We start from the raw sequence: 225065 nt of genomic DNA on the forward strand, positions 1-225065 counted from the left end.
GGCGGTGAGCGCCGCCACCTCCTCAAGCTTCTGGTGCGCGAAGGCGAGCCAGGAATGAACCTCGGCATCCAGCTCCTTTTCGAGCCCCGTGTCGAAGGGCACGTGCAGCAGCGAGCACGACGGCGCGACCTCGACCCGATCGGTGCCGAGAACGGCGACCGCACGGGCGACCGGCGCAAGCGCCGCCTCCAGGCTCGCACGCCAGACGTTGCGGCCGTCTACCACCCCGAGCGAGAGCCGGGCACCGGGGGCAAGCGCGGCAAGGACCGGCTCCAGTTGCTCGGGCGCGCGCACGAGGTCGACATGCAGACCGTCCACCGGCAGCTTCGTCGCCACATCGAGGTTCGGGCCAAGCGCGCCGAAGTACGTCGCGACCATGAGCTTCGGCGCGGCGTTCGCCAGTTCGTCGTAGGCGGTCCAGAAGGCGGCGCGGTGGAATTCCCCGAGGTCGGTGGCGAGGATCGGCTCGTCGACCTGCACACGGTCGGCGCCGGCGGCCGCGAGGCGGTCCAGCAGCTCGCGGTAGACCGGCAGGACCGCCGGCAGCAGCTCCAGCGGCGCAAGGCCCGGCGTACGGCTCTTGGCGAGGGCGAGCCAGGTGACCGGGCCGATGATCACCGGACGGGTGTGGATGCCGAGGGCCTTCGCCTCCTCGAACTCGCGCACCGCCTTCAGGCTCGCGAGGCGGAAGCTCTGCCCGGCGCTCACCTCCGGCACGATGAAGTGGTAGTTCGTATCGAACCACTTCGTCATCTCCATCGCCGGCACGCCCTTGGCGCCCCGGGCCATGGCAAAGTACGTGGTGAGGCTCACCTCGCCCCCGATCGGGCCGAAGCGGGCCGGCACCGCACCGAGGGTCGCGGTCATGTCGAGCATCTGATCGTAGAGCGAGAAGTCGTTCGACGGAATCACCGTGATCCCGGCCGCCCGCTGCGTCGTCCAGTGCCGGGCGCGCAGGTCCGCCGCCGTCGCGGCGAGCGCCGCCGCATCGGTCTCGCCCTTCCAATACGCCTCGATGGCGGCCTTCAGCTCGCGGTGCGCGCCGATGCGCGGGAAGCCCAGATTCGCCGCAATGGCCATTGTCTCTCTCCATCCTTGATGGCGCGAACCATAGGGATGGCATTTCATGATTAGAAATGGCATTTCCTCCGGTGTCTATGACTTGGAGTCATGCGAATGATCGAGCGCCAGCACCTCGCGATCCTGCGCGAGACCGATCGGCTCGGCAGCGTCACCGCCGCCGCCGATGTCCTGAACCTCACGCAGTCGGCGCTCAGCCATGCCATCCGCCGGCTGGAGGCACAGGCCGGTGTGGCGCTCTGGGAGAAGGAGGGCCGCGGCCTCCGGGCGACACAGGCGGGGCGCCACCTGATCGCGCTCGCCGCCCGGGTGCTGCCGCAGCTCGAACAGGCCGAGGCGACGCTGAAGGACTTCGCGCGCGGCCAGAGGGGGATGCTCCGGATCGGGATGGAGTGCCACCCCTGCTACCGCTGGCTGCTCAGGGTCGTCGAGCCCTACCTGCGCGACTGGCCACAGGTCGATGTGGACGTACGCCAGGCGTTCCAGTTCGGCGGCGTCGGCGCGCTCCTCGGCCACGAGATCGACCTTCTGATCACCCCCGACCCGGTAGAGCGGCCGGGCCTCGCCTACCAGCCGGTCTTCGACTACGAGATGCGCCTCGCGGTGGCCGAGGGGCATCCGCTGGCGGGCGACGTGGCCGAGCCTTCCGACCTGACGGGCGAAGTTCTCATCACCTACCCGGTCTCGCCCGAGCGGCTCGATGTCTACACGCAGTTTCTCGTCCCCGGCCGGTGCCTGCCCAGCGCGGTGAAGGTGATCGAGACAACCGACATCATGTTGCAGATGGTCGCGGCCGGGCGCGGAGTGACCGCCCTGCCCGACTGGCTGATCGAGGAGTATCGCGCGAGCCTCGCCATCCGCTCGCTGCGGCTCGGGCCGGAGGGGATCGCCAAGAGCATCCACATCGGCCGCCGCACCGGCGATACGCCGATTGACTACGTGGAGGCCTTCATCGACCTCGCCGGATCGGCCTGACCGTCGAGCGCGGCGATGATGGCATCGAGCCCGTCAGTCAGCGCCGCCGGGCCGGGCTGGAGGATGATCGGTGACTTGATCTCGACGATGCGCCCGTCGCGAACGGCGGGGATCGTCGGGAAGCCGGGACGGGCGGCGATCCGCTCGGCCCGCACCTTCTTGCCGCACCACGACGCGAGGATCACCTCGGGCGCCGCAGCAATCACCGCCTCGGGCGTCACGATGCGGCCGGTCGCCTCCGGCGCGCGGGCGAGTTCGGCGAAGACATCCTCGCCGCCGGCGATGGCCACGAGTTCCGACACCCAGCCGATGCCGGAGATCATCGGCTCGTCCCACTCCTCGAAGTAGACCCGCAGGCGCGGCCCCGCAGCGCGGGCGGCGCGGATTTCCTCCAGCCGCCGCTCGTAGCCGGTGGCGAGCGCCTCGGCCCGGTCGCTGGCCCCGACGAGCGCCCCTAGGGTGCGGATCATCGCGAGGATGCCGGCGAGATCACGCTGGTTGAAGGCGTGAACCGCGATGCCGGCCCGGACGATCTCGGCGACGATCGGCGCCTGAAGATCGGAGAACGTCAGCACGAGATCGGGTTCGAGTGCGCGGATCGCCGGCACATCGGCGGAGGTGAAGGCCGAGACCCGCGGCTTCTCGCGCCGGACGCGGGGCGGGCGCACCGCGTAGCCCGAAATGCCGACGATGCGCGCATCCTCGCCAAGGAGATAAAGGGTCTCCACGGTCTCCTCGGTCAGGCAGACGATGCGTTCGGGCGGAAAGCGGCGCATGGCCTGCCTCTCAGTTCGCGGACCGGCGGCGCCTCCGGCCGCGCGGCATCGCGGCGCCGGTCCGCGCCGCGGTCGCAAGATACCCGCGCAGGCGGAGAAGGTCAGCCCCGCCGGCTGATGGCAGTGCCGCGAGCGCGAGGCGGGCGGCCGCCCGGGCGTCGGCCCCCGCCGGCAGTGCCAGCGACCATGCGAGGAACGCCGCCTCGGCGTTCGCCGGGACTGGCCCGTTCAGTCCCACGACAACGCGCCACCGGTCTGGTACTCGGTCACACGGGTCTCGAAGAAGTTCTTCTCCTTCCGGAGGTCGATCGTCTCGGACATCCACGGGAACGGGTTCTCGGTGGGCGCGAACAGCGCGCCGAGGCCAAGCTGCGCGCAGCGGCGGTTGGCGATGAAGCGCATGTAGTCGCCGCAAAGCTCCGCCGTCAGCCCGAGCAGCCCGGTCGGCATCGTGTCGCGCGCGTAGGCCGCTTCGAGCTCCGCCGCCTCGCCGATCATCGCGCGCACCTCCGCCTGAAAGGCGTCGCTCCAGAGGCGGGGGTTCTCCGCCTTGATCTGGTTGATGACGTCGATCCCGAAGTTCAGATGCAGGCTCTCGTCGCGCAGGATGTACTGGTACTGCTCGGCGATCCCGACCATGCGGTTGCGCCGGCCGAGCGAGAGGATCTGCGCGAAGCCGGTGTAGAACCACATCCCCTCGAAGACGACGTAGAACGCGACGAGATCCCGCAGGAACGCCCGGTCGGCAGCCTCCGTGCCGGTCCGAAAGCCCGGATCCTCCAGCGCCTTCGTGTGCTCGAGCGCCCACGCCGCCTTGTCGGTGATCGAGGGCACCTCGCGGTACATGTTGAAGAGCTCGCCCTCGTCGAGCCCGAGGCTCTCGACGATGTACTGGAAGGTGTGGGTGTGCACCGCCTCCTCGAACGCCTGCCGGAGCAGATACTGCCGGCATTCGGGGTTCGTGAGATTGCGGTAGACCGCGAGGACGATGTTGTTCGCGACGAGGCTTTCGGACGCGGCAAAGAAGCCGAGGTTGCGCTTCACCATCCGCCGCTCGTCGTCGGAGAGCGCGTTGCCCTTCCAGAGCGCGATATCGGCCTGCATGGAGACCTCGGTCGGCATCCAGTGGTTGTTGCACGCCGAAAGGTATTTCTCCCACGCCCAGCGGTACTTGAGCGGCAGGAGCTGGTTCACGTCGGCCCGGGCGTTGATCATCGCCTTGTCCGAGACGGTGACGCGGCCGCCCGTGCGGTCGATCGCGCCCAGACCGGTGGCGCTTGGCCCGGTTGCGTTGAGGTCGAGCATTGTCGGATCCGTCACTGGCAGGCCTCGCAGGTCGGATCGTCGAGCGAGCAGACGCCCGAGACCATCACGGCGTTGAGGGTGTTGTCGGCACCGGAGAGCGTCGACTTCTCGACCCGCGTCGCCGCCTTGGCGCGCAGGTAGTAGGTGGTCTTGAGGCCCGACTTCCACGCGAGGCGATAGAGCGCGTCGAGCTTCCGGCCCGAGGGCTCGGCCATGTAGAGGTTGAGGCTCTGCGCCTGATCGATCCACTTCTGCCGGCGGGCCGCCGCGCGGACCAGCCAGTCCGGCGCGATCTCGAACGCGGTTGCGTAGAGCGCCTTCAGATCCTCCGGCACCCGCGCAATCGGGCCGAGCGCGCCGTCGTGGTACTTCAGATCCGAGATCATCACCTCGTCCCAGAGGCCGCGGACCTTGAGATCGGCGACGAGGGCGGCGTTCACCTGGGTGAACTCGCCCGACATGTTCGACTTCACGTAGAGGTTCTGGAACGCCGGCTCGATCGACTGGCTGACACCGCAGATGTTCGAGATCGTCGCCGTCGGCGCGATCGCGAGGCAGTTCGAGTTGCGCATGCCCCGCTTCACCCGCTCCCGGAGCCCGGTCCAGTCGAGCCGGGCGCTCGTGTCGAAGACCGCGCCGCCCCGCGCCTCGGCGAGCAGTTCGAGCGAGTCGCACGGCAGGACGCCCCGGCTCCAGAGCGAGCCCGCGAAGCTCGCGTAGGCACCGCGCTCGTCGGCGAGATCGCAGGACGCGGTGATCGCGTGGAAGGAGATCGCCTCCATGCTCTCGTCCGCGAACGCGACCGCCGCCTCGGAGGAATACGGGATGCACAGGGTCTGGAGCGCGTCCTGGAAGCCCATGAGCCCGAGCCCGACCGGCCGGTGGCGCAGGTTCGAGCGTTCGGCCTGCGGGATCGTGTAGAGGTTCACGTCGATGACGTTGTCGAGCATCCGCATCGCCGTCGCCACGGTCCGCGCGAGTTTCGCCCGGTCGAGCCCGTCCGGCGTCACATGCGCGGCGAGGTTGACCGAGCCGAGGTTGCAGACTGCGACCTCGTCCGTCGAGGTGTTGAGGGTGATCTCGGTGCAGAGGTTCGAGGAATGCACCGTGCCCACGTGTCCCTGCGGCGAGCGGATGTTGCAGGGATCCTTGAAGGTGATCCACGGATGACCGGTCTCGAACAGCATCGAGAGCATCCGCCGCCAGAGATCGACCGCCCGGGTGCGGCGGTGGACGCGGAGTCCCCCCGCGGCGGCGCGCGCCTCGGCGGCCTCGTAGGCGGCGCGGAACGCGGAGCCGGTCAGCTCGTGCAGTTCCGGCACCTCGTCGGGCGAGGACAGCGTCCACGGCCCGTCGGCCTCCACCCGCTCCATGAAGAGATCGGGCACCCAGTTCGCGGTGTTCATGTCATGGGTGCGGCGCCGGTCATCGCCGGTGTTCTTGCGCAGGTCGAGGAACTCCTCGACGTCGATATGCCACGTCTCGAGGTAGGCACAGACCGCGCCCTTGCGCTTGCCGCCCTGATTGACCGCGATCGCCGTATCGTTCGCGACCTTCAGAAACGGAACGATCCCCTGGCTCTCGCCGTTCGTCCCCCTGATGTGGGCACCGAGGCCCCGCACCGGGGTCCAGTCGTTGCCGATGCCGCCGGAATACTTCGCGAGCAGCGCGTTGTCGCGGATGCCGCTGAAGATCGCGTCGAGATCGTCGGGGATCGTCGTCAGGAAGCAGGATGAAAGCTGCGGGCGCGGCGTGCCGGAGTTGAACAGCGTCGGCGTCGAGGCCATGAAATCGAACGACGAGAGCAGTTCGTAGAACTCGATCGCCCGCCCGTCGCGGAACTTCTCACGCAGCGCCAGCCCCATGGCGACGCGCATGAAGAACGCCTGGGGCAGCTCGAAGCGCACGCCGTCCTCATGCAGGAAGTAGCGATCGTGCAGCGTCTGGAGCCCGAGATACTGGAAGCGCCGGTCGCGCTCCGGCCTGAGGGCCGCCGCAAGCCGGGGCAGGTCGAACGCCGCGAGCGCCGGGTCGAGCAGGCCCGCCCGGATGCCATGCGCGACGAACGCCGGGAAGTAGACCGCGAGGTCGGTCTCTTCGGCCCGACCGAGCACCGCCGCCATCGCCTCGCCCCGGATGCGGTCGGCAAGCAGCCGCGCGGCGACGAAGCTGTAACCGGGATCGGTCTCGATCAGGCTCCGCGCCCCGAGGATCAGCGCCTCGTCGAGTTCCGCCGCCGTCACCCCGTCATAAAGCGTGTTCAGCACCCGGTCCGTCACCGCCTCGGCCGAGACGTCCGCGAGCCCGTCGCAGGCCGCCTCGACCCGCGCCCGCAGCGCCGCGACGTCAAGCGGCACCCGCGCGCCCGCGGCATCGTGCATCCAGCGCTGCGGCGCGGGCGCGGCCTCGGCCGCACGTCCGGCGGCGCGGGCCTCGCGCCAGAGCACATAGGCGCGGGCGATCTTGTGGTGACCGCCGCGCATCAGCGCCAGCTCCGCGAGGTCCTGGATGTCCTCGATCGCGATCCGTGCCACCTGCCGGCGCGCGATGGCGGCCGAGATCGCTACGGTCATCGCCTCGACCAGATCATGCACCCGCTCCGAGCCACGGGCGCCCTCGCCTTCCACGGCGAGGAACGCCTTGCCGAGCGCCACCGCGATCTTGGTCGCGTCGAACGGCACGAGGCGGCCGTCGCGCTTGATGACCTGAAGACCCGCCTGCTGGTGGGTGGGGTGAGAGAGTTCCGTCGCCTGCATCAGCTTCCCCGCTGCGTTGGGTCGGGGCGTCGCGGGGCGCACGGGCGCGGGGCGCGGGCCCCATGCACGACTCCCGCGGGGCACCCCGCCCGGGTTCATGTCCTGTCACGGCAGGTCTCCTGGCTCGCGGCTCTTGCCGCCTCTCCCCGCCTTCCCGGCCTCGGCCAGTGGCATCATGGAGAGGGCGCGCCGCTTACAGTTGCGGGGGCAGCACCGGATTTTCACCGGCTTCCCTATTCTCCGACGCGGGATCATGCCCGAGCCGGCACCGTGACAACAACATATTGGGCCATTTGCCGTGCCGGCGTCAACACCTTGACAAGCGGGCGTCCCCTGAACTCCGGGCTGCGAAGGCGTCGCCCTCCAATGCCGGGTGAGGTACCTGAGCTTTCGAGGTCAAATCCTGGAAACTCGTGAAGCTCGCAGCATGGGTGCGGTCTAGGAGACGATGAACCAGAGCGGGCGAACCGGCGCGTCGGATCGACCGCTCCAGGCCATCAGGTTCCGGCGATCACCATCGGACGGATTCCGTCCGACCGGACAACGCTTCAGGCGCGCGGCTTGCCGATGTGGCCACCGGCGTCGCCGATCTGGCCGCGGTGGAGCAGGAGGTGGTCGAGGAGGCAGCAGGCGAGCATAGCCTCGCCGACCGGCACCGCGCGGATGCCGACGCAGGGGTCGTGGCGGCCCCTGGTGATGATGTCGGTCTCCTCGCCGCTGACGGTGATCGTCTTGCGCGGCGAGAGGATCGAGGATGTGGGCTTCACGGCGAAGCGCACGACGATGTCCTGGCCTGACGAGATGCCGCCGAGGATGCCGCCGGCGTGATTCGAGCTGAAGCGCGGCTGGCCGTCGTTGCCCATGAAGATTTCGTCGGCGTTGGCCGATCCGGTGAGGGCGGCCGCCTCGAAGCCCGCGCCGATCTCGACGCCCTTCACGGCGTTGATCGTCATCATGAGGCCGGCGATGTCGCTGTCGAGCTTGCCGTAGATCGGCGCACCAAGGCCGGCAGGGACGCCTTCGGCGACAAGTTCGATGACGGCCCCGATCGAGTTGCCGGACTTGCGCAGGCCGTCAAGGTAGCTGGCCCAGTCGGCGGCGGCTGCGCGGTCGGGGCACCAGAACGGGTTGTTGCCGATCTCGTCCCAGTTCCAGGCCGCGCGGTCGATCCGGCGCTCGCCCATCTGCACCAGGGCGCCGCGGATGCGAACCGCCGGGGCGAGAGCGGCAAGCGCTGCGCGGGCGACGCCGCCGGCGGCGACGCGGGCCGCCGTTTCGCGCGCTGAAGAGCGCCCACCGCCGCGATAGTCCCGGAGACCGTACTTCAGGTGATAGGTGATGTCGGCGTGGCCGGGGCGGAACTTCGGTGCGATCTCGGAATAGTCCCTGGACCGCTGGTCGGTGTTGCGGATCAGGAGCGAGATCGGCGCGCCCGTGGTGCGGCCATCGAAAGTACCGGACAGGATCTCGACCTGATCGGCCTCCTGCCGCTGGGTCGTGTAGCGGCTCTGGCCGGGGCGGCGGGCGTCGAGCCACGGCTGGATCGACGCTTCGGTGAGCGCGATGCCGGGCGGGCAGCCGTCGACGACGCAGCCGAGGGCCGGCCCGTGGCTCTCGCCCCAGGTGGTGACGCGGAAGAGGTGGCCGAAGCTGTTCATGGACATGGCGAGGCTCTTAGCGCAGGGCGTGGCTCCCGGGAAGGGGTGGCGACGTCGGCTGGTGCCGACATCCGGGCGCAACTGGCTGGAACACGCGATTCGCCGAGGAGAGGACGCGGCTGTTGCCGCGACAAGGTGCGCGCGATGCGCGCAGAGTCTCTTGACTTGTTTGCCGGCTGTTGCCGGCAAACCGACTGCTCTCCAGGTTTCAAGGCCGTATGAAGACCCGGGCCGCGCGTGTGCGTGGCCTCAGGGGGCGAGCCACGCGGCGAGGGCCGCGGCTAGGCCGTCCCGGGTGGTGCTGGCGCAGTCGAGCCAGTCGTCGGGCGCGAGAGCGGCGAGGGCCGTCGCGTCGATCGCCGGCAGGGGTGTGGGCGGCAGAGGGCGGCCGGCGAGCAGGTGTCCGGCGGGGAGCGTCATGCTGCGCGGGCGTCCGGCGAGTGCGCGGGAGAGGTAGAGGCAGGCATCGTAGTCGATGGCGTGAAGCTGGCCGTCCGCGATCAGGAGATTGGGGTTCTGCGCGGTGCGATCCATGTTCTGGAGCAGGGCGTCGGCGCGGGCGATGGCGTCGAGGGTGGCCGGGTCGGCCGCGGCGATGTCTTCCGGCGTGGCCGGGCGAGCGCCGGGGATGAGGGCGATGCCGAGGTTCCAGCCGGTGCTGCGCAGGAGCATGCCATCGAATTCGTCGGTGCCGACGGTCCACGGCATTCCGGCAGGAAGCCAAAGCGGCCGGGCGGCTGGCGCAGGGGCGCCGAGGGCGGCAGCCAGCTTGAGGGCAAGGAGTTCCACGAGGAGGCCGAAGGGGCCTGGCCCGGCGCCGGAGAACTTCAGGACCGTCTCGGTGCCGGTCGTGGTCTCGATCAGGGCCGGGGTGGTGCTCGCCGCCGTGAAGACGGCGAGCACGCGGGCGACGGTGGTGTCCGCCGCGGGTGTCAGACGTGCTTGCCCTTGTGGGGCGCCCAGATCTTCTTGTTGGTGAACCACAGGAGCACCGTCAGGCCGGCGAGGAAGAGCACGGCGGTGAGGCCGGCTTCCTTGCGGGCCATCATCTTCGGCTCCGCGGACCACATGAGGAATGCGGCCACGTCCTGCGACATCTGCTCAAGGGTCGCGGGGGTGCCGTCCTCGTAGGTCACCTGGTCGTCGGAGAGCGGCGGCGGCATGGAGATCCAGCCACCCGGGAAGGTGTGGTTCTCGTAGAGCGTGGCGCCGGCCTCTTCGCGGGTCTCGCCGGTGTAGCCGTGCAGCAGCGAGGCGATGTACTCCGGCCCGCCGATGCCGTGCAGCAGCTGGTTGATGCCGAGGCCGATCGGGCCGTGGAAGCCCGCCCGTGCCTTGGCCATCAGCGTCAGGTCCGGCGCGTTCGGGTCGTTGGACGCGGCGAAGTGGTCCGACGGGATCGCCGGGCGGTCTTCGCCGGTTTCCGCGTCGGTCACCGAGTGCTGCGCGGCGAAGGCGCGCATCTGGTCCTCGGGGAGCGCCGGCCCGCCTTCTTCCGCGAGCTCGCGGTAGGGCAGGAACTTCAGCCCGTGGCAGGCTGCGCAGACTTCGGAGTAGACCTGCAGGCCCCGCTGCAGCTGCCCCTGGTCGAACCGGCCAAACGGCCCTTCGAAGGAGAAGCTGTAGTCGGTGACGTGGGCCTCCTCGGCCGCCATCGCCGCGCCGCCGGTGAGGGTGGTGGCCGCAAGGGCGGCAATGAGCGTGGTCTTGAGCTTCATGATCATCCCTCGCTCATTCGGCCGGCTTGCCGAGCGCGGCGTTGGCCGTGCCTTCTCCGCCCGTGCCGTAGTGGGCGACGAAATCTTCCTCGATGGTCGCTGGCGGCGTGCCCGGCTTCTCGACGATGCCGAGGACCGGCAGGATCACCAGGAAGAACACGAACCAGTAGAGCGTGCCGAGCTGGCTCATGATCACGAAGGGCTGCTCCGGTGGCATGGAGCCGCACCACATCAGGATCATGAAGTCGGCCACGAGGAGCCAGAACCAGACCTTGAACATCGGCCGGTAGCGCCCCGAGCGGGTGCGGCTCGTGTCGAGCCACGGCAGCAAGGCGAGGACGGCGATCGAGCCGAACATCACCAGCACGCCGGCGAGCTTCGAGTTGATGAAGAGGATGTCGAAGGTGATGGCGCGCAGCATCGCGTAGAACGGCAGGAAGTACCATTCGGGCACGATGTGGGCCGGAGTCTTCAGCGCGTTCGCTTCGATGTAGTTGTCCGGGTGGCCGAAGAAGTTCGGCATGAACCCGACGATCGCCGCGAAGATCGTGAGGACGAACAGGAGCGCGAAAAGGTCCTTGATCACGAAGTAGGGCCAGAAGGGCAGCGTGTCCTTCTTCACCTCTTCCTTCGAGCCGCGCCGCACTTCAACGCCGGTCGGGTTGTTGTTGCCCGTGGTGTGGAAGGCCCAGATGTGGACGATCACGAGGCCGGCAATCACGAACGGCAGGAGATAGTGCAGCGAGAAGAAGCGGTTGAGCGTGGCGTTATCGACCGCCGGCCCGCCGAGGAGCCAGGTCTGGATATCGGGGCCGACGAGCGGCAGCGCCGAGAAGAGCCCGGTGATGACCGTGGCGCCCCAGAACGACATCTGGCCCCAGGGCAGAACGTAGCCCATGAACGCCGTTGCCATCATCAGCAGGTAGATGAGCATGCCGATGATCCAGGTGATCTCGCGCGGTGCCTTGTAGGAGCCGTAGAAGATGCCCCGGAAGATGTGCAGGTAGACCGCGAGGAAGAACAGCGACGCGCCGTTGGAATGCACGTAGCGCAGCGCCCAGCCGGCGTTCACGTCCCGCATGATGTGCTCGACGGAGGCAAAGGCGAGGGTCACGTGCGGGGTGTAGTGCATGACCAGCGCAACGCCGGTGGCGATCTGCAGCACGAGGCAGAACGCGAGCACGATACCCCAGATCCACATCCAGTTGAGGTTCTTCGGGGTGGGGATGAAAAGGGTGGAGTGGATCAGCGAGAGAACCGGAAGCCGGGTCTCGACCCATTTCGCGAAGCCGGACTTCGGCTCGTAGTGATCGTGCGGGATGCCGCTCATCTTGCTTCCTCAGCCGAGCTGGATGACGGTGTCGGAGACGAACGACGCCACCGGGATGTGCAGGTTCTCGGGGGCCGGGCCTTTGCGGATGCGGCCGGCCGTGTCGTAGTGCGAGCCGTGGCAAGGGCAGAACCAGCCGTCGTAGTCGCCGGCCTCACCGATCGGCACGCAGCCGAGGTGGGTGCAGACGCCGGTCATCAGCAGCCAGATGCCCGCCTCGTCCATCGAGCGGTTCTCGTCGGTCGCGGGTGCATCGGCGGGTTTGTTGGCGTTGCGCGCCAGCGTGTCGGGAAGCTGGCCCATCGGCGTTTCGCGCGCGGCGGAGATGTCTTCCGGCGTGCGGCGACGGATGAACACCGGCTTGCCGAGGAACTTGACGGTGAGCTGGCTGCCTTCCTCGACGGCCGAGACATCGACCTGGATCGAGGCGAGAGCCTGTACGTCGGCGCTCGGGTTCATCTGATTGATGAGCGGCCAGACCGCCGCGGCTGTTGCAATACCACCCGCCGCGCCGGTGGCGACATAGAGGAAATCTCTGCGGGTGACCGCCGGCTCGTGGGCGTGCTCGTCTACCTGGGCCACGCGTTTGCGCTCCTTAGCTTATTCTCGTGCCCGCCCGGGGGCACCCCTCGTTGGCGCGCTCACGAACGAGAGAGCGGCTTATCCGGGATTAAAGCCTAAGGCGGCGCGGGTCCAGCCGGTTTGATACCGAGCCGGCGAGGGCCGGCGGGCTGAGGACGCGGTTCTGAGGGCGCTGACGGCGGCGAGGCCTCATTGGCGGGCTCGCCATGGCCGATCCATTTGCCGGCATTGGACGGCGGCCGGGTGATTCGGCTCCACAGTCACCGGAAGACGTCGAGCGCGATGAGAGCGAACATCGCGGCGGCGAAGAGCAGCGGGGGGCAGAGGCGGCCTCCCGATGGGGTCGGTTCCGGGCGAACTCCGGGCCGGGTGCCGGAGTCCCCTCCGGTTCAGCCGCCGCGGTGGTAGGGGGAGCCGGCGAGGATGGAGGCCGCGCGGTAGAGCTGCTCGGCCAGCATGACCCGGGCCAGCATGTGTGGCCAGACCATGCGACCAAAGGAGAATGAGAGGCTTGCCTGGGTCCGGAAGCTCGGGTCGAGGCCGTCGGCGCCGCCGATCGCGATCGCGAGGTCGCGGGTGCCGTTGTCGGCGAGACGGCGGAGGTGGCGCGCGAAGCCGGGCGAGTCGGGGGTTTCGCCGCGCTCGTCGAGGATTGCGAGCGTCGCCCCGCGAGGGAGTGCCGCTGTGAGAAGGGCCGCCTCCGCGGGTGGGCCGCCGTTCTTCCTGTCCTCGACCTCGACCACATGGGCGGGACCGAGACCGAGGGGGCGGCCGGTGCGGTCGAAGCGGGTGAGATAGTCGGCGACGAGATCCGCCTCGGGGCCGGCGCGCACGCGGCCCACGGCGAGAATCGTCACCCGCATCGGTTCAGCGCGGGCTCAGATGGGCTCGAGCTGCGGTCACGCCGTCGCGGCGGTCTGCGGCTGCCACATCTTCTCGAGCTGGTAGAACTCGCGGACTTCGGGGCGGAACACGTGGACGATGACATCGCCCGCGTCGATCAGCACCCAGTCGCCCACGTCCTTGCCCTCGATGCGCGGCACGACCCGGGCATCGGTCTTGAGCCGGTCGGCGAGCTTCTCCGAGATCGCCGACACCTGACGCGTCGAGCGACCGCTGGCGATCACCATGTGATCGGCCATCTCGGATTTGCCTGCGAGAGGGATCGAAACGATGTCCTCGGCCTTGTCGTCATCGAGCGAGGCGAGGATCAGCGACAGCAGTGCGCTGCTGTCCGTTCGTTCCCCGAGAGGCAGGAAGGCCCCTTCGGGGGTGGTGGCCGAGGCCACCGGAGCATGATGAGTCAGCTCGACTCCTCCTAGCGGTTGCGCCGCGAAGCCCGGCGCGAGCATGAGTAATGTAGGGGAGATCCGGCCATTTCTCAAGGATGCGAATAGTCAAGGAAATATGTCATGCCGCGGTTGCCATGTCGGCGCCAGCGACACGTGCTTCGGGTCCGGTCCTCTCGTGCCAGGATGAGCGGCCCCGCCGCAGCAGCCGCCTGTGTTTCGCTCTGGCGGAGGCTGCCGGCCAAGAGCTCTCGAAGGCAGGTCAGCCGGTGCCTGCAGGCGCGTCAATCCCGGACGCAAGCGGTTCCCGCCGGGTCCCGGGGCAGCCGCGACCGGCTGCCCCGAAGGTCTCCTATGCCGCGACGAGCTGGCCGCGGACGAGCTTTTCGTAGTCGCCGGCGATCGACCGGGTGAGCTCGCCGACCTCGAAGGAGTAGTCGCCGATCGAGCCGACCGGGGTCACCTCGGCGGCGGTGCCGGTGAGCCAGCACTGCTGGAAGTCGGCCATCTCGGCGGGCTCGATGTGGCGCTCGTGCACCGTGACGCCGCGCTCCTTCAGCATCTGGACCACGGTCTGGCGGGTGATGCCATTCAGGAAGCAGTCGGGCTTCGGGGTGTGGACCTCGCCGTCCTTCACGAAGAACACGTTGGCACCGGTCGCCTCGGCGACGTAGCCGCGGTAGTCCATCATCAGCGCATCGGAGCAGCCCTTCGCCTCGGCGGCGTGCTTCGACATGGTGCAGATCATGTAGAGGCCGCCGGCCTTGGCCCGGCAGGGGATGGTCTCCGGGCTCGGGCGCTTCCACTTGGAGATGTCGAGCTTCGCGCCCTTCATCTTGGCGTCGCCGTAATAGGCGCCCCACTCCCAGACGGCGATCGCCATGCGGACCGGGTTGCGCGCGGCGGCAACGCCCATGTCCTCGCCCGAGCCGCGCCAGATGACCGGGCGGACGTAGGCGTCGGTGAAGCCGTTCTTCTCGAGGGTCGCGACCTTCGCCGCCTCGATCTCGTCGGCGGAGAAGGGATGCGGCATGTCGAGCAGGTCGCAGGAGGCGAGCAGGCGGTCGGTATGCTCGCGGCTCTTGAAGATCGTGCCGTTGTAGCAGCGCTCGCCCTCGAAGACCGAGCTGGCGTAGTGCATTGCATGGGTCAGCACGTGCACCTTTGCATCACGCCACGGCACGAAGCCCCCATCCATCCAGATGAAGCCATCCCGGTCGTCGTATGCACCTGCCATGGCGGGCGTCCTCTCCTCGAAATAGATTGCGCGTTCCCGGTCGATTGCGACCGTTTGTTGCGTGCGGCGCCGGCCGGCGTATCATTTGGTTCTTGGAATGTCAACATCCCTGACATAAAGTGTGACCAAGACCCGGGAGTGGGACCGAAGCGGGGGGCGGAAAATCCAGATGGCGGCCGGCTTTACCACCAATCCGACGCGAAGCGAGCAGCTCCTGTTCCTGACGGACGACCAGCTCCGGCAGGGGATCGAACTCATGTACTTCGCCTATCGCGGCTTCACCGCCGACCCGGACCGAATCCTCGAAGAGCGGGAGTACGGCCGGGCGCACCACCGGGCGATCCACTTCATCAACCGCCGGCCGGGGCTGACGGTGAACGAACTCATCGACCTGCTCGGGGTGACGAAGCAGAGCCTGAACCGGGTGCTGCGCCAACTGGTCGAGGATGGTCTCGTGGACAGCCGCGTGGGCGTCGAGGACCGCCGACACCGGAATCTCTATCTCACGGAGCCGGGACAGGCGCTGGAGCAGGAGCTGTCGGCGGCGCAGCGGCGGCGGATGCGGGCCGCGTTCTCGAACGCCGGGCCGGAGGCGGTCGCGGGCTTTCGCAAGGTGCTGGAGCAGATGATCGACCCGGAGCTGCGCGCCCGGGTGGTCGGCTGGCTCGACCGGCCGTGACGCGCGGGTGAGGGGAAGATGAACGAGACCCAGACCCAGACGCACATCCTTGTTGTCGATGACGACCCGCGCCTGCGCGCGCTGCTCCAGAAGTTCCTGACGCGCAACGGGTTCATGGTGAGCGGCGCGCGCGACGCCCGGCACGCGCGCAACCTGCTCCTGAGCCTTGAGGTCGACCTCATCGTCCTCGACGTGATGATGCCGGGCGAGGACGGGATGGCGCTTACCGGCTCGCTTCGCGAGACGATGACGACGCCGATCCTGCTGCTGACCGCGCGGGGCGACGCGGAGGACCGGATTCGCGGGCTCGAGGCCGGGGCCGACGACTATCTCGGCAAGCCGTTCGAGCCGCGCGAGCTGCTCTTGCGGATCAACGCGATCCTCCGGCGGGCGCCGAAGCCCGTGCCGCGCAACGAGCCGCCGCGCACGCTGCATCTGGGCGCCATGCGCTACGACATGGGCCGGGGCGAGCTCTGGCGCGGGCCGGAGATGATCCGGCTGACCGCCACCGAATCGATGCTCATGCGGATGCTGGCGGCGCGGCCGCACGAGCCGGTGAGCCGGCAGGAGCTGGTAGAGGATCTGGGCGGCGGCATTGCCGAGGCGCAGGAGCGGGCGGTCGACGTGCAGATCACCCGGCTTCGGCGCAAGCTTGAGGATGACCCGAAGGCGCCGCGCTATCTCCAGACGGTGCGGGGTTCGGGCTACATGCTGGCGCCGGACTGAGGCGCGAGGATCCGGCGCCGGAGCGCGATCCAGACGCCCCAGGCGGCGAGGGTCAACGCGAGGTCGAGGGCGATGAGGGGGCCGGTGCCGCCTGCTCCGCCGCTGCCGGGGACGAGGATGAAGAGCGCGAGGCCGTCGAGCGTCGAGGGCGGCGAGACGACGAGGATCGCCACGACGTTCGTCGCGATGTGGATGCCGATCGCGGCGGAGAGGTTGCCGGTGCGCACGGTGATGTCGGCAAAGAGCAGTCCCGAGAGCGTGATGGAGGCGACCGCGAGTGGCGCCGCGGCACCGTAGTCGGCCGGGTTCCAGTGCAGCGCGCCGAAGATGACGGCCGGAAGCACGAACCAGACGAGCCGCGAGCGGAAACGGGCGGCGAGGCCCTGCAACAGGTAGCCGCGAAAGAGCAACTCCTCCGCCGTGCTTTGCAGCGCGATGAGCGGCAGCGCCACGAGGGCGGTCCGGAGCCATGCGGCCACGGGCTGGCCCTGCACCGGCGGCGCGATCGCGACCGCGACGGTGCCCGAGACGGCGGCAACGCCGAGCGCGGCGCCCGCGCCGATCGCGAGCGGCCGGAGGCGGAGGCCGCCCGGCCCGACGAGGCTCGCGAAGCTGCGGCGGTGCAGGAGCCTCACGGCGACGGAAAGACCGAGGACGAGACCGCCGAAGCTCGCGAGGAAGAGGAGAACGCCACTTGCGCCGTCGCCGGCGCGGGGCATGACGACGAGGGCCGCGCCAAACCAGCCCGCGAGGGCGAAGCCGGTGCCGGTGACGAGGCGCCAGAGTGCCGGGCGGGGGCGGGCCGGTGCCACGAAGGCCGCGAAGCGGCTGGTCAGGTGGGTGGTCGGCCGGGTGGTCCGGATGGATGGGTCAGCAGGCATTTACGGGCCGCGGCGTTGTGACTTGAGTCCGCCCGGGGGCTCGCCTAATCCGGACGGGTCTGACGGAACGCGTCTAGACGGGATGGGGCCGGACGAGAAGCCCCCGGGTGGCGAACGGGAGGACTGCGATGCGGATCGGTCGATTCGGGCGAGTGGCCTTCTGGCTTGCCGGTCTTTCGGCGCTGGCGGCCTGCGACCCGTCGATGCTGCCGGGCGGCTCGCCGAGCCGGGCGCAGTTCGACGTGGGCGGTGCGGCGGTGACGATTGCGGCGCCCCGGGGCTGGTGCCTCGATCCGTCGACGGCGCGCAAGTCCGCGGGCGGGGCGTTCGTGTTGCTGACCGACTGCGGCTTGCTCGGCAAGCCCGGGGTCGTCGACGGCCGCAAGGGCGTGGCGCTGACCGCGAGCATTTCGGACGGCAGCCTGCTCGCCGCCGAGGGCGACGCCGACGCATCGAGCGACTTCGAGGATTTCGTCACGAGCCGCGAGGGCCGCGAGGTGCTCGGGCGGAGCGGCCAGCCGGATCGGGTGCGCATCCTCGCCACACGCTCGAGTGGCGGGGTCTATTATGTGCTGGTGGAGGATCGCGGGAGGCTGCCGATCGCTGGTCTCGACCGGCAGTTCTGGCGGGCGTTTCTCGACGTGAACGGCCGCACGGTGGCGTTGTCGAGCCTCGGCTTCACCGGCGAGTCCGACGCGCAGGCCAGCCTCAACGAGCTGGCATCGCTCGCGAAGGCGATTCAGGCGGCGAACCGGGGGCGAGCCCCGGCGTGACGCGGCCCGGTCAGTAGCCGAATTCCCGCATGGTGGCGCGGTTCGCCTTCACCGCGGCGGCAGGGTCGTCCCCGGCGGTGGCGGATTCCTCCTCGACCACGAGCCAGCCGTTGAAGCGCGGCGCGTCTGCGACGATGTCGATCACCGCGGGAATGTCGCAGGCGCCCTCGCCCAGCATCGTCCAGGTGCCGCTGGTGTCTACATCCTTCAGGTGCAGGTATCGGATGCGCGCCTGGTGGGCGCGAAGCGTGTCGAGGATGTCCGGGTGGCCGCGCAGGATGTGCCCGGTGTCGGGGACCCAGCCCACGAGGTCGGGGTCGAGCAGGGCGAAGATCGCGTCATAGTCGGCCCGTCCGAAGAGCAGCGTGCCGTGGTGCGAACTCGGGTGCAGCGCGATCTCCACCCCGGCTGCGCGGCCGAGTTCGCCCGCGCGGTTATAGATGTCGGCGGCGACGGTGAGCTTCTCGTCGCGCGGCCCGTCGTCGACCGCGGTGGCGGAGCCGAGCGAGACCACCGCGCCGGGGAAGCGGGCGGCGAAGTCGACCCAGCGGCGGATCGCCGCGAGGTCGGCCGCGGCCGCCGCGCCCGGGACGGTGAAGCCGGTGGGCGAGGCCACGGCGAAGGCGACGAGCGTGAGGCCGCGGGCGTCGAGCGCGCGGGCGAACGCCTCCGGCTCGTCGGCATAGGTGCCGATCATCGTGTCGGTGATCTCGATGCCGGTGTAGCCGCCGGCCGAGATCACGGCGAGAAGCTCGTCGGGCCCGCCGGTGAAGGCGGGTCCGAGCATCTCCCAGGTGAAGGTCTGGCAGGCGATGTTGAAGCTCATCCGGTTCCCCCCGGTTACCGGCAGGTGTAGCCACCATCGATCGGCAGCGTGACTCCTGTGATCATGGACGCGGCGTCGGAGAGAAGGAAGGCGATTGGCGCCGCGATCTCCTCCTCGGTGGCCCAGCGGCCGAGCGGCATCTGTTCGATGAACGGGCCGGCGATCTCCGGGCGGCCCCAGTACCATGCGGAAATCGGCGTCATCACCACGGTCGGGTTCACGCTGTTCACCCGGATGCTGTACTTGCCGAGTTCGAGTGCCGAGACGCGGGTGATGCTGTCGAGGGCCGCCTTCGACGCGGCGTAGGAGATGTGGCCCCAGAGGGCCACGAGGCCGGCCTGGCTCGAGACGTTGACGATGGAGCCGCCCTTGCCGAGGCGCACCATCGACTGCGAGGCGTACTTGGTGGCGAGGAGCGCGCCCCGGGTGTTGATGGCGATGACCTTGTCGAAGACGGCGATGTCGGTCTCCATCGGTGTCGCGATCTCGCCGCCGAAGCCGCCGCAGTTGACGAGCCCCCAGAGGTCGAGGCCCTCCATCGCGCCTTTCACCTCGTCCTCGTTCGCGAGGTCGAATTGAAGGGTGCGGCAGCCGGTCTCGGCGGCGATCTTGTCGAGTGCCTCCGCCGAGCGGCCGGTGGCGATGACGTCGGCGTTCGCAGCGACGAGCTGGCGCACCGTCGCGCCGCCAATGCCGCCGCTGCCGCCGGTGACGAGGATGGTGCGTCCGTTGAAGTCGGTCATGTGGGGATTCCGAAGGGCTTGGGGTGGAGAGGGGTCGTCGGTTGGTCGGTCGCGGGAGAAGTGGCGGGGTATCGGGCGGGACGGTGCCTGAGCGACGGATCTGGCGGGTGACAAATCCGTCCGCGACTGCCCCTGCGAGGGGTCGACGTCGACTTCTGTTGGTCGGGGGGCCTCACGCAGGCACCAGTGCCGGACGGGGGGCGGGGTCGGCGGAGACGCGGCCGCCGTCGGCGTGGAAGAGGTGGCAGGCGGCCGAGGGGAAGGCGACCGGCACGCGATCGCCCGCCCGGAGCCTGCGGCCGGCGCTGTCGCGGACCACGAGAGTGCCGGCATCGGTCGCGAGGTGGATGAAGGTGTCGCTGCCGAGCATCTCGACGAGTGCCGCCGGCGCGGTAAAGACGGGCGCCTCCGGCGTGGTGGACCCGCCCTCCGCACCGACACGCACATGCTCCGGCCGGATACCGAGCGTGACGGCGTCGCCGACCTCGACCCGGCGGGCGAGCGGCACCGCAACGGGCGTGCCAAGCCCGAGGTCGATGAGCGCGATCCGGCCGGAAAGCTCCGCCACCCTGCCGGGGAGGAAGTTCATCGCCGGTGATCCGATGAAACCCGCCACGAACAGGTTCTCCGGCCGCTCGTAGAGATCGAGCGGGCTGCCGACCTGCTCGATCCGGCCGGCGTTCATCACCACGATGCGATCGGCGAGCGTCATTGCCTCCACCTGATCGTGGGTGACGTAGATCATCGTCGAGGCAAGCTCGGCCTTCAGGCGGGCGATCTCGACCCGCATCCCCACGCGCAGCGCGGCGTCGAGGTTCGACAGCGGCTCGTCGAGCAGGAAAAGCCTCGGCTTGCGGGTGATTGCCCGGCCGATCGCCACGCGCTGGCGCTGGCCGCCGGAAAGTTCGCCCGGCCGCCGGCCGAGGAGCCGCAGGAGGCGCAGCTTTTCCGCCGCCCCGGTCACGCGCTCGCGGATGTCGGGCCTCGGCGTCCGGGCGATCTCGAGCCCGAAGCCCATGTTCCGCTCCACGGTCATGTGCGGATAGAGCGCGTAGGACTGGAAGACCATGGCAACTCCGCGCTCGATCGGCTCGGCCTCGCTCACGTCCTCGCCGTCGAGCCGGATGCGGCCCGAGCTGATGGATTCGAGGCCGGCGATGATGCGGAGCAGCGTCGACTTGCCGCAGCCCGACGGGCCGACGAGGACGCAGAACTCGCCGTCGCGGACCAGGAGCGACAGCTCCGGGATGACGGTGAGGGCGCCGTATCGCTTGGTGATCCGCTCGATCGAAAGCGTCGACATGGGGTCAGCCTTTCACCGCGCCGGCGAGCAACCCGCCCACGAACGCGCGCTGCACGATGATATAGAGCAGGACCAGCGGCAGCGCGATCAGCGTCAGCACGGCGAAGAGCGCGCCGGGGTTCGACATGTAAAGACCCGAGTACTGCATCGGCACGATCGTCAACGTCTTCATCTCCGCCTCGGTCATCACGATGAGGGCAAGGAAGAACTCGTTCCACGTGACGATGAACTGCCAGATCGCCACGAAGACGAGGGCGGGACGCACCAGCGGCAGTGCCACGTGCCAGTAGGTCTGCCACGCGGTGCAGCCATCGACGCGCGCCGCCTCGAAGAGCTCGGAGGGCGCGTCCTCCATGAACGCCTTGAGGATGACGATGCCGAAGGGCACGCCGAGGGCGGCATAGGGAAAGATCAGGCCCCAGTAGGTGTTCACCCAGCCGAAGGTCCTGAGCAGGATCGCGAGCGGCAGGACCAGCGAGGCGAGCGGCACCATGAGCGTGGTCAGGAGCGTCGCATAGAGCACCGTCACGCCGCGCAGCCGCAGCACCGCCGCGGCGAAGGCAAAGAGCGACGAGGCGGCGACGACGATGGCGACGGTTGCGAGAGTGACAACGAGGGTGTTGAGAAAGATCCGCCCGAGCGGGTTGTCGCGGATCACCATGACGAAGTTGTCGAAGGTGACGGGCCAGGTGAAGAGCGCGGGGTCGAACGCCTGCGCCGGTGTGCGCAGGCCGACCGACAGCATGTAGATCTGCGGCACCATCCAGAGCGCGAGGACGAGAAAGAGCACCGCATGGACGGTGAGGCTGCGGAGCCTGGCGCGGGTGGCAGGGGTCATGCGCCCCCCTTCGCGGGTGCGAGGCGCGCGCCGAGGACGGCAATCTGCACCAGCGACAGCGCGAGGGCGAGCAGGAGCACGATCACCGAGAGCGTCGCGCCCTGTCCGGTGTCGCCGAGCACGAAGCTCTGCCTGAAGATATGGGTGCCGAAGACTTCGCTGGCGTGGTTCGGGCCGCCGCCGGTCATCAGGTGGACGATGGGAAAGGTCTGGAGCGTGCCGATGATGCCGAGGAGCAGCAGCGACCGGGTGGCGGGCGCCAGCATCGGCACCACCACGCCGGTGGCGAGACGCCAGCCCGAGGCGCCGTCGACGCGAGCGGCGTCGAGCACCTCGCCGGGCAGATTGGCGAGCCCGGCGATGTACATGAGCATGGAGAACCCCGTCCACTGCCAGACGTTGACGAGGATGAGGGCATAGATCGCCTGCGACGGCTCGGCGATCGGCGAGGAGACCATGGTGATGCCAATCCGCGCCAGATACGCCTGCGCGATGCCGTAGTAGGGCGCGTAGATCTGCACCCAGACGAGGCTGATGACCGAGACGGACGTGACCACCGGCAGGAAGAACGCGGTGCGGAAGAAGCCGCGCAGGCCGTGGGTGTGCCGCTCGATGAACCACGCGAGCAGGCCGCCGATCAGCATCTGCACCGGAATGGTGATCGCGCCCCAGAGCACCATGTTGCGCACCACGATCCAGAACGTCGGATCGACGAGCACCGCGCGATAGTTCGCGAGACCGGCCCACGTCTCGCTTGCGCGATTGCCGGTGTAGAGGCTCTGCCCGGCGACCCAGAGGATCGGATAGGCGATGAAGACCACGAAGAGCAGCACGGCCGGCAGGGCAAAGAGATAGAGGCGTTCGGCCCGCAGCCGTGACCGGGGCGGAGCCGGTTCAGATGCCGCGCGGCTGACGGACATGTTGGACCTTTCGCGGGGAAAAGAGGCGGCCGGGCCGGGAGGGTGAGCCCTCGGCCGCCAGTGCTCAGTTGGCTGCGAGGGCCTTGTCGGTCGCCGCCTGTACCTGCGCCAGCGCCGCCTCCGGGTCGAGGCTGCCGGCCGCGACCCCGGCGAGGCCGTTGTCGAGGGCTTCGGCCACCGCGGGCGAGGCGAAACGCTGGTTCTCCGCCTTCGGCAGGTCGGCCATGAAGCGGTCGTAAAGCGCGCGGGTGTGATCGGTGATGTCGCCCTCGGGCTGATAGCCCGGCACGGCCGGCAGATCGTTCAGCGCGTTCAGCGCCTGTTGCAACCCGACGCCGTTGGTGAGCTCCGCGAGAAAGGTCCATGCGGCGGGGTTGTCCGCGCCGTTCTTCGTCAGTCCATAGCCGATGTCGATGCCGCCGACCGGCGGGCTCGGCGGGTTCCCCTCCCTGACCGGCGGCAGGTAGAAGAAGTCGAACCCGGCCATGCCGTCGACGAACTCCGACAGGGGCGGCGGGAACTTGCTCTCCTGCATCCACCACGAGCCGAGGGCCATCATGCCCACCCTGCCCTGCGCGAGAAGCTGGGCGCCCGTCGGATAGGCGTGGGCGCCAAGCGCGCCCTTCTGGAAGATGCCGTCGTCGAAGAGCGCCTTCCACGCGGTCATCGCCTCGACGAGTTCAGGCGACGTCCACGGCACCTCGCCGGTCTGAGCGCGGTCGGTGATGCCGGGGGAGAACTGGTTCGCGAGCATCAGGAAGACGTTCTCGTTCTGCCAGCCGTCGGCAGCGCCCTGGAACATCGGGATGTAGCCGCCTTCGGTCAGCGCATTGGCGGCGGCCTTCAGCTCGCCGTAGGTGGTGGGCACGGAAAGCCCGAGATCGGCGAAGATCTTCGTGTTGTACCAGATCGCCAGCACCTGGCTTTCCTGCGGCACCATGTAGGCGTTGGCGTCCCCCGCCGGGTTGCCCATCAGCATCTGCTTGCGGTTGACGGGGAAGATCTTCTCCGCCCAGTCGTCGCCCCACTCCTTCGCGGCGAGCGCGTTCACCGGGGCAAGGTCTTCGCGGTACTGCTGGGTGAGCGAGCCCGGCTGCAGGCCGATCACGTCGGGCAGGCTGCCCGAGGCGGAGGCGGCCTTGAGGGCGGTGATGTATTCCGGCGAATAGTTGTAATACGTGAACTTCACGTCGATGCCGGGATGCGCGGCCTCGAAGGCCTCGATCGACTTTTCCATCGTCGGCTGATGGAACCAGGACCAGACGGTGACTTCCTGCTGGTCCGCGGCCTCGGCCACGGAGATTGCCAGCATCGAGGCGGCTACAAGGCTCGCCGCCGAGGCAAGGGGCCGTTTCATGACCTTCGGGTCTCCCCTGGATTGCTTTTCTGCCGGCGCCTCTGGCGGGGAGCCGGTCGACCTTGGGAGGCAGGCCCCGGGGTCGGGAGGCGGGCCGGCCGCCTCCCCCACGCCGGGCCTCAGGCCGCCTTGGCGGCGGCGGTCTTCAGCACGTCCTCGGTCACGATCCGGTCGTCGCCGAGCGCGCGCAGCGGCTTGATGCCGAGCTTCTGGAGCTCACCGTGGTAGGCGCGAACGGCTTCTTCCGGGGCGATGGCGCCGTCCACCACCTGCCGCATGAGCGCGACGAGGTGGAGCGGCGATTCCGCGAGGTTGATCTTGCGGCCGAAGAGCGCGACGCGGGCGCCGTAGCGCTCGCCCTGCGAGAGCAGCTCGAAGGTGTCGCGGGTGGTGCCTGCCCCGCCGCCGAGGATGCCGACGATGAGCGAGGGGTCGAAGCTCGCCAGCTCTTCCAGCGCCTTCGGGCCGTTGAACGGAATCTTCAGGAATTCCGGCCGCTCCGCCTTGGTGAGGCCGGCGAGCGAGGACAGGATCATGTCGTTCAGGTACTGGCCGAGCTGCTCCTGATCCATGCCGATGTCGATGTTCGGATTGAACACCTCGTAGAAGTACCGGAAGTTGTTGGCCTGTGCTTCCTCGCGGAACACCAGGAACTCTTCGAGCGCGTGGGTGTCGCGCTCGAGATCGTTCAGGAACGTCACCGAATAGAGCCCGAGGTCGGTTCCGGTGATCGGCGCGCCGGGTTCGGGGTACGGGGTTCCGGTCATCGCGCGCGAAATCGTCACCGAGCGGAACGGCTGCGACGGGAAGTCGCGGTAGGTGCCGTGGCGCACCCCGGCCCAGCAGTCGGTGGAGAGGTTGGCGCGGATCGCCGGCTTCACCGCCGAGCCCTCGAACGTGCCGCGCTCGTGCAGCAGTTCGAGATTCGACACCGAGACGAGCATGATGTCGAGGATGTCCTGCTTCACCAGCGCGTCGATCTGGTCGAGGAACTCGGCGCGGGTGCGCTGGCGCGGGCCGCTGGCGTCGGTGTGGTCGAACCCGGTACAGGCGGCGCCCGCGCCGGCGTCTGCATCCTTGGCGTCGGCGATCAGAAAGTCCGTGGGCTTGTAACGGCCCTCGCGGATGTTCGTGAGCTTCGTGTCCATTCGCGTCGTCATGGATCCCCCTTCGGGGCCGCGTGCATTCCCGCGACCCGCATCGCGAGGCCTGCCGCGGCCTCTCACGCGGAACTGATGGTTCCCTCGAGTCTTGAGATATAAGTCCCTGTCAAACTCTGTCAAAGCCTTTCACGCGGTCAGATGTTCCACCTCATCCACGACCGGCACCACCGTCACCTTCACGTCGATGGCGGCGAGTGCGTCGAGGTGCTCCGGCGCGATCCCGTCATCGGTGATGACTTCGTCGATGTCGGAGAGATCGCCGAAGGCGCTGAAGCACGGCGCGCGGAACTTGGTGCTGTCGACGAGCAGGATCCGCCGCTCCGCCGAGCGCATCATCGCCCGCTTCAGGGCCGCGACCTCGATCGTCGCGTCGGTCAGGACCGACCCGCTGACCGCAAGCGCGCCAATGAGGCAGACGTCGGCGTGGATGCCGGCGAAGAACGCCTCGCCGGGCGGGCCGGCGAGCATGGTCGAGCCCGGCCGCACGGTGCCGCCGGGCACGATGACCCGCCAGCTCGGGACGCCGGCGCTGACGAGCGCGATCTCGAGGCTGTTCGTGACGACGGTGAGAGGCATGGCGCGGCGGGCGACGACGGAGATCGTCTCGAGCACGGTCGAACTGCTGTCGCAGATGATGCTCTGCCGTGGCGAGAGCCGGTCGGCGGCCTCAACGCCGATGCAGCGCTTCTGCATCCGGCACATGGCCTGATGCAGCGAGAACTCCCCCTCGAACGCCGCGCGGGCGGGCGGGATCAGCAGCGCCCCGCCGTGGGTCCGCTCGAGATACCCCGCCTCGGTCAGGTGTTCGAGGTCGCGGCGCACCGTCGACTGCGAGCCGCCGATCACCTCGGCAAGCTGCTGGATCGAGGCCGGCCCATGCGCGCGCAGGTGTTCGAGGATCAGCGCCCGCCGCTTGGCGGGGACGAGCTCGACACGTTTGGGCGGGAGCTGCATGGGCGTCACCAGATCGTGTAGCCGCAATCGACCAGCAGCACCGTGCCGGTGCACGCGCTGGCCGCGTCGCTGGCAAGGAACAGGATCGCCGAGGCGATCTCGTCGGCGCGCGCCACCCGCTTCATCGGCGTGCCCTCCATCCAGTGGGGCATCAGAGTCGGGTCGTCGAAGCCGCCGCGCGACATGAGCGTGTCGACGTAGGTCGGCGCGACCGAGTTCACCCGGACGCCGCGCGCGGCCCATTCGCCGGCGAGCGAGCGGGTCATGTGGTGCACCCCGGCCTTGGCGGCGTTGTAGTGCGCCTGTCGCTGCGGCTTGTTGGAGATGACGCCCGACATCGAGCCGACCGTGACGATCGAGCCGCGCCCGCGTTCGAGCATGGGGCGCCCGAACTCGCGGCACGACCAGAACGTGCCGTTGAGGTCGATATCCACCACCTTGCGCCACGCGTCGTCGGACATGTCCTCGCCGCCGGTGTCGGGCCAGGCGATGCCGGCGTTGGCGATCAGGATATCGACGCCGCCATGCCGCGCGTTCGCCTCCGCCGCCACGCGTCCCACCGCGTCCGGGTCGGTGATGTCGAGGAGCACCGCGCCTACCTCGTGCCCGGCGGCCAGCAGTTCGGCGCGACCGGCTTCGAGGACCGCAGGATCGATGTCGGAGATGACGACCCCGGCCCCCGCCTCGGCCAGCGCCGTCGCGGTGGCGAGGCCGATACCACGGCCGCCGCCGGTGATGAACGCGGTCTGGCCGGTCAGGTCGTATTTCCCGAGATACATCGCTTTCCCCTAGGCGGCCGCCTGTTCCTTCCGGAGCGCGCCGAGCACCATCAGGCACCCGCCGGTGAAGGTGTCTCCGAGCCCGAGCGTCGATGCCGGGCGGTCGATGTAGGGCGTCGAGACGGCGACGAAGTGCCAGCCGTCCCGAAGTTCGCTTGCATCGAACGGCGGGGGTTCGAAACGGGCGGCGGCGGGGACCGACACCGTGCTGACCGGCCCGCCGGCCTCGGCGCGGGCGGCGGCGAGAAGCGAGCCGCACATCAGCGCCTCGCGCTCCTCTCCGGGATCGCCGCGCGTCACCGACGCCGCCCATTCGTCGGCGTGCACGCAGAGCCGCGAGACGCGCAGGCGCTCGGCAAGCGCCAGCATCGCGTCCGGCGGCGGCACGCCGGGGGCAAGCTGCCGCAGCTCGGAATGACTCATGCCGATCGAGGTGACGACGCCGGCAAAGGCGTCGAGCACGCTCTCCAGCCATTCGACGGTCTCGTAGCCGGCCATCTCCATGTGGATGAGCCCGAGGCCCTGCTCGCGCCAGCTGTGACAGAGCGCACGCACCCGCTCGATCCCCGCGGCGACGTCGTCGGGCGGAATGGCGTGGAAACCGGAGATGAGGCCGGCGCCGGCTGTCGCCGCCAGCTTCGGGGTGTGTCGGTCGAAATCGGGATCGTCGTCGAGACCGGGGTCGGCGAGGCGGACGATGATCCGCGACGAGCGCGGCGGCACGACGCCCGCGACCGCGACGCCGGCCGAGTAGTCGAAGATGTAGATGTCACCCTGTCGCTCGCCGCGTGGCGTCAGGCCCTCGGAGGGAAGGAGGCGATCGCCTTCGAACACCAGCACGCCGGGCGGCAGCTGGGCCAGCATGTGCGCGCTGCGGTCACCGAGCGAGGTGGCCGCCGGCGCGCCGATGGCCGAGAGCACCCACGCCGCCTGCGCCCCGGTGCCGCCGAGCGAGCACGTGAGGTCGAGATTTTCCGCCAGCCATTCCGCGCCCTCGGGCCAGGGGAACAGCATCTCGCCGCCGACCCCGCGCGCGACCCGGTCGAGGAGCCGCGCGCCGAGGGCAGCCGCCTGCAGGGGAGCGTCGGGGGAGAAGAGCGCGCCCGTGCGCGCGAGATCGGTCCGGGCATCGACGCAGGAGACGAAGCCGCCCATGGTCAGCCTGGCGGCGGCCGCCTTGGCGGGGAACGTCGCGGCGAGGCGCTGATAGGCCCCGGACCAGGTGGCCGACGATCGCATTTCAGCGTCTCTCCTGAAACGATGCTCTCACACTCTTTCAAATTTTATCTTTGGTTCTCCAATCTCGGTCAAGCCCCCTCAGGGGCTCACCTCGCCGGATCGGGGCCCGGCCGCGTGAAGGCCTCGGGCGGCGCGTCGGTGGCGCGTATCGGATCGTCGAACGGCGTGGCCTGACCGGGGTCGGTGGCGTGGCCGCCGCAGGATGGTTAACGGCGCAGCGCCCCATGTATGAATGTAGCGATGGGGCGGTTCGTCGGGAACACAGCTTCCCCGGAATGGTTAACTGGCGAAGCGGCTGACCGGCGCGCTCGGCGTCCTGTCGGCGGGCACGGGGTCAGCTCCGCTCCACAGGTGAGCCCCCCGGTATCTGCCGACGCTACCCGCCCGCGCCCCGGGGCCGGATGCGGGTCACGTGCCCCATCTTGCGCCCCGGCCGGGCCTCAGCCTTGCCGTAGAGGTGCACCCGCGCGCCGGTGAGCCCGGGCGCTGCCTCGGCGTCGGAGCCGAGCAGGTTCACCATCTCCGCGTCCGAGTGCCGCGCGCCGTCGCCGAGCGGCCAGCCGCAGATCGCCCGGATGTGCTGCTCGAACTGGTCGATGAGGCAGGCGGCCTCGGTCCAGTGGCCGGAGTTGTGCACCCGCGGCGCGATCTCGTTCACCACGAGCCCGGAGCGGGTGACGAAAAGCTCCACCCCGATCACTCCGACGTAGTCGAGTTCCGTCAGGATCTTCCCCGCGAGCAGCACCGCGTCCTGCGCCCGGCCGGCCGGAACACGCGCCGGCACCGTCGTCTTGTGCAGGATGCCGTCGCGATGCTCGTTCTCGCCGGGATCGAACGCCGCCACGGAACCGTCGCCGCCGCGCGCCGCGATGACCGAGATCTCGCGCTCGAAATCGACGAAGCCTTCCAGCACCGAAGGCGCCTTGCCGACGGAAAGCCACGCCGCGTCGGCCGAGCTGCCCGCGTCGAGCCGGACCTGCCCCTTGCCGTCGTAGCCGAGGCGCCGGGTCTTCAGGATCGATGGTGTGCCGATCGCCTCGAGCGCGGTTTCGAGCGTGTCGGTTCCGTCGATCGCCGCATAGGGCGCGGTCGCGAGCCCGATCGCGTTCAGGAAGTCCTTCTCGGCGATCCGGTCCTGTGCCACTTCGAGCGCCCGGCGCCCCGGCCGGACCGGCACCAGCGGCGCCAGTACGTCAATGGCGGCGAGATCGACGTTCTCGAACTCGTAGGTCACCACGTCGACTCCGGCGGCGAAATCGGCGAGGGCGTCCGCGTCGTCCCAGGCAGCCCGCGTCACCTTGTTCGCCACCTGCCCGGCCGGCGGCTCGGGGGCGGGCTCGTAGACGTGGACCTTCATCCCCAGCCGGGCGGCGGCGAGGGCGAGCATCCGGCCGAGTTGGCCGCCGCCGAGGATGCCGACCGTGCTGCCGGGGGCGAGAGGGTCAAAGCTCATCGGGGGCCTCCGCGACCGCTGCCGTCTGCGCCGCCCGCCAGGCGTCGAGGCGGGCGGCCAGCCCTTCGTCGGTCGTGGCCAGCATCGCCGTGGCGAGGAGCGCGGCGTTCGCCGCGCCCGCCGGGCCGATCGCCAGCGTGCCGACGGGCACGCCCTTCGGCATCTGGACGATGGAGAGCAGCGAATCCATGCCGGAAAGCGCCTTCGACTGCACCGGCACGCCGAGGACCGGGATGCGGGTCTTCGCCGCCAGCATCCCCGGCAGGTGCGCGGCTCCGCCGGCACCGGCGACGATGGCGCGAAGCCCGCGTCCCGCCGCCGCCTCGGCATAGGCGAAGAGCCGGTCCGGCGTGCGATGGGCCGAAACGATGCGGACCTCGTGCGGGACGCCGAGCGTGTCGAGGATCTCGGCGGCGCCGCGCATGGTCTCCCAGTCGGACTGGCTGCCCATCACGATGCCGACCAACGGGTCCGCCATGTCGCTCCTCCCCTCGAAAGGGCGCGACCATACTCGGTTCCCGCCCGGCTCGCCAAGGGGGGTGAGGCGCGACTTGCCCTGACGCCCGGCGCCGGCCGTGCCGCGCGTCAGGGCCGCACCGTGTCTGGAACGCCGCTTCTTTCTCGCGCCGGGGCAGTTTGCCGTGTTGACGCCTGACGTTCTTGGGCCTAATCAGCCCTTCGCCGACCTCCGGAGGGGTGGCAGAGCGGTCAAATGCAACGGACTGTAAATCCGTCGGGGTAACCCTACGCTGGTTCGAATCCAGCCCCCTCCACCAAGGACCTAGCGGAACCGGCCCCCACATCATCTTGGCTTGCGGAAGGGTTCGCGTTTCGGGCCGTTCTGGCGTCGTCGAGGCGCACCAGAACCGGCTCCGGGAGGGCAGGATCGGCGGGCACTCGAGTGGCCTCCCGCCCACGGGAAATGGGGTCCCCGCTGAACTCTTTGGCGAGGAGGACCACTCTGGCGCGCTGACACCAACACGAGAGCGGCGAAAAGAGAACGTGTCGGGGATCAACTCACCCGCGCTTCGCAGCAAGAGCTGCGTAGAAGCACGAGATGACTCGCGGTGTCTCAGATAACTGCCCGCCATTTGCATCCCTGCGGTGCAAAGAGCGCTCGGTCATCGCCATTTCATCGTCCCGTACCGCGTCCTTCCATTCCGTGGACACGGAGCCCACCACCAAACCGTGCGTTCAAGAACCTAAAGCCACCCGTCCAGGATGAGGTAGCCGGGGATCCAGCCGGTCGCGATGCCGCAGAACATCGTGAACCATGCGGTGCTGCGCAGGATGTCCTTCCGTAGCGCCAGCAGCAGGAAGTACATCGTCCAGAGCACCGCCCAGAGCGCCCAGTTGATCGCCATCCAGGCGTCGAGCCCGGTCCGCATCGTCGCGAACGCGCTTCCCGCCACCGGCACCGCCGTGATCGCCACGAACAGGCTGAACCAGCCGAGCCCGCGACCGTCCACCGCCACGACGCGGTTGTACGCCACCCAGAAATACGTCGTGCTGAACAGCATCGTCAGCGCCGCCGCACGCACCGACGCCAGATCCGCCCCGGCCCCGAACGCGCCCTGCACCACCACCGCAAGCGATACGAGCGCCGAGACCACGTTGATCACCACGATCTCGCGATCCTCGATGCGGCCCTGAAGCCAGAGTCCATTCAGAAAAAGAACGGCCCCTACATAGAGGAGGCTGAGCCCGAGAAGCATGAAATGTCTCCGAAAGAGGTCAGTGAAAGATGGTCGGTTCAAGATCGTCAGCGCAAGATCATCAGCAACAGAAGCTTCAGACAACCCATCGCCGCCCGCGCGTTGCCATGAAATCGCCCAATTCAGACACCCGATAAAGCACAGACAATCGCGCAGGTCATTCGCGGATTCCAAGCGAATCCCCTCGACCACACCTACCGCGTGAACGCCGCCACCAGTTCCACGTGACCCGTCCAGAGGAACTGGTCCACCGGCTGCACCCATTCGAGGCGATAGCCGCCGGCGATCAGGATCCGCGCGTCGCGCGCAAAGCTCGCCGGGTTGCACGAGACCGCCGCGATGCGTGCCACCCGCGAGGCCGCCAGCTCCCGCGCCTGCGCCTCCGCACCGGCCCGTGGCGGATCAATCACCACCGCGTCCGCCGCCGCCAGCTCCACCGGAAGCAGCGGCCGCCGGAAGAGGTCGCGCGTCGCCGTCCGGACCGGCCGCAACCCCGGCGCGCCCCGCGCCGCCTGTGCGAGCGCTGCCAGCATCGCCGCCTCGCCCTCGACCGCCACCACCTGCGCGCCCTCGGCGAGCGGCAGCGCGAACGTCCCGCAGCCGGCGAAGAGATCGAGCACCCGGGCCGCGTCGCCGACGATCTGCCCGACCGCGCTCACCAGCGCCGCCTCGCCCTCGGCGGTTGCCTGCAGAAACGCCCCCGGCGGCGGCACCACCCGCGCCTTGCCCATGGGAAGCCACGGCGCGCGGCGCATCGCCACCGGCTCGCCGTCCCAGCAAACCCGCGCGAGATCGTAGCTTTCCGCCACCGCGGCAATCTCGCCGCCGAGACCCGCCTTGCCCAGACCCGCGCCTCTCGAGCCCGGCGCAGTGTCCAGCGGCCGCCCGCCCTCGATCGCCACGTCGAGCCCGACCGGCCCCGTCGTCACGCCAAGCCGCACCTCCGATGACCGGCTTGCCGCCACCCGGGTCAGCGCCTGCAACGCCGGCAGGCCGGCGAGGATCTCCCGCCGCACCACCAGACAGTCAGGCACCGCCACGAACTGATCCGACCGCCGGCCGTGAAACCCGACGACCACGGTCTTCTTCGTCCGCCGCCCGGCGAACACCGCCCGCCGCCGCGACGCCACCGGCGAGGAGATCGTCGGGCGCACCTCCACCTCGATCCCCTGCGCCGCCAGCGCCCGCACCACGACGTCGGCCTTCCACCGCGAGAGCCAACCCGCCTCCGCGTGCTGCAACGCGCAGCCGCCGCAGGCCCCGAAGTGGGGGCACGGCGGCACGACCCGCTCCGGCGCCGCCTCGATCAGCCGCGGCGGCTCCCCAAGCTCCCAAAGCTCACCCGGCAGCGCGAACGGCACCCGCACGGACCCGGCGAGCCCGTCGCCCTCGCGCCCCAGCCGCTCGATCCTCACCGCCATCCGACCGGCTCCGAAACCGGCTGTTTCCCAAACGCCAACTTATCCACAATCATCGTTCGCATTATCTTCGTGTCATCAACGAACATCGGAGCATCCAGAATGCCCACTCCCGTCGCGCCCGGCACCCGGATCGGGCATGTCCACCTGAAGGTCGCCGACCTCGACCGCGCCATCGCGTTCTATTCCGGCGTGCTCGGCTTCGAAATCCAGCAGAAATTCGGCAAGGACGCCGCATTCCTCTCCGCCGGCGGCTACCACCACCACATCGGCCTCAACACATGGGAAAGCCGTGGCGCCACCCCGCCGCCTCCGGGCCACACCGGCCTCTACCACACGGCGATCCTCTATCCCACCCGGGCCGATCTCGCCGACGCCCTGCGCCGCCTGATCGCCGCGAGTATCCCGCTGACCGGCGCCTCCGACCACGGCGTCAGCGAAGCCCTCTACCTCAATGACCCCGACGGCAACGGGGTCGAACTCTACCGCGACCGTCCCGAGGCCGAGTGGCCGCGCGACGCCGAGGGCAATCTCGCCATGGTGACGCGGCGCCTCGACCTGAAGAACCTTCTTGCGGAGGCGCCGGCAGGTTCCTGAGCGACCGCGATGTCTCGGACGCGTTCGCCCGAGACATCGCTCTAACCCTTGCGCGCGGCGACGAGGAACTCGCGGTTGCCGTCGCCGCCCTCGATCGGGCTCGGGGCCTCCCCGAGCACCGTCCAGCCCTCCGCCGCCAGCAGCGCCGTCGCGCCCGACACCGCATCGGCCCACGCCGCCGGATCGCGCACGATCCCACCCTTGCCGACGCGGCCCGGGCCGACCTCGAACTGCGGCTTCACCAGCACCACCAGCGAAGCCCCCGGCTGCGCCAGCCGGAGCGCCGGCGGCAAGGCCACGGCGAGCGGGATGAACGACAGATCCGCCACCACGAAATCCGGCGGCGGCACGTGCCCCACCGTCAGCTCCCGCACGTTCAGCCCCTCGATGAGATGCAGCCTCGGCTCGTCCGCGAGTTCCGCCGCAAGCTGCCCATGGCCCACGTCCACCGCCCAGACCTCCGCCGCGCCGCGCGACAGCAGCACCTGACTGAAGCCGCCGGTCGAGGCGCCGAGATCAAGCGCCACCGCGCCCGAAGGATCGAGCCCGAAGGTGTCGAGGCCGGCGATGAGCTTCAGCGCGGCCCGCGACACCCACGGCAGCGCCGTCGCATCGACCTCCAGCGCCGCGCCCGCGCCCACCGCCATCGAGGATTTGCCCGCCACCCGTCCGTCCACCGTGACGGCCCCGGCGGCAATCAGCGCCTGCGCCCGCGCCCGGCTCGGCGCGAGGCCCGCCGTCACCAGCGCCTGATCGAGTCTCACCCGAGCCGCGTCCCCGCCGGCACCGGCGTTCCGCGCAGAAAGTCGTCCGCCTGCATCGCGCCGCGCCCGGCCCGCTGCACCGTCAGGATCCGCACCGCGCCCGCGCCGCAGGCAATCGTCAGCCCGTCCGTCAGCCCGTCGAGCACCGTCCCCGGCGCCCCCGTGCCGTCCGCCCGCTCGCTCAGGAGCAGCTTCACCCGCTCGCCGCCGATCTCGGTCCAGGCGCCCGGGAACGGCGCAAGGCCCCGGATCAGCCGATCGACCTCCGTCGCCGGACGGCCCCAGTCGACCCGCGCCTCAGCCTTGTCGATCTTCGCCGCATAGGTGACGCCCGCCTCCGGCTGCGGCTCGGGCGTGAGCGTGTCGAGCCGCGACAGCGCGTCGACCACCGCCTCCGCGCCGATCCCCGCCAGCCGGTCGTGCAGACTGCCGGCGGTATCCCTCGGCCCGATCTCCGTCGCACGGCGCAGGAGCACCGGCCCGGTATCGAGCCCGGCCGCCATCTGCATGATGCAGACCCCGGTCTCCGCGTCACCGGCCATGATCGCCCGCTGGATTGGCGCAGCCCCCCGCCAGCGCGGCAGGAGCGAGGCGTGGATGTTGAGACAGCCGCGCGCCGGCACGTCGAGCACCGCCTGCGGCAGGATGAGCCCATAGGCCGCCACCACCGCCACCTCCGGCGCAAAACCGGCGAACTCGGCGATCGCCCCGGCGTCGCGCAGCTTCACCGGCGTCCTGACCGGGATCCCCAGCGCCTCGGCCCGTGCCGCCACCGGCCCCGGCCGCGGCTTCTGCCCGCGCCCGCTCGGCCGCGGCGGCTGGGAGTAGACCGCCACCACCTCGTGGCGCGCCGCCAGCGCGTCGAGCGCCGGCACCGAGAAATCCGGGGTTCCCATGAAGACGATGCGCATCGGCGTCGCTCCGGGGCGCGAAGGCGTCAGACCCGCGCCCGCTCCTTCTTCAGCTTCTTCATCTTGGCGGTGATCATCGTCCGCTTCACCGCGCCGAGATAGTCGATGAAGAGCTTGCCGTTCAGGTGGTCGAGCTCATGCTGCGCGCAGATCGCCCAGCGCTCGCCCAGCTCCGCCTCATGGAACTCGCCGTCGAGCCCCAGCCAGCGCATCTGCACGCCCGCGTGCCGCGTCACGTCGTCATAGATGTCGGGGATCGACAGACACCCCTCCTCGCTCGTCACGAACTCGTCCGACGCCGCGACGATCTCCGGGTTGAGCAGGACCATCGGCATCGGCTCATTGTCCTTGACCGAGCAGTCCATCACGAAGACCCGGCGCAGCACCCCGACCTGCGGCGCCGCCAGCCCGATGCCGGGCGCCGCATACATCGTTGCCAGCATGTCCTCGGCAAGCTTCCGCACCCCGTCGTCGACTGCCTCGACAGGGGCTGCCACCTTGCGCAGACGCGGCTCGGGATGGATCAGGATCGGACGGATAGCCATGATCCGCGAGATAGGCGAAGGCCCGCGTGAACACAACCCACTCGCCTGCGTTGCCCTTTCAGCCCCCCGTCAATAGCGTCATGGGAGAGGAGGATCACGCCATGAGCCGCGCATTCGTGAAGGAAGACGACGGATCGAGACCGGAACAGCTGCCGGAGCTGCCGGTCAGCCCGCATCCGAACCTCGTCACCGCCCGCGGCCTGCGCCTGATCTCCGAGACCATCGCCCGGATCGAGACCGCCCTCGCCGCCGGCCCCGACGAGGCCGAGACCGCGCGGCTCCGCCGTGACCAGCGCTACTGGACCCTGCGTCACGCCACCGCGCGACCGACCGCCCCGGACCCGTCAGACCCCGCGGCGCAGTTCGGCAGCCGCGTCACCTACCTGACCGAGGACGGCGAGCGCCGCACCCTGACGATCACCGGCGAGGACGAGGCCGACCCCGCCGCCGGCCGCATCGCCTACACCGCCCCCGTCGCCCGCGCGCTGATCGGCGCCACCCCCGGCAGCACCGTCACCGCGACGATCCGCGGCGCGCCGGTTGATCTCGAAGTGACAGACATCGAGGTCTCCCCCGACGACTGACGCCGCCGCGTCTCAGGGGTGATCAATCGGCGGCTTCGGCAGCGGCTCGTGGTGGGTGAAGCGCACCTGGCGCACGATGCGCCGATGCACCGTCGGCAGGCCCGGCGCGCGGTGCAGCGCCCGCAGCCGCGCGTTCCACCCGGCGTCCGCGTTGGTCCGCCGCGAGTTGTGCCGCACGTACTCGACCCACGTCGGCGTCTCGTAGCTCTCGACCCAGAGCCGCTGGTCGCCGAGGTCGCGCAGCAGCTGCCAGTTCCGCGCCCCGTCGCGCACCCGGACCCGGTGCCGCTCCTCCATGGCCTCGAGGAACTCCGGCACGTCATCCTCGTCGATGACGTACTCGATCGAGATCGAGATCGGCCCCGAGCGCGGGCGCACCCCGCCGGCGACCTCCGGCTCTGTCCAGGTGTTGAGCGGCGAGAGATCGAGCTCGGCCCGCGCCGGCAGCGGCAGGAGGAACCCGACCGCGGCGAAGAGCAGCGCCGCCGCCGCGGCGAAGAGCAGCGCCTCCGCCGGCCCCTGCCGCTGGGCGAGCTCGCCCCACAGCCAGCTGCCGAGCGCCATGCCGCCAAACGCCGCGGTCTGGTAGAGCGCGAGCGCCCGCCCGACCACCCAGCGCGGCGTCGAGAGCTGCACCGTCACGTTGAAGAGCGCCAGCGCCAGCACCCAGGAGGCACCGCCGACAATCATCGCCGCGGCGATGACCGGCGCCGACGGCACGAGCGCAAGCACCCCCGAGCAGATCGCGAAGCCGACAAAGGCCAACCGGGCGATCCACTCACTCGGCAGCAGGGTCTGCAACCGTCCGCCGAGGAACGCGCCCCCGATCGCCCCGACCCCGAAGGCCCCGAGCAGGCCGCCGTAGAGCGTCGGCCCGCCATGCACCAGCTCGCGGGCGACCAGCGGCAGCAGCGCCAGCACCGCGACCGACGACAGGCCGAAGAGGAAGCTCCTGAGCAGCACCTTCAGGATGTTCGGCGACATCGCCACATAGCGCAGGCCCGCGCCCATCGCCGCGCCGAGCCGCTCGCGTGGCAACCGGTTCGGCGCGATTTGCGGCCGCCAGAAGAACAGCACGGTGATGAGCGCGAGATAGCTCACGCAGTTGACGGCAAACGCCGCCGCCGCACCGCCGGCCGCGACGATGACGCCGCCGAGCGCCGGCCCGACACTCCGGGTGATGTTGAAGCCGACGCTGTTCAGCGCCACCGCCGCCGGCAGGTGCGTGCGCGGCACGATGTCGCCCACCGACGCCTGCCACGACGGGTTGTTGAGCGCCGTGCCGCAGCCGATCAGGAAGGTGAAGCCGAGCAGGGTCCAGGGCGTCAGGTGCCCGTACCAGGCCGCGACCGTCAGGGCGACCGAGACCGTCAGCATGAAGAACTGCGCGGCGAGCATCACCGTGCGTCGATTGAAATTGTCCGCGATGGCACCGGAAGCGAGCGAGAACACCATGACCGGCAACGTCGTCGACGCCTGCACCAGCGCGACCATGTCGGCCTCGTTCGAGATCTGCGTCATCATCCAGGCCGCGCCGACCGACTGGATCAGCGCTCCGAAATTCGACGCAAGGCTCGCAACCCAGATTGCCCGGAAAGTAGGGATGCCCAACGGCGCCAGCGCCGACGCCCGGGGGGCGGATTCACTCATTTGCCTGCGACTCGTTCCATCCCTCGGTGCCGATCATGCCGATCGGACGCGGTGGGGCAAGCTCAGGCGGACGTACGATACCGACAATCCGCGCGATTGCACGGCTTCGGATTGCGCGCCAGCACATAGGCCCCGCAATCGGGGCAGGGCCGGGTGGCCTCGACCGCCGGCGCCGGCGGCCGTGCGGCGATGCGCTTCCTCCAGGCGATCACCTTCCAGGCGGCGATCGCGAGCAGGATCAGGATGGCGACACGCAGGCTCATGGCGCGGCCAGCCCGAAGCGGGCCCAGTGGCTCGCGGCCTCGGCGGTGCCGATCGCCTCCCCCACGGCATCCGCGACGCCCGGAACGCCGAGCCGGCGAAACAGCGGCCGGCGCGGCGCGATCATGCTGAAGCGCAGGTCGTCGCCGTAGAGCCGGCGCATGGTCGGCGCGAGATGGCCGATCTCATCGGCAAGCCCGACCTCGATCCCCCCCTCACCGACCCAGATTTCGCCGGTGAAGAGATCGCGGTCCGCAAGCCGGGCGCCCCGGCGCTCCTTGACCTGATCAATGAAATTCCCGTGGATTTGCCGCTGCAACGCCATCAGCCGGTCCACATCCTCCTGCCGCTCCGGCCGGAACGGATCGAGCATCGACTTGTCGACGCCAGCGGTGTGGACCCGGCGCTCGATGCCATGGCGCGCCAGCAGCTCGGGAAAGCCGAAGCCCGCATAGATGACGCCGATCGAGCCGACGAGGGAGTTCGGATCGAGATGAATGCGATCGGCGGCGGTGGCGAGCCAGTAGCCGCCGGACGCCGCCACGTCCTCGACAAAGGCGTGGACCGGAATCTTCAGCTCATCCGCCAGTCGGCGGATGCGCGCGGCGATCAGGCTCGACTGCGCGGCACTTCCCCCCGGCGAGTTGATCGAGAGGGCAACCGCCTTCGGCTTGCCCTTGCGGAACGCCGCCTCGATGAGCGGCGCGAGGCGGGCATCGGTGAGCGACGGGCCGCCGAGCCTGCCGGCGGCACCAATGACTCCTTCGAGCCGGATCACACTGACCCGGGGACGGCGGCGAAAGAGCGCGAGGGGGCTTTTCATCGCCCCGATGTATGCGGCCCCGCGCTCTCCCGCAAGCAGCCTGAGGCGTCAATCCACAGCGATGCCACTCAGTTCGATCGCCCCGAAGACCGGGCGCCCGGCGGGATCCTCGGCCTCGATGCGCAAGGTGGCGCCGGGGCGCGCCTCGACGATCGCGACCGGCCCGCTGTCCTGAAGCGCGGCAGGTGCCTCCCCGACACGGGCACCGTCAACGAGAATCATGAGCGTCCCCGCCTGCGTCAGCGCGTCGGCGTCCACCGCCGCCGGTGCCGCGACCGTCAGGTCGACCTCCGGCGCCTCGGCGACGAGCACGAGCAGACGGGGCGTGCCCGCCACGTCGAGCACCGCCTTGAGCCCGATGGTGATGCTGGTGCCGGCCGGGACGCTCGCCCCCCGCGCCGGACGGCATTTCGCCGGGAGGGGCGCCAGCGCGCTGCGCTCATGGAAGCGCTCCTCGGGCTGGGCGTCGGCCTCGAGGCCTCGGGCCACCAGATCGAGTTCGCGCGCCGCCTCCGGCCAGTCGGCGAGCGCCGCGGCCAGCGTCGGCGCGATGTGGCGCACGTCGGAGGCGCGGGTCAGGTCGCGGGAGACGACGACAAGGCGGCCGTCCTCGGTGGCGGTGTCCGGCAAGCTGGCAAGTTGCAACGTTTCCTCCGTGCTTTTTTATGACTGTAGGACTATCCGGCGCGGGCCGGACGAAAAGGCGAGAGAGGCCATGACCAGACGACAGCCGCTGCCCTACGTCCTGACGGCGCTCGTCGTGCTTGCCGCGGCCATCACGCTCCTCGCCATGGGCCGTGTGCCGATCTGCACCTGCGGCCATGTCGAGCTCTGGCACGGCACGGTGAACGACTCGGGCAACTCGCAGCACCTCACCGACTGGTACTCGCCATCGCACCTGATCCACGGCTTCCTGTTCTTCTGGCTGCTCTGGCTGGTGATGCCGCGCGTGCCGCTCGGCTGGCGGCTTCTCGCCGCGACCGTGGTCGAGGTCGCGTGGGAGATCCTTGAAAACAGCCCTGTCATCATCGAGCGGTATCGCGCCGTGACGATCTCGCTCGACTACTACGGCGACAGCGTCCTCAACTCGGTTTCCGACATCGGGATGATGATCATCGGCTTCCTGCTCGCGTCGCGGCTGCCGGTCTGGCTGACCGTGCTGATCGCGCTCGGGTTCGAGATTCTCACGACCTGGATGATCCGCGACGGGCTGGCGCTGAACGTCCTGATGCTGATCTGGCCCGTTGACGCGATACGGATCTGGCAGGGCAACCTCTGAGCGTCGGACCGGCGCGTGAGTCATGAAGGGTGCGATCCGGTAAATGCACGGACCATTCTTCCTTCTGCTTCAGACAGATACACATCATGCGCAACTTGCGCAGCCACGTGCCTCGACGCCGCCCCGGATCGCATGAGCGCATTCTCCCCTACCAAAGGATAGGCCTCGACCGCCTCCGCGGGCAAGCACGCCGGATTCATTTGAAACGCTCGCGCCCCGCTTCTAGTCTTGCGTGATGACGACAGCCCTTCTCAGCCATCACGACTGCCTCGACCACGTGAACCCGCCCGGCCACCCGGAGCAGGTCGCGCGCCTCCGCGCCATCAACGCGGCGCTCGAGGCGGAGGAGTTCGCCTACCTGATCCGGGAAGAGGCGCCCCTCGCCACCGACGCCATGATCGACCGGGTCCATCCCCCGACCCACCGCGAGCGCCTCGAGGCGATGGTGCCGAACGAGGGCTGGCGGCCGATCGACGGCGACACCTTCGTGGGCCCCGGAACGATCCGCGCCGCCCGCCGGGGTGCCGGCGCGATCTGCCGGGCGGTCGATCTCGTCATGTCCGGCGAGGTCAGGAACGCCTTCTGCGCCGTCCGACCGCCCGGCCACCACGCCGAAACCGAGCGGGCCATGGGCTTCTGCTACTTCGGAACCGTCGCGATCGGCGCCCTCCACGCCATCCACGAACACGGCCTCAGCCGCGTCGCCATCATGGATTTCGACGTCCACCACGGCAACGGCACGCAGGACCTGCTCTGGAACGAGAAGCGCGTCCGCTTCGCCTCCACCCACCAGATGCCGCTCTATCCCGGCAGCGGCGCGGCGGACGAGGTCGGCCTGCACGGCCAGATCGTCAACGTCCCCCTGCCGCCCGGCGCCAGCGGCGGCGTCTTCCGCGCCGGCATGCTCGGCCGCGTCCTGCCCGAGCTCGACGACTTCGCCCCCGACCTCGTGCTGATCTCCGCCGGCTTCGACGCCCACGCCCGCGATCCGCTGGCGAACCTCAACCTCACCGAGGACGACTTCGCCTGGGCAACCGCCCGCCTCTGTGATCTCGCCGACAAGCACTGCAACGGGCGCGTCGTCTCGACTCTCGAAGGCGGATATGATCTTGCCTCCCTCGCGTCGTCGGTGGCGACGCACGTTCGGGTGCTGATGGATCGCGGATATGGCTGAAACGGACGCGAGCGGACAGGTTCCGGTCGCCGAACTGACCTTCGAGGCGGCGCTCGCCGAACTCGAGCGCGTGGTGGCACGGCTCGAGGGACAGGTGGCGCTTGACGAGTCGATCGAGCTCTACGCCCGCGGCGCCGAGTTGCGCGCGCATTGCGAGGACAAGCTCAAGGCCGCCGAAGCACGCGTCGACGAAATCGCCAAAGGCGCGGACGGGCTGAAGTCCCGGACGGTCGACATCTCCTGACCCCCTGATGGACGCCGAGACCCTGCAATTCCATGCCGCGCTGAGCGACGCCGCGACCCGCACCGAGGCCGCCCTCGCCGACTGGCTCCCGCCCGAGGACACCACGCTCGGCGCCGCCATGCGCCACGCGGTCCTGTCGGGCGGCAAGCGCCTGCGCGCCTTCCTCGCCATCGAGAGCGCCGCGATCTTCCGCGTGCCCGCCGCCCAGTCGCTCCGCACCGCCGCCGCCGTCGAGTGCGTCCACGCCTACAGCCTCGTCCACGACGACCTGCCCTGCATGGACGACGACGACCTGCGCCGCGGCCAGCCGACGGTGCACGTGAAATGGGACGAGGCGACCGCGGTCCTGAGCGGTGACGCGCTCCAGACGCTCGCCTTCGAGCTTCTCGCGCAGCCGCAGGGCAGCATCGACCCGCGGCTGGCGGTGCGGCTGGTCCTGCGCCTCGCCCAGGCCGCCGGCGCGGCGGGGATGGTCGGTGGCCAGGCCTTCGACATCGCCGCCGAGACCACCGCCGTGCCGCTCGATCTCGACTCGATCCGCACGCTTCAGTCGCTCAAGACCGGCGCGCTCTTCGTCTGGTCCGCGGAGTCGGGCGCGATTCTCGGCCGCTCCGACCCGGAGCCACTGCGCGCCTACGCAACCGCCCTCGGACAGGCATTCCAGATCCGCGACGACCTTCTCGACGTCGACGGGGATCCGGAAGCCGCCGGCAAGCGTTTGCAGAAAGACGCCGAGCAGGGAAAGGCGACATTCGTTTCGCTCCTCGGGGTGGACGGGGCGCGGCAGAAAGCGCATGAGCTTGTGTCCGCCGCCTGCGACGCGCTCGCACCCTACGGGTCGGCGGCGGGAAACCTGCGCGGAGCGGCCCGGTTCGTGCTGACGCGGGGCAATTGACGTCTCGGGAGGAAAGACAGCCTTTGAGCGATCAACCGAAGACCCCGCTTCTCGACCGGATCGGCTCACCCGCCGACCTGCGTGGCCTCTCCGTGCCGGAACTCGGCCGGGTCGCTGACGAGTTGCGAGCCGAGACGATCTCGGCGGTCTCCGTCACCGGCGGCCACCTCGGAGCCGGCCTCGGCGTTGTCGAGCTGACCGTGGCGATCCACGCCGTCTTCAACACGCCCAGGGACAAGCTGATCTGGGACGTGGGACATCAGTGCTATCCCCACAAGATCCTCACCGGCCGCCGCGACCGCATTCGCACGCTCCGCGCCGCCGGCGGCCTCTCGGGTTTCACCAAGCGTGACGAGAGCGAGTATGATCCGTTCGGCGCGGCGCACTCCTCCACATCGATCTCCGCCGGCCTCGGCTTCGCCGTGGCACGCGATCTCGGCGCCCCGGGCGTCGGCGACGTGGTCTGCGTGATCGGCGACGGCTCCATGTCCGCCGGCATGGCCTATGAGGCGATGAACAACGCCGGCCATATGAAGGAACGGCTCTTCGTCATCCTGAACGACAACGAGATGTCGATCGCTCCGCCGGTCGGCGCCATGTCGAAGTACCTCTCCCGCCTCTACACCGGCGAGCCGTTCCAGGATCTGCGCGCCGCCGCCAAGGAAGCCGTGAAGTTCCTGCCCTCCCCGCTCCAGCACGGCGCGCGCCGCGCCCGGGAACTGGTGAAGGGCATGACGGTCGGAGGCACGCTCTTCGAGGAACTCGGCTTCTCCTATATCGGCCCGGTCGACGGGCACGACATGGAAAGCCTCGTCTCGGTCCTCCGCGTCGCCAAGGCGCGTGGCACCGGGCCGATCCTGATCCATGCGCTGACGAAGAAGGGCAAGGGCTACGCGCCCGCCGAGGCCTCCGACGACAAGTACCACGGCGTCGCCAAGTTCGACGTGGTGACCGGCACCCAGAAGAAGGCGCCCTCGAACGCCCCGACCTACACCAAGGTCTTCGCCCAGAGCCTGATCCGCGAGGCCGAGCGCGACGAGCGCATCGTCGCGGTCACCGCCGCTATGCCCGAAGGCACCGGCCTCAACCTCTTCGCCGAGCGCTTCCCGAGCCGCTGCTTCGATGTCGGCATTGCCGAGCAGCACGCGGTGACGTTCTGCGCCGGCATGGCTGCGGCGGGGATGAAGCCGTTCTGCGCGCTCTACTCGACCTTCCTGCAACGCGGCTATGACCAGGTGGTCCACGACGTGGCGATCCAGAAGTTGCCGGTCCGCTTCGCCATCGACCGGGCCGGGCTCGTTGGCGCCGACGGACCGACGCACGCGGGCGCCTTCGACATCGCCTTCCTCGCCTGCCTGCCCGAGATCGTGGTGATGGCCGCCGCCGACGAGGCCGAACTCGTCCACATGGTCGCAACCGCCGCCGCGCTCGACGACCGCCCGTCCGCCTTCCGCTTCCCGCGAGGCGAGGGTGTTGGCGTCGACATGCCCGAGCGCGGCGTCCCGCTGGAGATCGGGCGCGGCCGCGTGCTGATCGAGGGTCAGGGCGTCGCGATCCTGTCGTTCGGTGCCCGGCTCGCCGAGGTGCTGAAGGCGGTGGAGTCCCTCGGCGCCAAGGGCGTCCACCCGACGGTGGCAGATGCCCGCTTCGCCAAGCCGCTCGACCGGGAGCTGATCCTGCGTCTCGCGAAGGAGCACGCGGGGATCATCACCATCGAGGAAGGCTCGATCGGCGGCTTCGGCAGCCAGGTGGCGCATCTTCTGGCCGAGGAAGGCGTCTTCGACCGAGGGCTGAAGTTCCGCTCGATGGTCCTGCCGGACGACTTCATCCAGCAGGACAGCCCGGAGAAGATGTATGCGGTCGCCGGCATGAACGCGGCCGACATCGAGGCGAAGGTCCTCGGCCTGATGGACGTGGCCCGCGTGGGAGCCCGCCGGGCCTGACGCCCGGACCGCCGGCCGCTGCCTTTCGCCGACAGAGGGCGCGCACCGGGTGACCGGCGGAGAGGCAGGGGAGTGACGACCGGTGCCGGATCGTGAGACGTCAGAGCCGCGGCAGGAGCAGACGCCCCGGCTCCTCTCCGGGGGCAACCCGCAGATCCCGAAGGGTGACGGGGACGCACCGGTTCAGGCGTACATCACCGCCATGCCCGGTTGGAAACGGCCGATCGGGGAGCGACTGGACGCTCTCGTCACCGCCGCAGTTCCTGACGTGGAAAAGGCCGTGCGGTGGAACTCACCCTTCTACCGCGCGCCGGGAAAGGGCTGGTTCCTGTCGTTCCACTGCTTCACCCGCTACGTGAAGGTCGCGTTCTTCGACGGCACGGCACTCGATCCACTGCCGCCCGAGGGATCGAAAGACCCGAGGGCGCGCTATCTGCACATCGGCGAGGACGGCGTTTTCGACGAGGCCCGGTTCACCCGCTGGGTGACGCAAGCCTCCGCCTTGCCGGGCTGGAAGCCCTAGCGGGCCCCGGTAAGCGGGCCGGGCGCGGTCCTGTCGGCCCCGGGCCGCCCGCCTCCGGCCCTCAGCCGCCGTCGCGCATGTGCTGCAGGCGGCAGAGGCATTCCACCGGCTCGGAGTGGTTGCGCTGCACCTCGGCGGCATCGCCGGCGATCTTGTCCATTCGCCGCGCGAGGTCGAGGTCGAGGCGCGAGAGGCCGTCGCAGGCGTGGGTGGTGAGCGTCACGTCGACGACGTTGTAGATGTTCGTCCACTCCGGGTGATGGTTCAGCTTTTCCGCGGCCAGCGCGACGCGGGACATGAAACCCCACGCCTCGGAGAAGGTCCGAAACTTCCATATCTTGCGCAGTGCGTCGCGTTCCGGCACGGCACCCCAGCCGGTGGCACCGAGGTCGGGCAGCAATTCGGCCCGCTCGTTCTCGGTCAGGACATAGGTCACTCGACGTTCTCCTTGAAAGACTTGCGCATCAGGTCGTCGTCGATCTCGCGCGCACGCACCGCCGCCGGGCGGTTGACCAGACGCCCGCAGTAGTCGGCGAACACGTGCCGCGGGTCGATGGTCTGGAAGCGCAAGCCCCAGCCGATGTGCGAGCCCACGTAGACATCGGCGGCGCTGAACCGGTCACCGGCGATGTACTCCCGCCCGGCGAGCGCCGCCTCGAGCGTGTTGAGGGTGTCCTCGAGCGAGCCATAGCCCACCATGCCGCGCCGGTCCTCAGGCACCTCCACCCCGAGCGCGCGATTCGTCGTCGCCGCCTCCAGCGGGCCGGCGGCGAAGAACAGCCAGCGATAGTAGTCACCCCGCCGCGCCGGCTCGGGCGCCAGCCCCGCCTCGGGGAAGGCATCGGCCAGATAGGCGCAGATTGCCGGCACCTCGGTCACCACCTGGTTGCCATGGCGGATTGCAGGAACCTTCCCCATGAGATTCACCGCGCGATAGGCGTCGGACTTCATCTCCGGTCCGAACTCCAGCACCTCCGTCCGGTACGGCTGCCCGATCTCCTCAAGCATCCAGCGGGCGATCCGTCCCCGCGACATCGGATTGGTGTAAAAGACGAGCTCGTCGGCCATGGCGATCCCTCTCCCGGTATGAGGCCAACGGTAGAACATTTCCCCGCTACCGCAAACAGGGCGTCACTCCGTTTCGGCCGGCTCCCCGCCGCGTCGGAACGGGCCGTAGGCGGTCAGCACCTCGATTTCCTGGTCGATCGCCTGCGCCTCAGCCTTGAGGAATTGCGCCACCGCCCGCGCGAAGCGGGGATCGCCGATCCAGTGCAGCGAATGCGTCACCGTCGGAAGGTAGCCGCGGGCGAGTTTGTGCTCGCCCTGGGCGCCCGCCTCGACGCGCGCCAGCCCGTGGTCGATCGCCCAGTCGATCGCCTGATAGTAGCAGAGCTCGAAGTGCAGGAACGGATGCTCTTCCACGCATCCCCAGTATCGCCCGAACAGGGTCTCGCGCCCGATGAAGTTCAGCGCGCCCGCGACCCACCGTCCGTCGCGCCGGGCGAGCACCAGCAGGATGTCGGCCCGCATGGTCTCCTGCATCCGGTCGAAGAACGCCCGCGTCAGGTAGGGTCGCCCCCACTTCCGGCTGCCGGTGTCCTGGTAGAACCGCCAGAACGCGTCCCAGTGCTCCGGCTCGATGGCGTCGCCGGCCAGCACCACGATCTCGCCGCCGAACGCCTGCGCCCGCTCGCGCTCCTTGCGGATCGTCTTGCGCTTGCGTGAAGAGAGATCCGCGAGGAACGCGTCGAAGTCCCGGTATCCGCGGTTCAGCCAGTGAAACTGCTGCGTCGTTCGCGCCAGAAGGCCGATCGCCTCGCCCCACTGCCGTTCCGCCTCGGTGCAGAACGTCACGTGCAGGCTCGACACATCCATCCGCTCGGCTATCTGGAGCGCGCCCTGGATCAGCGCCGAACGCCCTTCCGCCTCGAACCCGGCCCGGGTCAGGAAGCGCCGCCCGGTCGCCGGGGTGAAGGGCACCGCCCCCTGCAGCTTGGGGTAGTACTCCCCGCCTGCGCTCTCGAAGGCGTGGGCCCAGTTGTGGTCGAAGATGTATTCGCCCTGGCTGTGGGTCTTGGCGTAGAGCGGCATCACCCCGATCACCACGCCGCCGAGGCGCGCCACCAGATGGCGTGGGATCCAGCCGCTGCGGTTTCCGACCGAGCCGGAGTCCTCGAGCGCCTTCAGGAAGCGGTGCGTCGTGAAGGGATCGACCGGCACGATGCCGCCATCGCCTGCGCAGGCGTCCCACTCCTCCGCGGCGATCTCGCCGAGGGAGCCAAGCACCGTGATTTCGATCGTCTCGCCGCCGTCCATCTCGTCGCCGTCCATCGCCCGCATCAGATGGCGGGTTCGTGCGCTGCGTCAACCGCCGCCGCGCCTCCGTCACAGGGGCGCGAGGTATCCCTCGAAGGTGATGTTGTCGGCGATCGCGCGAGCCTCGGCCTCCTGCGCGGCGCTGCGCACCGTCCAGGTCAGGATCGGCAGGCCCCCGGCCTTCAGCTTCGCCACGAGCGGGTTCGACAGGTCGTGCCGGTCGTGGGAGATGAACGCTCCGCCGCTCGCGCCGAAGTCCGCGAGGGTCGCGACGAGCTCCGCCCGGCGATAGTCGGGCACGGAGAGGTCCGGGTCGTCGTAGTCGCAGCTCGTCAGCCCGCGCGGACACCCGGGCAGGTCGCGCCCCATGGCCGCGACGGAATGCGGGTTGAAGGACATCACCGCAACCGGGCCGTCATAGCCGGCGAGAAGGGCGGCCACCCGCGCCTCAAGGCCGCCGACGTCCGGGCCGAGGGCGCCGTCCTGATCCTTGATCTCCACGAGCAGCGGCACACGGCCCGCGACGAGCGCCAGCACCTCGGCAAACGTCGGGATCGTCTCGCCGTCCGCCGCATCGAGCAGCGGGATCGTCGCGAGCGTCGCCGCGTCGTAGTCGTGCACCAGCCCCGGCCGATCAGTCAGCCGTGGCATCTCGTGGTCATGGAACACCATCGCCTCGCCGTCGCGCGAGCGCTGGACGTCAAGCTCGATGCCGTAGCCCTTCGCGATCGCCGCCCGGAACGCCGCGCGGCTGTTCTCGATCACCCCTGCCGCCCGGTCGTGCAGCCCCCGGTGGGCGAGGGGCTGGGTGAGGAAGGCCTCCGGCAGGGCTGGCGACCGGCTCATGGCATGTTCTCCGAAATGGCGCGCGCGAAGGTCTCCGTGGCGACGTTGCCGCCCGAGGCGACACAGATCACCGCGTCGCCCGCGATCGCATCCCGGCGGAAGAGCGCCGCGGCGAGGGCAACAGCCCCGCCCGGCTCCAGCACGATGTGCAGATGCCGGAACGCCACGGCGACGGCGGCCATGGCCTCGGCATCGCTGACCGCGAGGCCCGGACCAGCCAGCCGCTGCAGCACCGGGAAGGTCAGCGCCCCGGGACGTGGCGTCAGGATTGCGTCGCAGATCGAGCCGGTGGTGGCGGCGTTCGACAGCCGCTCGCCCTCGGCGAGCGAGCGGGCCATGTCATCGAACCCCGCCGGCTCGGCGGTGCGCACCCGGAGGCCCGGCGCATCGGCCTCGAGCGCCAGCGCGACCCCGGCCGAGAGCCCGCCACCGCCGCAGCAGACCAGCACGTCGGCACGAGCGACCCCGGCCTCTGCCGCCTGTCTGGCGATCTCGAGCCCCACGGTTCCCTGTCCGGCGATGACCTGCGCGTGGTCGAAGGGTGGCACCAGCGTCAGGCCGCGCTCGGCCGCGAGCCCGGCGCCCAGCGCGTCGCGATCGTCGCGCCCGCGGTCGTAGAGCACCACGTCGGCGCCATAGGCCTTGGTGCCGTCGATCTTCACGGCCGGCGCGTCGGAGGGCATGACGATGACGGCCGGCGCGCCGTGCGCCGCGGCGGCCCACGCAATCCCCTGCGCATGATTGCCGGAGGAGTAGGCGAGCACGCCCCGCCGCCGGTCGGTTTCCGACAGCGCCGAGATGGCCGCCCAGGCACCGCGCGCCTTGAACGAGCCCGTCACCTGCAGGCACTCGGCCTTCACCAGCACCCGCCGCCCGGCGAGCCGGTCGAGCCCGGGAGCTTCGAGCAGCGGTGTCCGACGGATGCCGCGGGCGCGACGCGCCGCTGCGCGAATCGCCGCGACGTCGGTCATTCGCGCGCCACCTGCGCCATCAGTGTCTCGAATGCCTGAAGCGCCTCCGGTTCGTCGAGGAACGGCACATGACCGCGCTCGGGCACCTCCGCGACGATGAGACCGGGGTGACGGCGCGCCATCCCGGCGACGGTCTCGGCCGAGAGCAGGTCGGAATTCTCCCCCCGCACCACGGCGATCGGCAGCCCGGCGAGCATCTCGAAGAGCGGCCACATGTCCGGCATCGGCCCGTCCACGGCTTCGAGCGAATCGCGGAGCTTCGGGTCGTAGTTGAGGACGAGCCCGTCCGGGCCCATGTCGAACCACCGCTCGGCGAGGCTCATCCACTTGCCGGGCGAGAGATGCGGGAAGCGTCCGCCCATCCGCGCCTCGAGGGCAAACACGACCTCGGGGTAGGTCTTCGCCTTCGGGGCGACGCCGAGATAGTCCATGATGTTGGAGAGACCCTCGGCCTCGAGCACAGGCCCGATGTCGTTGAGGAGCACGCCCGAGATCCGGTCCCGCACCGTCGCGGCCAGCACCATGGCGATCATGCCGCCACGCGAGGTGCCGACGATCGTCACCTTGGGAAGGTCAAGGAAATCCAGGAACTCGACCACGTCCCGCGCCTCGACAGGGACATTGTAGTTCTTCCAGTCCGGATCGCGATCCGACTTGCCGCGGCCACGCAGCGTCAGGCGGATCAGCCGGTAGCGTCCGCCGAGCGCCGCGGCAAACTCGTCGAAGTCCGATCCGTTGCGCGTCAGGCCGGGCAGACAGAGCACGGGACGGCCTGCGCCCTCCTCCTGCCAGTCGAGCCTCAGGCCATCGGAGGTGGTGAAGGTCATGCGCGTGTGCTCCGCGGCTGCCCGGGCGGCGCGCGCCTCCCGGTGGGTCAGAGATACTCCGGCTGCGCCATCCCGAGGATGTGGAAGCCGCCATCGACGAACACCACCTCGCCCGTCACCGCCTGCGAGAGGTCGGAGGCGAGGAACACCGCCGTGCCGCCCACCGCCTCGAGCGAAGCGTTCTGGCGCATGGGGGCGTTCCGCTCGGTGACGTTGTAGACCTTGCGCGCCCCGGAGATCGCCGCGCCGGCGAGCGTGCGCATCGGCCCCGGGCTGATGGCGTTCACCCGGATGCCGTCCGGCCCGAGGTCGTTCGCGAGATAGCGCACCGAGCTTTCGAGCGCCGCCTTCGCGACACCCATGACGTTGTAGTGCGGGGTCACCCGCTGCGCGCCGATGTAGGTAAGGCTCATGATCGAGCCTCCCACCGGCATCAGCGGCGACGCCCGGCGGGCGAGGTCCACGAGGCTGTAGCAGGAGATGTCGAGGGAGTGCAGGAAGTTCGCCCGGCTCGTCGCCATGAACTTGCCGTCGAGCTCGGCCTTGTCGGAATGCGCGATCGCGTGGACGAGAATGTCCAGGCCGCCCCAGACTTCGACGACCTTCTCGAAGAGCGCGTCAAGCGACGCCCCGTCCAGAACATCCGCCGGCACGATCATCTTCGCGCCGACGCTTTCGGCGAGCGGCTTCACCCGGCGGCCGAAGCTGTCGCCCTGATAGGTGAACCCGAGTTCAGCCCCCTGCGCGGCGAAGGCGCGTGCGATCCCCCACGCGATCGAGTGGTCGTTCGCGACCCCGAGGATCAGCGCCCGCTTGCCCTTGAGCAGTTCCCCCGTCACCGGCTCAACCGGCATGACGGCTCAGGATCAGGGAGGCGTTGGTGCCTCCGAAGCCGAAACTGTTCGTCATCACGCTATCGAGCCCCGCATTGTCCACCCGTGTCGTGGCTATTTCACCCGGGCGGATCCCCGGGTCCAGAGTCTCGACGTTGATTGAGGGCGCGATGAAGTCATCGCGCAACATGAGGAGCGAGTAGATGGTCTCCTGCGCCCCGGCCGCGCCCTGACTGTGGCCGGTCATCGACTTCGTCGAGCTGATCGGCGGCACCTGGCCTTCGCCGAACACCCGCCGCACCGCCTCGACCTCCGAGACGTCACCGACCGGCGTCGAGGTGCCGTGCGCGTTGATGTAGCCGACGCGGCGCCCCTCGGGCAGGGTCGTCAGCGCCAGCCGCATGGCGCGCTCGCCGCCGATGCCCGACGGCGCCACCATGTCATTGCCGTCCGAGGTCGCGCCGTAGCCCGTCACCTCGGCGTAAATCTTCGCCCCGCGCGCCAGCGCGTGCTCCCGCTCCTCCAGCACCACGATGGCGCCGCCGCCCGAGATCACGAACCCGTCGCGCTCGGCATCGAACGCGCGGCTCGCGCGCTGCGGATCGTTGTTGTAGCGCGAACTCATGGCGCCCATGGCGTCGAAGAGGCACGAGAGCGTCCAGTCGAGTTCCTCGCCGCCGCCGGCGAAGACGATGTCCTGCTTGCCGAACTGGATCTGCTCGACGCCCGACCCGATGCAATGCGCGCTCGTCGAGCAGGCCGAGGTGATCGAGTAGTTCAGCCCCTTGATCTTGAAGGGAGTCGCGAGACAGGCGGAGACGGTGGAGGACATGCAGCGGGTGACCATGAATGGCCCCATCCGCTTCGGACTGCCCTTCTCGATCACCGTCTGGTGCGCCTCGAACATGTTCCGCGTCGACGGCCCGCCGGAGCCGGCGATGAGCCCGGTCCGCTCGTTCGAGACGTCCGATTCCTCAAGCCCGGAATCCGCGATCGCCTGACCCATGGCGATATAGGCGTAGGCCGCCCCATCGCCCATGAACCGAAGCTGACGCTTGTCGATATGCTCGGTCACGTCGATGTCCAGCTTGCCCTGCACATGGCTGCGGAAGCCGTGCGCGGCGTATTCCGGCGCGAAGCTGATGCCGGAGCGTCCGGCCTTCAGCGAGGCGAGCACCTCGTCGGCACTGTTGCCGATGGACGAGACGATGCCGATTCCCGTGATGACGACGCGGCGCATGGCGCGTCCCTCCTCTCAATCGGTGAACAAGCCCACCTTCATGTCGGTGGCTGTGTAAATGGTCTCACCGTCGGCCTTCATGATGCCGTTGGCGATGCCGAGCTTCAACTTGCGGTCGATGACGCGCGTAAATTCTACCGTGTACTCGACGAGCTTCACCTGCGGCGTAACCATGCCGGTGAACTTCACCTCGCCCACGCCAAGCGCCCGGCCGCGGCCGGTCATCCCGCGCCAGCCGAGGTTGAACCCGGTGAGCTGCCAGAGGGCGTCAAGCCCGAGGCAGCCGGGCATCACCGGGTCGCCGATGAAATGACAGCCGAAGAACCAGAGTTCGGGCTTGATGTCGAACTCGGCGACCACGTGGCCCTTGCCATGGGGTCCACCGTCGGCCGAGATCGACGTGATCCGGTCCATCATCAGCATGGGCGGAGCGGGAAGCTGCGGATTGCCGGGGCCGAACATCTCGCCACGGGCGCACTGCATCAGGCCGTCATAGTCAAAGCGGGTTGGGCGATCGGTCATCTGGGCTTTTTGTTCAAGGCCGGCTCCCTGCCGAACATCGCCGGACGTCTATCACCCACGCCGCGATCCGCGCAAGACCTGCACGGCCGCGGCGGAAAATGTCAAAGGTATCGTCCCGGACTGGCGGAGGACTGGAAATCCACCGGGTGTTCTGCTTATTTGCCAGATGATCGGAGGAAGCCCGCCATGATGCCAGCCAGGACCACAGACCGCGGACCCGCCCGGGCCAGGGCGACCTCGTGGCTGTCCAGCGGCGGCCTCAGGCCCACGCGGCAGCGTCTCTCCCTCGCCGAGCTCCTGATCGGCGACGGTCGCAACCGCCACGTCACGGCCGAGGGGCTGCATGCCGCCGCCGCCCGCCAGGATTCGCCCGTTTCGCTCGCCACCGTCTACAACACGCTCCGCGCCTTCTGCGAGGCCGGGCTGATGCACGAAGTGACCGTCGACGGCAGCCGCACCTATTTCGATACGCGTGTCGACGAGCATCCCCACTACTACTGGGAAGAGGACGGCCGCCTGACCGACGCGCCGAACGACGCGGTGAAGCTCATCGGGGAGGCGATCATTCCCGACGGTGCCGAGCTTGATCGCATCGACGTGGTGATCCGGCTGCGCCGAAAGGCCGACTGACCCGCAACTGTGCAAAACGGCACATGGCGACCCGTGCTGCGGTAACGCGCTGCTGATCCAGCGTTTTTCACCGCTCTTCCGCATTGCTGGCGGATCCCGGGAGGAGCGCCCGAGATTGACCCGCCTCCCGCCCACGCGGTAACGCGGTGAAGAGCGCGGCGCCCCGCCGCAGGAGCCAGGTCCCGTGCCGCAGATCCAGTTCCCCGATTTCATGGCCCTCACCGTCGGCCTCGTCGCCTATCTGATCGGCGAGGCAATCAACTACCGGGTGCCAATCCTGCGGCGGTTCAACGTCCCCGACGCGGTGACCGGCGGCCTGCTCGTCGCGCTGTTCTTCTTCGGGCTCCGCGAGGCGGGGCTGGTCGAGGTGTCCTTCGACACCCACACCCGGGACCTCCTGCTTCTCGTGTTCTTCACCGGGATCGGCCTCAATGCCCGCGTCGGAGACCTCCTCTCCGGCGGAAAGCCCCTCGGCATCCTCATCGTCGTGACCGCCGTGCTCCTGCTGGTGCAGAACATCGTCGGTCTCGGCGCCGCGTGGATTTCCGGGCTGCCGGTCGCCATGGGCGTCGTCTTCGGCTCCGCCTCGCTGCTTGGCGGCCATGGCACCGTCATCGCCTGGTCGCCCGAACTCGTCCAGCGCGGCCTCGAGGGCGGTCCCGAGATCGGCATCGCCATGGCCACGCTCGGCCTTGTCGCCGCCAGTGTCATCGGCGGACCGCTCGGTCGCATCCTGATCGGCCGCAACCACCTCGTCTCCACCGAGACCGACGTGAACCCGGTCGGCCTCGTGCCGGGCGACACGGTCGAGCCGATCACCCGCAATTCGCTGATGCGCACGCTCCTGTGGATCTTCGTCTGCATCATCCTCGGCTATCTGCTGCAACGCGGGGTGCTCGCCCTTGGCGTGATGCTGCCGCTCTTCGTGCCGTGCCTCATCGTCGGGATCGTCGTCGGCAATCTGGCGACGCTTGCCCCGTTCCTCCGACCGATCAGCCACACGCCCGCGCTGAGCCTCGTGTCCGAGTTCTCCCTCGGGGTCTTCCTCGCGATCTCGCTCATGGCCTTGCAGCTCTGGGCGCTCGCCGGCATGGCCGGCACGCTTGCCGCCGTTCTGCTGGTGCAGACGGTGATCGCCGTCGCCGTCGCCTGGTTCGTCGTCTTCCACCTGCTCGGTCGCGACTACCGGGCCGGGGTGATGAGCGCGGGCTATGCGAGCTTCGTCATCGGCGCGACGCCGACTGCCATCGCCACCATGACGGCGGTGACCAAGCAGTACGGTCCGTGCCAGACCGCCTTCATCGTCCTGCCGCTGGTGTCCGCAGTCTTCGTCGACCTTGCGAACGCCCTCGTCGTGCAGGGCTTCCTCCACCTATTCGCCGGCTGACCCAATGCCCGATCTCCTTCTCGAACTCTTCTCCGAAGAGATCCCCGCCCGCATGCAGGCCAAGGCCAGCGCCGATCTGCGCCGCCTCGTCACCGATGGCCTCGTGGAGCGCGGTCTCACCTACGCTCACGCCGCCGCCTTCGCGACGCCGCGCCGGCTGACGCTGGCGATCGAGGGCCTCGCCGAGGCCTCGCCGCGCCTCCGCGAGGAGCGCAAGGGGCCGCGCGCCGACGCGCCGGAAAAGGCGATCGAGGGCTTCCTGCGCTCGACCGGCCTCGCCCGCGACGCGCTGGAGACCCGGGCCGACAAGAAGGGCGACATCCTCGTCGCGGTGATCGACCGCCCCGGCCGTCCGGCGGCCGAGATCGTCGCCGAGACCGTCGAGGCGGTGATCCGCGACTTCCCCTGGGCGAAGTCCATGCGCTGGGGGTCGGGCTCGCTGCGCTGGGTGCGGCCGCTCCAGTCGATCCTCTGCATCCTCGTGCGCGAGAGCGGCGCCGAGGTGGTGCCGTTCGAGATCGAGGGCATCGTCGCGGGCGACGTGACCCGCGGCCACCGCTTCCATGCGCCGGAGCCCTTCGCCGTCACCTCGTTCGAGGACTACGCCGCGAAGCTCGAGCGCGCTCACGTGATGCTCGACCCGGCGCACCGCGCCGACCGGATCGAGCACGACGCCCGCCAGCTCGCCTTCGCGACCGGCCTCGAACTCGTCGAGGATCCGGGGCTGCTCGCCGAAAACGCCGGTCTCACCGAATGGCCGGTGACGCTCATGGGCCGCATCGAGGAGCGGTTCCGCGACCTGCCGCCGGAAGTGCTTCAGACCTCCATGCGCGAGAACCAGAAGTTCTTTTCCCTGCGCGAGCCCGGCGGCGCGATCACCGCCTATCTGCTGGTCGCGAACCGCGAGACCGCCGACAATGGCGCCACGATCCTCGCCGGCAACGCCCGGGTGCTGACCGCGCGCCTCGCCGATGCGGAATTCTTCTGGCAGAACGATCTGCGCACACCGCTCGGCGAGATGGCGGCGAAGCTCGACGCCGTGACCTTCCACAACCGGCTCGGCACGCAGGGGCAGCGCGTCGCCCGGATCGCCGCGCTTGCCCGCGAGCTTGCGCCGGCGGTCGGGGCCGATCCCGACCTCGCGGAGCGCGCGGCGACGCTCGCCAAGGCCGATCTCGCGAGCCAGGCGGTCTACGAGTTCCCCGAGTTGCAGGGCGCCATGGGGCGCTACTACGCCGAGCGCGCGGGGGAAGACCTTGCGGTCGCCGCCGCCGCCCCGGAGCATTACCAGCCGCTCGGCCCGTCGGACGCGGTGCCCACCGCGCCCATTTCCGTCGCCGTGGCGCTGGCCGACAAGCTCGACACACTGACCGGGTTCTGGGCGATCGACGAGAAGCCGACCGGGTCGAAGGATCCGTTCGCGCTGCGGCGCGCGGCGCTCGGGGTGATCCGCATCCTGCTCGAAGGCCATCGCCTGCGGCTGACGGACGCGCTGCTGGCGCCGATCCGGCGCAACCGGGCGGCCATGGCGGCGCTGGCGCCGGCCGGCGACGAAGTGCCCGATCTCTCCAGCGACCGGGTGGAGCGGGAGTGCGCGCTTGTCCTCGCGGGGGACTTGCTCGCCTTCCTCGCCGATCGTCTGAAGGTCTACCTGCGTGAGCAGGGCATCCGGCACGACGTGATCGACGCCTGCTTCCAGCTCGGCGGGCAGGACGATCTGGTGGTGCTCGTCGCGCGGGTTCAGGCGCTGCAGGGCTTCCTCGGGACCGAGGACGGCGCGAACCTGCTGGCGGGTTACAAGCGTGCGGTGAACATCCTCGGGCAGGAGGAGAAGAAGGACGGCGTCGAGTATTCGCTCGACCCGGACGTCCGCTTCGCCGAGACGGAGGAGGAACGCAGCCTCTTCGCTGCGCTCGACACTGCCGAGGCGGCGCTGGCGCCGGCGCTCGGGCGGGAGGACTTCGCAGGGGCGATGGCGGCGCTTGCGCGGCTCCGGGCGCCGATTGATGCGTTCTTCGAGACGACGGTGGTGAACGCCCCCTCGGCCACGGTGCGCCGGAACCGGCTCTGCCTGCTCAACCGCATCCGGGCGGTGATGAACCGGGTGGCGATCTTCGCGGCGGTCGAGGGCTGAGGCGGTTCGGCAGAGTAGCGCCACAGGGCTCATGCTTGCAGCACCCTGGCGCAGCGGCGACGGATCCGCTCCGGCGTGGAACTGGTTGAAACGGTGAAGAGCGACGGATTTGGCGAGTGACAAATCCGTCCGCGATCGCCCCTGCGGGGGCGTTTCCGCGCCCGCCGGGACGGCTCGACGCGCTTCGTCAGGCTCGCTGAAGGTCCGCCACCTGCGCTTCCCAATCGGCGCGGGGATCGGCGCCGGCGCGGGCCTTCCCGGCGCGGCGATACCAGTAGTCCGAGTTCGACCGGTCGCCCTCGATCCAGTGCAGCAGCGCGTGGACGCGGTCGTATGCGGCCACGCCCTCGCTCGCCTGGGCGATCTCGTGCGCCCGCTCCCATGCCGGCCCGACGGCGAAGCCGCCCTTCGCCACCCACCAGAGCGCCTGTTCCGGCGGCGTGAGCCCGGCCTCGGGCTCGTCGCGTTCGAGATCCATCAGAGCTCCACCTCCTCCATCACCTCCGGCGCCACCACGTTCACGCCGGGCAGGCCCGCGCGCAGCGGCTCGGCCGACTGCTCGAGCAGCGGGAAGGTCTTGTAGTGGCAGGGGATCACCGTCCTGAAGTTGAAGAACTTGCGCGCCGCGTAGGCCGCCCGCGCCATGTCCATGGTGAAATGCCCGCCAGCGCAGAGGATGCCGATCTCCGGGTGATGCAGATCCTCGAAGACGGCCATGTCGGCCATCACGTCGGTGTCGCCGGAGACGTAGATGGTGCGCCCCTCGCCGGCGATCATGAAGCCCGACTCGGTCCCGGCATAGACCGGGCCGTCCGGTCCGCCGAACGACGAGGAGTGCGTCGCCGAGACCATGGTCACCGCCACGTCGCCGAGCCTGACCGTGCCGCCCTTGTTGAAGCCCACGACGTCGATGCCGTGCTTCTCCTGCCAGTGGGTCATCAGGTCGTAGATGCCGACGACCGGCACGCCCTTCTCCTGAGCGATGGCGATCGTGTCGGCGATGTGGTCGAAATGCCCGTGGGTGATCAGGATGTGGGTGACGCCCTCGATCGCCTCGGCCCGGCGGCTCGCGTCGAAGAGCGGATTGCCGATCCAAGGGTCGATCAGCAGCACCTGATCGCCGATCTCCAGACGGAAGCCGGAATGGCCAAGCCAGCGAAGCTTCATCGCGCGGTCCCTTTCTCGAATGCCGTCCCGGACTTACCATCCCCGTCGGCCCGGCGAAACGCCTCATCGCCCGCGAATCGACGCAGGCCCGGCGCGCTGCCGCGAGCCTCGCGGACCGGCTGGAGCTTGCACGGGATCCGCCCGCGCGATAAAGCGCCACAAACCCTGAACCCGCCCGGCCGGAGACGACTGCCCCCATGTCGATCGACAAGGATACCGCGCGCCGCGTCGCGCATCTGGCGCGCATCGAGGTCGCCGAGACCGATCTCGAGCATCTTGCCGGTGAGCTCTCCGGCATTCTCGGCTTCATGGAGCAGCTGCGTGAAGTCGACGTCGAGGGCATCGAGCCGATGACCTCGGTCACGCCCATGGAGCTGCCGTGGCGCGAGGACGTGGTGACCGACGGCGGCAATGCCGAGCGGGTGCTCGCGAACGCCCCCGACGCCCGCGACGGGTTCTTTACCGTGCCGAAGGTGGTGGAATGACCGATCTTGCCTCTCTCACCATCGCCGACGCCCGCGACCGCCTGCGCTCCGGCGACATCGGCGCGGCCGAGCTGACCGACGCCTGTCTCGCAGCCTCCGAGGCAGCGGCGGCGCTCAATGCGGTCACCGCGCCCACGCCGGACCTCGCGCGCGCGCAGGCAGCGCGCGCGGCGGAGCGCCTGAAGGCGGGTGACGCGCCCGACCTCTGCGGCATCCCGCTCGGCATCAAGGATCTGTTCTGCGTCGACGGCGTGCAGAGTCAGGCCGCCTCGCGCATCCTCGAGGGCTTCCGCCCGCCCTACGAGAGCACGGTGACGACGAAGCTCTGGGAGGCGGGTGCCACCTGCATCGGCAAGCTCAACATGGACGAGTTCGCCATGGGGAGCTCGAACGAGTCCTCGGTCTATGGCCCGGCGATCAGCCCGTGGCGTGGCGAGGGCGACGCCGCGCTGACGCCCGGCGGCTCCTCCGGCGGCTCGGCGGCGGCGGTCGCGGCCGACCTCTGCCTTGCGGCGACGGGCACCGATACCGGCGGCTCGATACGCCAGCCAGCCGCCTTCACCGGCATCGTCGGGGTGAAGCCGACCTATGGCCGGGTGTCGCGCTGGGGGATCGTGGCCTTCGCCTCGTCGCTCGATCAGGCCGGCCCGATGACGAAGACCGTCCGCGACGCCGCGATCATGCTGAAGGCCATGTCCGGGCACGACGCGAAGGATTCCACCTCCGCGCCGCTCGCCGTCCCGGACTTCGAGGCCGCGCTGACCGGCGACCTGCGCGGCAAGAAGATCGGCCTGCCGCGCGAATATCGCGTCGATGGGATGCCGGCGGAGATCGAGGCGCTGTGGCAGACCGGCGCCGACATGCTGCGCGCCGCTGGTGCCGAGATCGTCGACATCTCGCTGCCGCACACGAAGTACGCGCTGCCGGCCTACTACGTCATTGCACCGGCCGAGGCGTCGTCGAACCTCGCGCGCTACGATGGCGTGCGCTACGGCCGCCGGGCGAAGATCGGCGCGAACGAGGGCATCACCGCGCTCTATGAGCGCACCCGTGCCGAGGGCTTCGGGCCGGAGGTGAAGCGGCGGATCATGATCGGCACCTACGTGCTCTCCGCCGGCTACTACGACGCGTACTATCTGCGGGCGCAGAAGGTCCGCACGCTGATCAAGCGCGACTTCGAGCAGGCGTTCGAGGCCGGGGTCGACGCGATCCTGACCCCCGCGACGCCGTCGGCCGCCTTCGGCATCGGCACGATGGCGGATGCCGATCCGGTGGAGATGTACCTCAACGACGTCTTCACGGTGACGGTGAACCTGGCCGGCCTGCCGGGCGCCGCGGTGCCCGCGGGCCTCTCGGCCACCGGGCTGCCGCTCGGGCTTCAGGTCATCGGCCGGCCGTGGGGTGAGGCAGAAATGCTTGATGTCGCGTTTGCGATCGAACAAGCGAGTGGATTTGCTGCAAAACCCGCGAAATGGTGGTAAGACCGCCGCAAAGCGAGCGGGCTTATTGCGAAAGGCGGGCTGTTCGATGCGGATTGTGGCGGTCTTCATGTGCGCGGCGCTCGCCGGCTGCGCGAGTTCGGTTTCTGTACCTGACGCGAACGTCACCGAGGTACCCCTGACCGGAACACCGTCGAGCTATGGCGCCCCCGATCTCGGCGGCGACCCGCTTCCCGTGGACCCGATGCTGCCGCCGGTCGGCGCGGGCGCACCCTCCGCCGACGGGACCGGGACCGCGCTCGATCAGGACCGCATCAACCTGATGCAGTGGACGCTCGAGCAGCAGAAGATCGACGCGGCCAAGGCCCAGACCGATCTCGACAACGCCCGGCGTCAGCTCGTGGTCTTCCAGCCGACCAACGTGCCCTCGGAGAACGGCGTCAATGTGGCGCTCTTTGCCCGGCAGACGACGAATCAGGTGGGCGAAAAGATCTACAGCCGCTCGTTCGCCGGCCGGGTATCGGGAATGGGCGCCTGTGGCCGGTACCGCTCCGACGACGAGGCGCAGCGCGCGTTCCTCGCCGCCGGGGGGCCGGATCGGGACTCCCTCGGCCTCGACGCGGACGGCGACGGCTTCGCGTGCAACTGGAACCCCGTCCCCTACCGCGCGCTCAACTGAGCGTCGGCGCTCGGGTGGAGCCTCGGGGCGTAGCCGGCGGCCAGAACGGCGCGCATGGAGCCCGGTGTGACCGCGATGACCGGCTGGCTGGCCGGTACGTCCGGTGCCGGGCGGTAGCCTTCGAAGCTCCAGGCGCGCACGCCGTCGGCGAGGCAGAGGCGAAAGCCGTCGCCCGCGCGAAAGATCGCCCCCGGCGGCAGCGCGCCGCGCCGCACGAGGTCCGGGGGTCCGAGGCGCTCGGCGTGCAGCACCCGGTCCATCTCGCCGGCGCGTGGTGGCGTGGTGAGGCCATTCGCGCGCGCCCAGGCGCCCGCGAAGGCGAGCGCATCGGCGCGGCGGCACTCGAAGCACGGGCGGTGGCCCGCCGCGAGCGCGGTCGCCTCGTCGAGGAAGAAGACTTCCGTGTAGCTCTCGCCCATCACCGTCCGATGTCGGTCGCGGAAGGCAAGGCGGCAGGCGATCCAGGCGCGGCTGCGCCAGCGCGACGCGGTGAGCGTGCCGTCCGGGCGGTGCAGGCGTCCGCCGCGGTTGCCCATGAGGGTGCCGCGCGCCGAAACGGCATGCAGGCCGCCGTCCGGCGCGACGCGGTTCCGGAGTGGCGAGGGGCGTGGCATTGGCGCTTGTCCTCCGCAGGCATCTCGTCCCTGGCGGGCATCAGGCCATGCGGCTGATCCGCCGGTCCAGCCCGAATTTCGGGCCACGCCGCGACGGGCTGACGCCGGAGCTGGTGGTGATCCATCATACGGCGATGCTGACCGGTGAGGCAGCCGTCGGACGGCTGGTCGATCCTGCCGCCGAGGTCTCGGCGCATTGGGTGATCGGCGAGGACGGCACGCTCTGGAGCCTCGTCGACGAGGCCGAGCGGGCGTGGCACGCGGGCGCGGGCAGCTGGCTCGGCCGGGGCGACGTGAACTCGCGCTCGATCGGGATCGAGCTGGCGAATGCCGGGCCGCTCACCGACTTTCCGCCGTTCCCCGAGCCGCAGATGGCGGCGCTGGAGGCCCTGCTCGACGGGATTCTCGGGCGCTGGGGCATCGGTGCGCGCGGCGTGATCGCCCATTCCGACATGGCGCCGGAGCGCAAGGCCGATCCCGGACCGGCGTTCGATTGGCGCAGACTCGCGCTCGGCGGCCGTGCGCTGTGGGTGGAGGAATGCGCGGCGCAGGGGGGCGAGACGGCCTTCGCCGCCGCGGCGGAGCGCTTCGGCTACCCCGTCACCGAGGCCGGCATGCCCGCCGTGCTCGCGGCCTTCCGGCTGCGCTTTCGTCCGTGGGTGACGGGGCCGCTCGCGCCGGTGGACGTTGGCACGATGCAGGCGCTGGCGGACCTGATCGTCTAGAGTTCGGCCAGCGCCTCCAACATCCCCGCGCGCCCCGGGGTCCTGGTGACGATGCGGTGCCCCGACACCAGCGGCGCGACGGCGGCGTCGCTGATGCCGACGAAGGTGACGCCCGTCAGATCGATCCCTGCCGCCTCGCGGGCGAGGATGCGGGCGGTGCGCGGCGAGAAGAGTGGCACGACCACGCCCTCACCCCGCGCCATGAGATCCTTCGCGGCGGACGAAAGCGGCCGCGCCACCTGCTCGTAGAGCTCCACCGCGCGCGCCGGGACGCCTTCGGCGGCGAGCGCGCCGATGAGGTCGCCGGCCGCATGACGGCCGCGCACGTGCAGGAGCGCCCCGTCGCCGGGCTTCCAGCTCGCGGCCCCGAGGGCGGCGAGCGCTACCACGTCCCCGTCGGCCGAGTGCGCGGTGAAGCCTGCTTCACGCGCCGCCGCCGCCGTCATCTCGCCGACGCAGAGTGCCGGCAGGCCGCGCTCGGGCGAGGCAGTGACGAAGGCCTCGACACCGTTCGCCGAACTGAAGACGAGCGCGCTCACCCCGTCGAGGTCGACCGGCGCGGGATGGAGCACGATCTCGAGCAGCGGCGCGACCACGACCGGCCCGAAGCGACCGGGCAGCAGCCGGGCAAGCTCGGCCGCGAACTCTGCGGACTGCGGCGCCGGTCGGGTGAGAAGCAGTGGCCGGCTCATGGCGCCACCCCTCGCGCGACAACGGCGGCGCCGATCTCCAGCGCGACGTCGGGCTGCATCGGGAACGGCGCCGAGAACGGCTCGGACGGGGTGAGGGCAATGCCGGTGTTCCAGCGTTGGCCCAGCGTCTCGATGATCCGCTGGCTGCGGTCGCCGTTCCACCAGAGCGCCACCACTTCCTCGCCAGCCGCCGGGGGCGCACCGGGCACGGTCGCGGAGACGATCGGCAAATCGGGGCGAACGAGCACGAGATTGCCGGCGAGCCACGCCGGTTCGGCGACGATGCGAGCGGCGCCCGGGTGGCGCGACGCGAGGTCGGCGGCGATGGCCGCGACCGGGGCGCCGGTGAGGCTCGGCTTGCCCGGCTTGCCATAGCGGAAATGCACCGTGAGGACGACGATGACCACCGCTGCGAGAACGGCAATCGTGCGAACGAGCGCCCGCGCGCCCCACGCACCGGTGACGCCGATCAGGGACACCGCCGCCAGCGGCGCCGCGAGATAGACCACCGGGGTGAGCCAGCGGTCCCGGAAGTCGGTCATGCCGCCGAGGGCGATGCCGATCGCCACGAGCGCGATGCCCGCGATGATCGTCCTGAGCAGCAGCCGGGCGAGCGGCGCGGCAGGCTCCGGGCGCAGGCCGGACAACGGCCGGTCGACCCGACGCCGCCCGAGGGCGAAGATGACGCCGAAGATCACCGCCGGAAGGCCGAGGAGGCTGGCGATGCCTTCCGCGAGGGAGGCCATACCCGACAGGATGGCGCCGCCGCCGGAGTCCGAGAGATTGAGCTTCGCGACCGAGCTGAAGGCGATCTCCGGATGTGCGAACGCCCACCATGTGGGCATGGCGATGACTGCCGCCGCGGCAAGGAGAGCGATGGCGAGTCCGCCGGGATGGAGCCGGGATCGCAGATCGGGCAAACTGGCGGTGGCGAGGAGGAGCGAGAACGGGACCAGCGCGAAGTTCACCTTCGAGAGCAGGCCGAGCCCCGCGAGCAGGCCGAACAGCAGCCAGCCGCCGCGGCGACCGGCAAGCGTGCAGGTCCAGAAGGCGAGCGTCGTGCCCGCCGCGAGGGTGACGACGAGGACCGAGTGGGTGAGGTCACGCTGGCTCTCCCACGAGATCTGCGGCAGCAGGAACAGGGTGAGCGCCGCCGGGCCGGCTATCCGCGCCGGGTACTCGCTCCGGAGCAGCCGGAAGACGGCGAGATAGATCGTCGCGAGCAGCAGGTTCTTCAGGAGCGCCAGCGAGAGCAGCGTGTCCGGGACAATCTGGAACGAGAGCCATTGCAACCAGGAATAGAGCGGCGGCTGCGAGCCATAGCCCCACGCCAGATGCCGGCTCCAGAGCAGCATCTCGGCCTCGTCGAGGGTGAGCGAGCCGGCGGCGAATCGGCGGAGCAGGACCTGCAGCGCGAAATAGGCGCAGATGACGAGCGGCCAGTTCAGTTCGGGCCAGCGGACACCGGTCACGGCAGCCGGCACCGGGCGCGCGGTGCCTGAAGCCGCGGCGCGCGATCCGGTGGCGACCGCCGCGAAACTGGTCCAGCGGGTGCCGTGCTCGCCTGGGCTGGTCAATCGGCACGCCTCCGCTCACCTCTCGGCATTCGGGATTAGCGCCCGGTCTTGCGGGCGGCAACCCCTGCTTCAGGCCAGTGGAAAGCCGCCCCGAGAGCTGCAGGCGCCCGCTCACCGTTGACGCCGCCGTGGCCCGGGGCCATTAACCGCGCTCCCGTGCCAGTTCCGGAGCATCTTTCCATGGCCGAAGCGAGCTTCGCCCCGCGCGTCTTTTCCGGCATCCAGCCGTCGGGCAACCTGACCCTCGGCAACTATCTCGGCGCGCTGCGGCGATGGGTCGAGATGCAGGACGAGGGCATCCCGACGGTCTATTGCGTCGTCGACCTGCACGCGATCACCGTCTGGCAGGATCCCGAGAAGCTCCGGAACGCGATCCGCGAGGTGGCCTCGGCGTTCCTCGCGATCGGCCTCGATCCGGCGCGCTCGATCCTCTTCAACCAGAGCCAGGTCTCGGGTCATGCCGAGCTCGCGTGGATGTTCAACTGCGTCGCCCGGATCGGCTGGATGTACCGGATGACCCAGTTCAAGGACAAGACGGCCGGCAAGAACGCCGAGAACTCGTCCCTCGGGCTGCTCGCCTATCCCTCGCTGATGGCGGCGGACATCCTGCTCTACCACGCGACCCACGTGCCGGTCGGCGAGGACCAGAAGCAGCACATCGAGCTGACCCGCGACATCGCGGCGAAGTTCAACCACGACTACGGCGTCGACTTCTTCCCGATGACCGAGCCGGTGATCGAGGGCGTCGCCACCAAGGTCATGTCGCTTCGGGATGGCAACAAGAAGATGTCGAAGTCCGATCCCTCGGACATGAGCCGGATCAACCTGACCGACGACGCGGACGCGATCGCGGCGAAGATCCGCAAGGCGCGCACCGACCCCGAGCCGCTGCCGGAGACGGTGGAAGGGCTTGCCGGTCGGGCGGAGGCGACGAACCTCGTCAACATCTACGCCGCCCTCGCGGGCACCAGCGCCGAGGCGGTGGTGACGGAATATGCCGGTCAGCCGTTCTCGGTCTTCAAGCCGGCGCTCGCCGATCTCGCGGTGGCGCATCTCGGGCCGATCACCGGGCAGATGCAGCGCTACATGGCCGATCCCGCCGAGATCGACCGCATCCTTGGCGCGGGCGCGGAGAAGGCGGCGGCGATCGCCGACCCGATCCTCGCGCGGACCAAGGAGATCATCGGGCTCATATCGAGCCGCGGATGAGGGAACGGGTCAGGACGGCCGCTCGCGTCGTCCTGACCTGCCTGCTCGTCCTGTCGCTCGGCCTGACGGGCTGGCGCCTCTACCGCCTGGCGAGCGATCCGCTCGCCAGCGTCGTCGCCGAGCGGACCGGCGAGGCGATCGAGGCGCGCCTCGAGACGCTGATGGCCCGGGAGGCCACGCCCGAGCGGATCGCGGCCCGGCTCGGGGAGCTTCTGGCGGAGACCCCGCGCGACTGGGCGCGGATCGACGCCCTGACCGAGCTTGCGGAGGCGCGCGAGGTTGTCCTGCCCGAGGCGGTCGTGGCGGCGCTCGCCGTGGCCGATGCGGCGGATCGCAGCTTTCTGGACCGGGCGGCGGACTGCGCCGTCTGCATGTGGGATGCCACGCGCTGCGATCTCGTGCTCGTCTTCGCCTGCCGCGCGCCGATCGAGGTGACGCCGATCGGCGACGCCGCCTCGGTGATCCGCGAGGGGCTGCACTACCAGCGCGGCGAGGACGTGGACGAGATCGACCTGACGCTCTCGGTCGTCGGGCTCGGCGCGGTCGCGATCGCGCCGCTGGTCGGAGGGAGTTCGCTGACGCTGAAGCTCGGCGCCGGGCTGACGCGCACCGCCTGGCGGGCGGGCGCGCTCGCGCCGCGGATCGTCGCCGACGGACGGCGGCTCGCGGGCCGGGCGATCGACTGGTCAAAGCTCGCCGACACCACCCCGCTGCGCTTCGCGGACGATCTGACGGCGGCGATGCGGCCCCGGGCGATCAGGCCGATCGCGGCGTTCGCGGGCTCGGTCGGGCGCATGACGAAGGCGGTCGGGCCGCAGCGGGCGCTCGTGCTGCTGCGCGAGGCGAAGAACCCCGCGGAGGTGCGACGCATCGCCGCGGTCGCGGAGGCCGGCGGGCGCGGGACACCGGGCGTCGTCGTCCTCGCCGGGGCGGGAAAGGTGTCGAAGCTCGCGGTCCGCTGGTCTGACGAATTCTACTGGCTCGCGTCGTCGCTGGTCTCGCTGGTCCTCTGCATCGTCGGGCTGGTGCTCGGGACGGTCAAGGCATTGCTCCTGCGACTGTTGCGCCGGGCGGCGACGCCTTCGCGCCGCCGGTTGCCCTGAGCTTATCCCCTGGCAAGTTCCACGGCGATCCGCGCGGCGAGGCGGGCGTTGTTGCGCACGAGGGCGATGTTGGCGGCGAGGGCGCGGCCCTCGGTGCCGCGGCCGATTTCCGAGAGGAGGAACGGCGTCACGGCCTTTGCGGCGATCCCCTCGCGCTCGGCCATGGCCAGCGCGGCGGTGATGTGCGGCGCGATCTCGGCGGCGGGGATCTCGGCGTCCCTCGGGATCGGGTTCGCCACCAGCTGGCCGCCCGGCAGGCCGAGGCGGGCGCGCATCCGGTGCGCCCGCGCGATCGCGCCGGCGTCGTCGAGGCGCAGGGGGGCGTCGAGCCCGCTCTCGCGCGACCAGAACGCCGGAAGCGCGTCCTGACCGAAGGCGATGACCGGCACGCCCATGGTCTCGAGGACTTCGAGAGTCTTCGCCAGGTCGAGGATCGCCTTCGCGCCGCTCGCGACCACGGTCACCGGGGTCTGGGCGAGTTCCGAGAGGTCGGCGGAGACGTCGAAACTCGTCTCGGCGCCGCGATGGACGCCGCCGATGCCGCCGGTCGCGAAGACCTCGATCCCCGCGAGCCGGGCGCAAATCATCGTGGCGGCGACCGTCGTCGCCCCGGTCCAGCCCTCGGAGAGCGCCACCGCGAGATCGGCGCGCGAGAGCTTGCGGACGTCCGTTGCCGAGGCGAGGGCGTCGAGTTCGCCCGCGTCGAGCCCGACGCGGATGCGCCCAGCCGTGACGGCGATCGTCGCGGGCACCGCGCCCGCGGCGCGGACCTCGGCCTCCACGGCGCGGGCGGTCTCGACGTTCGCCGGGAACGGCATCCCGTGGGTGATGATGGTCGATTCGAGCGCGACGATCGGTGCGCCCGCGGCACGGGCGGCGGCGACGTCAGCGGAGAAGGCGAGTGGCGGCGCGATCATCGTGGGGTGGCTCCGGCTGGGCTCTGGTCGGGACATGCGGGGATGTGTCGGCTGGGGGCCGGTCGGGCGATGTGGCGCGCGGCAGCGGCGAGCGCAAGGCCGAGGGCCTGCTCTGGCCCGAGACCTTCGGCCCGGGCGGCGAGATGGCGCGCGACGAAGCGGTCTCCCGCCCCGGTCACGCTGCCGCCCGCGAGGGGTGCGGGCGCGAGCGTCACGGTCTCGTCCGCGCCGGCGAAGGTGGCGGGTGCGGCACCGTCGGTCACGACGGCGCTCACGGCCCCGAGGCCGAGAAGCGCCAGCGCCGCGGCACGGCTGCCGGGGAGCGGCCGTCCGGCCAGCGCCTCGGCCTCGGCCCGGTTGGCGTAGAGCGTGACTTCGCGGCGGCTGAGGATCGGGCCGAGCCGCGCGGCCTTGGCGGGGCTCGCCGGCACCAGCGCCAGCGCCGCACCGGCGAGTCCGGGATGATGCGCGGCGCGCGCGAGCACGTCCGCCGGAAGGTTGCCGTCAAGCACCACGGTGCCGCGCCACGGCATCGCCAGCGGACCGCCGTCGAGCCCGGCAAGCAGCGAGAGACCGGCGCGCTCCAGCCCGGCGCAATCCGCGACGGCGGCATGGAGCGCGCCCGAGCCGGTCTCGATCGCCACGTAGGCGTCGGTGTCGCCCGCCTGCCGCAGCATCCCGCTCAGGCCGATCCCGGCGGCGGCGATCACCGCGGCGAGCGCGTCACCCGCCGGATCGCGGCCCAGCGCCGCGACGAGTTCCACCGGCTGCCCGGCATCGGCCAACCCGAGGGCGAGGTTGAGCGCCACCCCGCCCGGTCGGGGCTCCACCCGCCCGGGCACGTCGGCCCCGGGCGTGAGGTGCCCGGCTGCCCGGGCGATGATATCCCAATGCGCGGCGCCGATGACGAGGAACGCAGGCTGCATGACGCCTCTCTGGCCGTGGCGGCGGGCACCACGCCGGCACTCTGGGACGCAGGACCGCCGCAGGCAATGCGGAACGCTGCGACGACGCGGCAGGCGCCTACGCCCGCGCCCCCGCCGCGCGCTCGTCCGGAACCGCCTCGCTCAGGCGCACGCGGGCTTCGAGCTTTGCGGCGGACTCCTTCCGCTCGCTGTAACGGTCGGTCAGGTGCGGCACGAGATCGCGCGTGAGCAGGGTGAACTTCACCAGCTCCTCCATCACGTCGACGACCCGATCGTAGAACGAGGAGGCCCGCATCCGACCGGCCTCGTCGAACTCCTGATAGGCCTTGGCAACCGAGGACTGGTTCGGGATCGTCAGCATCCGCATCCAGCGCCCGAGGACGCGCATCTGGTTGACGGCGTTGAAGCTTTGTGAGCCGCCGGAGACCTGCATGACCGCAAGCGTGCGCCCCTGCGTCGGGCGCACGCCACCGAGGGAGAGCGGGATCCAGTCGATCTGGGTCTTCATCACGCCGCTCATCGCCCCGTGCCGCTCCGGGCTGGTCCAGACCTGCCCCTCTGACCAGAGCGAGAGCTCGCGCAACTCGCGCACCTTCTCATGCTCCGGGCCGACGCCGTCGGGCAGCGGCAGCCCGAGCGGATCGAAGATCCGCGTCTCGCAGCCGAAGTGGCGCAGCAGGCGCTCCGCCTCGAGGGTCAGGAAGCGGCTGTAGGACCGCTCCCGCAGCGAGCCGTAGAGCAGCAGCATCCTCGGGGGATGCGTGGAGCGCGGGCCGGCGAGCAGCTCCGCCGAGGGGATCCGCGCGGCGCCGGTCAGGTTCGGAAGGTCCGTCATGTGCGCGCCTCCCGAGGCGCGGCGGTGGCGGGAAGCCAGCGCCGGCCGAGCCGCAGCGCGACCGAGACGAGCAGGACCAGCACCGGCACCTCGACCAGTGGCCCGATGACGGCGGCGAAGGCCGGCGCCGAGGCGAGACCGAAGGCCGAGATCGCCACGGCGATCGCAAGCTCGAAGTTGTTGCCGGCCGCGGTGAAGGCAACGGCGGTCGTCCGGGGATAGTCGGCCCCGGCGACTCGGCCCATCCAGAAGCTCACGGTGAACTGGATCAGGAAGTAGAGCCCGAGCGGAATGGCGATCCGCACCGCGTCCCATGGCAGGCTCACCACCTCGCCGCCCTTGAGGCTGAACATCGCGACGATGGTGAAGAGAAGCGCCGCCAGTGTCAGCGGCGCGATGCGCGGCAGGAAGTGCTCCTCATACCAGGCGTTGCCATTCCGGGTGACGAGGGTCCGCCGGGTCAGGTAGCCGGCGGCGAACGGCACGCCGAGGTAGAGCAGGACCGACTGGGCGATCGTCCGGAAGCCGACGTCGATGACGCTGCCCTCGATGCCGAGGAGCGGCGGCAGGAAGGCGAGGAAGAACCACGCGTAGACCGGGAAGAACAGGATCTGGAAGATCGAGTTGAAGGCGACGAGGCCCGCCACGTACTGCCCGTCCCCCCGGGCGAGGTCGTTCCAGACCAGCACCATGGCAATGCACCGTGCGAGGCCGATCAGGATCAGCCCGGTCATGTACCCGGGCTCGTCGCGGAGAAAGATCACCGCGAGGACGAACATCAGCACCGGCCCGATGAGCCAGTTCTGGATCAGCGACAGCGCGAGAAGGCGGCGGTCGGCGAAGACCCGGGGCAGCTCCTCGTAGCGCACCCGGGCGAGCGGGGGGTACATCATCAGGATGAGGCCGATCGCGATCGGAACGTTGGTCGTGCCGATCGAGAGCGCCTCGAGCCCGGCGGATAGCCCCGGCACCGAGGCGCCGAGCGCGATCCCGAGCGCCATTGCGGCGAAGATCCAGAGCGTCAGATAGCGATCGGTGAAGGACAGGCGGCGGGGGGCGGCTGACATCGCGGGCTCACTCCGAACCAGCGGATGCGTCGCCCTGCGGCAGCAGGTCGAGCACGGTCTCCGACGGCCGGCAGAGCCGCGCGCCGAGCGGGCTGACCACGATCGGCCGGTTCAGCAGGATCGGATGCGCCTCGATGGCGTCGAGGAGCTGCGCGTCGGTCAGCGACTCGTCCGACAGCCCGAGCTCGGCATAGGGCGTCCCCTTCTCCCGCAGGAGCGCCCGCAGCGGGACGCCGCACTGCTCCGCCAGCGCGGCGATCGTCTCCCGGGTCGGCGGGGTCTTCAGGTACTCGACCACCTGCGGCTCGATACCGGCGGCGCGGATCAGGCCGAGCGCGTTGCGCGATGTCCCGCAGGCGGGGTTGTGATAGATTGTGATGTCCATCTTCTCCGGTCTCACGTGCAGGTCCGCGGCGCTGCCAGCGGGCCACAGATTTCGGGGTGTCCCTGACAGCAGTCGCGCGTCAGGAAGTCGATGAGGCCGCCGAGGGCGGCATAGGCGGCCGTGTAGACGATGAAGCGGCCCTCCCGCCGCGAGGTCACGAGCCCGGCGTTCTCGAGGTGGCCGAGGTGAAACGACAGGCGCGAGCTTCCCGCCGCGCCGACGGCTTCGCCGATCGCCCCGGCCGCCAGGCCGTCCGGCCCCGCTTCCACCAGCACCCGCACGATGCGAAGCCGGGTTTCCTGTGACAGGGCCGCGAAGGCGGCGAGGGCGGCGGGTTCGTCCATGGGCGGCATTATCTCAACATTTCAAGAAGTGTAGAAATAATATGACCGGCCGCACGACCCGCGTCAACCGCGAATGAGGACGGTCGCGCGCGCCGATCATCCACGCGGCGCGACGCTCGCATTCCCGCTTATCCGGCGGCCGGGTTTCAGGCACACTGATCCGCGACGGTGAGCCCCAGGCAACATTTGCGCCTGTGCGGCGGAAAGGAGTCCAGACATGCAGAACGGCAATTCAGCCGTCGTGCGACCGGCGCGGCGTGAGGAGGCAGCGGATCTGGCGAGGCTCGGCGACATGGCGGGGCACGGTCTGCCCTCGTACTTCTGGCGACACACGGCGGAACCGGGGCAGAACCCCATGGAGATCGGCATCGCCCGCGCCATTCGCGACGACGCCGACTTCTCCTGGCGCAACGCCGCGGTCGCCGAGGTCGACGGCCGGGTGGCCGCCGCGGTCGTCAGCTATGCGATCGGCGACGAGCCCGAGCCGCTCGACGAGCTCGGCCCGATCATGCGCACCCTGCAGTCGCTCGAGAACCGTGCCCTCGGCAGCCACTACGTGAACGTCCTCGCGGTCTACCCGGAGTTCCGCCGCCGCGGCCTTGGCCGCGCGCTTCTGGAGGAAGCCGAGCGGCGCGCCGGCCCCCGGCGACTCAGCCTGATTGTCGAGGACACCAACACGGCCGCGCGCCGGCTCTACGACGCCTTCGGCTTCCGGGTGGCGGCCGAGGTGCCGATGGTGAAGGAAGACTGGAAAAGTGACGCCAACGCGTGGATTCTCATGGAGCGCCCGGTGTCTCGGGACTTCCAAACCGCGCCCGGCGGTACTACATTGTGACGTAGCGGGTTCTAGCCTTCTCGTGAGGGGCCCAAATCCTAGTGGCCTTAATTATTCTTGAGGGAGCCGGCTCTGTGACTGGCCCTGGCCTATCGCACCTGGCGCCCACCTGGTTATCCAGGCTCTCAAGGATTGCACGCGCCCACGGTCGCGCCGGGCCCGCTGCTTCCGGCAACGGATCGTTTGCATGACACCGCTCTCGGCTGAGAAACGCCTCGCGCGCGAGGGGGCCCTCGATGCCCGCGCCCGGGCACATGCCGGCGGGGCCGGTGCCGCGCGGCAGGCGGCGGGTCATGTGCTCGAGGCGATGAACGCGGCCCGCGCCTGTGGGACCGTCTCCGCCTATCTGGCAATTCGCAGCGAAATCGACGCCATGCCGCTGATGCTGGCGCTCTCCGGCCTCCGCATCCCGGTGGCACTGCCGGTGATCGTCGGTCGCGGACAGCCGCTCGGCTTCCGGCTCTGGACGCCCGGCGCTCCGCTGGACCCGGGCCCGTTCGGAACCTCGGTGCCGCGCGACGGCGCGGAGGTGGAGCCCGACATCCTCATCGTGCCGATGCTGGCCTTCGATGCCCGCTGCCACCGGCTGGGCTACGGCGGCGGATTCTACGACCGGACCATCGCCCGGCTGCGGTCGCGGGGGCCGGTTCATGCCTTCGGCCTCGCCTATGCGGGACAGCAGATGCCGCGGCTGCCGGTGGAGGCGACCGACATGCAACTTGACGCTGTCGTGACAGAGAACGGCGTCATCCGCCCGGAGCAGCTTGCCGACGAGGCTTTGCCCGGCTAAGCCTTGGATTATGAGGCTTTTGTTTCTCGGCGACGTGATGGGAAGGAGCGGCAGGGCCGCCGTGGCAACCGAGTTGCCGCGGTTGCGACAGGACTGGGCGCTAGATTTCGTGGTGGTGAACGGCGAGAACGCCACTGGAGGTGCGGGTCTCAGCACCGCGCACGCAGCGATCATCTTCGGCGCCGGCGCCGACTGCATCACTCTCGGCGACCACGCCTTTGATCAGCGTGAGATGATGGCCGCGATCGAGCAGGACACGCGCATCCTGCGGCCGCTCAACTACGCGCGGCTCGCGCCGGGGCGCGGCGCGCGGGTCTTCGAGGCGCCGGGCGGGCGCAAGGTTCTCGTGGCGCAGGTGCTCGGACGGGTCTTCATGAAGCAGCCGTTCGACGATCCGTTCTCCGCGATCGAGGCGGCCCTGAAGCCTGCGCCCCTTGGCGCCGCCGTCCAGGCGATCATCGTCGACGTCCACGCCGAGGCGACTTCGGAAAAGAACGCGCTTGGCCACTGGTGCGACGGTCGGGCAAGCCTCGTCGTCGGCACGCACACCCACATTCCCACCTCGGACACGCGCATCCTCGCCCGTGGGACCGCCTATCAGTCGGACGCCGGCATGTGCGGCGACTACGACAGCGTCATCGGCATGGACAAGCTCGAGCCGATCAGCCGCTTCGTCACCGGCATGACCAAGGCCCGCTTCACGCCCGCGGACGGCCCGGCAACCCTCTGCGGCGTCTTCGTCGAAACCGATGACGCAACCGGCCTCGCCCGGCGCGTGGTGCCTGTCCGGGCAGGCGGTACGCTCAGCCCGTCGTCCCCCTGAGCCCGCATCCGGCGGCGGTTTTTCGCCGAGAGCCCCGGGCGCTGGGGCCTTGAAGCTCCCGCCGAGCTTGCGCAAAGGTGTCGCGCTGCGGTGCAGTGCGGTATCTGGGGGTTCCAACGGTTGTTGAGTTTCATGCAAGGGCTGGCGGCACAGCCTCACTTCGAGGCGTACTTTACCCTCACAGTTCTCGCCGCGATGTTCGTGGTCTTCGTCCTCGAAATCTATCCGGTCGAGGTCACCGCAATGCTCGGGGCCGCGGTGCTGGTCGTTGCCGGGATCGTACCATCGGACAGCGTTCTCAAGGTGTTCTCGAACCCCGCGCCCTGGACGATCGCCGCGATGTTCATCGTCTCCGGCGGCCTCGTGCGCACCGGGCTCATGAACGCGCTCGGCCGGACGCTCTCGCACTACGCGGCGCACAACAAGCTATTGGTGCTCGCCGGGGCCGCGGGCTTCCTGTCGGTCGCGTCGGCCTTCACCAACAACACGCCGCTCGTCGCGGTGATGATCCCGGTGACGATCCAGCTCGCCCACTCGCTCGGGCTGGCGCCGTCGAAGCTCCTGATCCCGCTCAGCTACATGACCGTGCTCGCCGGCATGATCTCGATGATCGGCACCTCGACGAACATCCTCGTCGACGGCGTCGCCCGGGCGCAGGGGCTCGAGCCGTTCCACCTCTTCGAGATCGCACCCCTCGGGATCATCGTCACCATCGTCGGCGCGCTCACCATGGTCGTGCTGGTGCCGCGCTTCCTGCCGAACCGGGACTCCATGTCGGATCTGCTCGGCACCCGGAAGAAGATGAAGTTCTTCACCGAGGTCGTGGTGCCCGAGGGCTCGCCGCTCATCGGCCAGAAGGTGATGGACGTGGGCCTCTTCAAGCGGGACGGCATCCGGGTGATCGACCTGCTGCGCGCTGACGAATCACTGCGCCGGCAGTTCCCCGACGTGACGCTCGCCGAAGGTGACCGCGTGGTGCTGCGCACCGAGATGCGCGAACTGCTCGGCCTCAAGGACTCGAACAAGGTGGCGCTGGTCGACCGGGTGGGCTCGAAATCCACCACCACGGTCGAGGCGCTGATCATGCCGGATTGCCGACTGGTCGGCCGCTCGCTCGGCAGCCTTCGCCTGCGCCGGCGCTATGGCGTCTACCCGCTGGCGGTGCACCGGCGGAACCAGAACATCGGCCGCAAGCTCGACGAAGTGGTGGTGCGCGTCGGTGACACGCTGCTCCTCGAGGGCGCGCCGGAGGACATCCGCCGCCTTGCCGCCGACGTGGACATTCTCGACCTGAACGAGACCACCGACCGGCCGTTCAAGCGCGAACGCGCGCCGTTCGTGCTCGCCGTGCTCGCCGGCATCGTCGCGCTCTCGGCCATGGAGATCGCGCCGATCCAGATCCTCGCGCTACTCGGCGTCGTCGCGCTCCTCATCAGCCGCACCATCGAGCCTGAAGAGGCCTACAGCACCGTCAGCGCCTCGCTGATCGTGCTTATCCTCGCCATGCTGGTGGTCGGCGAAGCCCTCGACCATTCAGGCGCGGCCGAGATGCTGGTGAACGCGATCTCCCCGACGCTGGCCACGCTCTCGCCACTCGTCGTGCTGTTCGTGCTCTACTTCCTGACGCAGATCCTGACCGAGCTTCTCTCGAACAACGCGGTGGCCGTGATCGTGACACCGGTGGCGATCGCGCTTGCCCACAAGCTCGGGCTCGATCCGCGACCGCTGGTCGTCGCGGTGATGTTCGCCGCCACGCTCGCGTTCGCAACGCCGATCGGCTACCAGACCAACACGATGGTCTACGGCGTCGGCGGCTACAAGTTCACCGACTTCACCCGCATCGGCCTGCCGCTCAACATCGTCACCGGCATCGCCGCCTGCCTTGCGATCCCGTTCTTCTGGCCGCTCGTGCCCGGCTGACCCCGCTGGCCGCGCGCGGTCAGGCCCACGGTTAGGTGCGTGGCTCAGGCCCGCGCGCCCGGCCAAGCCACGCGAACGAGCGGGCGAGCCCGGAGGCGGCGCATGCCTCGTCCGGCAGTTCGCCGTGCGCGACGACGATCCGCCGGCAGTCCCATCGGAGCATCCGGTCGCGCGCGGCGCGGGCGGGCACCCGGTTCACGAACGAAAGCCGCAGGTCGAGCGGGGCCATCGCCTGACGTGAGGTGATGCCCCCGAGCCTCGCAATGAAGCGCCAGCGCCCCCAGTGCCGCCGCAGGAAGTCCGCGCCGAAGGTCTGCACGAGATCGGCGATGATCACCGTGCCGCTCGGAACGTGGCAGAACACGATCTCGTCGAGCGCGAAGGAGCCACGAAACCAGATCTGATCGAGATCCGGCCGCCACTCCGCCGGCACGGCATCCCGCAGCGCCCCGGCGAAGTGCAGGTCCGGCCGCTTCTCCACCGTCGACTCCGGCCCCCAGAGCCGCGCCTCCGGATAGGCGCTGGCCCAGTCCTGCAGGAACAGGTGGTGCAGCTTGTTGGGACTGACGAGATGACGCACGGGTCCGAGGCCGTCCACGTCCCGCCGGAGCGCGGGCGTCAGGGCTATCGGCGACCAGACCCACAGATCGCCGGTGTGCAGGCGCACGATCACCGAGCGCACCGGGTAGGGAAAGCCGTGAAAGCTCACGACCCCTCCCTCCGCTGTCCAGAGGTCCTCGGCTCTCTGCCTGATCATCTCGTCGCCCCGATGGTTCGCAAGGCACCGATGGATGCGTCGAGAGGGGCGCACCGCGGCCCGTTCTCCACTCGCCGCTGAAGATGCCCCTCGCGGCGCATGAGCCGAGCCTTGCCTCGCCACGGGCAGGATCCGGCCGGACGTTCAGTCTACCACAGAGGCTGGAGACCACCCCATAACAACTTCGGGGTGTCAGCTGCGAGGGCTTTGCCGCGAGTTCACTGTCACCGGGACAGCCCCGCAGCGTCCGCTCTCGCGGAACGTCACGCAAAGTTCGCAACAGCATCAACCTTCCGTCTTGGCCGCCTCCTACGTGTCTCGGGCCAGCCATGGAGGATTACCTATGTCCAGAGCCCGTCTCGCAATCAGCCGCCGCCGCCTGCTCGCGACTGGAAGCGCCGGTCTTCTCGCGTCGGGGCTCGGCCTGCCGGCGTTCTCGCAGGCAGCCGCGCGGCCGGTCTTCACCCATGGCGTGCAATCGGGCGATGTCGACGCCTCGTCGGGGATGGTCTGGACCCGCGTCGACCGCCCGTCTCGGGTGATGATGGAATACGCGACGACCGAGAGCTTCGCGAATCCGGTGCGCCTCGCGCCGGTCACCGCGCTGCCGGAGTCGGACTTCGCGGTGAAGCGGCTCCTCGAAAGCCTGCCGGCCGATCAGGAAATCTTCTACCGCATGGTCGCGGCCGATCTTGCGGACATCAATGTCGTCTCCGAGCCGATCATCGGGCACTTCCGCACCGCTCCCTCGGCGCTGCGCTCCGTGCGCTTCGCCTGGTCGGGCGACACCGCCGGTCAGGGCTGGGGCATCGACGAGATCGGCATGAAGACCTACGGCACCATCGCCAGCCACCGCCCGGACTTCTTCCTGCACTCCGGCGACACGATCTATGCCGACGGTCCGATGAAGGACTCGGTCGATCTCGAAGGCGGCGGCACCTGGAAGAACCTCGTTCTCGTCGATGCCAAGCGCAAGGTTGCGGAAACCCTCGACGAGTACCGCGGGCAGTGGAAGTACAACTTGCTCGACGAGCATGTGCGCGCCCTCGCGGCGGACGTTCCGACCTTCTTCCAGTGGGACGACCACGAGGTGACGAACAACTGGTCGGCCTCGAAGGATCTGACCGCCGACGACCGCTACACCGAGAAGTCGGTCGCGCTGCTGGCCGCGCGCGCGGGTCGCGCCTTCCACGAGATGACGCCGATCCGCTACACGCCCGCCGAGCCGGGGCGCGTCTATCGCAAGATCGCCTATGGGCCGCTGCTCGACGTCTTCTTCCTCGACATGCGCAGCTATCGCGGGCCGAACCGCCCCGCCGACGAGACGACGCTCACCGACGAGACGCGCATCCTCGGCAGGGCGCAGACCGACTGGCTGAAGCGCGCGCTCGCCGGCTCGACCGCGACCTGGAAGGTCATCGCCGCCGACATGCCGCTCGGCGTCATCGTCTGGGACGACTTCAAGAGCCGGACCGGCGCCGAGGCGGTCGCGAACGGCGACAACGGCCCGGCGGCGGGGCGCGAGCTCGAGATCGCCGACCTCCTGCGCTTCATCAAGGCGGCCGGCATCACCAACACCGTCTGGCTGACGTCGGACGTGCACTACACCGCCGCCCACTACTACAATCCCGACAAGGCGCAGTTTCAGGACTTCGCGCCGTTCTGGGAATTCGTCTCCGGCCCCCTGCACGCCGGCACCTTCGGCCCGAACGACCTCGACATGACCTTCGGCCCGGAACTCCGCTTCGTGAAGGCGCCGCCTGCCGGCCAGGTGAACCTGCCGCCCTCGGCAGGCTTCCAGTTCTTCGGCCTCGTCGACATCGACGCCGCCACCGAACAGATGACCGTCCGGCTCATGGATCGCGACGACACCGAGCTCTGGTCAGTGGTGCTCGACCCGACCCGCGTCGGCTGAGCCTCCGCTCGCGGCTTGAAACCGGGCTGGCTGCTGGGCTAAGACGCCCGCCAGCCAACCCGCATTCATCCCAAGCCCCGGAGCCAACCATGGCCGGCCATTCCAAATGGGCCAACATCCAGCATCGCAAGGGCCGGCAGGACGCCGCCCGGTCGAAGCTGTTCTCCAAGTTCTCCAAGGAAATCACCGTTGCCGCCAAGATGGGCGACCCTGATCCTGACAAGAATCCCCGCCTTCGCCTCGCGGTGAAAGAGGCCAAGTCCAACTCGATGCCCAAGGACAACATCGACCGGGCGATCAAGAAGGCCATGGGCGGCGACTCGGAGAACTACGAGGAAATCCGCTACGAGGGCTACGGCCCGAGCGGTGTCGCGATCATCGTCGAGGCGCTGACCGACAACCGCAACCGCACCGCCTCGAACATCCGCTCGACGTTCTCCAAGCGCGGCGGCAACCTCGGCGAGACCGGCTCGGTCGCCTTCATGTTCGACCGCAAGGGCCAGATCGTCTATCCGGCGTCGACCGGCTCCGAGGACGACATCATGGAAGCCGCGATCGATGCCGGCGCCGAGGACGTGGAATCCGACGAGGAAAGCCACGTGATCTGGTGCGCCGACAGCGACCTCGCCGAGGTCTCGTCCGCCCTCGAGGCCAAGCTTGGCGAAGCCGAGCACGTGAAGCTCGTCTGGCGGCCGCAGACCACGACCGAGCTGCCGCTCGAAGCGGCGCAGAGCCTGATCAAGCTCATCGAGGCGCTGGAGGACGACGATGACGTCCAGTCGGTGACGGCGAACGTCGAGTTCTCCGACGAGGTGATGGCGCAGCTCTGAGGCGCTTTCCGGCTGATCGCCTCAGGATCAGCCGGTCGTCCGCGCGGTCGTCCGCACGGGCGGCAAGACTGGCGGCGGCCCGTCGGCGCCAGGCTCCGGCGACGAACGGCACCCGACTGCCCTTCCCGCCCGTGCGGTCCTTGCCGGAAGGGGCCGGCAGCGCGGGCCGGACCGGAGCCGCCCGCATCTCCCGGAATCCGCGCCGTTAACCGCGCGAACAACAATCGTTTCACCCGCCTCCTGACCGGGCCTATGGTTCCCTTCAGGGGCGCCTGGCCGTTAACCACGTTTTCATGCCTGGAGTGGCGCCGCCGGCTCGCCAGTCACGCCGGGGAGGGACCTCGCCGGTGAGCCTCTACCGGGGCCGCGCAGCCCCGGAGGCGCGATCCCGCTTCGGGGCGCTCACATGTTGATGCCCTTCATGCCTTCGGGTGTATAGCGCTCGCCCGCGACCGGCAGGCGGGAGAGGGCCTGATCGAGGACGGTTTGCTCCGCCTCGCTCAGGCTGACGGAAACCGCCGCTACATTGTCGTCGAGGTACTTCAGCCGCTTGGTGCCGGGGATCGGCACGATGTCGTATCCCTTGGCGAGCAGCCACGCCAGCGCGACCTGAGCCGCCGAGCAGCCCTTCCCGGCTGCGATCCCACGCGCGATCTCGACCAGCGCGCCGTTCGCGGCCGCATTCTCCGGCGCGAAGCGTGGCAAGCCGGCACGGAAATCACCTTCCTCGAACGCGCTTCCAGCCTGAAAGCGGCCGGTGAGAAATCCGCGCCCCAGCGGCGAATAGGCCACGAACCCGATGCCGAGCTCACGGCAGGCCGGCAGGACCCCGGCCTCCACGTCACGGCTCCAGAGCGAGTATTCGGTCTGCACCGCCGTGACCGGATGAACGGCATGGGCCCGGCGCAGGGTCGCGGCACTGACCTCGCAGAGCCCGATGTGGCCGATCTTGCCTTCCTGCCGGAGATCGGCCAGCGCCTCCATCGTCTCCTCGATGGGCCGCTCCCGGTCGAGGCGGTGGACGTAGTAGAGGTCGATCCGCTCGACACCGAGCCGCCGGAGCGAGCTTTCGCAGGCCTGGCGCATGTAGCCGGCGCTGTTGTCGATGGTGCGCGCGTATTCGTCGGGCTTGCGGACGATGCCGAACTTTGTGGCGATCTTCACCGCTGCGCCGGTTTCGGCGAGGAAGCGGCCGATCAGGTCTTCGTTGTGGTGGGGGCCATAGATGTCGGCGGTGTCGAGAAAGTCGATGCCCTGCTCGACCGCCCGCCGCAGCACCGCGAGGGATTCCGCGTCGTCCCGAGGGCCGTAGAACTCGCTCATTCCCATGCAGCCGAGACCGATGGCCGAAACCGACAGATCACGCCCGAGCGTTCGATGTTGCACTGCACTGCTCCTTGCTTGCTGCTTCCAAGGATGGTTTTCCTTATTGATGCGACAACCCTCTGAAAATCGATATCCGATGTCCGATATCGGAAAACGCGGCGCGAACCGCCTGCGATGGGACGACGCGCGGGTGTTCCTCGCCATTGCGCGGAGCGGCTCGCTCAGCGGCGCGGCGGAGACCCTCGGGCTTGGTCTCGCCACCGTCTCGCGACAGATCGAGCGACTGGAGGCCGCCCTCGGACTGGCGCTGTTCAGCCGGCACCAGAACGGCTGCCGCCTCACCGATGACGGAACCGCGCTGCTGGAGCGTGCGGAAGCGCTGGAGCAGGCGGCGGAAGCCTTCGCCGACGGGTCGGCCGCGCACACGGAAGTCGCCGGCCGGGTTCGACTCGCGACGGCCGAGACGCTCGCGAACCATGTCATCATCCCGGCGACGCCGCGGTTGTTCGGCCGCTTCCCCGACCTGACGCTCGAAGTCGTCACCGACATCCAGACGGTCAACCTGCATCGGCGCGACGCCGATCTGGCCGTCAGGCTGGTCAAGCCCGAGCGTGGCAATGTCACGATCCGCCGGCTCGGCACGCTCGGCTTCGGTCTCTACGCGTCACGGGTCCATGCAGCGCGGCGGCAGGGGACTGCCGGGCCGGGGGCCGACCGCTTCATCGGCTGGTGCGAGACCCACGCCCACCTGCCAGCCGCCCGCTGGATCGAGCGGGCGCTGCGCGGTCAGCCGCCCGTGCTCGCGACCACGACCCTGTCGGCGCAGCTCTCGGCAGCGGTGGCCGGGATCGGGCTGGCCATCCTGCCGCATTTCCTCGGGCGGCTGAATGACCTGGTGTGCGTGCAGGATGATCTCGGCATCGATCAGGACATCTGGCTCGCGGTCCACTCCGACCTCGCCCAGTCGCGCCGCGTCAGGGCGGTGAGCGAGTTTCTGGCCGACCTGATCCACGCCTCGAAAACCGAGCTGGAGTTGCCTCCGGAGACCTGACCAGCGCCATCCGTACCGGCCGATCGGCCGATCGGCCCTGGCCTCTGCAGCTTGCACGCACCCGCTGAACCAGCCGCCCGCCGCTTGCGCCAGCCGTCCCCCACGGCATACGGTTCCCCCTTGAGAAGCCGAATGCCGGAGCCAGCCCCATGCCGCCCCTGAACCCCCTCGTCGCGCGAACCGCTGCCCCGCCGGTGATGGAGGCCCGCCGCTGGCTCGCGGGCGTCGACATGCCGTCGGGCCGCCCGCTCATCAACCTCTCGCAGGCCGCCCCCGTCGAGCCGCCGCCCGAGGCGCTGCGCGAGGCGATGGCCGAGATGGTGCGCGCCGAGGACGACACCCACCTCTATGGCCCGGTCCTCGGCCTGCCCGCGCTGCGCTCGGAGATCGCATGGCGCTGGTCGGCGGCCTACGGCGGCGCGATCGAGCCCGAGGACGTGGCGATCACCGCCGGCTGCAACCAGGCCTTCGCCACCGCGATCATGACCCTCGCCGAGCCCGGCGACGCGGTCCTCCTGCCCGTGCCTTGGTACTTCAACCACAAGATGTGGCTCGACCTCTGCGGCATCGAGGCGATCCCGCTGCCCTGCGACGACGCGATGCTGCCCGACCTCGCGGCCGCGGCCGCTCTCTGGACGCCGCGCACCCGCGCCGTCGCCCTCGTCACCCCGAACAACCCGACCGGCGCGGAATATCCGCCCGCCCTCATCGCGGGCTTCGCCGAGCTCGCGGGCTCCCGCGGCGGCGCCCTCGTCCTCGACGAGACGTATCGCGATTTCGCGAGCTCCACCGAGCGCCCGCACGACCTCTTCACCGACGCGGGCTGGCGCGACACGCTCATCCACCTCTACTCGTTCTCGAAGTCCTTCCGCCTCACCGGCCACCGCACCGGCGCGATGATCGCCTCGCCGGACCGCCTGGCCGAGGCCGAGAAGATCCTCGACACCGTGACGATCTGCCCGCCGCAACTGGGCCAGAAATCCGCCCTCTGGGGCCTGCGCAACCTCGGCGACTGGCTCGCCGCCGAGCGCCTCGAAATCCTCCGCCGCCGCGACGCCGCCTTCGCCGCCCTTTCGGCCCTCCCCGGCTGGCGGGTCTTAGGCTGCGGCGCCTACTTCGCCTACGTCGAGCACCCGTTCGACATCCCCTCGAGCGAGCTCTGCCCCAAGCTGGTCCGCGACCAGTCCCTCCTCATGCTCCCCGGCACCATGTTCGCCCCCGATGGCGACGAGCGCGCCAAACGCCAGCTCCGGCTCGCCTTCGCCAACGTCGGGGTGGAGGGGCTGGGGGTGCTGGGGGAGAGGCTGGCGGGGGTGGGGGAAAAGGTGGGATAGGGCTGAGATTGCTCCGTCTGTTTTAGGAGTGGCAGGGAGGCACTAAGACCGCGCACTATCGCAGGCTTTGCAGCGCAGGCGAAGAATCGGCGCAGCCACGCCGCGGCGCCCTTGTCCACCGGGACCGGGTCGAAGGGGGCCGCTTCACACCAAACCGGAACGCCCCACCGACACGGATGCTTGGACGACGTGGCGATTTCCGCTACATCTCGACCCATGAACGCCCGTCTCGACACCGCCCTCACTGAAGCCCGCGCCGCGCTCCCGCCCGACGCGCAAGACGGGCTCGCCGCGCTGATTGAGGCCTACGTCGCGACCCACGCCGCGCCGCCCGCATTCAACGATGCGGAGCGTGCAGAGATCGTGCGGCGTCATGCGGCACCGTTCGATCCGGCCTCCGAGGCCGAAGTCCGGGAGTTCTTCGCCCGCCATCGCGGCTGAGTGATTGGCCCACGTCCGGTTCAGCCGACAGGCGCTCGCCGATCTCGCCGGCATTCACGCGTGGCTCACCGAGCGCAGCCCTGCCGCCGCTGGCCGGGTTATCGCGGCGATCGAAGCGAGCGTCACGCTTCTCGCAGACCATCCCGCCATGGGCCGGCGCGAGGAGCGTGGTCTCGGCCGGATCCTGATCGTCCCTCGCTATGGCTACGTCGTTTCCTACCGGGTCACGGGAGATGCGGTCGAGATCCTGTACGTCTTCCATCCGAGCCGAGACCGGTAGGGGTCATCGCACGATCTCTCAGTCGGCCTTTCCAGTCGGCTTCGCCCTGCCCATGGCGCGGAACCACTTCACCAGGGGCCGTGCACGCGCGGTGCATGTGCCGTGCGAACTTGGGCTCGCATCCTCACACCGCGGTCAACGCGCCGCGCCCGACACTTGCCACCCGGGCGATCACCGCGTAGACCCGGGCCACCTTTTCCCCGGCCGGTGGACTGCGATGCTCGGAAGCTTCCGTAACAACAAGCGCTCGGGCATTTTCGTCTGGGCGTTGATGGTGGCGATCATGATCGGCCTCGCCGGCTTCGGCATCGGCGTGGGCGGCGGCCTCGGGGGCGGTGCCGACATCGCCACGGTCGGTGATCAGAAGGTCACCGCCGACGACTATGTCCGGGCGATGCAGCAGGAACTGCGTGTCGTCCAGGAGCAGGTGGGCCGCTCGCTGCCCATGGCCGAGGCGCGCAAGTACGGCATTGACGGCATGGTGCTCGGCCGGCTGGTGAACGATGCCACCCTCGACGGCGAGGCGGAGCGGCTCGGCATCTCCACCGGTGACGATGCGGTCCGGGCGCAGGTGCTCGCGACCCCGGCCTTCCAGGGCGCGTCGGGACAGTTCGACAAGGCGACCTACGAGGCCGCGCTGCAACGCGCGGGTCTGCGGGCCGACCAGTTCGAGGCGCTGCTCCGGGCCGAGGCGTCGCGCAACCTTCTGGCGAGCGCTATCCCCGCCGCCGCGCAGGTTCCCGCGACGGAAGCCGAGACCATCCTGTCATTCCTCGGTGAGAAGCGCACGTTCGAGTGGATCCGGCTCGACGCAACGCAGCTGCCCGCGCCGATCCCGGCGCCGACGGACGCCGATCTCACCGCGTTCCACGACGCCCATGCGGCCGATCGCTACACCCGCCCGGAGACGCGGCAGGTGAGCTATGCCTCGGTCAGCCCCGAGACCCTCGCCGCGACGATCGAGATCCCGGACGCCGACCTGCGCGCCGCCTACGACGCCCAGCCCGAGCGCTTCCAGACGCCGGAGCGCCGCGCCCTGGACCGCATCGCCTTCGGCACGCTGGAGGAGGCGACCGCCGCCAAGGCCCGGCTCGACAAGGGTGAGATCGACTTCGACGCGCTCGCCACCGAGCGCGGCCTGAAGCCCGGCGATACCGATCAGGGCACCGTCACCGCCGCCGACGTCGCGGACTCAGCCCGGGACGCGGTCTTCGGCGCCGCCGGCCCCGGCATCGTCGGCCCGGTCGAGACGCCGCTCGGCCCGTCGCTCTACCGGGTGAACGCCGTGATGGCCGCAAAGACCGTGCCATTCGAGGAGGCGAAGGCCGAGCTTGCGAAGACAATCGCCCTCGAACACGCGAGGAAGCAGATTTCCGACGACGGCCCGCACATCGAGGATCTGGTGGCCGGCGGCGCGACGCTCGAGGAGATCGCCTCCGAGACGGTGATGGAGCTCGGCCACATCAGCCTGAACGCCGAGACGACGGGCGGCATCGCCGCCGACCCCGCCTTCCGCACCGCCGCCGATCAGGCGAGCGTCGGCGAGGAGTCCGACCCGATCCAGCTCGCCGACGGCGGCATCGCCACGCTGCGCGTCGACAGCATCGACCCGCCAGCCGCGATCCCGCTCGCCGAGATCCGCGAGCGCGTGGCGGCCGACTGGACTTCGGACCAGACTGCGACGGCGCTCCAGAAGCTCGCCGATGCCGATGTCGCGACCCTGACGGACGGCACCGGCCTCGCCGAGCTCGCCAAGCGGCTCGATGTCGCGATCCAGACCGCCGGACCGCTCACCCGGGGCGACACGCTGCCCGGCGCTCCGGCCGAGCTCATCGCCGACATCTTCGCCGCCGCGCCGGGCGGCGCCGTCAGCCGCCGGGACGGCGATACGGTGATCGTCGCGGTCCTGACGGGCACCACGCCGCTTGACCTCGCAGACCCGGCCAACACCCCGATCCTCGCCCGCCTGCAGCAGCAGTTCGACGAGCAGATCCATGGCGACATCCTCGCGCTCTACACCGGGGCGCTGCGCAACGCGGCCGGCGTAAAGGTCAACCAGTCGCTGGTCGAGTCGACCCTCTCGCGGTTCCCGTAAGCTCATGCAACTCCTGCCCGCCTTCGACGACTTCGCCAGCGCCTTCGACGCTGGCCGGAACCAGGTGGTCTACACCCGCCTCGTCGCCGACCTCGACACGCCGGTCTCGCTGATGCTGAAGCTGACCGAGGCGCGCAAGGACAGCTTCCTGCTGGAAAGCGTCACCGGCGGCGAGGTGCGCGGCCGCTACTCGATCATGGGCATGAAGCCTGATCTCGTGTGGGAGTGCCGCGACGGGGCGGCCCGGGTGAACCGCTCGGCGCGCTTTGATCCCGACGCCTGGCAGGACGTGGGCATCGACCCGCTCGCCTCGCTCCGCGAGGTGATCGCCGAAACCCGGATCGAGCTTCCCGACGACCTGCCGCCGATGGCCGCGGGGCTCTTCGGCTATCTCGGATACGACATGGTGCGCCTCGTCGAGCACCTGCCGGATGTGAACCCCGACCCGCTCGGGCTGCCTGACGCGATCATGCTTCGGCCCTCGGTCGTGCTGATCGTCGACGGGGTGAAGGGCGAGGTCACGGTGGTCTGCCCGGCATGGGCCGGCAGCGGGCTCTCGGCCCGTGCCGCCTATGCACAGGCGGCGGAGCGGGTGATGGACGCGGTGCGCGACCTCGACCGCACCCCGGCGCAACTGAGCCGCGACCTCGGCGCCGCCACGCCGGCCGAGCCGGTCTCGAACACCACCCATGCGCAGTATCTCGCCATGGTGGAAAAGGCGAAGGAGTACGTCCGCGCCGGCGACATCTTTCAGGTGGTGCCGTCGCAACGCTGGGCGGTGCCGTTCGAGCTGCCGCCCTTCGCACTCTACCGCGCGCTGCGGCGGACGAATCCCTCGCCCTACATGTTCTACTTCAACTTCGGCGGCTTTCAGGTCGTCGGCGCGAGCCCGGAAATCCTCGTGCGGGTGAAGGGCGATACCGTGACGATCCGCCCGATCGCCGGCACCCGGCGCCGTGGCGCCACGGCGGTCGAGGATCTGGCGCTCGAGGCCGAGCTGCTCGCCGACCCGAAGGAACGCGCCGAACACCTGATGCTGCTCGATCTCGGCCGCAACGATGTGGGCCGGGTGGCGCAGATCGGCACCATCGACCCGAACGAGCAGTTCATCATCGAGCGTTACAGCCACGTGATGCACATCGTCTCGAACGTCGACGGAAAGCTCTCGCCCGACCACGACGCGCTCTCGGCCCTCCTCGCGGGACTCCCTGCCGGGACCGTTTCGGGGGCGCCGAAGGTCCGGGCGATGCAGATCATCGACGAGCTCGAGATGGAAAAGCGCGGCGTCTACGGCGGTGGTGTCGGATACTTCTCCTCGGGCGGCGACATGGACATCTGCATCGCGCTCCGCACCGCCGTGGTGAAGGACGGGACGCTCTACATCCAGGCCGGCGGCGGCGTCGTCTACGACAGCGACCCGCAGTCGGAGTTCGAGGAAAGCGAGAACAAGGCGCGCGCCCTCCGGCAAGCCGCGCGTGACGCCGGACTCTTCACCGGCATTGGCCGCGGCAACTGATTTCCGGGGAAGACCCAGAGTGGCCCAGCCGTCCGACATCGACATCGCCCGCGCGGCTAGCCCGCGCCCCATCGCCGAGATCGCGGCCGGGCTCGGCATCCCCGAGACCGCGCTCCAGCCCTACGGGCGCACCAAGGCGAAGCTTGATCAGGCGTTTCTCGCCTCGCTCGCCGACCGGCCGCAGGGCAAGCTGGTGCTCGTGACCGCGATCAGCCCGACGCCCGCGGGTGAGGGCAAGACCACGACGACCGTCGGCCTCGGCGATGCGCTCTCCGCCCTCGGCCACCGCGCGGCGATCTGCCTGCGGGAGCCCTCGCTCGGCCCCTGCTTCGGCATGAAGGGCGGGGCGGCCGGTGGCGGCTACGCTCAGGTCATTCCCATGGAGGACATCAACCTCCACTTCACCGGCGACTTCCACGCGATCACCTCTGCCCACAACCTGCTCGCCGCGCTCATCGACAACCACATTCACTGGGGCAACGTTCTCGGCATCGACCCGCGCCGCGTCACATGGCGGCGGGTGATGGACATGAACGACCGGGCGCTGCGTGACATCGTGACCTCGCTCGGCGGGCCGCAGAACGGCCTGCCCCGGCAGAGCGGCTTCGACATCACCGTAGCCTCGGAGGTCATGGCGATTCTCTGCCTCGCCACCGATCTCGCCGATCTCGAGCGCCGGCTCGGCGCCATCGTCATCGGCCAGACCTACGACCGCCGTCCGGTGCATGCGCGCGAGCTTGGCGCCGACGGCGCGATGGCCGTTCTCCTCGCGCAGGCGGTGCTGCCGAACCTCGTCCAGACTCTCGAAGGCACGCCGGCCTTCGTGCACGGCGGCCCGTTCGCCAACATCGCCCACGGCTGCAATTCGGTCATCGCCACGCGCGCCGGCCTCGGTCTCGCCGACATCGTGGTGACGGAAGCGGGCTTCGGAGCGGATCTCGGCGCCGAAAAGTTCATGGACATCAAGTGCCGCGCCGCCGGCCTGCGCCCGGACGCGGCGGTCATCGTCGCCACGGTGCGCGCGCTCAAGATGAACGGCGGCGTGGCGCGCGGCGATCTCGGCCATGAGGACGTCGACGCGGTCATCCGTGGCTGCGCCAACCTCGGGCGGCACATCGAGAACGTGCACAGCTACGGCGTGCCGGTCGTCGTGGCGATCAACGGCTTCACCAGCGACACGCAGTCCGAGATCCGCGCCGTCGAGAACTTCGTCGCCCGGCACGGAACGCGCGCGATCCTCTGCAACCACTGGGCCGAGGGCTCGAAGGGCGCGCTCGACCTCGGCCGCGAGGTCCATCGCCTGGCGACATCGGGCGTCGCGCAGTTCGACCCGCTCTATCCCGACGACATGCCGCTTCTCGAAAAGATCGAGACGGTCGCCACCCGCATCTACCGGGCCGACGAGGTCATCGTGCCGCCGCGGATCCGCGGGCAGCTCGCGGCGTGGGAGGCCGAGGGCTACGGCCATCTGCCGGTCTGCATGGCCAAGACGCAATATTCCTTCTCGACCGACCCGACCCGGCTCGGCGCCCCGACCGGATTCGAGGTGCCGGTGCGCGAGGTGCGCCTCGCCGCGGGCGCGGGCTTCATCGTGGTGATCTGCGGCGACATCATGACGATGCCCGGCCTGCCCCGGGTGCCGGCGGCCGCCTCGATCCACCTCGATTCCGAGGGTCGGGTCGAAGGTCTGTTCTGAGGCGGCGCCGCGCCGGCTTGCCCCCGGGGAGCCATGGGTCTAAGCCCCGGCCATGACCACAAGCCATCCTGCCATGGCGCCGGTGCGCGCCGAAATCGACCGCCTCGATCGCGAGCTCGTGGCGCTCCTCGTCCAACGTGCCGCCTGCATCGACCGGGCGATCGCCATCAAGACGGTCGAGGGCTTGCCGGCCCGGATCACTCCACGTGTGGAGGAGGTCGTGGCCAATGCCCGCGCCGTCGCCGCAGACAGCGGCCTCGATGTCGCTTTCGTGGAAGCACTCTGGCGCCAGATCATCGAGTGGTCGATCGCCCGGGAGGAACGGGTGCTCGGCGAGAGGAACCCGCAATGACCGCAGACATCATCGACGGCAAGGCCTTCGCCGCCACCGTGCGCGCCCGCGTCGCGGCGCGGGTCGCCGAGCTTGGTGACAACGAGATGGTGCCCGGACTGGCGGTCATCCTCGTCGGTGACGATCCGGCAAGCCAGGTCTACGTGCGCAACAAGCGCAAGCAGACGATCGAGGCGGGCATGCGCTCCGAAGAGGTCCGCCTCGGCGCCGACACGTCCGAGAGCGAGCTTCTGCAGCACATCGCCCGGCTGAACGCCGATCCGACGATCCACGGCATTCTGGTGCAGCTTCCCCTGCCGCCGCAGATCGACACGCTGCGGGTGCTGGACGCGGTCGACCCGGCGAAGGACGTGGACGGCTTCCATGTGACGAACGTCGGCCGCCTCGCCACCGGGCAGGCGGCAATGGTGCCCTGTACGCCGCTCGGTTGCCTCATGCTCCTGAAGGACCGGCTCGGAAGTCTTGCCGGGCGCGAGGCGGTGGTGGTCGGCCGCTCGAACATCGTCGGCAAGCCGATGGCGCAGCTTCTCCTCCGGGAGAACTGCACGGTGACGGTCGCGCATTCGCGGACCCGCGATCTCGCGGAAGTCTGCCGCCGGGCCGAGATTCTCGTGGCGGCGGTCGGCCAGCCACGGCTGGTGAAGGGCGACTGGATCCGTCCGGGCGCGACGGTGATCGACGTCGGCATCAACCGGATCGAGGAAGACGGCAAGTCACGTCTGGTGGGCGACGTGGATTTTGCGTCGGCCATCGAGGTTGCCGGAGCGATCACCCCGGTTCCGGGTGGGGTCGGGCCGATGACCATCGCCTGCCTGCTGGCGAACACGCTGACGGCCTACTGCCGCCTGCACGATGTGCCGGAACTCGCCGGAGCGGCCTGAACCCGCCGGTCGCGCGCGACCGAGCGTCGCAGGCGCTCTGTCATGCACCAATTGCAGGAACTGTTTCGAGCGTGCGCAGTTCGATTACCATGCTGCACGACCGCTTCACCAGGCACACCCGGGCGGAGATCGAGAGCGCCCGCATCGGAATCGCCCGCGCCCGGCTCGATCGGGCGGAGCGAGCCGTCACGCTCCGCAGGTCCGAATATGCGACGACCTCCTGCGATGCGTGCACGCGGGAGGCCATGCTTCAGGTTCTGAAGCTTGCCGAGCGGGCGGTCTACAACCGCCGGCTCGAACTGGAACTGCTGCTTCGCACGCGGCGAGGCCGAACCCCGCCTCAGAACCGGCTGTAGGCCGCTTCACGCGCCACGTCACGGACGCTGGCACGCGACAGGCCGAGATCGGCAAGTTCGCGGCTGCTGAGCGACTGAAGCTCGATCAGGGTGTTCCGGTAGGCGCGATACCGTGCGAACGCGGCGCGGACACGGTCGATGAGGCCGAGTCCGCTGGCGGCAGCGGCGGAATTGGTAAGAGCGTGAGCCATGTGAGCCTCCTTGGCTGTCGTGCGGGACGGCGGTCCGTCCGCTGGCCATCTCGAGGCCGTCCGTGGCCTCGCTTCGTGACACCAAGATAGCCAGTGTGCTGCACTGCACAACGATCGTTTCGAGAAGCCTGCCATGCGCCCGGCGCAACACCTTCAGCGCTTCGCCAGCCTGAAAGCCTCCGCCGCGAGCCATCCGGCGGCGAACGCCACCAGCACCGCGAGAACACCGTAGAGGAGCGGCTGCTGTCGCGAGAGATTGTAGATCCACCGCTCGATCCCGGTCTTCTCCACGAGGATCGTCGTCTCCGCCGTGCTCAGGACCTTGCCCTGCCGGACCAGGAAGAACTGGGCGGCATAGTCGCCCTCGACGAGGTTCGACGGCATGTCGATGCGGGTCTGGAACAGCGTGTCCTCCGACAGGACCACGCTGCGGTCGAGTTCGGCATAGCTGCCGCTCTCGGTGCGCAGGCGGATGACGGCCGCGGTGAACGGCGCCGAGTCCTCGATCGTGTCGCTCCCCGCGACCCGGCGCACCGCCTCGTCCATGCCGATGCCGTATCGCAGCCGGTCGGTCTCATCGAGCAGCTCGGCCACCGGCCGCGTCGATGCGATGGCGTAGAAGCTTGGCGCCTGCCGCACCTTGAGGCTCGCGGTGTTGACCCAGATGCCAAGCACCCGCGACTTCCGCCGCACCGTCACCTGCCGCGGCGGGCCCTTGATCGTGATGACCACATCAAGCGGCCCGGCATCGGTCGGGATCGGCCCGTCCCGGCGGATCGCCCCGAAGACGAAGAGCTCCGAGCCGTTGAAGTTGGCGTTGAGCGCGATCTTGTCGGTGGAGATCCCGGTCACGACCGTCTCCTCGGCGAGCGCGGGCACCGCGAGGCAGAGGAACAGGAGCGCGAGAAGACGCAGCATCACGGGCTGGTGAGCGAGTAGAGATCATCCGGCGTCAGCACCAGATCCAGCGCGAGCTTCAGGCAGACGCCGATGACGAGGAGCGCGAGCAGGATGCGGAGCTGCTCCGCCCGGAGCCGCGCCGCGAGCGCGACGCCGACCTGTGCCCCGATCACGCCGCCGACCAGCAGGATGACCGCGAGGAGCACGTCGACCGAGCCGCTCTGCAGCGAGTGCAGGATCGCGGTGAAGGCGGTGACGAACAGGAACTGGAACACCGACGTCCCGACGACCACCTTGGTCGGCATGCCGATCAGATAAATCATCGCCGGCACCATGATGAAGCCGCCGCCGACCCCCATGATCGCCGCAAGGACACCGACGACCAGCCCGATCACGAAGGGCGGGATTGCGCTCACGTAGAGCTTCGAGGTGTGGAACCGCATCTTCAGCGGCAGGCCGTGCGCCCAGGTGTGGCGCTTGCGCCGGACGAGCGCGGCGTTCGGATCCTTGGCCCGCCGCAGCGTGCGCACGCTTTCGACCAGCATCAGCCCGCCGACGGTGCCAAGCATCAGCACGTAGAGCAGGCTCACCACCAGCTCGAACTGACCCTTGGAGCGCAGGATCTCGAAGGCCCGCACCCCGAGGAAGGATCCCAGAAGACCGCCGACGAGCAGCACGCTCCCCATGCGGAAATCCACCGTCTTGCGGCGCATGTGGGCGAGGAAGGCGGAGAACGACGACCCGGCGATCTGGTTCGCCGCCGAAGCAACGGCGACGGTCGGCGGGATGCCGATGAAGAACAGGAGCGGCGTCAGGATGAAGCCCCCACCGACGCCGAAAAGCCCGGAGAGCAGCCCCACCATCGCACCGATGACCAGAAGCCCCAGCCCATTGACCGAGACTTCCGCGATCGGGAGATAGATCTGCATGATACCGTAGGCGCCGGGGTCGGGGGAGTGGCCCCGAGCCTAGCCGCTGGATCCCCGTGGGGCCAGCACGAAGCCGTCATGTTACGCGAAAGCCCGCTCCTGTGGCCCCAGAGACTCAGGCAGGACCCGATCGGCGGCCTCAGCCGAGCGTTCGGAGGTAGCGCCGCAGCACCCGCTCGAGCTTCGCTGCCCCGAGCGGCGCCATCGCCTTGGTGTGCTCGTGGCTGATCGCCTCGTTGCTCATGCCCGCGGCCATGTTGGTGATGGTCGAGATCGCGGCGACCCGGAGCCCGAGGAAGCGCGCGAGAATCACCTCCGGCACCGTCGACATGCCGACCGCGTCGGCGCCGAGGATCCCGAGCGCCCGGATCTCCGCCGGCGTCTCGAAACTCGGACCGGAGTACCAGGCATAAACCCCCTCGGGCAGCGCCACGCCCTCCTCGGCCGCCGCGGCCGAGAGCGCGGCACGGATGCCGGGATCATAGGCGTCCACCATGTTCACGAACCGCGCGTCGGTCGGCTCACCGAAAAGCGGATTCGTCCCGGCGAAGTTGATGTGATCGGCAATGAGCATCAGCTCGCCCGGCGGCACCTCGGGCCGGAACGAGCCGGCCGCGTTGGTCAGGAGCAGCGTCTCGACCCCGAGGTCACGCAGCGTCTCGAGCGGCGCGCGCATCACGCCCGGATCGCCCTTCTCGTAGTAGTGCGTCCGCCCGCCGAGCACCGCGACCCGCACGCCCTCCAGATCGCCCACCACCAGCCGGGGTCGGTGGCCGGAGACCCCCGCGTGCGGAAAGCCGGGAAGATCGGCGTAGTCGATCGCCACGCCCTGCACCGCGTCGGCGAGATGGCCGAGCCCGGAGCCGAGGATCAGCCCGAGGCGCACGGGCGCGGCGCCAGCGCGCTCTCGAATGGTCTTGATGGCGGTCATGGGGATCAGCGTTCCTTGACGTAGGGCCGGCCGCCGGCCCTGGGCGGGATCGCCTTGCCGACGAAGCCCGCGAGAATGACGACCGTGAGGATGTAGGGCAGCGCCTGCATGAGCTGCACCGGCACGACCCCGACCCCGGGGATGGTGATTGCCTGATAGCGGATGCCGATCGCCTCCAGCGCCCCGAAGAGCAGGCAGGCCCCGAGCGCCGGCCATGGCCGCCACTTGGCGAAGATGAGCGCCGCGAGCGCGATGAAGCCCTTGCCCGCAGTCATCTCGCGGTTAAATCCCGCCGCCATCGCGGTGGAAAGGTAGGCACCGGCAAGGCCGCAGAGCACGCCCGCGATCACCACCGCGCCATAGCGCAGCCGCACGACCGAGACGCCCGCGGTATCGACCGCGGCCGGGTTCTCGCCCACCGCGCGCAGCCTGAGGCCGAAGCGCGTGCGATAGAGCACCCACCAGGTGAGCGGCACCGCCGCCAGCGCGCCATAGACGAGGAGGTTGTGGCCGGAGATGACGTGCCGGTAGAGCGGTCCGAGCAGCGGTACCGACGCGAGCCGATCCACGAAGGGCCAGCTTATCCCGAGGAACCGCTGGCTCGCCTGCAACTGCGGCGTCTGGCCGCCCATGCCGAACCAGTTCTGGCCGATGAGCGCGGTCAGTCCCGAGGCCAGGAAGTTGATCGCCACCCCGGATATCAGCTGGTTGCCCTTCAGCGTGATGGACGCAAGCCCGTGGATCAGCGCGAGGCAGACCGACGCGGCGATGCCGGCAAGCAGCCCGATCCACGCCGAGCCGGTGACGGCGGCGACCGCCCCCGCCGCGAAGGCCGCCGCGAGCATCTTGCCCTCGAGGCCGATGTCGAAGATGCCTGCCCGCTCGGAATAGAGCCCGGCGAGACAGGCAAGCAGCAGGGGCGTCGCGAGGCGAAGGCTGGCGCCGGCAAGCTGAAGGATGGTCTCGAGATCCATCACGCGGCCCTCCGGCGCAGGAACAGCCGCTGCACCGGCAGGCGCACGAGGTTTTCGAGCGCGCCGGTGAAGAGGATGACCAGCGCCTGAATGACGACGATCATGTCGCGGCTGATCGAGGGCATGTCGAAGGCAAGTTCCGCGCCGCCCTGATAGAGCATCCCGAAGAGGATCGCCGCGAGCACGACCCCGACCGGGTGCGAGCGGCCCATCAGCGACACGGCAATGCCGACGAAGCCCGCACCGGCCACGTAGTCGAGCACCAGCCGGTGCTGAAAGCCCATCACCACGTTCAGCCCCATCATCCCGGCCATGGCGCCGGAAAGCAGCATGGCGACCATGGTGATTTTGACCGGGCTGATGCCGGCATAGACCGCCGCGGGCTCGGAATGGCCGAAGGCCCGGATCTCGTAGCCGAGCCGCGTCCGCCAGATCAGCACCCAGGTCAGGAACGCGGCGACGAGCGCGAGGATCCCCGAGAGGTTCAGCGGCGTCTTCGAGACGCTGACGCCGACGCGGCCAAGCATCTCCTGCATGGTGGGCAGGAACGTCCCCGGCGGAAAGCCCGCGGTCTCCGGCGCCATCGAGCCCGGCACCTTCAGCACGTTGACGAGCAGGTAGACGATGAGCGCCGAGGCGATGAAGTTGAACATGATCGTGGTGATGACCACGTGGCTGCCGCGCTTTGCCTGCAGATAGGCCGGGATCGCCGCCCATGCGGCGCCGAAGAGACCCGCCCCGAGAATGGCGACCGGCAGCGCCAGCCACCATGCGGGCCACGGCAGCGCGAGGCAGACGAGCGCCACCCCGAGGCCACCGAGCTGCGCCTGTCCCTCCGCGCCGATGTTGAAGAGCCCGGCGTGATAGGCGATCGCGACCGAGAGCCCGGTGAAGACGAAGGTGGTGGCGTAGTAGAGCGTATAGCCGATGCCGTAGGACGACCCGAGGCTGCCCACGAGCAGCAGCCGCATCGCCTCGATCGGATTCTCGCCGATCACGAGAACCACGAGCCCCGCGACGAAGAACGCGAGCGCAAGGTTCAGGAGCGGAATGAGCGCGAAATCGACCCAGCGGGGAAGCGCGGACTTCATGCCTCTGGTTCCCGCTTCCTCGGTCTCGGCAGGCCGCTATATAGTCCGTCGATGTGCTCAAAAAGGCCAGGCTCAACACTGCGCCACAAAGGGTCGAGATGAAACTTCACCCCTTCCCGCCGTGCAAGTTTGGCAGCGGGTACGAAATCACTGTCACCTGCTATCAGAACGATGGTCCCAACTTGCCGCTTAAGCGTGAGTGAAGCGATATCGAGCCCGATCCGCATATCCACCGCCTTTTGTCGGAACGTCGGCCGAAAATCGGCATCCTCAAGCGAGGGAAACTCTCTCTCGCCCTTCACAAGAGCAGTGAGCACTGAGGGCTTCAGCTCCCAGAGGCTTGCTGGATCGCGCCGGACCTCGCCGAGACGAACCGCCATGTTGGCCGTCTTCCGAAGCATGTCGTGGAGCGCGAGCTGAAAGCGTGCAACGTCGGACTTGGCATAGTCGATCGCCTTTCGGCTGATCGGAAGATGGCCCCGGTCAAGATAGGGCCGCGCATCGTAGTAGAAGGAACGGTAGAGCAGCGAGCGTGCATGCGACCTCCGCTCGATCTTATTGATCCGGTCCAGATGCGCCGTGATCATCCGCTTGATCGTCGTACAGACAGCCACTGGATCGCTCATGTCGATCCCGGGTCGGAGCGCAGGGAGGCGCTTAATGAAATAACCGCCGTCGATAAGGATGGCGACCTGGCTCATTGGGCGACTGGAAGGCAAAAAGCCCCAAGGGGTCGGCGCGTCCCTGGATAACGAGGAGCCACGCGTACTGCCAAGGGGCGGATAGCTCCAAATGTAGCGGCATACGCTACCTCTTTCAATGCGATCATCTCAATTCGATGCGGTTTGCGCATGTTCCACCAGATCAATCCCCGCCATGAGCAGCCCGAGTTCCCGCTCGTCGGTTTCCGCCGCCAGCCGCTCGCCCGAGATCCGGCCGTCGAACATCACGATGATCCGGTCGGCGAGGGCGCGGATTTCGTCGAGCTCCACCGAGACCAGCAGGATCGCCTTGCCCCGGTCGCGCAGCGCCACGATCTGCCGGTGGATGAACTCGATCGCCCCGATGTCGACCCCCCGCGTCGGCTGGCCCACGAGGAGCACGTCGGGATCGCGCTCCATCTCGCGGGCGATGACGATCTTCTGCTGGTTGCCGCCGGAGAAGTTCGCGGTCTTGAGATCACAGGACGCGGGCCGGATATCGAAGCGTTCGATCGCCTCGCGGGCATGGTCGCGGATCGCCGTCCGGTCGAGGGTGAGCGCCGGCCCACGGAACCGCGCCTCGCCCTGATAGCCGAGGCAGGAATTCTCCCACTCGTCAAACGCCATGACGAGCCCCCGCCGATGCCGGTCCTCCGGGATATGCGCGATCCCCGCCTCCCGCCGGTCGCCCGCGTTCGTCGAGCGCGACAGATCGAGCGGCGCGCCCTTCAGCCGGACGCTGCCGCTCGTGGCGGGCCGGACCCCGGCGAGGACCTCCAGAAGCTCCGACTGGCCGTTGCCCGCGACCCCCGCGACACCGAGGATCTCGCCCGCGCGCAGTGTCAGGCCGATGCCGCGCAGCCGCTCCACGCCCTGCTCGTCCACGAGGCGCAGCCCCTCCACGTCGAGCATCGCCGGCCCCGGCACGGCCGGCGCCTTCTCGACCCTGAGCAGCACGCGGCGCCCGACCATCAGCTCCGCGATCTCGGCGGGCGAGGTCTCCGACGTGGTCAGCGTCTTCACCATCTCGCCCCGCCGCATCACGCTCACCGCGTCGGTGACAGCCATGATCTCGCGCAGCTTGTGGGTGATGAGGATGATCGTCTTCCCCTCGGACTTCAGGTGTTCGAGGATGCGGAACAGGTGATCGGCCTCCGCCGGCGTCAGGACCCCGGTCGGCTCGTCGAGGATCAGGATATCGCACTCGCGGTAGAGCGCCTTCAGGATCTCCACCCGCTGCTGCAACCCGACGGAAAGCTCGCCCACAACCGCGTCGGGAGAAACGTCGAGTTCGTACTCGCGCTCGAGCCGCTTCAGTTCCGCCCGCGCCTTGGCGAGCGATGGCCGCAGCAACGCCCCGTCCTCGGCGCCGAGGACGACGTTCTCCAGCACGGTGAACGGCTCCACCAGCATGAAGTGCTGGTGCACCATCCCGATCCCCGCCCGGATCGCCGCGAGGCTGTCGGGGATCCGTGTCGGCTTGCCGTTCACCCGGATCTCGCCGGAATCGGCCTGATAGAAGCCATATAGGATCGACATGAGCGTCGACTTGCCCGCGCCGTTCTCGCCGACGATGCCATGGATCGTGCCGCGATGAACCGCGAGATCGATATCGCGGTTCGCCTGCACCGGACCGAAGCTCTTCGAGATGCCGACGAGCTCGATGGCCAGATCGCCCGCGCCGGAGCCCAAGCCGGGAGACTCGCCGGGCATCACCGGATCAGGAAACAGGACACTTTCCGTCCGTGCTGTAGTCGTGCACCGCGATTTCGCCCGAAATGATCTTCGCCTTCGCCGCCTCGGCGGCATCCTTCATCTCCGGGGTGATGAGCTTCTCGTTGAACTCGTCGATCGAGTAGCCGACGCCATCCTGAGCGAGCCCGAGCACCTGGAGGCCCGGGGTGAACTTGCCATCCTTCACGTCCATCATCGCGTTGTAGGTGGCGAGATCGACCCGCTTCAGCATCGAGGTCAGCACGTTGCCCGGATGCAGGTAGTCCTGGTTCGAGTCGACGCCGATCCCGAGCTTGCCCGCGTCGGCCGCCGCCTGCAGCACGCCGATGCCAGTGCCGCCCGCCGCGTGGTAGACCACGTCCGCGCCGCGATCCATCTGGCTCTTCGCCAGCTCGCCGCCCCGGACCGGGTCGTTCCACGCGGCGCCGGTGGTGCCGGTCATGTTCTGGAACACCTCGGCGTCCGGGTTCGTCGCCTTGACGCCCTGCACGTAGCCGCAGGCGAACTTCTGGATCAGCGGGATGTCCATGCCGCCGACAAAGCCGACCTTGCCGGTCTTTGACGCCATCGCCGCGAGAAGGCCGACGAGGTAGCTGCCTTCCTGTTCGCCGAACTTCACCGAGCGGACGTTCGGCTGGTCCACCTGCTCGTCGATGATGACGAAGCTCGTCTCGGGAAACTCCGGCGCCACGGTGCTCATGGCGGTGGCGTAGGAGAAGCCGGTGACGATGATCGGGTTGTAGCCCTTCTCGGCAAAGCGGCGCAGCGCCTGCTCGCGCTGGGCGTCGTTCTGGAGCTCGAACTCCTCGTAGGCGATGCCGGTCTCGCTCTTGAAACGCTCGGCGCCCTCGTACGAGGCCTGATTGAATGACCGGTCGAACTTGCCGCCAAGGTCGTAGATCACCGCCGGGTTGGCGTCGGCGGCATGGGCCGCGGCCCCGGCCATGCATGCGAACGCCAGCGCGGCCAGAGTCTTTCCGAGCATCATGAAATCCACCTCCAAACAAGCCGCGGGGCTGACGTCGCGCCGTGCCCCGCCCCTCGCGCGGTCGCATCGGGGACAAGTAAGGCCATGGGCCCCCGGCCGGTCAATTGAATTTTCGGCCGGTTCAGGTCAGCGGGCGGCGGAGGACGAGTGCATCCACGGGCGGCCCTGACGCGCGGGTATAGTACCGCGGCCTGCGTCCGGTCTCGACAAACCCGAGCCGCTCATAGAGCGCGCGGGCGGCGAGGTTCGGCACCGCGACTTCCAGGAACATCTCCTCGGCACCGGCCTCGGCCGTCCGGCGGAACAGGCGGTGGAGGAGGCGGGTGGCGAGCCCGCGACGCCTTGCCAGCGGGCTGACCGCAAGGGTCAGCAGCTCCGTCTCCGGGCCGGCGATCCGGGCGAGCGCAAAGCCGTCCGCGTCCGAGACAAGCACGATCCCCGGCGCGGCGAGGAGGCTCGCGAACTCTGCGGAGGACCACGGCCGGGGCGTGTCGGTGAAGGCGGTCGCGTGCAGCGCCGCGAGCGCCTCAGGCCTCATCGAGCAGTGGCACCGTCTCGGAGGACGGCGTCGCGTCAGCCGGGCGCAGGTAGAGCGGGCTCGGCGGTTGCGCGGCGTCGAGGCGGCGGAGCGCGATGCGGGCGACGACGGCGAGATCCGCCCGCTCGCCGCTGGCGGGAGCGTCTTCGGCCGGCCCGGCCTCCGGCTCCGCCACGGGCGCGCCGTCGCGAAACCGCTGGCGGAGGGTGCCGCGCTTGTCGTGGAGGGTAACGGTCAGATCGCCGTCGCTGCCGTCGGCGAGCGCCTCGAAGACGGTTACGCCGACGGCTGGGACACCGAGTCCGAGGGAAAGGCCACGCGCGGCCGCGACCGCAAGGCGCAGGCCGGTGAAGTTGCCCGGGCCGGTGACGACCGCGAGCCCGTCGAGATCACCCCAGGCGTGGCCGGTTTCCGCCAGCAGTTCCTCAAGGAGCGGGATCAGCCGTTCCGCCTGACCGCGGGCCATGGCCTCGTCGCGCTGGCCGAGGATGCGACCGCCCGAGACGACCGCGGCCGCGCAGTGCGCGGCCGAGGTATCGAAGGCAAGGATGAGGGGCCGCGTTGCGGCCGGGCGGTCAGACACCAACCGGCCGGACCTCCTGCACCTCGGGGATGTAGTGCCGGAGCAGGTTCTCGATGCCCATCTTCAGGGTCATGGTCGAGGACGGGCAGCCGGCGCAGGCGCCCTGCATGTGCAGATAGACGATGCCGCGATCGAAGCCGTGGAAGGTGATGTCGCCACCGTCCTGCGCCACCGCCGGGCGGACGCGGGTGTCGAGCAGTTCCTTGATCTGGGAGACGATCGCCTCGTCTTCGCCGGCATCGCCCGAAGCATGCTCGACGGCGCCCGCGGCACCTTCGATCGCCGGCTGGCCGGACTGGAAATGCTCCATGATCGCCCCGAGGATACCGGGCTTGATATGGTTCCAGTCCTCGCCCTCGATCTTGGTCACCGTGACGAAGTCAGGACCGAGGAACACGCCCGCGACACCACCGGCACCGAAGATCCGGTGCGCGAGGGGTGAGGCCTGTGCCGCGGCATCGTTGGGAAAGTCAGCGGTGCCTGTCTCAAGGACCTTCTGACCGGGCAGAAACTTCAGCGTCGCCGGGTTCGGCGTGGATTCAGTCTGGATAAACATGGGAGGAGCCTCCGTCGTTACCGAGGAAATGCGCCTCGGCGGTCCCCGAGTCAAGTGATCTGGAATTCTTCTAAGAAGAAGGCTGGCGGAGACGCGCGGCCGACGAGCACTCGCCGTGCGCCATGCGATATGAGTTGCATGGGTGCCGCCCAGCCCACCCCGGTGCAACCGGACGTGCGGGGCCGGCGGCAGCAGCGCTCCCGCGCCCCGTAAAAGTAGTGGACATAATCCACCAACGTTGGAAAGCTCGGCCTGCCTGAACGGAGGGACAGCCTTTGGAAACGGAGAACCTCAACGCGCCCGCACCCGGAGAGGCGGTTGTCGCGACGCCGGAGTCGATCGATCTCGACGTGCTCGACAATACCCTCAGTTTCTACCTTCGCGCGCTCAACATGGCGGTCAGCCGCGACTGGGACGTCAGGATCAAGGATCTCCACCCCATCCGCGGCATCGGCAAGGTGACAGCGCTGCTGCTCGTCGGCCGGCACCCCGGCATTCGCCCGTCGGTCGTGGCACAGGTGCTGATGAAGGACCGCTCGGAAGTCGGCCGCGTCCTCGACGGCCTCGAGACGAGCGGCCTGCTGGCCCGGCGCATCAGCGCGACCGACTCGCGCGCCCGGGCGCTGTTCCTGACCCCGCAGGGCGAGGAGATGGCGGACGAGGTCCGGCGGCGCGTCCGGGAGTCGCGCCGCTTCTTCGGCGACCTGACCGAGGCGGAGTATGTTGCGGCAATCACACCCCTGCGGTCACTCTATTGGCGGCTCGTGACGAAACCGCGCGCGGCCGGGTCGGAGGTGCACTGATGGAGGAACGGGTCGCCCTCATCTCCGGCGCCAGCCGCGGCATCGGCCGCGCCATCACCGACCACCTCCTGTCCCGCGGCTGGCGCCTGTCGGTCGGGCTCCGCGGTCCGGTCGAAGGGCTCGCCGATGGTGAACGGGTGCAGACCTGGACTTACGACGCGCGCGAGGGTGGCGAAGGGTCGTGGGTGGAGGCAGCGCTGGAGCGCTTCGGCCGGATCGACGCGATCGTCGCCAACGCCGGCATCATGGTGCCGAAAACCGTGATCGAGGGCAGCGACGAAGAGCTCGACGCCATGTGGGAGGTGAACGTCAAGGCGCCGCGCCGGCTGGCGCAGGCGGCCTTCCCGGCGCTCGCCGCTTCCGGGCGCGGCCGGATCATCATCCTCGCCTCGCTGTCGGGCAAGCGGGTGAAGACCCCCGGCTCCGGCCTCTATGCCGTCACCAAGCACGCGGCGGTGGCGCTCGCCCATGCGCTGCGACAGACCGGCTTCGATCAGGGGATCCGGGCGACCGCGATCTGTCCGGGGTTCGTCGCGACCGACATGGCGCGCGGGCTGACCAATCGGGATCCGGCCGAGATCACCGACCCGGCCGATGTGGCCCGCCTCGTCGAGGTGGCGATCGACCTTCCCAACACCGCGAGCGTCGCCGAGCTCGCGATCAACTGGCAGGCGGAGGAGCTATACTGACATGCCCGGTCCACGCGTCGACCCGTTCCATGGCGACCCCGATCTTCCCGCGAAGGTGGACGTCGTCGTCATCGGCGGCGGCATCATCGGCACCTCGACCGCGCTCGAGCTGGCCGAGCGGGGCGTGAAGGTCGCGCTCTGCGAAAAGGGCGGCATCGGCCACGAGCAGTCGAGCCGCAACTGGGGCTGGGTGCGCATCTCCCGCCGGGACCCGCGCGAGGTGCCGCTGATGGCGGAATCCCTGCGCATCTGGAAGGGGCTCGACGAACGGCTCGGCCGGGCGACCGGCTACACCCGGGCGGGGATCATCTTCACCTGCAAGGATGACACCGAATACGATCAGCACGAGCGTTGGGGTCACAACCTCGACGGCTACCAGATCGAGCACAGGATGCTGTCCGCGAAAGAGTTTCAGGACCTCGTCCCCGGCTCGAACCTGAAGATCAAGGGCGCGCTCTACACGCCCGTCGATGGCCGCGCCGAGCCGCAGAAGGCGGCACCCGCGATCGCCGAACGCGCCCGCGAGCTCGGAGCGCACATCTTCACCGAATGTGCCGTGCGCGGCATCGAGACCAGCGCGGGCGCGATCAGCGGCGTCGTCACCGAGCGGGGAACGATCGCCTGCTCGTCGGTGGTGCTTGCCGGCGGCGCCTGGTCGAGCCTCTTTTCCGGCCGCTTCGGCATCGACTTCCCGCAGCTCAAGGTGCTGAACACCGTGATGCGCACCGAGCCGCTGGAGGGTGGCCCGGAGCAGGCGATCTGGGCCGACGAGGTCGCGATCCGCAAGCGGCGCGACGGCGGCTACACCATCGCCTCCGGCCACGAGAACGTGGTCGACATCGTGCCGGCATCGTTCCGCTATGGCAGAGCGTTCCTGCCGGCGCTGAAGTCGGAGTGGCGCTCGCTGTCGTTCCGAATGGGCGCCCGCTTCCTCGACGAGATGAGGATCCCGCGACAGTGGGCGTTGGATGAGGCCTCGCCCTTCGAATACGCCCGCGTCCTAGACCCGAAGCCGTCGCAGGCGGTGCGCGCCAAGGTGCTGAAGGCGGTGCGCGAGACCTACCCGGTGTTCGCGAACGCGCGGATCGCGCAGTCCTGGGCGGGGTACATCGACGTGACGCCGGATGCGGTACCGGTGATCTCGCCCGTCGAACGCATCCCGGGCTTCTTCATCGCCACCGGCTTCTCGGGGCACGGCTTCGGCATCGGTCCGGCGGCGGGCAAGCTCACCGCCGATCTGGTGACGGGTGCGACGCCCCTCGTCGACCCGGCCGCCTTCCGGCTGGGGCGGTTCAGCGACGGATCGAAGATCGAGATCATCAGCGGCTTCTGACCAGAACGACAAACCGAAAAACAACAGGGAGAAGAATTGATGTCGGACGTTCCAGCCTCCTTCCGCCCAACCCGGCGTCAGACCCTCGGCCTCTTTGGCCTGGGCGCGGCCGGGCTCGTCATCCCGCAGGCCTTCGGCGGCGTCGCCTTTGCGCAGGACGCCGCGCCCAAGGGCCAGATCGTCCTCGGCTTCTCGCAGGAGCCCACGGTCTTCAACCCGCACCTGCTGCACATCGAGGTGGACGAAGGCGTCTACTTCGCGATCTTCGATCCGCTGTTCGGGGTGGATGCCGAGGGCAAGTTCTATCCGCTGCTCGCGGCCGAGGTGCCGACGGTGGAGAACGGCGGCATCTCGGCCGACGGTCTCACGTGGAAGGTGAAGCTCCGCGACGACGTGAAGTGGCACGACGGCACGCCCTTCACCGCCGAGGACGTGAAATTTACCCTCGAACTGCTGGTGAACCCCGACTTCCGCAGCTGGCGCCGCGCCGGGCACGAACTGGTGCAGGAGCTGACCGTGGTCTCGCCGACCGAAATCAGCTGGAAGATGTCCGCGCCCTACGCGCCCTACGCCTCGATCCTCGCCTCGACCTTCATCGTGCCGAAGCACGCCTTCGACGGGCAGGCCGACCTCAACGCCACGCCGTTCAACAACGCACCGATCGGCACCGGGCCGTTCAAGTGGGTGAAGCGGGTCGCCGGCGACTACATCGAGATGGAGGCGAACACCGACTATGTGGGCGACGGGCCGTATGTCGAGAAGCTGATCATCAAGTACATCCCCGACATGACGGTGCTCTACACCCAGTTCAAGACCGGCGATATCGACGTGATCGGCCTGCAGTGGATCACCGCCGACCACTACGACGAGGCCAAGGCGCTGCCCGACCGGGTGGTGATCAAGGCGCCGAACCCGACGGTGGAGTCGATCGGGCTCAACCTCGGCAAGCCGGTGTTCCAGGACAAGGCGGTGCGTCAGGCACTCTACGCCGCGCTCGACAAGACGACGCTGATCGACGCGCTCTACTACGGGCTGCCGCTGCCCACCGAGAGCTACATGCCGCAGCAGTCGTTCTACTATAACCCCGACCTGCCGAAGCACGAGTTCTCCACCGAGAAGGCGAACGCCATTCTCGACGAAGCCGGCTGGGTCAAGGGCGGGGACGGCATCCGCGAGAAGGACGGCGTGCGCCTCGCCTTCACCAACTCGACGACCGCCGGCAACCACCTGCGCGAGCAGGCGCAGCAGTTCATCCAGCAGACCTTCGCCGAGATCGGCGCGGAGATGACCATCCACAACCTGCCGCCGGCGGTGATGTGGGGCGACTACTGGATGCTGTCGCAATACGACAGCACGATCGTCGGCATCGCGTTCCTGACCGGACCGGACCCGGACACCGCCGATTACTTCAGCTCGAAGTCGATCTCGGCCAAGGGCGGCGCCGGGCAGAACACCTTCCAGTGGGAGAACGAGGACGTCGACCGCCTGCTCGCGGAAGGCGCGAAGATTTTCGTGCCCGAGGAGCGCAAGGTGCCATACCTGGAGTTGCAGGAGCTCGCCCGCGAGGAACTGCCGTTCCTGCCGATGTTCCAGTACACTGTGCTTCCCGGCACCAAGACCGGCATCGAAGGCCTCGTGCCGAACGTCAACGTCCGCGTCGACAGCTGGAATGTCGGCAGCTGGCGCTGGGTCTGAGCCAACGCGGGCCGGGCGGTGAGCGCCCGGCCTTCCCCGTCCCTTCTGCCCGGGAGTCGCGAAGATGCTCCGCTTCCTCCTCGGCCGTCTCGGCCAGAGCCTCATCCTGCTCTTCATCGTCTCGCTCATCGGCTTCTCGGTGCTGCTGCTCGCTCCCGGCGGGCCGATGTCGCAGTTCGCGCTGACGCCCGGCATCAGCAAGGCAGAGCTCGACAAGATCGCCGCCCAGATGGGCCTCGACCGGCCGATCCTCGTGCAATACGCCGACTGGCTCTGGGGACTGGTGCGCGGCGACTGGGGGAACTCGTTCCGTGACGGCCGTCCGGTGCTGGAGATCATCGGCGGCCATCTCTTCGCGACGCTGCTGCTCATGGGCAGCTCCACGGTCATCGCGGTGGGGCTCGGCACGTGGATCGGCATCAAGGGTGCGGTGAAACGTTACTCGATGTTCGACTATGCCGCGACGGTCGGGGCGATGATCGCGCTCTCGATCCCGACGTTCTGGTTCGGGCTCGTCTCGATCTACATCTTTTCGCTGCGCCTCGGCTGGCTGCCCGCAGGCAACATGTTCACCATCGGCGACCAGACGGTGCTCGACTACCTGCACCACCTGATCATGCCGTCGATGGTGCTCGCGCTCGTCAACGTGGCGATCTGGAGCCGCTACATGCGGACCGCGACGCTCGAGGTCATCAACCAGGACTTCGTCAAGACCGCCCGCGCCAAGGGGCTCTCGCCGCGCCGGGTTCTGATGAAGCATGTGGTCGGCAACGCGCTCATCCCGATGATCACCCTCGCGGGCCTGCAACTCCCGACGCTGCTCGGCGGCGCGCTCGTCACCGAGACGGTGTTCACCTGGCCCGGGATGGGGCGTCTGTTCCTCGACAGCCTCGGGTACTCCGACTACCCGGTCATCATGGGCTTGCTCATGTTCTCGGCGATCCTCGTGATCATCGGCAACCTCGCGGCGGATCTCATCACCGCCTTTGTCGATCCCCGGATCCGGCTGGCCTGAGGGAGACGACCATGACCGAGCTGCCCCTTCCCACCTATGGCACCGCGCCGCCCCGCAACCGGACGCTGCGCCGCTTCCTGCGCCACCGCCTCGCCGTCGTCGGGCTCGCGATCATCGTGATCCTGACCGTTGCCTGCATCGTCGGCCCGTGGCTCCTGCCCTACGATCAGCTCTACATCGACCTGCGAGCCCGCTTCGCGCCGCCGATGACCGGGGCGCACATCTTCGGCACCGACCCGCTCGGCCGTGACATTGCCGCGCGGCTCTTCATGGCCGGCCGGGTCTCGCTTCTCGTCGGCTTCATGGCGATGGTGATCTCGACGATCGTCGGCACCTTCGTCGGCGTGGTCGCGGGCTACCACGGCGGCCGGCTCGGGGCGGTGCTCATGCGCATCGTCGATGGCTTTCTCTCGTTCCCGGCGATCTTCCTGCTCCTGACGCTCGCGGCCTTCGTGAAGCCGAGCCCGTTCATGATCACCGTCATAATCGCGGTGACGAGCTGGATGCAGGTGGCGCGCGTGGTCGAGGCCGAGGTCAGGTCCTTGCGCGAGCGCGACTTCATCCTCGCCGCCCGGATGCTCGGCCTCTCGTCGAGCCACATCATGTTCCGCGAGCTGCTGCCCAACGTCGCCGGCCCGATCATCGTGTCGGCGACGCTGACGATCGCCAACGCGATCCTGCTCGAAGCCTACATCTCGTTCCTCGGCTACGGCATCCAGCCGCCGCTGCCGTCGTGGGGCAACATGCTGAACGGCGCGCAGCAGTACCTCGCGACCGCGCCGTGGCTCGCCATCGTGCCCGGCGTCGCGATCACCCTCGCCGTCACCGGCTTCAACTTCGTCGGCGACGGCCTGCGCGACGCCCTCGATGCCCGCAGCGACCTGAGTTGAACCGCCCCATGCAGAGCTTTCCCACCACCCGCTTCTCCCCGTTCGAGACCACGCTCTGGTATGCCACCGCCGACGCGGCACCCGAGTACGCCGAACTCGACCAGACGATAGCCGCCGATGTCTGCGTGGTCGGCGCGGGTTACAGCGGCATGACGACGTCGCTGGAACTCGCGAAGCAGGGCGTCGCCGTGGCGCTCGTCGAGGCCGAGGAGCCGGGCTTCGGCGGCTCGGGCCGAAACGCCGGGCACTGCACGCCGACGTTCACCCACTACACCCTGCCTGACCTGCGGAAGGTGCTGGGCGAGCCCTGGGCCGAGCGGCTGATCGCGCGCCAGACGCGGGCGAACGACCGGGTCTCGGGGATGATCCGCGACTACCAGATCAATTGCGAGTGGCAGCAGAACGGCTACTTCATGGGCGCGCTCACCCCCGCGCACATCCGCGACATCGAGGCCAAGGTCGAGACCTACAACGCCGTCGGCGCCCGCACCCGCTTCGTGCCGCGGGAAGAGACCGAGGCGCTGACCGGCTCGCCGAGGTTTCTCGGCGGCTGGCTGCACGAGGAAGCCGGGCACCTGAACCCGCTTGGCTACTCGCGCGGCCTCGCCCGCGCGGTGATGCAGGAAGGCGTGCGGCTTTACGCCCGCTCGCCCGTCACCGGCTGCCGGCGCGACGGCACGCGCTGGCGTGTCGAGACGAAGACCGGCGCCGTGCTCGCGGACAAGGTCATCTTCACCACCGGCGCCTACACCGTCGGCGGCTGGCCGAAGCTCGACGAGACGTTCAGGATCATGCGGGTCTTCGTCTGCGCCACCCAGCCGCTCGACCCGGAGACGCGGCGCAGCGTCGTGCCGCGCAACACGACGATGCACGACGGCCGCGGCGACATCTACGTCTACAAGTACAACCGCGAGGGCCGCATCGTCGCGTCGATGTTCCCCATGGGCCGGCGCGGCGTCGATGTCGGATGGACGCACAAGGTGATGACCGACCGCCTGAAGTGGCTGCACCCGCAGATTCGCGAGGACATCCGCTGGGAATACCTCTGGTGGGGCGAACTCGACATGCAGCAGAAGACCGTCCCCCGGCTCTACGGCCTCGCGCCCGGCGTCGCGGCAATGACCGGCCTTTCGGGCCGGGGCGTGCCGACCGGCTCGATGCTCGGCGGGATCCTGAGCGAATGGGCGATGGGTCTCCCCGAGAAGGACCTGTCGCTTCGGGTCGAGCCGCTGAAGGCCGCGCCGTTCTACATGAGCTACGGACCACAGCTCTCGCTGCGCTACTTCCGAGCCCGGGACTGGCTCTCCGCCAAGACCAGCGGCACGCCGCTGCCACCCCACGCCTGAGAGGGAGACGCCCATGGAGGATCCCGTTCTCGTCGTCGAGAACCTGACGATCGCCCTCCCGAAGGAGATGGACCGCGCCCACGCGGTCGAGAACGTCTCCTTCGAGCTTCGCGGCGGCCGGGTGCTCTGCATCGTCGGTGAGTCAGGCTCGGGCAAGTCGGTGACCGCGAACGCGATCATGGGCCTTCTGCCCTCGACCCTGACCATCGCGTCGGGCTCGATCCGCCTGCGCGGCCGCGAACTCCTCAGCCTCTCGGGACAGGACCGGCGCGGGATCTACGGGCGCATCGTCTCGATCATCTTTCAGGACCCGCTCTCGGCGCTCAACCCGCTGATGACCGTCGGCGACCAGATCATCGAGGTGATGGACGCCCATCCCGAAGCCGCGCCACAGGATCGGCGCGGGCGCGTCATCGAGCTTCTGACCGAGGTCGGGCTGCCCGATCCGAAGCTGATGGCCGAGCAGTATCCGTTCCGGCTCTCGGGCGGGCAGCGGCAGCGGGTGATGATCGCCATGGCGCTGGCCCTCGATCCCGACGTGCTGATTGCCGATGAACCGACCACCGCGCTCGACGTGACCACTCAGGCGCAGATCCTCGAGCTCATCCACCGCCTGCAACGGCGCAAGCGCATGGCGGTGATGTTCATCACCCACGACTTCGGCGTCGTCGCCGACATCGCCGACCATGTCATCGTGATGGAAAAGGGCCACCTCGTCGAGCAGGGCCCGGCATCCGAGGTGCTGGTACGGCCGCGCGCGCCCTACACCGTCCGGTTGCTCGCGGCCGTCCCGAAGATGCACGACGGCACTGGCCGGGTCGGCGATCCCGACGCGCCGGTCGTTCTCTCGATCGAGAACCTGACCAAGACCTATCACGCATCAGGGAGCCTGTTCGGCAAGATTCGCGAGGTCCGGGCCGTCGACGACGTCAGTTTCACCGTGCGCAAGGGCGAGACGGTCGGGGTGGTCGGAGAGTCGGGCTCGGGCAAGTCGACGCTCGGGCGGCTGGTGATGAAGCTCATCGACAGCGACTCGGGCAGGATCGTCTTCGACGGCGAGGACGTGGCGCCAATGCCCGAGGCGCAGTTCCGCTCGCGCAGACCCCACATCCAGATGGTGTTTCAGGATCCGTTCGCCTCGCTCAACCCACGCCATACGATCGGCCGGATCCTCACCGTCGGCCCCGTCGGGCGCGGCACGCCGATCGGCGAGGCGCGACAGCGGGCCATGCACCTGCTCGATCGCGTGGGCCTCCAGCCGAGCGCGTATGAGCGCTATCCGCACGAATTCTCCGGTGGCCAGCGGCAGCGGGTCGGCATCGCCCGCGCGCTGATGTTCGATCCCCACCTGCTCATCGCCGACGAGGCGGTCTCCGCGCTCGACGTCTCGATCCAGGCGCAGATCCTCGAGCTTCTCGACGAGATCCAGCGCGAGACGCGCATCGCGATGGTCTTCATCACCCACGATCTGCGCGTGGCAAGCCAGATCTGCGACCAGGTGGCGGTGATGCAATCCGGGCGCCTGGTGGAATTCGGCAGCACCGCCGATGTGCTCGGCAACCCGGGGACACCCTACACGCGCAGCCTCGTCGCTGCCGTTCCTGGGGCGGGGCGGGCGAGCAACTGAGGCCGCCGCGGGCCGCCTTTGCGGCCATTCGGAGCGCGCGTAACGCGCGCATTGTCTCTTTTCTGGTTTTCCGGCTGTTGCCGGAAAACGACTGCTCTCCAGGTTTCAAGGCCGTATGAAGCCCGGGGCGCGCGGCGCCCGGCAGGCAGCGCCGGCACTCGCGGCTGACCGTCAGGGGCCGAGGATCGCGCCGATTGCGAAAAGAGCGCCGCCGATCAGGGCGCCGAGCACCGCGCCGTTGATGCGGATGAACTGCAGGTCCGGGCCGAGTTCCGTCTCGAAGCGGGCGATGAGTTCGTCGGGTTTCCAGCCTGCGATCACCTCGGCGACATAGCCGCCGAGTTGCGGGCGGAAGACGCCGACAACGTGGCCGGCGAGACCGGCGAGGCGCTCGTCGAGGCGTTCGGACGCGGCGCGATCCTCGGAGATGCTCCGCGCGAGGCCGCCGAGGAAGACCGCCACCGGCTGGGACACCGCCGCGGGGTCCTCGGCGATGCGCTCGGACAGGCGTGTCCGGGCGGTGGTGGCGATGCGGCCCAGAAGCTCGTCGAGCGCGCCGCTCGCCGCCACGTGCGCTCTCGCGTCACCAACGGCCCGGGCGAGCGTACCCTCGGTGAGCAGCCGGTCGACCACGTCGTCGAACGCCACCTCGAAGCGCTTGCGCAAATCCGACTGGCCGGACGCCAGTTCGTCGAGAAGCGAGAGCACCCCCTCGACCGCCATCGCTGCCACCCGCCGGTCGACGCTCGAGTGGATCCACCAGCGGCTGCGGTCGCGGACCAGCGACACCGCGGTGTCGCGCCCGTCCTCGACGCTGCGCCGGAGCAGCGTGATCACTTCGTCGACGAGCGGGCTGCGCACGCCGTCCTTGACCAGCGTGGCAATGCCCGCCGCGAGTGCGGCGTCGGCCTCGGGGCTTGCGCCTGCCACCTGTCCGCGGACCCAGGCCCGGATCTGCGCCAGCGCCCGGGGAGAGGGCTCAGTCGCGAGCACGCTGCCGGCGAGCGCCACAAGCTGGCCGGCGACGAGGCTGGCGTTGGCAGGCTCGGCCATCCAGGCCGAGAGCCGCCGCGCCGGCTCGGCGCTGCGCACCCGCGCCGCGAGCGCTTCGGGCTCGAGAAAATGCGTCTCGAAGAAGCGGCCGACGTTTCGGGCCGCCCGTGCCTGATTGCGTTGCAGGAGCGCGGTGTGGGGGATCGGCAGCCCGAGCGGCCGGCGGAACAGCGCCTCGACGGCAAACCAGTCGGCGAGGCCGCCGACCATGCCGGCCTCGGCCATCGACCGGACGAGCCGGACCCATGCCGCGTCACCACCCCAGAGGTGGGTGGCGACGAAGATCGCGGCGAGAAGGATGAGGATGCCGGTCGCCCAGGCCCGCACGCGGGCGAGCGACCGGGCGGGGCTCGTGTCGGTCAAATCACCCGCACGTCGAGTGGCGGCAGGCCGGCGATCCGCGCCTCCATCCGGTCGCCACGCACGACCGGGCCGACGCCGGACGGCGTGCCGGAAAGGATGACGTCACCGGGCGCCAGCGTGAACCATGTGGAGAGGCAGGCGATCATCTCGGGCACCTTCCAGATCATCTGGTCGAGGTCGCCGGACTGGCGGATTTCGCCGTTCACCGCGACGCTGATCGCGCCCTTCGACGGATCGCCGAACTCGGACGCCGGCACCAGCGGACCGATGGGCGCCGAGCGCTCGAAGGCTTTCGAGGTGTCCCACGGCCGCTTCAGCCGCTTGGCCTCGTCCTGCACGTCGCGCCGGGTCATGTCGAGCGCGACCGCGTAGCCCCAGACGAGCCCCATGGCGTCGCCGAGCGGCACGTCGCTGCCACCGCGGCCCAGCGCCACTGCAAGCTCGACCTCGTGGTGGACGTCCGCGGTCTGGCCCGGATAGGGGAACTCGCCCGAAGGATCGAGGTTGTCCGGGTTCTTCTGGAAGAAGAACGGCGGCTCCCGGCTCGGGTCATGACCCATCTCCACCGCATGGGCGGCGTAATTGCGGCCAATGCAGTAGACGCGGCGGACCGGAAAGCGAGCGGTGCTACCGAGGACCGGCAGCGTCGCGATCGCGGGCGGGGTGATCACGTGGTCGGTCATAGGCGCGTGGTCACTGCTTTGCAGGGCCGCCGGCCGAGACGCCGACCTGGGCCGGGCGCAGCAGGCGATCGGCGATGGTGAAGCCCGGGCTCATCACCTGAATGACATCACCGGCCTTCGTTCCGGGAACCGGTGCCTCGAACATCGCCTGATGAAACTTGGGGTCGAAGCGATCGCCGGGCTTCGGGTCGATCTTCTCGATCTTGTTGCGCTCGAAGGCGTTCAGGAGCTCGCGCCGCGTGAGCTCGATCCCCTCCACGAGGCCGGGCGCCGTGTCACGCACCGCGTCGGTCACGTTGTCGAGCGCCCGGTCGAGGTTGTCGTGCAGCGAAAGCATGTCGCGGGCGAAGCGGGTCGCACCGTAGAGCTCGGCATCGCGGCGGTCGCGCTCGGCGCGTTTGCGCAGGTTCTCGGTATCGGCGAGCGCGCGCAGCAGGCGATCCTTCAGGTCGGCCACCTCGGAGCGGAGCGCAGTCGATTCTTCGGCCGCGACTGCCTCGTCGGTGATCTCCTCGTCGGCCACCTCGGCCTCGGGGTCATCGAGGAACGGGTCGCCCTCGATCTCCTCCATCAGGTCGTGCCTGTTCTTGCTCTTCGCCATCGCGTCCTCTCCTAGCCTCGGCCCGACACCAGCCGGCCCACCAGCTGGGCGGTGTAATCCACGATCGGAACGATTCGGCCGTAGTTCAGCCGGGTTGGCCCGATCACCCCCACCGCTCCGATAATCTTGCGGTCGGCATTCATATAGGGAGACACGACGAGAGAGGAACCCGAAAGTGAGAAAAGCTTGTTCTCCGATCCGATGAAGACGCGCACCCCGGCCCCCTCCTGCGTGAGGTCGAGCAACTGGGCGAGATCGCGTTTTCGCTCCAGGTCGTCGAAGAGTTCGCGGATGCGCTCGAGCTGGCTGGCATCGGCATTCCCCTCCAGCAGGTTCGAGCGGCCGTGGACGATCAGGCGGTCGCGCCCGCCATCGGAATCGCTCTCCCAGAGCGCCGCGCCGGTCTCGACCAGCGTCCGTGACAGCTCGTCGAGCTCGGCCCGCCGCCGGGTGATCTCGGCATCGACCACGCCCCGCATCTCGCCGAGAGTCCGGCCCTGCAGGATGGCGTTCAGGAAGTTCGCCGCCTGACGCATCGCCGAGGGCGTCAGGCCGAGCGGCGGCGTGAAGAGGCGGTTTTCCACCTGTCCGTCCGCCGTCACCAGCACCACGAGCGCACGATCCGGCCCGAGCGAGACGAACTCGATGTGGCGGATCGGCGCTTCGGTCTTGGGCGTCAGCACCAGGCTCGCGCCGTGAGTGAGCCCCGAGAGCATGTCCGCCGCCCGGTCGAGGATCGCCGGCACGTCGCCGTCATTCTTCGACAGCGACCGTTCGATCTCCGCCCGCTCCGTGCCCGAGACGTCTCCCACCTCGAGAATCCCGTCGACGAAAAGCCGCAATCCGAGCTGCGTTGGCAATCGCCCCGCCGAGATGTGCGGGCTGTCGAGCAGTCCCAGATGCTCAAGGTCCTGCATGACATTGCGAATCGTCGCCGCCGAGACCGGCTCCGCGAGCCGGCGGGCCAGCGTGCGCGAACCGACCGGTTCGCCGGTATCCAGATAGGTCTCGACCAGACGGCGGAAGACCTCGCGGCTGCGCTCGTTCAGGTCTGCGAGGGATGACTGAGGAGCTGCCAAGGTGCGCCTGCGTTCGGAATGCTGGCCGAAATCCTGAAGCGGCATGTCGGCGCGGTCAATCCGCCGCCCGGCCGAGAGGCGGCGGATATTTGCGACGGCCGATCACTCCCGCGGGAGGCCGCCGCAGACCGGATGAGGCAGACCGGATGAGAGAGAGCCTCAGGGAGGGAGGCCTCAGAGCAGGAAGTCGGCGGCCACCAGTTTTGTCAGGCTCGCCACCTCGATCGAGAAGTCCGCGATGCCGTCGCCATTGACGTCGCCGTGCACCAGACCCTTGTCATAGCGCAGCTCTCCCGCGGCCCCGGAGAAGGCGCGGCTGCCGATCAGGTGGAAGGCCTGGTCGCCTGTCTTGCCCATATCGGCGTCGATCTCGCGCAGGTCGATCAGATCGCCCTCCGCATGGGAGAAGTCGCGGATGGTATCGACCGCGGTTGACCCGACGGTCGCCGTGCCAAAGACGAAGGTATCTGCGCCGTCGCCGCCGACCAGGACGTCCTTGCCCGGACCGCCCCGCAGCACGTCATTGCCGCCCTCGCCCATGAGATGATCGTTGCCACCCGCGCCGATCAGGCTGTCGTCGCCGGCGCCGCCCTGCAGGATGTCCCCCGAGCTCGTGCCCCGGATGAGCCCGGCGCTGTCGGACGGTGCGGACGTATCGGCGCCTGCGCTGCTCGAAGAAGAGGAGGTCGCCGCCGGCTTGAACACAACATCGACCCAGTAGTTCGTCGCCTGGTACGACTGGTTCGGGAACGAGCCGGCGCCGCCGTACTTGTAGACGCCGCTCACCGCCGTCAGCGGGCCATTGGTAAACGCACTGTTAAAGAAGTTGACGCTCGCGGAATACTCGCCCGTCGGGGCGTGGTAGGCCGCCACGTAGGTCTTCCCGCCGGTGACGGTGATGGGTGCGGAGAGTTGCACCTCCTGCCAGCCCGATGCGGTCTCGTTGGTGAAGGTCGCCTTGGCGAGCTGCTTGCCGCCGCTCGCGAACAGGTGCGCGGTGTGTGTGCCGTCGTTCTCCGGCCCCTTGTAGAAGCGGATCGCGGTGATCTGGCCGGTGACCGCGGGCTTGAACCTGATCCCGAGCTCCACCGACGCCGTATCGACGTCGGTCACGATGTCCGGCCTTGCTCCGGCACCCCAGAAGCTGTGGGTGGAACCGGAAGGCGCGGTCGGGGAGACGCTGATTGACGCCTTGCCGGTGTCGCTGAGCCCGGCGGGATCCGTCACCTTGTACGTGAAGCTGGCGGTCCCGCTGAAGCCCGCCGCCGGCGTGAACACCACGTTGCCGTCACCGTTAAGCCTCACGGTCCCGTTCGTCGCACCACCGACGCTGGCAAGCTCCAGCGCATCGCCGTCCTGATCGGTGTCGTTGGCGAGAAGGCTCGCGGCGGTGATGGTGATCGCGGTCCCCGACGCCGTCGAGAAGCCGCTGTCGTCATTGGCGACCGGCGCATGGTTCGTGCCCGCCGGCGGGTTCGTACCGAGCTCATAGGCTCCGAGATCCACCGTCCCGACCACCCGGCTGCCGCCGTCGAGATCAACACCCGCGAGACCGTGGGCGGCGCTGCCGGTGTTGACGGCCGGAGAGCTGCCCGACAGATGGAAGTCGCCGCCCCAGGCGTTCACGAACTTCGGATCGACCCCAAGCAGGTTGCCGTTCGCCGCAGTGGGTCCGGTGTTGCCGCCCTCGTTGTTGATCGACGCCTTGCCCGGGGTGCCGTTGAAGGTGAGGTTGTTGACCCACTTCGTGAACGAGTTGTCGCCATAGTCACCGATCGCGACATTGTTGGAATTCTTCGACGGATCGGCGACCGCGATGTTGTTTACAAAGGTATTGTTGTTCGAATCCTGATTGCTGATTTCACCCCGCCACGTTCCCGAGTTCAGTGGATCCGTGTTATTGTGCCATGAAGTGTTATTCCGCACCGTGACATAGTCACTCCAGGCGATCTGGATCCCTTTTCCGCCATTCGAATAGACAAGATTGCCCTCGACGAGTGCTCCCTTGTTGTAGGAGCTGAAATTGTTGTTCTGCGTGCTCTGGAAATCATCAATGATGATCCCATTGCCATCACTGTGGCCGCCCGACTTCGTCACGTTGTCGTATGAGACATTGTTGACGATGAACGTCCGGATTCCGGAGGACGAATCGTTGGTGATGTTCCGATTCTGGTAGACCGAAATGCCAGAAAACCAACCGTCGCTGGCATTGTTGTAGGTCGTATTTCCTTCCACCCTGATGAAATCAGAGTAATTATACTGGATGCCAGATGCGCCTGCGTCGTGAACCGTGTTGTTCAGCACCTGAGTGTGATGGACGTTGTTTGCCATGATGCCATGGCTCCCCGCACCCCTCACGTCAAAGCCTTCGACCTTCACGTAGTTCGCGGCAATGTTGATCCCGTTGTTGGAGCCAGACGCGACGATCTTGGCGCCGCCCTCTACTTCCGAGCGAATGGTGATGTAGCCACTCGCTGTGCCGCTTTTCTGGATGGTCATTGTCTCGTTGTACGTACCGGACCGTACCACAACCTCATCGCCAGGCTTCAGCGCTGCCGACATCGCCTTGCTGAGTGTCTTCCAGGGCGCACTGGAGCTGCCAGCCGCGCCGTCGTTACCGCTGGTTGCAACATAGTATGTGGTCATCGCTATTGTCCTATCCCTCAGTTATGCCAAAGTACATCTAGCACCGCGTACACAACCAAGGCGCCGCACTGGCAACACCTTCTTCGCCCCGATGACTTTACGTCATCGGATCATTCCTATGATCACTCGCGCAACGAAACGTCGTGCGCTAACAGCAGTGATTAGATCACTGGCTCGGCAGCCTTAGCTACCCCTGCATCCATCCCAGCCAACGAATTCACCGAAAGCCCCTCTGGATAGAGAAGACTTTCTTAAGAAACCGTAGTCAGCCCAAGATCGACGGGTGGAGACTGGTTTAAATGGGCAGATGCACTGCCTCAAGCACAGCGATGACAACTTCGACACTCCGGCGGATTCATGCCGGCGTCAAGCCATTATTGATCGTATAGGTACAGCCAGGCTCGCAGAGCGAGCGAGGCGTGGTGAGCGATCGGGCCCTTCTTCAGACCGCAACGCCCTGCCGGGAGCGACGCGCGGCTTCGAAGGTCCTCGCTGCCGCCGCGCTGTGGAGCCTGCCTTGCCGCCTGCCGATTGCGGGCGTATCACGCCGCCGCCGCGACAGGAGGGCGAGACCGGTGACGACCGAGCCAGACAACGAGAGCACCGCCCAGCCCGCGATCGTCCTCGTCGGCCCGCAGATGGGCGAGAACATCGGTGCGGCAGCGCGCGCCATGTGGAACTTCGGCCTCGACCGGATGCGCCTCGTCGCGCCCCGCGACGGGTGGCCGAACCCGAGGGCCGTGGCGATGGCGAGCGGCGCCGGGCGGGTTCTCGACAAAGTGAAGGTCGCGGCCACCACGGCCGAGGCCTGCGCCGACCTGACGCGCGTCTATGCCACGACCGCCCGCGACCGGGCGATGACCAAGACCGTGATGAGCCCCGAGGCGGCGATGGCCGAGGCGCGGGCGCTGGCGGCGGCGGGCGAGCGGGTCGGCATCCTGTTCGGGCCGGAGCGGGCCGGGCTCGAGAACGCGGACGTCATCCGGGCGAACGCGGTCATCTCGGTGCCGACCAATCCGGCGTATTCCTCGCTCAACCTCGCCCAGTGCGTGCTCCTCGTCGCCTATGAGTGGCAGCGCGCGGCTGGTGTGACCGCGGTCGAGCACCGGCTGGCGGGTACGCGGCCGGCGGAGGGCGCCGAGGTCGACCGACTGGTCGGGCATCTGGTCGAGCGGCTCGACGAGGTCGGCTTCTTCTATCCCGAGGCGAAGCGGCCGAGCATGATCGCGAACCTCGAAAACCTGCTCCGGCGCTCGCCGCTGACCGATGCCGACGTCCGGACGCTGCATGGCGTCGTCCGGGCGCTGGCCGAGAAGGTCCGGGGCCGGAAGTAATCCCGCTTGCCGCCGCCCACCCGCGGCGCCTAAATCGCGACCGAAACCGGAGGCGCGCATGGCCAAATCCCGCAGCATCTTCGAGGACGTAGGCGCCGGCGGCGCGACGCCGCCGCCCGTGGCGTCAAGGCCGGTCGAGCGGCGGTATCCTCGCCGGGCGATCGCCGTCTGGCTCGCGATCCTCTTTGCGCTCCTCGTCGCGATGATCGCGGTGGGCGGGCTGACGCGGCTGACGGACTCAGGCCTCTCGATCACAGAGTGGAACCCGGTCTCCGGCGCACTGCCGCCCTCGGACGCGGCGGCGTGGCAATCAGAGTTCGACAAGTACCGGGCGAGCCCGCAGTACGCGGAGCTGAACCAGGGCATGACGGTCGACGAGTTCAAGGCGATCTACTGGTGGGAATGGGGGCACCGCCAGCTTGGGCGCGCGATCGGCGCGGTCTGGGCGATCGGGTTCCTCTGGTTCCTCGTCCGCCGGCAGATCCCGCCGGGCTGGACGCCGCGCCTCCTCGGGCTCGGCGTGCTCGGCGGCATTCAGGGAGCAATCGGCTGGTGGATGGTCACGTCCGGGCTCCGGACCGGCATGTGGAGCGTCGCGTCCTACCGGCTCGCGGTGCATCTCGGGCTCGCGTTCCTGATCCTCGGACTCATCGCCTGGTACGTGCTGCGGCTCGGGCGCTCCGAGGCGGAGCTGTTGCAGGCGCGGCGGCTGCGGAACGAGACGCTGATCCGCTGGGGGACGGTGCTGATGGTGCTGGCCTTCGCCCAGATCCTGCTCGGGGCGCTGGTAGCGGGCATCGACGCGGGCCGAAGCTATACCGACTGGCCGCTGATGGGGGGCGAGGTCTTTCCCTCGACGGCGTTCAACCTGATGCCGGTCTGGTCGAACTTCCTCGATAACCCGGGGCTCGTTCAGTTCAACCACCGGGCCGTCGCCTACCTGCTGGCGCTGCTCGGAATCATTGCGTTCATCCGCAGCCGGTCGAGCTCGATGGTGGCGATCCGGGGCGCGTTTGCGGCGATGCTGACGATGCTCATGGTTCAGGTCGGACTCGGAATCGGCACGGTGATGCACGCCTCGCCGCTGTCGCTCTCGATCCTGCACCAGCTCGGTGCGGTGGCACTTTTCACGCTGATCATCCGGGCGCGCTTCGCCGCGCTCTATCCGCAGGCCCAGAAGATCGCCCGGGGGCGGTAGCGGAAACCGGCCCCGCGCAAGGTGCGCGGGGTCATCAAGACATTGATCCTGCCGGGTTCTCCGATCCACGTTAACCGGATCTCAATTCCGGTCGACGGCACCGGTGCGGCGATGCTGCGCCTTGCTCAGAGATCGCCCTCGAGCCCGTCGTCGCCGACCGGCGGCGTTGCGTCGCCGTAGGGTGGCGGCGGTGGAGGGGTGCAGGCCGCGAGCAGGATCACGGCGAGAAAGAGCGCGGCGGCGGTGCGAACCATGACGGCCTCCCGGAATTGGTCGCAAAGGAGGAGCGCGCGTTTGCGCGCTGTCAAGCCGCCTCCCTTGCATCGGCCCGGCAATTGCGACAAAACCCGGGCGATTGGGGCGCGAGGGCGTGCCCCGGAGGGGACTCTCATGGCTGACGGCGGACTGGACAGAGACGCGCAACCCACGGTCGACATCGACGTGCGCGAGACGTTCGGGATCGATGCCGACCTTACGGTCAAGGGCTTCGCCGAGCCGACCGACCGGGTGCCCGACCGCGATTCCACCTACCAGTTCGACAAGGACACGACGCTGGCGATCCTCGCGGGCTTTGCCCACAATCGCCGCGTGATGATCCAAGGGTATCACGGCACGGGCAAGTCCACCCACATCGAACAGGTGGCGAGCCGGCTCAACTGGCCGTGCGTGCGCGTCAATCTCGACAGCCACATCAGCCGCATCGACCTGATCGGCAAGGATGCGATCAAGCTGCGCGACGGCATGCAGGTGACGGAGTTTCAGGAGGGCATCCTGCCCTGGGCGCTCCGGAACCCGGTGGCGATCTGCTTCGACGAGTACGACGCCGGCCGGCCGGACGTCATGTTCGTGATCCAGCGCGTGCTGGAGGTCGACGGCAAGCTGACGCTGCTCGACCAGAACAAGGTGATCCGCCCGCACCCGTATTTCCGGCTGTTCTCGACCGCGAACACCGTGGGCCTCGGCGACACCACCGGCCTCTATCACGGCACCCAGCAGATCAATCAGGGCCAGATGGACCGCTGGTCCATGGTCGTGACGCTGAACTATCTCAGCCACGACAGCGAGCAGAACATCGTGCTCGCCAAGTACCCGTCCTACGACACACCCGAAGGCCGCAAGACCGTGAGCCGGATGGTGACGGTCGCCGACCTGACGCGGGCCGCGTTCATGAACGGCGATCTTTCCACCGTCATGTCGCCGCGCACGGTTCTTGCCTGGGCCGAGAACAGCCGGATCTTCGGCGACGTCGGCTTTGCCTTCCGTCTCACGTTCCTCAACAAGTGCGACGAACTCGAGCGCCAGACCGTGGCCGAGTTCTACCAGCGCTGCTTCGACAAGGAACTCCCCGAAAGCGCGGTCAGCGTCAGCCTCGGCTGACGGACCCGACAATACGGTCAGCGTCAGCCTCGGCTGACGCAACCGTCGAAATCCCTTGAACTTTCTGCCGGCTTCGGCGTTCTTCTCCGGAGGAACGAGGAGAGGAAGCCATGGGACTCTGGGATTTCGTGAAGGGCGCCGGCAAGGCTCTCGGTATCGGAGAGGCTGAAGCCAAGGAGGCGCCGCCGACTTCGGAAGCACTCAAGAAGGAGATCGAGGATCTCGGTCTCAAGGCGGACGGCCTCGACGTCACCGTCGAAGGCGACACCGTGAAGGTCTCCGGCCGCGCCGCGACTCAGGAGGAACGCGAGAAGATCATCCTCGCCACCGGCAACGTCGCCGGCGTCTCCAAGGTCGAGGACGCGATCGAGGCGCCCGACGCGGCGGAGCCGGTCTTTCACACGGTGGTCAAGGGCGACACGCTCTGGAAGATCTCCGAGAAGACCCTCGGCAACGGCGCGCGCTATACCGAGATCTTCGAGGCGAACAAGCCGATGCTGAAGGATCCGGACAAGATCTACCCCGGCCAGGTGCTGCGCATCCCCGCGAAGTGAGAATTTCCGGGAGCCGCGGCGCGGCTCCCGGTTTTCCCGGCTTGCACTCGCGCCCCCGCCGGTGATCTATCGGCCCATGCCGAAACCAAACGACAACCCCGCCGATCCGTTCAAGAAGGCGCTTGCCGAAGCGACCCGCGCCATGGCGGGCGAGCGGGAGCTCAACGTCGCGTTCTCGGTCGATCCGCCGGGCTACTCCGCCGGCAACGTGCGCCTGCCGCAGATCACCCGTCGCATGACGCGCGAGGAGGTGCTGCTCGCCCGCGGCACCGCCGACGCCTTCGCGCTCCGCCTGCGCTTCCACGACGCCGCGACACATCGACGCTATGCACCGCAGGGCGATACCGCGGCGGCGCTTTTCGAGGCGATGGAGACGGCGCGCTGCGAGGCGATGGGTGCGCGCGCCATGCCCGGCACCGCCGGCAACATCGACGCGAAGATCGCCGAGGACGCCCGGCGCATGGGCTATGCCGAGATCACCGACCCGAAGCAGGCGCCGTTGGCGCAGGCGGCGGGCTATCTCGTGCGATCGCTCGCCACTGGCCGAGCGCTGCCGAAGGGTGCGGAAAACGTCATGCAGCTCTGGCGCGGGCATCTGGAGGCGCAGGCCGGCGCGACGCTCGCCGGGCTCGACGCGGTGCTCGATGACCAACAGGCCTTCGCCCGCTTCGCACGGCAGGTGATTGACGACCTCGGCTACGGTGCCGAGCTTGGCGATGATCCTGACCTCGACGATCAGGACGAGGAGGACACCGGCGACGACGACGCCGAGCAGGAGCAGGAATCCGGCGGAGACGCTGAAAGCGACGAGGACGACGAGAGCACGGCGGAAGACGCGCCGTCCGACCAGCAGAGCGAACAGCAGGATCTCGCGGCCGCGCTGGAGCAGTCCGACGACGCCGAGATGGCCGAGGAGATGGACGCCGAGGACAGCGAGGCGCCCGACATGCGCCCGCCGCCGCCGTTTTCCGAGGCCGATCCCGGCTACAAGGTCTACACGAGCCAGTTCGACGAGGAGATCGCCGCGGAGGATCTCGCCGACGCGCAGGAACTCGACCGGCTGCGCGCCTATCTCGACCAGCAACTGGAGCCGCTGAAGGGCGCGGTGTCGCGGCTGGCGAACCGCTTGCAGCGCCGGCTTCAGGCGCAGCAGAGCCGGGCGTGGGATTTCGATCTGGAGGAGGGCACGCTCGACGCCGGGCGCCTCGCCCGCGTGGTCGCGAACCCGATGACGCCGCTGTCGTTCAAGATGGAGCGTGACACCGACTTCCGCGACACGATCGTGACGCTGCTGCTCGACAACTCGGGCTCCATGCGGGGCCGGCCGATTTCGATCGCGGCCATCTCGGCGGATGTGCTGGCGCGCACGCTGGAGCGCTGCCAGGTGAAGGTCGAGATCCTCGGCTTCACCACCCGTGCCTGGAAGGGCGGCCAGAGCCGCGAGACCTGGCTCGGGGCACAGCGGCCGGTGCTGCCCGGGCGGCTCAACGACCTTCGTCACATCGTCTACAAGGCCGCCGACGCGCCGTGGCGCCGGACGCGGCCGAACCTCGGGTTGATGATGAAGGAGGGGCTCCTCAAGGAGAACATCGACGGCGAGGCGCTGGAATGGGCACACCGCCGCCTGATCGGCCGGCCAGAGGCGCGGCGCGTGCTCATGGTGATCTCCGACGGCGCGCCGGTCGACGATTCGACCCTGTCGGTCAATCCGGCGAACTATCTCGAGAAGCACCTGCGGGACGTCATTGCGATGATCGAGCGGCGGCGGCTGGTCGAGCTCATCGCCATCGGCATCGGGCATGACGTGACGCGCTACTACTCGCGCGCGGTGACGATCACCGACGTGGAGCAGCTTGCCGGGGCGATGACGGAACAACTCGCGGCGCTCTTCGACAATGATCCGGTGCGTCAGGGCCGGGGAGCTCGCGGGCGGCGCCGGGCCTGAGCGCGCTCCCGTGATGGAACGCGCGGCAGGATGACGCATTGGCCGCAAGGACAGGAGGACTTCGATGATCTCTGGACTTGGACTTGGCGGCCTTATCGTCCTGGTGCTCGACATCTGGGCGCTGATTTCGGTGGTCGGATCGAACGCGAGCACCGGCTCGAAGCTGATCTGGGTGCTGGTGATCCTGCTGCTGCCGGTCATCGGCTTCATCGCCTGGCTGATCTTCGGCCCGCGCGCCGCGAGGGGCTGAGGCCCGCACACCCGCCCGCAACCCCGGCGGAGTGCTGCGCGTTGCGCTGACGGGCAATGCGCCCATGGCGCCATCCGGCCCATGTCATTTCATCGCACCGATCGTGTCGCCTTCAGCGGCGGCGGCGGGGTGCGGCCGCGCGACGGAGCACCGACATGCGACTTTTCTCCTGCCAGAACTGCGGGCAGCTGCTGCACTTCGAGAACTCGGTCTGCATGCGCTGCGGCAGCTCGCTCGGGCTCATCCCCGAGACGCTGGAGCTGACGGCACTGGCGGCCGAGGACGGCGCCTGGCGGGCGCTGGCGGACAATGGGCTCTGGCGGTACTGCGAGAACGCGACGCTCGGTGCCTGCAACTGGCTGGTGCCGGCGGGCGGGGATGCGGTCTATTGCCCGTCGTGCCGCCTGAACCGCACGATCCCGGACATCTCCGACCCGGTCCGCGCCACGCTCTGGCGGGAGATCGAGGTGGCCAAGCGCCGGCTCGTCTACGCGCTCCGGCGCCTCCGCCTGCCGATCCCGAGCCGGGCGGAGGGCGCGGCGCACGGGCTTGCCTTCGACTTTCTCGCGGACTCCGATCCGAGCGCGCCGGTGCTGACCGGGCACGACGACGGGCTGATCACGCTCAACATCGCCGAGGCGGACCCGGCCGAGCGGGAGAGGCGGCGGGTGGAGCTGGGCGAACCCTATCGGACGCTGCTCGGGCACATGCGCCACGAGATCGGGCATTTCTACTGGAACGAATTGGTGCGTGACGGCGGCAAGCTCGACGCCTGCCGCGCGGTGTTCGGTGACGAGACACTCGACTATCAGCAGGCGTTGCAACGGCACTACCAGACCGGCGCGCCGGAGGGCTGGCAGGAGGGCTACATCAGCGCCTATGCGACGATGCATCCGTGGGAGGATTTCGCCGAGACCTGGACCCACTATTTGCACATCGTCGACACACTCGACACGGCGGAGAGCTTTGGCGTCACGATCGAGCCCGATGTGAGCGACGACCCCGATACCGTGGTGGAGCTGACGTTCGACCCGTATCGCACGCGCAACTTCGACAAGCTGATCGACGCGTGGCTGCCGCTGTCGGTGGCACTCAACAGCCTGAACCGCAGCATGGGGCAACCGGATCTCTATCCGTTCGCGCTGACCCCGCCGGTCATCGAGAAGCTGCGGTTCATCCACCAGCTCGTGCGCGGCGCGAAACGGTCCGGGTGAGGCGTGTTGCCGGTCTGGCCGGATTGACCGCCCGCCCCGGCGGTCGCTAACACGGGTGCCCGACGACAAGACGAAGGACCCCCCATGCTTCAGGATTTTGCCCAGCGCACCACGCCCGGGACCGGGGCCGCGCGGGTCGCGGCGCTTCGCGGCGCCATGGCCGGCGCCGGGGTCGATGCCTTTCTGATCCCGCGCGCCGACGCGCATCAGGGTGAGAACGTCGCCCCGCGCGACGAACGGCTGGCGTGGCTGACCGGTTTCACCGGGTCGGCGGGCTTCGCCATCGTCACCGCCGAGCGGGCCGTGGTGTTCGTTGACGGCCGCTACCGGTTGCAGGTGCAGGGACAGGTCGATCAGGCGGTCTTCGAGATCCGCCGCATCCCCGAAGACACCGCCGCCGACTGGCTGACCGAGGTGCTGCCGCAGGGCGGTCGCGTCGGCTATGATCCGTGGCTGCACACGGCGCGCGAGATCACCGAGCTTCGCGACAAGGTCGGGTCGCGCCAGCTCGGGCTGGTGCCCGGCGCGAACCTCGTCGATGCGGTCTGGGCCGACCAGCCGGCGGCGCCGACGCGCCCCGTCGTGCCGCATCCGGCGGACCTCGCGGGCCGGAGCTCGACCGAGAAGCGCGGCGCCATCGCGCGCGATCTCACCGAGCGAGACATCGCGGCGGCCGTCCTGACGCTGCCTGACTCGATCGCCTGGCTGCTGAACGTCCGGGGCAGCGACATTGCCCGGACTCCCGTGCCGCTCGCGTTTGCCATCCTGCACGCCGATGCAAGGGTCGACCTCTTCACCGCCCCGGAGAAGCTCGACGCCGCCGCGCTCGCCGCCCTCGGGCCGGAGGTGCGCGTAGCGCCGGAGGCGGAGTTTGGCCCGGCGCTCGACGCGCTCCATGGCCGTGTCGCCGTCGATCCGGCGACCGCCCCCGTCTGGGTGTTCGACCGCCTCGACGCCGCCACTGGTTGCGAGGCCGTGCCGGAGCGCGATCCCTGCATCCTGCCCAAGGCACAGAAGACCGGGGCTGAGCTCGCCGGCACCCGGGTGGCTCATCTGCGCGACGGCGTGGCCTTCGCCGAATTCCTCGCCTGGCTCGCCCTTACCGCCCCGGAGGGTGGGCTGACCGAAATCGACGTGGTGCGGCGTCTGGAAGAGACACGCGCCGCGACGGGCGCGCTTCGCGACATCTCGTTCGAGACGATCTGCGGCGCCGGCCCGAACGGCGCAATCGTCCATTACCGTGTCACCGAGGCGACGAACCGGGTGATCTCACCCGGCGAGCTGCTGCTGATCGACTCGGGCGCACAATACCTCGACGGCACCACCGACATCACCCGCACGGTGGCGATCGGCGAGGTGCAAGCCGAGGCGATCCGGCCATTCACGCTGGTCCTGAAGGGCGTGATCGCCATGAGCCGGGCGCGCTGGCCACAGGGCCTCGCCGGGCGCGACATCGACGCCATCGCCCGCGCGCCGCTCTGGCGCGCGGGGCTCGACTATGATCACGGCACCGGTCACGGCGTCGGCGTCTATCTCGGGGTGCATGAAGGTCCGCAGAGCCTGTCGCGGCGCGGCCTGGAGCCGCTGCTGCCGGGGATGATCCTGTCGGTCGAGCCCGGCTACTATCGTGACGGCGCCTTCGGGATCCGTACGGAAAACCTCGTCATCGTCCGCGCGCCCGAGACGCCGGAGGGCGGCGACCGGCCGATGCTCGGCTTCGAGACCCTGACGCTCGCGCCGATCGACCGGAGCCTGATTGACCCGAGCCTGCTCGATACCGACGAGCGGGCGTGGCTCGATGCCTATCATGCCCGCGTGCTCGCGGCGCTCGGGCCGCTGGTCGATACGGAAACGGCGCGCTGGCTCACGGGAGCCTGCGCGCCGCTTTGATGGAGGCGGCCGCCGGTGGGCGGCCGCGATCTCGACGTCAGAGGAAGAAGTCCGACGCCTGCAGGGCGTGGTGGTTCGCGATGTCGATATGGAAATCGGCAACCTTGTCGCCGTTCACATCGCCAGCGACGTGGCCGTCGGAATAGCGGAGCTGGCCCGCCTGACCGCTGAACCCCTTCGAACCGATGTAGGTGAAGGTCTGGTTGCCCGACTGACCGGCGTGGGCATCGATGTTGCCGAGGTCAATCTTGTCGCCCTGGGCGCGGGAGAAGTCGCGGATCTGGTCCTGCCCGGTGCCCTTGCCGGCCTCCGCCACCGTCTTGAAGACGAAACGATCGGCTCCGGTGCCACCGATGAGAATGTCCTTGCCGGTGCCGCCATGCAGGACGTCGTTGCCCGCGCCGCCGTCGAGGGTATCGAGCCCGCCGCCACCGGTGAGCAAGTCGATCCCCCCGAAGCCGTTCAGCTTGTCGTTCCCGGCAAGACCGTTGAACACGTCGTTGCCGGCGGTGCCGTTCATGACGTCGCGTCCCGAGGTGCCGGTGACCGTTGGGGTCGGCGTCGGATCCGTCGGATCTGTCGGGGTGGTTGGAACCTCCGGCTCGGGCTCCGGGCTCGGGGTCGAGCCGCCACCGCCGCTGCCGAACTCGTAGGCGCCGATGTCGATCATGCCGACACGGGTACCACTGTCGAGGCCGACCGAGAAATATCCGAAGGCCTTGGTGCCGGCATCGATCGCCGGCGAGCCGCCCTTCAGCTCGAAGTTGCTGCCGGGGTTGACGAAATTCGGATTGACGCCGAGGAGATTGCCATCGCCCTTGCTCAGGCCGACGTTCGAGCCGGTGAGCCGGACCGATTCAACGCCATCCTTGCCCGCAAAGGTCAGGTTGTTCTTCCACGTGTTGTTCTTGTTGGTGTACCCGACGAACGACGTGTTATCGACCGCCGTGTTATGGCCGCTGATATTCGGGTTTGCGACACCGATATTGTTGACCCAAATGTTGTTGCTCGAGTTCATGTTGCTGAGCTCGCCGTGCCACGTGCCGGTCTTCTTCGGGTCGGTATTGTTGTGGTACGCGGTATTGTTGCGCACCGTCACGTAGTCGCTCCAGGCAAGCTGAATGCCCTTGCCGCCATTGTTGTAGACAAGGTTGTTCTCGACCAGCGACGCGAAGAGGTAGGCCTTGCCCTCGCCCTTGGTGTGGCGGAAGTCATCCATGATGATGCCGTTGCCGTCGCTGTGCGGCCCCGACTTCGTCACGTTGTCGTAGGAGATGTTGCCGCGCACGATGATGCGGAAGCCCTTCGACGAGGTATCGCCGGTCACGTTCTCCGGGTGGAAGATCGAGATGCCCGAATAGAACCCGGTCGCGGCATTGCCATAGGTGACGTTGCCTTCGACGGTCACGAACTCGGAACGCGAGGCCGAAATACCGTGCCGGAGGTTGTCGTGGACGATGTTGTCGGTGATCTGGACGTGATGGACGAGGTTCGCGGTGACGCCAGCGCCCGTCGCGCCTGTGATGTTGAACCCGTCAAGCTTGACGTAGTCAGCCTGAATGTGGACGCCGTAAGTATCAGTGGCGACGATCTTGGCGGCACCGGGCTTTTCGGAACGGAGCGTGATGTAGTCGTTGGCCGTACCGTTCTTACTCATGCGAACGGACTCGTGGTAGGTGCCCGCACGAACGACGACTTCGTCTCCAGGCTTGAGGTTCGCCTGCATCGCCTTGGAAATGGTCTTCCAAGGATTCGACGAGCTTCCGTTACCGGAGGCGCTGCCCCCGGCTGACACATAGTACGTAGTCATTCACTGTCCCTTTAGTCTTCTCAGGGCCTTAACCAAGCAAGAGAATCCAACCTCGTTAATGGGTTGGTAATATTCCCTAGGAGCACACCACCAACACGGCGCGCCTGACCTCTTGGAGCCCGATCATTTCTCCGACACCAACTCCAGGCTACTTCAGCCTGATGCCAGCGCCGGAACCAGCACTGGCCAATTGAGTATGTGCCCAGAGCTTGTGCCTCAAGCGCTAGATCGTCATGAAGTCGTATTGAGCGAGATCCCGCCGTTTTTACCGTTTACGGCGAGCGGTGCGGAACCCAACACCGTTTGCGCAATATGGCGCTTTGAGATGGGGAAAACCGGACTGCCTGAACAAGATCGAGGCGCCGCAGGAGCGGCGCCTCGCGGCAGTTCAGGGCGCCTTCCGTGTATCAGCACTGCCCGAAGTTTATTTCTCGGGATCAGCGGATTGCCGGCGGCAGATCATCCATGCACGGTGGTCTGCCGCCGGGTGGTTCAGAGCAGGATATCCCCGCCCGAGAGGGCAGGATTTCCGATCAGATTGAGGAACAGATCGGTCACTCCGTCGCCGTTGATATCCCCGGCCAGTCGACCGTTGACATACTGCAGTTCGCCGGCAATTCCCGAGAACGCGTTGGCCCCGATGAAAGTGAAGGCCTGATTTCCGGTAGTGCCGGTGTCGGCGTCAATCCCGCTTAAGTTGATCTTGTCGCCCTGGAGGCTGGAGAAGTCGCGAATCTCATCGGACTTGAGTCCGTTTCCAGCGTCGGTCACGACCGAGAACACGAAGGAGTCCGCGCCCGTTCCGCCGATCAGGGTGTCCTTGCCGGCGCCGCTGCGGAGCAGGTCGTTGCCCGCGCCGCCGTCGAGCCAGTCGCCACCGTTGAGGCTGAACAAGGTGTCGTTGCCGGCTTCACCGAAGATCCGGTTGTTCCCCATGCCGCCATTGAGCAGGTCGTCCCCAAGACCTCCGTACAGCTGATCGTGGCCGCTCTCGCCGTTGATCGTGTCGTTGCCTGCGTTGCCCTGCATCACGTCGTTGCCGAGATCGCCGTACATCAGATCCCCGTTGGCGGTGCCTGCGAGGAAGTCATTTGCCACGGTGCCGCGGATTGCCGGGGCCGGCGGCGGGACTTCGGGCCTGGTGCCGCTCTCGATCGCACCCATGTCGAGCCCGCCCTGGCGCGGATTGCCGTCGCTGTCGAGAACCGGGAAGCCGTAGTTCTTGGTGCCGCCGTCGATGGCCAGTGAATCCGGGTGGAGGGTGAAGTTTCCGGGCGCGCCGAGGAACATCGGATTGATGCCGAGCAAGTTGCCGTGCTCGGGCGACAGCTTGGTGTTGCCTCCCGTCGTCCGGACGGAATCGTCGCCCGACGTGCCGTTGTAGGTGAGGTTGTTGCGCCAGATGTTGTCTGAGTTGATGTAGCCGTTGTTCGACGTGTTATCGATCGCCGTGCCGGTGCCCGAGACGGTCGGGTCAGCGACCGCGATGTTGTTGACCCACGTGTTGTGGCTCGCGTTCATGTTGCTGAGCTCGCCGTGCCACGTGCCGGACTTCTTCGGGTCGAGGTTGTTGTGCCACGAAGTGTTGTTGCGGACGGTGACGTAGTCGCTCCAGTCGACCTGAACGCCCTTGCCGCCGTTGTTGTAGACGACGTTGTTCTCGACGAGCGACGGGAACAGGTAGGGCGTGCGCGTGAGATCCTGGGTGCTCCGGAAGTCATCCATGATGATCCCGTTGCCGTCGGAGTGCGCGCCGGTCTTGGTGACGTTGTCATAGGAGACGTTGTTCCGCACGATGATGCGGTAGCCGTACGTCGTGGTGTCGCCGGTGATGTTCTCCGGGTGATAGACCGAGATGCCGGAGTACGGGCCGTTGGCGGCGTTGCGGTAGGTGACATTCCCCTCGATGGTGGTGAAGTCGGACCGCGAGGCGGAGATGCCGTTCGACCCGTTGTCGTGGACGATGTTGTTCGAGATCGTCACATGGTGCGTCAGGTTCGCGGTGACGCCCGCTCCCGAAGCGCCGGAGATGTCGAAACCGTCGACCTTGACGTAGTCGCCCTGCACATGGACGCCGAAGGTCTGGTTCGTGACAATCTTTGCCGCTCCGGGCACCGCCGAGCGTACCGTGATGGGATTGTCAGCGGTTCCGTTCGCGCTGATCCTGACCATCTCGTTGTAGGTGCCCGGCCCGACGATGACCTCGTCACCGGCGGCGAGTTTCCACATCGCTTTTGAGATTGTACGAAAGGGCGACGCGGCACTCCCGTTGCCCGTGTTACTTCCATTTACCGACACATAGTAAGTCGCCATTTGCCCCCCATCTATCCTTCCAAAGTATGGAATCGGCAAGAAAATGACACACGTTGTGCGGAATTGCTCCGTACTACGTTCGTCTACTGACCGACTGCCATGCACCCCACGAAGTATCGATTCGAAAAATGCCGAGACATCTTCCGAAGGTTGATTCCCCAAATCAGCCTGATACTGGCAAAACCGTATTAAGCTCTTGCAGTTATAACAACTCGCCATCCGATCCCCCGGAATGGCGAGCGGTTTTCCGCCGAGCGTCTCAAAATCTGATTCTGTGGGAACCGTCTCCCCCAAGCCACACAGGCTTTTCGGGAGTGCCGTTACCCTGCGAGGAGCGATCGGGCCGCGGCCCGGGCCTCTTCGGTGATCGTGTCACCCGCGAGCATCCGGGCAATTTCCTCTACGCGCTCCGCCTCGCCGAGCGCCTCGATTCGAGTGCGCGTCACGCCCTTCGCGACGGTCTTGCCGACCTGCCAGTGGTGCGCTCCGCGCGCGGCGACCTGCGGGGAATGCGTGACGACGAGGACCTGCGCCTCGCGGCCGAGAGCCTGCAGGCGCCGGCCGACCGCGTCGGCGGTCGCGCCGCCCACGCCACGGTCGATCTCGTCGAAGATCAGCGTGAGGTCCGGCGCGCGGGCGCTCAGGCAGACCTTGAGCGCCAGAAGGAAGCGTGACAGCTCACCCCCGGAGGCAATCCGGTCGAGCGGCCCCGACGGCGCGCCGGGGTTCGTCGCGACCGTGAAGCGCACCCGGTCGGACCCGTCCGGCCCCGGGTCGCCCGCATCGACCTCAGTGGCGAACACCGCGCGTTCGAGCTTCAGCGGCTTCAGTTCCGCCGCCATCGCCGTGTCGAGCCGTTTCGCGGCAGTGCGACGGACGGCGCCGAGCCGGGCCGCCGCGGCCGCATATCCGGCATCCGCCGCCGCCACCGCCGCGTCGAGCCGGCCGAGCCCCTCTTCGCCCTCGTCGAGCGCCCGGAGCCTTTCGGCAAAATCCTCGGCGAGGGCGGGCAAGTCGTCCGGCCCCACCTGATGCTTCCGGGCAAGGCCACGGATCGCGAAGAGCCGCTCCTCGACCCGTTCGAGTTCGCCGGGCTCGCCGGCAACGTCGGTGAGGAAGCGGTCGACCGTACTGCCGGCCTCGCCGATCTCCGCGAGCGCCCGCCCGATCGCATCAAGCGCCGGATCGACGGCGCCCTCCGCTTCGGCCGCCACCGCTTCGAGCCAGCGCATCGCCTGGAGCAGCGGGCCCTCCGCGCCATCCGGGCCAAGCGCCTGCATGGCGTGGCCGAGATCGTCGCGGATCCGCTCCGCCGCCCGGAGCGCCCGACGGCGCGCGTCGAGCGCGGGTTCCTCGCCCGGCTCGGGTGCGAGCTCTCCGAGCTCCCCCGCCGCATGACTGACAAAATCGCGATCGCGCGCCGCGGCGGCCAGCCGGTCCCGGGCGGCCGCGAGTGCTGCCACCGCCGCCGCCCGATCCGCCCATGCCGAGCGCACGGCGGCAAGCGCCGCCTCGTCGGTGGCAAAGGCGTCAAGCAGTGCCCGATGGCCGCGCGCGTCGAGCAGGCCGCGATCGTCCTGCTGCCCGTGCAGCTCCACCAGCGTGTCGGAAAGCGCGCGCAGCGTTTCGGTGGTGGCGCGGCGGTCATTCGCCCAGGCCTGCCGCCGGCCATCCGGCGACACCGTCCGGCGCAGGATGAGCTCCGGCCCCGATGGCAGGCCCGCCGCTTCGAGCACGTTGTTCGCCGGGTGCCCGTCAGGCAGCGCGAACTCCGCGACCACTTCGCCCTGCGATGCGCCGGAGCGTACCTCGCCGCCGCGGCCGCGCCAGCCGAGCACGAAGCCGAGGCAGTCGAGGAGGATCGATTTGCCCGCACCGGTCTCGCCGGTCAGGACGTTCAGTCCCGGGCGGAAATCGAGATCCGCCGCCTCGATCAGCACCATGTCACGTATCGAGAGCGCCCGGAGCATCAGAGCCGGCCGCTCAGCGCCACTTGCCTTGCACCACCTGGCGATAGGTCTGGTTCAGCCAGCTGTCGCCGACGTTGCCCGGCTCGACGCCACGACCCGTCAGGAGCCTGTAGGCGCTCTGATACCAGTCCGTCCCCTGGAAGTTGTATCCAAGGATTGCCGCGGCAGTCTGCGCCTCATGGACGAGCCCGAGGGAGAGATACGCCTCGACCAGCCGGTAAAGCGCCTCCGGTGTCTGCGTCGTCGTCTGGTAGTCCTCGACCACCACCCGGAACCGGTTGATCGCCGCGGTGTAGAAGCCACGCGACAGGTAGTAGCGGCCGATCTCCATCTCCTTGCCGGCCAGATGGTCGAGCGCCAGCTCGAACTTCATCTGCGCCGACTTGGCGTATTCGCTGTCAGGATAGCGCTCGATGATGTCGCGCATTTCCTGCAGCGCATCGAAGGCATTCGACTGGTCGCGGCCGATATCGACGATCTGGTCGTAGTAAGACAGGGCGATGAGGAACTGCGCGTAGGGCGCGTCCACATCCGCCGGATAGAATTCAAGATACCGCTCGGCCGCGGCGCGGCTGTCGGCGTACTTCGACGCTTCATGGTACGCGAACGCCGACATGAGCATCGCGCGCTTCGACCACTCGGAATAGGGATAGAGACGCTCGACTTCCGAGAACTGCTGACCCGCCTTCTGGGGGTCGCCCTCGTCATAGAGCTTCTCCGCGCCGAGATAAATCTCCTGCGCAGTCCGTGTCTCGATTGGCGGCTCACGCGTCCCGAACCCGAGGGATCCAAGACCGGATCCGAGCGAGCCATTGCCGCAAGCCGACAGCACGAGCATGGCGGCAAGTGCCCATCCTCGACCTACCAAGCCTGCTACTCCCCTGCCGCCTCTGGTATTTCGGCCCTTGTCCGGGCCCGCCGGCTAAGCCGGTCGCCTGCAGTTAGCACATGATCCGGGGGGGTTGAAACGAAAAGCGCAGCCCGAGGTTCGGGCTGCGCTTCCCCTACTCACTGTACCGCCCCAACTTCACTCGGCACAAACCTCACCCGACGCGGCGCAGATCCGCCGCATCGACGCCGGCGCCCGGAAGCAGGCTCGCCGCTTCGGCGTCGAGCGTGATCTCCTCCCAGGCACCCGGCGTGGCAAACAGCCGCCGGAGTAGTCGGTTGGTCGCGCCATGGCCCGCCCGCACCCCGCGATAGGCCCCGAGGATCGGGGCCCCCGCCAGCGCGAGGTCGCCAAGCGCGTCGAGCATCTTGTGACGGACGCATTCGTCGGTCCGGCGGAAGCCGCCGGGGTTCAGCACCTTGTCGCCTTCGACGACCACCGCGTTGTCGAGCGAGCCGCCAAGCGCGAGCCCGTGCGCCTGCATCGCATCGACGTCCGCCCGGCGGCAGAACGTGCGGCAGTCGGCCAGCTCGTGGACGAAGGCGCCGTTCACCATGGACATGGCGCGGGCCTGATGGCCGATCGCCGCATCGGGAAAGTCGATCTCGAAGTCGATCGTCAGCGTATCGGCGGGCGTCAGCTCGGCGATGACGTCGCCCTGCTCGTCCCGAACCGGCGCGAGCACGCGGATCGCGCGGAGCGGGCCCGCCACGGAATCGAGGCCGGCGCGCAGGATCGCCTGCACGAAGCGCCACGAACTGCCGTCCATGATCGGCACTTCCGGCCCGTCGATGTCGATGAGCGCATGCGTGACGCCGGTGCCGGCGAGCGCCGCCATCACGTGCTCGATCGTTCCGACGGAAACGCCGGCGTCGTTCGAGATCAGCGTGCAGAGGCGGGTGTCGGTCACGCGGTCGTAGAGAGCCGGGATGATATTGTCGCGGTCGGTCACATCGACGCGCCGGAAGCGGATGCCGCCCTCGGTCGCCGGGTTGATGACAAGCCGCGCCGGTCGGCCTGAGTGGAGCCCGGTCCCGACCAGTGTCACCGCGGTTTTCAACGTCGTCTGCATGCCCACACCCCCGGCAAGTTTCGCCGCGCGCATCTTGTCGCAGGCTCCTTCACGATCGGACATGTAGGGATTTGACAGATTTGGGACAAATCAAGGTTTGTGACTGTTTGCAACATGCTCGCGCGCGGCGTGCGGGAGGACTCGCCTTGCAGGTGTCTCGCAGGTCAGAAAACTCGCGCGACGGAGATGCCCCCGGCGATGATGGCCCGTGAACGATCCGGCCCATGGCCGCTGCCCGGCCAAAGCCATTCCGGGCGGAAATCCTGAAATAACAAAGGGATGATATCCGACGTGCGGGTTAATCCGGGTTGCACCGGACGCCGCCCCGTCCTATAGAGAAGACCCGATCTTCCCGTCAGGAACCGACCTTGACCGATACGCCCGACGAGGACGACCTCCCCAAGACGCCCAAGGTGCCGCACGACGGCCCAGCCGTGGCGATCGAGGCGGAGATGCGCGCCTCCTATCTCGACTACGCCATGAGCGTGATCGTTGCGCGTGCAATTCCCGACCTCCGCGACGGGCTGAAGCCGGTTCACCGGCGCATTCTCTATGCCATGCACGAGGTCGGCAACACCTACGACAAGTCGTATCGGAAGTCGTCCCGCCCGGTGGCGGACACCATGGGCAAGTACCACCCGCACGGCGACGCGGCGATCTATGACGCGCTGGTGCGCATGGCGCAGGATTTTTCCATGTCGCTGCCGCTGCTCGACGGGCAGGGCAACTTCGGCTCCATGGACGGCGACAAGGCGGCAGCCTTCCGTTACACCGAAGTGCGGATGGCGAAGGTCGCGGGGTATCTCCTCGCCGACATCGACAAGGATACGGTCGACTTCCAGCCGAACTACGACGGCAAGGACATGGAGCCGACGGTCCTGCCGGCGCGCTTCCCGAACATGCTGGTCAACGGCGCGGGCGGCATCGCCGTGGGCATGGCGACGAACATCCCGCCGCACAACCTCGGCGAGGTGATCGACGCGACGCTGGCGCTGATCGAGAACCCCGACCTCACGATTGCCGAGCTCATGGAGTTCATTCCCGCCCCGGACTTCCCGACAGGCGGCATCATCCTCGGCCGCTCCGGCGCGAGGAAGGCCTATCACGAGGGCCGCGGCTCGGTGATCCTCCGGGCAAAGACCCGGTTCGAGGAGGTGAAGGGCAACCGGATGGCGATCGTCGTCTCCGAGATCCCCTATCAGGTCAACAAGGCGGTGATGATCGAGCGCATCGCCGAGCTTGCCCGCGAAAAGCGGATCGAGGGCATCGCCCACGTGCAGGACGAGAGCGACCGCTTCGGGGTGCGCGTGGTGATCGAGCTGCGCCGCGACGCGACGCCCGACGTGGTGCTGAACCAGCTCTTCCGCTTCACGCCGCTGCAGACCACCTTCGGCTGCAACATGCTGGCGCTGCACGGCGGGCGGCCGGAACAGCTGACGCTCCGGGACTTCCTCGTCCACTTCATCGCCTTCCGCGAGGAGGTGGTGGCGCGGCGCACAGCCTACGAGCTTCGCAAGGCGCGCGAGCGGGCGCATATCCTCTGCGGTCTCGCGGTCGCGGTCTCGAATGTCGATGAAGTGGTGGCGACGATCCGCTCCTCTGCCGATCCGGCGGAGGCGCGCGAGCGGCTGATGGCGCGGCGCTGGCCGGCGGCGGACATCGCGCCCTACATCCGGCTGATCGACGACCCGACGCACACGATGAACGACGACGGCACCTACAACCTGTCCGAGATTCAGGCGCGCGCCATCCTCGACCTGCGGCTCCAGCGGCTGACCGCGCTCGGCGTGCGCGAGGTGACCGACGAGTTGCAGGAGCTGGCCGGCAAGATCACCGACTACCTCGACATCCTGCGCTCGCGCACCCGGATCATGGCGATCATCTCCGACGAGCTGCGCGAGGTGCGCGAGCTCTTCGCGGTGCCGCGGCGCACCGAGGTGATGGAGTGGGAATCCGACCTCGACGACGAGGACCTGATCGAACGTGAGGACATGGTCGTCACGGTCACGCAGGGCGGCTACATCAAGCGCACCCCCCTGACCGAGTACCGCTCGCAGCGGCGCGGCGGCAAGGGCACGCAGGGCATGGCGACGAAGGACGAAGACTTCGTCACGCGGCTCTTCGTGGCGAACACCCACACGGCGCTCCTCGTCTTCTCGACCGACGGGATGGTCTACAAGCTGAAGACCTGGCGTCTGCCGCTCGGCAACCGCAACGCCCGCGGCAAGGCCATCGTCAACATCCTGCCGATCCCGCAGGGCGCATCTGCGGCGGCGATCCTGCCGGTCGACGTGCCCGAAGCGGAGTGGGCGAACCTGCAGATCATGTTCGCCACCTCGGACGGCGACGTGCGGCGCAACGCCCTTGACGACTTCACCAACGTCAAGGCGAACGGCAAGATCGCCATGAAGCTGCCCGAGGGCACGCGGCTCATCGCCGCCGGCATCTGTTCCGAGGGCGACGACGTGATGCTCACGACCAAGGGCGGGCGGGCGATCCGCTTCCCGGTGCCGGACGTGCGGGTCTTCAAGGGCCGCGATTCCACCGGGGTCCGGGGCATCCGCCTCGGCGGCGACGACGAGGTCGTGTCGATGGCGATCATCCGTCACTTCGAGGCGAGCCCCGAGGAGCGCGAGGCATACCTCAAGATGCGCCGTGCGGTCGCCGGTGCCGCGGAGGAAGAGGTCGAACCCCTGGACGACGACGAGGAGACCGTCGCCACCGGAGGCTTCGAGCTGGGCCAGCCGCGCTATGTGGAGATGTCCGAGGCGGAAGACCTGCTGCTGACCGTGACCGAGAAGGGCGCGGGAAAGCTCTCGTCGTCCCACGACTATCCGGTGCGCGGGCGGGGTGGTCAGGGCGTCGCGGCCATGGACCGGGCGATGCGCGGCGGGCCGCTGGTGGCGCTCTTCCCGGTGGAGATCGACGCACAGGTGATGCTCGCGACCGATGCCGGGCAGTCGATCCGCGTGCCGGTCTCGGAGATCTCGTTCCGCTCGCGCGGCGCGGGCGGCGTGCGGGTCTTCAATACCGCGGCCGACGAGAAGGTGGTCTCGGTGGCGCTGATCGCGGAGAGCGGCGAGGAAGAGGCCTGATCGGCACGGGTGTCGGCCCGCTGCATGTGGCCATGACAGTCTGAGAGATCGCGGGGCCGGACGGCCCCGCCTTTCGTTTGACCGGGCCTCGAAGGAGGCCCGCGTCGGCGGTCAGCCGATCCGGCCGCCGCCGGTCCGGGTGATCGCCATGACCGAGGGCCGCGGCGGAGTGCCGTCAGCGAAATCGGGCCAGCGGGTCGACGGATCGTCGAAGTGGGACAACCGGCCGAAGCCTTCCCAGTCATCGCCACCGTCGCCCGGGTGCTGCACGGCCACGAACATGGTCTCCATGTCGTCCAGCATCCGCGGCCCGCACATCTCGGCGCCGACCGGCACCCGGAAGAACAGCCGCGAGGTGCCCCGCGCGCCCTCGGCGGTATCGACCGCCCAGACGCCATCGGTGCGGCCGGTCGCGGACGGGCTGTTGCCGTCGGTCGCGACCCAGAGCCGGCCGTCGCTGTCCACGGAGCAGTTGTCCGGCATGCCGAACCAGCCGTTTACCGTGGTGGCCGTCGAGAACGTCGCACCCACTTCGGCGATGCTCGGATCACCGCACTTCAGCAGGATCTCCCAGGTGCCGGTGGTCGCGGCGAAGTCGCCCTCGGCCTCGATGATCTCGATGATGTGGCCAAAGGCGTTGTCGGCGCGCGGGTTGGCGGGGTTGACGTCGTCCGCCTTGCGCTTGGTGTTGTTGGTCAGCATGACGTAGACGTGGCCGTTCGACGCGTTCGGCTCGATGTCCTCGGGCCGGTCCATCGGCGTGGCGCCGAGGAGGTCGGCGGCGCGGCGGGTCTCGATCAGCACGTCGGCCTGGTTCTCGAAGCCGTTCGCCGTGGTGAGCGGGCCCTCGCCAAAGGTGAGCGGCAGCCAGACCATGGTGCCGTCCGCGTCGAAGCGTGCCACGTAGAGCGTGCCCTCGTCGAGCAGGTTCAGGTTGGCGGCGCGGTCGTCGGCGTTGAACTTGCCGGCGCTGACGAACTTGTAGACGTAGTCGAAACGCTCGTCGTCACCGAGGTAGAAGACGACCTGCCCGCCGGGCGCGACGATGCTCTCGGCACCCTCGTGCTTGAAGCGGCCGAGCGCGGTGCGCTTGCGCGGGACCGACGTCGGGTCAAGCACGTCGACTTCGACCACCCAGCCGAAACGGTTCGCTTCGTTCGGATCCTTCGAGACGTCGAAGCGATCGTGGAACTTGCCCCACTCGTAGCTGCCCTCGGGGATGCCGAGACGCTCGTAGTTCTGCGCCTCGCGGTGACCGGCGGGCAGCTCGCCCATGAAGTAGCCGTGGATGTTCTCCTCGGCCATGATGTAGGTGCCCCAGGGCGTGACGCCGCCGGCGCAGTTGTTGATGGTGCCGAAGACCTTGCGGCCGGTCGGATCGGCGGCGGTCACGAGACGCGGGCTGCCGGCGGCCGGCCCGGTGACTTCCATCTCGGTTCCGACCGTGATGCGGCGGTTCAGTGCGCCGTCGGTGACGACCTGCCACTTGCCGCCGGTCTTGCGGATCTCGACGATGGTGCCGCCGTGCGCGGCCATCTCGACATCCACCCGGTTCTGGTCGGCGGGGGTGAGGCTGATGACCTTCTCGCCGCCTTCGTCGTCGACGATCTCGACGATGCCCGGGAACATCATGTGGGCGTCGGTGTACTCGTGGTTCACCACGAGCAGGCCGTGGTTCGCGTCACCCTCGAGCGGAATGAAGCCCACGAAGTCGTTGTTGTAGCCGAACTGGCGCTCCTGCGCGGCCGGCGTCTGGGCGCGTACGTCGAAGGCCGGCGCGTCCGTGAAGAGCGGGTCGCCCCAGCGCAGCAGGATGTCCGCGTCGTAGCCGTCGGCCACGTGGTGCGTCGTGTCGATGCCCGCCTCGACCTCGGGGAAATCGAAGGCGGACTTGCCCGTCCCGTCGGCCGCAGCGGCGCGGTCGGCGGTGATGAGCGCGAGCGGGCTGACGGTGGCGGCGATGGCCGCCGTCGCGAGGGCGCCCTTGAGCACGCCCCGGCGCGAGAAGCGCTCGGCGATGATCTCGCCCATCGTCGGATTGCTGGTGGGATTGAGCCCCGGGCCCTCGGACTGCTCGAGACGGCTGCTGCGGAAGGGGTTCAGTCGTTCTGTCATGACACTCTCGCTACTGGGCCGCGGCAGCGCCTGCCGGGCCTGGCTCGTTGGCTGAGGCCCTTCTAGGAAGCGATCACGATGGTTCGGTGACCTGCGAGTGACAGACTTGTGTCATAGTGCAATGCAGCGCACGCTCCGCAGGATGGGCGCGCGCCGCAACGAGTTGAGCTTTATGGCGCTTCCGCTCTTCCGCCCGGTCTCAGTGTGCCGCCGACCAGCTCTCGCCCCAACCGGCATCGACCACCAGCGGTACATCGAGCGCGACCGCCGGCAGCGCCGCCGTGGACATGACCGCGCGCACGACCTCGGCGGTTTCCTCCGCAGCACTTTCGGCGACCTCGAACAGCAGTTCGTCGTGGACCTGCAACAGCATCTTCGCCGGAAGATGGGCGATCGCCGCCGGGACACGGATCATCGCGCGCCGGATGATGTCCGCCGCCGAGCCCTGGATCGGCGCATTGATCGCGGCCCGCGAGGCGAAGCCCGCGTGCGGACCCTTGGCGTTGATCTCCGGCGTGTGAATGCGGCGTCCGAACAGCGTCTCCACGTGGCCGTGCTCCTTCGCGAAGGCCACCGTGCGGTTCATGTACTCCCGGATGCCGGGGAATCGCTCGAAATAGGTGTCGATGAAGCGCTGGGCGTCGGCGCGCGGGATGCGCAGGTTGTTGGCGAGCCCGAAGGCCGAGATCCCGTAGATCACCCCGAAGTTGATCGCCTTCGCCTGCCGCCGGATGTGGGAGGGCATACCCTCGATCGGCACGCCGAACATCTCGGAGGCGGTCATCGCGTGGATGTCGAGCCCGTCGTGGAACGCCTGACGCAGCGCGCCGATGTCGGCCATGTGCGCGAGGATGCGCAGCTCGATCTGGCTGTAGTCGAGCGACAGCAGGACGTTGCCGGCCTCGGGGACGAATGCCTCGCGGATCTGGCGGCCCTCGTCGGTGCGGACGGGAATGTTCTGCAGGTTCGGGTCGGTGGAGGCGAGCCGGCCGGTCGCGGCACCGGCGATCTGGTAGGACGTGTGGACCCGCCCGGTCTCGCGGTTGATCGCGTCCTGCAGCGTGTCGGTGTAGGTCGATTTCAGCTTGGAGAGCGCCCGCCAGTCGAGCACCCGAGCCGGCAAGTCGTGGCCCTGCGCCGCCAGCTCCTCCAGCACGTCCGCGCCAGTGCCATAGGCGCCGGTCTTGCCGCGCTTGCCACCCTGCAGGCTCATCTGCTCGAACAGGACCTCGCCGAGCTGCTTCGGCGAGCCGATGTTGAACGGGCTGCCGGCGAGCGTGTGGATTTCCGATTCGAGCGCCGCCATCCGTTGCGCGAAGTCGCCCGAGAGACGCGAGAGGCGGGCCCGGTCGACGCGGATGCCGTTCCGCTCCATCTCGGCCAGCACCGGGACGAGCGGGCGTTCCATCGTTTCGTAGACCCGCGTCACACGGGCGAACGGCAGCTTCGGCTTCAGCGCGTTCCAGAGCCGCCAGATGATTTCCGCGTCCTCGGCCGCGTAGGGAGCGGCCTCCTCGATCGGCACCTCGCGGAAGCCGCGCGCCGACTTGCCGCCGCCGAGCAGCGGCCGGCGTGCGAGCGGCTGGTGGCCGAGGAACTCTTCCGCCAGCACGTCGCGCCCATGGCCGTGCAATCCGGCGTGGAGCGCGTAGGAGAGAAGCATGGTGTCGTCGATCGGCGCGAGCGCGATCCCCTGCCGCGCGAAGAGCTTCACGGCGCGCTTCACGTCGTGGCCGATCTTCAGGACGGAGGCATCTTGCAGCACCGGCTTCAGCCTGGCGAGGGCGGCGGCGAGCGGGATCTGCCCCTCGGCGGAGAAGAGATCGCCGCCGGCGGTCACGTGGCCGAGCGGCAGATAGGCCGCGGCGCCAGGGCCGATCGCTAGCGCGACGCCGGCAATCTCGCCGGTCACCTCGTCGGAGCCGATGCCCTCCACCGAGACCGCAACCACGCCGCGCGCGGGTATCCGGGCGAGCCAGGCGTCCAGTGCCGCCTCGTCGCGCAGCACCGTGTAGACGCTGCGGTCGATCGGCACGACAGGCGGCGGCTCGCCGGCACCGAGAACCCGCACGTCCGTGCCGGAAGCGGGCGGCGCGAAGCCCGCGGTGTCGCCGATGACAGGCGCCTCGACCTTCAGCTTCGACGCCACCCGGGTGGCGAGGGTGCGGAACTCCATCAGCGCGAGGAACTCCAGCAGTTGCTCGGCCTCCGGCTCGCGCACCTCGAGCGTCTCGATGCCGTCGGCAAGCTCGACGTCGCGGCGCAGGGTGACGAGATCCCGGGAGACGCGGATCTGCTCGGCGTTGTCGATGAGCGTCGCGCGGCGTTTCGGCTGCTTGATCTCGGCCGCCCGCGCCAGCAGCGTCTCGAGATCGCCGTATTCGCCGATCAACTGCGCCGCGGTCTTGATGCCGATCCCCGGCGCACCGGGGACGTTGTCGACGGAGTCACCCGCGAGGGCCTGCACGTCGATCACCCGGTCCGGCGCGACGCCGAATTTCTCGAACACCTCGTCAGGGCCGATCGCGCGGTTCTTCAGCGTGTCGAACATCTCGATGCCGGGGGCGACGAGCTGCATCAGGTCCTTGTCGGCCGAGACGATGGTGACGCGCCCGCCGGCGGCCGCCGCCGCGGTGGCGTAAGTCGCGATGATGTCGTCGGCCTCGAAGCCGTCCTTCTCGATGCACGGCAGGTTGAACGCCCGCGTCGCATCCCGGATCAGGCGGAACTGCGGCTTCAGATCATCGGGCGGGTCGGGGCGCTGGGCCTTGTAGGCGGGATAGATGTCCTTGCGGAACGTCTGCTCGGACTTGTCGAAGACCACCGCCATGTGCGTCGGCGCGTCGTCGCCCTTGGTTTCCTGCAACATCTTCCAGATCATGTTGCAGAAGCCGGCGACCGCGCCAATCGGCAAGCCGTCGGACTTGCGGGTCAGCGGTGGCAGGGCGTGATAGGCCCGGAAGATGAACCCGGACCCGTCGATCAGGTGCAGGTGGCTGCCCTTGGCGAAGGGCGTCACCTCAATGGTCCTCGTGCCCGGCGCCCGGCTTCAGGACATAGCGGCGATCACAATAGCCGCACTCGACGAAACCCTTCTCCGGGTCGATCTGCAGCCACACGCGCGGGTGGCCGCCGGCGCCGCCACTGCCGTCGCAGGCAATGCGGCTCTGGGTCACTTCAATGGTCTCGGGGGCTGGCGCTGCCATGGGTCGCTCCGTCGAATGGCTCGGCACGGTCTTAGCCCGAGCATGGTGGCATGAGCAATCGTTCGGCAAACGAAAAGGCCGCCCACGGGCGGCCTTCACGTCACGCGGAACGTCCGGATCAGTGGAGCTTTGCTCCGACCTCGCTGATCGCCTGATCGACGAGCTTGTCCGCTTCGCCAGGCTGCATCCGCTGCTTCAGCACGTCGCCGGCCGCGGCGACCGCAACGGCGACGGCGCGGTCCTTGATCTGCCGGATCGCCGCCTGCTCGGCCGCCTGGATCTGCTCGCCCGCAGTCTGCATGCGGCGGGCAACCGACCGGCGGATCTCCTCCTTCGCGGTCTCGGCGGCCTTCTCGGCCTCGACCCGCGCGGCGGCCACGATCTCCTCGGCCTGAACGCTCACCTCTTTCTGGCGGCGCTCATAGGACGCGAGAAGCGATTGGGCCTCGTCGCGCAGCGCGCGGGCTTCGTCGAGTTCCTTGCGGATACGGACGGCGCGCTCGTCGAGCTTCTTCGTGACCATTGCCGGCACACCCACGTAGATGAGGATGCCGACGAAGATGACGAAGCCGATGGCAACGACGATGTCGGTGTTGTTGAGGAAATCCATGGCGTCAGCCCTTCAGCCGGTTGGCGATGGCAGCCTCGACCGCAGCCGTGTCATCGGCACCGGGCAGCAGTGCCCGGACGATCTCGCCCGTGGTGTCCCGTGCAACTTCTTCGACGCTCTTCGCGGCATTGTCGCGAATCTCGGCGATGCGCTTCTCCGACTCGCCGGCCTTCGCGGCGATCTCGCCGTCGGCCTTGGCCATCAGCCCGGCAAGCTCCTTGTCGATCCCCGCCTTGGTCTCGGCGGCGATGCGGTGCGCCTCGTCCCGTGCCTCGGCGAGCGCCTTGGTGTAAGCGGCCTCGGCCTCCTCCGCCCGGCGCTTCAATGCCGCCGCCTGTTCGATGTCGTTGGCGATGGCATCGTTGCGCTCGGCAATCACCGTACCGATGCGCGGCAGGGCGACGCGCGTCAGGATGAAGTAGAGCGCGATGATGGAGACAAGAAGCCAGAAGATCAGGTTCGGATAGATGCCGGGGTCAAGCTGAGGCATGCCGGATTCGGCGTGCGCCAGGTTGGTCGCCCCGAGTGTCTCCGTGGTGTGCCCGTCGGTTGCGTGCTCGCCCGCTGCCGGCGTCACTTGGACGTGCCCGGTCTCGGCCTGCGCAATCACGATTACGGCGGTGTCGGTCGCCATCTCTCACTCCGTCCTCTGCGGGCCCGAATCGGCCCGCGGCGTTGCGTCAATGTCCGCGGATCAGACCGCGAACATCAGCAGCAGCGCGACGAGGAACGAGAAGATGCCGAGCGCTTCGGCGAACGCGATGCCGATGAAGAGCGTGGCAGTCTGCTCGCCGGCAGCCGCGGGGTTGCGGAGCGCGCCCGACAGGAAGTTGCCGGCCACGAGACCCACGCCGATGCCGGCGCCGCCCATGCCAACGCAGGCGAGGCCCGCGCCGATGAACTGGCCCATCTCCGCGATATTGCCTTCCATATTCTCTCTCCTTGTGGGGTTCTTTGGAAGAAGTCAGGTTCGGTCGGGTCGCCGTCCGGGCCTCAGTGGCCCGGATGCAGCGCGTCGTTCAGGTAGACACAGGTCAGGATCGCGAAGACGTAGGCCTGGATCACCGCCACCATCACCTCGAGGCCGTAGATCGCCACGATCGCGAAGATCGGCACCACCGCCACGAGGCCGAGCGCGCCGGCAAAGCCCGCGAACACCTTCAGCACCGCGTGGCCCGCCATCAGGTTGCCGGCAAGCCGGACCGAGTGGCTGAGCGGCCGGACGAAGTAGGAGATGACCTCGATCACCGCGAGGACGATCCGCAGCGCCACGGTCGGCGCGCTCGCCACCCAGAACAGGTTCAGGAAGTGGGCGCCGTGCTTCACGAAGCCGATCACCGTCACCGAAATGAAGACCGCCAGCGCGAGGACCGCCGTGACCGCGATGTGCGAGGTCGGCGCGAAGCTGGTCGGAATGAGCGAGAGCAGGTTCGAGCAGAGGACGAAGAGGAAGAGCGTCATGATGTACGGGAAGTACTTGGCGCCTTCCTTGCCGGTGATGTCGGTCACCATCTTGTGGACGAAGCCATAGGTCGCTTCGGCCATGGACTGCGCCCGGGTCGGGACGAGCGCCCGGCTGCGGGAACCCATGAGCATGAGCGCGCTCGCCGCGGCGACCGTCAGCAGCAGCCAGAGGGTCGCGTTCGTCGGGGTGAACCAGTGGACGGTGTCCCCGCCGAACAGCGGAGTGACCTTGAACTGCTCCATCGGGTGAATGTTGAACCCGCTGCCGCCCGCTTCTTCCGCCATTGCCCTCTCACTCCTCGTCGGGATCGCCCGGATCCCGCATATTGTCGTTGGCTGGTCGGCGCGACAGCGCCGCCTCTCCGCGTCCCTCACGCACCTCCTGAGCGGTGCGCATCATCGTGCGGACCCCCGCCGCGAACCCCAGCAGTGCGAACACCACCAGAAAGATCGGCATCGTTCCCGCCGCCCAGTCGATCGCGTAGCCGATCCCCAGACCGAGGGCCATGCCAGCGACCAGCTCCGTCACCATCCGCCACGCGAGCGAGCCCTGGGTGTACTCCCCGTGCCCTCTTGGCGCCGGTTCCTCCCGGGTCGCCTTGGCTGCGGCGATCCGCTCTTCGAGACGCTTCAGTCTCTCGTCAAACGGGTCTTCCGCCATGCCCGGCCGCTCCCCTGCCGGCTTTCGCTTGCGCGATGTGGTAACGGAATGCGGAGCAGGGAGTCAAGCGAATGTCGGCACCGCACGAGTTCGGCAAGTGCTTGATGCAGGTAGATTTTATCAAATCGCCGACCATGGTCCGATGGCTTTTTCGCGCCGCGGCGCGCCCCCGGGATCACCGCCACGATCCTCAACCGAACGGTTGAATTTCTTCTGCGACACCAGCAGGATGGCGCATGAGCACCGATCTCGACGTGATTTTTGCCGCATTGGCCGACCCGACGCGCCGGGCGATCCTCTCCGCGCTGATGGACGGTGACCGGACGGTGGGGGAACTCGCCGAGCCGCACGAGATGTCGCTCGCCGCGATCTCGAAGCACCTTCAGGTGCTCGCCCGCGCCGGGCTGCTCGTGCAGGAGCGGTCGGGGCGGGCAGTCACCTGCCGGGCGCTGCCGGACGGGCTGCGGGCGGCCGGCATCTGGATACAGGGCGTCGGCGGGTTTGACGCGGACGACCTCGACGCACTGGAGGAACTGGTCCGCGCCGGGCTTGCGGCCGGCGTGGAGACTGGCGCGGAGACTGGCGCGGAGACCAGCTGACCGGATCGCTCAGAGCAGGAAGTCGTGCTCCGCATAGGCCGACGCCGGCCGGCCGCCGTCGCGCAGGAGAATGGCGAACTCGAAGGCCGCGTCCGCGTCGGTGTTGCCACGCACCAGCGTGTCGGAGCCGAAGTCGACGAGGGTGAGACCACCGGCGCCGCGCAGGCCGAGGCTGAACGCCTGGTTCCCGGCGACGGTGGTGTCGGCGTCGATGTCGGCGAGGTCGATCAGGTCGCCCCAACTCGCGCCGGCGCCGATGAAGTCGAGGATCAGGTCGGGCGCCCGGGCGGTCGACTCCGAAGTCGCGTTGAAGTCGAAGGTGTCGAAGCCGGTGCCGCCGCGCAGGCGGTCGGCGCCGAGCCCGCCGGTCAGGGTGTCGTTGTTCGCCGCGCCGACGAGGGTGTCGTCACCCGCACCACCATCAATGCGGTTCTGCGCGGCACTGCCCGCCAGTCCGTCGGCAAAGGCCGAGCCGCGCAGGTCCTCCATGCTGATGAGCGTGTCGACCCCCGCGCCGCGGGTATTCTGCGCCGTCGTCAGGGCGAGGCTCACCTGCACCGCCCTCGCCGCGTGGCTGTAGTCGGCGAGATCGACGCCGATGCGGCCGTCGATGATGTCGTTGCCGGCGCCGCCCTCGATGACGTTGCGCCCGACGCCCCCGGTGAGGGCGTCGTTGCCGGCGCCGCCGATCAGATTCGAGAAACCGTCGAGCGTATCGACTCCCGCGCCGCCGGTGTCCTGCCCGCCGATGATGCGCAGGTCCACCGCCACGTCGGCACCAGCGCCGCCATAGCTCGCGGTGTCCCGCCCGCCGCCGCCGGTCAGGGAGTCGTTTCCGGGACCACCCTCGATGATGTTGTCGCCACTGTTCCCGGTCAGCGTATCGTCGAAGCTCGCGCCGGTGACGTTCTCGATCCCTGTGATCAGGTCGCCACCGGACGGCTGTGGCCCGGTGAGGGTAAGATCTATGGACACGCCGATCAGTCCGACGGTCGGGGAATAGCTGGCGGTATCGATTCCGGCGCCGCCGTCAATGGCCCCGGCACCTCGGTAGACGAAGATCACATCGTCCCCGGCGTCCCCATGGAGCGACCCCCGGGAGTGGGCGACCAGCGTGTCGTTGCCGGTGCCGCCGTGGACTGTGTCGCGTGTCCCGGAGTGGATCACGTCGTTGCCGGATGCTCCGAACAGCAAGTCCCCATCGTAGTCCGACCAGTCGTCGATGATGTCGTTCCCGGCCCCACCGCGCAGGGTGTCGTTCCCGACACCGCCGGAGAGCTGGTCGTTGCCGTCACCGCCCACCACCAGCGCGTCCGCCCAGCCGCCGGTGTAGATGAGCGCGGTCCGCGTGCCCGGCGCGACCGTGAGGCTCTCGGTGGAGTGGCCGCCGATGATGTAGGCGCGCACCAGAACCGGGTCGAAGTGCAGCACGCTGCTGCCCTGGCCGGAGATCTGGAAGTGGACGGCGATCTTGCCCGGTGCCGCGCCGATCTCGGAGAACGCATCGAATTGCGAGGCGGCGAGTTTCGACACGCTGTCCCTCGACGAGCCTTCGAGGCGCTCGAAGCCGCGGACCCGCGCGTTCGAGATGTCTCCGGGGATGTCCCCGCCGAGTTGCAGTGTGTCGCGCCCGGCGCCGCCGTTCAGGACGGTCGGCGCGCCGGTGGCGAGAACGGTGTCGTTGCCCGCTCCGCCATCGGCGACGTCGAAGGTCCCGACCTGGAGAAAGTCGTTGCCGGCGTTGCCGAGAAGCGTGTCGCGCGCGCCGTCGTCGGTCTTGCCGAAGTCATAGGCGGCGAGAATGTCGTTCCCGAAGCCGCCGCGCAGCACGTCCGCGCCGCCGAAGCCGATGAGCGTATCGTTCCCGCCGAGACCGGAGAGCTCGTCATCCGCGGCTCCCCCGAACAGCGAGTCGGGCAATGGCGTTCCGTTCAATGTGGTCATCGCGCGCTCCGGTGGCCGAAGGTCCGTCCGGGACCGCAATAGGCCCTGGTCGGTTAAGGTATTCCTCGCGGGGCGCCCGAACAACTTCAGGCCATCAGCCCGGTGTAAAACGCCCTTGCGCTTGCCCGTGCCCGGGCGGCGGCGTAAGACTGCCGGGCTTCAGAGACCGAGGACCCGCATGGCCGAGCTTGCCTATTCCGAGCCCGAACCGAAGATCATCGCCGGCGCCAAGGGCGACTGGGAGATCGTGATCGGCATGGAAGTCCATGCCCAGGTGCTGTCGAACGCCAAGCTGTTCTCCGGCGCCTCCACGGCCTTCGGCGGCGCGCCGAATTCGCATGTGAGCCTCGTCGACGCGGCGATGCCCGGAATGCTGCCGGTCATCAACGGCTTCTGCATCGAGCAGGCGGTGCGCACCGGGCTGGGGCTGAAGGCGAAGATCAACCCGTTCTCGCGCTTCGACCGGAAGAACTATTTCTATCCCGACCTGCCGCAGGGCTATCAGATCAGCCAGCTCTATCACCCCATCGTCGGCGAGGGCGAAGTGCTCGTCGACATGAAGCCCGGCGTCGCGCGCCGGGTGCGGGTCGAGCGCATCCACCTCGAGCAGGACGCGGGCAAGTCGGTGCACGACCTCGACCCGGAACTCTCTTACGTCGACCTGAACCGCACCGGCGTGGCCCTCATGGAGATCGTGTCGATGCCCGACATCCGCGGCCCCGAGGAGGCGGCGGAGTACGTGCGCAAGCTGCGGCAGATCCTGCGCTACCTCGGCACCTGCGATGGCAACATGCAGGAGGGCAGCCTGCGCGCCGACGTGAACGTCTCGGTGCGGCCGCAGGGATCGACCGAGCTCGGCACGCGTTGCGAGATCAAGAACATGAACTCCATGCGCTTCATCACACAGGCGATCGAGTTCGAGGCGCGCCGGCAGATCGCCATCCTCGAGGACGGCGGCAAGGTGGATCAGGAGACGCGGCTCTACGACCCCAACCGGGGTGAGACGCGGTCCATGCGGTCGAAGGAGGAGGCACACGACTATCGCTACTTCCCCGACCCCGACCTCCTGCCGGTCCAGCTGGAGCAGGCATGGATCGACGGCATCGCCGCGACCCTGCCGGAGCTGCCGGACGCCCGAAAGGCGCGCTACGTCGCGGATTTCGGCATGACCGAGTATGACGCGGGCGTCCTGACCGCCGAGACCACGAGCGCCGCCTATTTCGAGGCGGTGGCCGAGGGGCGCGACGGCAAGCAGGCGGCGAACTGGGTGATCAACGAGCTTTTCGGCCGGCTGAACAAGGAAGGGCTCGGCATCGACGAGAGCCCGGTCTCGGCGGCCCAGCTCGGCGGGCTCATCGACCTGGTGGCGTCGGAGGAGATCTCCGGCAAGATCGGTAAGGATGTCTTCGAGATCCTCTGGACCGAAGGCGGCGATCCGGCGACAATCGTCGCGGAACGGGGCCTGAGGCAGGTGACGGACACCGGCGCGATCGAAGCGGCGGTGGACGAGGTGGTCACGGCGAACCCCGACAAGGCCGCGCAGGCGAAAGAGAAGCCCTCGATGGCAGGGTGGTTCGTCGGTCAGGTGATGAAGGCGACTGGCGGAAAGGCCAACCCGAAGGCGGTGAACGCGTTGGTGCGCGCCCGGCTTGGCCTCGAGTGACGTGACGCGTACCCCGGAGGGTGGCATGACGAGTTACGACTACAAGGTGGTTCCGGCACCGCGCCGGGCGCGCAAGATCAAGGGGGTGAAGCGGCCGGAAGAGCTCTTCGCCATGACCCTTGCGGAGGCAATCAACGAGGTGGCCCGTCAGGGCTGGGAGTACGTCTGTACCGAGTCGCTGGTGGCCGAGGGTGCGGGCGGATGGTTCCGGCGCGGGTCATCGACGGATCACACGGTCATGGTGTTCCGGCGCGAGCGCGAGACGCTCGGGCCGCGGCTTGCCGCCGGCGCCGCCGCGGGTGCCGGCACGGGGTATCAGGAGCTGCTTCGCACACCGGAGCCGGCGCAGGCCGTGGGACGCGAGCGACAAGGCGAGCGCCCGGCCCCGGCCGAGCGTCCCGTCGACCGGGCGGTGGAGCGGGTGGTGGTCGACCGCCTGCAATCGACGCTCCGGCATCATCCGGTCCGGCTCGAACCCATGCTCGATGACGAGTTGCCGCCGCGGCGTCCGGGGCCACGGCTCGGGCCAGCAGAGCAGCCCTGAGCCGGCCCCTCTGGCGCACACGCCGGGGCGTCCCCATCTGTCAGGTCGAGAGGTCGAGCGCGAGGGCGTGAACGCCGCCGGTGAGTTCGGATTCGAGGGTACGGTGGACCGCCCGGCTGCGCTCGATGCGGCTCATGCCGGCGAGCGCGCTCGAGCGCATGACCACGCGAAAGTGCGTCGATCCGCCCTCACGCCAGCCGCCATGGCCGCGATGGGACTCGCTCTCGTCGATCACCTCCAGGTGCTCCGGCTGGAATGCCGCCGCGAGCTTTGCCCGCATGATCTCGGCCACTGTCTGGGTCATGCTGTCTCCTCTCTGCCGGACGGGCTTTTGGCCGGTGCCGGCTATGGTCTAAACTCCTGCGCTCCGAGTCGCGGCGGCCCTGAGTCGCCCCATCCGAGTCGCACGAAAGCATACCGAGGTCTCGCCTTGACAGCCGATCGCCGCAACCCGTTCAACCTCGACATGTCGGTCAGCGCCGACAAGAAACGGCGCTCGCGCAGCCGTGGCGGCCCGGCGGCCGTGGAGACATCGGGCCGGCCCTGCGAAAAGCCCGGCTGCGGCAAGCCCGGGAAATTCCGCGCGCCGAAGTCGCCTGACAATCTCGACGACTTCCACTGGTTTTGTCTCGACCACGTGCGCGAGTACAATCTGAAGTGGAACTTTTTCGACACCCTGCCGGAGGATGAGCTCGCGGCCCGGGTGGAGGCCGACCGCGTGTGGGGGCGCGCCACCCAGCCTCTGGGCGATCGTGGCCCGGCGCACCCGCACACCGACGGACGCGCCTGGCAGCGTTTTGGCTATACCGATCCGATGGAACTGCTCGGTGAGAAGGCAACCCTGAACCCCGGCTCCGATCGCGCCCGTCCGCAGCCCCGGCGCCTGCCGTCGACGGAACGGCGCGCGCTCGAGATCCTCGACGCGCAGGACACCCAGAGCAAGACCGAAATCCGTCAGCAATACAAGGCACTTGTGAAGGATCTGCACCCCGACATGAACGGCGGCCGCCGCGATGACGAGGCTCGCCTCGCGGAAGTCGTCTGGGCATGGGAGCAGATCAAGGCGAGCCGCAGCTTCCGGGAGTGACCGGAGGCGAGACCGGGCGCGATGGTCAGATCGGGATTCCGGTCGTCATCCGCTCGTGGCTCTGCCGCGCCGTGAAGCGGAGCGGGATCAGCTTCGAACACGGCACCTCGGTCTCGTCGCCGACCGCATCGGGTGACTGCGCGATCAGCCGCAGCGCCAGCTCGCGGCCCACCGCCGCCAGATCGGCGTCGTAGTAGCTGAGAGCCGGCGCCAGCGAGCGCGCCTCGAACGGCGGGAAGTTACAGACGACGGACACGTCCTGACCCACCTTGTGGCCCATCCCGCCAAGCTCGCGGTAGAGCGCAATGGCAATGCCTTCGTTGGTCGCGACGTAGGCCGTGGGGGCTCGCGGCGCGGACATGATGGCACGTCCCTCCGCCGTCGGCTCGCCATTCGCCATCGGGACGAGCCGAACGGCCTCCGGGGGCAACCCGAGACGGACCACCTCGGCCCGGAACGCCGCAACGAGGATCTCCTGATAGTTCAGCAGTGACTCTCCGGTCGCGATCGCCATCCGGCGGTGGCCGTCCGCCACGAAGCGACGGGCGGCATCGGCGGCCATCGTCTCGAAGTCGAAGTCCACGAAGGAATAGTCGTCTATCCCGGCGCTCCGGCCAAAGGCGACATAGCCGATCCCCGCCTCCTGCAGGTAGGCGATCCGCGGATCATTCGGAACGGTCTGGCTGATGACGACCGAGTCGACGATCCGCCGCTGCACGATGCGTTTCAGATGCTCCGGGCCGTCTTCGTCGGCCCCGCGAGACAGCATGATCAGATCAAGGCCGCGCTCATGGAGCTCCTGGCGCAGCCCTTCCAGCACCACGAACAGGCCCGGGTCGTAGACCGTCCCGCCCATGTTCGAGGGAATGACGATCGCCACCATGCCGGTGCGGCCACTGCGCAGGCTTCGCCCGGATTGGTTCGGGACGTAGCCGCTTCGCATCGCTGCTGCCTTCACGCGCGCCCGGGTCGCTGGATTGACATCCGGCCGATCATTGAGCGCCCGCGACACCGTCCCGATGGACAGCTGCAGCTCCTTTGCCAGACGTCGGATCCCCATCCGCTCCTCCTGGGGTTGCATTTTGCCGCGCCAAACTTGTTCGGTATGGCCGTGGTACGCGCGAAACGCAATGGGCAGGCACCCGGATCGTTTTTTTTCCGCGTCGGTCCCGGGATTTACGTTTCTCTCACGATCGCCGGGCGCCCACCGCCCTACCACGGTGTCATCTCGTGATGTCACGGGATGCTCTCGCTGCTTCGGGGGCCGGCCAAGTCGAGATAAGCACAGATGCCAGAATCGCCCGTCGCAGAGCCAATCTCGCCAAACATCTTCGGAGCAGCGCCGCCGTCCGAGCGCTTCGCCGGCCTTGATCCGTCGACCGTCGAGGGTGCCGCCGAGCTTGCGGCAATCGCTATGCGGATAGGAAACACCCGGCGCCCCGGCGCCAAGTCCGACATTCCCGCAGGTGTCACGTACCTTACCCAGTTTGTTGTACTCGATGTGAACTTTCCGACGCGCGAAGCCGCGGCGGGCGGCCCGTCGCTCGATCTTGGTCTGATCTACGGCGACGGGCCGAAGCACCACACCTGCTCGTATCAGGTGCCGTTTCAGGCCGGGATGGCGCGCCATCTGCTCCGCATCGGCCGCACCCGTCCGACCGCATCCTCGCCGGCCTGGGGCGCGACGCGCGATCTGCCGCGGGTGTCCTGTCCGAACCTCGACGCCCGGCCGGTCGAAAGCCGCAGCGAAGTGCTCGTCCCCGACAGCGCCTCGGATTCCAACCTGCTCCTTGGTCAGGTTCAGGTGCTCTGGACACTGCTGCACAACGCGCTTGCCGCAACGCTGGCCGAGTCGCGTCGCACCGAGGTGGCATTCGATCTCGCGCGACGGATCAACCGCGCCGTCTATCGTCAGGTCGTGCGGCACGACGTGCTTGGAAGCTGGCTCCTGCCCGCGCTCCGGGCGCGCTACGCCGCCGCCGCGGGCGCTGAGTTGCGCCGTGTACCGGTCGAGTTCACCGCGGGCGTCGGCCGGCTCGGTCATGGCCTCGTGCGTGAAATCTATACCCTGAACGCCCAGACCCAGGTAGCCGGCCTGCGGACGCTGCTCCGTCACACGAGCACGGGTCGCCCCTTCGAGATGCCGCTCACCGAAGACTGGCTGGTGGATTTCTCGAACTTCTTTTCCATCGGCCGGCGTGATCCGCAGCTCGCCCGCGCCCTCGGCCCGCATGTGCCACGCCCGTTCGGCGCAGGAATGGTGCCTGGCGGCGCGGCCACGCTGGTGTTGCGCGACCTCGAGGCATGTACCCGAGGCGACCTGCGCTCGGTCCCGTCGCTGCTGCGCCGCGCGGGGGCGGCAGATCCGCAGCTTTTCACCGGGCGCTTCGGCGAGGACGGCCGGTGGCAGGCCGCCCTTGCGCGCTGGCTGACCGACGCCGGGCTCGATCCCGAAGCCGTCGGGCGGCTGTCGCAGGATCCGCCCCTCACGCTGTTTCTCATGCTCGAGGCCGAAGCTGACGCGGGCGGAAAATCACTTGGCGCGCTCGGCTCGGTCATCATGGGCGAGACGCTCGCCGCCGCCCTCGGGCCGGAACCGCAGGACCCCGAGGCCGACGCGGCAAGCGCGCTGCTGTTCCGCAACGGCGCGCCGGCCAGCATGGCCGAGGTGATCCGCTTCCTGCAATCGCACTACCGCTTTGCCGAGGGGGCGCGGCTTCACGCCCTCGACACCCCCGATCAGGACGATGCGTCGGACTCCGCTGCCGCTTGTCCCAATCGGGTTGCCTCCGGAGGTTTCGACATGCTCGACATGAACGCTCCCGCCCATCCGGCCATCCCGGAAATCGAGGTCGCCGACTACATCGAGATGGGCCGTCTGGTGGCCCAGTGGTCTGCTGATCCCGCGACGCGGCCCACGACCGTTCAGGAACTTCGCGAGCAACTCGACGGCGTCGCGGTCGTGCCGGACCGGATCCAGACCATCGAGTTCACCCAGAGCCGGCTGGATCATCTGGTGCTGGCAATGCCACCGCGCGAGATGATCGAAGGCGCGATCGAGCGGGTGACCGATCCGCTGTCCGACAGCCGCTATGCGCTGCCACAGTTTTACGCCGACCACAGCCGCCCGGGGTTCGGGCCGGTCATGACGCCGCTCGATACCCTGCTGGCGCGCGTCGGAGATCACACCATTGCCCAGTGCCGCTGACGCGGCATTCGGGCTCACGCCGCAAACCTTGCGTCAGGTTTGCTTCCTCCCTGACCACTGATACCTGCGGCTGGCTTGTCCAGCCGCTTTTTTTTCGCGCTACGGCTTCAGGTCGAGTGCCGCGCGGAAGCTGCCGTCGGTGTGGAACGGCACCGACACATGCTCCAGCGTCACCATCCATTGCCCGTCGTCGGCGCGGCGCAGCACGGTTGTCGCCCGCGCCCACCAGCCGATCGCCTCGCCGCCGCGCAGCACCTCGGTGTGCACCAGCCCATGGCAGACCGCCTGATCACCGGAGAGATCGACCAGAATGTCCTTGTGCGTGAGGATCACCGGCCCGTCCCAGCCGTCGAGCCATTCCTGCAGCGGCCCCGGCTCGACACCCTGACGCTGCAAGGGTGGCGCGAGATCGGCAACGATTGCGTCGCGGGCATAGTGCCGGGCGATCACCGCCGCATCGCGATCACGGAAGCCATGGGCGATCGCGGCAAACACCGCCTGAATCGCCCTTGCATCGGCCTCGCTCGCCTTCGCTGCCGGGTCAGACATCGACGATCGGCTCGAAGCCGCCATAAATCATTCGCGTACCGTCGAACGGCATCTGGCTCATGTCCTGCGACATGCGCGGATCCTTCATCGCCGCGGCGTTCCCCGCGTCTCGTGCTTCGCGCGAGGGCCACTCGATCCACGAGAAGACCACGGTCTCGTCATCCTTCTCCTGCACCGCCATCGGGAAGGATGTGACCTTTCCATCGGGCACGTCATCTCCCCAGCATTCGACGCAACGCGTCGCGCCATGGTCGCGGAACACCGCCATCGCCGCCATGGCCATCTCGCGGTAGGCCTCGCGCTTCGCGGTGGGCACCGCCACGACGAATCCATCAACGTAGCTCATCACACAGCTCCCTTTCGGTTTCAGGCGTGAGGATCGTTTCGAGGTAACGCAGCAGATGCCCGACGCTCTCGCGGGCGATTTCCGCCGAACCGGTCGCCTTGGCGAGGATGAAGGCCCCCTGCAGCGTTCCCTGAATGTGCCGTGAGAGGCTGGCCGCCGACCATTCCGGCCGGGTCCGCCCCGCCGCACCGAGCGCCGCTGCAATGTCGGGCTCGAAGCTCTCGGTATGCTTGAGCAGTTCCGCCTCGCACGCCGCGCGGATGCCCGGGTGGCTCGCGTAGGTCTCCTGCACCATCGTGCCGAGCAGGCAGGTGTACTCTGCCGCCTCGCCTCCAATGATGTCGTGCCGGAACCTGACGTAGCCGAGGATTCGCTCGCGGGGCGTGGCGAGGTCGCGGAACGGCGCCGTGTCGAAGAGGCCGGCAGCCATCTCGCCGAAGCGATGAGCGGCGGCGATCGCCAGATCGTCCTTGGAGCGGAAGTGGTGGAAGAACGCGCCCTTGGTCAGCCCGGCGCGTTGGCAAAGGTCATCGACGCTGGTCGCGGCGTAGCCCTTCTCGCGGATCACCGCGAGTGCCGCATCGAGCAACCTGTTCCGACCTTCACCGCGCGCCATCGAGCCTCCCTCGCTGGCTCAAAGATACGAACCGGTCGGTATGTGTGTCAACCCGCCTGGCGGGCGCGCTCGACAGCGGGCAGGGGCAGGTTGTCGATGAGGCGGATATCTCCGAGCCACGCCGCCACCAGCAGCCGCGCCGGCGCCTCCGCACTCTCGGTCGGGGCCATGTCGGCATCGCGGCGCAGTTCAAGGTATTCGACCGACCGGAACCCCGCCGCGACGATCGCCGCGCGTGCGTCATCGAGCGCGACAGCGACCGGGGTGCCCGCGACGATGGCGCGAGCGGCGACGTCGAGGGCTTGCGGGAGTGCCGGGGCCGCGGCGCGCTCGGCCTCGGAGAGGCGCAGATTGCGCGATGACAGCGCCAGCGCGTCCGACTCGCGCACCGTCGGGCAGCCGACGATCTCGCAGGGGATGTCGAGGTCGGTCACCAGCCGGCGGACCACCTGCAACTGCTGCCAGTCCTTTTCCCCGAAGTAGGCCCGATCGGCACCGGTCTGCAGCAAGAGCTTGGTGACGACCGTCGCCACCCCGTCGAAATGCCCCGGCCGGTGCGTGCCGCAGAGCCCCTCGCTCACGCCCGCGACCGAGACCGTGGTGGAAAACCCCTCCGGGTAGATCTGGTCCCCGTCGGGCACGTAGAGCACGTCCACCGCGAGCGGCCCGAGCTTTTCGGCGTCGGACGCCTCGGTGCGGGGATAGGCGGCGAGATCGGCCGGGTTGTTGAACTGCCGCGGGTTGACGAAAAGCGTCACCACCACCCGGTCACTGCCGGCCTTTGCGGCGCGCACCAGGCTGAGATGCCCGGCGTGCAGCGCCCCCATGGTCGGAACGACGCCAACCGTCTCGCCTGCGGCCTTCCAGCCAGCGACGATGGCGCGCAGCTCGTTGCGGCTGCGAATGATCGGGACGGGCATGGCGGCGCTCCGGCAGGAGTTCGGTCAGGCGTCGGGAAAGGTATGCTCGGGCGCGGGAAACGTCCGCGCGCGCACGTCCGCGGCATAGGCGGCGATCGCCGCGTCCGCCGCCTGGCCGAGCTCCGCATAGCGCCGCACGAACGAGGGGCGGAAGTCCGTGAAGAGCCCCAGCATGTCGTCGATCACGAGGATCTGGCCGTCGCATGCGGGCGAGGCGCCGATGCCGATGGTCGGAATCGGGATCGCCTCGGTGATGCGCCGCGCCAGCGGCTCGGCAATCTTTTCCAGCACCACCGAGAACGCGCCGGCCTCGGCCACCGCCTTTGCATCGGCGAGCACCCGGTCGGCGTCGGCGCCGCGGCCCTGCACCCGGTAGCCGCCGGTGGTGTTCACCTGCTGCGGCATCAGGCCGACGTGCGCCATGACCGGGATCGACCGCGCGGTCAGGAAGGCGATCGTCTCGGCCATGGTCTCGCCGCCTTCGAGCTTCACCGCGGCGCAGCCGGTCTCGGTCATGATCCGCGCCGCGGTCTCGAAGGCCCGTGCCGGACCAGCCTCGTAGGAGCCGAACGGCATGTCGACGACGAGCAGAGCGTTGGACGTGCCGCGACGCACCGCCTGACCGTGCAGGATCATCATCTCGGTCGTCACGCCAACCGTGGACGGCAGGCCGTGGACCACCATCCCGAGGCTGTCACCGACGAGAATGACGTCGGCATGCGCATCGACGAGCCGCGCCATCGGGGTGGTGTAGGCGGTGAGGCAGACCAGCGGCTCCCGGCCCTTGCGGGCCAGCACCGCCGCAGGTGTCACCGCCTTGCGTGGAACATGCGTGCTCATTGGATTTCCGATCCTTTCAGGCGGGATCAGTCCTCGCCGCCGCCTTCGTAGATTGCCCGCTCGTTCGCAGTCGCGACGCGCAGGATGTTGGTGCTGCCGGCGACGCCGAACGGAATGCCGGCGGTGACGACGATGCGGTCGTCGAGCGAGGCAAAGCCGTGCTCGCGCGCCACCCGCGCGGCGTTCACCACGGCGAGCTTGAAGCGATCGACCTCGGGAACCACGACGCAGTGCAGCCCCCAGCTCAGCGCCAGCCGGCGCGCGGTATCGACCTTCGGCGTCAGGGCGATGATCGGCACCCGTGGACGCTCGCGCGCGGCGAGCAGCGCGGTCGTGCCCGAATGGCTGAAGCAGCAGATCGCCTTCACCTTCGTCGTCTCGGCCACTTCACGCGCCGCGACGGTGATGGCGTCAGAAACGCCGGAGCGGCCAACGGTCCGCTGCGCCTCGATCACCGGCCGGAAGGTGGTGTCGCTTTCCACGGACTCGGCGACGTTGTTCATCATCGCCACCGCCTCGATCGGGTATTCGCCCGCAGCGGATTCGGCCGAAAGCATCACCGCGTCCGCGCCCTCGTAGATCGCGGTCGCCACGTCGGAGACCTCGGCGCGGGTCGGCACCGGGCTGGTGATCATGCTCTCGAGCATCTGGGTCGCGACGATCACCGGCTTGCCGACCATGCGGCAGGCCCGCGTCAGGCGCTTCTGGATCGGCGGCACGCGATGTACCGGCAGCTCGACGCCAAGGTCGCCGCGTGCCACCATGATGCCGTCGGAGGCGTCGAGGATTTCCTGGAAGGCATTCACCGCCGCCGGCTTCTCGATCTTCGAGAGGATCGCCGCTCGACCATCGGCGAGCTCACGCGCCTCGTAAACGTCGCTGGCGCGTTGCACGAACGAGAGCGCCAGCCAGTCGATGCCGAGGTTGCAGGCGAATTCGAGATCCTTGCGATCCTTCTCGGACAGCGCCGCCAGCGGCAGCACCACGTCGGGCACGTTCACGCCCTTGCGGTTCGAGATTTCGCCACCGACCACCACCTCGGTCATCGCGTGATCCGGCGAACACTCCGTCACCCGGACGCGGATCTTGCCGTCGTTCACGAGCAGCGTGGAGCCGACCTCAAGCGCCTGGAAAATCTCCGGATGCGGCAGACAGACGCGGGTCTCGTCCCCTTCGGCCGGATCGAGATCGAAGCGGAAGCTCTGGCCTTCGACGAGGGTGAGCGGCCCGTTCGCGAAGGCGCCGCAGCGCAGCTTCGGTCCCTGCAGGTCGGCGAGGATGCCGATCGGCCGGCCGAGCTCGGCCTCGACCTTGCGGATCATCTGGTGTCGGAGCGCGATGTCTTCCTGGGTGCCGTGGCTCATGTTGAGTCGGAAGACGTCGGCACCCGCCACGAAGAGATCCCGGATCATTTCGTAACTGTCGGAGGACGGGCCGAGCGTTGCGACGATCTTGACGTTGCGCTGGCGACGGATCGCGGTCATGCGGAGCTAATTCCCATCCGGTACTGACACGGGCGCCTTTATAGCGGAACGACCGGGGTATGGAACGGCTAATGCGGACCAATCCCCGATTTATCCCCCTGTCATCTAACTGTGTGATTTGTTCGCGTCGGCGAGAGCCTCCGGCAAGGCGGCGGCGAAGGCGTCGAGGTCCGGCGGACGTCCGGCACTGACCCGGATGCAGCGGTCGAGCGGCGCCACGCCCGGCTTGCGCACGAAAACCCCGCGGCGGACGAGCCCGTCGAGCACCGCCGTGGCAAAGCGCCCGTCGCCGCCGCAGTCGACGGCGACGAAGTTCGTGGCCGACAGCAGGGTGCGCAGACCGTTCGCGGCGGCGATTTCGGCGATCCGGGCCTTTGCCGCCGCCACCTCCTCACGCACGTGGCCGAGCCAGGCGTGATCCCCGAGCGCCGCGATGGCGCCCGCCACCGACATCCGGTTCATGCCGAAGTGGTTTCTCACCCGGTCGAACGCCGCGATCAGCTCCGGGTGACCGATGGCGTAGCCGATCCGCGCGCCGGCCATGCCGTGCGCCTTGGAGAACGTCCGCATGCGGATCACCCTCGGCTCGGCCGGATCAAGGGGCGGGATCGCGTCGTCGGGCGCGAAGTCCGCGTATGCCTCATCGAGGCAGAGCACGGCGCCACCGGGAAGGCGGCCGATCATCTCCGAGATTGCCCGGCCGGAGTGCCACGTCCCCATCGGGTTGTCGGGATTCGCGAGATAGACCAGCGGCGCGCCGGCCTTGCGCGTGGCGAGAAGCAGCGCCTCGGGGTCCTCCTGATCGCGCCGGTAGGGCACCGTCTGCAGCACCCCGCCGAAGCCCGCCACGTGATAGTTGAAGGTCGGATAGGCGCCCGCCGAGGTGACGACCGGCGTCCCCGGCCCCACCAGCAGCCGCACGAGGTTGCCGAGGATGCCGTCGATCCCCTCGCCCACGGTGATGTTCTGCGGACGAACCCCGTGATGCGCCGCCAGAGCGGCTTTCAGGTCGTGAAGCTCGGGGTCGGCATACATCCAGACCTCGGATGCCGCCGCCGCCATGGCGGCGATCGCTTTCGGCGAGGGACCGAAGACGCTTTCGTTCGCGCCGATCCGCGCCACGAACGGCCGGCGGAGGGCGCGCTCCTGCGCCTCGGGTCCGACGAAGGGCACGGTGGCGGGGAGGCTGGCGGCGAGCGGTGTCAGACGCATGGGTGTGACGGAACCGATGTCATGCAGGGGCTTTCGCTATCAAGGGCGGGAGCTTTCGCTCCCGTCCATCACTCCTTGGTCTTGTCGCTCTTCGGATCGTTGAGCGCGAGCACGATGTCGCCGATCTGCGGCATGTAGCGCTCGCCCATGCCCATCGCCACGCCGAGCTTCAGGGTCTGAAGCGCCCCGTCCGACATGAGCGTCGCCGCGCCGTGCCGGTTCGCGAGACGGTTGTAGTAGGTCAGATCCTTGCAGCCGTTGACGATGGTGAACTTGTGCGCCCCGGCGTCGCGGTCGACCGCGTACTGGGAAAACGACTGGAAGTTGCCGCAGTTCATCCCCGAGTTCGTGACGATCTCGCGAAAGACCGCCGGATCGGCGCCGACCTTGTCCACCATGGCGTAGCACTCGGCCCAGATCGAGGCATAGCCGAGGGCGACGAGGTTGTTGATGAGCTTCAGCGCGTGCGCCGAGCCCACCGGCCCGCCTGTCGGGATCACCACGTTCGCCCATGTGGCGAGGAGCGGGCGCCACTTCTCGATGAGCTCCGCCGGGCCGCCGACGTAGGTCGTGGCCTCGCCGTCCCAGGTGTGCTGCGGCGTGCGCGACAGCGGCGCGTCGAGCAGCGAGATGCCCTTCTCGCCAAGCTCCGCCGCCAGCCGCTCGGTCACGTCCGGCTCGGAGGTCGATGAGTCGATGATGGTGAGGCCCGGCTTCGCGGCCGGCACGATCGAGGCGACGATCGCCTGAACCTGCGGAGCCCCGGTGACACAGAGCACGATCACGTCGCATTCCGCCGCCAGCGCCGCGACGTCGGGACATTCCACGGCGCCGCGCTTCACGAGGTCGTCCACCGCCTCGCGCTTGCGGTGCGCGACCACGCGGAGCGGGTAGCCCTTTTCCACGGCGTTCTTCGCCATGCCCCAGCCCATGAGCCCCACGCCCACGAACCCGACGACGGGCAGTCCGGTTGCTTGCGTTGCATTACTCTCGGTCATCGGCGTCTCCCTGGTCGCTCTCGTTTCCCGATTGTCGAGCCGTTAAACCCGCCGGGCGCCGCTTAGTCCAGCACCTCGTCCAGCACCTCGAAGTGGGCCACGATCGACGTGAGCAGCACGAGCAGCGCGAAGAACAGGAAGGCCGCATGGAACCGCCTGTCGACGACGAAGATGCCGATGATCGCGAGCCCCGCCAGAATTGGCTGGCGCCAGAGATACGTCGGGCCGAGCTCCGCGAGGTGCGCCGGGCCCTTGATCGCGCTGTCCACGATGTCCGCGAGGAAGATCGCCGCGAGGAGCCCGTAGAACCAGCCCTGCCGCGCGTGGAAATATTCGGCGAAGCCCGTATATTCATCCATCCGGTCGGGAAAAAGCAACGCAGACGTGAAGAAATATAGCGCGGCGTAGCCGACGACAAAGAGATACTTCTCGAACGTCCACTTCTGCACGAGGACAAGCTCGTACTCGAACCACCAGAACAGCATCACGGAGAGCAGCAGGTAGATGCACCAGCCGAGGTGGATCGGATAGATCTGCTGCCGGGAGGGGTGCTGCACGAAGCGCGCGAGGCCGTTCAGGAGCCGCGCGATGGTGAGGCCCGCGACCACACCGATGATGACCCTCAGGTGAAAGTACTGATCGTGCACGGAATCCTCCGACGGCAGGGCCGCAGTTGTTGTGTCCCGGAGCGTCACGTGGTCAACATTCGCCCCCCGAGCGAAGGAAATGCCATGAAGCCTGAGATCCTGCAAATTTGCCCCATGTCACCGCGGATCGAGGCGGCGTTCGATGCGGCCTATGTCGTGCACCGGTACTGGGATGCGCCCGACCGCGCCGGTCTTCTCGCCGCGCACGGGCCGGCGATCCGCGGGGTGGCGACGGACGGACACTACGGCATCGCCCCGGAGATCATGGCGGCGCTGCCGGCGCTCGAAATCGTTGCGAGCTACGGCGTCGGTTACGACGCCATCGACATCGCCGCCTGCAAGGCGCGCGGCGTCCACGTGTCGAACACGCCCGATGTGCTGAACGACGCGGTGGCCGAGATGGCGATCGGCCTGATGCACGCGCTTGTGCGGCGCATCCCGCAGGCGGACGCCTTCGTGCGCGAGGGCAAGTGGCTCGACGGCACGTTCGGGCTCACCGGCGAGCTGACCGGCGCCCATGTGGGCATCCTCGGGCTGGGACGGATCGGCAAGGAGATCGCCCGGCGCCTGCAGGTGTCGAAGATGCGCGTCTCCTACCACGGCCGCCATGAGCAGGCGTTCGAGCCCTATGTCTACTATCCCGACCTCGTGGCCATGGCGCGCGACGTGGACTGGCTGGTGGCGATCGCGCCGGGGAACGCCGCGACCCGCGGCATCGTCTCGCGCGAGGTGCTGACCGCCCTCGGGCCACGGGGCAACTTCGTCAACGTCGGTCGCGGCTCGCTGGTCGACGAGCCGGCAATGGTCGAGCTGCTGGTCTCGGGCGGTCTCGGCGGTGCGGGGCTCGATGTCTTCGCCGACGAGCCCCGGGTGCCCGAAGCGCTGCTTGGCCTGCCGAACGTCGTGCTCTCGCCGCATCAGGGCTCCGCGACCGAGAAGACCCGGACGGCGATGGGGGATCTGGTGGTGCAGAATCTCGCCGCACATTTCGCCGGCGACCCGCTGCTGACCCCGGTGGTCTGAGCGGCCGAGGGCGCGGCGGCAAGCGTGCAGTCGCGAGCCCGCGCTTGACGCCTGCCGCGTGGCGCCGTACCGGGCCGGCATGGCCGAGCCACCGCTTCTCACTCTCGCTGACATCCGCCTGACCTTCGGCGGCGACCCGCTGTTCGCGGGAATGGACCTTGCCGTGCATCCCGGCGAGCGCATCGCGCTCGTGGGCCGGAACGGCTCGGGCAAGTCCACGCTCATGCAGGTGATGGCGGGCTCGGTGCAGCCCGACTCCGGTGAACGGTTCGTGCGGCCGGGGACGCTCATTGGCTACATGGCGCAGGACCCGGATTTTGCCGGCTTCACGACGCTCGGTGATTTCGTCGCGGGGGGTCTCGACGAGGCCGAGAGCTGGCGCGCGGCCGCGGCGATGGACGGGCTGAAGCTCGACGGCGGGCTCGACCCCGCGCAGGCCTCGGGCGGCGAGCGGCGGCGCGCGGCGCTGGCGCGGCTGATCGCGTCCGAGCCGGACCTCATGCTCCTCGACGAGCCGACGAACCATCTCGACATCACCGCGATCGCCTGGCTTGAGGCGCATCTTGCCGCGTCGCGCACCGCGTTCGTGGTGGTAAGCCACGACCGGGCGTTCCTGAAGAGCCTGACCGATCGCATCCTCTGGGTCGACCGCGGCGAGGTGCGCCGGCTCGACCGCGGCTTTGCCGCCTTCGAGGAGTGGCGTGACAAGGTCTTCGACGAAGAGGACATGGCCCGCCACAAGCTCGACCGCCTGATCAAGGCCGAAGGCCGCTGGGCGGTCGAAGGCATCTCGGCGCGGCGCAAGCGCAACATGGGGCGCGTCCGCCGTCTCGCCGAACTGCGGCAGGACCGCCGGGAGGCGATCCAGCGCACCGGCGCCGCGTCGCTCGCCTTCGAGTCCGGCCCGATGTCCGGGCGGCTGGTGGTGGAAGCCGAGGGGATCGGCAAGGCGTTCGGCGATCGCGGGATCATCGGGGATTTCTCGATGAAGATCGCCCGCGGCGACCGGGTGGCGCTGGTCGGCCCGAATGGCGCGGGCAAGACCACGCTGCTCAGGATGCTGACCGGCGAGCTAGCGCCCGACACCGGCCGGGTGCGGCTCGGCGCCAATCTGGTGACGGCGGTCTTCGACCAGAACCGCACCGCGCTCGACCCGGAGGCGTCGCTCTGGGAGACGCTGACCGGGGATGCACCGGGGCGCAACGATCAGGTGATGGTGCGCGGCAAGCCACGCCACGTGGTGGGCTATCTCAAGGATTTCCTTTTCGCCGAGTCGCAGGCGCGCGGGCCGGTCTCGGCGCTCTCGGGCGGCGAGCGGGCGCGGCTGCTGCTCGCGAAGCTGATGGCGACCGAGTCGAACCTGCTCGTGCTCGACGAGCCGACGAACGACCTCGACGTCGAGACCCTCGACCTGCTTGAGGAGATCGTCGGCGACTATGACGGTACGGTGCTGCTCGTCAGCCACGACCGCGACTTCATCGACCGGGTGGCGTCGACGACCATCGCCATGGAGGGCGACGGCCGCGCCACGGTCTATGCCGGCGGCTGGACCGACTACCGCGCCCAGCGCGGCGCGCGCCCCGGTGCAGAGGCGCCGAAGGCGACGCGCCCGGCGTCACAGACAGCGGCGCCACAGACTGCGGCACCGCAACGCGCCGCCGAGCCGGCCCGCGCGCGGCTGAGCTTCACCCAGACGCACCGGCTCGCCCAGCTTCCGGCCGAGATCGACCGGCTGAGTGCCGAGATCGGCAAGCTCGAGATACTGCTCGCCGACCCGGGCCTCTTCACCCGGGAGCCCGCGAAGTTCGCCAAGGCGAGCGAGGCGCTGGTCGCACGGCAGCAGGCCCTCGGTAACGCCGAGGATGAATGGCTGACGCTCGAAGCGCTGCGCGAGGAAGCCGAAGGCTGAGGGCTATTCCCGGCCCTCGGTGATCAGCCGCCGCTGCGCCGTGAGGCGCGCGACCGCGAAATCCGCGAACCGGCGCACCGCCGGCAGACGCTGAAGCTCCGGCGTCATCAGCAGATACCACGGTCCGGCCAGTTCGGGCAGCGGCGCGAAGCAGCGCAGGAGCCCGGTGTCCTGCTCGGCGTCGATGCAGGGCAGGAGCCCGACCCCCATTCCCGCCCGCACCGCGCCGCGCATGTTGCCGACGGTGTTGCAGCGCGCGACGATCCGGTTCTCGTCGACGCGGACCGCCATCCAGCGGCTCCGGGCGGTTGCCGACAGCGGCTTGTCGTACAGCACCGCCGCATGCTCGCGAAGCGCGTCTGGCGTCTGCGGCATCCCGTTCTCGGCGGCATAGCTCCGGCTGCAGTAGACCGTCCAGCCGAAGTCGGGCAGGCGGCGGGCGATGAGGGTCTCCGGTATCCGCTGCTCGGTGGCGCGGAAGGCGATGTCCGCCTCGCCGGCGGCGAGATCGAGATGGTTGTCGCTCGCCACCTGCTCGATCGTCACGCCCGGCCGCTCGTCGTGATAGGCAGCGACGATATGGGCGATGAGGTGGTGGAACACGACCTCCGGGGCTGTCACCCGCACCACGCTGCGAGCGAGCCGTCGCAGTCGTTCCGCCTCGGCCACGGCCTCGTTCACCGCCAGTTCGACGACCTCCGCCGCCGGAAGGAGCGACCGGCCGTGTTCGGTGAGCGCATAGCCGGTGGAGCGTCGCGCAAAAAGGGTCAGCCCCAGCGCATGTTCGAGCGCATGGACGCGCCGGCCGACAGTCGTCTGGTTCACCCCAAGCGCACGGGCGGCGGCGAGGGTCGAACCCTCCCGCGCCACTCCGAGGAAAACCTTCAGATCGTCCCAGTCGAGCATGTTACATTCTGCACCCTTGCAGAACCACTATGCAAGGTCCGGGCTTCTCCCGAAGGGTAGAATCGCGGGATAGTGCGGGCGTTCGATTATTTTGAGATTCTGTACCCACGGGAGTTGTCCACATGAATGCCCCGATGAACGCGGCGGCCACAAGCCGCCCGGTCAAGACGCGTGACCTGCACAATCATCACTTCGATTCTACAATCTGGGACGAATTCAAATTTAGAGACGATGACGTCGTCATTGCAACTTATGCGAAGTCCGGCACAACCTGGATGCAGCAGATCGTGAGCCAGCTTCTGTTCGACGGCGCGCCCGATCTGCCCGTTGCCGAAATGTCGCCATGGCTCGACCTGCGGGTTCCCCCCAAGGCGGTGAAGCTCGCCGCCGTCGAGGCGCAGACCCATCGCCGGTTCCTCAAGACGCATCTGCCCGTCGATGCGCTCGTCTTCAGTCCGGAGGCGAAATACCTCTACCTCGGCCGTGACGGCCGGGACGTGGTGTGGAGCCTCTACAACCACCATGCAAACGCCAATGCGCTCTGGTATTCGGCGCTGAACGACACGCCCGGCCTCGTCGGCGAGCCGATCGCGCCGCCGCCGGATTCGGTCGTGGATTATTTCGAGGAATGGCTGCGCCGAGACGGCTATCCGTTCTGGTCGTACTGGGAGAACCTCCGGTCGTGGTGGGCGATCCGCGACCTGCCGAACGTCCGCATCGTGCATTTCGCCGATCTGAAGGCGGATATGCCCGGCGAGCTGAGGCGAATCGCGGCGTTCCTCGGCATCCCGATCCGCGAGACCCGGTGGGACGACATCCTCACCCACTGCTCGTTCGCCTACATGAAGGCCAACGCCACCGCGAGCGTCCCGCTCGGCGGGGCGTTCTGGGAGGGTGGCGCGCAGACGTTCGTCCACAAGGGCACCAACGGCCGCTGGCGCGACGTGCTGCCGACCGACCTCTCGGACGCCTACGAGCGCCGCGCCGTCGAGGAGCTTGGACCGGAGTGTGCCGAGTGGCTGAAGACGGGCGGCCTGAGGAACTGACGGCTCAGCCCGGTCGCCCTGCTCCGTGGCAGACCGGGCAGTCGGGCCGGGCGCGGGTCCGCACGCGCCGGACCTCGGCATCGAGCGCGTCGTAGAGCAGGAGCGCCGAACGGAGCGGACGCCCGGCGCCCGTCAGATACTTGATCGCCTCCATCGCCATCATCGAGCCCATGACGCCCGGCAGCGCACCGACGACGCCCGCGAGCGCGCAGGGCGGCGTCAGCGACGGGTCGGGCGGCTCCGGGAAGACGCAGGCGTAGCAGGGGCCGCCCGCCGCCGGGTGCCAGAGCGCGATCTGGCCCTCCCAGCGGCTCATGGCGGCGGCGATGAGCGGCTTGCCGGCTGCGACGCAGGCGGCGTTGATGAGGTAGCGGGTCGGAAAGTTGTCGCTGCCGTCCAGCACGAGGTCGGCGGTGGGCACGAGGCGGGCCGCCGCCTCGGCATCGAGCCGCAGGACGTGCGGCTCCACGGCGACGTGCGGGTTCAGCGCCGCGAGGCGCGCAGCCGCGGCCGCGGCCTTCGGCCGGCCGACATCGGCGGTCACGAAGATCGTCTGGCGCTGCAGGTTCGAGAGGCCGACGGTGTCGTCATCGACCAGCATCAGCCGGCCGACCCCGGCGGCGGCGAGGTAGAGCAGCACCGGCGCCCCGAGGCCACCGGCGCCGACAACGAGGACACGCGCACGGCCCAGCGCCTGCTGTCCCGGCCCGCCGATCTCCGGCAGCACGATGTGGCGGGCGTAGCGCTCGAGCTCTTCGAGCGAGAGGCTCATCGCCCGGTTCCGGTGGACCCGAAGCCGCCAGTGCCGCGCGCACTCTCGTCGAGGCTGTCGGCCACGACCCACACGAGGCGCGTGACCGGCGCGAGCACGGCTTGCGCGATGCGCATTCCGTGCCCGAGCGTCACAGGCACGGCGCCGTGGTTGATGACGATCACCCCGACCTCGCCGCGATAGTCGCTGTCGATGGTGCCGGGGCTGTTCACCAGCGCAAGGCCGTGGCGCAGGGCGAGCCCGGAGCGCGGGCGGATCTGCAACTCGAAGCCAGGCGGGATCTCGACCGCGAGACCGGTCGGGATCAGTGCCCGGGCCCCGGGGGCGAGCGTCAGACCGTCGGACCGGTCCCGTGGCGGCAGGTTCGCGAAGACGTCGAGCCCGGCGGCGCCCGTCGTCGCATAGGCCGGCAGCGGCAGCGCCGGATCGTGCGACGGCAGCCGAAGCACCCTGACCGGAACGCTCATGTCAGTGCCCGGGCGATGCGATCGGCCAGCGCGTCGGCGGTCGCATCCTTCGACATGCGCGGCCATGGCTCCGCCCCCTCGGCGGTGACGAGGATCGCGGCGTTCTCGGTGCCGCCCATGATGCCGGTGGAGGGGCGCACGTCGTTCGCGACGATCCAGTCCGCGCCCTTGCGCAGGCGCTTGGCCGTGGCGTTCGCCACCACGTCGTCGGTCTCGGCCGCGAAGCCCACGACGAGGCCGGGGCGGCCCTCCGATCGCGTCGCGATGGTGCGCAGGATGTCGGGGTTCTCGCGCAGGACGAGGCCCGGCGGCGTGCCCGTGCCGTCCTTCTTCAGCTTCGAGGCGCCCGCGCCTTCCACGTACCAGTCCGCGACGGCGGCGGCAAAGACCGCGGCATCGGCAGGAAGGGCGGCGTCGACTGCCTCGAGCATCTCGCGGGCGGTCTCGATCTCGACGATCGTCGCGCCTTCCGGTCGTGGCGCCTCGGCCGGACCGGTGACGAAGGTGACGCGCGCGCCGCGCCGCACCAGCGCCGAGGCGATGGCGCTGCCCTGCCGGCCGGAGGAGCGGTTCGCGATGTAGCGCACCGGGTCGATGGGCTCATGGGTCGGGCCGGACGTGACGATGACGTGTCGCCCGGCAAGCGGCCCCGGCGTGGGGGGAGCGAGCGCCGCCGCGACCGCCGCGACGATCTCCGCCGGCTCGGCCATGCGCCCGGGGCCGAACTCGCCGCAGGCCATGTCGCCGTGGTTCGGCCCGACAGTGAGGACGCCATCGGCGGCGAGGGCCGCGACGTTGCGCTGCACGGACGGATGCAGCCACATGCGCACGTTCATCGCCGGTGCGAGGAGCACGCGCTTGTCAGTGGCAAGGAGCAGCGTCGAGGCGAGGTCATCAGCGAGCCCGCCCGCGATCTTGCCGATGAGATCGGCGGTCGCCGGGGCGACCACCACCAGATCGGCGCTCCGCGAGAGCTCGATGTGACCCATCTCCGCCTCGCGCGTCAGATCGAAGAGCAGCGTATGCGCCGTCTCGCCCGCCAGCGCCGAGGCGGTGAGCGGCGTCACGAACTCCGCCCCGCCTGCGGTCAGCACCGGCACCACGCCGGCACCGGCTTTCTTCAGCAGGCGGATGAGTTCAAGGCTCTTGTAGGCGGCGATACCGCCGCCGATCACGAGAAGGATCCGGCGTCCCGCCAGCATGGTGATGCTCTCCGCTACCTGCGGCGCGCACACTATCCCGCCCGCCGGGCACCCCGCAACCCGGGGGCATCCGGCGGGCGGGGAAGGCGGGCAAGGGCTCAGGCGGCGGAGGCCGCCTGCTCCGTGCCTTCGGAGCCGACCCGCGCCGCTGCCGTATCGCGCGACGTCACGTGATAGACAGCGAAGGACCAGAGCGACACATCGACCGCGGTCCCGCCCTGCAGCTGGAGGAAGAACTTCGGCGCCGTCCCGGGGGCCCGATCGGCGAAGGTCTCCTGCGTCACAGTGAAGCGGTTGCGGATCGGACGGAGCCGCCAGTCGATCGTGTGGACCACGGCATGGCACCATGGATCCGCACCGGGCGCCCGGTTCACGTAGAGGCCGGAGCGGAGTTCGAGCTGGACCCGCGACGACATGAAGCCCACGATCTCGTAGGTCTCACCCACGCGGAAGACGTCGGGGCAAATCTCGAACTCGATCAATGCCCACTCGATATCCGCCTCCCTGACCGTGCGGAACCGAAGCCCGTGGAGCGCGGATTCGGGGCCGAAGGGCAGCGCGACGGGCTCGATGCGGTCCATCTCGAAACGACCAACGCCCGTGTCGGCCTTGTAGGCCACACGGGCCCCCGACACGAACTCCTGATAGGGGGTGAGGGCGCGGTGCTGCGGCCCCGGGCAGCCCGCGAAGGCGTCGGCCAGCGCTGGCGCCGCGCTGCGCGTGCACTCGACGCCTGCCGGGGGCTTCTCCGCCGCGCCCGGAGCCCTGTCCCCGAGACGCGTGCCCTCCGCATGGCGGTAACGGTCGAAAAGCGGCGCGCGCCAGCCCACCAGCGGCAGGGAGTCGCGCTGCCGATGACGCAGGCGCGGAAAGCCCGGGACCTGGAGCTCGCGAATGGCGATGTCGAGCGTCGCGGTCATCCGCTCGTTGGTCGGCATCCGAACCGCTCGGGTCCTGAAATCGCCGATCGAGTAGAACTCGTACCGCAGGTAGTGCACGAAGCGTTCAATCAGCGTCTGGTCGGGCTTCGCCGGGGATCGGACGTGATCGAGGACATCCCGCGCTTCATCGACATACCGGTTGACGCCGTCGATCTGGTAGAAGGCCTTGCCGTAGAGCAGGCAGAACTTCCCCCACAGCATCGCCTGCACGCCGACGCCCGAGTTGAAGGTCAGGATGCTGTTGCACGCCCCGAGCAGGTCGGCGACGTGACAGTCATCGGCGGAAATGCAGTTTCCAAATGCCGGAACGTCATCCTCGAGCGGGTGCTTCTTGACGACGACCTTCACGCCGGGCGGTATCGCTGCGTCGAGCTCGGTCAGCAATTCGATGAACCGGGCATAGGTCCGGTTGCCGCGCGTCATGAAACGGGTGGCGGTGTCGTCCGGCCGCTGCAGCGCCACGAAGATCATGAAGTCGCTCTCGGCGATCCCAAGCTTGCGTCGCAGCGCCGAGGGGCCAATGCGGTCCGGCTGATCCTCGAGCGCCTGGTTCGCGAGCCGCTCCTCGGCCATGTAGTCGACGACCTGCGCCCGTTCGGCCGCGTCGAGCGGACGATCCCAACGCTCGCCCGCATAACTCGTGCTGTCGGCAAGAAAGCCCTCCGGGTCGAAGAAGAACGACCGGTTCAGGGCGCCCCGCTCCGCGACGAGATAGGGGAGGCCGAGTTCGCGACACCAGCGATAGATGTCGGCCATCGCTTCCGAGGAGTACGGGTTGTGGAAGAGGACCCGGCGGATGCCATGCGCGCCGAGGTAGTCCATGAATCTCGCCTTGGTCTGAAACTCGGTCTCCGACTCGAAGTGGAGCGTTCCAAAGTACGGCATCACGTCGCGATGGGCCGTGAACGTGTTCTTCCGAAAGCAGAGCGTCCGACCCCGGCTGAGGTCAGGCAGTGGATCGGGCTCGGCTTCGAGCCCTCCCGAAAGCTTCTCGAGGAAGTTCTTTCGATTCGCGGCTGACCTCTTGAAGTAGTCTCCGTCCCGGGTGACCGGATGCCACGCATGGAAAATGGCGATCCCCTTGGCGAACAGCGTGTCGCCGTAGAGCCGGTAGGATGCCTTCCAGGTACTGTAATCGACGGTATCGAAGTTTCCCCGCTCGGTCGCCCATTCACGTGGCCTTGGAAACCGGCCGTCGTTGCGGATGCAGCGATTGATGAACTCGAGGTCCTCGTAGCCCCAGCCGACGAAGCCCTCGTTGTTGCCGCCTCGCGACAGATAGTAGCGCCGATGATGGAGAGTCACCGACGTGCCCGTGGAGATGCGCTCGACGCGGGAAGTGTCGCCCATCAGGGCGTAGTGATGGAAGAGCTGCGCCTGATCTTCCGGCGGCGTGCGCCGGAGTTCCCCGACGCCAGCCTCCGTGAGATAGATAAAGGGGACCATCAGGAAGCTCGAAGCCGTGCCGCGAAGACCCTGCACCCGGATTTCGGCGAGAAGCCGGTTGTAGAAGCCTGCGGGCGGAATCAGATCCACGTCCTGGAACAGGATGAAGTCGCTCCGCGCGTACATGGCGCCGGCGTTGCGGCAGCGCCCTACCGAGAAGTGCCGGTCTTCCGTGGGGAGCCGCAGATAGGACCAGCCGCGCTGGTGCAGGATCTCGTCGATTTCGGCGACCAGGGAGGCGGGAGAGCCATCGTCCACCACCAGGAAGTGCACCCGCGACGGCGTTTCACTGTCGTTGCCCGGGTTTCGCCGCAGCCGGTCTATGCCGTCGGCCCGGTCAATCGAAGCTCGGAGGGGAATGATCACCGTCAGGTCACTTCGGCCATCCCACCGGTCTATGAAAACTGCCCCCAGAAACCCATCCGATGCCCCGCCGTCCTCTCTGATTACATTGCTTTTGTTCATTAATTTTTAACCCCAGATATTATCTGACAGCTGGCAAGGCGATCAGCTTCAATTGTACTTCCTTGGTTAATTTTTGGTTAACCTCCAATGGCCAGGACCCTGTCGGAAGCCTACCGTGCGTCTGCCGCCCTTGACAGCGATCCCCCGGCGGCGCACCCGGGCCGCGCGCGCGGCGAGACCACCAGCGGGAGATGCACCATGTCCGATGACCGCCTGATCGTGGGCCTTGATCTGCCCGACGCCGGAAGCGCGGGCGCGCTTGTGGAGCGGCTGGGGCAGGAGGTCGGCTTCTACAAGATCGGGCTCGGGCTGCTGGCGAGTGGCGGGCTCGACCTCGCCGAGCGATTGAAGCGTGACGGCCGCCGGGTCTTCCTCGACATGAAGCTCTTCGACATCGGTGCGACGGTGACAGCGGCGACGCGCGGCCTCGTGGGGCGGATCGCCCCGGATTTCCTGACGGTGCAGGGCGACCCGCACGTGGTCCGCGCGGCGGTGGCCGGGCGGGGCAACGCGCCCACACGGATTCTCGCGATCAGCGTGCTCACCTCGCTCGACCGCGGCGATCTCGACGAGGCGATGATGGTCCCGGGTGATGTCGAGACGATCGTGCTGGAGCGCGCGCGCCGGGCCTTCGCCGCCGGGGCCGACGGCGTTGTCGCCTCGCCACAGGAGGCTGCGGCGATCCGGGCGCTGCCCGAGGCGAGGGGCAAGGCGATCGTCACGCCCGGCGTCCGTCCGGCGGGCGCGGCGGTGGGCGACCAGAAGCGGATCGCGACGCCGGCCGAGGCCCTGCGCGCCGGGGCCGACCACCTGGTGATCGCCCGGCCGATCTGGTCGGTGGACGATCCCGTCGCCGCGGCCCGGGCGATTCTTGCGGAAATCGCCGCTGCGTGACCGAAACTTCAGGAGAGATGCGAAACACCTGAAGGCGACAGGCGAGGATGACGGACGCGGACGGAATGCTACGTACGGTGGTCCATTGGAAAGGACCCCGTCCGTGCAGATTCTCCCCTATCTCTTTTCGGCCCTCGGCCTCGGCGTGCTCGTTGCCTGGCAACCCCTGATAAACGCCCTCGTCGCCCGCGCCATTGGCAGTTCCTACGGCGCCGCGCTCATATCGATCAGCATCACGCTGGTCGGCGCCGTCATCGTGGTCGCGTTCGCCGGACGCGGCGACATCTCGCGGGCGACGCTCTCCACCCTGCCCTGGTGGGTGTTTCTCGGCGGCTTCATCGGCACGCTCTTCGTCGGGGGCGGCGTGATCATCGCCCCGGTCACCGGCGCCCTCGTCTTCGTCGCCTGCGTGGTCGGGGGCCAGCTCATCGGCGCGACCATCGCCGACCACTTCGGTCTCTTCGGCATCACGGTCCGGGAGGTGACACCGCAGCGCCTCGCCGGGCTCGCCCTGGTCGTCTCCGGCGCCGCCCTCGCGCTGCGGGGATGACACGCTCCTGTTAACCCGCGGATTTTGACCTCGGCGCAAGCCTTCTGTAGGGTGGCGCGACGTCGGTCGGGACCAGAATCGTGCTGCTCTGGATTTTCAGGTTTTTTGGGTTTTTGTTCAGCTGGTTGGCGATCGGGTCCATCATGGCACTCGGTGGCATAGCCGCTGTGTTCCAGATCTACGGCAAGGATTTGCCGGACTATCAGCAACTCGCGACCTATGAGCCCGCCACGCTCAGCCGGATCTATTCCGGCGAGGGCCAGCTCATGGACGAGTTCGCCCGCGAGCGGCGGATCTTCACGCCCATCGACGAGATCCCCGACCAGATCAAGCAGGCGTTCGTCTCGGCCGAGGACAAGAATTTCTACAACCACCACGGCTTCGACCCGCGCGGGATCGCGGCGGCGCTCTATGACGCGGCGCTGCACGGTGGCCGGCTGCGCGGCGCCTCGACGATCACCCAGCAGGTGATGAAGAACTTCCTGCTGACCGGCGAGCGCTCCGGTGAGCGCAAGATCAAGGAAATCATCCTCGCCACCCGGCTGGAGAACACGCTCTCGAAGGACGATATCCTTCAACTCTACCTGAACGAGATTTTCCTCGGCCAGAACGCCTATGGCGTCACGGCCGCGGCACAGACCTATTTTGCCAAGTCGCTCGAAGAGCTGACCCTCGCGGAGACCGCGTATCTCGCGGCGCTGCCGAAGGAGCCGAGCAACCTCCATCCGGTGCGTGACAAGGCCGAGGCCATCGACCGGCGCAACTACGTGCTGAACCAGATGGCGCAGAACGGCTACGTCACCCGCGACGCCGCCGAGGCGGCGAAGAAGGAGGATCTGGTCACCGTCCAGTCCGGCGCCATCGCCTCGGCGCGGCGCGAGATGCCGCCGCGCGACTATTTCACCGAGGAGGTGCGGCGCCAGCTCGCGGCGAAGTTCGGCGACGACGAACTCTTTACCGGCGGCCTCTCGATCCGCGCCACCGTCGATCCGAAGCTCCAGAACGTCGCCGCCGAGGCGCTGCGCGACGGGCTCGAGTCCTATGACCGCGGCCTGAAGGTCTACAGCGGCCCGGTAGCCGAGATCGATCCGGCGAGCTTCAACCCCGATGATGAAGCAAGCTGGCGCAAGGTGCTGTCGAGCGCTCCGGTCCCGCGCGACATCTCCGGCTGGTATCCCGCGATCGTGCTCTCGCTCGGCGACACGTCGGCGCGGATCGGCATCGACGGCATCCCGACGCCTCCCGAGGGCGACTTCCTGCCGTTCTCCGACGCCGCATGGGCCCGCGTCCGCGCGAACGACAGCGGCCGCCTCCGCACCGCGCGCGGCCCGAGCGACCTCTGGAAGGTCGGCGACGTGGTGCTGGTGAAGGCCATCGAGAAGGACGGCGCCTTCGACCACTGGTCCTACCGCCAGATCCCGGCGATCCAGGGCGCGTTCATGGCCATGGACACCCAGACCGGCCGCGTGCTCGCCATGCAGGGCGGCTTCTCCTATCAGTCGAGCGTCTTCAACCGCGCGACGCAGGCGCTGCGCCAGCCGGGTTCGTCGTTCAAGCCCTTCGTCTACGCCGCGGCCCTCGATCAGGGCTATTCCCCGGCGACCATCGTCCTCGACGCGCCGATCGAGGTGGCGACGTCGGCGGGCATCTGGATGCCGGAGAACTCAGGCGGCACCTACTATGGGCCGACGCCGCTGCGCACCGGCATCGAGCAGTCGCGCAACCTGATGACTGTCCGCATCGCGCAGGACGTGGGCATGGACACGGTGGCGAAGTACGGCGAGCGCTTCGGCATCTACAACAACATGCCGCATCTCCTCAGCTACTCGCTGGGCGCCGGCGAGACCACGCTCTACAAGATGGTCGCAGCCTACGCGATGCTGGCGAACGGCGGGCTGCAGGTCGAGCCGACGCTGGTCGACCGGGTGCAGGACCGCTACGGCAAGACCATCTATCGCCACGACCAGCGCACCTGTGACGAGTGCTCGGCCAACGACGTGGCCGAAGCGCCGGACCCGACGATCCACTCCAACGCCGAGCGCGTGATGGACGCGATCACCGCCTATCAGGTAACCTCGATGCTCCAGGGCGCGGCCAGCCGCGGCACCTCGGCCGGATCGGTGGGCCGGATGCGGCTGAACCTCGCCGGCAAGACCGGCACCACCAACGAGGCGAAGGACGTCTGGTACGTGGGTTACAGCCCGCGCATCGTCGCCGGCTGCTACATGGGCTACGACAATCCCCGGCCGCTCGGCGAGAGCGCGTTCGGCGGCACGCTCTGCGCGCCGGTGTTCGTCGACTTCATGAAGCAGGCGATGGCAGGTCAGGGACCGGTCAGCTGGCCGGCGCCCCCGGGCGGGCACTTCATCAAGATCAACCGCCACACCGGCCAGCGCCTGCCGGACAACGCATCGGGCGGGGACGTGCAGGCCGAGTATATCCGCGACGGTCAGGAGCTGATGGTCGGCGCCTACGGCATGACGGTGGACGGCGGCTGGAAGATGGGCTCGGACGTGCCGCTCTTCGACGACGTGCTGAACTCGCCGGCGATCGAGCGCGTGACGGTCCGGGGCGAGAGCCGCTCGCTGCCGTCGCGGCCATCCCTCGGGTCGATGTCGAGCGGCGGGCTCTACTGAGCCGACTGACCCCATACTTGTCGGAAGGAGCCCGCGGCCTGCCCTTGGCCGCATCGCCATCTGGGAGCGGGCATGAAACGGGGAGGCAGGATCGAGGGCTCGCGGATCGTCCGCGGTTTCTTCCTCGGCCTCGGCCTCGGCTTCACCGCGCTCGGACTTGTGGGCGTCGTGCTGCCGGTGCTGCCAACGACGCCGTTCCTGATCCTCGCGGTTGCCTGCTTCGCGCGGTCATCGAAGCGGCTGGAGCGGCGGCTGCTCGATCATCCGCAGGTCGGCCCGCCGCTCCGTGCCTGGCGCGAACGCGGCGCCATTCCGGTGCGGGCGAAGCGTATGGCGCTCTTCGGCACGAGCCTCGGCTTTGTGATCTTCCTCGCCACCGGTCATCATGGCTGGGGGCTGACGGCAGCGGTGGCGCTTCTGATGCTGGCGGGCGTCGCCTTCGTCTTCAGCCGCCCGTCCTGATCTCCGCATCGTCCCGGAGCGAGGCAATGGTGCGAAGGGCGCCTTCGAGCGCCTCGCCCTTCTCGTCCATCAGCGCCGCCTGACGCAAACGGCGAAGCCAGCCGGCCGCGTCGGGGAGGTCCGCCACGGTGGGCACCGCGGCGAGCACCCGGTCGAACTTCGAGAGGCCGCGGGCGTGGGTGTCGGAATAGCCCTTCACGAGGCGGCGGCAGGCGAGGATCTCGGTCGCGAGCGCGTAGTCGCGCGGCAACACCGCCTCCGCCAAGCCGAGCCACGCCTCGATGTGCGCCATCTCCCGGCCGTGGCGCAACAGGCCGCGGCGACGCGGGCGGAGCCCGGCGAGCACGTAGAGCGTGACGAACCAGCCGATGTTGCCGGTCTTCACCCGCCGCCCGCGGTTCACCAGCCGGTCGAGCGCGGCGAAGAGCCTCGGCCGGTTCTCGAGGAACCGGCCGAGGCCCACGGGCAGGCTCGCGACCACTTCGTCCATGCGGGGGTGCATGAACTCGGTGGTGTAGACGATCTGCTCGTCGGCGGCGGCAAGCTCGCGCCGCACCCGGTCGAAGCGGCTTGCGCGCGTCTTGAGGTCGGCGACCCGGATGACATCGTCGTAGGCCATCGCGCCCGCGAGATACTTCGCCGCGGCAAGCGAGAAGGCGTGGCCTGCTTGCCCGCCTCCCGCCGCCTCGTCCGACGCGATGAGCTTCGCCATCCGGTCGAGGTACTTCGCCCCGTAGGCCGGGTCCTGATAGTCGACGACCCGGCGCACCCCGGCATAGAGCATCGGTCGGAGCGGTTCGGGCAGGCCGTGGATCCGCGCGAGGAGCGCATCGAGCGCCGGCACCCCGACCGAAGCGGGCGGGGCAGGCAGATCCTTCCCGGGCGCGCGCGCCACCGGGTCGGAAGCGCCCTCCGCCGCGCGCGCGAACCCGGCGCCGAACGCGCGCAGGCTCGCCTCGACGCCCCTGCCACCACTCGCCACCGCCGCTTCGAAGGCGGCGCGGCTGAACGGCAGGACGCCGGCCCCGGCGAGCGCGCCGAAGAGCACGGAGGAGATGACACTGCCGTTCTCCTCCGCGAGGCGCTGCATGTCGAAGGCGATGCTGTGGCGCGCGGCGACGTCCGAGGCGGTGACCACCGCCTCCGGATCGCCGGTGCCATCCCCCGGCACCTCCTTTTCGCCCACCGCATAGGCGCGATGCGTCGAGGCGATGAGTGTGGTGCGCTCCGGCGTGACGAGGCCCCGCAGCATCGAGCGGCCAGCCTCCATGAACTCGGACGCCAGCACGACATCCACATCGCCCGCCGTTGGCATCAGCGACAGGACCGGCGCGTGGCCGTCCTTCGCCCGCATGAGCTCGACATAGTAGATCGTTGCCCCGGTGCGCTGCGCCACGCCCGGCACCGACGTCGATTGCGCCATCCAGCCCTCGGCCTCGGCCAGCGAGACGATCCAGTCGGCGAGGACACCGCCCCCCTGCCCGCCCATCGCCAGAATCGCGATGGTGATCGGCTTGTCGGCGCCCGAAACGACACGGCCCGAAACGACACCAGCCGAAACCGCACGGGCCGAAGCATTCATCGGGACAGCCTCCTCAGGCGAAGGTGACGCGGCGGCTGTCGCGGCGGCGCTGGAGCCAGCCGATGACGCCCCGGCGCACCCGGGCGAGCCAGCGATCGGCGCCGGTCGGGTTCAGGATCACGTCGGCGCGGTAGAACGACGGGCAGAGCACCGCCGCCTCGGCGACCTCGCCGCAGTTGCCGCAGGCGACGCAGGTGTCGTCGATCGAGGCGACCGGATCGTCGCGCAACGGATCGGCGGTGTGCCGGACCGAGAGCGACGGGCAGCCGGAGAGCCGGATGCAGGCATGATCGCCGGTGCAGACATCCTCGTCGACGCCGAAACGTTCCTTGACCATGCGCCTGCCGTCGGCGACGGCTTTTGCGAACTGCGGCTTCACCCGGCGCTGCTTGTTCAGCATGCACTCCGAGGAGGCGACGATGATCTTCGGGCCTTCCACATCGGAGGTCAGCGCCTCCTTCAGTGTGTCGCGCATCTTCGCGACGTCGTAGGTGCGGTCGATCTGGCGCACCCACCTGGCGCCGATCCCCTCCACCGCCTTCGCGATCGGGTTGTTGGTCGAGCGATCGGGGTTCGAGGCGCGCGAGGACATGATGTCCTGGCCGCCGGTCGCCGACGAATAGTAGTTGTCGACGATCATGATGACGCCGTCGTGCTTGTTGTAGACGGCGTTGCCGACCGAGGTGGAAAGGCCATTGTGCCAGAAGCCACCGTCGCCCATCACCGAGATCGGGCGCTTGCCGGCGCCGGCATTGGCGAACGCCGAGGCGGACGCCGGCCCGAGGCCATAGCCCATGGTCGAGCCGCCGATGTTGAACGGCGGCAGGATCGAGAACAGGTGACAGCCGATGTCGGCGGCGATGTGATGCTCGCCGAGCTCCTGCTCGACGAGCTTCATCGCCGCGAAGATCGGCCGCTCCGGGCAGCCGGTGCAGAAGCCGGCGGGCCGGGCCGGGACCACCTTCTCCAGCGCCTTGACCCGCGGATCGGCGAGGACCGGCGCGGCTGTCGGCACCGGCGGCCGGTTGCCGAGGCGCTCGGGGGCGTGGGTGGAGAGAAACGTCTCGATCCCGGCAAGGATCACCGCGGGCGTGTAGTCGCCGCCCATCGGCAGCACGTCCTTGCCCGAGACCACCGCAGGCACACCGCGCCGCCGCAGGATGCTGTTGAGCGCCTGCTCGAGGTAGTCCGGGTGTCCCTCCTCGACCATCAGCACCGCGGACTTGCCGGCGGCGAAGCGCGCCACCTCGTCATCGACCAGCGGATAGGTGACGTTGAGCACGTAGAGCGGGATCTGCGTCTCGCCGTAGGCGTCGGCGAGGCCGAGAAGTTGCAACGCCCGGATGACGCTGTTGTACATGCCGCCCTGCAGGATGATGCCGACCTCGGCATCCGGCCCGAAGAACTCGTTGAGGCCGCGCTCCTGAATGAAGGCCTGCGCCGCGGGCCAGCGGTGCGCGATCTTCTCGCGGTCATGACCGAAGGAGGCGGGCGGCAGGACGATGCGATTCACGTCCCGCACCGGGTTTTCCAGCGCCTGCTTCATGGTGAAGGCAGGCGGGCGATTGTCCTTCGCCACGAACTGCCCGTGCACGTGGCAGGCGCGGATGCGCACCTCGAGCATCACCGGGGTGTTCGACGCCTCCGAAAGCTCGAAGCCCTGTTCGACCGCCGCGACGATCGAGGGGAGGTTCGGCCGCGGGTCCAGGAGCCAGATCTGCGACTTCATCGCGAAGGCGTGGCTGCGCTCCTGCGGGATCGACGAGCCCTCGCCGTAGTCCTCGCCGAGAATGATCAGCGCGCCGCCCTCGACGCCCGACGACGCGAGGTTGGTGAGCGCGTCGCTCGCGACGTTGGTGCCCGCGGTCGACTTCCACGTCACCGCGCCGCGCAGCGGATAATTGACCGAGGCGGCGAGCGTCGCCGCAGCCGCCGCCTCCGAGGCCGAGCTCTCGAAATGCACCCCGAGCTCGTCCAGCACCGGGCGCGCGTCAGCCAGCACGTCCATCAGATGCGAGATGGGCGACCCCTGATAGCCGCCGACGTAGGCGACCCCGGACTGGAGCAGCGCCTTGGTGATGGCGAGGATGCCCTCACCGCGAAAGACCTCGCCCGCGCCGAGCCGCAGATCCTCGACTTCGCGTGCGAATGAGCGTTCCGCCATCTCCGCCTCCCCGGCTTCAGCGGGTGACGAGCGCGAGGGCGCGGACCGGCGAGCCGGTGCCGTCGACGAACTTCAGCGGCGCCGCGATCAGGACCGCGCCCTTCGGCGGCAGCCGGTCGAGATTGACGAGGCTCGCGAGCCCGTAGCGGTTTGCCGCGTGCATGAGGTTGTGCGCCGGGAAAGGCGGGGTCATGCCCGCCGCTGAACCGGCGTCGGTGCCCACCGTCTCGACGCCCCAGCCGATGGCTCCGCGCTCGATGATGAGGGCGATCGCCTCCGCCGTCGGCCCCGGCGAGTGCGGGCCGGTCTCGTCGGCGTTCAGGAAGGTCTCCGACGAGCCGTTGCGCTTGTGCCAGTCGGTGCGCAGCAGCACCCACGAGCCGGGCTCGATCGCGCCGTGCTCGGCCTCCCAGGCAGTCACGCGCTCAGGCGTCAGCAGGTAGTCGGGATCTGCGGCCACCTCCGCCGAGACGTCGATGACGTTGGCCGGCGCCACGAAGCTCTTCGGCGCGATCGTGTCGGTGGTGGCGTTGGCGTGGCTCTGGCCGGTGATCCAGTGCACCGGCGCGTCGAAGTGCGTGCCGGTGTGCTCGCCAAGCTCGATCCAGTTCCACGCCCAGTACGGCCCGTTTTCATCGTAGTGCGAGATCGGATGGACCTTCACCGGCGGCGTGTTCTTCCCGATCTCCGGTGGCAGGTAGAGGATCGGCGTGTCGGGCCCGAGCGGCGCGGTCAGATCGACAACCTCGATCGAGCCGGCGACGAGCCCGGCGGCGAGATCGGCGAGGGCGGTGGCGGACATGGGCTTCTCCCTTGAGTCGATTCGTCGGCGCCGCGGGACGGCCGCGGCGCCAGAATGCACACTTCCGACGTCTGGGTCAGCCAGTCAGGCTGCGACGGATTCGCTTGCGGGAGCCGGGGCGCGGATGCCGGCCGCGGCAAGGATCGGCAGCACGGTATCACGGAAGTAGGGGAACTCCTCGGCGTAGTCGACGAAGGAGAGCGTCGTCCCCGCGAACCCCGCGGCGTGAAGCGAGATCAGCCCCTCCGCAACCTGTTCCGGCGTGCCGACGAGCGGGAAGCCACCATGGCCGGCCGCCATCCGGTCGCGGATGAGCGCAAGGAGATCGTGCGGGAACGACTGCGCGTGGGCGAACTGCAGCCGGACGAGATTGTCGACCGCCTCCCAGTCGGCGTTGGTCTTGCCGGTGTGCTCGAGCCAGGCCAGCGCCTCGCCTTCGGTCGGGCGGCAGACCACGTGGGAGAAAGTCATGACGCCGGCCTTGCGGCCTTCCGCCGCAGCCATTGCCTTGATCTCGGCGACCTCGTCCTTCGAGCGGTCGAGGTCGATCGCCGGGGTGAAGAGGAAGTTGGCGTTCTTCACCGCGAAGCCGCGCCCCTGCTTCGACCCGGCGGCGTTCAGGATCGGCACATCGCCATCCGGGCGCGGGTCGCCGAGGACGTTCTTCAGCTGGAAGTACTTGCCGTCCCAGTCGAACGCCTCGTCACGGGTCCAGAGCGCGCGGACGATGTCGTACCACTCCTGCGCATAGCCGTAGCGGGTTTCGTGGTCGTCAGGCAGGGTGAGGCCGAGCGCCTCGTACTCTGGCTTGTTCCAGCCGGCGACGATGTTGAGGCCGGCGCGGCCAGCACCGATCTGCTCGAGGGTCGCGATCTGCTTCGCGGCGACCACCGGATGATTCGCCACGGTGTGGACCGTCGAGAACACCGTGATGTCACGGGTCTGGGCCAGAAGCCCGGCGGCCCAGGTCATTGTCTCGAGCACGCCGCCGTGGAAATTCGTCTCGCCGCCGTAGCCGATCCAGCGGGCGATCGGCAGCATGAAGTCGATGCCGGCCGCATCGAGCATCTTCGCGAGGCGGAGGTTGTTGGCGAACGAGTTGTCCCAGCGCTCCGGAACCTTGGTGACGGTCATGCCGCCGGAGCAGTTGCTGGCGAACGTTCCGAGAAGGAACGTCTCCTTGTCGAGCAGGCGGGTGGCTGCGGCCATGATAGCTCCCTTTGGATTTTATTGTATTTTATGGTAGATTGTTTATCGAAAAGACGATGTCGACGCAAGCATCTTGTCGCAGCAGGTTTTCAGCCTGTAGGGACTGCATATGACCGACCAGAACCCCGATTCCCCGCCGGCGGCCTCCCCTGATTCAATCGACCGGCACTGGCACCTCGCCCGGACCGAAACGGAGCTGTCAGTCGCTGATCTGGAGTATGCGCTCCTGCGCTGCCATCAGGCGTTCGACCGCTGGCAATCGGAATGTCTCGCGACCGTCGCGGATGTCGCTCAGACCGGCCCGGAGAACGCATTGCTCCACGTCATCCGCATGAATGACCGGCCGAAGTCGATCCACGACCTCGCCCACATGTCGAACCGCCAGGATATTCCGAACATCCAGTACAGCCTGCGCAAGCTGATCGCGGCGGGTCTGATTACCCGAAGCGGATCCGGGCGCTCGGGCGTCACCTATGATGTGACCGATGAAGGCCGTGCCATCACCGATCGCTACTCCGAAGTCCGTGCGGCGATCCTGATCGCCGCCGTCGAGACTGTGCCGGATCTGGCGAGACGACTCGATGCCGCCTCCCGGGCGCTCGAACTCATGACCGGTCTCTACGACCAGGCGGCCCGGACCGCAGCGACCCATCGCCGCCGCCCGGGCGCTGCCATGCCGCCGGTGCGCTGAGAGCACCGGGGCGTCTGGCGGCTCAGGCTGCCGGCGCGGTCTCTGCCACGCGTTCGCCCAGCATCTTCTCGAGCTTCACGGCATCGGCGTGGAACTTGCGGATGCCCTCGGCGAGCTTGTCCGAGGCCATCTCGTCCTCGTTCATCTCCCAACGGAAGTCCGCCTCCGACAGCCGCTCCGTCGGGGCGGTGCCGCCGCTCGGGGTGAGCTTGCGCTCAAGCTCGCCCTGATCCTTCGACAGTTCGTCAAGCAGCCCCGGCGCGATGGTCAGCCGGTCGCAGCCGGCAAGCGCCTCGATCTGCCCGGCGCTGCGGAAGGAGGCTCCCATCACCACGGTCGGGATTCCGTGTCCCTTGTAGTAGTCGTAGATCCGCCGCACCGACTGCACACCCGGATCCTCGTCGGGAGCATAGGTCGTCGTGCCGGTCTTCGCCTTGTACCAGTCGGTGATCCGCCCGACGAACGGCGAGATCAGGAAGACGCCGGCGTCGGCACAGGCCTTCGCCTGCGCCATGCTGAAGAGCAGCGTCAGGTTGCAGTCGATCCCTTCCTTCTGAAGCATCTCGGCCGCCCGGATGCCCTCCCACGTGGAGGCGAGCTTGATGAGGACCCGCTCACGCCCGATCCCGAGCCGGTCGTAGGTCTCGATGATCTCGCGCGCCCGCGCAATCGACGCCTCGACGTCGAACGAGATCCGCGAATCGACTTCGGTCGACACCCGGCCCGGTACGATCTTCGAGAGCTCCGCGCCGACGGCGACGGTCAGGTCCCCGGCAATACCGCTGGCATCGTGACCGGCACGCCGGCCGTCCTCGATCGCCTTCGTGACCACGTCTGCAAAAGCCGGCGAGCCGAGCGCCGCAAGCACGATCGACGGATTGGTGGTGCAATCCTCGGGCTTGAACTTGCGGACCGCCTCGATATCGCCGGTGTCCGCCACAACGACACTCATCTGCCGCAACTGTTCGAGCTTGCTCGTCATCTCTCCAATCCTCCTCACCGCGGCGGCCGGGGAGCCCCGCCGCGCCCGTCACACCCAGCTTTCACCCGAAAGCCAGGCGAGGAAAAGCCCCTGCTTGTTGAGATAGTGCGCCGATGGAACCGCGCAAGCGAAAGGCCCCCGCCGGGTGCTTCGGCGGGGGCCATTCGGCCTGCGGAACCGATGGGTAAGATTCAGCCGCCGGCAACCTGTGTCGCGGGACGATAGAACATGTGCTGTCCGATCGTCACGGTACGGTCGAACTTGCGCGACCAGTCGGGACGGATGGTCCGCGTATGGAAATAGGTGGCACCGCCAGAGACGATGCGCGGATGCCCGTCGATCATCAGACGCGCCAGCTTCTCGCTGCGATCGCGGGCGGCAGAGGCCTTCATCACATCCGACAGCCCGTCGCAGGCGTAGGAGAACTGGCACCCGCGCCCGCTGCCGACGCCCTGCTTGGTCACGCCGCAGATCGTTCCCGGAAAGCTGCGGCTCCTGGTGCGGTTCAGCACCACTTCCGCCACGGCGATCTGCCCGGCGATTGGCTCGCCGCGCGACTCGAAGTAGATTGCTTCGGCGAGGCACTGCCACTGCGCGTCACCCGTCGCGGGCGGAAGCGCGTCGAGCGCCGAGAAGCTCAGACTCGCGGCCGACGCCAGCTCGGACACGTCCGGGGCCTCGGTCTCGCGGCTCGCAACCGTGGTGTTCTCGTCACGCGAAAGCGGTCGTGCGCTGGCGGCGACCGCGTCGAGGCGGTCGGAAGCCGACGTCAGGGCAAGCTGCTCACGGGCAACGGCCCGGGCCGCCTCGTCCCCGAACGGGCCTGCAATCGCGAGGCTCGGAAGCCCGGCAAGCGAAAGGCAAACAGCCCCCACGCACGCCAGAACACTCTGGCGGCTCATCAAACGAATCATTCTGTTTCTCTACCCCCGCAGCCGCGTGAAATGCAGCCTGTCGGTCTCGATTGTCCCCATCTTCTGAACGCTGGTTTGCCCGTTCAGGCCCGGAAATGTCTAGCGAGTTCGCCGAATGAGCGGATTCCCGCCAGTCACCGCGAGAGTATATGCGGCATCTTCCGGATGAAAATCGCCGGGCTATCAGACGTTTTTAAGGCATCCGTGAAGCGCGGTGCGAACCCGGCCGTGAAGCTCGGAAAACGCTGCAAACGGATCGGAGACCCGAGCGATTCGCGGCGCGAGAGCCAGAGCGCCCTCGCGGCCGAATGATTCGGTCAGGCGCGAACGCATCCAGTCGCGCCCCTGTTCCTGCCGCCGCGCCCCGCGTCCGGCCGCCGCGCGCTCATGTGTCGCGATCAGATCGAGCGCCTCGGCAAGCCCGGTACCGGCCTGCGCCGAGACGATGGCGACCGGCGCGGCGCCACCGTCCGGGCCATAGCCCATCGCCCGGCGCACCTCGGCCGCGGCGCGCTGTGCCGGCGGGCCGAGGTCACCCTTCGTCACCAGCACCACGTCCGGCACCTCCATGACGCCGGCCTTCATGAACTGAAGCGCATCCCCCGACCCGGGCTGGGCGCAGAACACCACCACGTCGGCGCAGTCGGCGATCTCGGTCTCGGACTGTCCGACGCCGACCGTCTCGATGATCACCCAGTCGAAGAGCGCCCGCATCAGCACCATGGCCGGGAAGACCTGGTCGGCAAGCCCGCCGAGGCGCTGCCGTGCGGCCATCGAGCGCACGAAGACGCCGGCATCTTCCGGGTCGACGACGATCCGCGTGCGGTCACCGAGCAGCGCCCCGCCCGAACGCCGCGACGAGGGATCGACCGCGATCACCGCCACGGTCTCGGCGCGCGCCCGGAGCGCGGCGATGAGCGCGCTCGTCAGCGTCGACTTTCCCACCCCCGGAGGCCCGGTCAGCCCGAGGGCAACGCCCTTCGGCGCGGCCCAGGCGGCCGCGAGCAGGCTCCCCAGGACCGGGCTCTCGGGCTCGGTCTCGAGCGCGGTCAGCGCCCGCGCGAGCGCGGCCTTGCCTCCGGCGGCGAGCGCCGGCAGATCGGCGGCAAGTGGTCTCATTGAACGCTGTCCGCCGTGTCCCGGACGAGGAGGCTGGCCTGCGCCGCGGCGAGCCGGGCAATCGGCACACGGAACGGCGAGCACGATACGTAGTCGAACCCCGCCACCTTGCAGAAGCGCACCGACGAAGGATCGCCACCGTGCTCGCCGCAGAGCCCGAGCACCAGCCCGGGGTTCTTCGTCCGGCCGCGCTTTGCCGCGATCAGCATCAGTTCACCCACGCCTTCCAGATCAAGAGTGTGAAACGGATCCTCGGTGAAGACCCCCCGATTGACGTACTCGCGCATGAATCTCCCGGCGTCGTCGCGACTGAGGCCATAGGTCATCTGTGTGAGATCGTTGGTGCCGAACGACAGGAACGCCGCCGAGAGCGCCAGGTCACCGGCCCGAAGCGCCGCCCGGGGCGTCTCCACCATGACCCCGAGCCGGAACGCGAGATCCACGTCCTCTTCCGCCTGCACCGCCGCCGCCACCGCATCGATGCGCGCCTTGGCGAGCACGACCTCCTGATTCGCCGAGACCAGCGGGATCATCACCTCTGGCACCACGGGCTCGCGCGCGTCGCGGTTGACGGCCACCGCCGCCTCGAAGATCGCCCGCGCCTGCATCTCGTAGATCTCGGGCATCACCAGCCCGAGACGCACGCCGCGCATTCCGAGCATGGGATTCACTTCCCGAAGCGCCCGTGCCCGAGCCGTCACCTGCTCGACCGGCAGGTCCATGGCGAGGGCGAGGGCGTGAAGATCCTCGGACTCCTGCGGCAGGAACTCGTGCAGCGGCGGGTCCAGCAGGCGGATCACCACCGGAAGCCCGCGCATGATCTCGAAAAGCTCGACGAAATCCGCCCGCTGCATCGGCAGCAGGCGGTCGAGCGCGGCTTTGCGCCCTTCCTCGCTCTCGGCAAGGATCATCTCGCGCATCACCGTCAGGCGTTCGGGATCGAAGAACATGTGCTCCGTGCGACAGAGCCCGATCCCGTCCACCCGGAAATCCCGCGCCATGCGCGCCTCGGCCGGCGTATCGGCGTTCGCCCGGACACCAAGGTCGCGCACGGCATCCGCCCAGTCGAGAAGCTCCGAGAACGCGCCTCCGAGCTCGGGCGCGATCATCGCCGGCGCGCCGGCCAGAATCTCACCGCGCGTCCCGTCGAGCGTCAGGAGCGCGCCCTCGTGATAGGCCCGCCCGTCGGGGCTCGTCAGCGTCCGCGCCCGCAGGTCGATCCTGAGATCGCCCGCGCCAACCACACAGGGCACGCCGATGCCGCGGGCGATCACCGCCGCATGGCTCGTCATGCCGCCCCGCAGGGTGAGGACGCCCATCGCCGCGTGCATTCCGCGGATGTCCTCGGGGCCGGTCTCGACCCGCGCGAGGATTGTCGGCTCGCCCTGCGCCGCCGCGGTCATCGCCGTTTCGGAGGAGAGCACGAGCCGTCCCGTCGCCGCGCCCGGACTCGCCGCAAGGCCGGTGCCGAACACGTCGCGCGGTGCCGCCGGGTCGATCTGCGGATGAAGATGTTCGAGCAGGCTCCGAGGCTCGATGCGAAGCAGCGCCTCCTCACGCCCGATGACTCCGGCATTGGCGAGGTCCACCGCGATCCTGACCGCGGCCCGGCCATTCCGGCGCACCGGCACCGAGTCGATGACCATCGGCTCGCCCGCTTCAAGCGCGAACTCGACGAGATGCGCATCGCGAAATTCGGTCGTCGCCTGCGCCGCAGCCGCCGCCAGCCGTTCCACCGCCGCCGGCGCCAGCTCATCGAGAGGCGGCAGCGGCATCTGGCCGGGCGTCTCCACAGCGCCCTGCCCGGTCAGCGGATACGTGCGGGTGCTCGCCTCCTTGCCCTGCGACCGCAGGGTGAACCCTCCGGCGATCTCCGGCCCGCCGCTCCGTCCGGAGACAAGCTGCAGCAAACCGCATCCACTCACCCCCGGTGCCAGGGACAACGCGAGGCGCTGAACCACGAACCCCAGCCCCGCATTCCCCGGCGCGCCCTTGGCCTGCCTGAGGATCCGCGCCGTTGGCGCCCGCCAGGCCAGCGCCATCGCCCGCGCCGCCGCCTCGAGCTGCTCGCCCGGATCCTCCGGCCACGGCTCGCCGACCGCGTCATCGTAGAGCGCCTCGACATCGGCGAGAAGCGCCCGGAGCGCTGCCTCGTCCGGCTCGGTGCCGGCGCGCAGGTGCTTTCGGATCAGCGCCTCCACTTCCTCCGGCTCGACGCCATGCACCATCTGCGCAAAGCGCGAGATGCCACGGATATGGAAGCGCAGTGCGGCAACGACCCCGACCCGCTCGGTGAGAAGCGCGAGGGTCCGGGCGCAGGCGCCAAGGTTCAGCATCGCGCTCGGCCCGCCCCAGGCCCGTTCTTCCGGGCTCGGCCGCAGTGCCAGGAGCCCGTCGCGCACAAGTCCGGCCGGCAGCTCCGGCATCGGCCCGCCGGCCGCGAGCGACGCCACGCACTCGAAGGAGAGCGCCACGCCCTGCGGTACCGGAAGCCCGAGGGCCGCCAGCCGCGCAAGATCCGCCGCCTTGCGGCCGTAGCTTTCGGCACGCACGGTTTCACCGGCCTCAAGGCCGACCACCGCTCCGGGCGGCACCAACATGATCTCTTGCGGCTTCATTGCAGCGCAGCATAGCATGGAATTTCGCCATGCAAACCGAAACGTAACAAAGGCCCGGCGTCGGTCAGAAGCCCAGCCCGCAGGTCAGGCCGCGCCAATTATGGCGTATCCCCGGGTATTGCGCCCGGCACGGGTGTCCATTGCCTTGAAGAGATCACGGGCCTGCACCCAGGCGGGCGTGTAGGACACGCGCGAGACGTCGAGCATCAGGAAGCGGTCGCTGTCCATGTCATAGGCGGCGATCGGCGAAGTATGCCCCCGTCCCTCCTGCCGAAGCACCGGCCGCAGGTAATTCGCCACCAGAAATCTCCGCGGATCGGCGAGCACCCGGAGCGCGGCCGCCCGAAACTCGTCGAGACTGCTGTGCTCGGCGAAGCGGACGTCCGCTCTGCCACCGTGGGCGTCGACGAACCGTGCGAGAACCTCGAGCCCCATCCCCTCGTGCATCACCTCCTCTTGCGAGCGGAGCGCCGAGGTCTCGGGGGTGAAGATGTTCCTCTGGGTGAAGCGTGGTCGAACCGTGCCGGCCCCCTGCGGCGGCGTCAGGTGCAAGGCGTTCAGGCACATCGCGATGGTTGCGGGACCGCAGAACTTCGGCGACTCCTGCGAAACGAGGTACGGAGCAAGGCGCAGGTAATCGCCCGCGAACGGGCTGCTTTCGAGAAGCGCGATGCCCTCGGGGGAAGCCAACGCGATCATGTGGTCGGGAAGCGGCAACGGCACGGGCACCGGCACGGTCGGAGCGAACAGGCTCCGGGCCCGGCGAAGCAGCCTGCTGACGCGGCCGGGCATGAACCCGTCGCTCAGGTCGAATTGCGGTCTCCCTCGCCGGACTGTCGCGTCCAGCGCCTCCGGTTGCCCGGCGAACATGCGACGTCCCCCTGTAGAACCCGATCCGGCCGGGCGAGGCTAGCGTGGAAATGCAAGCCCTCTCAACTGGTACCAAGGGACGCCCCCTCCATTATTGTCGGAGTGCGATTATAGTGCCGCACTTCCGGCTGGCGCGCCCGCCGCCCGATTCCAGGCCGGCTTCTGCCACGGGCGAGTGCAGGAGATATTCCGTCTTCGATCAGGCGTCCTGCGCCGGCGGGGAAGCGCGCGGCCGAACGTGACGAGGGCTGCCGGCCGAGGCGTCGCGCACGCATCGCGCGAGCCGCACGCCGCGCACTATTCCCAATCACTTCCGCGCTTTATGACCCATGCGCTATATCGGAACGGGCGGCCTCAGCCCCTTGCCCTTTCGCGGCAGATCTATAACGTCACGGTCCCTCCTTTTGCGGCGGGATACTATGGAAGGCGGCCAGTCGAGCATGAAAGTCAGCATGGAGCGCAGCGCCCTTCTCAGGGCCATGAGCCGGGCACAGTCGGTGGTGGAGCGGCGCAACACCATCCCGATCCTGTCCAACGTGCTGATCGAGGCGGACGGCGACGCGGTGAGTTTTCGTGCGACGGACCTTGACATCGAGGTCATCGACCGGGCCACCGCCATGGTGTCGCGCGCCGGCGCGACCACCGTCCCGGCGCATACCCTGCACGAAATCGCCCGCAAGCTGCCCGACGGCGCGATGGTGGAACTGTCGGACGACGGACCGAACCAGCGCCTCGACGTGCGCGCCGGCCGCTCGCACTTCAGCCTGCAGACGCTGCCGCGCGAAGACTTCCCGATGATGGCGAGTGCCGAGTATCAGGTCGGCTTCTCCTGCCCCGCCCCGACCCTGCGACGGCTCTTCGACAAGGCGAAGTTCGCGATCTCGACCGAAGAGACGCGCTACTACCTGAACGGGGTCTACATGCACGCGGCGACCGGCCCCGATGGCCCGGTCCTGCGCTGTGTCGCGACCGACGGCCACCGGCTCGCCCGGATCGACGCGCCCCTGCCCGAGGGCGCCGAGGGGCTGCCGGGCGTCATCGTCCCGCGCAAGACCGTGGGCGAATTGCGCAAGCTCCTCGACGATGACGAGGCGAAGATCGCCGTATCGGTCAGCGAGACCAAGATCCGCTTCGCGACGCCCGACATCACCCTGACGTCCAAGGTGATCGACGGCACCTTCCCCGACTACGCCCGGGTGATCCCCACCGGCAACACCCGCCGCCTCGAAGTCGACGCGAGCGAGTTCGCGCAGGCCGTCGACCGGGTCGCCACCGTCTCTTCCGAGCGGTCGCGGGCCGTGAAACTCGCGCTCGAGGACGACCGCCTCATTCTCTCGGTCAACGCGCCGGACTCCGGCGCCGCCGACGAGGAGCTTGCCGTCGCCTATGCCGACGAGCGGCTGGAGATCGGTTTCAACGCCAAGTACTTGCTTGAGATTGCCGGTCAGGTGGATCGCGAGAACGCGGTCTTCCTGTTCAACTCGGCCGGCGATCCCACGCTGATGCGAGAGGGCAACGACGAGACCGCGGTCTATGTCGTGATGCCCATGCGGGTCTGAGCTGGCGCTCACCCGGCTCCGCCTCTCGCACTTTCGCTCGCATCTGGCGGCCGCCCTCGACCTCGACGGGCGGCCGGTTGCCCTGTTCGGCCCGAACGGTGCGGGCAAGACCAACCTGATCGAAGCCATCTCCCTACTCTCCCCTGGTCGCGGCCTGCGCGGCGCGGCGCCGGACGATCTTGCGCGCCGGCCGCAGGCGATCGGCTGGAAGGTCACCGCCACGGCCGACAGTCCCGACGGGGCGCATGAGCTCACCACATGGTCGGAGGGCACAGGCCGCCGCGTCGAGATCGACGGCAAGGCCACGAGCCAGACCGCGCTCGGCGCCGTCCTGCGGGTGCTCTGGCTCACGCCGGCGATGGACCGCCTCTGGACCGAGGGGGCGGCGGAGCGGCGGCGCTACCTCGACCGGGTGACCCTCAGCCTCGTGCCCGAGCACGGCGAGGTGGCGCTCGCCTACGACCGGGCGCTTCGCGAGCGCAACCGGCTGATCCGCGACGGCGTGCGGGATGCGGGGTGGTACGCCGCGCTGGAGGACGCGATGGCCACGGCCGGCGCGCGCCTCGCCACCCACCGCGCCGCGGCGCTCTCCCGGCTCGCGGCGGTGGCGACCGAGACCGCGTTTCCCCGCGCCGATCTCTCGATCGAGGGCGAGGGGCCGCGCGATGCCGCCGGCCTTCGCGAGGCGCTGCGCGAGGGCAGGGCGCGCGATCTTGCCGCCGGGCGAACGCTCGCCGGCCCGCATCGCGATGACCTGCGGGCGGTCTATGCCGCGAAAGGCGTGGAGGCCCGGCTGTGCTCGACCGGGGAACAGAAGGCGCTCCTCGTCAGCCTCGTCCTCGCCAACGCCCGGGCGGTGGCCGCCGGCTTCGGCAAGGCGCCGGTGCTGCTCCTCGACGAGATCACCGCGCATCTCGACGACAATCGGCGGGCGAGCCTCTTCCGGGCCATCCAGGCGCTCGGCGCACAGGCCTTCATGACCGGGACTGGCCCGGAACTCTTCACCGGGATCGACGCTCAGAGAGTGGCGGTCGACGAGACCGATGGCGCAAGCGCGCTCCGGAGCCTGCCGTGAGGCTCAGGACGCGGCGAGGATGTCTTCCTTGCTCATGGAGCCCGGCACCACGGTGATCGGCACGCGCAGGTCGTTCAGGCGGCGGCCGGTGAGCGCGGTGACGACCGGCCCCGGCCCGGACTTGTCCGCGGCGGCGCCAAGGACGATGACACCCACCTCGGGGTCCGACTTCACGTAGTCGATGATCTGCTCGACCCGATCGCCCTCGCGGACCGCAAGCGTCGGGGTGATGCCCTCGCGCTTTTCCATGCGGTCCTTGAAGATCTGGAAGTGCGCCTCGACCTTTTCATGGGCCTCGGCGCGCATGACGTCGGCGACGCCCATGAAGTGCTGGAATTCCTCCGGCGAGATCACCGCCAGCATGACGATGCCGCCGCCGGTCTTGGACGCCCGGGTTGCCGCGAACCGCATGGCGTTCAGCATCTCCGGGGTGTCGTCGAGAATGATCAGAGATTTGCGCACTCGCGTCCCCCGGCCGCCCCTCGCTCGCGAGATAGCACCGTGGCCGGGGCTTTGCCAGCGCTCACGTCCGCAGTCGGAACGCGAGCCTGCTTCGGCCACCCGCCCGGCGCGACCTCGCGGGGCCGAAGCCCCACCTCGCTCACGCGCCCTCGACGACCACCAGATCCCGCGTCGAGGCATCCTTGGCGAAGGCGAGGGCCTCCTGATAGGCGGGCGAATTGTAGCAGGCGACAGCGGTATCAAAGTCGGCGAACTCGACCACGACATTGCGCGCCCGGTCTCGGCCCTCGAACTGCTGGTGCTTGCCGCCCCGCACGATGAACTTGCCGCCGAAGCTCTCGATGGCCGGGCCGGCGAGCTTGGCGTATTTGCCGTAGCTCTCGGCGTCGGTCACTTCGGTGTTGGTGATCCAGTAGGCTGGCATTGATTCTCTCTCCCTCTCAAGCTTCCAGCAGCGCCCGCGCCGCGGCGATCGCCTGCGGTGCCTTCGAGGCGTCGGCGCCGCCGGCCTGCGCCATGTCCGGCCGGCCGCCACCGCCCTTGCCGCCGAGCGCCTCGGCCGCGACCCGCACCAGATCGACCGCGGAGATGCGGTCCGTCAGGTCGTTCGTCACGCCCGCCGCCACCGCGGCCTTGCCGTCGGTGTCGGCGACCAGCACCACCACGCCCGAGCCGAGCCGGGTCTTGTGCTCGTCGATGAGCCCGCGCAGATCCTTGCCCGAGACCCCCGTCAGCACCTGACCGAGGAACGGCACGCCGCCAACGGTCTCCGCCGCGGCCGCCTCGCCGGCGCCGGCGCCGGCGCCAAGCGCGATCTTGCGCTTCAGGTCGGCGATTTCCTGCGCCTGAGCCTTGCGCTCGTCCATCAGCGAGCGGATGCGGTCGGCGATCTCCTCCGGTCGGGTGCGCAGCAGCGCCGCCGCCTCGGAGAGCGCGGTCTCGTTCGCCGCCACATGGGCGAGCGCGCCCTTGCCGGTCAGCGCCTCGATCCGGCGCACGCCGCTCGCCGACGCGGTCTCGGCGACCAGCTTGAACGCGCCGATGTCGCCGGTGCGGCTCACATGCGTGCCACCGCAGAGTTCGAGCGAATAGGTGTCCTTCTCCGCGCCGATGCCGCTCCCGGGCCGCTGGCCCATGGAGACGACGCGGACTTCGTCGCCGTATTTCTCGCCAAAGAGTGCCCGGGCGCCGAGGCCCTGTGCGTCGTCCGGCGTCATCACCCGGGTCTCCACGGGCGTGTTCTGGCGGACGTAGTCGTTCACCTCCGCCTCGACGGCGGCGATCTCGGCCGGGGTCATCGCCTTCGGATGCGCGAAGTCGAAGCGCAGCCGGTCGGGCGCGACGAGGCTGCCGCGCTGCGCCACGTGGTCACCGAGGGCGAGCCGCAGCGCCTCGTGCATCAGGTGCGTCGCCGAGTGGTTCGCCCGGATCGCCGCGCGCCGCTCGTGATCGACGCTGAGCTCCGCCGCGGCGCCACGGGTGATCTCGCCCTCCTCGACACGCCCGACATGGACGAAGACTCCGGCCTTCTTGCGCACGTCGCTGATCGTGACCCGGCCCTTGTCGGTCTGGAGCGTGCCGGTATCGCCGACCTGACCACCCTGCTCGGCATAGAACGGCGTCTGGTTCAGCACGAGCTGCACCTCGGTGCCGATCTCGGCCTTTTCCACGCTCTGGCCACCGACGACGACCGCCAGCACCTGCCCTTCGGCGGTCTCGGTGTCGTAGCCGAGAAACTCCGTCGGGCCGAACTTCTCGGCCATGTCGAACCAGATCGACTCGTCCGCCGCCTCGCCGGAACCGGCCCACGCCGCGCGGGCCTTGGCCTTCTGCTCGGCCATCGCCGCCTCGAATCCCGCCACATCGACGCTGCGCGACTTCTCGCGGAGCGCGTCCTGGGTCAGGTCGAGCGGGAAGCCATAGGTGTCATAGAGCCGGAATGCCGACGCGCCGGGCAGAGCCGCACCCTCGGGAAGCTGCTCCAGTTCGTCGTCGAGGAGCCGAAGGCCCCGGTCGAGCGTGGTCTGGAAGCGGTTCTCCTCGGACTTCAGCGTCTCCTCGATCAGGCTCTGCGCCCGTCCGAGCTCCGGGAAGGCCACGCCCATCTGGGTGACGAGCGCCGGCACGAGCCGGTACATCACCGGATCCTTCGCCCCAAGCAGGTGCGCATGGCGCATCGCCCGGCGCATGATCCGGCGCAGCACGTAGCCCCGGCCCTCGTTCGACGGCAGCACACCGTCGGCGATCAGGAACGACGTCGAGCGCAGATGGTCGGCGATCACCCGGTGGTGGATCTTGCCCGGCCCGTCCGGCGCGCCGTCGGTCACGTTGGCCGACGCCTCGATCAGCGCCCGCATCAGGTCGGTGTCGTAGTTGTCGTGCTTGCCCTGCAGCACCGCGCCAATGCGCTCGAGCCCCATGCCGGTGTCGATCGACGGCCGCGGCAGATTCGCCCGCTCGCCATTGTCGAACTGCTCGTACTGCATGAAGACGAGGTTCCAGATCTCGATGAACCGGTCGCCGTCCTCGTCCGGGCTGCCCGGAGGACCACCGGGAACGCCCGGTCCGTGGTCATAGAAGATTTCCGAGCACGGGCCGCATGGACCGGTCGGACCCATCATCCAGAAATTGTCCATGGTGGCGATGCGGATGATCCGCTCGTCGGGCAGACCCGCCACCTTCTTCCAGATATCCGCCGCCTGATCGTCGTCGTGGTAGACCGTGACGAGAAGCTTGTCCTTCGCCAGACCGAAATCCTTCGTCAGGAGCTCCCAGGCGTAGGGGATCGCATTCTCCTTGAAGTAGTCACCGAAGGAGAAATTGCCGAGCATTTCGAAGAACGTGTGGTGGCGGGCGGTGTACCCCACGTTGTCCAGGTCGTTGTGCTTGCCGCCGGCGCGGACGCACTTCTGGCTGGTGGTCGCGCGCACGTAGTCCCGGTGCTCGAGCCCGGTGAACACGTTCTTGAACTGCACCATCCCGGAGTTCGTGAACATGAGTGTCGGGTCGTTGCGCGGGACGAGGGGCGAGGACGGCACCACCTTGTGGTCCTGCTTCGCGTAGTAGTCGAGGAAGGTCGCGCGGATGTCGTTCAGGCTCGGCATGATGTCTCGTGGCGCTGGTGCCGGCCGTCAGCGCGGCCAGAGACGGAGTTAGCGGGGAGAATGCCCGGAGTCCACCGGGTCAGAGCCAGCCATTCTTCCTGAACCGCCAATAGAGCACCGAACAGACCGTCACCATGACCGCGAGCACCGCCGGATAGCCGAACCGCCAGCCGAGTTCCGGCATGTTCTCGAAGTTCATGCCATAGATGCCGGCGAGCGCGGTCGGCACGGCGAGGATGGCCGCCCAGGAGGCGAGTTTCTTTGAAATCGCCGTCTCGTGGCCCTGACCGATCAGCAGGCTTGCCTCGAAAGCAAAGGCCAACACCTCACGCAGGCTGTCGATGCGCTCCTCCACCCGGCGGACGTGGTCGGTGACGTCGCGGAACATCGGATGCATCTGCGGCCTGATCTGCGGCAGCTCGTTCGTGGTCAGGCGGACGCAGACCTCGACAAGCGGGCCGGCGGCGTTGCGCAGGCGCAGGAGGTCGCGGCGCAGCATGTAAAGCCGCTCGATCTCGCTGCGCGTCAGTGGGTTCTCGAGCACGCGGTCCTCGATCGCCTCGACCTCCTCCTCGATGGCGTCGAGGACGGGGATGTAGTTGTCCACGATGAAATCGAGGATGGCATAGAGGATGAAGTCCTCACCCTTGGCGAGGCTGGTCGGACAGGATTCCCAGTGCTTGCGGACGGCGGTGTACGAGGTCGAGGCACCGTGGCGCACGGTCACGATGTAGCCCTGACCGAGGAAGATGTGGGTCTCGCCGAAGCTGATGCGGCCGTCGATCAGTTGCGCGGTTCGGGCGACGACGAAGAGGGCATCCCCGTAGAGTTCGAGCTTCGGGCGCTGGTGTGCGTGCTCGGCGTCCTCGATGGCGAGCGTGTGCAGGCCGAACTCCTGCTGCACCTTGCGCAGCAGCTGCGAGCTCGGCTCAAGCAGGCCGATCCAGACCACATAGCCATCGTGCCCGGCCCAGGTGGCGGCGCCGTCCACCGGGATGTCACCGACGCGTCGGCCCCCGAGATAGACACCCGAGGCAATCACTCCGGGCTCGTTCTGGACCTTGCCGGGGAAGCGGCGGGGTTGCTCCATGGCACCCACTCCCTTTCGTCTGCCGCAGCGTAGCGCGCCGGAAGGGTCCGGCAAACCGGAAAGCGCCGCCGGGGGTGCGCCGGAGGTGCCTGGACCTGAGTTCGATCGCCCGCGTGTGAAGCCCGGCCCTTCAGGAGTTGCGTTGCCGGGTCGGGAGGGCGAAGCTCACCGGGATCGAAACGCGAGGGACGACATGACGAGATACCTGCTGCCAGTCGCGGCGGCCGTGCTCGGAGCCGGGGCCTTGCTCGGGGCGGGAGTGGCGCTTGCCGCGGGCTGCGACGCGCCGCTCGACGCGGCAGAGAAGCTGAACGACACGCCCTACCACATGACGATGACGACCACCGACCCGTCGGGCCGCGATCCGGAGGTCTCCGAACTCATCTCGACGGAGGACGCGACCTATGTGCTGCTTCGCGGCACCTGGCATCCTGGCCCGAAGGAAGCGCTGACCCTCGGGGATCTCGACGACATGGCCGAGGCGGAACAGTACATGACCTGCGAGTTGGTGCGCTCGGAGGAGACGGCCGGCAAGACGGCCGACGTCTGGCAGATCGTGGATCAGAGCGATCCGAACGAGCTGAAGCACCAGACCGTGTGGATCGCCAGGGAAACCGGCCTGATCGTGCGGATGGCGGTGGAGATCGGCGATGCCGGATCCGCCAGCCGCATGTCGGCCGAGATCGACTACGAGAACGTCCTGGCGCCGCGCTGATCGTTCGGGAAGCCCGAGGGCAAAGAAGAACGGCGCCCGGTGGGGGAACCGGGCGCCGTGCGGGGTTGCTTCAGAGGGTGCCGTGGGGTGCGCCCCCGCTCAGTTGGCCTGCCGACGCAGGAAGGCCGGGATGTCGACGCGTTCGCGCTCGGTATCTTCGTACTCGCTGGCCGCCGGGGCCGGACGCTCCGCGTCCGCCGGGAGGCTGCGCGCAGTCGCTGCCTGCTCACGGCTGGCCTGGCCGGTCATCTTGTGGATGAGGCTGTTGATCGTCAGGCGGCCCGGACGCTCGGCGTCGCGCGGCTGGGTGATCTGGCGGACCATCGGCTGGGCCTTCGGGACGTTCTGCACGGCGGCCTGAAGCCGGCGCAGGGCGTCGGGCGACGGATCACCCGCATGACGCGCGTTGCCGCCCTCGAACTTCGGTGCGCCGAACGGGGCAGTGCGCTCGAGCGCCGAGGGCTGCGGCACGTCGGGCTCGCCAAAGCTCATCTGGGTGCGCTCTTCGTCGGCGACCTGCGCATCGGCGAAGCTCGGGGCCGGCGCGACCGAGGGCGCGACCGGGGCCGGCGCCGGACGGGCCGCAGCGACGGCCGCGGCGATCGGGCTGGCGGTACGCGGGGCGGCCGGCTGCGGCGCGGGCTCCGAGGTGTGCGCCGGCTGCGCTTCGATCTTGGTGGCGGCGTCGATGCCGGTGGCAACGACGGAGACCCGCATCATGCCCGCCATTTCCGGGTCGAGCGTCGAGCCGACCATGATGTTTGCCTCGGGATCGACTTCGGCGCGGATGCGGTTGGCCGCCTCGTCGAGCTCGAAGAGCGTGAGGTCGGGGCCGGCAGTGATGTTGATGAGGACGCCCTTGGCACCCTTGAGGCTGATCTCGTCGAGCAGCGGGTTCGCGATGGCCTTCTCGGCGGCCTGAACGGCGCGATCCTCACCGGTCGCCTCGCCAGTGCCCATCATCGCCTTGCCCATCTCGTTCATCACCGAACGCACGTCGGCGAAGTCGAGGTTGATGATGCCCGGACGGACCATGAGGTCGGTCACGCCCTTCACGCCCTGATAGAGCACGTCGTCCGCGAGGGCGAACGCCTCGGTGAACGTGGTCTTCTCGTTCGCGAGCCGGAACAGGTTCTGATTCGGGATGATGATCAGCGTGTCGACGTGGGTCTGCAGTTCCTCGACGCCCGACTCCGCCTGCTTCATGCGGCGCGAGCCCTCGAAGTGGAACGGCTTCGTCACGACGCCGACGGTCAGGATGCCCATCTCGCGAGCGGCCTTGGCGATGATCGGCGCCGCACCGGTTCCGGTGCCGCCGCCCATGCCGGCGGTGATGAAGCACATGTGGCAGCCCGAGAGCCGCTCGACGATGTCCTCGATCGATTCCTCGGCCGCCGCGGCGCCGACTTCGGGACGCGCGCCGGCACCGAGACCCTCGGTCACGCGGGCGCCGAGCTGGAGCTTGTTGACGGCTGAATTCTGCTGCAGCGCCTGAGCATCGGTGTTCGCCACGACGAACTCGCAACCCTCGAGCTGCTTCTCGATCATGTTGTTGACCGCGTTACCGCCAGCGCCGCCGACACCGATCACGGTGATGCGGGGGCTGAGATCCTGGGTAACGGGAATGCTGAGGTTCAGTGCCATCGTTCAGGTCCGCCTGTTTTGACCGCCGTTTGTGTCTTCCGCGCCCCGACGCGGAATTCTTTTATGATTCGGGATCGTAGACCAATTGACACCACGGGTCACGTAGAATCGGGGTAAGCCCCGCAAAATATTGGGCTTTTACCCCATATAAGGCAGATTCTCGGGTATTCACCACTAGTTACCAGTTTTCCTTGAACCACCGCAGTGCACGCGTGACACGACGCGCGCCTTGTCTATCTGCGGGTGTTTCAAAATCCCAGCACTCATCCTGGGGATGAGAAACGTGCATCGAGAGCCCGACGGCGGTGGAAAACGCCGTGCCGGTGGCCGACTGCGGCAGCCCCTGAACCCGATGCGGCTTGCCGATTCGGCACTGCCGTCCGAGCACGCGGCTCGCCACTGATTCGAGGCCCGGGATCTGCGCGGAGCCGCCGGTCAGGACGATGCGTTGGCTCGGCAGGTACTCGAAACCGGAGGCGTCGAGCCGGGCGCGGACCTCCTCGAGGATCTCCTCGACCCGCGGCCGCATCACGCCGATGAGCTCCGAGCGCGAGATCTGGCGCCGGTCGTGCTCCCAGTCGCCGAGGATCGACGGCAGCTCGATCATGTCGCGATCGTCGAGGCCGGTGGCGATCAGCCCGCCATGCATGGTCTTCAGCCGTTCCGCGTCCGGGAGCGAGACCTGCAGCCCATGGCCGATGTCGGAGGTGATGTGCGCGCCACCCATCCGCACGCTGTCGGCATAGATCATCTGCCGGCGCAGGAAGACCGAGAGGCCGGTCACGCCCGCACCGATGTCGATGCAGGCGGAGCCAAGCTCCTGCTCGTCCTCGGTGAGGCTCGCGAGCCCGCTGGCATAGGACGACACCACGATGCCACCGAGCTCGAGGTCGCAGCGCCGGATGCAGTGCAGGATGTTGCGCAGCGGCCCCGAGGCCACCGTGACGAGATGCATGTCGACCGCGAGCATCCGCCCGACCTGGCCACGCGGATCGGTGAGACCGGACCGATCGTCGAGGCAGAAGTTCACCGGCAGCGCGTGCAGCGCGTCGCGATCATGGCCGTAGTCGGGAATGTCGCAGGCGGCGAGCACATGGCCGACGTCGCGCTCGGCGACGGCTCCGTGCTCGACCTCCACCTCGCCGGTGCAGCCATAGGAGCGCGGCCGGCCGCCGGAGAACGAGACGATCACATGATCGACCCGGAACCCCGCCATCTTCTGCGCGCCCTGGATCGCGGTGCGAACCGCGCGCTCGCATTCCTCCATCGCCTCGATCTCGCCGAAGGCGATGCCGCGCGAGCGGGTGTTCGCCGCGCCGATGACCCGGAAGGCGCCCTGGCTCAGGACCGGACGGGTATCGCCGTCCTCGCCGACCTCCTCGGGAACGAACTGCAGCACGAGGCACGCCACCTTGGACGTGCCGATGTCGAGGATCGCGATGACCCCGCGGCGAAGCGCCGTCTCGCGACGGGCCCGCATGGCCCGCTGCACCTCATAGAGCTGGCGCCTCATGCATCCTCTCCCGTCTTGAGCGTCTTCAGTCGTTCCAGTTCCGCCATCGCCCGATCGGTCAGCCGCAGCATCGGGCGGGCAGGGTCGCGCATGTCGAGCACCGCCACGTCGCGCTTCAGCACCTCACCGGACGCCTCCAGCGCCATGACCCGCCGGAGCGCCGCCAGCGGATCGGTCTCCGGCAGCTTCACCACCTGGTCGCGGTCGAGCACGAGATCCCAGCGCCGGTCGCCCACCCGGACGAGGCCGCGCACCCGCGCGCCCACCGGCTCGGCCACCGCCAGCAGCGCCAGCGCCTCGGGCACGTGCCCGCCCGCGCCCGGCCCCGCCACCAGCGGCAGGTCCGGCCGCCGCATCCGGCTGTCCACCTCGGCGACGCGCACGCCGTTCTCGTCCACGAGCTCGATGCCGTCGGGCGCGCGCCAGACCACAACCGGCACGCGCTCGACCGCCTGAATTTCGAGAATCCCCGAAGGCAGGGCGCGAACCCGCGCTCTCTGCACCGCGTCGAGCGCCTCGATGCGCTCGCGCACCCCGTTGACGTCGAGCTCGAGGCTGGAAGCCGGCAGGCTGACGAAGGCCGCCACGCGGATCTGCTCGGCCAGGTCCTGACTGACGCCCGGCACGGTGATGGCGGTGATGGTGAACTGCGGCCGATCGACGATCTTCTCGTGCAGCTGGCTCGCCCAGGCCGTGACCTGCCCGCGCACGTCGAACTGCGCCATGACCGTCCAGCTCGCCAGCACGCCCGCCATGAGCGGCAGACCGAAGTTCACCACGCGCCGCACGCCGGGCCGGAGCCAGACCCGCGTCAGCCGATAGCGCAGGCGCGAGGGTGCCGGGTCGCGGCGGGGAGTGGATGCGGCACGCCTCATCGCGAGCACGACGCGTCCTCCACCAGCCAGCGCACCAGGTCGCCGAAGCTCATGCCGCTGTGGGCCGCCTGTTCGGGGGCGAGCGAGGTCGGCGTCATCCCCGGCTGGGTGTTCACTTCGAGAAGCACCAGCCCGTCCAGCCCACGCGCCTCGTCCCAGCGGAAATCGGTACGGCTGAGACCACGGCAGCCGAGCGCCTGATGCGCCCGAAGCGCATAGTCGAGGCAGGCCCGCGAAATCTCCGCCGGCACGTTCGCCGGCACCTCGTGCCGCGAGCCACCCGGCGCATACTTCGCGTGATAGTCGTACCAGCCGTCGGTGATGATATCCGTGACGCCAAGCGCCCGATCGCCGAGGACGCTCGTGGTCAGCTCGCGGCCGGCGATGTACTCCTCGACCAGCACGGTCTCGGGCATGTCGTCGGAAAGCTGCGCCGGGCTGTTGGCGCCATCGAGGACGAGATAGACGCCGACCGACGAGCCCTCGCTGTTCGGCTTCACCACATAGGGCGCCGGCATCGGATGCGCCTGCCGGACATCATCGCGCCGGGCGAGCATGCCCTTCGCCACAGGAAGCCCGGCAACGGCGAGAATCGCCTTCGCCCGGTCCTTGTCCATGGCGAGTGCCGAGGCCAGCACGCCGGAGTGGGTATAGGGGATGCTCAGCCACTCGAGGATGCCCTGAACGCAGCCGTCCTCGCCCCAGCGGCCATGCAGCGCATTGAAAGCAACATCGGGCTGCTCGCGCCGCAGCACGTCCGCCAGATCGGCGCCCGCGTCGATCTCGACGACGTCGAATCCTTCTGACCGCAACGCAGCCGCGCATTCCCGGCCGGAGACGAGCGAAACCTCACGCTCGGCGGACCGGCCGCCCATAAGCACTGCGATGCGGGCGCGTGTCCTGCTCGACATGCCCGCCTCAATCTGCCCCCGCCGGCCTTCAGGCCGTGTCGGGATTTTCTTTGTTATTCGGACCCGGCGCCCCTCAGGGACGCCCGACCCGCATGATTTCCCACTGTAGCGATATTCCGAATGATTCCAAAACCTTTTTTCGCACCAACTCGCCCAAATTCTCAAGATCTGCAGCGCTGGCCCCGGAAGCGTTGAGAAGAAAGTTGGCATGTTGTGCCGACATCTCCGCGCCACCGAGCCGCGCCCCGCGCATCCCGGCGTCCTCGATCAGCTTCCAGGCCTTCAGATCGTGCACGTCGTCGGCCCGCCCGGTCGACGAAAACCCCGCAGGATTGCGGAAGGTCGATCCTGCCGACCGGGCTTTCGTCGGCTGCGAAGCGTCGCGCCGGGCAAGCTGCTCCGCCATCCGCGCCGCGATCTCACCCGGGTCCCCGGCCTGTCCGGCCAGCGTCGCCTCGACGATCACCATCCCATCCGGCACCGTAGACGAGCGATAGGCGAAGCCGAGATCCGCCGGCGTGAGCGTCACGGCCTCGCCGGCCCGCGTCACCGCCCGCGCCGACACGAAGACATCCGCCAGATAGCTGCCGTAGCAGCCGGCGTTCATCCGCACCGCGCCACCGATCGAGCCGGGAATCGTGCGCAGGAACCCGAGGTCGATCCCCGCCTCCGCCGCCTTCTTCGCCACATGGGCATCGAGCGCCGCCGCGCCGGCGAAGACGCGCCCATCCTCGACCCTGATGCCGTTGAAACCGCGCCCGAGGCGGATCACCACTCCCGGCACTCCGCCGTCGCGCACGATGAGGTTCGACCCGACGCCCATGGGAAAGACCGGCACCTCCGCCGGCAGCGCCGCGAGGAAATCCCGCAGATCCCCCTCGTCCGCCGGCTGGAACAACCAGTCAGCCGGCCCGCCGACGCGAAGCCATGTGAGATCCGCCATCGCCCGCTCAGGCGTCAGCGTCCCGCGGACCACGGGCATCCCGGCGGCTGTCACCATCTCTCTTCCCTTTCGCATCCGGTGAGTCGTGGCGGGGTCAGGGGCGCGAAGCCGGCGCCGCCGGCGGCCCTTGACCCCTGGCGCCGCCCAGGCAACCCGAACCGCCGCCGCCCATGAGGCCCCGGTGAAATCCGCGACTCGGTCAAAGCGCGGCGCGGGCGGACGGCTGCCGCACGCGGGCCGCCCGACGCGCCGCCGCCGCTCAGGCCTCCACGGCCTCGCGGGCGCCGTTCTCGAGCCGCTCCGGCAGCGCATTCGCCCAGCCGCTGATCGAGCCCGCGCCAAGGCAGACCAGCATGTCGCCCGGGCCGCATTCGGCCTTCACCAGATCCACCAGCGCCTCCTCGCTCGCGAGGGGCAGCGCGCGGCGGTGGCCGTGGGCAATCAGGCCGCCGACGAGCGTGTCGCGCGACACGCCCTCTATCGGCATCTCACCGGCGGAATAAACGTCGGCGATCGCCACCACGTCGGCGTCGTTGAAGCAGCCGCAGAACTGTGTGAAGAGGTCGCGAAGCCGGGTGTAGCGGTGCGGCTGGTGCACCGCGATCACCCGCCCCTTGGTCGCCTGCCGCGCCGCCTTCAGCACCGCTGCGATCTCCACCGGGTGATGACCATAGTCATCGATGATCGTCACGCCGTTCCAGACACCGACCCTGGTGAACCGCCGGTTCACCCCGCCGAAGGCCGCGAGTGCGGCCCTGATCGCCTTCGCGCCAATCCCGAGATGCCGCGCCACCGTGATCGCGGCGAGCGCGTTCGCGACGTTGTGGTCTCCCGTCATCGGCAGGCGCACGTCCTCGATGCTCCGCCCCTCGGCGTTCAGCGCCACGTCGAAGATCGCGCCGCCATCCTCGAAGCGGAGGTTGCGGCACTGCACGTCGGCCTGCGGCGAGAAGCCGTAGGTCGCGACACGACGGTCGGTGATCCGCCCGACCAGCGCCTGTACCTCCGGGTGGTCGAGGCAGCAGACCGCGAGCCCGTAGAACGGGATGTTCGAGACGAACGTGTCGAACGCCGCCTTCACCCCCTCGAAATCGCCGTAGTGGTCGAGATGCTCGGGGTCGATGTTCGTGACGATCGCCACGGTCGCCGGCAGCTTGACGAACGTCCCGTCGCTCTCGTCGGCCTCCACCACCATCCACTCGCCCGCACCGATTCGCGCGTTCGAGCCATAGGCGTGGATGATCCCGCCGTTCACCACGGTCGGGTCCATGCCGCCGCCGTCGAGAAGTGCGGCCACCATCGAGGTCGTCGTCGTCTTGCCGTGGGTGCCTGCCACCGCCACGTTCGACTTCAGCCGCATGAGTTCGGCCAGCATCTCCGCCCGGCGCACCACCGGCAGGTTCTTCGCCCGCGCCGCGTCGAGCTCCGGGTTGCCGCGCTTGATCGCCGAGGAAGTCACCACCACCTCGGCGCCTTCGAGGTTCTCCGCCGCCTGGCCGATGAAAATCCGTGCGCCCTTCGACTCCAGCCGCTCGGTGATCGGCGACGCCTTCGCGTCCGATCCCTGCACCTGGAAGCCGTGATTCAGCAGCACCTCGGCGATGCCTGACATGCCGATGCCGCCGATGCCGACGAAGTGGATTGCCCCGATGTCGTGGGGCAGGCGCGTCTGTCCGTTCATGTCTCTCGTCCCTTCCCCGCCAGCTCTTCCACCAGCGCCGCCAGATCCGTCGTCGCACCCGGCCGCCCCACGGAGAGCGCCGCTGCCGCCATCGCCGCCGCGCCTTGCGGATCGCCGAGAATCGCGGCGATGTGCCCTGCGAGCCCCTCCGCCGTCAACTCCGCCTCGCGCAGCATGAAGGCGCCTCCGGCCGCCACCAGCCCCGCGGCGTTCGCCGCCTGATGATCGTCCATCGCCGCCGCGTACGGAATGAGCACCGCCGGCCGGCCGATCACCGTGATGTCGGCGATCGACGAGGCGCCGGCCCGGCTCACCACGAGGCCCGCCGCCGCCAGCCGCTCCGGCACGTCCTCGAAGAAGCCGCGCAACTCCGCCGAAATCCCCATGTCATCGTAGACCGCCCGCACCCGGTCCATATCCTCGGGCCGCACCTGTTGCGACAGCCGGATCCGGCTGCGCAATTCCTCCGGCAGCAGCGCCAGTGCGGCCGGCACGACCCGCCCGAAGAGCCCTGCCCCCTGACTGCCGCCGATCACCAGCAGCCCGACCGGCCCGTCTCCCGGCACCGGATAGGCCGCGCCGGCCTCGGCCAGCACCGCCGCCCGCACCGGATTGCCGATCGGCACGGCCGTCGCACCGGCCGGCACCGGCGTCGGCCATGTGCCGCAGGCGACGACATCGACCTTCGCCGCGAACGCCCGATTGACCCGCCCGAGCACGCCATTCTGCTCATGGATGAGGCAGGGAAGCTTCAGTGCCCGCGCGGCGATCATCGCCGGCAGCGCCGGGTAGCCGCCGAAGCCCGCGACGACCGCCGGCCGGTCGCGCCGCATGGCGAGGATCGTCGCCACGGCACCGGCCGCGATCGCAAACGGCGCCGTCACCCGCGTCCAGATGCTGCCCTGCGCGAAAGTCGCCGCCGGCGTCGCCTGCCGCTCGACCTCCGCGGGGAAGCCCCCGGCGTAACGCGCCCCACGCGCGTCCGTCGCCAGCGTCACCCGCCAGCCACGGCGCAGCATCTCTTCCGCCAGCGCCTGCGCCGGGAACATGTGGCCGCCGGTGCCCCCGGCGGCGATGACGAGCCGCGGCGCGTTCAGCGCACCGCTCCGACGCCGAGGATGTCTTCCAGTGGCTCGTACTGCGGCCGCTTGCGCGTCATGGCCAGCAGCACCCCGAGGCCAAGGCCGGCGGCGATCAGCGACGACCCGCCGTAAGAGATGAGCGGCAACGTCATCCCCTTCGCGGGCAGGAGCCGCACGGCGACGCCGATGTTGATCATCGCCTGCATCCCGAGCTGCACGGCGAGGCCGGTGCCCGCGAGGCGAATGAACGGATCACGCTCGCGCACCAGCCGCATCAGCGACCGCGCGACCACCGTGGCATAGAGCACGAGGATCACGATGCAGAGCAGCAACCCGAACTCCTCCGCCGCCACCGCGATGATGAAATCCGTATGGGCGTCCGGCAGGGTCCATTTCACCTGTCCGTTGCCGAGGCCGACGCCGAGCAGGCCGCCCTCCTGAATCGCGTTGGTCGCGTAGCCGATCTGGGTCAGCGGATCGACGTCGGACGAGAGAAACCCGTCGATGCGCCGCGCCACGTGCTCGGAGTTGTGGTAGGCGAACCAGCCGACGCCCATTACCCCGGCCCCGATCGAGCCGAGCAGCACGACCGGCGCGCCGGCGGCGAAGTACATCAGCGCCCAGCTCGCGATGATGAGGCCCGCCTGGCCGAAATCCGGCTGCAACGCCAGCGTCGCGGTCAGCGCCACCGCGACCGCGAACGACATGCCCTTCCCCGGCGGCCCCTTGATGTCGTAGCTCGCCGCCATCAGCCACGCCGCGAAGATCGCAAACGAAGGTTTCAGGAACTCCGCCGGCTGCACCGAGATGACCTTGAGCGAATACCAGCGGACCGCCCCCTTGCCGAAATCGGTGCCGAAGACCGGCAGCAGCATGAGCGCCACGACGGCAAGGAGGAACGCCACGACGCCCCAGCGGCGCAGCCGCTGCGGTGCCATCATCGAGACCACGAGCATCAGCAGGAACGCGAACGCCCCGAAGCCGGCCTGTCGCCAGACGTAGTGAAACGGATCAAGCCCGTTCCTCACCGCAAGCGGCGGAGAGGCGGCGAGACCGAGCAGCGTTCCGATCAGGAACAGCCCGGTGATCGCCGCCAGCGAACCGCGATCGACCGTCCGCCACCATTCGGGTAGAATCGGCTCCCCGTGCCTCGCCGGCACGGCGCCATAGACCATCTCGGTCATCGGGAACTGCCTTTCCCATCTCTGCCTGTCCACCCGCCCGGAGTTGGCCTCCGGTGCGATGGCGCGGAGTTTACCCTCGCGAAAGCGTTATTGCCAGCGTGTTGCGAGCGCCGCCTCTCAGGGGCGTCGGCGCCGCTCGAAGGCGTAGGCGAGCATTCCGCCCACGGCCGCCAGCGCCGCAAGGCCGCTGCCGGCGTCGATCTCCGGCGCGGAGACCGGCGTACAGTTGCAATGCGCCAGCGTTGGTGGCGCTGCCAGCAGCAGAAGTGGCAAGGCAAGCAGGGACAATCTCAGGAGCATCGCTCCGACCTCCGTAACGCCCCAACCGGATCGCTGCCCGACGCGGACCATAAGGTGTCGCGCGCGCACCCCGCAAGATACGGTGCCGATATTTTATCGACATGCCCCGTCTATATTATGAAACATTTTGTCTATTTCTTAACGCAACATTAATCGTGCCACCGCGAAGTTCCACCCCGACATCTGAAAGACCGCCATGACCGACCCGCCCTTCGCGCCGGCGCACCGGCTTCCGGTCTTCGTGCTGGCGCTCGTGGCGGTCGAAATCCTGACCATCGCCAACGTCTTCCAGTTTGCGGTCGATTTCGACTGCCGTGCTACCGGCGCCTACGGCGCGTGCATGGCAGTGCGGAACTCCCTCGGGCGCGGGATGGCCCTGCTCGCCGTGGTCGCACTGGTGCCGGCGCTTCGCGGCCTTCTGTCAGGCCTTCCGCCGCGCCGCCCCGGCATCTGGCCCGGCGTTCAGCTTGCCGGCGTCGGGCTCATCCTGCTGCCGGCACTCGCCTCCGGCGACTTCGCCGCGACGTTCCGGGCGAGCCTGCCGGTCTGGGGGATCGGGGTGATCCTCGCGACGACAGGCACGCTGCTCTGGCTCGCCCCGGCGGCGCACTGGGCGCGACTCCTCCGGCCCGCCTGCCTCGCCCCGATCGCGCTGGCCTTCGCCGCGCCGGAGCTCCTCGGACTGGCGGACGGGCTCTGGCACGGCGCGGCGCTGCCTGATCTCACTTTTGCCCTCGTGGCAACCGGCCTCGCGCAGTTCGGCTTGGTGGAGGTGTTTCCGGCCGATCGGGTCATTCGCCTTGACGATTTCGCCATCGAGGTCGCGGGGCCCTGCTCCGGAATGGAAGGCATGGCGCTCATCACCGCGCTGCTTGCGACCCACGTCTGGATCCACCGTCGCGGCCTGCGCTGGCCCCACGCCTTCGCGCTCTTTCCCCTCGCCATCGCCGCAAGCCTCGGCCTCAACGCCCTGCGCATCGGTGGCCTCGTGCTGATTGGCGCGCGGGTTTCCCCCGAGCTCGCGGTGAATGGCTTTCACAGCCATGCGGGCTGGCTCGCCTTCACGCTTCTCGCCTTCGCCCTGATCGCTCTCACCCGCCTCGCGGTGCTGCGCGCCGACACCGGGACCCGGCCCCCGAACGCCACGGCGGCGCTGATTCTGCCTTTCGTTGCAACCATGCTGGCAGCGCTCGCCATCGACACGTTCACACCAGAGCCGGCCGCGTGGTATCCGCTGCGCGCCGCCGTGATGCTCGCGGCGCTCCTGCCCTTCGCCGGAACCTGGGTGCGTCTCGGCGCACCATCGCCTCACGCGATCGCCCTTGGCCTTGTGGTTGGCATCGGCTGGCTCATCAGCGAGCCGTCACCGGCGCCAGTCGGATCGTGGGTCGCGGTGCGCCTCCTCGGCGCCGTGCTTCTGACGCCGCTCGTCGAGGAGGCGTTCTTTCGCGGCTACATTCAGCCCCGGCTGATCCGCGCGGGCGTGCCGCCGCTCCTCGCCGTGGTGATCGCCGCCGTGCTCTTCGGGCTGCTCCATGGACGCTGGATCGCCGGCAGCCTGGCGGGCGCCGCCTTCGGCGTCGCGGCGCTCAGCCGCGGTCGCCTCGCCGATGCCTTCGTCGCCCATGCCGTGGCCAACGCCACCCTCGCCGCCTGGGCGCTCGTCACAGGTGAGTGGAGCGTCTGACCCGAGTCAGGTCAGCACCGTCACAGACGCGGCAGCAGCGCCCCGAGCTCTGCCCGGAGACCATAGATTTCCGCCGCCGCCGTCGATCGCCCCGAGACCTCGGGCGCCGTCCGCCCGTCGAGCATCGACTTCGAGAACGCGTTCCGGTTGCCGAGTTGCGTCGCCAGCAGCAGGGCCCGCGACGGCCCGAGCGCCGTCAGCACCTCGTCGAGGCTGGCAAGCCGCGGCGGCATCCGGTTCAGCACGATCCGGAGCGGCCGCTTCAGCTTCGCCGCCGTCTCGATCACCGTCTCCAGCGCCCACACGTCCATGCCGGACGGCTGGCAGGGCGCCAGGACCAGGTCGCTCTCCCGGATGACGTTCTCGAGCAGACTCGTCGCCGCGCCGGGGCAGTCCACCAGCACGAAATCGTAGGCCTTCCGCGCCGCCCGGATGTCAGAACTCGCCCGATAGTCCTTTGACTCCAGCACCTCGATCGCCGGATCGGCCCGAAGGGCCGCCCAGCGCGTCAGCGATCGCTGTGGATCGAGGTCCATGACCGCGACCGTCCGCCCGGCCTCGGCCCAGGCGGCGGCAAGGTGCGCGAGAAGCGTGGTCTTTCCGGCCCCGCCCTTCTGCTGGGCGAAAGTGATGACGTGCCCCATGCGGCGGTTCTTCTTTCTCTGGTGACAGCCTGACCGCACTCTATGGCTTTTCTCCCCCATGGGAAGCGTCTTGGGCGGCTACCTGAGCCTCAGGATGCGGTCGCTCAGGGCGGTCGGAAACAGGCGCCGCATGATCGCCGCGCCGCGAGTCGTGCCGGTCACCGCATAGCGCGCCCGCGGCCGGCGGCTCTCCAGCGCCTCGATCAGCCGCGCCGTCACGGACGACGCCGGATGCTGTCCGGGCCCCGGGGTGTCCGCATAGAGCCGCGGCAGCAGACGCGTCTCGTAGGCCGACTGGTGCGGCGAGGTCCGCCAGTCGATATGCCGCTCGAAGTGCGGGATGGAGTTGCGCCGGAACGGCGTGTCGATCGGTCCGGGCTGGATCAGGATCACGTGGACGCCGGAGCCCGCAAGCTCCAGCCGCAAGGCGTCGGTGATGCCCTCGAGAGCGAACTTCGTCGCCACATAGGCCCCGCGCCAGGGCGCCGCGACCAGTCCGAGAACCGACGAGTTCATCACCACCCGCCCGCTTCCGGCCAGCCGCATCGCCGGCAACAGACGGTTCGTGAGGTCGATCTGCCCGAAGAGGTTCACCTCGAATATCTCGCGCAGAGCGACCCGCGGCAGATCCTCGACGGCCCCCGGCGTTGCGAAGGCGGCATTGTTGAAGAGAGCATCGAGCCGGCCGCCGGTCCGCTCCAGCACCTCGCCGGCGAGCGCCGCGACGCTTCCATCGGAAGCGAGGTCAAGCAAGAACGGCTCGACCCCGGCGGTGGACAGCCGCGCGGCGTCTTCGTCCCGCCGGCAGGCGGCCAGGACCCGCCAGCCGCGCCGGCGCAGGGAGCAGGCCGCATCGAGGCCAATGCCTGAAGATGCACCGGTGATGAGGATCGACCGCTTGGACAGGCTCGCCGCTCCCTCTTTCCGGCCGCGCTCGACCGCGCGGCCCGCGACAGCCCAGTTCACTCCGCTGGCGAGAAATCAAGAGGAAACTGCGTCTTTTTCCTGATTTTTCTTACTGTTCGTCCCGGATACTTGCACGGCCTAGAAAACTAGGCTACGCCAATCAGTGGGGACATTGGGGAGCTGTGGCCACGTCGCGAATGCTTGAGTAAATGATTCATTTTTTTGTCACATTCAGTGATCTCATGTAACTGCGGACAAATGCCCTCCGCCCCGAAAGGATGCGGGCCGTCTGTTTCGGGGGGTGTGGTGTCTTCGTCCGTTTCTCAGATGTGACCGCAGCGCCTTGTGCCGCGTTGCGACGCGTAGGGGTTTGGGGAGTTAGAAGGCGATGCCAAGGTTTGATCTGGACAGGGACGCGTTCCTCAGAGACGTCGACCGTCGCCTGAGATGGGCCTGGCGCGTCGCGAGACTGCGCAACGGTCTCGGCATGTTGCCGCGTCCGGTACAGACCGAGGCGTATGACAGCACCTTCCGCTCCGACCGCGAGGCCGTCACCTACCACTATGCGGTGCGGAATTCCCACATGCCGGACTTCGAATCGCCCCGCTGGGTGAACGAGAAGGTCCGCTGGCAGTTTCTGAACCACCCCAATCCGCTGATGACACTCGCGGCGGACAAGGCGGCGGTGCGCGACTACCTCCGCTTCAAGGGCGCCGAGATCCAGGCGCCGGAACTCTACGGCATCTTCGAGACCGGTGAGGAGCTGGCCGCGGCCCGGCTCCCGCAGCGGTACGTGCTGAAATCCACCTTCGGCTGTGGCACCCACCATTTCATCGACGAGGCGGAGCCCGTCCGGCGTCGCGCCCTCGCATCCCAGCTCAGGCGTCTCGGCGAGTGGGACCACTGGCGCATTCTCGGCGAGCTGCATTATCGCGGCATTCCGAAGCGCTGGCTGGCCGAAGAAAACGTCGGCCCCGGCGAAAGCATGCGCGAGTTCAAGTTCTACTGCCTGCACGGCCAGCCGCTCTTCGTGCTCTACATCAGCGAGCGCTCGCCCGGCCGGTTCCGTCATGCACTCTTCGACCTGAACTGGGGGCCGGTGGACTTCCACTGGAACGGTCACCCCGAGACCGCCGAGCGGCCGCCCCGTCCCGCCGATTTCGAGCGGATGGTCGCGGAGGCGAAGCGTCTGTCCGAGGACTTCCTGCACGTGCGCGTGGATTTCCTCCAGCAGGGCAAGCAGACCTACTTCTCCGAGCTCACCTTCTCGGGTGGTGGGGCGCGCAATCCGTTCGTTCCGTACTTCCACAACGAAGTGCTGGGCGAGATGCTCGACCTCAGTCACGCCGACGCCTACCTCGAGCGCGGCCGCCGGATCACCCGGGCTCTGGCCGGTTCGGTCCAGCAGCAGGCCCTCCACGGCCTCGCACAGCGGGCCTGACGCCGGGCACGTTCTCCGCCAGCGAATGAAGTGGATCCGCGCCAACCGGCGCGGTACACAATATGTATGGCCGATGACAACGAAACCCCCGAAATCCCGCCGCACGATACCCCATCGGAAGTGAGCGAGCCGCTCGATCGCGCGCTTGGTGAGCGGTATCTCACCTACGCTCTTTCGACGATCATGCATCGGGCGCTGCCCGACGCCCGCGACGGCCTGAAGCCGGTGCATCGCCGCATTCTCTATGCCATGCGTGGCCTGCGGCTCGATCCGACCGGTGCCTTTCGCAAGTGCGCAAAGATCGTCGGCGAGGTGATGGGCAACTACCACCCGCATGGCGATCAGGCGATCTACGACGCCCTCGCGCGCCTCGCGCAGGATTTCAATGTCCGCTATCCGCTGGTGGATGGTCAGGGCAACTTCGGCAACATCGACGGCGACAACCCTGCCGCCCAACGCTACACCGAGGCCCGTCTCACCCCGGCGGCGGCCGCCCTGATGGAAGGGCTCGCCGAGGACGCCGTCGACTTCCGCGACAACTACGACGGTTCGGAGCAGGAGCCGGTGGTCCTGCCCGCCGCGTTCCCGAACCTGCTCGCGAACGGCTCCTCCGGGATCGCCGTCGGCATGGCGACGAACATCCCGCCGCACAACATCGACGAGCTTTGCACCGCCTGCCTCCATCTCATCCAGCACCCCGCCGCCACGGACGAGAAGTTGCTCGACTTCGTGCAGGGCCCGGACTTTCCGACCGGCGGAATCATCGTCGAGCCGCGCGCCGCGATCAAGGAAGCCTACCGCACCGGTCGCGGAGGCTTCCGTCTGCGCGCCCGCTGGGAGGTGGAAGACCTCGGCCGCGGCACCTGGCAGATCGTCGTCACCGAAATCCCCTATCAGGTGCCGAAAGGCCGCCTGATCGAGCGCCTTGCCGGCCTCATCAACGAGAAGAAGGTGCCACTCCTCGCCGACGTGCGCGACGAGAGCACCGAGGACATCCGCCTGATCCTCGAACCCCGCGCCCGCACCGTGGATCCGACCGTCCTCATGGAAATGCTGTTCCGGGCGAGCGACCTCGAGACCCGCTTCGCCATGAACATGAACGTCCTGATCGACGGCCGCACGCCGCAGGTCTCGACGCTGCGCGAGGTGCTGCGCGCCTTCCTCGATCATCGCCGTGACGTGCTGCTGCGCCGGTCGCGGCACCGGCTGGCAAAGATCGACGCCCGGCTCGAAGTGCTCGAAGGCTTCCTCGTCGCCTATCTGAACCTCGACCGGGTGATCGAGATCATCCGCTACGAGGATGATCCGAAGGCGGTGATGATCGCCGAGTTCAGCCTCACCGACGTGCAGGCCGAGGCGATCCTCAACATGCGCCTGCGCAACTTGCGCAAGCTCGAAGAGATGGAGATCCGCGGCGAGCGCGATGCCCTCACCGTGGAGCGCGCCGGCCTTGTCGAACTCCTCGACTCCGAGGCGGGGCAGTGGCGCCGCATCGCCGACGAGATCCGCGCGACGCGCAAGGCGTTCGGCAAGTCGGCCCGTGGCGGCGCGCGGCGCACCACCTTCGACGACGCGCCGGAGGTGGAGGAAGTCTCGCTCGAATCGATGATCGAGCGCGAGCCGATCACCGTCGTCTGCTCCGAAATGGGCTGGATCCGCGCGCTGCGCGGCCGCATCGACCCCTCGACCGAGCTCAAGTTCAAGGACGGCGACGGGCCGCGTTTCCTGATCCACGCCGAGACCACCGACAAGCTGCTGCTCTTCGCCTCGAACGGGCGGATGTACACGCTCGCCGCCAATTCGCTCCCGGGTGGCCGGGGCATGGGCGAGCCGGTGCGCCTGATGGTGGATCTCCCGAACGAGGCGCAGATGGTGACGCTTTTCGTCCACACGCCGGGGGCGAAGCTTCTGGTTGCCTCCGACGCCGGCGACGGTTTCATCCTCGGCGAGGACGATGCGGTGGCGCAGACGCGCGCCGGGCGCCAGATCCTGAACCTGAAGGAAGGCGTCCGGGCCAAGGTCTGCCGGCCGGTGCGCGGCGATCACGTTGCCGTGGCCGGTGACAACCGCAAGGTCCTGGTCTTTCCCCTCGCCGAGCTCGACGAGATGACGCGCGGCAAGGGCACGCGGCTGCAGCGCTACAAGGACGGCGGCCTGACGGACGCCACCACCTTCACGCTGGCGGACGGCCTTGCGTGGAAGGATCCGGCCGGACGCACCCGCACCGTGGCGCAGCCCGAACTCGACGAATGGATCGGCCGGCGGGCCGACGCCGGCCGGATGGCGCCGCGAGGCTTTCCGCAGAACCGGCGCTTCGACTGATCCGCGACGGAAAGCGCCCGCTGCCGCGTGTCAGACGCCGGGAGGAACCAAGGCCACTGGCCGGACGTTCCTTTCCGGAAAACCCGGGCTGCACCCCGGGCGTGGAGTACGTGACGCCATGAAGACGCTTTCCGCCATGGTCGCGGTCCTCGCCGGCATGGCGACCGCTTTCGGCCCGATCGCAGCCACGGCGCAGGACGCGCTGCGAGACGCCGTCAACGAGCAGCAGCGGCAATCCGACGCGGCCAATGCGACTGACCCGGCCGACGCGACCGACACGTCCGGCGCGACTGACGCGACCGACGCGACCACCGACATGGCCACCGACACGGAAGCCGACGCCCCGGTCCTGCTGACCGAGGCGGAGCTTGACGACCTGGTGGCTCCGGTTGCGCTCTACCCGGATGCGCTCCTCGCGCAGGTGCTGGTGGCTGCCACCTACCCGCTGCAGATCGTCGAGGCGGAGCGGTTCCTGACGGCGTCCGAGAAGATGTCCGATGCCGAGCTTGGCACCGAGCTCGAAGGAAAGACCTGGGATCCGAGCGTGCTGGTTCTCGCGTCAGGCTTTCCGACCGTCGTCCAGCGCATGTCCGAAGACCTCGACTGGACCGATCGGCTGGGCCGCGCCATGCTCGGTCAGGACGACGACGTGCTCGCCGCCGTGCAGCGCAAGCGCGCGGAGGCGAAGGAGGTGGGCAATCTCGCCGACAACGCCGCCCAGACGGTTGCGACCGACGACACCGGCGACATCTCGATCGCCCCGGCCGATCCCAAGGTGGTCTATGTCCCGACCTATGACCCGCAGACGGTCTACACCACCCGCCCGACGGCCCAGCCGTATGTGGCGCCCATCGAGCAAGCCACGAGTGGAGGCTTGCAGCCCAATCCGCTGGTGACCGGCGCTCTCGCCTTTGGCGCGGCGTTTCTCGTGTCCCAGTTCTTCGGCAACAAGCACGACGACAAGAACGACGACGGTTGGGACGACTACTGGAACCGTCGGCAGTTCGACTGGCGCGACCGGCAGTTCTATCCGCGGCCGGGCTGGCAGCAGGTCGATGACCGGCGCGATCACTCGTGGGGCTGGGAACGGGATCGCTACTGGGATCCGCGCGCCCGCCGCTGGGATCGCCGCGGACCGATCGCGTCGCGCGACTACGATGACTATCGGCGCGACACGCTCGGCTGGATGGTCGTGCCCGATCCCGAACGGCGTCAACCGTGGGTGCGCGGCTTCCGCCCGTCGCAGCAGACAATGAACGAGCGCGCCTTGCGGCAGGCCGAGCGGCAGGCAGCGGAACGCCGGGAAGCACGGCTGGCGGCGGAGCGGCGTGACGACCGCCGCGCCCGGCAGGCCGAGGAGCAGCGCGAGGCGCGCCTTGCGGCCGAACGGCGCGAGGCCCGGCAGAAGGTGGCGGCGGAACGCCGCCGGGATGCGGCCGCGGCCGACCGCGAGCACGCCGCGCGGCAGAAGGCAATTCTCGAGCGCCGCGCGAAGATCGAGGCAGACCAGCGCGCCCAGCAGCAGACGGACGCCAAGGCAAAGCGGGACGCGGACGCTCGCGCCAAGGCGCAGGCCGACCGGCGGGCGAAGGCGCAGGCCGACGCCAGGGCGGCCAAGGCCGATGCCGATGCTCGCGCAAAGGCGCAGGCTGACCGCCGGGCCAAGGCTCAGGCCGACGCGAAAGCCAAGGCGCAGGCCGAAACGAAGGCCAAGGCTCAGTCGGACGCAAAGGCCAAGGCGCAGGCCGAGCGTCGCGCGCAGGCGCAGGCTGATGCAAAGGCCAAGGCGCGGGCCGAGCAGCGTGCCAAGGCGCAGGCCGACGCGAAAGCGAAAGCCAACGCCGACGCCCGGGCGGAACGTCGGGCCAAGGCTCAGGCGGATGCGAAGGCGCAAGCTCAGGCCGATGCAAAGGCCAGGGCGCGGGCGGAGCAGCGGGCGAAAGCACAGGCTGCTCAGGCGCGCGAAGCCAACCGGGCGAAGCGCGCGGAGCAGCAACAGCAGCGCAAGGCAAAGTGCCGGCCGAACGACGAGGCGTGCCTGCGGAAGCAGTAGCGCGGTCGCCGGGCGGCGCGCGCCACAGGCCGGCCGATGTCTGCTTTCCGTGTTGGTTCGCGCGGCTCAGGTGAACGCTTCGGGCCGCGCGGCGCGCGCCATGTGATCGAGGACGCCGTTCACGAACGACGCCTCCTTCCCGGCCGGGTAGAACGCTTTCGCCACGTCGACGTACTCGGTGATCGCCACCTTGGGCGGCGTGTTCGTCGCGACGAACTCCGCGCCCGCGACGCGGAACAGCGCACGCAGCGTCGGGTCGATCCGCGCGATCGGCCATCGCGCCACCAGCGCGGCATGGGTGAGCTGGTCGACTCGCGCCTGCTCGCTCACGGCAGCGGTCACCAGCGTGCGGAAGTGCTCGAGATCCGGCTTGGCGTAGGTCGCGCCGTCGATCTCGGAGCCGATCCGATGCGTCTCGAACTCCTCGAGCACGACCGGCAGCGCGGCTTGTGCCGCTTCCATCTGGAAAAGCGCCTGCACCGCGTAGAAGCGCGCCGCCGAGCGCATGCGGCGCGACTCGGAGACGGATGGCCGCTGCGGATTGCTCACGACCGACCTCCGCGGAACCTCCGGGCAAGAACGATCAGGTGCAGGGCCGCATCAGCCGCGCCGCCTCCCTTGTTCTGACCCGCCGGATCCGACCTGACGGCCGCCTGCGCGTGATTTTCCACCGTCAGGATGCCGTTGCCGATGCAGAGGCCGTCGAGCCCGAGCAGCGTGAGCCCGCGCGAGCTGTCGTTGCAGACGGTGTCGTAGTGCGTGGTCTCGCCCCGGATCACGCAACCGAGCGCAACGTAGCCGTCGTAGCTGCCGCTGCGGCTGGCCAGCTTGATCGCCGTCGGTATCTCCAGCGCGCCCGGCACCTCGACAACCTCCGCCTCGACGCCGGCATCGGCGAGCGACGCCTGTGCCCCGGCGAGGAGCCCGTCGGCGATGTCACGGTAGTAGGGCGCGATCACGATCAGCACGCGCGTCGGCGCGGTAAACTGAGGACGGGGCAGGACGGTGTGGGTCTCAGTGCTCGCCATGGTTCAGCTCCGCGCCGGGATCGGCCGGGTCGCCGAAATCGTCAGGCCGTAGCCGTCGAGCCCCACCGGCCGCGGGCTCGGGGAATTGGTGAGCAGGATCAGCTCGCCGAGGCCGAGCGCCGTCAGGATCTGCGCGCCGATGCCATACTGACGCAGCCGGTTCGGAGAAACGTGGTCGCCGAGTTCGAGCTTGGCGCTGGTCTCGCGCAGCAGCACGACCACGCCACGGCCCTCGTCGGCGATCAGGCTCATGGCGTCATGCAGCTGGTGGCTGCGACCGCCGTGGACGCCGAGCACGTCCTCGAGCGGGTTCATCGCGTGCATCCGCACGAGGACGGGTTCGGGCAGGGTAAGATCACCCTTGGAAAGGACGATATGCTCGCCGCCGCTGGCCGCGTCTGCGAAGATGCGCATCTGCCAGGCACCGCCGAATGCGGAGTGAACGACCGAGACCGCGGTTTCTCGCACCAGGTTGTCGTGGCGCCGGCGGTAGGCGATGAGATCGGAGATGGTGCCGATCTTCAGGCCGTGCCGCTGGGCGAAGGCAACGAGGTCGGGCAGCCGCGCCATCGTGCCGTCTTCGTTCATGATCTCGCAGATCACGCCCGAGGCGTTGAGGCCGGCCAGCCGCGCGATGTCGACCGCGGCCTCCGTGTGGCCGGCGCGGACCAGCACGCCGCCGTCGCGGGCGCGAAGCGGGAAGATGTGGCCGGGCGTCGCGATCTCCTGCGGCCCGGAGCGCGGGTCGATCGCCACGGCGACGGTGCGGGCGCGGTCGTGCGCCGAGATCCCTGTCGTCACGCCCTCGCGCGCCTCGATCGACACGGTGAACGCCGTCTCGTGGCGAGAGGAGTTGGACTGCGCCATCAGCGGCAGGCCGAGCGCGTCGAGGCGATCGCCGGTCAGCGTCAGGCAGATGAGCCCGCGGCCGTGGGTCGCCATGAAATTGATCGCATTCGGCGTGCACATCTGCGCCGGGATGACGAGGTCGCCCTCGTTCTCACGGTCCTCGTGGTCCACGAGGATGAACATGCGGCCGTTGCGGGCGTCCTCGATGATCTCGTCCACAGACGAGATGGCGTCGTGATAGGTTTGATCCGGAATAGTGGCCATGTCCCGCCCTCTCTTCGTCGGGCGCCATAGCGCACGCCCGGCTGGAACGCCAGCGCTAGCACGCCGGGGCTCCGAAGAAGCGCTCACCCGTGAGATGTCCTCCGAGCCGCGCAGCCGCGCACCAGAGCCGCTCCCCGGCGATCTCGGCGATCAGCCACACGCCTCCGGGCGGCAGGTCACCGATAGCAGCGAGAATACCGGCGCGCATCTCGGACCATGGTGCAGCGAAGCGGGGGCGGGAGCGGCGGCAGCGAAGGCGATGCCATGCTCGGCGTCGAGCTGCACGGCGAGCGTGGCTGCCTCGATCGGCGGTTGCGCCGCCAGCGCGCGCGCCGTTCCGGTCACCGCCCGAAGCCGCTCGATCCTGGCGGGAGCCGGCGCTTCACCCCGCCGAAAGACCCTGAGCGCGTTCGACGATGGAACCGCCAATTGCACCGCCGATTCCTCCACCGACAGCGGCGTAACCCTCGTGAGTGAGGGCGTCTACGGCGTGCTCTCCCAAGACTTTATAGTCCGATGGCATCATTCAGCATCCTATATAGGATGATAGTCCCACGACCAATAATAAAGGCTAGCAAAGCAATACACGCATACGCCCCTACACGCCTGCTAGCAGTCCTAAAGCCACCTGCTGGAACCAACGGCTCCCAAATCCAAATAAGGACCATCCAAATGGGGAATCCGCCTAAGACGAAGGCTGGATATACTGAGTACAACGAAAATCCGTGGAGGAGTTCCTCCAACCAAGGAATGACGACCAACGGACTCGCCGTACACACCGGGAACAGAATGTCTGCTCTCTCCGTAAGGTCGTCGCTGTGCACCCGCGGTGGAACAATCATTTGCTGACTTTCCCAGAAAGTGCCGTTTCCGACCTAATGTAAACGAACTACCATCTGTCTGACAGTGATTCACTTTACAGGTGATAGAATCTGGAACGCGTCCCCCTAAACGGGATTCCCAGTGCGCCCGCTGCGTGATTCATCCCTCGGAAAAGGAGGGATGAATACGACGCCACGAACTGACTGACGAGGAACGGGCAATCGTCGCGCCGCTCCTTCCGAACAAGCCCTGGTCTAGGTTCGAACCTCTGGCCACACCGGAGGAGCCGACGCTCCGGCAGTGCCGTCGCCAGCTGACCCTCGCGTCCATCGCCGGTCCGTGATTGTGGCCGATCCCGGGCAGGGGCGCGGCCGGCGCGGTCATGCCGCGGTGAAATCCGCCAGCCGGGCGACGTAGCGCGCCAGCGTGTCGATCTCGAGGTTGACCGGGTCGCCGGGCTTCGCCGTGCCCCAGGTCGTCACCTGCGTGGTGTGCGGGATGATGTTGACGCCGAAGCGCACACCCTCGACCTCGTTCACCGTCAGCGATGTGCCATTCAGCGCCACCGAGCCCTTCTGAGCGATGTAGCGCGCCAGCCGCTCCGGTGCCTCGAAGCTGAAGCGCAGGCTGTCGCCCTCGGGCACGATCGAGAGGATGTTCGCAAGCCCGTCCACGTGCCCGGAGACGATGTGGCCGCCAAGCTCGTCGCCAAGCCGAAGCGCGCGTTCGAGATTGACGCGTCGCCCGGGCACCCAGCCGACCGCATTGCCGCGAATGTTGGTCCGCGCCACGGTCTCGGCCGAGATGTCCACGTCGAACCAGTTGCCCGCAGCGTCGGCGCCACGATCAACCACCGTCAGACAGACGCCGTCGCAGGCGATGGACGCACCGAGCGCAATTCCTTCGGCCCGGTAGGCACAACGGATTCGGGCCCGCAGATCGCCCCGATCCTCGAGACGCTCGACGGTGCCGACATCGGAGACGATTCCCGTAAACATCTTCGAGGCTCTAGCGCCTCGGCGTCGTCGCAGCAAGCCGACAGGATGCGGAACTATGCCCGGAAGGCCACAGGCCGCCATTGCCGCACGCGGCTGTAGCGTTTCGATCTGGTCCGGGGCAAGTCGTCCGGGGTAATATCGCAAGTCAAGCCAACCGGCGACAAGAACAGGCGAGAGAGGCAGTCGATGCAGGGTACGCGGATCGCGCTGGCAACGGCCGCGCGCATGTTGGTGGCTGCTGTCACACTCGCTGCCTGCACGCTCCCCCGCTCGGGTCCGACGGCATCCGACATCATCCGCGGATCGAACCAGTCAGAACTCGGGATCCACCTCGTCGACGTGACGCCGCAGATCGCCGCAATCACCCGGCCGATCGAGACCACGACGATCTCGTCAGCCTTTACCGGCGCGGGCGTTCTCTCGCCCGAGACGATCCGGGCCGGCGACACGATCTCGGTGCGGGTCTGGGAGAACGTAGACAACGGCATCCTCGCCGGGGTCGGCCAGCGCGCGGCCAATCTCGAGGCCCTTCGTGTCGGCCAGTCGGGCGACATCTTCGTGCCCTACGTCGGCGAGGTGAGGGCATCGGGCAAGACGCCGGACGAGCTCCGCCAGGACATAGCGGCGAAGCTTGCGAGCCAGACCCCCGACCCGCAGGTCGAAGTGGCGCGCGTGGCCGGGGACGGCGCCACTGTCAGCGTCATGGGCGGGGTGCGCAATCCCGGGATCTTCCCGATCGACACCTCCACGCGCCGGATATCGGCGATGCTCGCCAAGGCGGGCGGTGTCTCGACGGTTCCGGACGTCGCACAGATCCGCGTCGAGCGTGGCGGAAACATCGGCAAGATCTGGCTTCAGGATCTCTACGACAACCCTGCGCTCGATATCGCCCTCAGACCGAATGACCAGATCGTCGTCGAGGAGGACCGCCGGTCGTTCACTGCGCTCGGCGCCACCTCGGGGCAGGCGCGGGTGGCGTTCAACAAGCGTGACATGTCCGCGCTCGAGGCGATCGCGACCTCAGGAGGTCTCGACTTCCGCACGGCCGATCCGACGGGCATCTTCGTCTTCCGCGACGAGACCGCCGACGTCGCAAACCGGGTCGTTGGAGGCGGCAATCTCGTCGGTCCGCAGCGCATGGCCTATCTGATCGATCTCACCCAGCCCGAGGGCGTCTTCGCCGCCCGGGATTTCGTGATCCAGGATGAGGACACGGTCTACATCACCGAGGCGCCGCTGGCGTCCTGGTCCCGTGTGATCGCGATTGCCACAGCGACCGCGAGCCTCGGCCGCACCGTCGACGTGCTGACCGACTGACGATCGGGGGGCCGAGCGGTTTTCGGCAACCGTTTTCGACCCCCGGGGCGGTTCCTTAATCGTTCATTAGGACTTGAATCCCCTAAATCACTTGCGGGCGTTCCGCGAGTGTTTGTCTCGCATTCCGGCAAGTACTCGCGAGCGCACCGTAAAAACGCCCGAAACAGGGCGGGATAGCGACTGTACTCAGAAGAGGAACGCGGAATTGGGTTGGTTGGTTGATGTGGAATTCAGGAATAGCTCCATTCATGGCATGGGGATATTTGCACGGCAGGCGATCGCAGCCGGCACCCGCCTGTGGGAATACGACGAGACCATGCGCGCATGCGACGAGGCGGCATTCGAACGCCTGACGCCCCGGGAGCGGCGGTTCGCCCTGCATGGCGGGTACCTGCACAAACCGTCGGACAGGTTTCTCTGGTACACTGACGGCATGCAGTTCATGAACCATCGCCGAAGCCCGGATGCCAACGCCGGTCTCGGTCGCTGGCCCGATCTCAGCGAGGACCACACCACGGCCCTGCGCGACATCGCTGCCGGCGAGGAGCTGACGGAGGACTATACGTTCTGGTCAGACGGCGGGATCGCTCCCGACCACTGGCTGAACAGGTTCTATCTCGCGCATTGTCCCGAGCATCTCGCGTTTCTCCACCAGCTCGAGTCGATCCGGCAGGCGGCCTGACCGCTCCCCCCTCCATCCGCCCCCCGCAAGGACTTCGCGGGGGTGACGGAGCCGGGAACACCGCTTCAGCCAAGATAGCGCCGCACCACATCCATGAGATCATGGATCAGGACCGGCTTTGGCAGAACGCAGGTGAAGCCTGCCTCCTCACACGCAACTTCGACATCACGGGTTGCCGTCGCGGTCACCGCCACGAGGACCGGGCTCGCACCATGGATCTCTCGGATCGCGATCGCTGCAGCGAACCCGTCGAGGCGTGGCATATGCAGATCCATCAGCACCAGCCGGGGCCTGTGGCGCGCCGACATCGCCACGCCCTCATGTCCATCCCGCGCCACGTGTGGCTCGTAGCCCTGCTTTTGCAGCATGGTCCTGAGGATGAGCGCGTTCACCGCGTTATCCTCGACGATCAGGATGCCGTCACTGCCGGGAGGTTCATGCGGCATGGCGCTCGTCACCGGGCGCGGCGACTTCCTCGAACGGCGCGCTGAATACGAAGGTCGAGCCAATTCCCGGAGCACTCTCCACGTCGATTGTGCCTCCCATCATCTCCGCGAGCCCCTGACTGATGGCGAGGCCAAGCCCCGTGCCTTCGGCGGATCGCGTCGAGGAGCCGTCCACCTGATAGAAGCGTTCGAAGATCCGCGGCAACGCCGCGTCGGGGATACCGCGACCCGTGTCGGCAACCCTGATGAAGAGCACCGTGCAATCGGGTTCGGGGACAAGGCCGGCGCTCACTTCGACACTGCCCGTGTCGGTGAACTTTACCGCGTTCGAAACGAGGTTGGTGGCGATCTGGCGGAACGCCTTGCGGTCGCCAAGGAGCGCGATCCCCTCGATATCGGCCCAATTGCACACGAACCGGATGCCCTTTGCGTCTGCCGCCACCCGGATCATGTCGGTCACATCCCGGATTACCGTCGCCGGCTCGAACGGCGCGACGACGAGTTGCAGATTGCCGGACTCGATCCGGCTGAAGTCGAGGAGATCGGATATCAGGGCCATCTGCGCATTCGCCGAGGTGAACAGCATGGAAAGGAGCTCCTGTTGCTCGGAGTCGAGCGGGGTCGTCTCGAGCAACTGGGCAACGCCGAGGATGCCGTTCATCGGTGTCCTCAACTCATGACTCACATTCGACAGAAACTCCGTCTTGCTCTGATCCGCCGCCTTGGCGTCCCGCAGGGCTCCTTCCAGTCGGCGTGCCGACCGGGAGGCGTGGCAGGCACTGATCGCGCTGATCGTCGCAACGGCGAGCAGCGCGATCATGAGCGGTACGGTCACTTGCCTGAGGATTCGCGCGCCCGGTTTCGGGGGCGTCCAGACAACGTAACGAAGGACCTGATCGTCCTTGCCAAGGAGCGGTACCGTTGCCATCCCCGGGACGGGAGCCTCGGTCAGATGGAGGCCATCGAGCATCAGCGGCCCGCCGATCTGGCGCAGGAGACGAGCGTCGCTGAGTTTCAGCCCATGGATCTGGAACGGGAGATCACTCAGTGCCACGCCGGGTGGCGGACCGGTGATCGGGGTCACGCGCGCCACGGCGAATGTCCAGAGATCACCTTCGAACAGCGCGAGAATCGTCTGGCCGATCCTTTCTTCCCGCGGCTCGCTGCCGAGCAGTCCGAGGATTTCCTCCAGCAACTCCGGCGGCAGTACGGAACTCTCCCCCTCCGGCGGCGACCCCAGCCGCCAACCGAAGGTCTTCCCTTTGGTCGGTTCCACGAACTCGATCAGGTCGAGTGTCCCGATTTCGGCCGCGGCATTGCCGATGTTGCTGTAGATCCAGGGCCGGTCATCCATTTCGACGGCGCGGTACGCTTCATCCCAGATCGAATAGTCGCGCACTATCGTCTGCGATCGAAGCCGGAATGCCGAAATACCCCCCCGGACCAGGTTTTCCGATGACTCCTCCGCCAGATGATTGTGCTCCCGCGAGACCCAGAGCACGCTCGACACGACCACGAAGAAGAGCACCACGATCCCGCCAATGTGCAGCGCGACGAGACGGTGAGACAGCCTGATTCCCTTGTCCGCCTCCGGATCGGAGCGTCTCACCGAATCAATTCCCTCGCCGCCTGGTCGGCAAAAATGACCGTACCGTGACGCGCGGGCGGTAGAGTTTTCTCAGCATCTGGGGGCATTAGCTCGTCGCCGTGAACGTTTTTTCAGGCGGCCCCGCATACCGACTGCCGAGGCCAACCCAACATTACCAAGGGTTGAAGTGACAGGCAATCGCACGCTTTTTGCTTGCAAACCAAAGTCGGCCGACCGCCGCGATGCGCCTCAGTTCCGACGTTGCCAGCGGCTGCGCATGTCCGGTCCGACTGCCACGACGTCCATCAGGCTGAACCTCGGCGCCAGTTGCAGCGCGGTAATGTCGAGGTCGCCCACCGCGGGCACGGCAGATGCGCCGAGGGTCAGGCCAGCCGTGTAGCACACGAGTTCGTCGACCAGATCATCCTCGATCAGCGCCGCGGCAAGCCGCCCTCCGCCCTCGCAAAGCACCCGGGTGATGCCCCGGTCGCCAAGCCGCTGCATCATCGCCGAAAGATCAAGCTGGCCGTCGGCCTGGAAGGGAATCTCGAGAAGCTCGGCGCCGAGTTCCGACCATGCCTTGCGCCGACCCTCGTCCGCCTCGATGTCGTGAAAGAGCCACAGGGGCGCCGTCGACGCGGTCGCGGCCAGATGGCCGTCCCGCGGCAACGACAAGGCCCCGCTCACCACCACGCGCACCGGGCTGCGGTCGCTCATGCCGAGTTCGCGCACGTCCAGCCGGGGATTGTCGCTTCGCACGGTGCCGGCGCCCACGAGGATCGCATCGGACTGCGCCCGCAGCAGGTGCACCTCAGTCCGGGCGCGCGGGCCGGTGATCCAGCGGCTCTCGCCCGTCCCGGTGGCGATCCGCCCGTCAAGGGAGGCCGCGAGCTTCAGTGTCAGCATCGGCCGT

General features: G+C 68.7%; 213 protein-coding genes, 1 tRNA gene, 1 other RNA gene and 1 riboswitch (2 of these 216 running past the window's edge). Of the genes, 78 read left to right on the forward strand and 137 right to left on the reverse strand.

Going from position 1 to position 225065, the window contains the following annotated elements; genetic code table 11:
• Positions 1-1080, reverse strand: the beginning of a protein-coding gene (gene metE, locus HNP73_RS05930) for a 5-methyltetrahydropteroyltriglutamate--homocysteine S-methyltransferase (protein WP_184147663.1). 1230 nt of this gene lie to the left of the window's left edge; only the first 1080 of its 2310 coding nucleotides appear in the window; the start codon lies at positions 1078-1080; its stop codon lies off the left edge, out of view.
• A gap of 96 nt (positions 1081-1176) precedes the next feature.
• On the opposite strand from metE, the gene HNP73_RS05935 reads away from it, so the two are divergent.
• On the forward strand, positions 1177-2055 hold the full coding sequence (locus HNP73_RS05935) for a LysR family transcriptional regulator (RefSeq protein WP_184147664.1): 879 nt from the start codon (positions 1177-1179) through the stop codon (positions 2053-2055).
• Here the strand turns inward: HNP73_RS05935 and HNP73_RS05940 are convergent.
• The 12 genes from HNP73_RS05940 to HNP73_RS05995 form a co-directional block, all read right to left on the reverse strand.
• A complete protein-coding gene (locus HNP73_RS05940; RefSeq protein WP_184147665.1) occupies positions 2016-2831 on the reverse strand; it encodes a cobalamin-binding protein in 816 nt (271 codons plus the stop codon). The two genes, HNP73_RS05935 and HNP73_RS05940, sit on opposite strands and share 40 nt — an antisense overlap.
• 10 nt (positions 2832-2841) lie before the next feature.
• On the reverse strand, positions 2842-3069 hold the full coding sequence (locus HNP73_RS05945) for a hypothetical protein (protein WP_184147666.1): 228 nt from the start codon (positions 3067-3069) through the stop codon (positions 2842-2844).
• Positions 3060-4151 carry a ribonucleotide-diphosphate reductase subunit beta gene (locus HNP73_RS05950; protein WP_221288226.1) on the reverse strand — a complete coding sequence of 364 codons (1092 nt, stop codon included), beginning with the start codon at positions 4149-4151 and terminating at the stop codon, positions 3060-3062. Before HNP73_RS05950 ends, HNP73_RS05945 begins: the two co-directional genes overlap by 10 nt.
• Positions 4148-6892 carry a ribonucleoside-diphosphate reductase subunit alpha gene (locus HNP73_RS05955; protein WP_184147667.1) on the reverse strand — a complete coding sequence of 915 codons (2745 nt, stop codon included), beginning with the start codon at positions 6890-6892 and terminating at the stop codon, positions 4148-4150. Before HNP73_RS05955 ends, HNP73_RS05950 begins: the two co-directional genes overlap by 4 nt.
• Positions 6893-6984: 92 nt before the next feature.
• Positions 6985-7180: riboswitch (cobalamin riboswitch) on the reverse strand.
• A gap of 260 nt (positions 7181-7440) precedes the next feature.
• Positions 7441-8556, reverse strand: coding sequence for a chorismate synthase (aroC, locus tag HNP73_RS05960; protein WP_184147668.1), 1116 nt, complete (start codon positions 8554-8556; stop codon positions 7441-7443).
• 243 nt (positions 8557-8799) lie between these two features.
• Positions 8800-9453: a hypothetical protein gene (locus HNP73_RS05965; protein WP_184147669.1), complete on the reverse strand. Its 654-nt coding sequence runs from the start codon at positions 9451-9453 to the stop codon at positions 8800-8802.
• A 29-nt stretch (positions 9454-9482) separates the two neighbouring features.
• Positions 9483-10274, reverse strand: a complete 792-nt coding sequence (locus tag HNP73_RS05970; RefSeq protein ID WP_184147670.1) for a cytochrome c1 — start codon at positions 10272-10274, stop codon at positions 9483-9485.
• A 7-nt stretch (positions 10275-10281) separates the two neighbouring features.
• Positions 10282-11598, reverse strand: coding sequence for a cytochrome b (locus tag HNP73_RS05975; protein ID WP_184147671.1), 1317 nt, complete (start codon positions 11596-11598; stop codon positions 10282-10284).
• A gap of 9 nt (positions 11599-11607) precedes the next feature.
• Positions 11608-12180 carry a ubiquinol-cytochrome c reductase iron-sulfur subunit gene (gene petA, locus HNP73_RS05980; protein WP_184147672.1) on the reverse strand — a complete coding sequence of 191 codons (573 nt, stop codon included), beginning with the start codon at positions 12178-12180 and terminating at the stop codon, positions 11608-11610.
• 389 nt (positions 12181-12569) lie between these two features.
• Positions 12570-13043 (reverse strand): 23S rRNA (pseudouridine(1915)-N(3))-methyltransferase RlmH, encoded by a 474-nt coding sequence (gene rlmH, locus HNP73_RS05985; RefSeq protein ID WP_184147673.1) that lies wholly within the window; start codon positions 13041-13043, stop codon positions 12570-12572.
• A 36-nt stretch (positions 13044-13079) separates the two neighbouring features.
• Positions 13080-13469, reverse strand: a complete 390-nt coding sequence (gene rsfS, locus HNP73_RS05990) for a ribosome silencing factor (RefSeq protein WP_425486617.1) — start codon at positions 13467-13469, stop codon at positions 13080-13082.
• A gap of 352 nt (positions 13470-13821) precedes the next feature.
• Positions 13822-14706, reverse strand: a complete 885-nt coding sequence (locus HNP73_RS05995) for a branched-chain amino acid aminotransferase (protein ID WP_184147675.1) — start codon at positions 14704-14706, stop codon at positions 13822-13824.
• A gap of 169 nt (positions 14707-14875) precedes the next feature.
• On the opposite strand from HNP73_RS05995, the gene HNP73_RS06000 reads away from it, so the two are divergent.
• Positions 14876-15385: a MarR family winged helix-turn-helix transcriptional regulator gene (locus HNP73_RS06000; RefSeq protein WP_184147676.1), complete on the forward strand. Its 510-nt coding sequence runs from the start codon at positions 14876-14878 to the stop codon at positions 15383-15385.
• Positions 15386-15403: 18 nt separating this feature from the next.
• Positions 15404-16111 (forward strand): response regulator, encoded by a 708-nt coding sequence (locus tag HNP73_RS06005; protein WP_184147677.1) that lies wholly within the window; start codon positions 15404-15406, stop codon positions 16109-16111.
• Here HNP73_RS06005 and HNP73_RS06010 read toward each other — a convergent pair.
• The gene (locus tag HNP73_RS06010; protein ID WP_184147678.1) at positions 16090-16992 is read right to left on the reverse strand and encodes a CPBP family intramembrane glutamic endopeptidase; all 903 of its coding nucleotides are present in this window, start codon (positions 16990-16992) and stop codon (positions 16090-16092) included. The genes HNP73_RS06005 and HNP73_RS06010 overlap by 22 nt on opposite strands.
• Before the next feature lie 128 nt (positions 16993-17120).
• Here HNP73_RS06010 and HNP73_RS06015 point away from each other — a divergent pair, with 128 nt between their 5' ends.
• Positions 17121-17765, forward strand: coding sequence for a hypothetical protein (locus HNP73_RS06015; protein ID WP_184147679.1), 645 nt, complete (start codon positions 17121-17123; stop codon positions 17763-17765).
• A 10-nt stretch (positions 17766-17775) separates the two neighbouring features.
• Here HNP73_RS06015 and HNP73_RS06020 read toward each other — a convergent pair whose 3' ends face one another.
• The 12 genes from HNP73_RS06020 to purE form a co-directional block, all read right to left on the reverse strand.
• On the reverse strand, positions 17776-18591 hold the full coding sequence (locus HNP73_RS06020) for a sugar phosphate isomerase/epimerase family protein (protein ID WP_184147680.1): 816 nt from the start codon (positions 18589-18591) through the stop codon (positions 17776-17778).
• A 14-nt stretch (positions 18592-18605) separates the two neighbouring features.
• Positions 18606-19334, reverse strand: a complete 729-nt coding sequence (locus tag HNP73_RS06025) for an SDR family oxidoreductase (protein ID WP_184147681.1) — start codon at positions 19332-19334, stop codon at positions 18606-18608.
• A 172-nt stretch (positions 19335-19506) separates the two neighbouring features.
• Positions 19507-20637 carry an ABC transporter ATP-binding protein gene (locus tag HNP73_RS06030; protein WP_184147682.1) on the reverse strand — a complete coding sequence of 377 codons (1131 nt, stop codon included), beginning with the start codon at positions 20635-20637 and terminating at the stop codon, positions 19507-19509.
• 4 nt (positions 20638-20641) lie between these two features.
• Positions 20642-21475, reverse strand: coding sequence for a carbohydrate ABC transporter permease (locus HNP73_RS06035; RefSeq protein WP_184147683.1), 834 nt, complete (start codon positions 21473-21475; stop codon positions 20642-20644).
• Positions 21472-22395 carry a carbohydrate ABC transporter permease gene (locus HNP73_RS06040; RefSeq protein ID WP_184147684.1) on the reverse strand — a complete coding sequence of 308 codons (924 nt, stop codon included), beginning with the start codon at positions 22393-22395 and terminating at the stop codon, positions 21472-21474. Before HNP73_RS06040 ends, HNP73_RS06035 begins: the two co-directional genes overlap by 4 nt.
• Positions 22396-22459: 64 nt before the next feature.
• Entirely contained in the window at positions 22460-23752 is a 1293-nt protein-coding gene (locus tag HNP73_RS06045) for an ABC transporter substrate-binding protein (protein WP_184147685.1), read from the reverse strand.
• A 119-nt stretch (positions 23753-23871) separates the two neighbouring features.
• Positions 23872-24912 carry a hypothetical protein gene (locus HNP73_RS06050; RefSeq protein WP_184147686.1) on the reverse strand — a complete coding sequence of 347 codons (1041 nt, stop codon included), beginning with the start codon at positions 24910-24912 and terminating at the stop codon, positions 23872-23874.
• 129 nt (positions 24913-25041) lie between these two features.
• Positions 25042-25869: a DeoR/GlpR family DNA-binding transcription regulator gene (locus HNP73_RS06055; RefSeq protein WP_184147687.1), complete on the reverse strand. Its 828-nt coding sequence runs from the start codon at positions 25867-25869 to the stop codon at positions 25042-25044.
• 5 nt (positions 25870-25874) lie between these two features.
• A complete protein-coding gene (locus HNP73_RS06060) occupies positions 25875-26648 on the reverse strand; it encodes an SDR family NAD(P)-dependent oxidoreductase (protein WP_184147688.1) in 774 nt (257 codons plus the stop codon).
• A gap of 9 nt (positions 26649-26657) precedes the next feature.
• Complete coding sequence (locus HNP73_RS06065; RefSeq protein ID WP_184147689.1) at positions 26658-27887, reverse strand: ADP-dependent glucokinase/phosphofructokinase; 1230 nt, start codon at positions 27885-27887, stop codon at positions 26658-26660.
• A 376-nt stretch (positions 27888-28263) separates the two neighbouring features.
• The gene (locus HNP73_RS06070) at positions 28264-29340 is read right to left on the reverse strand and encodes a 5-(carboxyamino)imidazole ribonucleotide synthase (protein WP_184147690.1); all 1077 of its coding nucleotides are present in this window, start codon (positions 29338-29340) and stop codon (positions 28264-28266) included.
• A complete protein-coding gene (purE, locus tag HNP73_RS06075) occupies positions 29330-29818 on the reverse strand; it encodes a 5-(carboxyamino)imidazole ribonucleotide mutase (protein WP_184147691.1) in 489 nt (162 codons plus the stop codon). Before purE ends, HNP73_RS06070 begins: the two co-directional genes overlap by 11 nt.
• Positions 29819-30030: 212 nt before the next feature.
• Between purE and HNP73_RS06080 the strand changes: the two genes are divergently transcribed.
• Positions 30031-30116, forward strand: a tRNA-Tyr gene (locus HNP73_RS06080).
• Between the two features lie 426 nt (positions 30117-30542).
• Here the strand turns inward: HNP73_RS06080 and HNP73_RS06085 are convergent.
• Complete coding sequence (locus HNP73_RS06085) at positions 30543-31055, reverse strand: AmiS/UreI family transporter (protein WP_184147692.1); 513 nt, start codon at positions 31053-31055, stop codon at positions 30543-30545.
• A 194-nt stretch (positions 31056-31249) separates the two neighbouring features.
• Positions 31250-32476 (reverse strand): class I SAM-dependent RNA methyltransferase, encoded by a 1227-nt coding sequence (locus HNP73_RS06090; protein WP_184147693.1) that lies wholly within the window; start codon positions 32474-32476, stop codon positions 31250-31252.
• Between the two features lie 99 nt (positions 32477-32575).
• On the opposite strand from HNP73_RS06090, the gene HNP73_RS06095 reads away from it, so the two are divergent.
• Positions 32576-33070: a VOC family protein gene (locus tag HNP73_RS06095; RefSeq protein WP_184147694.1), complete on the forward strand. Its 495-nt coding sequence runs from the start codon at positions 32576-32578 to the stop codon at positions 33068-33070.
• Between the two features lie 41 nt (positions 33071-33111).
• Here HNP73_RS06095 and HNP73_RS06100 read toward each other — a convergent pair whose 3' ends face one another.
• From HNP73_RS06100 to def, 3 genes are read right to left on the reverse strand one after another with little or no spacing between them, the layout of a single operon-like run.
• Positions 33112-33834, reverse strand: a complete 723-nt coding sequence (locus tag HNP73_RS06100) for an SAM-dependent methyltransferase (RefSeq protein ID WP_184147695.1) — start codon at positions 33832-33834, stop codon at positions 33112-33114.
• On the reverse strand, positions 33831-34745 hold the full coding sequence (gene fmt, locus HNP73_RS06105; RefSeq protein ID WP_184147696.1) for a methionyl-tRNA formyltransferase: 915 nt from the start codon (positions 34743-34745) through the stop codon (positions 33831-33833). Before fmt ends, HNP73_RS06100 begins: the two co-directional genes overlap by 4 nt.
• A 26-nt stretch (positions 34746-34771) precedes the next feature.
• Positions 34772-35290, reverse strand: a complete 519-nt coding sequence (gene def, locus HNP73_RS06110) for a peptide deformylase (RefSeq protein WP_184147697.1) — start codon at positions 35288-35290, stop codon at positions 34772-34774.
• 101 nt (positions 35291-35391) lie between these two features.
• On the opposite strand from def, the gene HNP73_RS06115 reads away from it, so the two are divergent.
• Positions 35392-35874 (forward strand): GreA/GreB family elongation factor, encoded by a 483-nt coding sequence (locus HNP73_RS06115; RefSeq protein WP_184147698.1) that lies wholly within the window; start codon positions 35392-35394, stop codon positions 35872-35874.
• A 12-nt stretch (positions 35875-35886) separates the two neighbouring features.
• Here HNP73_RS06115 and HNP73_RS06120 read toward each other — a convergent pair whose 3' ends face one another.
• The 4 genes from HNP73_RS06120 to HNP73_RS06135 all read right to left on the reverse strand — a co-directional run bounded on the left by HNP73_RS06120 (position 35887) and on the right by HNP73_RS06135 (position 39253).
• Positions 35887-37524 carry an MFS transporter gene (locus HNP73_RS06120; protein ID WP_184147699.1) on the reverse strand — a complete coding sequence of 546 codons (1638 nt, stop codon included), beginning with the start codon at positions 37522-37524 and terminating at the stop codon, positions 35887-35889.
• 62 nt (positions 37525-37586) lie between these two features.
• On the reverse strand, positions 37587-37787 hold the full coding sequence (locus HNP73_RS06125) for a hypothetical protein (protein WP_184147700.1): 201 nt from the start codon (positions 37785-37787) through the stop codon (positions 37587-37589).
• Entirely contained in the window at positions 37784-38608 is an 825-nt protein-coding gene (locus HNP73_RS06130; protein WP_184147701.1) for a S49 family peptidase, read from the reverse strand. The genes HNP73_RS06125 and HNP73_RS06130 overlap by 4 nt, the downstream gene beginning before the upstream one ends.
• Positions 38609-38656: 48 nt before the next feature.
• Positions 38657-39253 (reverse strand): hypothetical protein, encoded by a 597-nt coding sequence (locus HNP73_RS06135; RefSeq protein ID WP_184147702.1) that lies wholly within the window; start codon positions 39251-39253, stop codon positions 38657-38659.
• A gap of 70 nt (positions 39254-39323) precedes the next feature.
• On the opposite strand from HNP73_RS06135, the gene HNP73_RS06140 reads away from it, so the two are divergent.
• From HNP73_RS06140 to HNP73_RS06165, 6 genes are all read left to right on the forward strand, one after another.
• The gene (locus HNP73_RS06140; protein WP_184147703.1) at positions 39324-39887 is read left to right on the forward strand and encodes a DUF2585 domain-containing protein; all 564 of its coding nucleotides are present in this window, start codon (positions 39324-39326) and stop codon (positions 39885-39887) included.
• A gap of 235 nt (positions 39888-40122) precedes the next feature.
• Entirely contained in the window at positions 40123-41061 is a 939-nt protein-coding gene (locus HNP73_RS06145; RefSeq protein WP_184147704.1) for a histone deacetylase family protein, read from the forward strand.
• Complete coding sequence (locus tag HNP73_RS06150; protein WP_184147705.1) at positions 41054-41305, forward strand: exodeoxyribonuclease VII small subunit; 252 nt, start codon at positions 41054-41056, stop codon at positions 41303-41305. Before HNP73_RS06145 ends, HNP73_RS06150 begins: the two co-directional genes overlap by 8 nt.
• Positions 41306-41327: 22 nt before the next feature.
• Positions 41328-42200, forward strand: coding sequence for a polyprenyl synthetase family protein (locus tag HNP73_RS06155; RefSeq protein ID WP_184148056.1), 873 nt, complete (start codon positions 41328-41330; stop codon positions 42198-42200).
• Between the two features lie 23 nt (positions 42201-42223).
• The gene (dxs, locus tag HNP73_RS06160; protein WP_184147706.1) at positions 42224-44143 is read left to right on the forward strand and encodes a 1-deoxy-D-xylulose-5-phosphate synthase; all 1920 of its coding nucleotides are present in this window, start codon (positions 42224-42226) and stop codon (positions 44141-44143) included.
• An 82-nt stretch (positions 44144-44225) separates the two neighbouring features.
• Positions 44226-44666 (forward strand): DUF1801 domain-containing protein, encoded by a 441-nt coding sequence (locus tag HNP73_RS06165; protein WP_343063206.1) that lies wholly within the window; start codon positions 44226-44228, stop codon positions 44664-44666.
• A 61-nt stretch (positions 44667-44727) separates the two neighbouring features.
• Here the strand turns inward: HNP73_RS06165 and HNP73_RS06170 are convergent, their stop codons facing one another.
• The 9 genes from HNP73_RS06170 to fabA form a co-directional block, all read right to left on the reverse strand.
• The gene (locus HNP73_RS06170) at positions 44728-45102 is read right to left on the reverse strand and encodes a 4a-hydroxytetrahydrobiopterin dehydratase (protein ID WP_184147707.1); all 375 of its coding nucleotides are present in this window, start codon (positions 45100-45102) and stop codon (positions 44728-44730) included.
• On the reverse strand, positions 45099-45734 hold the full coding sequence (locus tag HNP73_RS06175; RefSeq protein ID WP_184147708.1) for a glutathione S-transferase family protein: 636 nt from the start codon (positions 45732-45734) through the stop codon (positions 45099-45101). The genes HNP73_RS06170 and HNP73_RS06175 overlap by 4 nt, the downstream gene beginning before the upstream one ends.
• 63 nt (positions 45735-45797) lie before the next feature.
• Positions 45798-46997: a GNAT family N-acetyltransferase gene (locus tag HNP73_RS06180; protein WP_425486624.1), complete on the reverse strand. Its 1200-nt coding sequence runs from the start codon at positions 46995-46997 to the stop codon at positions 45798-45800.
• A gap of 54 nt (positions 46998-47051) precedes the next feature.
• On the reverse strand, positions 47052-47828 hold the full coding sequence (locus HNP73_RS06185; RefSeq protein WP_184147709.1) for a glycerophosphodiester phosphodiesterase family protein: 777 nt from the start codon (positions 47826-47828) through the stop codon (positions 47052-47054).
• Positions 47825-48799 (reverse strand): threonine ammonia-lyase, encoded by a 975-nt coding sequence (locus HNP73_RS06190; RefSeq protein WP_184147710.1) that lies wholly within the window; start codon positions 48797-48799, stop codon positions 47825-47827. The genes HNP73_RS06185 and HNP73_RS06190 overlap by 4 nt, the downstream gene beginning before the upstream one ends.
• Entirely contained in the window at positions 48796-49626 is an 831-nt protein-coding gene (locus HNP73_RS06195) for an alpha/beta fold hydrolase (RefSeq protein ID WP_184147711.1), read from the reverse strand. Before HNP73_RS06195 ends, HNP73_RS06190 begins: the two co-directional genes overlap by 4 nt.
• 47 nt (positions 49627-49673) lie before the next feature.
• Positions 49674-50480, reverse strand: a complete 807-nt coding sequence (locus HNP73_RS06200; protein WP_184147712.1) for an enoyl-ACP reductase FabI — start codon at positions 50478-50480, stop codon at positions 49674-49676.
• Positions 50470-51699: a beta-ketoacyl-ACP synthase I gene (gene fabB, locus HNP73_RS06205; RefSeq protein WP_184147713.1), complete on the reverse strand. Its 1230-nt coding sequence runs from the start codon at positions 51697-51699 to the stop codon at positions 50470-50472. The genes HNP73_RS06200 and fabB overlap by 11 nt, the downstream gene beginning before the upstream one ends.
• Positions 51700-51714: 15 nt before the next feature.
• Entirely contained in the window at positions 51715-52221 is a 507-nt protein-coding gene (gene fabA / locus HNP73_RS06210) for a bifunctional 3-hydroxydecanoyl-ACP dehydratase/trans-2-decenoyl-ACP isomerase (protein WP_184147714.1), read from the reverse strand.
• A gap of 189 nt (positions 52222-52410) precedes the next feature.
• On the opposite strand from fabA, the gene irrA reads away from it, so the two are divergent.
• The 3 genes from irrA (at position 52411) to glyS (ending at position 56372) form a co-directional block, all read left to right on the forward strand.
• Complete coding sequence (gene irrA, locus HNP73_RS06215) at positions 52411-52851, forward strand: iron response transcriptional regulator IrrA (RefSeq protein ID WP_184148059.1); 441 nt, start codon at positions 52411-52413, stop codon at positions 52849-52851.
• A 184-nt stretch (positions 52852-53035) separates the two neighbouring features.
• On the forward strand, positions 53036-54238 hold the full coding sequence (gene gltS / locus HNP73_RS06220; RefSeq protein ID WP_343063207.1) for a sodium/glutamate symporter: 1203 nt from the start codon (positions 53036-53038) through the stop codon (positions 54236-54238).
• Between the two features lie 4 nt (positions 54239-54242).
• A complete protein-coding gene (gene glyS / locus HNP73_RS06225; RefSeq protein ID WP_184147715.1) occupies positions 54243-56372 on the forward strand; it encodes a glycine--tRNA ligase subunit beta in 2130 nt (709 codons plus the stop codon).
• Between the two features lie 187 nt (positions 56373-56559).
• Here the strand turns inward: glyS and HNP73_RS06230 are convergent, their stop codons facing one another.
• Both HNP73_RS06230 and HNP73_RS06235 read right to left on the reverse strand, forming a co-directional pair.
• Positions 56560-56850 carry a hypothetical protein gene (locus HNP73_RS06230; protein ID WP_184147716.1) on the reverse strand — a complete coding sequence of 97 codons (291 nt, stop codon included), beginning with the start codon at positions 56848-56850 and terminating at the stop codon, positions 56560-56562.
• Positions 56850-57539 (reverse strand): metal-dependent hydrolase, encoded by a 690-nt coding sequence (locus HNP73_RS06235; protein ID WP_184147717.1) that lies wholly within the window; start codon positions 57537-57539, stop codon positions 56850-56852. Before HNP73_RS06235 ends, HNP73_RS06230 begins: the two co-directional genes overlap by 1 nt.
• A 197-nt stretch (positions 57540-57736) precedes the next feature.
• Between HNP73_RS06235 and gatC the strand changes: the two genes are divergently transcribed.
• The 3 genes from gatC to HNP73_RS06250 are packed head-to-tail and all read left to right on the forward strand — an operon-like array spanning position 57737 to position 60142.
• Positions 57737-58024, forward strand: coding sequence for an Asp-tRNA(Asn)/Glu-tRNA(Gln) amidotransferase subunit GatC (gatC, locus tag HNP73_RS06240; protein ID WP_184147718.1), 288 nt, complete (start codon positions 57737-57739; stop codon positions 58022-58024).
• Positions 58021-59505, forward strand: coding sequence for an Asp-tRNA(Asn)/Glu-tRNA(Gln) amidotransferase subunit GatA (gene gatA / locus HNP73_RS06245; RefSeq protein WP_184147719.1), 1485 nt, complete (start codon positions 58021-58023; stop codon positions 59503-59505). The genes gatC and gatA overlap by 4 nt, the downstream gene beginning before the upstream one ends.
• A 46-nt stretch (positions 59506-59551) precedes the next feature.
• Positions 59552-60142 carry a hypothetical protein gene (locus tag HNP73_RS06250; protein ID WP_184147720.1) on the forward strand — a complete coding sequence of 197 codons (591 nt, stop codon included), beginning with the start codon at positions 59552-59554 and terminating at the stop codon, positions 60140-60142.
• On the opposite strand, the gene HNP73_RS06255 is transcribed toward HNP73_RS06250, so the two are convergent.
• The gene (locus HNP73_RS06255) at positions 60124-60756 is read right to left on the reverse strand and encodes a hypothetical protein (protein ID WP_184147721.1); all 633 of its coding nucleotides are present in this window, start codon (positions 60754-60756) and stop codon (positions 60124-60126) included. The two genes, HNP73_RS06250 and HNP73_RS06255, sit on opposite strands and share 19 nt — an antisense overlap.
• Before the next feature lie 47 nt (positions 60757-60803).
• Between HNP73_RS06255 and HNP73_RS06260 the strand changes: the two genes are divergently transcribed.
• Positions 60804-61481: an N-acetylmuramoyl-L-alanine amidase gene (locus HNP73_RS06260; RefSeq protein ID WP_184148061.1), complete on the forward strand. Its 678-nt coding sequence runs from the start codon at positions 60804-60806 to the stop codon at positions 61479-61481.
• Here HNP73_RS06260 and HNP73_RS06265 read toward each other — a convergent pair.
• A complete protein-coding gene (locus HNP73_RS06265) occupies positions 61478-62173 on the reverse strand; it encodes a uroporphyrinogen-III synthase (protein WP_184147722.1) in 696 nt (231 codons plus the stop codon). The genes HNP73_RS06260 and HNP73_RS06265 overlap by 4 nt on opposite strands.
• Complete coding sequence (locus tag HNP73_RS06270) at positions 62170-63750, reverse strand: glycosyltransferase family 39 protein (RefSeq protein WP_184147723.1); 1581 nt, start codon at positions 63748-63750, stop codon at positions 62170-62172. Before HNP73_RS06270 ends, HNP73_RS06265 begins: the two co-directional genes overlap by 4 nt.
• Before the next feature lie 180 nt (positions 63751-63930).
• On the opposite strand from HNP73_RS06270, the gene trpS reads away from it, so the two are divergent.
• Positions 63931-64959 carry a tryptophan--tRNA ligase gene (gene trpS, locus HNP73_RS06275; RefSeq protein WP_184147724.1) on the forward strand — a complete coding sequence of 343 codons (1029 nt, stop codon included), beginning with the start codon at positions 63931-63933 and terminating at the stop codon, positions 64957-64959.
• Entirely contained in the window at positions 64956-66062 is a 1107-nt protein-coding gene (locus tag HNP73_RS06280) for a hypothetical protein (protein ID WP_184147725.1), read from the forward strand. The genes trpS and HNP73_RS06280 overlap by 4 nt, the downstream gene beginning before the upstream one ends.
• A 2-nt stretch (positions 66063-66064) precedes the next feature.
• Here the strand turns inward: HNP73_RS06280 and HNP73_RS06285 are convergent, their stop codons facing one another.
• The 6 genes from HNP73_RS06285 to HNP73_RS06310 form a co-directional block, all read right to left on the reverse strand.
• The gene (locus HNP73_RS06285) at positions 66065-66979 is read right to left on the reverse strand and encodes a pseudouridine-5'-phosphate glycosidase (protein WP_184147726.1); all 915 of its coding nucleotides are present in this window, start codon (positions 66977-66979) and stop codon (positions 66065-66067) included.
• On the reverse strand, positions 66976-67905 hold the full coding sequence (locus HNP73_RS06290) for a PfkB family carbohydrate kinase (RefSeq protein ID WP_184147727.1): 930 nt from the start codon (positions 67903-67905) through the stop codon (positions 66976-66978). Before HNP73_RS06290 ends, HNP73_RS06285 begins: the two co-directional genes overlap by 4 nt.
• A 97-nt stretch (positions 67906-68002) precedes the next feature.
• Positions 68003-68740, reverse strand: coding sequence for an arsenical resistance protein ArsH (gene arsH / locus HNP73_RS06295; protein ID WP_184147728.1), 738 nt, complete (start codon positions 68738-68740; stop codon positions 68003-68005).
• On the reverse strand, positions 68737-69807 hold the full coding sequence (gene arsB / locus HNP73_RS06300) for an ACR3 family arsenite efflux transporter (protein ID WP_184147729.1): 1071 nt from the start codon (positions 69805-69807) through the stop codon (positions 68737-68739). The genes arsH and arsB overlap by 4 nt, the downstream gene beginning before the upstream one ends.
• Positions 69808-69814: 7 nt before the next feature.
• Positions 69815-70192 carry an arsenate reductase (glutaredoxin) gene (gene arsC / locus HNP73_RS06305; protein ID WP_184147730.1) on the reverse strand — a complete coding sequence of 126 codons (378 nt, stop codon included), beginning with the start codon at positions 70190-70192 and terminating at the stop codon, positions 69815-69817.
• A gap of 11 nt (positions 70193-70203) precedes the next feature.
• Complete coding sequence (locus tag HNP73_RS06310; protein ID WP_184147731.1) at positions 70204-70536, reverse strand: ArsR/SmtB family transcription factor; 333 nt, start codon at positions 70534-70536, stop codon at positions 70204-70206.
• A 217-nt stretch (positions 70537-70753) separates the two neighbouring features.
• On the opposite strand from HNP73_RS06310, the gene HNP73_RS06315 reads away from it, so the two are divergent.
• From HNP73_RS06315 to HNP73_RS06335, 5 genes are all read left to right on the forward strand, one after another.
• The gene (locus tag HNP73_RS06315) at positions 70754-71371 is read left to right on the forward strand and encodes a GNAT family N-acetyltransferase (RefSeq protein ID WP_184147732.1); all 618 of its coding nucleotides are present in this window, start codon (positions 70754-70756) and stop codon (positions 71369-71371) included.
• Positions 71372-71376: 5 nt separating this feature from the next.
• Positions 71377-71535: non-coding RNA, 6S RNA (ssrS, locus tag HNP73_RS06320), on the forward strand.
• A gap of 23 nt (positions 71536-71558) precedes the next feature.
• Complete coding sequence (locus HNP73_RS06325; protein WP_184147733.1) at positions 71559-72161, forward strand: 5-formyltetrahydrofolate cyclo-ligase; 603 nt, start codon at positions 71559-71561, stop codon at positions 72159-72161.
• A 10-nt stretch (positions 72162-72171) separates the two neighbouring features.
• On the forward strand, positions 72172-72984 hold the full coding sequence (locus tag HNP73_RS06330; RefSeq protein ID WP_184147734.1) for a TIGR00282 family metallophosphoesterase: 813 nt from the start codon (positions 72172-72174) through the stop codon (positions 72982-72984).
• Positions 72985-73116: 132 nt separating this feature from the next.
• Positions 73117-74904, forward strand: a complete 1788-nt coding sequence (locus HNP73_RS06335; RefSeq protein ID WP_184148062.1) for an SLC13 family permease — start codon at positions 73117-73119, stop codon at positions 74902-74904.
• A 31-nt stretch (positions 74905-74935) separates the two neighbouring features.
• On the opposite strand, the gene HNP73_RS06340 is transcribed toward HNP73_RS06335, so the two are convergent.
• A complete protein-coding gene (locus HNP73_RS06340) occupies positions 74936-75661 on the reverse strand; it encodes a DUF4336 domain-containing protein (RefSeq protein WP_184147735.1) in 726 nt (241 codons plus the stop codon).
• Positions 75662-76004: 343 nt separating this feature from the next.
• Here HNP73_RS06340 and HNP73_RS06345 point away from each other — a divergent pair, with 343 nt between their 5' ends.
• Both HNP73_RS06345 and HNP73_RS06350 read left to right on the forward strand, forming a co-directional pair.
• The gene (locus tag HNP73_RS06345) at positions 76005-77576 is read left to right on the forward strand and encodes an alkaline phosphatase D family protein (protein ID WP_184147736.1); all 1572 of its coding nucleotides are present in this window, start codon (positions 76005-76007) and stop codon (positions 77574-77576) included.
• A gap of 89 nt (positions 77577-77665) precedes the next feature.
• Positions 77666-78406 (forward strand): YebC/PmpR family DNA-binding transcriptional regulator, encoded by a 741-nt coding sequence (locus HNP73_RS06350; RefSeq protein WP_184147737.1) that lies wholly within the window; start codon positions 77666-77668, stop codon positions 78404-78406.
• A gap of 402 nt (positions 78407-78808) precedes the next feature.
• On the opposite strand, the gene HNP73_RS06355 is transcribed toward HNP73_RS06350, so the two are convergent.
• Positions 78809-79792 carry an aldo/keto reductase gene (locus tag HNP73_RS06355; RefSeq protein ID WP_184147738.1) on the reverse strand — a complete coding sequence of 328 codons (984 nt, stop codon included), beginning with the start codon at positions 79790-79792 and terminating at the stop codon, positions 78809-78811.
• A gap of 76 nt (positions 79793-79868) precedes the next feature.
• Here HNP73_RS06355 and HNP73_RS06360 point away from each other — a divergent pair, with 76 nt between their 5' ends.
• From HNP73_RS06360 to HNP73_RS06405, 10 genes are all read left to right on the forward strand, one after another.
• Positions 79869-80783 carry a LysR family transcriptional regulator gene (locus HNP73_RS06360; protein ID WP_221288230.1) on the forward strand — a complete coding sequence of 305 codons (915 nt, stop codon included), beginning with the start codon at positions 79869-79871 and terminating at the stop codon, positions 80781-80783.
• 149 nt (positions 80784-80932) lie between these two features.
• On the forward strand, positions 80933-82117 hold the full coding sequence (locus HNP73_RS06365) for an aminotransferase (RefSeq protein WP_184147740.1): 1185 nt from the start codon (positions 80933-80935) through the stop codon (positions 82115-82117).
• Positions 82118-82297: 180 nt separating this feature from the next.
• On the forward strand, positions 82298-82558 hold the full coding sequence (locus HNP73_RS06370; RefSeq protein ID WP_184147741.1) for a hypothetical protein: 261 nt from the start codon (positions 82298-82300) through the stop codon (positions 82556-82558).
• Positions 82559-82562: 4 nt separating this feature from the next.
• Positions 82563-82838: a type II toxin-antitoxin system RelE/ParE family toxin gene (locus HNP73_RS06375; protein ID WP_184147742.1), complete on the forward strand. Its 276-nt coding sequence runs from the start codon at positions 82563-82565 to the stop codon at positions 82836-82838.
• A 217-nt stretch (positions 82839-83055) separates the two neighbouring features.
• Positions 83056-84933 carry a SurA N-terminal domain-containing protein gene (locus tag HNP73_RS06380; RefSeq protein WP_184147743.1) on the forward strand — a complete coding sequence of 626 codons (1878 nt, stop codon included), beginning with the start codon at positions 83056-83058 and terminating at the stop codon, positions 84931-84933.
• A 4-nt stretch (positions 84934-84937) separates the two neighbouring features.
• Complete coding sequence (gene trpE / locus HNP73_RS06385; RefSeq protein WP_184147744.1) at positions 84938-86449, forward strand: anthranilate synthase component I; 1512 nt, start codon at positions 84938-84940, stop codon at positions 86447-86449.
• A 19-nt stretch (positions 86450-86468) separates the two neighbouring features.
• Positions 86469-88145: a formate--tetrahydrofolate ligase gene (locus tag HNP73_RS06390; protein ID WP_184147745.1), complete on the forward strand. Its 1677-nt coding sequence runs from the start codon at positions 86469-86471 to the stop codon at positions 88143-88145.
• A 52-nt stretch (positions 88146-88197) separates the two neighbouring features.
• Positions 88198-88497 (forward strand): chorismate mutase, encoded by a 300-nt coding sequence (locus HNP73_RS06395; protein ID WP_246399550.1) that lies wholly within the window; start codon positions 88198-88200, stop codon positions 88495-88497.
• Positions 88494-89378 carry a bifunctional methylenetetrahydrofolate dehydrogenase/methenyltetrahydrofolate cyclohydrolase FolD gene (gene folD / locus HNP73_RS06400; protein WP_184147746.1) on the forward strand — a complete coding sequence of 295 codons (885 nt, stop codon included), beginning with the start codon at positions 88494-88496 and terminating at the stop codon, positions 89376-89378. Before HNP73_RS06395 ends, folD begins: the two co-directional genes overlap by 4 nt.
• A 71-nt stretch (positions 89379-89449) precedes the next feature.
• Entirely contained in the window at positions 89450-89734 is a 285-nt protein-coding gene (locus HNP73_RS06405) for a hypothetical protein (protein ID WP_184147747.1), read from the forward strand.
• Here HNP73_RS06405 and HNP73_RS06410 read toward each other — a convergent pair.
• From HNP73_RS06410 to HNP73_RS06465, 12 genes are all read right to left on the reverse strand, one after another.
• On the reverse strand, positions 89719-89925 hold the full coding sequence (locus HNP73_RS06410) for a DUF1127 domain-containing protein (protein ID WP_184147748.1): 207 nt from the start codon (positions 89923-89925) through the stop codon (positions 89719-89721). The two genes, HNP73_RS06405 and HNP73_RS06410, sit on opposite strands and share 16 nt — an antisense overlap.
• A gap of 153 nt (positions 89926-90078) precedes the next feature.
• Positions 90079-90843: a TIGR02186 family protein gene (locus HNP73_RS06415; RefSeq protein WP_184147749.1), complete on the reverse strand. Its 765-nt coding sequence runs from the start codon at positions 90841-90843 to the stop codon at positions 90079-90081.
• Positions 90843-91754 (reverse strand): sulfite exporter TauE/SafE family protein, encoded by a 912-nt coding sequence (locus HNP73_RS06420; RefSeq protein WP_184147750.1) that lies wholly within the window; start codon positions 91752-91754, stop codon positions 90843-90845. Before HNP73_RS06420 ends, HNP73_RS06415 begins: the two co-directional genes overlap by 1 nt.
• A 139-nt stretch (positions 91755-91893) precedes the next feature.
• Positions 91894-92685 (reverse strand): purine-nucleoside phosphorylase, encoded by a 792-nt coding sequence (locus HNP73_RS06425; protein ID WP_184147751.1) that lies wholly within the window; start codon positions 92683-92685, stop codon positions 91894-91896.
• A 5-nt stretch (positions 92686-92690) separates the two neighbouring features.
• Complete coding sequence (locus HNP73_RS06430) at positions 92691-93659, reverse strand: ABC transporter permease (protein ID WP_184147752.1); 969 nt, start codon at positions 93657-93659, stop codon at positions 92691-92693.
• Positions 93659-94750 carry an ABC transporter permease gene (locus HNP73_RS06435; protein ID WP_184147753.1) on the reverse strand — a complete coding sequence of 364 codons (1092 nt, stop codon included), beginning with the start codon at positions 94748-94750 and terminating at the stop codon, positions 93659-93661. The genes HNP73_RS06430 and HNP73_RS06435 overlap by 1 nt, the downstream gene beginning before the upstream one ends.
• Entirely contained in the window at positions 94747-95451 is a 705-nt protein-coding gene (locus HNP73_RS06440; protein WP_184147754.1) for an NYN domain-containing protein, read from the reverse strand. The genes HNP73_RS06435 and HNP73_RS06440 overlap by 4 nt, the downstream gene beginning before the upstream one ends.
• 129 nt (positions 95452-95580) lie before the next feature.
• The gene (locus HNP73_RS06445; RefSeq protein ID WP_184147755.1) at positions 95581-97164 is read right to left on the reverse strand and encodes an ABC transporter ATP-binding protein; all 1584 of its coding nucleotides are present in this window, start codon (positions 97162-97164) and stop codon (positions 95581-95583) included.
• A gap of 7 nt (positions 97165-97171) precedes the next feature.
• Positions 97172-98170 (reverse strand): BMP family lipoprotein, encoded by a 999-nt coding sequence (locus tag HNP73_RS06450; RefSeq protein WP_184148064.1) that lies wholly within the window; start codon positions 98168-98170, stop codon positions 97172-97174.
• 124 nt (positions 98171-98294) lie between these two features.
• Positions 98295-98711: a GNAT family N-acetyltransferase gene (locus tag HNP73_RS06455; protein ID WP_184147756.1), complete on the reverse strand. Its 417-nt coding sequence runs from the start codon at positions 98709-98711 to the stop codon at positions 98295-98297.
• Positions 98701-99294, reverse strand: coding sequence for a tRNA (adenosine(37)-N6)-threonylcarbamoyltransferase complex dimerization subunit type 1 TsaB (gene tsaB / locus HNP73_RS06460; protein ID WP_184147757.1), 594 nt, complete (start codon positions 99292-99294; stop codon positions 98701-98703). Before tsaB ends, HNP73_RS06455 begins: the two co-directional genes overlap by 11 nt.
• Positions 99287-99850: a NifU family protein gene (locus HNP73_RS06465; protein WP_184147758.1), complete on the reverse strand. Its 564-nt coding sequence runs from the start codon at positions 99848-99850 to the stop codon at positions 99287-99289. The genes tsaB and HNP73_RS06465 overlap by 8 nt, the downstream gene beginning before the upstream one ends.
• 275 nt (positions 99851-100125) lie before the next feature.
• Here HNP73_RS06465 and HNP73_RS06470 point away from each other — a divergent pair, with 275 nt between their 5' ends.
• The 8 genes from HNP73_RS06470 (at position 100126) to HNP73_RS06505 (ending at position 109248) form a co-directional block, all read left to right on the forward strand.
• Entirely contained in the window at positions 100126-100653 is a 528-nt protein-coding gene (locus tag HNP73_RS06470) for a MarR family winged helix-turn-helix transcriptional regulator (RefSeq protein WP_184147759.1), read from the forward strand.
• Positions 100653-101342, forward strand: a complete 690-nt coding sequence (locus HNP73_RS06475; RefSeq protein ID WP_184147760.1) for an SDR family NAD(P)-dependent oxidoreductase — start codon at positions 100653-100655, stop codon at positions 101340-101342. The genes HNP73_RS06470 and HNP73_RS06475 overlap by 1 nt, the downstream gene beginning before the upstream one ends.
• A gap of 1 nt (position 101343) precedes the next feature.
• On the forward strand, positions 101344-102675 hold the full coding sequence (locus HNP73_RS06480) for an NAD(P)/FAD-dependent oxidoreductase (RefSeq protein ID WP_184147761.1): 1332 nt from the start codon (positions 101344-101346) through the stop codon (positions 102673-102675).
• A gap of 39 nt (positions 102676-102714) precedes the next feature.
• Entirely contained in the window at positions 102715-104370 is a 1656-nt protein-coding gene (locus HNP73_RS06485; protein WP_184147762.1) for a peptide ABC transporter substrate-binding protein, read from the forward strand.
• A gap of 64 nt (positions 104371-104434) precedes the next feature.
• On the forward strand, positions 104435-105385 hold the full coding sequence (locus tag HNP73_RS06490) for an ABC transporter permease (RefSeq protein ID WP_184147763.1): 951 nt from the start codon (positions 104435-104437) through the stop codon (positions 105383-105385).
• A gap of 11 nt (positions 105386-105396) precedes the next feature.
• Positions 105397-106275: an ABC transporter permease gene (locus HNP73_RS06495; protein ID WP_184147764.1), complete on the forward strand. Its 879-nt coding sequence runs from the start codon at positions 105397-105399 to the stop codon at positions 106273-106275.
• Between the two features lie 8 nt (positions 106276-106283).
• Positions 106284-107621, forward strand: a complete 1338-nt coding sequence (locus tag HNP73_RS06500) for an NAD(P)/FAD-dependent oxidoreductase (RefSeq protein WP_184147765.1) — start codon at positions 106284-106286, stop codon at positions 107619-107621.
• Positions 107622-107634: 13 nt separating this feature from the next.
• The gene (locus HNP73_RS06505; RefSeq protein ID WP_184147766.1) at positions 107635-109248 is read left to right on the forward strand and encodes an ABC transporter ATP-binding protein; all 1614 of its coding nucleotides are present in this window, start codon (positions 107635-107637) and stop codon (positions 109246-109248) included.
• A 171-nt stretch (positions 109249-109419) separates the two neighbouring features.
• On the opposite strand, the gene HNP73_RS06510 is transcribed toward HNP73_RS06505, so the two are convergent.
• The 5 genes from HNP73_RS06510 to HNP73_RS06530 all read right to left on the reverse strand — a co-directional run bounded on the left by HNP73_RS06510 (position 109420) and on the right by HNP73_RS06530 (position 115673).
• The gene (locus tag HNP73_RS06510; RefSeq protein ID WP_184147767.1) at positions 109420-110664 is read right to left on the reverse strand and encodes a DUF445 domain-containing protein; all 1245 of its coding nucleotides are present in this window, start codon (positions 110662-110664) and stop codon (positions 109420-109422) included.
• On the reverse strand, positions 110661-111347 hold the full coding sequence (locus tag HNP73_RS06515) for a fumarylacetoacetate hydrolase family protein (protein WP_184147768.1): 687 nt from the start codon (positions 111345-111347) through the stop codon (positions 110661-110663). The genes HNP73_RS06510 and HNP73_RS06515 overlap by 4 nt, the downstream gene beginning before the upstream one ends.
• A gap of 10 nt (positions 111348-111357) precedes the next feature.
• On the reverse strand, positions 111358-111918 hold the full coding sequence (gene grpE / locus HNP73_RS06520; RefSeq protein ID WP_184148065.1) for a nucleotide exchange factor GrpE: 561 nt from the start codon (positions 111916-111918) through the stop codon (positions 111358-111360).
• A gap of 41 nt (positions 111919-111959) precedes the next feature.
• The gene (gene hrcA, locus HNP73_RS06525) at positions 111960-113027 is read right to left on the reverse strand and encodes a heat-inducible transcriptional repressor HrcA (protein ID WP_246399552.1); all 1068 of its coding nucleotides are present in this window, start codon (positions 113025-113027) and stop codon (positions 111960-111962) included.
• Between the two features lie 174 nt (positions 113028-113201).
• A complete protein-coding gene (locus HNP73_RS06530) occupies positions 113202-115673 on the reverse strand; it encodes a DUF4082 domain-containing protein (RefSeq protein WP_184147770.1) in 2472 nt (823 codons plus the stop codon).
• 575 nt (positions 115674-116248) lie between these two features.
• Between HNP73_RS06530 and HNP73_RS06535 the strand changes: the two genes are divergently transcribed.
• Complete coding sequence (locus tag HNP73_RS06535; protein WP_425486618.1) at positions 116249-117007, forward strand: RNA methyltransferase; 759 nt, start codon at positions 116249-116251, stop codon at positions 117005-117007.
• A 58-nt stretch (positions 117008-117065) separates the two neighbouring features.
• Positions 117066-118205 carry a heme A synthase gene (ctaA, locus tag HNP73_RS06540; RefSeq protein ID WP_184147771.1) on the forward strand — a complete coding sequence of 380 codons (1140 nt, stop codon included), beginning with the start codon at positions 117066-117068 and terminating at the stop codon, positions 118203-118205.
• Between the two features lie 125 nt (positions 118206-118330).
• Here the strand turns inward: ctaA and HNP73_RS23640 are convergent, their stop codons facing one another.
• Positions 118331-118459: a hypothetical protein gene (locus tag HNP73_RS23640; RefSeq protein ID WP_281379179.1), complete on the reverse strand. Its 129-nt coding sequence runs from the start codon at positions 118457-118459 to the stop codon at positions 118331-118333.
• A gap of 136 nt (positions 118460-118595) precedes the next feature.
• Here HNP73_RS23640 and cobS point away from each other — a divergent pair, with 136 nt between their 5' ends.
• From cobS to HNP73_RS06570, 6 genes are all read left to right on the forward strand, one after another.
• A complete protein-coding gene (cobS, locus tag HNP73_RS06545; protein WP_184147772.1) occupies positions 118596-119582 on the forward strand; it encodes a cobaltochelatase subunit CobS in 987 nt (328 codons plus the stop codon).
• Positions 119583-119692: 110 nt separating this feature from the next.
• Entirely contained in the window at positions 119693-120136 is a 444-nt protein-coding gene (gene lysM, locus HNP73_RS06550; protein WP_184147773.1) for a peptidoglycan-binding protein LysM, read from the forward strand.
• Between the two features lie 76 nt (positions 120137-120212).
• On the forward strand, positions 120213-122081 hold the full coding sequence (gene cobT, locus HNP73_RS06555) for a cobaltochelatase subunit CobT (RefSeq protein WP_184147774.1): 1869 nt from the start codon (positions 120213-120215) through the stop codon (positions 122079-122081).
• Positions 122082-122145: 64 nt separating this feature from the next.
• On the forward strand, positions 122146-122331 hold the full coding sequence (locus HNP73_RS06560) for a PLDc N-terminal domain-containing protein (protein WP_184147775.1): 186 nt from the start codon (positions 122146-122148) through the stop codon (positions 122329-122331).
• 155 nt (positions 122332-122486) lie between these two features.
• Entirely contained in the window at positions 122487-123545 is a 1059-nt protein-coding gene (locus tag HNP73_RS06565) for a zinc-binding metallopeptidase family protein (RefSeq protein WP_184147776.1), read from the forward strand.
• 84 nt (positions 123546-123629) lie between these two features.
• The gene (locus HNP73_RS06570; protein ID WP_184147777.1) at positions 123630-125435 is read left to right on the forward strand and encodes an aminopeptidase P family protein; all 1806 of its coding nucleotides are present in this window, start codon (positions 123630-123632) and stop codon (positions 125433-125435) included.
• Positions 125436-125472: 37 nt separating this feature from the next.
• Here HNP73_RS06570 and HNP73_RS06575 read toward each other — a convergent pair whose 3' ends face one another.
• The 5 genes from HNP73_RS06575 to lpxC all read right to left on the reverse strand — a co-directional run bounded on the left by HNP73_RS06575 (position 125473) and on the right by lpxC (position 133489).
• Complete coding sequence (locus tag HNP73_RS06575) at positions 125473-127092, reverse strand: right-handed parallel beta-helix repeat-containing protein (RefSeq protein WP_221288236.1); 1620 nt, start codon at positions 127090-127092, stop codon at positions 125473-125475.
• A 645-nt stretch (positions 127093-127737) separates the two neighbouring features.
• Positions 127738-129777, reverse strand: a complete 2040-nt coding sequence (locus HNP73_RS06580; protein ID WP_343063223.1) for a right-handed parallel beta-helix repeat-containing protein — start codon at positions 129775-129777, stop codon at positions 127738-127740.
• A 101-nt stretch (positions 129778-129878) separates the two neighbouring features.
• Entirely contained in the window at positions 129879-131528 is a 1650-nt protein-coding gene (gene recN / locus HNP73_RS06585; protein WP_184147779.1) for a DNA repair protein RecN, read from the reverse strand.
• Positions 131529-131541: 13 nt separating this feature from the next.
• Positions 131542-132366, reverse strand: coding sequence for an outer membrane protein assembly factor BamD (locus HNP73_RS06590; RefSeq protein ID WP_184148068.1), 825 nt, complete (start codon positions 132364-132366; stop codon positions 131542-131544).
• Positions 132367-132571: 205 nt separating this feature from the next.
• On the reverse strand, positions 132572-133489 hold the full coding sequence (gene lpxC, locus HNP73_RS06595; RefSeq protein ID WP_184147780.1) for a UDP-3-O-acyl-N-acetylglucosamine deacetylase: 918 nt from the start codon (positions 133487-133489) through the stop codon (positions 132572-132574).
• Positions 133490-133941: 452 nt separating this feature from the next.
• On the opposite strand from lpxC, the gene gyrA reads away from it, so the two are divergent.
• Positions 133942-136584 carry a DNA gyrase subunit A gene (gene gyrA / locus HNP73_RS06600; RefSeq protein ID WP_246399674.1) on the forward strand — a complete coding sequence of 881 codons (2643 nt, stop codon included), beginning with the start codon at positions 133942-133944 and terminating at the stop codon, positions 136582-136584.
• A gap of 111 nt (positions 136585-136695) precedes the next feature.
• Here the strand turns inward: gyrA and HNP73_RS06605 are convergent, their stop codons facing one another.
• The 8 genes from HNP73_RS06605 to HNP73_RS06640 all read right to left on the reverse strand — a co-directional run bounded on the left by HNP73_RS06605 (position 136696) and on the right by HNP73_RS06640 (position 144640).
• Positions 136696-138699, reverse strand: coding sequence for a PhoX family protein (locus HNP73_RS06605; protein WP_184147782.1), 2004 nt, complete (start codon positions 138697-138699; stop codon positions 136696-136698).
• A gap of 199 nt (positions 138700-138898) precedes the next feature.
• Positions 138899-141724, reverse strand: coding sequence for a DNA polymerase I (gene polA, locus HNP73_RS06610; protein ID WP_184148069.1), 2826 nt, complete (start codon positions 141722-141724; stop codon positions 138899-138901).
• Complete coding sequence (locus HNP73_RS06615) at positions 141720-141905, reverse strand: zinc-finger domain-containing protein (protein ID WP_184147783.1); 186 nt, start codon at positions 141903-141905, stop codon at positions 141720-141722. The genes polA and HNP73_RS06615 overlap by 5 nt, the downstream gene beginning before the upstream one ends.
• A 118-nt stretch (positions 141906-142023) precedes the next feature.
• A complete protein-coding gene (locus HNP73_RS06620; protein WP_184147784.1) occupies positions 142024-142515 on the reverse strand; it encodes a F0F1 ATP synthase subunit B family protein in 492 nt (163 codons plus the stop codon).
• Positions 142516-142519: 4 nt separating this feature from the next.
• Complete coding sequence (locus HNP73_RS06625) at positions 142520-143149, reverse strand: F0F1 ATP synthase subunit B' (RefSeq protein WP_184147785.1); 630 nt, start codon at positions 143147-143149, stop codon at positions 142520-142522.
• Between the two features lie 60 nt (positions 143150-143209).
• The gene (locus tag HNP73_RS06630; protein WP_184147786.1) at positions 143210-143446 is read right to left on the reverse strand and encodes a F0F1 ATP synthase subunit C; all 237 of its coding nucleotides are present in this window, start codon (positions 143444-143446) and stop codon (positions 143210-143212) included.
• Positions 143447-143508: 62 nt separating this feature from the next.
• The gene (locus HNP73_RS06635) at positions 143509-144264 is read right to left on the reverse strand and encodes a F0F1 ATP synthase subunit A (protein ID WP_184147787.1); all 756 of its coding nucleotides are present in this window, start codon (positions 144262-144264) and stop codon (positions 143509-143511) included.
• A 7-nt stretch (positions 144265-144271) separates the two neighbouring features.
• Entirely contained in the window at positions 144272-144640 is a 369-nt protein-coding gene (locus HNP73_RS06640; protein ID WP_184147788.1) for an AtpZ/AtpI family protein, read from the reverse strand.
• A gap of 236 nt (positions 144641-144876) precedes the next feature.
• Here HNP73_RS06640 and HNP73_RS06645 point away from each other — a divergent pair, with 236 nt between their 5' ends.
• Entirely contained in the window at positions 144877-145239 is a 363-nt protein-coding gene (locus HNP73_RS06645) for an ArsR/SmtB family transcription factor (RefSeq protein ID WP_184147789.1), read from the forward strand.
• Positions 145240-145248: 9 nt separating this feature from the next.
• Here the strand turns inward: HNP73_RS06645 and HNP73_RS06650 are convergent, their stop codons facing one another.
• A complete protein-coding gene (locus HNP73_RS06650) occupies positions 145249-147183 on the reverse strand; it encodes a calcium-binding protein (RefSeq protein ID WP_184147790.1) in 1935 nt (644 codons plus the stop codon).
• A gap of 178 nt (positions 147184-147361) precedes the next feature.
• Between HNP73_RS06650 and gatB the strand changes: the two genes are divergently transcribed.
• Together gatB and HNP73_RS06660 are read left to right on the forward strand one after the other, a co-directional pair.
• Positions 147362-148846, forward strand: a complete 1485-nt coding sequence (gatB, locus tag HNP73_RS06655) for an Asp-tRNA(Asn)/Glu-tRNA(Gln) amidotransferase subunit GatB (protein WP_184147791.1) — start codon at positions 147362-147364, stop codon at positions 148844-148846.
• 25 nt (positions 148847-148871) lie between these two features.
• The gene (locus HNP73_RS06660; RefSeq protein ID WP_184147792.1) at positions 148872-149390 is read left to right on the forward strand and encodes a DUF4177 domain-containing protein; all 519 of its coding nucleotides are present in this window, start codon (positions 148872-148874) and stop codon (positions 149388-149390) included.
• Positions 149391-149430: 40 nt separating this feature from the next.
• Here HNP73_RS06660 and HNP73_RS06665 read toward each other — a convergent pair whose 3' ends face one another.
• Positions 149431-149694, reverse strand: a complete 264-nt coding sequence (locus tag HNP73_RS06665; protein WP_184147793.1) for a BolA family protein — start codon at positions 149692-149694, stop codon at positions 149431-149433.
• 162 nt (positions 149695-149856) lie between these two features.
• Here HNP73_RS06665 and HNP73_RS06670 point away from each other — a divergent pair, with 162 nt between their 5' ends.
• Positions 149857-150477, forward strand: a complete 621-nt coding sequence (locus HNP73_RS06670; protein WP_184148070.1) for a J domain-containing protein — start codon at positions 149857-149859, stop codon at positions 150475-150477.
• 25 nt (positions 150478-150502) lie between these two features.
• Here the strand turns inward: HNP73_RS06670 and HNP73_RS06675 are convergent, their stop codons facing one another.
• A complete protein-coding gene (locus HNP73_RS06675) occupies positions 150503-151537 on the reverse strand; it encodes a LacI family DNA-binding transcriptional regulator (RefSeq protein ID WP_184147794.1) in 1035 nt (344 codons plus the stop codon).
• Positions 151538-151765: 228 nt separating this feature from the next.
• On the opposite strand from HNP73_RS06675, the gene HNP73_RS06680 reads away from it, so the two are divergent.
• On the forward strand, positions 151766-153685 hold the full coding sequence (locus HNP73_RS06680) for a peroxidase family protein (protein ID WP_184147795.1): 1920 nt from the start codon (positions 151766-151768) through the stop codon (positions 153683-153685).
• A gap of 99 nt (positions 153686-153784) precedes the next feature.
• On the opposite strand, the gene HNP73_RS06685 is transcribed toward HNP73_RS06680, so the two are convergent.
• The 9 genes from HNP73_RS06685 to HNP73_RS06725 form a co-directional block, all read right to left on the reverse strand.
• Entirely contained in the window at positions 153785-154234 is a 450-nt protein-coding gene (locus tag HNP73_RS06685; RefSeq protein ID WP_184147796.1) for a YybH family protein, read from the reverse strand.
• Positions 154227-154580: a DUF1428 domain-containing protein gene (locus HNP73_RS06690; RefSeq protein ID WP_184147797.1), complete on the reverse strand. Its 354-nt coding sequence runs from the start codon at positions 154578-154580 to the stop codon at positions 154227-154229. Before HNP73_RS06690 ends, HNP73_RS06685 begins: the two co-directional genes overlap by 8 nt.
• Positions 154567-155196 carry a TetR/AcrR family transcriptional regulator gene (locus HNP73_RS06695; RefSeq protein ID WP_184147798.1) on the reverse strand — a complete coding sequence of 210 codons (630 nt, stop codon included), beginning with the start codon at positions 155194-155196 and terminating at the stop codon, positions 154567-154569. Before HNP73_RS06695 ends, HNP73_RS06690 begins: the two co-directional genes overlap by 14 nt.
• A 47-nt stretch (positions 155197-155243) precedes the next feature.
• The gene (panC, locus tag HNP73_RS06700; protein WP_184147799.1) at positions 155244-156116 is read right to left on the reverse strand and encodes a pantoate--beta-alanine ligase; all 873 of its coding nucleotides are present in this window, start codon (positions 156114-156116) and stop codon (positions 155244-155246) included.
• 24 nt (positions 156117-156140) lie between these two features.
• Entirely contained in the window at positions 156141-156956 is an 816-nt protein-coding gene (panB, locus tag HNP73_RS06705) for a 3-methyl-2-oxobutanoate hydroxymethyltransferase (RefSeq protein ID WP_184147800.1), read from the reverse strand.
• Positions 156957-156982: 26 nt separating this feature from the next.
• Complete coding sequence (gene pyk / locus HNP73_RS06710; RefSeq protein WP_184148071.1) at positions 156983-158431, reverse strand: pyruvate kinase; 1449 nt, start codon at positions 158429-158431, stop codon at positions 156983-156985.
• Positions 158432-158545: 114 nt separating this feature from the next.
• Positions 158546-159652 carry a pyridoxal phosphate-dependent aminotransferase gene (locus tag HNP73_RS06715; protein WP_184147801.1) on the reverse strand — a complete coding sequence of 369 codons (1107 nt, stop codon included), beginning with the start codon at positions 159650-159652 and terminating at the stop codon, positions 158546-158548.
• 68 nt (positions 159653-159720) lie between these two features.
• Complete coding sequence (locus HNP73_RS06720; protein ID WP_184147802.1) at positions 159721-160650, reverse strand: NAD(P)-dependent oxidoreductase; 930 nt, start codon at positions 160648-160650, stop codon at positions 159721-159723.
• Between the two features lie 62 nt (positions 160651-160712).
• Positions 160713-161297, reverse strand: a complete 585-nt coding sequence (locus HNP73_RS06725; RefSeq protein WP_221288242.1) for a hypothetical protein — start codon at positions 161295-161297, stop codon at positions 160713-160715.
• Positions 161298-161381: 84 nt separating this feature from the next.
• Between HNP73_RS06725 and HNP73_RS06730 the strand changes: the two genes are divergently transcribed.
• Positions 161382-162320, forward strand: coding sequence for a 2-hydroxyacid dehydrogenase (locus HNP73_RS06730; RefSeq protein ID WP_184147803.1), 939 nt, complete (start codon positions 161382-161384; stop codon positions 162318-162320).
• A 79-nt stretch (positions 162321-162399) separates the two neighbouring features.
• Positions 162400-164229, forward strand: coding sequence for an ABC-F family ATP-binding cassette domain-containing protein (locus HNP73_RS06735; RefSeq protein ID WP_184148073.1), 1830 nt, complete (start codon positions 162400-162402; stop codon positions 164227-164229).
• A gap of 3 nt (positions 164230-164232) precedes the next feature.
• Here HNP73_RS06735 and HNP73_RS06740 read toward each other — a convergent pair whose 3' ends face one another.
• Entirely contained in the window at positions 164233-165135 is a 903-nt protein-coding gene (locus HNP73_RS06740; protein ID WP_184147804.1) for a LysR family transcriptional regulator, read from the reverse strand.
• Between the two features lie 122 nt (positions 165136-165257).
• On the opposite strand from HNP73_RS06740, the gene HNP73_RS06745 reads away from it, so the two are divergent.
• Positions 165258-166181, forward strand: a complete 924-nt coding sequence (locus HNP73_RS06745; RefSeq protein ID WP_221288245.1) for a sulfotransferase domain-containing protein — start codon at positions 165258-165260, stop codon at positions 166179-166181.
• 4 nt (positions 166182-166185) lie between these two features.
• Here the strand turns inward: HNP73_RS06745 and HNP73_RS06750 are convergent, their stop codons facing one another.
• The 4 genes from HNP73_RS06750 to HNP73_RS06765 all read right to left on the reverse strand — a co-directional run bounded on the left by HNP73_RS06750 (position 166186) and on the right by HNP73_RS06765 (position 171375).
• Positions 166186-166953, reverse strand: a complete 768-nt coding sequence (locus HNP73_RS06750; protein ID WP_184147805.1) for a molybdopterin-synthase adenylyltransferase MoeB — start codon at positions 166951-166953, stop codon at positions 166186-166188.
• The gene (dut, locus tag HNP73_RS06755; protein WP_184147806.1) at positions 166950-167420 is read right to left on the reverse strand and encodes a dUTP diphosphatase; all 471 of its coding nucleotides are present in this window, start codon (positions 167418-167420) and stop codon (positions 166950-166952) included. Before dut ends, HNP73_RS06750 begins: the two co-directional genes overlap by 4 nt.
• Positions 167417-168622 carry a bifunctional phosphopantothenoylcysteine decarboxylase/phosphopantothenate--cysteine ligase CoaBC gene (gene coaBC, locus HNP73_RS06760; protein WP_184147807.1) on the reverse strand — a complete coding sequence of 402 codons (1206 nt, stop codon included), beginning with the start codon at positions 168620-168622 and terminating at the stop codon, positions 167417-167419. Before coaBC ends, dut begins: the two co-directional genes overlap by 4 nt.
• Positions 168623-168720: 98 nt before the next feature.
• Positions 168721-171375: a glycosyltransferase gene (locus tag HNP73_RS06765; RefSeq protein ID WP_184147808.1), complete on the reverse strand. Its 2655-nt coding sequence runs from the start codon at positions 171373-171375 to the stop codon at positions 168721-168723.
• Positions 171376-171672: 297 nt separating this feature from the next.
• Between HNP73_RS06765 and pyrF the strand changes: the two genes are divergently transcribed.
• From pyrF to HNP73_RS06785, 4 genes are all read left to right on the forward strand, one after another.
• Positions 171673-172368, forward strand: a complete 696-nt coding sequence (gene pyrF / locus HNP73_RS06770; protein WP_184147809.1) for an orotidine-5'-phosphate decarboxylase — start codon at positions 171673-171675, stop codon at positions 172366-172368.
• A 103-nt stretch (positions 172369-172471) separates the two neighbouring features.
• Positions 172472-172918, forward strand: a complete 447-nt coding sequence (locus tag HNP73_RS06775; protein ID WP_184147810.1) for a DMT family transporter — start codon at positions 172472-172474, stop codon at positions 172916-172918.
• A gap of 80 nt (positions 172919-172998) precedes the next feature.
• Complete coding sequence (locus HNP73_RS06780; RefSeq protein WP_184147811.1) at positions 172999-175554, forward strand: PBP1A family penicillin-binding protein; 2556 nt, start codon at positions 172999-173001, stop codon at positions 175552-175554.
• Positions 175555-175626: 72 nt separating this feature from the next.
• The gene (locus HNP73_RS06785; protein WP_184147812.1) at positions 175627-176016 is read left to right on the forward strand and encodes a YbaN family protein; all 390 of its coding nucleotides are present in this window, start codon (positions 175627-175629) and stop codon (positions 176014-176016) included.
• Here HNP73_RS06785 and HNP73_RS06790 read toward each other — a convergent pair.
• The 4 genes from HNP73_RS06790 to HNP73_RS06805 form a co-directional block, all read right to left on the reverse strand.
• Complete coding sequence (locus tag HNP73_RS06790) at positions 176000-177598, reverse strand: indolepyruvate oxidoreductase subunit beta family protein (protein ID WP_184147813.1); 1599 nt, start codon at positions 177596-177598, stop codon at positions 176000-176002. The two genes, HNP73_RS06785 and HNP73_RS06790, sit on opposite strands and share 17 nt — an antisense overlap.
• Before the next feature lie 13 nt (positions 177599-177611).
• A complete protein-coding gene (locus HNP73_RS06795) occupies positions 177612-179762 on the reverse strand; it encodes a ferredoxin family protein (protein ID WP_184147814.1) in 2151 nt (716 codons plus the stop codon).
• A gap of 16 nt (positions 179763-179778) precedes the next feature.
• The gene (locus HNP73_RS06800; RefSeq protein ID WP_184147815.1) at positions 179779-180564 is read right to left on the reverse strand and encodes a cyclase family protein; all 786 of its coding nucleotides are present in this window, start codon (positions 180562-180564) and stop codon (positions 179779-179781) included.
• An 84-nt stretch (positions 180565-180648) separates the two neighbouring features.
• On the reverse strand, positions 180649-181773 hold the full coding sequence (locus HNP73_RS06805; protein ID WP_184147816.1) for an LLM class flavin-dependent oxidoreductase: 1125 nt from the start codon (positions 181771-181773) through the stop codon (positions 180649-180651).
• 109 nt (positions 181774-181882) lie between these two features.
• On the opposite strand from HNP73_RS06805, the gene HNP73_RS06810 reads away from it, so the two are divergent.
• The gene (locus HNP73_RS06810) at positions 181883-182464 is read left to right on the forward strand and encodes a winged helix DNA-binding protein (RefSeq protein ID WP_184147817.1); all 582 of its coding nucleotides are present in this window, start codon (positions 181883-181885) and stop codon (positions 182462-182464) included.
• A 22-nt stretch (positions 182465-182486) separates the two neighbouring features.
• Here HNP73_RS06810 and tal read toward each other — a convergent pair whose 3' ends face one another.
• The 5 genes from tal to HNP73_RS06835 all read right to left on the reverse strand — a co-directional run bounded on the left by tal (position 182487) and on the right by HNP73_RS06835 (position 188967).
• Positions 182487-183446 carry a transaldolase gene (gene tal, locus HNP73_RS06815; RefSeq protein WP_184147818.1) on the reverse strand — a complete coding sequence of 320 codons (960 nt, stop codon included), beginning with the start codon at positions 183444-183446 and terminating at the stop codon, positions 182487-182489.
• Positions 183447-183637: 191 nt separating this feature from the next.
• Positions 183638-184348: a cell wall hydrolase gene (locus tag HNP73_RS06820; RefSeq protein WP_184147819.1), complete on the reverse strand. Its 711-nt coding sequence runs from the start codon at positions 184346-184348 to the stop codon at positions 183638-183640.
• Between the two features lie 195 nt (positions 184349-184543).
• Entirely contained in the window at positions 184544-185479 is a 936-nt protein-coding gene (locus HNP73_RS06825) for an ArgK/MeaB family GTPase (RefSeq protein WP_184147820.1), read from the reverse strand.
• Positions 185476-188079 (reverse strand): putative PEP-binding protein, encoded by a 2604-nt coding sequence (locus HNP73_RS06830; protein ID WP_184147821.1) that lies wholly within the window; start codon positions 188077-188079, stop codon positions 185476-185478. Before HNP73_RS06830 ends, HNP73_RS06825 begins: the two co-directional genes overlap by 4 nt.
• Before the next feature lie 102 nt (positions 188080-188181).
• Positions 188182-188967, reverse strand: a complete 786-nt coding sequence (locus HNP73_RS06835) for a phytochelatin synthase family protein (protein ID WP_184147822.1) — start codon at positions 188965-188967, stop codon at positions 188182-188184.
• A 440-nt stretch (positions 188968-189407) separates the two neighbouring features.
• Here HNP73_RS06835 and dnaN point away from each other — a divergent pair, with 440 nt between their 5' ends.
• Positions 189408-190526, forward strand: coding sequence for a DNA polymerase III subunit beta (gene dnaN, locus HNP73_RS06840; protein WP_184147823.1), 1119 nt, complete (start codon positions 189408-189410; stop codon positions 190524-190526).
• 1 nt (position 190527) lies between these two features.
• Positions 190528-191601, forward strand: a complete 1074-nt coding sequence (gene recF / locus HNP73_RS06845; protein ID WP_184148075.1) for a DNA replication/repair protein RecF — start codon at positions 190528-190530, stop codon at positions 191599-191601.
• Between the two features lie 3 nt (positions 191602-191604).
• Here recF and HNP73_RS06850 read toward each other — a convergent pair whose 3' ends face one another.
• From HNP73_RS06850 to corA, 4 genes are all read right to left on the reverse strand, one after another.
• Positions 191605-192063, reverse strand: a complete 459-nt coding sequence (locus tag HNP73_RS06850; RefSeq protein ID WP_184147824.1) for a universal stress protein — start codon at positions 192061-192063, stop codon at positions 191605-191607.
• A 139-nt stretch (positions 192064-192202) separates the two neighbouring features.
• Positions 192203-192487, reverse strand: coding sequence for a DUF1330 domain-containing protein (locus tag HNP73_RS06855; RefSeq protein WP_184147825.1), 285 nt, complete (start codon positions 192485-192487; stop codon positions 192203-192205).
• Between the two features lie 16 nt (positions 192488-192503).
• The gene (gene alaS / locus HNP73_RS06860) at positions 192504-195167 is read right to left on the reverse strand and encodes an alanine--tRNA ligase (protein WP_184147826.1); all 2664 of its coding nucleotides are present in this window, start codon (positions 195165-195167) and stop codon (positions 192504-192506) included.
• Between the two features lie 79 nt (positions 195168-195246).
• Positions 195247-196257, reverse strand: coding sequence for a magnesium/cobalt transporter CorA (gene corA / locus HNP73_RS06865; protein WP_184147827.1), 1011 nt, complete (start codon positions 196255-196257; stop codon positions 195247-195249).
• 193 nt (positions 196258-196450) lie between these two features.
• Here corA and HNP73_RS06870 point away from each other — a divergent pair, with 193 nt between their 5' ends.
• Positions 196451-196972, forward strand: a complete 522-nt coding sequence (locus tag HNP73_RS06870) for a hypothetical protein (protein WP_184147828.1) — start codon at positions 196451-196453, stop codon at positions 196970-196972.
• A 99-nt stretch (positions 196973-197071) separates the two neighbouring features.
• On the opposite strand, the gene ftsZ is transcribed toward HNP73_RS06870, so the two are convergent.
• The 9 genes from ftsZ to HNP73_RS06915 form a co-directional block, all read right to left on the reverse strand.
• Positions 197072-198616, reverse strand: a complete 1545-nt coding sequence (ftsZ, locus tag HNP73_RS06875; RefSeq protein ID WP_184147829.1) for a cell division protein FtsZ — start codon at positions 198614-198616, stop codon at positions 197072-197074.
• Positions 198617-198794: 178 nt separating this feature from the next.
• On the reverse strand, positions 198795-200129 hold the full coding sequence (gene ftsA, locus HNP73_RS06880) for a cell division protein FtsA (RefSeq protein ID WP_184147830.1): 1335 nt from the start codon (positions 200127-200129) through the stop codon (positions 198795-198797).
• The gene (locus tag HNP73_RS06885; RefSeq protein WP_246399677.1) at positions 200126-201004 is read right to left on the reverse strand and encodes a cell division protein FtsQ/DivIB; all 879 of its coding nucleotides are present in this window, start codon (positions 201002-201004) and stop codon (positions 200126-200128) included. The genes ftsA and HNP73_RS06885 overlap by 4 nt, the downstream gene beginning before the upstream one ends.
• On the reverse strand, positions 201001-201915 hold the full coding sequence (locus HNP73_RS06890) for a D-alanine--D-alanine ligase (RefSeq protein ID WP_184147832.1): 915 nt from the start codon (positions 201913-201915) through the stop codon (positions 201001-201003). The genes HNP73_RS06885 and HNP73_RS06890 overlap by 4 nt, the downstream gene beginning before the upstream one ends.
• Before the next feature lie 73 nt (positions 201916-201988).
• Positions 201989-202915, reverse strand: coding sequence for a UDP-N-acetylmuramate dehydrogenase (gene murB, locus HNP73_RS06895; RefSeq protein ID WP_246399562.1), 927 nt, complete (start codon positions 202913-202915; stop codon positions 201989-201991).
• A 202-nt stretch (positions 202916-203117) separates the two neighbouring features.
• Positions 203118-204539, reverse strand: a complete 1422-nt coding sequence (murC, locus tag HNP73_RS06900; protein WP_184147833.1) for a UDP-N-acetylmuramate--L-alanine ligase — start codon at positions 204537-204539, stop codon at positions 203118-203120.
• A complete protein-coding gene (locus HNP73_RS06905; protein WP_184148077.1) occupies positions 204536-205636 on the reverse strand; it encodes a UDP-N-acetylglucosamine--N-acetylmuramyl-(pentapeptide) pyrophosphoryl-undecaprenol N-acetylglucosamine transferase in 1101 nt (366 codons plus the stop codon). The genes murC and HNP73_RS06905 overlap by 4 nt, the downstream gene beginning before the upstream one ends.
• The gene (locus HNP73_RS06910; RefSeq protein WP_184147834.1) at positions 205633-206805 is read right to left on the reverse strand and encodes a peptidoglycan glycosyltransferase FtsW; all 1173 of its coding nucleotides are present in this window, start codon (positions 206803-206805) and stop codon (positions 205633-205635) included. The genes HNP73_RS06905 and HNP73_RS06910 overlap by 4 nt, the downstream gene beginning before the upstream one ends.
• Before the next feature lie 117 nt (positions 206806-206922).
• Positions 206923-207105: a VPEID-CTERM sorting domain-containing protein gene (locus HNP73_RS06915; RefSeq protein ID WP_184147835.1), complete on the reverse strand. Its 183-nt coding sequence runs from the start codon at positions 207103-207105 to the stop codon at positions 206923-206925.
• Positions 207106-207301: 196 nt separating this feature from the next.
• Between HNP73_RS06915 and xrtE the strand changes: the two genes are divergently transcribed.
• Complete coding sequence (gene xrtE, locus HNP73_RS06920) at positions 207302-208792, forward strand: exosortase E/protease, VPEID-CTERM system (protein ID WP_184147836.1); 1491 nt, start codon at positions 207302-207304, stop codon at positions 208790-208792.
• A 20-nt stretch (positions 208793-208812) separates the two neighbouring features.
• On the opposite strand, the gene parA is transcribed toward xrtE, so the two are convergent.
• Positions 208813-209436, reverse strand: a complete 624-nt coding sequence (gene parA / locus HNP73_RS06925; protein WP_184147837.1) for a ParA family partition ATPase — start codon at positions 209434-209436, stop codon at positions 208813-208815.
• A gap of 78 nt (positions 209437-209514) precedes the next feature.
• Positions 209515-210342, reverse strand: coding sequence for an SDR family NAD(P)-dependent oxidoreductase (locus HNP73_RS06930; protein ID WP_184148078.1), 828 nt, complete (start codon positions 210340-210342; stop codon positions 209515-209517).
• 388 nt (positions 210343-210730) lie between these two features.
• Between HNP73_RS06930 and HNP73_RS06935 the strand changes: the two genes are divergently transcribed.
• The 3 genes from HNP73_RS06935 to HNP73_RS06945 all read left to right on the forward strand — a co-directional run bounded on the left by HNP73_RS06935 (position 210731) and on the right by HNP73_RS06945 (position 216158).
• Positions 210731-211783 carry an ATP-grasp fold amidoligase family protein gene (locus HNP73_RS06935; RefSeq protein ID WP_184147838.1) on the forward strand — a complete coding sequence of 351 codons (1053 nt, stop codon included), beginning with the start codon at positions 210731-210733 and terminating at the stop codon, positions 211781-211783.
• Between the two features lie 66 nt (positions 211784-211849).
• On the forward strand, positions 211850-214105 hold the full coding sequence (gene parC / locus HNP73_RS06940; RefSeq protein WP_184147839.1) for a DNA topoisomerase IV subunit A: 2256 nt from the start codon (positions 211850-211852) through the stop codon (positions 214103-214105).
• Positions 214106-214223: 118 nt separating this feature from the next.
• Positions 214224-216158, forward strand: coding sequence for a DUF3300 domain-containing protein (locus tag HNP73_RS06945; RefSeq protein WP_184147840.1), 1935 nt, complete (start codon positions 214224-214226; stop codon positions 216156-216158).
• A 66-nt stretch (positions 216159-216224) separates the two neighbouring features.
• Here HNP73_RS06945 and nusB read toward each other — a convergent pair whose 3' ends face one another.
• The 5 genes from nusB to HNP73_RS06970 form a co-directional block, all read right to left on the reverse strand.
• Complete coding sequence (gene nusB / locus HNP73_RS06950; protein ID WP_184148079.1) at positions 216225-216665, reverse strand: transcription antitermination factor NusB; 441 nt, start codon at positions 216663-216665, stop codon at positions 216225-216227.
• Between the two features lie 38 nt (positions 216666-216703).
• On the reverse strand, positions 216704-217186 hold the full coding sequence (locus HNP73_RS06955; protein ID WP_184147841.1) for a 6,7-dimethyl-8-ribityllumazine synthase: 483 nt from the start codon (positions 217184-217186) through the stop codon (positions 216704-216706).
• A gap of 3 nt (positions 217187-217189) precedes the next feature.
• Complete coding sequence (gene ribB, locus HNP73_RS06960) at positions 217190-218299, reverse strand: 3,4-dihydroxy-2-butanone-4-phosphate synthase (protein WP_184147842.1); 1110 nt, start codon at positions 218297-218299, stop codon at positions 217190-217192.
• Positions 218300-218449: 150 nt separating this feature from the next.
• Positions 218450-218734, reverse strand: a complete 285-nt coding sequence (locus HNP73_RS06965) for a hypothetical protein (RefSeq protein ID WP_184147843.1) — start codon at positions 218732-218734, stop codon at positions 218450-218452.
• 767 nt (positions 218735-219501) lie between these two features.
• Positions 219502-220119, reverse strand: coding sequence for a riboflavin synthase (locus tag HNP73_RS06970; protein ID WP_184147844.1), 618 nt, complete (start codon positions 220117-220119; stop codon positions 219502-219504).
• A gap of 186 nt (positions 220120-220305) precedes the next feature.
• On the opposite strand from HNP73_RS06970, the gene HNP73_RS06975 reads away from it, so the two are divergent.
• Together HNP73_RS06975 and HNP73_RS06980 are read left to right on the forward strand one after the other, a co-directional pair.
• Positions 220306-221436: a polysaccharide biosynthesis/export family protein gene (locus HNP73_RS06975; protein ID WP_246399565.1), complete on the forward strand. Its 1131-nt coding sequence runs from the start codon at positions 220306-220308 to the stop codon at positions 221434-221436.
• A 253-nt stretch (positions 221437-221689) separates the two neighbouring features.
• A complete protein-coding gene (locus tag HNP73_RS06980; RefSeq protein ID WP_184147845.1) occupies positions 221690-222118 on the forward strand; it encodes an SET domain-containing protein-lysine N-methyltransferase in 429 nt (142 codons plus the stop codon).
• 65 nt (positions 222119-222183) lie between these two features.
• Here the strand turns inward: HNP73_RS06980 and HNP73_RS06985 are convergent, their stop codons facing one another.
• From HNP73_RS06985 to ribD, 3 genes are all read right to left on the reverse strand, one after another.
• Positions 222184-222564, reverse strand: coding sequence for a response regulator (locus HNP73_RS06985; RefSeq protein ID WP_184147846.1), 381 nt, complete (start codon positions 222562-222564; stop codon positions 222184-222186).
• Positions 222554-224173 (reverse strand): ATP-binding protein, encoded by a 1620-nt coding sequence (locus HNP73_RS06990; RefSeq protein ID WP_184147847.1) that lies wholly within the window; start codon positions 224171-224173, stop codon positions 222554-222556. The genes HNP73_RS06985 and HNP73_RS06990 overlap by 11 nt, the downstream gene beginning before the upstream one ends.
• A gap of 228 nt (positions 224174-224401) precedes the next feature.
• A protein-coding gene (gene ribD, locus HNP73_RS06995; protein WP_184147848.1) for a bifunctional diaminohydroxyphosphoribosylaminopyrimidine deaminase/5-amino-6-(5-phosphoribosylamino)uracil reductase RibD crosses the window boundary here: on the reverse strand, positions 224402-225065 show its 3' portion. It continues 446 nt past the right edge of the window; only the last 664 of its 1110 coding nucleotides appear in the window; the start codon falls outside the window, past its right edge — the gene reads right to left on this strand; it ends in the stop codon at positions 224402-224404.

It is taken from the genome of Amaricoccus macauensis (assembly GCF_014201905.1).
Taxonomy (GTDB): Bacteria; Pseudomonadota; Alphaproteobacteria; order Rhodobacterales; family Rhodobacteraceae; genus Amaricoccus; species Amaricoccus macauensis.

Bases quoted from the DNA above. Each gene is read 5' to 3' on its own strand.
- HNP73_RS05935 (WP_184147664.1), top strand. From the start codon at position 1,177: ATGATCGAGCGCCAGCACCTCGCGATCCTGCGCGAGACCGATCGGCTC.
- HNP73_RS05940 (WP_184147665.1), bottom strand. From the start codon at position 2,831: ATGCGCCGCTTTCCGCCCGAACGCATCGTCTGCCTGACCGAGGAGACC.
- HNP73_RS05955 (WP_184147667.1), bottom strand. From the start codon at position 6,892: ATGCAGGCGACGGAACTCTCTCACCCCACCCACCAGCAGGCGGGTCTT.
- aroC (WP_184147668.1), bottom strand. From the start codon at position 8,556: ATGTCCATGAACAGCTTCGGCCACCTCTTCCGCGTCACCACCTGGGGC.
- HNP73_RS05970 (WP_184147670.1), bottom strand. From the start codon at position 10,274: ATGATCATGAAGCTCAAGACCACGCTCATTGCCGCCCTTGCGGCCACC.
- HNP73_RS05975 (WP_184147671.1), bottom strand. From the start codon at position 11,598: ATGAGCGGCATCCCGCACGATCACTACGAGCCGAAGTCCGGCTTCGCG.
- rlmH (WP_184147673.1), bottom strand. From the start codon at position 13,043: ATGCGGGTGACGATTCTCGCCGTGGGCCGCGTGCGCGCCGGCCCCGAG.
- HNP73_RS05995 (WP_184147675.1), bottom strand. From the start codon at position 14,706: ATGGCAGGTGCATACGACGACCGGGATGGCTTCATCTGGATGGATGGG.
- HNP73_RS06000 (WP_184147676.1), top strand. From the start codon at position 14,876: ATGGCGGCCGGCTTTACCACCAATCCGACGCGAAGCGAGCAGCTCCTG.
- HNP73_RS06005 (WP_184147677.1), top strand. From the start codon at position 15,404: ATGAACGAGACCCAGACCCAGACGCACATCCTTGTTGTCGATGACGAC.
- HNP73_RS06010 (WP_184147678.1), bottom strand. From the start codon at position 16,992: ATGCCTGCTGACCCATCCATCCGGACCACCCGGCCGACCACCCACCTG.
- HNP73_RS06015 (WP_184147679.1), top strand. From the start codon at position 17,121: ATGCGGATCGGTCGATTCGGGCGAGTGGCCTTCTGGCTTGCCGGTCTT.
- HNP73_RS06020 (WP_184147680.1), bottom strand. From the start codon at position 18,591: ATGAGCTTCAACATCGCCTGCCAGACCTTCACCTGGGAGATGCTCGGA.
- HNP73_RS06025 (WP_184147681.1), bottom strand. From the start codon at position 19,334: ATGACCGACTTCAACGGACGCACCATCCTCGTCACCGGCGGCAGCGGC.
- HNP73_RS06030 (WP_184147682.1), bottom strand. From the start codon at position 20,637: ATGTCGACGCTTTCGATCGAGCGGATCACCAAGCGATACGGCGCCCTC.
- HNP73_RS06035 (WP_184147683.1), bottom strand. From the start codon at position 21,475: ATGACCCCTGCCACCCGCGCCAGGCTCCGCAGCCTCACCGTCCATGCG.
- HNP73_RS06040 (WP_184147684.1), bottom strand. From the start codon at position 22,395: ATGTCCGTCAGCCGCGCGGCATCTGAACCGGCTCCGCCCCGGTCACGG.
- HNP73_RS06045 (WP_184147685.1), bottom strand. From the start codon at position 23,752: ATGAAACGGCCCCTTGCCTCGGCGGCGAGCCTTGTAGCCGCCTCGATG.
- HNP73_RS06050 (WP_184147686.1), bottom strand. From the start codon at position 24,912: ATGACGACGCGAATGGACACGAAGCTCACGAACATCCGCGAGGGCCGT.
- HNP73_RS06055 (WP_184147687.1), bottom strand. From the start codon at position 25,869: ATGCAGCTCCCGCCCAAACGTGTCGAGCTCGTCCCCGCCAAGCGGCGG.
- HNP73_RS06060 (WP_184147688.1), bottom strand. From the start codon at position 26,648: ATGTATCTCGGGAAATACGACCTGACCGGCCAGACCGCGTTCATCACC.
- HNP73_RS06065 (WP_184147689.1), bottom strand. From the start codon at position 27,887: ATGCGATCGTCGGCCACCTGGTCCGGGGCCTATCAGCGCCTCGCCGCG.
- HNP73_RS06070 (WP_184147690.1), bottom strand. From the start codon at position 29,340: ATGAGCTTTGACCCTCTCGCCCCCGGCAGCACGGTCGGCATCCTCGGC.
- purE (WP_184147691.1), bottom strand. From the start codon at position 29,818: ATGGCGGACCCGTTGGTCGGCATCGTGATGGGCAGCCAGTCCGACTGG.
- HNP73_RS06085 (WP_184147692.1), bottom strand. From the start codon at position 31,055: ATGCTTCTCGGGCTCAGCCTCCTCTATGTAGGGGCCGTTCTTTTTCTG.
- HNP73_RS06090 (WP_184147693.1), bottom strand. From the start codon at position 32,476: ATGGCGGTGAGGATCGAGCGGCTGGGGCGCGAGGGCGACGGGCTCGCC.
- HNP73_RS06095 (WP_184147694.1), top strand. From the start codon at position 32,576: ATGCCCACTCCCGTCGCGCCCGGCACCCGGATCGGGCATGTCCACCTG.
- fmt (WP_184147696.1), bottom strand. From the start codon at position 34,745: ATGCGCATCGTCTTCATGGGAACCCCGGATTTCTCGGTGCCGGCGCTC.
- def (WP_184147697.1), bottom strand. From the start codon at position 35,290: ATGGCTATCCGTCCGATCCTGATCCATCCCGAGCCGCGTCTGCGCAAG.
- HNP73_RS06115 (WP_184147698.1), top strand. From the start codon at position 35,392: ATGAGCCGCGCATTCGTGAAGGAAGACGACGGATCGAGACCGGAACAG.
- HNP73_RS06120 (WP_184147699.1), bottom strand. From the start codon at position 37,524: ATGAGTGAATCCGCCCCCCGGGCGTCGGCGCTGGCGCCGTTGGGCATC.
- HNP73_RS06125 (WP_184147700.1), bottom strand. From the start codon at position 37,787: ATGAGCCTGCGTGTCGCCATCCTGATCCTGCTCGCGATCGCCGCCTGG.
- HNP73_RS06130 (WP_184147701.1), bottom strand. From the start codon at position 38,608: ATGAAAAGCCCCCTCGCGCTCTTTCGCCGCCGTCCCCGGGTCAGTGTG.
- HNP73_RS06140 (WP_184147703.1), top strand. From the start codon at position 39,324: ATGACCAGACGACAGCCGCTGCCCTACGTCCTGACGGCGCTCGTCGTG.
- HNP73_RS06145 (WP_184147704.1), top strand. From the start codon at position 40,123: ATGACGACAGCCCTTCTCAGCCATCACGACTGCCTCGACCACGTGAAC.
- HNP73_RS06150 (WP_184147705.1), top strand. From the start codon at position 41,054: ATGGCTGAAACGGACGCGAGCGGACAGGTTCCGGTCGCCGAACTGACC.
- HNP73_RS06175 (WP_184147708.1), bottom strand. From the start codon at position 45,734: ATGGCCGACGAGCTCGTCTTTTACACCAATCCGATGTCGCGGGGACGG.
- HNP73_RS06180 (WP_425486624.1), bottom strand. From the start codon at position 46,997: ATGGACGGCGACGAGATGGACGGCGGCGAGACGATCGAAATCACGGTG.
- HNP73_RS06185 (WP_184147709.1), bottom strand. From the start codon at position 47,828: ATGAGCCGGTCGCCAGCCCTGCCGGAGGCCTTCCTCACCCAGCCCCTC.
- HNP73_RS06190 (WP_184147710.1), bottom strand. From the start codon at position 48,799: ATGACCGACGTCGCGGCGATTCGCGCAGCGGCGCGTCGCGCCCGCGGC.
- HNP73_RS06195 (WP_184147711.1), bottom strand. From the start codon at position 49,626: ATGACCTTCACCACCTCCGATGGCCTGAGGCTCGACTGGCAGGAGGAG.
- HNP73_RS06200 (WP_184147712.1), bottom strand. From the start codon at position 50,480: ATGCCGGTTGAGCCGGTGACGGGGGAACTGCTCAAGGGCAAGCGGGCG.
- fabB (WP_184147713.1), bottom strand. From the start codon at position 51,699: ATGCGCCGCGTCGTCATCACGGGAATCGGCATCGTCTCGTCCATCGGC.
- fabA (WP_184147714.1), bottom strand. From the start codon at position 52,221: ATGACCGATCGCCCAACCCGCTTTGACTATGACGGCCTGATGCAGTGC.
- irrA (WP_184148059.1), top strand. From the start codon at position 52,411: ATGCCAGCCAGGACCACAGACCGCGGACCCGCCCGGGCCAGGGCGACC.
- glyS (WP_184147715.1), top strand. From the start codon at position 54,243: ATGCCCGATCTCCTTCTCGAACTCTTCTCCGAAGAGATCCCCGCCCGC.
- HNP73_RS06230 (WP_184147716.1), bottom strand. From the start codon at position 56,850: ATGGATCTCGAACGCGACGAGCCCGAGGCCGGGCTCACGCCGCCGGAA.
- HNP73_RS06235 (WP_184147717.1), bottom strand. From the start codon at position 57,539: ATGAAGCTTCGCTGGCTTGGCCATTCCGGCTTCCGTCTGGAGATCGGC.
- gatC (WP_184147718.1), top strand. From the start codon at position 57,737: ATGTCGATCGACAAGGATACCGCGCGCCGCGTCGCGCATCTGGCGCGC.
- gatA (WP_184147719.1), top strand. From the start codon at position 58,021: ATGACCGATCTTGCCTCTCTCACCATCGCCGACGCCCGCGACCGCCTG.
- HNP73_RS06250 (WP_184147720.1), top strand. From the start codon at position 59,552: ATGCGGATTGTGGCGGTCTTCATGTGCGCGGCGCTCGCCGGCTGCGCG.
- HNP73_RS06255 (WP_184147721.1), bottom strand. From the start codon at position 60,756: ATGCCACGCCCCTCGCCACTCCGGAACCGCGTCGCGCCGGACGGCGGC.
- HNP73_RS06260 (WP_184148061.1), top strand. From the start codon at position 60,804: ATGCGGCTGATCCGCCGGTCCAGCCCGAATTTCGGGCCACGCCGCGAC.
- HNP73_RS06265 (WP_184147722.1), bottom strand. From the start codon at position 62,173: ATGAGCCGGCCACTGCTTCTCACCCGACCGGCGCCGCAGTCCGCAGAG.
- trpS (WP_184147724.1), top strand. From the start codon at position 63,931: ATGGCCGAAGCGAGCTTCGCCCCGCGCGTCTTTTCCGGCATCCAGCCG.
- HNP73_RS06280 (WP_184147725.1), top strand. From the start codon at position 64,956: ATGAGGGAACGGGTCAGGACGGCCGCTCGCGTCGTCCTGACCTGCCTG.
- HNP73_RS06285 (WP_184147726.1), bottom strand. From the start codon at position 66,979: ATGATCGCGCCGCCACTCGCCTTCTCCGCTGACGTCGCCGCCGCCCGT.
- HNP73_RS06290 (WP_184147727.1), bottom strand. From the start codon at position 67,905: ATGCAGCCTGCGTTCCTCGTCATCGGCGCCGCGCATTGGGATATCATC.
- arsH (WP_184147728.1), bottom strand. From the start codon at position 68,740: ATGACGGACCTTCCGAACCTGACCGGCGCCGCGCGGATCCCCTCGGCG.
- arsB (WP_184147729.1), bottom strand. From the start codon at position 69,807: ATGTCAGCCGCCCCCCGCCGCCTGTCCTTCACCGATCGCTATCTGACG.
- arsC (WP_184147730.1), bottom strand. From the start codon at position 70,192: ATGGACATCACAATCTATCACAACCCCGCCTGCGGGACATCGCGCAAC.
- HNP73_RS06310 (WP_184147731.1), bottom strand. From the start codon at position 70,536: ATGGACGAACCCGCCGCCCTCGCCGCCTTCGCGGCCCTGTCACAGGAA.
- HNP73_RS06315 (WP_184147732.1), top strand. From the start codon at position 70,754: ATGCAGAACGGCAATTCAGCCGTCGTGCGACCGGCGCGGCGTGAGGAG.
- HNP73_RS06325 (WP_184147733.1), top strand. From the start codon at position 71,559: ATGACACCGCTCTCGGCTGAGAAACGCCTCGCGCGCGAGGGGGCCCTC.
- HNP73_RS06330 (WP_184147734.1), top strand. From the start codon at position 72,172: ATGAGGCTTTTGTTTCTCGGCGACGTGATGGGAAGGAGCGGCAGGGCC.
- HNP73_RS06335 (WP_184148062.1), top strand. From the start codon at position 73,117: ATGCAAGGGCTGGCGGCACAGCCTCACTTCGAGGCGTACTTTACCCTC.
- HNP73_RS06340 (WP_184147735.1), bottom strand. From the start codon at position 75,661: ATGATCAGGCAGAGAGCCGAGGACCTCTGGACAGCGGAGGGAGGGGTC.
- HNP73_RS06345 (WP_184147736.1), top strand. From the start codon at position 76,005: ATGTCCAGAGCCCGTCTCGCAATCAGCCGCCGCCGCCTGCTCGCGACT.
- HNP73_RS06350 (WP_184147737.1), top strand. From the start codon at position 77,666: ATGGCCGGCCATTCCAAATGGGCCAACATCCAGCATCGCAAGGGCCGG.
- HNP73_RS06360 (WP_221288230.1), top strand. From the start codon at position 79,869: ATGTCCGATATCGGAAAACGCGGCGCGAACCGCCTGCGATGGGACGAC.
- HNP73_RS06365 (WP_184147740.1), top strand. From the start codon at position 80,933: ATGCCGCCCCTGAACCCCCTCGTCGCGCGAACCGCTGCCCCGCCGGTG.
- HNP73_RS06380 (WP_184147743.1), top strand. From the start codon at position 83,056: ATGCTCGGAAGCTTCCGTAACAACAAGCGCTCGGGCATTTTCGTCTGG.
- trpE (WP_184147744.1), top strand. From the start codon at position 84,938: ATGCAACTCCTGCCCGCCTTCGACGACTTCGCCAGCGCCTTCGACGCT.
- HNP73_RS06395 (WP_246399550.1), top strand. From the start codon at position 88,198: ATGACCACAAGCCATCCTGCCATGGCGCCGGTGCGCGCCGAAATCGAC.
- folD (WP_184147746.1), top strand. From the start codon at position 88,494: ATGACCGCAGACATCATCGACGGCAAGGCCTTCGCCGCCACCGTGCGC.
- HNP73_RS06410 (WP_184147748.1), bottom strand. From the start codon at position 89,925: ATGGCTCACGCTCTTACCAATTCCGCCGCTGCCGCCAGCGGACTCGGC.
- HNP73_RS06415 (WP_184147749.1), bottom strand. From the start codon at position 90,843: ATGCTGCGTCTTCTCGCGCTCCTGTTCCTCTGCCTCGCGGTGCCCGCG.
- HNP73_RS06420 (WP_184147750.1), bottom strand. From the start codon at position 91,754: ATGCAGATCTATCTCCCGATCGCGGAAGTCTCGGTCAATGGGCTGGGG.
- HNP73_RS06425 (WP_184147751.1), bottom strand. From the start codon at position 92,685: ATGACCGCCATCAAGACCATTCGAGAGCGCGCTGGCGCCGCGCCCGTG.
- HNP73_RS06430 (WP_184147752.1), bottom strand. From the start codon at position 93,659: ATGGATCTCGAGACCATCCTTCAGCTTGCCGGCGCCAGCCTTCGCCTC.
- HNP73_RS06435 (WP_184147753.1), bottom strand. From the start codon at position 94,750: ATGAAGTCCGCGCTTCCCCGCTGGGTCGATTTCGCGCTCATTCCGCTC.
- HNP73_RS06440 (WP_184147754.1), bottom strand. From the start codon at position 95,451: ATGAGCCAGGTCGCCATCCTTATCGACGGCGGTTATTTCATTAAGCGC.
- HNP73_RS06445 (WP_184147755.1), bottom strand. From the start codon at position 97,164: ATGCCCGGCGAGTCTCCCGGCTTGGGCTCCGGCGCGGGCGATCTGGCC.
- HNP73_RS06450 (WP_184148064.1), bottom strand. From the start codon at position 98,170: ATGCTCGGAAAGACTCTGGCCGCGCTGGCGTTCGCATGCATGGCCGGG.
- HNP73_RS06455 (WP_184147756.1), bottom strand. From the start codon at position 98,711: ATGAGGCCTGAGGCGCTCGCGGCGCTGCACGCGACCGCCTTCACCGAC.
- HNP73_RS06465 (WP_184147758.1), bottom strand. From the start codon at position 99,850: ATGTTTATCCAGACTGAATCCACGCCGAACCCGGCGACGCTGAAGTTT.
- HNP73_RS06475 (WP_184147760.1), top strand. From the start codon at position 100,653: ATGGAGGAACGGGTCGCCCTCATCTCCGGCGCCAGCCGCGGCATCGGC.
- HNP73_RS06480 (WP_184147761.1), top strand. From the start codon at position 101,344: ATGCCCGGTCCACGCGTCGACCCGTTCCATGGCGACCCCGATCTTCCC.
- HNP73_RS06485 (WP_184147762.1), top strand. From the start codon at position 102,715: ATGTCGGACGTTCCAGCCTCCTTCCGCCCAACCCGGCGTCAGACCCTC.
- HNP73_RS06490 (WP_184147763.1), top strand. From the start codon at position 104,435: ATGCTCCGCTTCCTCCTCGGCCGTCTCGGCCAGAGCCTCATCCTGCTC.
- HNP73_RS06495 (WP_184147764.1), top strand. From the start codon at position 105,397: ATGACCGAGCTGCCCCTTCCCACCTATGGCACCGCGCCGCCCCGCAAC.
- HNP73_RS06500 (WP_184147765.1), top strand. From the start codon at position 106,284: ATGCAGAGCTTTCCCACCACCCGCTTCTCCCCGTTCGAGACCACGCTC.
- HNP73_RS06505 (WP_184147766.1), top strand. From the start codon at position 107,635: ATGGAGGATCCCGTTCTCGTCGTCGAGAACCTGACGATCGCCCTCCCG.
- HNP73_RS06515 (WP_184147768.1), bottom strand. From the start codon at position 111,347: ATGACCGACCACGTGATCACCCCGCCCGCGATCGCGACGCTGCCGGTC.
- grpE (WP_184148065.1), bottom strand. From the start codon at position 111,918: ATGGAGGAGATCGAGGGCGACCCGTTCCTCGATGACCCCGAGGCCGAG.
- HNP73_RS06530 (WP_184147770.1), bottom strand. From the start codon at position 115,673: ATGACCACATACTATGTTGCAACCAGCGGTAACGACGGCGCGGCTGGC.
- ctaA (WP_184147771.1), top strand. From the start codon at position 117,066: ATGGCCAAATCCCGCAGCATCTTCGAGGACGTAGGCGCCGGCGGCGCG.
- HNP73_RS23640 (WP_281379179.1), bottom strand. From the start codon at position 118,459: ATGGTTCGCACCGCCGCCGCGCTCTTTCTCGCCGTGATCCTGCTCGCG.
- cobS (WP_184147772.1), top strand. From the start codon at position 118,596: ATGGCTGACGGCGGACTGGACAGAGACGCGCAACCCACGGTCGACATC.
- lysM (WP_184147773.1), top strand. From the start codon at position 119,693: ATGGGACTCTGGGATTTCGTGAAGGGCGCCGGCAAGGCTCTCGGTATC.
- cobT (WP_184147774.1), top strand. From the start codon at position 120,213: ATGCCGAAACCAAACGACAACCCCGCCGATCCGTTCAAGAAGGCGCTT.
- HNP73_RS06560 (WP_184147775.1), top strand. From the start codon at position 122,146: ATGATCTCTGGACTTGGACTTGGCGGCCTTATCGTCCTGGTGCTCGAC.
- HNP73_RS06565 (WP_184147776.1), top strand. From the start codon at position 122,487: ATGCGACTTTTCTCCTGCCAGAACTGCGGGCAGCTGCTGCACTTCGAG.
- HNP73_RS06570 (WP_184147777.1), top strand. From the start codon at position 123,630: ATGCTTCAGGATTTTGCCCAGCGCACCACGCCCGGGACCGGGGCCGCG.
- HNP73_RS06575 (WP_221288236.1), bottom strand. From the start codon at position 127,092: ATGAGTAAGAACGGTACGGCCAACGACTACATCACGCTCCGTTCCGAA.
- HNP73_RS06580 (WP_343063223.1), bottom strand. From the start codon at position 129,777: ATGGCGAGTTGTTATAACTGCAAGAGCTTAATACGGTTTTGCCAGTAT.
- recN (WP_184147779.1), bottom strand. From the start codon at position 131,528: ATGCTCCGGGCGCTCTCGATACGTGACATGGTGCTGATCGAGGCGGCG.
- HNP73_RS06590 (WP_184148068.1), bottom strand. From the start codon at position 132,366: ATGCTCGTGCTGTCGGCTTGCGGCAATGGCTCGCTCGGATCCGGTCTT.
- lpxC (WP_184147780.1), bottom strand. From the start codon at position 133,489: ATGCAGACGACGTTGAAAACCGCGGTGACACTGGTCGGGACCGGGCTC.
- gyrA (WP_246399674.1), top strand. From the start codon at position 133,942: ATGCGCGCCTCCTATCTCGACTACGCCATGAGCGTGATCGTTGCGCGT.
- HNP73_RS06605 (WP_184147782.1), bottom strand. From the start codon at position 138,699: ATGACAGAACGACTGAACCCCTTCCGCAGCAGCCGTCTCGAGCAGTCC.
- HNP73_RS06615 (WP_184147783.1), bottom strand. From the start codon at position 141,905: ATGGCAGCGCCAGCCCCCGAGACCATTGAAGTGACCCAGAGCCGCATT.
- HNP73_RS06620 (WP_184147784.1), bottom strand. From the start codon at position 142,515: ATGGATTTCCTCAACAACACCGACATCGTCGTTGCCATCGGCTTCGTC.
- HNP73_RS06625 (WP_184147785.1), bottom strand. From the start codon at position 143,149: ATGGCGACCGACACCGCCGTAATCGTGATTGCGCAGGCCGAGACCGGG.
- HNP73_RS06630 (WP_184147786.1), bottom strand. From the start codon at position 143,446: ATGGAAGGCAATATCGCGGAGATGGGCCAGTTCATCGGCGCGGGCCTC.
- HNP73_RS06635 (WP_184147787.1), bottom strand. From the start codon at position 144,264: ATGGCGGAAGAAGCGGGCGGCAGCGGGTTCAACATTCACCCGATGGAG.
- HNP73_RS06640 (WP_184147788.1), bottom strand. From the start codon at position 144,640: ATGGCGGAAGACCCGTTTGACGAGAGACTGAAGCGTCTCGAAGAGCGG.
- HNP73_RS06645 (WP_184147789.1), top strand. From the start codon at position 144,877: ATGAGCACCGATCTCGACGTGATTTTTGCCGCATTGGCCGACCCGACG.
- HNP73_RS06650 (WP_184147790.1), bottom strand. From the start codon at position 147,183: ATGACCACATTGAACGGAACGCCATTGCCCGACTCGCTGTTCGGGGGA.
- gatB (WP_184147791.1), top strand. From the start codon at position 147,362: ATGGCCGAGCTTGCCTATTCCGAGCCCGAACCGAAGATCATCGCCGGC.
- HNP73_RS06660 (WP_184147792.1), top strand. From the start codon at position 148,872: ATGACGAGTTACGACTACAAGGTGGTTCCGGCACCGCGCCGGGCGCGC.
- HNP73_RS06665 (WP_184147793.1), bottom strand. From the start codon at position 149,694: ATGACCCAGACAGTGGCCGAGATCATGCGGGCAAAGCTCGCGGCGGCA.
- HNP73_RS06670 (WP_184148070.1), top strand. From the start codon at position 149,857: ATGTCGGTCAGCGCCGACAAGAAACGGCGCTCGCGCAGCCGTGGCGGC.
- HNP73_RS06675 (WP_184147794.1), bottom strand. From the start codon at position 151,537: ATGGGGATCCGACGTCTGGCAAAGGAGCTGCAGCTGTCCATCGGGACG.
- HNP73_RS06680 (WP_184147795.1), top strand. From the start codon at position 151,766: ATGCCAGAATCGCCCGTCGCAGAGCCAATCTCGCCAAACATCTTCGGA.
- HNP73_RS06685 (WP_184147796.1), bottom strand. From the start codon at position 154,234: ATGTCTGACCCGGCAGCGAAGGCGAGCGAGGCCGATGCAAGGGCGATT.
- HNP73_RS06690 (WP_184147797.1), bottom strand. From the start codon at position 154,580: ATGAGCTACGTTGATGGATTCGTCGTGGCGGTGCCCACCGCGAAGCGC.
- HNP73_RS06695 (WP_184147798.1), bottom strand. From the start codon at position 155,196: ATGGCGCGCGGTGAAGGTCGGAACAGGTTGCTCGATGCGGCACTCGCG.
- panC (WP_184147799.1), bottom strand. From the start codon at position 156,116: ATGCCCGTCCCGATCATTCGCAGCCGCAACGAGCTGCGCGCCATCGTC.
- panB (WP_184147800.1), bottom strand. From the start codon at position 156,956: ATGAGCACGCATGTTCCACGCAAGGCGGTGACACCTGCGGCGGTGCTG.
- HNP73_RS06715 (WP_184147801.1), bottom strand. From the start codon at position 159,652: ATGCGTCTGACACCGCTCGCCGCCAGCCTCCCCGCCACCGTGCCCTTC.
- HNP73_RS06720 (WP_184147802.1), bottom strand. From the start codon at position 160,650: ATGACCGAGAGTAATGCAACGCAAGCAACCGGACTGCCCGTCGTCGGG.
- HNP73_RS06730 (WP_184147803.1), top strand. From the start codon at position 161,382: ATGAAGCCTGAGATCCTGCAAATTTGCCCCATGTCACCGCGGATCGAG.
- HNP73_RS06735 (WP_184148073.1), top strand. From the start codon at position 162,400: ATGGCCGAGCCACCGCTTCTCACTCTCGCTGACATCCGCCTGACCTTC.
- HNP73_RS06740 (WP_184147804.1), bottom strand. From the start codon at position 165,135: ATGCTCGACTGGGACGATCTGAAGGTTTTCCTCGGAGTGGCGCGGGAG.
- HNP73_RS06745 (WP_221288245.1), top strand. From the start codon at position 165,258: ATGAATGCCCCGATGAACGCGGCGGCCACAAGCCGCCCGGTCAAGACG.
- HNP73_RS06750 (WP_184147805.1), bottom strand. From the start codon at position 166,953: ATGAGCCTCTCGCTCGAAGAGCTCGAGCGCTACGCCCGCCACATCGTG.
- dut (WP_184147806.1), bottom strand. From the start codon at position 167,420: ATGAGCGTTCCGGTCAGGGTGCTTCGGCTGCCGTCGCACGATCCGGCG.
- coaBC (WP_184147807.1), bottom strand. From the start codon at position 168,622: ATGCTGGCGGGACGCCGGATCCTTCTCGTGATCGGCGGCGGTATCGCC.
- pyrF (WP_184147809.1), top strand. From the start codon at position 171,673: ATGTCCGATGACCGCCTGATCGTGGGCCTTGATCTGCCCGACGCCGGA.
- HNP73_RS06785 (WP_184147812.1), top strand. From the start codon at position 175,627: ATGAAACGGGGAGGCAGGATCGAGGGCTCGCGGATCGTCCGCGGTTTC.
- HNP73_RS06790 (WP_184147813.1), bottom strand. From the start codon at position 177,598: ATGAATGCTTCGGCCCGTGCGGTTTCGGCTGGTGTCGTTTCGGGCCGT.
- HNP73_RS06795 (WP_184147814.1), bottom strand. From the start codon at position 179,762: ATGGCGGAACGCTCATTCGCACGCGAAGTCGAGGATCTGCGGCTCGGC.
- HNP73_RS06800 (WP_184147815.1), bottom strand. From the start codon at position 180,564: ATGTCCGCCACCGCCCTCGCCGATCTCGCCGCCGGGCTCGTCGCCGGC.
- HNP73_RS06805 (WP_184147816.1), bottom strand. From the start codon at position 181,773: ATGGCCGCAGCCACCCGCCTGCTCGACAAGGAGACGTTCCTTCTCGGA.
- HNP73_RS06810 (WP_184147817.1), top strand. From the start codon at position 181,883: ATGACCGACCAGAACCCCGATTCCCCGCCGGCGGCCTCCCCTGATTCA.
- tal (WP_184147818.1), bottom strand. From the start codon at position 183,446: ATGACGAGCAAGCTCGAACAGTTGCGGCAGATGAGTGTCGTTGTGGCG.
- HNP73_RS06820 (WP_184147819.1), bottom strand. From the start codon at position 184,348: ATGAGCCGCCAGAGTGTTCTGGCGTGCGTGGGGGCTGTTTGCCTTTCG.
- HNP73_RS06825 (WP_184147820.1), bottom strand. From the start codon at position 185,479: ATGAGACCACTTGCCGCCGATCTGCCGGCGCTCGCCGCCGGAGGCAAG.
- HNP73_RS06830 (WP_184147821.1), bottom strand. From the start codon at position 188,079: ATGTTGGTGCCGCCCGGAGCGGTGGTCGGCCTTGAGGCCGGTGAAACC.
- HNP73_RS06835 (WP_184147822.1), bottom strand. From the start codon at position 188,967: ATGTTCGCCGGGCAACCGGAGGCGCTGGACGCGACAGTCCGGCGAGGG.
- dnaN (WP_184147823.1), top strand. From the start codon at position 189,408: ATGAAAGTCAGCATGGAGCGCAGCGCCCTTCTCAGGGCCATGAGCCGG.
- HNP73_RS06855 (WP_184147825.1), bottom strand. From the start codon at position 192,487: ATGCCAGCCTACTGGATCACCAACACCGAAGTGACCGACGCCGAGAGC.
- alaS (WP_184147826.1), bottom strand. From the start codon at position 195,167: ATGCCGAGCCTGAACGACATCCGCGCGACCTTCCTCGACTACTACGCG.
- corA (WP_184147827.1), bottom strand. From the start codon at position 196,257: ATGGAGCAACCCCGCCGCTTCCCCGGCAAGGTCCAGAACGAGCCCGGA.
- HNP73_RS06870 (WP_184147828.1), top strand. From the start codon at position 196,451: ATGACGAGATACCTGCTGCCAGTCGCGGCGGCCGTGCTCGGAGCCGGG.
- ftsZ (WP_184147829.1), bottom strand. From the start codon at position 198,616: ATGGCACTGAACCTCAGCATTCCCGTTACCCAGGATCTCAGCCCCCGC.
- ftsA (WP_184147830.1), bottom strand. From the start codon at position 200,129: ATGAGGCGCCAGCTCTATGAGGTGCAGCGGGCCATGCGGGCCCGTCGC.
- HNP73_RS06885 (WP_246399677.1), bottom strand. From the start codon at position 201,004: ATGAGGCGTGCCGCATCCACTCCCCGCCGCGACCCGGCACCCTCGCGC.
- HNP73_RS06890 (WP_184147832.1), bottom strand. From the start codon at position 201,915: ATGTCGAGCAGGACACGCGCCCGCATCGCAGTGCTTATGGGCGGCCGG.
- murB (WP_246399562.1), bottom strand. From the start codon at position 202,915: ATGGTGACAGCCGCCGGGATGCCCGTGGTCCGCGGGACGCTGACGCCT.
- murC (WP_184147833.1), bottom strand. From the start codon at position 204,539: ATGAACGGACAGACGCGCCTGCCCCACGACATCGGGGCAATCCACTTC.
- HNP73_RS06910 (WP_184147834.1), bottom strand. From the start codon at position 206,805: ATGACCGAGATGGTCTATGGCGCCGTGCCGGCGAGGCACGGGGAGCCG.
- HNP73_RS06915 (WP_184147835.1), bottom strand. From the start codon at position 207,105: ATGCTCCTGAGATTGTCCCTGCTTGCCTTGCCACTTCTGCTGCTGGCA.
- xrtE (WP_184147836.1), top strand. From the start codon at position 207,302: ATGACCGACCCGCCCTTCGCGCCGGCGCACCGGCTTCCGGTCTTCGTG.
- parA (WP_184147837.1), bottom strand. From the start codon at position 209,436: ATGGGGCACGTCATCACTTTCGCCCAGCAGAAGGGCGGGGCCGGAAAG.
- HNP73_RS06935 (WP_184147838.1), top strand. From the start codon at position 210,731: ATGCCAAGGTTTGATCTGGACAGGGACGCGTTCCTCAGAGACGTCGAC.
- parC (WP_184147839.1), top strand. From the start codon at position 211,850: ATGGCCGATGACAACGAAACCCCCGAAATCCCGCCGCACGATACCCCA.
- HNP73_RS06945 (WP_184147840.1), top strand. From the start codon at position 214,224: ATGAAGACGCTTTCCGCCATGGTCGCGGTCCTCGCCGGCATGGCGACC.
- nusB (WP_184148079.1), bottom strand. From the start codon at position 216,665: ATGCGCTCGGCGGCGCGCTTCTACGCGGTGCAGGCGCTTTTCCAGATG.
- HNP73_RS06955 (WP_184147841.1), bottom strand. From the start codon at position 217,186: ATGGCGAGCACTGAGACCCACACCGTCCTGCCCCGTCCTCAGTTTACC.
- ribB (WP_184147842.1), bottom strand. From the start codon at position 218,299: ATGGCCACTATTCCGGATCAAACCTATCACGACGCCATCTCGTCTGTG.
- HNP73_RS06970 (WP_184147844.1), bottom strand. From the start codon at position 220,119: ATGTTTACGGGAATCGTCTCCGATGTCGGCACCGTCGAGCGTCTCGAG.
- HNP73_RS06975 (WP_246399565.1), top strand. From the start codon at position 220,306: ATGCAGGGTACGCGGATCGCGCTGGCAACGGCCGCGCGCATGTTGGTG.
- HNP73_RS06980 (WP_184147845.1), top strand. From the start codon at position 221,690: ATGGGGATATTTGCACGGCAGGCGATCGCAGCCGGCACCCGCCTGTGG.
- HNP73_RS06985 (WP_184147846.1), bottom strand. From the start codon at position 222,564: ATGCCGCATGAACCTCCCGGCAGTGACGGCATCCTGATCGTCGAGGAT.